Source organism: Streptomyces marokkonensis, from assembly GCF_008312835.1.
In the GTDB taxonomy this organism is placed as follows: Bacteria; Actinomycetota; Actinomycetes; order Streptomycetales; family Streptomycetaceae; genus Streptomyces; species Streptomyces marokkonensis_A.
In genome coordinates this window covers 1-163,476 of the sequence record NZ_VSKS01000019.1, presented here as the reverse complement: position 1 = coordinate 163,476, position 163,476 = coordinate 1, and the positions used below count along the sequence as shown (strand labels likewise).

At 71.8% G+C, this 163,476-nt stretch carries 149 protein-coding genes, 1 rRNA gene and 3 pseudogenes; 57 read left to right on the top strand and 96 right to left on the bottom strand.

Going from position 1 to position 163,476, the window contains the following annotated elements:
• From F1615_RS28030 to F1615_RS27970, 13 genes and pseudogenes are all read right to left on the bottom strand, one after another.
• A pseudogene (locus tag F1615_RS28030) lies at positions 1-251 on the bottom strand (dehypoxanthine futalosine cyclase); the annotation flags it as partial.
• Between the two features lie 80 nt (positions 252-331).
• Positions 332-1,066, bottom strand: coding sequence for a prepilin peptidase (locus F1615_RS28025; protein ID WP_149551829.1), 735 nt, complete (start codon positions 1,064-1,066; stop codon positions 332-334).
• Positions 1,067-1,079: 13 nt separating this feature from the next.
• Positions 1,080-4,028 (bottom strand): BTAD domain-containing putative transcriptional regulator, encoded by a 2,949-nt coding sequence (locus tag F1615_RS28020; protein WP_149551828.1) that lies wholly within the window; start codon positions 4,026-4,028, stop codon positions 1,080-1,082.
• Positions 4,029-4,275: 247 nt separating this feature from the next.
• On the bottom strand, positions 4,276-4,518 hold the full coding sequence (locus F1615_RS28015) for a hypothetical protein (protein ID WP_149551827.1): 243 nt from the start codon (positions 4,516-4,518) through the stop codon (positions 4,276-4,278).
• A gap of 358 nt (positions 4,519-4,876) precedes the next feature.
• Positions 4,877-5,326, bottom strand: coding sequence for a Tad domain-containing protein (locus F1615_RS28010; RefSeq protein WP_149551841.1), 450 nt, complete (start codon positions 5,324-5,326; stop codon positions 4,877-4,879).
• Between the two features lie 11 nt (positions 5,327-5,337).
• Positions 5,338-5,766, bottom strand: coding sequence for a TadE/TadG family type IV pilus assembly protein (locus F1615_RS28005; RefSeq protein ID WP_149551826.1), 429 nt, complete (start codon positions 5,764-5,766; stop codon positions 5,338-5,340).
• Positions 5,767-6,216 (bottom strand): TadE family protein, encoded by a 450-nt coding sequence (locus tag F1615_RS28000; RefSeq protein ID WP_149551825.1) that lies wholly within the window; start codon positions 6,214-6,216, stop codon positions 5,767-5,769.
• Between the two features lie 29 nt (positions 6,217-6,245).
• Entirely contained in the window at positions 6,246-6,497 is a 252-nt protein-coding gene (locus F1615_RS27995; protein WP_149551824.1) for a hypothetical protein, read from the bottom strand.
• A 64-nt stretch (positions 6,498-6,561) separates the two neighbouring features.
• The gene (locus F1615_RS27990; RefSeq protein ID WP_149551840.1) at positions 6,562-7,470 is read right to left on the bottom strand and encodes a type II secretion system F family protein; all 909 of its coding nucleotides are present in this window, start codon (positions 7,468-7,470) and stop codon (positions 6,562-6,564) included.
• 14 nt (positions 7,471-7,484) lie between these two features.
• Positions 7,485-8,492, bottom strand: coding sequence for a type II secretion system F family protein (locus tag F1615_RS27985; RefSeq protein ID WP_149551823.1), 1,008 nt, complete (start codon positions 8,490-8,492; stop codon positions 7,485-7,487).
• Between the two features lie 4 nt (positions 8,493-8,496).
• Positions 8,497-9,804, bottom strand: coding sequence for a CpaF family protein (locus F1615_RS27980; protein WP_149551822.1), 1,308 nt, complete (start codon positions 9,802-9,804; stop codon positions 8,497-8,499).
• Complete coding sequence (locus F1615_RS27975; RefSeq protein ID WP_149551821.1) at positions 9,801-10,646, bottom strand: hypothetical protein; 846 nt, start codon at positions 10,644-10,646, stop codon at positions 9,801-9,803. Before F1615_RS27975 ends, F1615_RS27980 begins: the two co-directional genes overlap by 4 nt.
• Before the next feature lie 17 nt (positions 10,647-10,663).
• Complete coding sequence (locus F1615_RS27970) at positions 10,664-11,377, bottom strand: hypothetical protein (protein ID WP_149551820.1); 714 nt, start codon at positions 11,375-11,377, stop codon at positions 10,664-10,666.
• A gap of 520 nt (positions 11,378-11,897) precedes the next feature.
• Here F1615_RS27970 and F1615_RS27965 point away from each other — a divergent pair.
• The 9 genes from F1615_RS27965 (at position 11,898) to F1615_RS27925 (ending at position 19,230) form a co-directional block, all read left to right on the top strand.
• Positions 11,898-12,569 (top strand): hypothetical protein, encoded by a 672-nt coding sequence (locus F1615_RS27965; protein WP_149551819.1) that lies wholly within the window; start codon positions 11,898-11,900, stop codon positions 12,567-12,569.
• Positions 12,566-13,648, top strand: a complete 1,083-nt coding sequence (locus F1615_RS27960) for a hypothetical protein (protein ID WP_149551818.1) — start codon at positions 12,566-12,568, stop codon at positions 13,646-13,648. The genes F1615_RS27965 and F1615_RS27960 overlap by 4 nt, the downstream gene beginning before the upstream one ends.
• Before the next feature lie 105 nt (positions 13,649-13,753).
• Positions 13,754-14,395: a hypothetical protein gene (locus F1615_RS27955; protein ID WP_244328878.1), complete on the top strand. Its 642-nt coding sequence runs from the start codon at positions 13,754-13,756 to the stop codon at positions 14,393-14,395.
• A 23-nt stretch (positions 14,396-14,418) separates the two neighbouring features.
• Entirely contained in the window at positions 14,419-15,432 is a 1,014-nt protein-coding gene (locus F1615_RS27950) for a hypothetical protein (RefSeq protein WP_149551817.1), read from the top strand.
• A 160-nt stretch (positions 15,433-15,592) separates the two neighbouring features.
• Complete coding sequence (locus F1615_RS27945) at positions 15,593-15,787, top strand: hypothetical protein (RefSeq protein ID WP_149551816.1); 195 nt, start codon at positions 15,593-15,595, stop codon at positions 15,785-15,787.
• A 501-nt stretch (positions 15,788-16,288) separates the two neighbouring features.
• A complete protein-coding gene (locus F1615_RS27940; protein WP_149551815.1) occupies positions 16,289-16,648 on the top strand; it encodes a hypothetical protein in 360 nt (119 codons plus the stop codon).
• Positions 16,648-18,144 (top strand): C2 family cysteine protease, encoded by a 1,497-nt coding sequence (locus tag F1615_RS27935; protein ID WP_149551814.1) that lies wholly within the window; start codon positions 16,648-16,650, stop codon positions 18,142-18,144. The genes F1615_RS27940 and F1615_RS27935 overlap by 1 nt, the downstream gene beginning before the upstream one ends.
• Positions 18,134-18,460: a hypothetical protein gene (locus F1615_RS27930; protein WP_149551813.1), complete on the top strand. Its 327-nt coding sequence runs from the start codon at positions 18,134-18,136 to the stop codon at positions 18,458-18,460. The genes F1615_RS27935 and F1615_RS27930 overlap by 11 nt, the downstream gene beginning before the upstream one ends.
• Positions 18,457-19,230 (top strand): hypothetical protein, encoded by a 774-nt coding sequence (locus F1615_RS27925; RefSeq protein WP_244328877.1) that lies wholly within the window; start codon positions 18,457-18,459, stop codon positions 19,228-19,230. The genes F1615_RS27930 and F1615_RS27925 overlap by 4 nt, the downstream gene beginning before the upstream one ends.
• Before the next feature lie 110 nt (positions 19,231-19,340).
• On the opposite strand, the pseudogene F1615_RS37010 reads toward F1615_RS27925, so the two are convergent.
• Positions 19,341-19,565 (bottom strand): annotated as a pseudogene (locus F1615_RS37010) (SAV_915 family protein); the annotation flags it as partial.
• 110 nt (positions 19,566-19,675) lie between these two features.
• A complete protein-coding gene (locus tag F1615_RS27915) occupies positions 19,676-19,936 on the bottom strand; it encodes a hypothetical protein (RefSeq protein ID WP_149551811.1) in 261 nt (86 codons plus the stop codon).
• A 216-nt stretch (positions 19,937-20,152) separates the two neighbouring features.
• Between F1615_RS27915 and F1615_RS27910 the strand changes: the two genes are divergently transcribed.
• Complete coding sequence (locus F1615_RS27910) at positions 20,153-20,413, top strand: WXG100 family type VII secretion target (RefSeq protein ID WP_149551810.1); 261 nt, start codon at positions 20,153-20,155, stop codon at positions 20,411-20,413.
• Positions 20,414-20,518: 105 nt separating this feature from the next.
• On the opposite strand, the gene F1615_RS27905 is transcribed toward F1615_RS27910, so the two are convergent.
• Positions 20,519-20,821, bottom strand: coding sequence for a hypothetical protein (locus tag F1615_RS27905; RefSeq protein WP_149551809.1), 303 nt, complete (start codon positions 20,819-20,821; stop codon positions 20,519-20,521).
• Positions 20,822-20,892: 71 nt separating this feature from the next.
• Between F1615_RS27905 and F1615_RS27900 the strand changes: the two genes are divergently transcribed.
• Both F1615_RS27900 and F1615_RS27895 read left to right on the top strand, forming a co-directional pair.
• Positions 20,893-21,186 carry an SAV_915 family protein gene (locus F1615_RS27900; RefSeq protein WP_149551808.1) on the top strand — a complete coding sequence of 98 codons (294 nt, stop codon included), beginning with the start codon at positions 20,893-20,895 and terminating at the stop codon, positions 21,184-21,186.
• 10 nt (positions 21,187-21,196) lie between these two features.
• Positions 21,197-22,663 carry a hypothetical protein gene (locus tag F1615_RS27895; RefSeq protein ID WP_149551807.1) on the top strand — a complete coding sequence of 489 codons (1,467 nt, stop codon included), beginning with the start codon at positions 21,197-21,199 and terminating at the stop codon, positions 22,661-22,663.
• Between the two features lie 498 nt (positions 22,664-23,161).
• On the opposite strand, the gene F1615_RS27890 is transcribed toward F1615_RS27895, so the two are convergent.
• The 3 genes from F1615_RS27890 to F1615_RS27880 form a co-directional block, all read right to left on the bottom strand.
• On the bottom strand, positions 23,162-27,637 hold the full coding sequence (locus F1615_RS27890) for an FtsK/SpoIIIE domain-containing protein (RefSeq protein ID WP_149551806.1): 4,476 nt from the start codon (positions 27,635-27,637) through the stop codon (positions 23,162-23,164).
• 197 nt (positions 27,638-27,834) lie between these two features.
• Positions 27,835-29,775 (bottom strand): serine/threonine-protein kinase, encoded by a 1,941-nt coding sequence (locus F1615_RS27885; RefSeq protein ID WP_149551805.1) that lies wholly within the window; start codon positions 29,773-29,775, stop codon positions 27,835-27,837.
• Between the two features lie 81 nt (positions 29,776-29,856).
• Positions 29,857-30,705: a menaquinone biosynthetic enzyme MqnA/MqnD family protein gene (locus tag F1615_RS27880; protein ID WP_149551804.1), complete on the bottom strand. Its 849-nt coding sequence runs from the start codon at positions 30,703-30,705 to the stop codon at positions 29,857-29,859.
• Positions 30,706-31,013: 308 nt separating this feature from the next.
• Here F1615_RS27880 and F1615_RS27875 point away from each other — a divergent pair, with 308 nt between their 5' ends.
• Positions 31,014-31,217 (top strand): cold-shock protein, encoded by a 204-nt coding sequence (locus F1615_RS27875; protein ID WP_003992177.1) that lies wholly within the window; start codon positions 31,014-31,016, stop codon positions 31,215-31,217.
• 259 nt (positions 31,218-31,476) lie between these two features.
• Positions 31,477-32,130 carry a class I SAM-dependent DNA methyltransferase gene (locus F1615_RS27870; RefSeq protein WP_149551803.1) on the top strand — a complete coding sequence of 218 codons (654 nt, stop codon included), beginning with the start codon at positions 31,477-31,479 and terminating at the stop codon, positions 32,128-32,130.
• Position 32,131: 1 nt separating this feature from the next.
• On the opposite strand, the gene F1615_RS27865 is transcribed toward F1615_RS27870, so the two are convergent.
• Complete coding sequence (locus F1615_RS27865; RefSeq protein ID WP_149551802.1) at positions 32,132-34,054, bottom strand: AMP-dependent synthetase/ligase; 1,923 nt, start codon at positions 34,052-34,054, stop codon at positions 32,132-32,134.
• Between the two features lie 226 nt (positions 34,055-34,280).
• Entirely contained in the window at positions 34,281-35,567 is a 1,287-nt protein-coding gene (locus F1615_RS27860; RefSeq protein ID WP_149551801.1) for an acetyl-CoA C-acetyltransferase, read from the bottom strand.
• A gap of 75 nt (positions 35,568-35,642) precedes the next feature.
• Here F1615_RS27860 and F1615_RS27855 point away from each other — a divergent pair, with 75 nt between their 5' ends.
• The gene (locus F1615_RS27855) at positions 35,643-36,950 is read left to right on the top strand and encodes a 3-oxoacyl-ACP reductase (protein ID WP_149551800.1); all 1,308 of its coding nucleotides are present in this window, start codon (positions 35,643-35,645) and stop codon (positions 36,948-36,950) included.
• Positions 36,951-36,957: 7 nt separating this feature from the next.
• Complete coding sequence (locus F1615_RS27850; RefSeq protein WP_149551799.1) at positions 36,958-37,815, top strand: MaoC family dehydratase; 858 nt, start codon at positions 36,958-36,960, stop codon at positions 37,813-37,815.
• Here the strand turns inward: F1615_RS27850 and F1615_RS27845 are convergent.
• The 8 genes from F1615_RS27845 to F1615_RS27815 form a co-directional block, all read right to left on the bottom strand.
• A complete protein-coding gene (locus F1615_RS27845; protein ID WP_149551798.1) occupies positions 37,785-38,477 on the bottom strand; it encodes a TetR/AcrR family transcriptional regulator in 693 nt (230 codons plus the stop codon). The two genes, F1615_RS27850 and F1615_RS27845, sit on opposite strands and share 31 nt — an antisense overlap.
• A 103-nt stretch (positions 38,478-38,580) precedes the next feature.
• On the bottom strand, positions 38,581-39,882 hold the full coding sequence (locus F1615_RS27840; RefSeq protein WP_149551797.1) for a dicarboxylate/amino acid:cation symporter: 1,302 nt from the start codon (positions 39,880-39,882) through the stop codon (positions 38,581-38,583).
• A gap of 67 nt (positions 39,883-39,949) precedes the next feature.
• Positions 39,950-40,036 carry a putative leader peptide gene (locus tag F1615_RS37005; RefSeq protein WP_327148552.1) on the bottom strand — a complete coding sequence of 29 codons (87 nt, stop codon included), beginning with the start codon at positions 40,034-40,036 and terminating at the stop codon, positions 39,950-39,952.
• A gap of 167 nt (positions 40,037-40,203) precedes the next feature.
• A complete protein-coding gene (locus F1615_RS27835; RefSeq protein WP_149551838.1) occupies positions 40,204-40,515 on the bottom strand; it encodes a DUF4229 domain-containing protein in 312 nt (103 codons plus the stop codon).
• Positions 40,516-40,611: 96 nt separating this feature from the next.
• Entirely contained in the window at positions 40,612-41,136 is a 525-nt protein-coding gene (locus tag F1615_RS27830) for a GNAT family N-acetyltransferase (protein WP_149551796.1), read from the bottom strand.
• 194 nt (positions 41,137-41,330) lie between these two features.
• Positions 41,331-42,494, bottom strand: a complete 1,164-nt coding sequence (gene mqnE / locus F1615_RS27825; protein WP_149551795.1) for an aminofutalosine synthase MqnE — start codon at positions 42,492-42,494, stop codon at positions 41,331-41,333.
• A 57-nt stretch (positions 42,495-42,551) separates the two neighbouring features.
• Positions 42,552-43,010, bottom strand: coding sequence for an Lrp/AsnC family transcriptional regulator (locus tag F1615_RS27820; protein ID WP_149551794.1), 459 nt, complete (start codon positions 43,008-43,010; stop codon positions 42,552-42,554).
• Between the two features lie 85 nt (positions 43,011-43,095).
• On the bottom strand, positions 43,096-43,779 hold the full coding sequence (locus tag F1615_RS27815; protein ID WP_167533875.1) for a UbiX family flavin prenyltransferase: 684 nt from the start codon (positions 43,777-43,779) through the stop codon (positions 43,096-43,098).
• A 93-nt stretch (positions 43,780-43,872) separates the two neighbouring features.
• Between F1615_RS27815 and F1615_RS27810 the strand changes: the two genes are divergently transcribed.
• Entirely contained in the window at positions 43,873-44,484 is a 612-nt protein-coding gene (locus F1615_RS27810; protein WP_149551793.1) for a rhomboid family intramembrane serine protease, read from the top strand.
• Here F1615_RS27810 and mqnP read toward each other — a convergent pair.
• From mqnP to F1615_RS27795, 3 genes are read right to left on the bottom strand one after another with little or no spacing between them, the layout of a single operon-like run.
• Positions 44,481-45,401 carry a menaquinone biosynthesis prenyltransferase MqnP gene (gene mqnP, locus F1615_RS27805; protein WP_208818423.1) on the bottom strand — a complete coding sequence of 307 codons (921 nt, stop codon included), beginning with the start codon at positions 45,399-45,401 and terminating at the stop codon, positions 44,481-44,483. The two genes, F1615_RS27810 and mqnP, sit on opposite strands and share 4 nt — an antisense overlap.
• On the bottom strand, positions 45,398-45,868 hold the full coding sequence (locus F1615_RS27800) for a hypothetical protein (RefSeq protein ID WP_149551792.1): 471 nt from the start codon (positions 45,866-45,868) through the stop codon (positions 45,398-45,400). Before F1615_RS27800 ends, mqnP begins: the two co-directional genes overlap by 4 nt.
• Positions 45,865-47,322: a menaquinone biosynthesis decarboxylase gene (locus F1615_RS27795; RefSeq protein WP_149551791.1), complete on the bottom strand. Its 1,458-nt coding sequence runs from the start codon at positions 47,320-47,322 to the stop codon at positions 45,865-45,867. The genes F1615_RS27800 and F1615_RS27795 overlap by 4 nt, the downstream gene beginning before the upstream one ends.
• Before the next feature lie 67 nt (positions 47,323-47,389).
• Between F1615_RS27795 and F1615_RS27790 the strand changes: the two genes are divergently transcribed.
• Complete coding sequence (locus F1615_RS27790) at positions 47,390-47,740, top strand: PLD nuclease N-terminal domain-containing protein (RefSeq protein ID WP_149551790.1); 351 nt, start codon at positions 47,390-47,392, stop codon at positions 47,738-47,740.
• Positions 47,741-47,753: 13 nt separating this feature from the next.
• Here the strand turns inward: F1615_RS27790 and F1615_RS27785 are convergent, their stop codons facing one another.
• Positions 47,754-49,577 (bottom strand): serine/threonine protein kinase, encoded by a 1,824-nt coding sequence (locus tag F1615_RS27785; RefSeq protein ID WP_244328876.1) that lies wholly within the window; start codon positions 49,575-49,577, stop codon positions 47,754-47,756.
• Positions 49,578-49,725: 148 nt separating this feature from the next.
• Between F1615_RS27785 and F1615_RS27780 the strand changes: the two genes are divergently transcribed.
• Positions 49,726-50,325, top strand: a complete 600-nt coding sequence (locus F1615_RS27780; RefSeq protein ID WP_149551789.1) for a TetR/AcrR family transcriptional regulator — start codon at positions 49,726-49,728, stop codon at positions 50,323-50,325.
• A 90-nt stretch (positions 50,326-50,415) separates the two neighbouring features.
• Here F1615_RS27780 and F1615_RS27775 read toward each other — a convergent pair whose 3' ends face one another.
• The gene (locus tag F1615_RS27775) at positions 50,416-51,180 is read right to left on the bottom strand and encodes a CDP-alcohol phosphatidyltransferase family protein (protein ID WP_149551788.1); all 765 of its coding nucleotides are present in this window, start codon (positions 51,178-51,180) and stop codon (positions 50,416-50,418) included.
• 108 nt (positions 51,181-51,288) lie between these two features.
• Here F1615_RS27775 and F1615_RS27770 point away from each other — a divergent pair, with 108 nt between their 5' ends.
• Positions 51,289-51,747, top strand: coding sequence for a nucleoside deaminase (locus F1615_RS27770; RefSeq protein ID WP_149551787.1), 459 nt, complete (start codon positions 51,289-51,291; stop codon positions 51,745-51,747).
• A gap of 24 nt (positions 51,748-51,771) precedes the next feature.
• Here the strand turns inward: F1615_RS27770 and F1615_RS27765 are convergent, their stop codons facing one another.
• The 9 genes from F1615_RS27765 to hemL all read right to left on the bottom strand — a co-directional run bounded on the left by F1615_RS27765 (position 51,772) and on the right by hemL (position 64,251).
• Positions 51,772-54,042, bottom strand: a complete 2,271-nt coding sequence (locus F1615_RS27765; RefSeq protein WP_149551786.1) for a protein kinase domain-containing protein — start codon at positions 54,040-54,042, stop codon at positions 51,772-51,774.
• 42 nt (positions 54,043-54,084) lie between these two features.
• Positions 54,085-56,211: a protein kinase domain-containing protein gene (locus F1615_RS27760; RefSeq protein ID WP_149551785.1), complete on the bottom strand. Its 2,127-nt coding sequence runs from the start codon at positions 56,209-56,211 to the stop codon at positions 54,085-54,087.
• 225 nt (positions 56,212-56,436) lie between these two features.
• On the bottom strand, positions 56,437-57,549 hold the full coding sequence (gene ccsB / locus F1615_RS27755; protein WP_149551784.1) for a c-type cytochrome biogenesis protein CcsB: 1,113 nt from the start codon (positions 57,547-57,549) through the stop codon (positions 56,437-56,439).
• The gene (gene resB, locus F1615_RS27750; protein ID WP_149551783.1) at positions 57,546-59,303 is read right to left on the bottom strand and encodes a cytochrome c biogenesis protein ResB; all 1,758 of its coding nucleotides are present in this window, start codon (positions 59,301-59,303) and stop codon (positions 57,546-57,548) included. The genes ccsB and resB overlap by 4 nt, the downstream gene beginning before the upstream one ends.
• 4 nt (positions 59,304-59,307) lie before the next feature.
• Positions 59,308-60,081: a cytochrome c biogenesis CcdA family protein gene (locus F1615_RS27745; protein WP_149551782.1), complete on the bottom strand. Its 774-nt coding sequence runs from the start codon at positions 60,079-60,081 to the stop codon at positions 59,308-59,310.
• 1 nt (position 60,082) lies between these two features.
• Positions 60,083-60,742, bottom strand: a complete 660-nt coding sequence (locus tag F1615_RS27740; RefSeq protein WP_149551781.1) for a TlpA family protein disulfide reductase — start codon at positions 60,740-60,742, stop codon at positions 60,083-60,085.
• A gap of 77 nt (positions 60,743-60,819) precedes the next feature.
• A complete protein-coding gene (locus tag F1615_RS27735; RefSeq protein WP_167533879.1) occupies positions 60,820-62,091 on the bottom strand; it encodes a hypothetical protein in 1,272 nt (423 codons plus the stop codon).
• Between the two features lie 154 nt (positions 62,092-62,245).
• Positions 62,246-62,893 carry a histidine phosphatase family protein gene (locus tag F1615_RS27730; protein WP_149551834.1) on the bottom strand — a complete coding sequence of 216 codons (648 nt, stop codon included), beginning with the start codon at positions 62,891-62,893 and terminating at the stop codon, positions 62,246-62,248.
• 41 nt (positions 62,894-62,934) lie between these two features.
• Positions 62,935-64,251 carry a glutamate-1-semialdehyde 2,1-aminomutase gene (gene hemL / locus F1615_RS27725; RefSeq protein ID WP_149551779.1) on the bottom strand — a complete coding sequence of 439 codons (1,317 nt, stop codon included), beginning with the start codon at positions 64,249-64,251 and terminating at the stop codon, positions 62,935-62,937.
• A gap of 489 nt (positions 64,252-64,740) precedes the next feature.
• Between hemL and F1615_RS27715 the strand changes: the two genes are divergently transcribed.
• Positions 64,741-65,178, top strand: coding sequence for a hypothetical protein (locus F1615_RS27715; protein WP_003992141.1), 438 nt, complete (start codon positions 64,741-64,743; stop codon positions 65,176-65,178).
• Here F1615_RS27715 and F1615_RS27710 read toward each other — a convergent pair.
• The 3 genes from F1615_RS27710 to F1615_RS35760 are packed head-to-tail and all read right to left on the bottom strand — an operon-like array spanning position 65,123 to position 68,061.
• On the bottom strand, positions 65,123-66,469 hold the full coding sequence (locus F1615_RS27710) for an MFS transporter (RefSeq protein ID WP_149551777.1): 1,347 nt from the start codon (positions 66,467-66,469) through the stop codon (positions 65,123-65,125). The two genes, F1615_RS27715 and F1615_RS27710, sit on opposite strands and share 56 nt — an antisense overlap.
• Positions 66,466-67,860, bottom strand: a complete 1,395-nt coding sequence (locus tag F1615_RS27705) for an NAD(P)-binding domain-containing protein (RefSeq protein ID WP_149551776.1) — start codon at positions 67,858-67,860, stop codon at positions 66,466-66,468. The genes F1615_RS27710 and F1615_RS27705 overlap by 4 nt, the downstream gene beginning before the upstream one ends.
• Before the next feature lie 30 nt (positions 67,861-67,890).
• Positions 67,891-68,061: a hypothetical protein gene (locus F1615_RS35760; protein WP_167533874.1), complete on the bottom strand. Its 171-nt coding sequence runs from the start codon at positions 68,059-68,061 to the stop codon at positions 67,891-67,893.
• A 74-nt stretch (positions 68,062-68,135) separates the two neighbouring features.
• Between F1615_RS35760 and F1615_RS27700 the strand changes: the two genes are divergently transcribed.
• Positions 68,136-68,501, top strand: coding sequence for an ArsR/SmtB family transcription factor (locus F1615_RS27700; RefSeq protein WP_149551775.1), 366 nt, complete (start codon positions 68,136-68,138; stop codon positions 68,499-68,501).
• Positions 68,502-68,525: 24 nt separating this feature from the next.
• Here F1615_RS27700 and F1615_RS27695 read toward each other — a convergent pair whose 3' ends face one another.
• The gene (locus F1615_RS27695) at positions 68,526-68,873 is read right to left on the bottom strand and encodes an ArsR/SmtB family transcription factor (RefSeq protein ID WP_149551774.1); all 348 of its coding nucleotides are present in this window, start codon (positions 68,871-68,873) and stop codon (positions 68,526-68,528) included.
• Between the two features lie 46 nt (positions 68,874-68,919).
• Here F1615_RS27695 and F1615_RS27690 point away from each other — a divergent pair, with 46 nt between their 5' ends.
• Positions 68,920-69,966, top strand: coding sequence for a flavin-containing monooxygenase (locus tag F1615_RS27690; protein ID WP_149551773.1), 1,047 nt, complete (start codon positions 68,920-68,922; stop codon positions 69,964-69,966).
• Positions 69,967-69,970: 4 nt separating this feature from the next.
• Here F1615_RS27690 and F1615_RS27685 read toward each other — a convergent pair whose 3' ends face one another.
• From F1615_RS27685 to F1615_RS27675, 3 genes are read right to left on the bottom strand one after another with little or no spacing between them, the layout of a single operon-like run.
• Positions 69,971-71,035: an ArsO family NAD(P)H-dependent flavin-containing monooxygenase gene (locus tag F1615_RS27685; protein ID WP_149551772.1), complete on the bottom strand. Its 1,065-nt coding sequence runs from the start codon at positions 71,033-71,035 to the stop codon at positions 69,971-69,973.
• Positions 71,032-72,138, bottom strand: coding sequence for an ACR3 family arsenite efflux transporter (gene arsB, locus F1615_RS27680; protein WP_149551771.1), 1,107 nt, complete (start codon positions 72,136-72,138; stop codon positions 71,032-71,034). Before arsB ends, F1615_RS27685 begins: the two co-directional genes overlap by 4 nt.
• Positions 72,135-72,443 (bottom strand): ArsR/SmtB family transcription factor, encoded by a 309-nt coding sequence (locus tag F1615_RS27675; RefSeq protein ID WP_149551770.1) that lies wholly within the window; start codon positions 72,441-72,443, stop codon positions 72,135-72,137. The genes arsB and F1615_RS27675 overlap by 4 nt, the downstream gene beginning before the upstream one ends.
• Positions 72,444-72,518: 75 nt before the next feature.
• Here F1615_RS27675 and F1615_RS27670 point away from each other — a divergent pair, with 75 nt between their 5' ends.
• Positions 72,519-73,154 carry a low molecular weight phosphatase family protein gene (locus F1615_RS27670; RefSeq protein ID WP_149551769.1) on the top strand — a complete coding sequence of 212 codons (636 nt, stop codon included), beginning with the start codon at positions 72,519-72,521 and terminating at the stop codon, positions 73,152-73,154.
• A gap of 41 nt (positions 73,155-73,195) precedes the next feature.
• Positions 73,196-73,615 carry an arsenate reductase ArsC gene (locus F1615_RS27665; RefSeq protein ID WP_149551768.1) on the top strand — a complete coding sequence of 140 codons (420 nt, stop codon included), beginning with the start codon at positions 73,196-73,198 and terminating at the stop codon, positions 73,613-73,615.
• A 143-nt stretch (positions 73,616-73,758) separates the two neighbouring features.
• Here the strand turns inward: F1615_RS27665 and F1615_RS27660 are convergent, their stop codons facing one another.
• Positions 73,759-75,696, bottom strand: a complete 1,938-nt coding sequence (locus F1615_RS27660; RefSeq protein ID WP_149551767.1) for an AfsR/SARP family transcriptional regulator — start codon at positions 75,694-75,696, stop codon at positions 73,759-73,761.
• 112 nt (positions 75,697-75,808) lie between these two features.
• Between F1615_RS27660 and F1615_RS27655 the strand changes: the two genes are divergently transcribed.
• The 4 genes from F1615_RS27655 to F1615_RS27640 all read left to right on the top strand — a co-directional run bounded on the left by F1615_RS27655 (position 75,809) and on the right by F1615_RS27640 (position 78,841).
• Positions 75,809-76,687: an alpha/beta fold hydrolase gene (locus F1615_RS27655; protein ID WP_149551766.1), complete on the top strand. Its 879-nt coding sequence runs from the start codon at positions 75,809-75,811 to the stop codon at positions 76,685-76,687.
• 307 nt (positions 76,688-76,994) lie between these two features.
• On the top strand, positions 76,995-77,402 hold the full coding sequence (locus F1615_RS27650; RefSeq protein ID WP_149551765.1) for a DUF6153 family protein: 408 nt from the start codon (positions 76,995-76,997) through the stop codon (positions 77,400-77,402).
• 121 nt (positions 77,403-77,523) lie between these two features.
• Complete coding sequence (locus tag F1615_RS27645) at positions 77,524-78,159, top strand: DUF305 domain-containing protein (RefSeq protein WP_149551764.1); 636 nt, start codon at positions 77,524-77,526, stop codon at positions 78,157-78,159.
• 148 nt (positions 78,160-78,307) lie between these two features.
• Positions 78,308-78,841: a DUF4396 domain-containing protein gene (locus F1615_RS27640; protein ID WP_149551763.1), complete on the top strand. Its 534-nt coding sequence runs from the start codon at positions 78,308-78,310 to the stop codon at positions 78,839-78,841.
• A 22-nt stretch (positions 78,842-78,863) separates the two neighbouring features.
• Here the strand turns inward: F1615_RS27640 and F1615_RS27635 are convergent, their stop codons facing one another.
• Positions 78,864-79,274 (bottom strand): four-helix bundle copper-binding protein, encoded by a 411-nt coding sequence (locus F1615_RS27635; RefSeq protein ID WP_149551762.1) that lies wholly within the window; start codon positions 79,272-79,274, stop codon positions 78,864-78,866.
• Between the two features lie 115 nt (positions 79,275-79,389).
• Positions 79,390-79,728 carry a winged helix-turn-helix transcriptional regulator gene (locus F1615_RS27630; protein WP_149551761.1) on the bottom strand — a complete coding sequence of 113 codons (339 nt, stop codon included), beginning with the start codon at positions 79,726-79,728 and terminating at the stop codon, positions 79,390-79,392.
• Positions 79,729-79,824: 96 nt separating this feature from the next.
• Between F1615_RS27630 and F1615_RS27625 the strand changes: the two genes are divergently transcribed.
• Positions 79,825-80,706: an NAD(P)-dependent oxidoreductase gene (locus F1615_RS27625; RefSeq protein WP_149551760.1), complete on the top strand. Its 882-nt coding sequence runs from the start codon at positions 79,825-79,827 to the stop codon at positions 80,704-80,706.
• Here the strand turns inward: F1615_RS27625 and F1615_RS27620 are convergent.
• Together F1615_RS27620 and F1615_RS27615 are read right to left on the bottom strand one after the other, a co-directional pair.
• Positions 80,692-81,336: a sigma-70 family RNA polymerase sigma factor gene (locus tag F1615_RS27620; RefSeq protein WP_149551759.1), complete on the bottom strand. Its 645-nt coding sequence runs from the start codon at positions 81,334-81,336 to the stop codon at positions 80,692-80,694. The genes F1615_RS27625 and F1615_RS27620 overlap by 15 nt on opposite strands.
• Positions 81,337-81,620: 284 nt before the next feature.
• On the bottom strand, positions 81,621-82,349 hold the full coding sequence (locus tag F1615_RS27615) for a hypothetical protein (protein ID WP_149551758.1): 729 nt from the start codon (positions 82,347-82,349) through the stop codon (positions 81,621-81,623).
• Positions 82,350-82,516: 167 nt separating this feature from the next.
• On the opposite strand from F1615_RS27615, the gene F1615_RS27610 reads away from it, so the two are divergent.
• Positions 82,517-83,134, top strand: a complete 618-nt coding sequence (locus F1615_RS27610; protein ID WP_149551757.1) for a glyoxalase — start codon at positions 82,517-82,519, stop codon at positions 83,132-83,134.
• Here the strand turns inward: F1615_RS27610 and F1615_RS27605 are convergent.
• The 8 genes from F1615_RS27605 to F1615_RS27570 form a co-directional block, all read right to left on the bottom strand.
• Positions 83,128-84,975, bottom strand: coding sequence for a sigma-70 family RNA polymerase sigma factor (locus F1615_RS27605; RefSeq protein ID WP_149551833.1), 1,848 nt, complete (start codon positions 84,973-84,975; stop codon positions 83,128-83,130). The genes F1615_RS27610 and F1615_RS27605 overlap by 7 nt on opposite strands.
• A 191-nt stretch (positions 84,976-85,166) precedes the next feature.
• Positions 85,167-85,874 (bottom strand): AAA family ATPase, encoded by a 708-nt coding sequence (locus F1615_RS27600; protein WP_149551756.1) that lies wholly within the window; start codon positions 85,872-85,874, stop codon positions 85,167-85,169.
• A 71-nt stretch (positions 85,875-85,945) separates the two neighbouring features.
• The gene (locus tag F1615_RS27595; RefSeq protein WP_149551755.1) at positions 85,946-87,211 is read right to left on the bottom strand and encodes an ArgE/DapE family deacylase; all 1,266 of its coding nucleotides are present in this window, start codon (positions 87,209-87,211) and stop codon (positions 85,946-85,948) included.
• A gap of 495 nt (positions 87,212-87,706) precedes the next feature.
• Complete coding sequence (locus tag F1615_RS27590) at positions 87,707-89,149, bottom strand: HAMP domain-containing sensor histidine kinase (protein WP_244328875.1); 1,443 nt, start codon at positions 89,147-89,149, stop codon at positions 87,707-87,709.
• A complete protein-coding gene (locus F1615_RS27585) occupies positions 89,150-89,878 on the bottom strand; it encodes a response regulator transcription factor (RefSeq protein ID WP_149551754.1) in 729 nt (242 codons plus the stop codon).
• 73 nt (positions 89,879-89,951) lie between these two features.
• On the bottom strand, positions 89,952-90,578 hold the full coding sequence (locus tag F1615_RS27580; RefSeq protein ID WP_149551753.1) for an FMN reductase: 627 nt from the start codon (positions 90,576-90,578) through the stop codon (positions 89,952-89,954).
• Complete coding sequence (locus tag F1615_RS27575; RefSeq protein WP_149551752.1) at positions 90,575-91,669, bottom strand: LLM class flavin-dependent oxidoreductase; 1,095 nt, start codon at positions 91,667-91,669, stop codon at positions 90,575-90,577. Before F1615_RS27575 ends, F1615_RS27580 begins: the two co-directional genes overlap by 4 nt.
• Before the next feature lie 87 nt (positions 91,670-91,756).
• Positions 91,757-92,647 (bottom strand): NADP-dependent oxidoreductase, encoded by an 891-nt coding sequence (locus F1615_RS27570; protein WP_149551751.1) that lies wholly within the window; start codon positions 92,645-92,647, stop codon positions 91,757-91,759.
• Positions 92,648-92,770: 123 nt separating this feature from the next.
• Between F1615_RS27570 and F1615_RS27565 the strand changes: the two genes are divergently transcribed.
• Positions 92,771-93,172: a winged helix-turn-helix transcriptional regulator gene (locus tag F1615_RS27565; protein ID WP_149551750.1), complete on the top strand. Its 402-nt coding sequence runs from the start codon at positions 92,771-92,773 to the stop codon at positions 93,170-93,172.
• On the opposite strand, the gene F1615_RS27560 is transcribed toward F1615_RS27565, so the two are convergent.
• On the bottom strand, positions 93,169-93,651 hold the full coding sequence (locus F1615_RS27560) for a MarR family winged helix-turn-helix transcriptional regulator (protein WP_149551749.1): 483 nt from the start codon (positions 93,649-93,651) through the stop codon (positions 93,169-93,171). The genes F1615_RS27565 and F1615_RS27560 overlap by 4 nt on opposite strands.
• 95 nt (positions 93,652-93,746) lie before the next feature.
• Between F1615_RS27560 and F1615_RS27555 the strand changes: the two genes are divergently transcribed.
• From F1615_RS27555 to F1615_RS37000, 4 genes are all read left to right on the top strand, one after another.
• Positions 93,747-94,082: a YnfA family protein gene (locus F1615_RS27555; protein ID WP_149551748.1), complete on the top strand. Its 336-nt coding sequence runs from the start codon at positions 93,747-93,749 to the stop codon at positions 94,080-94,082.
• Between the two features lie 99 nt (positions 94,083-94,181).
• Positions 94,182-94,958: an SDR family NAD(P)-dependent oxidoreductase gene (locus F1615_RS27550; RefSeq protein ID WP_149551747.1), complete on the top strand. Its 777-nt coding sequence runs from the start codon at positions 94,182-94,184 to the stop codon at positions 94,956-94,958.
• On the top strand, positions 94,862-95,095 hold the full coding sequence (locus F1615_RS37180) for a hypothetical protein (RefSeq protein WP_388235885.1): 234 nt from the start codon (positions 94,862-94,864) through the stop codon (positions 95,093-95,095). The genes F1615_RS27550 and F1615_RS37180 overlap by 97 nt, the downstream gene beginning before the upstream one ends.
• A 1,045-nt stretch (positions 95,096-96,140) precedes the next feature.
• Complete coding sequence (locus F1615_RS37000; protein ID WP_341873466.1) at positions 96,141-96,407, top strand: SANT/Myb-like DNA-binding domain-containing protein; 267 nt, start codon at positions 96,141-96,143, stop codon at positions 96,405-96,407.
• Positions 96,408-96,443: 36 nt separating this feature from the next.
• Here F1615_RS37000 and F1615_RS27535 read toward each other — a convergent pair whose 3' ends face one another.
• Positions 96,444-97,637 carry an RtcB family protein gene (locus tag F1615_RS27535; RefSeq protein WP_149551746.1) on the bottom strand — a complete coding sequence of 398 codons (1,194 nt, stop codon included), beginning with the start codon at positions 97,635-97,637 and terminating at the stop codon, positions 96,444-96,446.
• A 216-nt stretch (positions 97,638-97,853) separates the two neighbouring features.
• Here F1615_RS27535 and F1615_RS27530 point away from each other — a divergent pair, with 216 nt between their 5' ends.
• The 3 genes from F1615_RS27530 to F1615_RS27520 all read left to right on the top strand — a co-directional run bounded on the left by F1615_RS27530 (position 97,854) and on the right by F1615_RS27520 (position 101,042).
• On the top strand, positions 97,854-98,663 hold the full coding sequence (locus F1615_RS27530; RefSeq protein WP_149551745.1) for a DUF3558 domain-containing protein: 810 nt from the start codon (positions 97,854-97,856) through the stop codon (positions 98,661-98,663).
• A gap of 119 nt (positions 98,664-98,782) precedes the next feature.
• Entirely contained in the window at positions 98,783-99,634 is an 852-nt protein-coding gene (locus F1615_RS27525) for a DUF3558 family protein (RefSeq protein WP_149551744.1), read from the top strand.
• Positions 99,635-99,722: 88 nt separating this feature from the next.
• Entirely contained in the window at positions 99,723-101,042 is a 1,320-nt protein-coding gene (locus F1615_RS27520; RefSeq protein ID WP_149551743.1) for a DUF2637 domain-containing protein, read from the top strand.
• Positions 101,043-101,102: 60 nt separating this feature from the next.
• Here F1615_RS27520 and lysS read toward each other — a convergent pair whose 3' ends face one another.
• A complete protein-coding gene (lysS, locus tag F1615_RS27515; protein WP_149551742.1) occupies positions 101,103-102,845 on the bottom strand; it encodes a lysine--tRNA ligase in 1,743 nt (580 codons plus the stop codon).
• A 150-nt stretch (positions 102,846-102,995) separates the two neighbouring features.
• Here lysS and argS point away from each other — a divergent pair, with 150 nt between their 5' ends.
• A complete protein-coding gene (gene argS / locus F1615_RS27510) occupies positions 102,996-104,753 on the top strand; it encodes an arginine--tRNA ligase (protein ID WP_149551741.1) in 1,758 nt (585 codons plus the stop codon).
• Between the two features lie 139 nt (positions 104,754-104,892).
• Here argS and F1615_RS27505 read toward each other — a convergent pair whose 3' ends face one another.
• Together F1615_RS27505 and F1615_RS27500 are read right to left on the bottom strand one after the other, a co-directional pair.
• Positions 104,893-105,276, bottom strand: coding sequence for a hypothetical protein (locus F1615_RS27505; RefSeq protein ID WP_244328874.1), 384 nt, complete (start codon positions 105,274-105,276; stop codon positions 104,893-104,895).
• A 251-nt stretch (positions 105,277-105,527) separates the two neighbouring features.
• Positions 105,528-113,318 carry a ricin-type beta-trefoil lectin domain protein gene (locus tag F1615_RS27500; protein ID WP_244328879.1) on the bottom strand — a complete coding sequence of 2,597 codons (7,791 nt, stop codon included), beginning with the start codon at positions 113,316-113,318 and terminating at the stop codon, positions 105,528-105,530.
• Positions 113,319-113,943: 625 nt separating this feature from the next.
• Between F1615_RS27500 and F1615_RS27495 the strand changes: the two genes are divergently transcribed.
• The gene (locus F1615_RS27495; protein WP_244328873.1) at positions 113,944-117,084 is read left to right on the top strand and encodes a DNRLRE domain-containing protein; all 3,141 of its coding nucleotides are present in this window, start codon (positions 113,944-113,946) and stop codon (positions 117,082-117,084) included.
• Positions 117,085-117,305: 221 nt separating this feature from the next.
• Here F1615_RS27495 and F1615_RS27490 read toward each other — a convergent pair whose 3' ends face one another.
• A complete protein-coding gene (locus F1615_RS27490; RefSeq protein WP_149551740.1) occupies positions 117,306-117,755 on the bottom strand; it encodes a peptidoglycan-binding domain-containing protein in 450 nt (149 codons plus the stop codon).
• A gap of 288 nt (positions 117,756-118,043) precedes the next feature.
• On the opposite strand from F1615_RS27490, the gene F1615_RS27485 reads away from it, so the two are divergent.
• Both F1615_RS27485 and F1615_RS27480 read left to right on the top strand, forming a co-directional pair.
• On the top strand, positions 118,044-118,856 hold the full coding sequence (locus tag F1615_RS27485; RefSeq protein ID WP_149551739.1) for a peptidoglycan-binding protein: 813 nt from the start codon (positions 118,044-118,046) through the stop codon (positions 118,854-118,856).
• Positions 118,853-119,677: a helix-turn-helix domain-containing protein gene (locus F1615_RS27480; protein WP_149551738.1), complete on the top strand. Its 825-nt coding sequence runs from the start codon at positions 118,853-118,855 to the stop codon at positions 119,675-119,677. Before F1615_RS27485 ends, F1615_RS27480 begins: the two co-directional genes overlap by 4 nt.
• 31 nt (positions 119,678-119,708) lie before the next feature.
• Here F1615_RS27480 and F1615_RS27475 read toward each other — a convergent pair whose 3' ends face one another.
• Together F1615_RS27475 and F1615_RS27470 are read right to left on the bottom strand one after the other, a co-directional pair.
• Positions 119,709-120,917: a PLP-dependent aminotransferase family protein gene (locus tag F1615_RS27475; RefSeq protein WP_149551737.1), complete on the bottom strand. Its 1,209-nt coding sequence runs from the start codon at positions 120,915-120,917 to the stop codon at positions 119,709-119,711.
• A 102-nt stretch (positions 120,918-121,019) separates the two neighbouring features.
• Complete coding sequence (locus tag F1615_RS27470; protein ID WP_208818422.1) at positions 121,020-122,402, bottom strand: helix-turn-helix domain-containing protein; 1,383 nt, start codon at positions 122,400-122,402, stop codon at positions 121,020-121,022.
• Between the two features lie 211 nt (positions 122,403-122,613).
• On the opposite strand from F1615_RS27470, the gene F1615_RS27465 reads away from it, so the two are divergent.
• Complete coding sequence (locus F1615_RS27465; RefSeq protein WP_149551735.1) at positions 122,614-123,363, top strand: DUF4232 domain-containing protein; 750 nt, start codon at positions 122,614-122,616, stop codon at positions 123,361-123,363.
• Between the two features lie 6 nt (positions 123,364-123,369).
• On the opposite strand, the gene hemB is transcribed toward F1615_RS27465, so the two are convergent.
• Entirely contained in the window at positions 123,370-124,365 is a 996-nt protein-coding gene (hemB, locus tag F1615_RS27460) for a porphobilinogen synthase (protein ID WP_149551734.1), read from the bottom strand.
• 120 nt (positions 124,366-124,485) lie between these two features.
• Between hemB and F1615_RS27455 the strand changes: the two genes are divergently transcribed.
• The 5 genes from F1615_RS27455 to F1615_RS27435 all read left to right on the top strand — a co-directional run bounded on the left by F1615_RS27455 (position 124,486) and on the right by F1615_RS27435 (position 128,746).
• On the top strand, positions 124,486-125,256 hold the full coding sequence (locus F1615_RS27455) for an alpha/beta fold hydrolase (RefSeq protein WP_149551733.1): 771 nt from the start codon (positions 124,486-124,488) through the stop codon (positions 125,254-125,256).
• 100 nt (positions 125,257-125,356) lie between these two features.
• A complete protein-coding gene (locus F1615_RS27450) occupies positions 125,357-125,749 on the top strand; it encodes a hypothetical protein (protein ID WP_149551732.1) in 393 nt (130 codons plus the stop codon).
• 114 nt (positions 125,750-125,863) lie between these two features.
• On the top strand, positions 125,864-126,469 hold the full coding sequence (locus F1615_RS27445) for a LysE family translocator (protein WP_149551731.1): 606 nt from the start codon (positions 125,864-125,866) through the stop codon (positions 126,467-126,469).
• Position 126,470: 1 nt separating this feature from the next.
• Positions 126,471-127,199 carry a B3/B4 domain-containing protein gene (locus tag F1615_RS27440; RefSeq protein WP_149551730.1) on the top strand — a complete coding sequence of 243 codons (729 nt, stop codon included), beginning with the start codon at positions 126,471-126,473 and terminating at the stop codon, positions 127,197-127,199.
• A gap of 14 nt (positions 127,200-127,213) precedes the next feature.
• Positions 127,214-128,746 (top strand): PLP-dependent aminotransferase family protein, encoded by a 1,533-nt coding sequence (locus F1615_RS27435; protein WP_149551729.1) that lies wholly within the window; start codon positions 127,214-127,216, stop codon positions 128,744-128,746.
• Between the two features lie 31 nt (positions 128,747-128,777).
• On the opposite strand, the gene F1615_RS27430 is transcribed toward F1615_RS27435, so the two are convergent.
• The gene (locus F1615_RS27430; protein WP_167533871.1) at positions 128,778-129,764 is read right to left on the bottom strand and encodes a helix-turn-helix domain-containing protein; all 987 of its coding nucleotides are present in this window, start codon (positions 129,762-129,764) and stop codon (positions 128,778-128,780) included.
• Between the two features lie 352 nt (positions 129,765-130,116).
• On the opposite strand from F1615_RS27430, the gene F1615_RS27425 reads away from it, so the two are divergent.
• On the top strand, positions 130,117-130,635 hold the full coding sequence (locus tag F1615_RS27425) for an SMI1/KNR4 family protein (protein WP_425385662.1): 519 nt from the start codon (positions 130,117-130,119) through the stop codon (positions 130,633-130,635).
• 164 nt (positions 130,636-130,799) lie between these two features.
• The gene (locus F1615_RS27420) at positions 130,800-132,548 is read left to right on the top strand and encodes a LysM peptidoglycan-binding domain-containing protein (protein WP_149551726.1); all 1,749 of its coding nucleotides are present in this window, start codon (positions 130,800-130,802) and stop codon (positions 132,546-132,548) included.
• 103 nt (positions 132,549-132,651) lie between these two features.
• Here the strand turns inward: F1615_RS27420 and F1615_RS27415 are convergent, their stop codons facing one another.
• The 4 genes from F1615_RS27415 to F1615_RS27400 all read right to left on the bottom strand — a co-directional run bounded on the left by F1615_RS27415 (position 132,652) and on the right by F1615_RS27400 (position 135,653).
• Positions 132,652-133,080, bottom strand: a complete 429-nt coding sequence (locus tag F1615_RS27415; protein ID WP_425385661.1) for an ATP-binding protein — start codon at positions 133,078-133,080, stop codon at positions 132,652-132,654.
• A gap of 123 nt (positions 133,081-133,203) precedes the next feature.
• Positions 133,204-134,406 carry an ATP-grasp peptide maturase system methyltransferase gene (tgmC, locus tag F1615_RS27410; protein ID WP_149551724.1) on the bottom strand — a complete coding sequence of 401 codons (1,203 nt, stop codon included), beginning with the start codon at positions 134,404-134,406 and terminating at the stop codon, positions 133,204-133,206.
• Positions 134,403-135,383: an ATP-grasp ribosomal peptide maturase gene (tgmB, locus tag F1615_RS27405; protein WP_149551723.1), complete on the bottom strand. Its 981-nt coding sequence runs from the start codon at positions 135,381-135,383 to the stop codon at positions 134,403-134,405. Before tgmB ends, tgmC begins: the two co-directional genes overlap by 4 nt.
• 3 nt (positions 135,384-135,386) lie before the next feature.
• Positions 135,387-135,653, bottom strand: a complete 267-nt coding sequence (locus F1615_RS27400) for a putative ATP-grasp-modified RiPP (RefSeq protein ID WP_149551722.1) — start codon at positions 135,651-135,653, stop codon at positions 135,387-135,389.
• A 209-nt stretch (positions 135,654-135,862) separates the two neighbouring features.
• On the opposite strand from F1615_RS27400, the gene F1615_RS27395 reads away from it, so the two are divergent.
• Positions 135,863-136,696, top strand: a complete 834-nt coding sequence (locus F1615_RS27395) for a helix-turn-helix domain-containing protein (protein WP_149551721.1) — start codon at positions 135,863-135,865, stop codon at positions 136,694-136,696.
• Positions 136,693-136,953, top strand: a complete 261-nt coding sequence (locus F1615_RS27390) for a DUF397 domain-containing protein (RefSeq protein WP_149551720.1) — start codon at positions 136,693-136,695, stop codon at positions 136,951-136,953. Before F1615_RS27395 ends, F1615_RS27390 begins: the two co-directional genes overlap by 4 nt.
• A 64-nt stretch (positions 136,954-137,017) precedes the next feature.
• Here F1615_RS27390 and F1615_RS27385 read toward each other — a convergent pair whose 3' ends face one another.
• The 5 genes and pseudogenes from F1615_RS27385 to F1615_RS27365 all read right to left on the bottom strand — a co-directional run bounded on the left by F1615_RS27385 (position 137,018) and on the right by F1615_RS27365 (position 145,104).
• Positions 137,018-138,568 carry an HsdM family class I SAM-dependent methyltransferase gene (locus F1615_RS27385; protein WP_149551719.1) on the bottom strand — a complete coding sequence of 517 codons (1,551 nt, stop codon included), beginning with the start codon at positions 138,566-138,568 and terminating at the stop codon, positions 137,018-137,020.
• Entirely contained in the window at positions 138,565-140,061 is a 1,497-nt protein-coding gene (locus F1615_RS27380; RefSeq protein WP_149551718.1) for a restriction endonuclease subunit S, read from the bottom strand. The genes F1615_RS27385 and F1615_RS27380 overlap by 4 nt, the downstream gene beginning before the upstream one ends.
• Positions 140,058-143,636, bottom strand: coding sequence for a DEAD/DEAH box helicase family protein (locus F1615_RS27375; RefSeq protein WP_167533870.1), 3,579 nt, complete (start codon positions 143,634-143,636; stop codon positions 140,058-140,060). Before F1615_RS27375 ends, F1615_RS27380 begins: the two co-directional genes overlap by 4 nt.
• A gap of 194 nt (positions 143,637-143,830) precedes the next feature.
• Entirely contained in the window at positions 143,831-144,538 is a 708-nt protein-coding gene (locus F1615_RS27370) for a class I SAM-dependent methyltransferase (RefSeq protein WP_149551716.1), read from the bottom strand.
• Between the two features lie 100 nt (positions 144,539-144,638).
• A pseudogene (locus tag F1615_RS27365) lies at positions 144,639-145,104 on the bottom strand (hypothetical protein).
• A gap of 186 nt (positions 145,105-145,290) precedes the next feature.
• Between F1615_RS27365 and F1615_RS27360 the strand changes: the two are divergent.
• Positions 145,291-146,580, top strand: a complete 1,290-nt coding sequence (locus F1615_RS27360) for a helix-turn-helix domain-containing protein (protein WP_149551715.1) — start codon at positions 145,291-145,293, stop codon at positions 146,578-146,580.
• A gap of 162 nt (positions 146,581-146,742) precedes the next feature.
• Here F1615_RS27360 and F1615_RS27355 read toward each other — a convergent pair whose 3' ends face one another.
• From F1615_RS27355 to F1615_RS27335, 5 genes are all read right to left on the bottom strand, one after another.
• Entirely contained in the window at positions 146,743-148,440 is a 1,698-nt protein-coding gene (locus F1615_RS27355; RefSeq protein ID WP_149551714.1) for a uroporphyrinogen-III synthase, read from the bottom strand.
• The gene (gene hemC / locus F1615_RS27350; protein WP_149551713.1) at positions 148,437-149,396 is read right to left on the bottom strand and encodes a hydroxymethylbilane synthase; all 960 of its coding nucleotides are present in this window, start codon (positions 149,394-149,396) and stop codon (positions 148,437-148,439) included. The genes F1615_RS27355 and hemC overlap by 4 nt, the downstream gene beginning before the upstream one ends.
• Positions 149,393-151,093, bottom strand: coding sequence for a glutamyl-tRNA reductase (locus F1615_RS27345; protein ID WP_149551712.1), 1,701 nt, complete (start codon positions 151,091-151,093; stop codon positions 149,393-149,395). The genes hemC and F1615_RS27345 overlap by 4 nt, the downstream gene beginning before the upstream one ends.
• A complete protein-coding gene (locus F1615_RS27340; RefSeq protein ID WP_149551711.1) occupies positions 151,090-151,854 on the bottom strand; it encodes a redox-sensing transcriptional repressor Rex in 765 nt (254 codons plus the stop codon). Before F1615_RS27340 ends, F1615_RS27345 begins: the two co-directional genes overlap by 4 nt.
• Before the next feature lie 289 nt (positions 151,855-152,143).
• Complete coding sequence (locus F1615_RS27335) at positions 152,144-152,431, bottom strand: glutaredoxin family protein (protein WP_208818421.1); 288 nt, start codon at positions 152,429-152,431, stop codon at positions 152,144-152,146.
• 95 nt (positions 152,432-152,526) lie between these two features.
• On the opposite strand from F1615_RS27335, the gene F1615_RS27330 reads away from it, so the two are divergent.
• The 3 genes from F1615_RS27330 to F1615_RS27320 all read left to right on the top strand — a co-directional run bounded on the left by F1615_RS27330 (position 152,527) and on the right by F1615_RS27320 (position 156,213).
• Complete coding sequence (locus tag F1615_RS27330; RefSeq protein ID WP_149551709.1) at positions 152,527-153,438, top strand: HAD family hydrolase; 912 nt, start codon at positions 152,527-152,529, stop codon at positions 153,436-153,438.
• Positions 153,439-153,942: 504 nt separating this feature from the next.
• Positions 153,943-154,713: an ECF subfamily RNA polymerase sigma factor, BldN family gene (locus F1615_RS27325; RefSeq protein ID WP_149551708.1), complete on the top strand. Its 771-nt coding sequence runs from the start codon at positions 153,943-153,945 to the stop codon at positions 154,711-154,713.
• Between the two features lie 252 nt (positions 154,714-154,965).
• Positions 154,966-156,213, top strand: a complete 1,248-nt coding sequence (locus tag F1615_RS27320; RefSeq protein WP_149551707.1) for a DUF5667 domain-containing protein — start codon at positions 154,966-154,968, stop codon at positions 156,211-156,213.
• A gap of 183 nt (positions 156,214-156,396) precedes the next feature.
• Here F1615_RS27320 and F1615_RS27315 read toward each other — a convergent pair whose 3' ends face one another.
• From F1615_RS27315 to rrf, 9 genes are all read right to left on the bottom strand, one after another.
• The gene (locus tag F1615_RS27315; protein WP_149551706.1) at positions 156,397-157,479 is read right to left on the bottom strand and encodes a lysophospholipid acyltransferase family protein; all 1,083 of its coding nucleotides are present in this window, start codon (positions 157,477-157,479) and stop codon (positions 156,397-156,399) included.
• Positions 157,480-157,493: 14 nt separating this feature from the next.
• On the bottom strand, positions 157,494-158,555 hold the full coding sequence (locus tag F1615_RS27310) for an NAD-dependent epimerase/dehydratase family protein (protein ID WP_149551705.1): 1,062 nt from the start codon (positions 158,553-158,555) through the stop codon (positions 157,494-157,496).
• 190 nt (positions 158,556-158,745) lie between these two features.
• A complete protein-coding gene (locus F1615_RS27305) occupies positions 158,746-158,844 on the bottom strand; it encodes a 30S ribosomal protein bS22 (protein ID WP_003948845.1) in 99 nt (32 codons plus the stop codon).
• A 154-nt stretch (positions 158,845-158,998) separates the two neighbouring features.
• Positions 158,999-159,211 (bottom strand): helix-turn-helix domain-containing protein, encoded by a 213-nt coding sequence (locus tag F1615_RS27300; protein ID WP_157847821.1) that lies wholly within the window; start codon positions 159,209-159,211, stop codon positions 158,999-159,001.
• 129 nt (positions 159,212-159,340) lie between these two features.
• Positions 159,341-160,156, bottom strand: coding sequence for a phosphatase (locus F1615_RS27295; RefSeq protein ID WP_149551704.1), 816 nt, complete (start codon positions 160,154-160,156; stop codon positions 159,341-159,343).
• A gap of 86 nt (positions 160,157-160,242) precedes the next feature.
• The gene (locus F1615_RS27290; protein ID WP_149551703.1) at positions 160,243-161,415 is read right to left on the bottom strand and encodes an acetoin utilization protein AcuC; all 1,173 of its coding nucleotides are present in this window, start codon (positions 161,413-161,415) and stop codon (positions 160,243-160,245) included.
• Entirely contained in the window at positions 161,366-162,595 is a 1,230-nt protein-coding gene (locus F1615_RS27285) for an MFS transporter (protein ID WP_149551702.1), read from the bottom strand. Before F1615_RS27285 ends, F1615_RS27290 begins: the two co-directional genes overlap by 50 nt.
• Positions 162,596-162,655: 60 nt before the next feature.
• Positions 162,656-163,306, bottom strand: coding sequence for an HAD family hydrolase (locus tag F1615_RS27280; RefSeq protein WP_149551701.1), 651 nt, complete (start codon positions 163,304-163,306; stop codon positions 162,656-162,658).
• Between the two features lie 61 nt (positions 163,307-163,367).
• Positions 163,368-163,476 (bottom strand): 5S ribosomal RNA (gene rrf / locus F1615_RS27275); the annotation flags it as partial.

Here is a 163,476-nt window from a genome sequence, read left to right as displayed (position 1 = left end):
TTGGGCGCGGCGTAGAAGGCGCAGAACTTGCACGCCGTGACGCACACGTTCGTGTAGTTGATGTTCCGCTCGATGATGTACGTCGCGATGTGCTCGGTCCCGGCGTACCGGCGCCTGCGGACCGCGTCGGCGGCGGCGCCCAGCGCGTGCAGCGGGGCGTCCCGGTAGAGGTCGAGGGCCTCCTCGGGGGTGATCCGTCCACCGGCGGCGGCACGGTCGAGGACGGGCTGAAGGTCGGCCTTCTCGGTCACCGGCGTCCCTTTCGTCAGGGGTGTGGACGGTCTGCGGACGGACCGATCCAGCGTACGTCAGCGGCATCCGGCGGCTGACGTCAGGCCGCGTACGCGCCGATCAGCAGGCCGGCGAAGGCGCCGCCGATCAGGAACGGGCCGAACGGGATGGCCGTCTTGCGTCCCGCCCGCCGCGCGACGACCAGCGCACCCCCGTACAGCGCCCCGAGGAGGAACCCGGCGAGCGTGCCGAGCATCACGGTCGGCCAGCCGTACCAGCCGAGGACGGCGCCCGCGCCGAGCGCCAGCTTCACATCGCCGAAGCCCATGCCGCCGGGGTTGATGAGGAACAGCACGAAGTAGCCGGCGCCGAGCGCGAGCGCGCCCAGCAGGGCCGTCGTCCACTCCCCCGCGTGCTCGGGGACGAGCGCGGCCGGGCCGAGCAGGGCGAGGGCGGCCCCGGCGAAGGGCAGGGTGAGCGGGTCGGGCAGCCGCTGCACCCGGAAGTCGACCACCGCGAGCAGCACGCCGACGGGCGCGAGCAGCAGCCACACCGCCAGCTCGGGCCGGGTCCCGGTGGCCGCGGCGAGGGCGGCGCAGACCAGGGCGGTGACGACGGCGGGAGCGGTGCCCGGCCCGTACGGCGGTCCCGCGCACGGTCCGCACCGCGCGGGGCCGAGCCAGCCGTTCACCGGATGACCCGCCGGGCACGCCGCGCGCCACTCCTCCCCCGACGGGGCGGAGAACCGGTAGGCCGCGCGGGGCAGCACCGCGCCGGCCGCCGCGCCCCACAGCGCGGCGACGGCGATCAGCGAGACGTACAGGCCGTCGCTCATCGCGCCGGGCCGCTCAGCCGGCCGCCGCGACGGCGTCGCGCCAGGTCGGCAGCAGCTCGTCGAGCAGCGCCTCGGTGCGCGGCGGCAGCCCGCGGGCGCCGCTGCGGCCGATCAGGTCGGCGGCGAGGGCGGTGAGCCGCTCCAGGTCGTCGAGGGCGTGGGTGGCGCGCAGCAGCTCGTTCCACAGCCGCTCGTCGGCCGGGGCGGTGCGCAGCGCGGCGTCGATCGCCTCGATGGCCTTCTCCGCGCGGTTCTTCTCCATGTGGAACTCGGCGAGCGCGAGCCCGGTGTCCGCGACGAGCAGCGGGAGCTGGGCGTCGACGATCTCGTGGGTGAGCCAGCGGTAGCGGCCCTCGGGCCGGCCGGCGAGCAGCGGCCCGCGCACCAGCACCAGCGCGTCGGTGAGCAGCCGGCCGCGCACGGCCCGGCTGTCGACGCCCCTGCCCTGGGTGGCCTCGTGGTACAGGGACCGCAGCACGTCCAGGTCGGAGACGACGGACCGGGCGAGGGTGAGCCGCCCCGTGTCGTCCGTGCCGAGGCGGGGTGTGCCGTCGGGGTCGGTGCCGAGCCAGGCGCGCAGCCGCTCCACGAGCGCCTCGCGCACGTCGTCGGTGACGCCGCGCGGCCACAGGGCGGAGGACAGCACGCGCGGGTGCACGCCCTCGCGGTGCAGGAGCAGCAGCGCGAGCGCCTCGTGGAGCAGTGCGCTGCGCTCGTCGTCCGGGGTGTCGAGACCGATGATCTCGTACGGCCCGACCATGCGCGCGTACACGGCGGGCCGGCCCTGTTCGCTGATGTCGACGAGGAACGGCGGCGTGTGGTCCGGTCCGTCGGGGCCGCGCTCGGGGTCGGCCTGGACGAACAGCTCGACGACCGCCCGCTGCTGGGCGGCGGGCAGGAGCTGGGCGTCGAGTTCGAGGCCGAGGAGGGGGGCGAGCAGGCGGCCGTCGCCGGTGATCTCCATCTCCCAGGCGGCGCCCGGAAGTTCGCCGCTGCCGGTGCCGACGAGGTAGCCGATGCCGAGCCGGCCTGCGTCCGCGGCGAGTTCGGCGAGCGTGACGGCGTCCTCGGCGGACGGCTCGGCGGCGAGCAGGACCAGGTGCGGGGCCCAACGGGTGTGCCGGGCGGGCCCGGTGCGTCCGGTGAGCACGGAGTCGTGCCCGGCCGCGCCCAGGGCACCCCGCCGCTGCCGCGTCTCGGCCTCCATGGTCTCGATCAGCGCCTCGACGTCGTCGAGGTGGCGCAGCCGGCTGGGCGCGAGGGGGGTCAGGTCGGCACCGAATCCGACGAGGGTGATGGTCATGCGGTCGGACCAGCCGTTGGTGGCCAGTTCGGCGGCGACGGAGGCGAACACGGCGGCGCGGTCGGCCTCGTCGCCGCGCAGGGTGACGAGGCCGGGAACGGACTCCAGGTTGAGCAGCAGCCGGGAGCCGTCCATCGTGCCGAGGCTGACGAGGCCCGGGTAGGGGGCGGCGGTGTCGCTGTCCTCGTACTGCTCGGCGTCGTCCTTGGCGAGCACCCAGAACGTCTCGTCCTGCCCGAGCTGCCAGGGCGTCGGCGGCTTGCCGGACGGCTGGGCGAGCTGGAGGTGCAGGTCGCCGTTGCCGAACCAGGCCGCGTAGACGGTGGGCAGCGGCCGGGAGTCCGCGGCGAGGGACGCGGCGAGCCCGCGCAGCGACCGGTCGAGCAGCCGTACGCCCTCGGGGTCGGCGCCGACCAGCAGCGCGTCCTGCACGTCCAGGGCGTCCCCGGCCGGCGTGGGCGGCTCCATCCCGCGCCGTCCGCCGATGCCGGCGATCGCCGACTGCCACAGCGCCTGCCGGCGCCGGTGCCCGAGGGCGCCGAGGAGGCCGGCGGCGAGAAGGGGCGCGGCGAGGAGCGCTTCGGGCAGACCGAAGGCGGAGGAGTCGTGGGCGGGGGTGGCGTGCTGCCGCTCCCGCTGGTGACCGGCGTTGCCGTTCGCGGGCGCGGGGGCGGGCCGCTGCTCGGGCACGGAGACGTCGGCGGCACCGCTGCCGCCACCGCCCTGTGCGTGGTCCCCGGTCCGGGCGTAGTCGTGGATCTGCTGCCGCACCTCGGGCGAGACCTCGGGCGCCTCGTCGGGCATCTCCACGAGCTCGCCGCCACGCGCGTCGGCGGGCATTTCCATGATCCAGCCGGGCCGGATCAGGCTGGCCTCGGACAGCCGGGAACCGTCGGGCTGGGCGCGGTCCTTGTTGAGCTCGAAGATCTCCTTGTACCGGCGGCCGTCTCCGAGGTGCCGCTCGGCGACCTCCCAGAGGGAGTCGTGGTGCCGGCCCTCGGGCGGCTGGATCCGGTAGAACTTCGTGTCGCCGCGCTGCTTGGCGCCGCTGCCCGCCGCTTCGGCGTGCGACGCCTGCTCGGCGAGGGCGGCCGCGGCACCGGCGGCCTGCTCCTGCTGCTGGGCGAAGAGGCCGGGGGTCTGCTGGGCGGCGGCCGCGGCGGGCCGCTGGTTGCCGTCGAGGCTCTGCCCGAGCTGGCTCAGCCCGGGAGTGAAGCTCGCCGCGGTCGCGCTCACGAGCAGCAGGGCGGCGACGAGTTGACGGGCGAGCAGCTGACTGGGCCCGGCCCCTGGCACCCGCCCCGGCACACCGACGCCCGACAGCGCGGCCTTCATCTCCACGAGCACACAGGCGGTGAACTGCGCCCAGGCGAGCCAGACGACGAAGGTGAGGATGCCCAGGAACGTCGAGACGGAGATGTCCTGCTTGAGCCACTCCATCGGCTCGAAGGTGTCCGGGAACGGCCGGCCCGCGGTCACGGCCAGCGCGAACGGCACACCGACGACCAGCGCGAGCAGCGCCACGAAGGCGAGGAACGCCTTGACGACGTCCCCGAACGACCGCCGCCGCACCCGCACCGGCTGCGGCGTCCGGTTCCGGGGGGTGGCGGAGCCCGCGTCCGTCGAGGTTGACGAGCTGGAACTGCGGCGTCGCGACATGGCGGGTGTCCTGGATCGTGGGAGGAGGGCCTACTGGGACTACGGAGATCCTATTGACTCCCATGGCCGCAGTCGAAGGTCTCCTCCCATGGCCGCAGTCGAAGGCCTCCTCCCGCCGCGACGTCCCCGACGGCACGACGCGGCGGGGGCGGGCCGGGGCCCGCACGCCCGACGGGCCCCGGACACAGCGCACGGCTGCGTCCGGGGCCCGTCCTCACCGCTGCTCGGCGCGCGCCGGCCGTGCGGCTCAGACCATCGTGGTGTGCGCGTGGCCGTTCACCGCGGCGGCACCGGGCGTCACCGAGGCGCCGAGACCGGCGCAGACGGAGAGCGGGCCGGCCTCCACGTGGAGACCCGCGCCGGCGGCACCGGCGGACGCGGTGACGGCGAGGCCGGCCGCGACGTCGACGCCACCGGCGAGGCCGCCGGACACCTGGTCCAGGTCCGCGTCGGAGAGCTCGGCAGTGTCGACCTGGGGGACGAGGTTCATGTCAGGTCTTTCCCTTCATTGCAGCGAATCAGAGCGGCGAGGCCCGCCCGAGATCCGGAGTTGGGGGAATCCGTGCACGTCACCGGGGAGCCGCTCACCGATCCAAGCACGCGGCCGAACGGCCGGCCAGCGACGCACGGTCGACGCGCACTCCCGCGGCACCGCCGCGTCCACGAGTGTGGGGATGCGGTCACGGAATCGGCCTCCGCCTTCACGCAACCCACCGGCCACGGGAGCCTGCCGGTGACACACCCAGCACGCCGGGACCGATCCGCGCGCTCCGTCCCTTTCCCGTGCGGCCCCGCGGTGAACGTCGTGCAGGTCCGTGGAAGGTTCGGCGACGGCGCCGGCCGCGGCCTCAGCCGACCTCGTTCTCGGCCACCGCCTGCCCGTGCACCACCACGTCCCCGCCGTAGAACATGCCCGTGAAGACCGGCGCGTACGTCAACTGCACGTCGACCTCCACCGCTTCGGCACTGGCCGCCACGCAGTGCGTCGCCGCGATGTCCGGGCCGGACATGCCCATCTCGCGGGCGAAGGCCTTCACCCGGGCGTCGCAGTTCTCGTAGTTGATCGGCGCCGGGCCGCCCTCGTTGTCGTAGAGGGCCTCGCGGTCGATGTCCTGGGCGGCGTAACGGGCGGCCTGTTCCGCGATGTCGGCGGCGCGTTCCCGTTTCGAGACGGACATGCCGCCGTCGATGACGAAGGCCGTCAGGGACAGGAAGACGAGGGCGAAGACGATGACCGCGCCGGCGCCCGAGCCGCGGTCGTCCAGCCGCGTGCGGCGGTCCCACAGCAGGCTCCGCATACGTGCCGCTCTCACGCCGTCCTCCGGTACGGGTCCAGCGGGGAGCTGAAGCTCGCGGTCAGGGTCGTGGGGACGTCCAGGCCCAGCATGGCGAGGCCCCGGACCTCGCAGCTCACCTCGACCGTGAAGATGGTGTCCGGCTCGAAGCCCTGGCTGGTCTGTACGACGGTCACCGGACCCGAGCAGACGTCCGCGAGGTTCGCCTCGGCCGCCGCCCTCGCCTCGGCCATCGCCGTGGCGTGGTCCTTCTGGATCGAGCCGGCGCGGGCCGCGTCGCGCGCCGCGCCGTCCAGCGCGCCGCGTCCGTCCACCAGTTGCCCGAAGGCCACCAGGACCAGGATGAACAGGATCATCACCGGCGCGAGGACGACCACCTCGACGGTGGACAGTCCCCGGTCGTCGTGCGACCGCGCCCGTCCGCGGAAGACGGAGAGGTCCATCTAGTTCTCCCCCTCCTGCACGAACCGCTCCACCGGCCCCATCGACTGCGCGTGCACCGTCAGGTCAAGGCCGGGGAACACCGTCGGGACGCGTGCCGTGATCTCCACGCCCACCGTGTTCTGCTCCGGCTGGAGCATCGTCACGTCGGGAGCCAGCACCAGCTGCGGGCCCAGCTGCCGGATGTAGCTGTCCACCACGTCCCGCGCCTCACCCCGCCAGCCGCCCGGCTGGTCGTGCGCGGTCGCACGCGCCTTGCGCGCGCCCGCCTGCGCCGCCGCCTGGGCGACGTGATCGGCGAAGAAGTACAGCGCGAACTGCACCGTCGCGAAGATCATGAAGAAGAGTACGGGCGTGAGCAGCACGAACTCGATCGCGGTCATGCCGGACTCGCCGCGGGCGGAGGCGGCCTCCACCCTTCGGCGTACCCAGCGACGTACACGCACCGGCATCCCCGTGGACGTTGAGAAGGTGTGGGTGGTCAGCAGGTCTTGCCCGCGTCCGCGCCCTTGATGCAGTCGCCGACCTTGTTGGCGCCGTCGCTCAGCGCGGTGTTGATGATGGCGGCCACGACGCCGACGATCGCCACGACGACCGCCGAGATGATGACCCACTCCACCGCGGAGGCACCGCGGTCCAGTTCGCCGGAGCGGGCACGCTCCACGCGCCCGCGCACGAAGGTGACCAGGAAGTCCACGGCGGGGATGCCGGTGTGGAAGGTACGTCCGTTCATGACGCGTTGTCCTCTCGAATTCGGTTCACGGAAGCTCTGACGTACGGCTCGGGGGTCACGGTTCTCACACCTGGAACACCCGCATCGCCGCCGGGAAGATCAGGAACACGAGGAACCCCGCGCACAGCAGCAGCTGCGCCACGAGCATCGACTGGGACTTCTCACCCGCGCTGCCCTCGATCTCGGCGAGTTCGCGGTGCCGCATGGTCTCGGCGCGGGAGGCGAGGGACTCGCGCACCTTCGCACCGTCGTCCGCGACGAGCGCCAGGGACGCGGAGAGGTCCTTCAGCTCCTCCACGCCCAGCTCCTCCCCCAGCTGACCCAGCGCCTGCCACTGGCTGAGGCCGGTGATCCGGGCGTCGGCGAGGGCGTTGCGGATGCGCCGTGTCGCCCAGCCGTCGGACACCTCGGCCGCCGCCATCAGCGCCTCCGGCAGACCCCGGCCGCCGGCCAGGCTCATCGACACCAGGTCCAGGTACGCGCCGATGACCCGGCGCAGGTCGCGCCGCTTCTCGGCGGCGTCCCGGCGGACCTCCAGGTCGGGCAGGAAGAAGAACAGCGCCGCGCACACCAGGGCCAGCCACACCGGAACGACCGGGCTCTCGCTGAACCCGAGCTGCCAGACGATGGCGAACAGGAACGGACCGAAGAACAGGCCCGTCACGGCCAGCAGCACCTTCGTCGCCAGGAACTTCTCCCAGCTGCGCTCCAGTACCGCCAGGTCCGCGCGCAGGCTGCGCTGCTCCCATCCCTGCTGCAGATAGAACTCGGCGACGCGCGAACCCACTTCGGCCCTCAGAGAGCCCAGGCGGCCGGTGTCCCGCGGCGCGCGTGCCGACTCGTACGCCGTTCCGCGCGCCCGCATCGCGTCGATCCGGGCGACCTGGGAGATCGCGCTGCGCCTGGTGGGCATCAACGCGCGGACCAGGACGTAGATCCCCAGTCCGATGACCGCGCCGACGACCACCGGCATCGTCAGTTCGCCGTTCACCGGCGTACCCCCTCGTCCTGCTGGAGCGGCGCCTGCGGCCGGTCCGCCGCGGCGCCGGGGGTGCGCGGCCGCACGAACTGCACCGCCGGCTCGTCGCGCACCAGGAAGCGTTCGGGCGTCTCGATGGTGGACAGCTTCCGCAGCCACCAGAAACCGAGGGCGAACAGGCTGCAGACACAGGCGAGTACGAGCTGCCCCACCGCGGTGCCGTACGGCTCGACGAAGTCCCGGTTGAAGATGGACAGTCCGAGTACGAACGCGATCGACACGGCGACGACGATCTGCACCGAGCGCCGGGTGGAGGCGCGCTGCGCCATCACGCGCTGCCGCATGTCGACCTCCTCGCGCGCCGACTTGGCGAGCGCGCCGAGGACCTGCCGCAGACCGGGTCCGCGCAGCCGGGCGTTGAGGATGAGCGCGGCGACGATGATGTCGGCGGAGGCGTCGTCGATCTCGTCGGCGAGGTGCTGGAGCGCCTCGGGCAGCGGGGTGCGGGCGCGCAGCCGGTCGACGAGCGCGTCGAGGTGCGGGCGCAGCACGGGCGCCGCGGCGCGCGCGGAGGCCGGGATGGCCTGCTCCAGGCCCACCGCGCCGGCGATGGTGTCGCGCAGCGACTCCGTCCAGGAGGCCAGCGCCTCCACGCGCCGCATCGCGGCCCGTTCCTCCCCGGCCCCGCCGAAGAGCCGGTCCCAGAAGAAGACGAGGACGGCGGCGGCGACACCGGCCACCGCCCAGCGGGTCAGCAGCAGCACGACGAGGCCGACGATCGCGGCGAGGGAGCCGCGCTGCCCGGCGAACCGGATCAGCTCGTTCGCCCGCTCGCTCGCCTTCTGCTTCTCGTGCTCGGGCCTGGCGGGCAGCCCCCGTACGGCGACGATCAGCAGTGCCAGTCCGCCGCCGACGGCGACACCGCAGGCGAGCGCGTACAGGACCGTGGTGGAGAACAGCCCGCCCATGGAGCCGAGCGAGCCGAACGCGGCGAGGTCGGTGGTCGCGGGGTTCATCGCCTCACCCCCACGTTCCGCTGGGCCGGTAGCCGTAGGCCATCAGTTCCTCCAGGCAGGCTATGGGGGCGTGCGGCACGACCCGGCCGTCGGGAGTCTCGGCGAACACCTCGCTGGACAGCACCCGGCCGTCGACGCCGTTGACCTCGCGGACGGAGGTGACCATGCGCTGCAGGCGGCCGCCGCTCTGGTATTCGTTGCGCCGCTGGATGAAGACGACGAAGTTCACCGCGCCGGCGATCAGCATCTGGCTGGCCTCGATGGGCAGCCGTTCCGTCGCCTGCAGGGCGTAGGTGGAGATGCGGTTGAACACCTCGCTGGAGCTGTTGGCGTGGATCGTGGACAGCGAGCCGTCGTTGCCCTGGGACATCGCGTTCAGCATGGTCACGATCTCGTCGCCGAGCACCTCACCGACGATGACGCGGGAGGGGTTCATGCGCAGCGAGCGGCGCACCAGCTCCGCCATCGAGATGGCGCCCTGCCCCTCGGAGTTGGGCAGCCGCTCCTCGAACGCCACGACGTTGGGGTGGAGGTCGGGAAAGGTGTCGAGCCCGAGCTCGAGGGCCCGCTCCACGGTGATGAGCCGCTCCTGGGGCGGGATCTCGTTGGCGAGGGCGCGCAGCAGCGTGGTCTTTCCGGCGTTCGTCGCGCCCGCGATCATGATGTTCCTGCGGGCCCGGACCGCGCAGGCGAGGAAGTGGCCGAGTTCGGGCGTCAGCGTCCCGTTGCCGACGAGGTCGGAGATGAACACCTTGCCCATGCGGGCCCGGCGGATGGACAGCGCGGGCCGCCGCGCCACGTCCATCACGGCCGACAGACGTGAACCGTCCGGCAGCCGCAGGTCGAGCTGGGGGTTGGCGGAGTCGAAGGGCCGGGACGACAGTCCGGAGTACGCGCCCAGCACCTGGATCAGCTCGATGAGCTCCTCGTCCGTCTCGGCGACGGGCTCGCCCCGCACCTCGCGCCCGTCCGAGTAGCCGACGAACACCTGGTCGCAGCCGTTGATGTCGATGTTCTCGACCTCGGGGTCGTCGAGCAGCGGCTGGAGGCGGCCGACACCGAACAGCGCCGCGTGCACGGCGGCCGCGTACTGCTCCTCGGTCTCGGCGTCCAGCGGCGTGCGTCCCGCGTTGATCTCGGCGCGGGCGTGCTCCTCCAGGATCTGGGCTATGACGGCACGGGCGTACTGCCGCTCGTCCTCGGTGGACATCGGCGTGACGCCGTTGACCTGGTCGAGGCGGCGCTGTTCGGCGATCCGGTCGCCGGCGTCCTGACGGAACCGCTTGACCAGCTGATGGTCGACAGCGGTCATCGCCCGGCCCCGTGGCCCTGGGGCGCCTGCCGGTCCTGGGCGGCCCAGGCGGCCCCGTACTGCTGGTACACGTCGGCGGTCACCTTGCGCGCGGAGCGGATCAGCAGCGACTTGTCGAGCCGCCCGCGCCTGCGCCCGGCCAGCTGCTCGGCGCCGGCCGGGTCGTCGGCGAGGGTGCCGACCACCCGGGCGCCGGTCTGCGCGTGCACGAGCATGTCGTTGACCTGGGAGGCGAGCTTGGCGGCGTTGCCCGTGTCGGCGACGAGGACGACGCCGATCACCGGGTTGCCGAGGCTCGCCGCACCGCGCGGCCCCCCGTGCAGCTTGGCGGCGAGCGTGGCGGCCCGGTCGCGCACGCGGGCGAGCGCCTCCGGCTCGGTGCGCGAGACGAGCAGCAGGAGGGAGGCGTGCGGGAACAGCTCCACGGCCGGGGTGTCCCCGCTGATCCGCCCGCAGTCGGCGATGACGTCGGCGGGCGCGTGCGGGGAGTCGGCGAGCGAGGCGAAGGCGTGCCCGAGCGTCGGCCACAGCCCGGCGAGCCCGGCGGCCTGCTCGGCGATCCCGAGCCCGACGAGCACTTCGAGACCGCCGCTCAACGGCTGGACGTGGTCCCAGAGCTGGTCGGGGACGAGTCCGCGGCGCGCGGTCGCGGCGATGGACAGCATCCCGGTGTTCGGGTTGAGCGGCCCGCCGTGCGCGGCGGCACTGCGGTAGACGAGGTCACCGCCCGCCGGGTCGGTCTCGGCGAGCAGCACCCGCCGCGGCCAGACCGCCGCGAGGGCGACGGCCGCGGTGGTGACGCCGGGGGAACCCTTGTCGGCGGCGAGGGCGATGAGGGCCATGGCTTGTCGGCTGCCTTCTAGTTGCCGGGAATCAGTACGACGGCGACCTCACCGGCGGACGCGGCCTGGGTCAGCGCAGCGGCCTGGGAGGCCTGCACGGTCAGCTCGACCGGAAGGCTGGTGCTGCTCACGACGTCGTCGCTGCTCCGCTTGACGTCGGCGACCACGGCACGCTCGACGAGCAGGGAGTTGCCCGCACCCGCGGAGCCGGCTTCCTCGTCACCGTCACCGGTGGCGCGGCCGCCGACGCGGTACACGGCGACATGGTCACCGGCCTTGATGTTGGGCGGGTACTGGCCGTCCTTGAGGGAGACACCGACGGTCGCCTCGCCCTGCTCGAGACCGCTGCTCTTGGCGAACATCTCCCCGACGAGCACGGTGCCCTTGTACAGGGTCGACTTCGCCTGGAGCTTCATGAGGCCGTGCCGCTGTTCCCAGGGGACGAAGTTGGCGCTGGAGTCCTCGTTCACCATCACGGAGGTGATCTTGCCGTCCGTGATGGCCTCGCCCGCCGGGACGGTGTCCGTGAGCTTGATGACCTCGATCCGCTCCCCCGCCCGCAGCACGAGTGTCGTGACGCCCAGCGCGCCGACGAGGATCAGCAGCACCGCGAGCGCGGCCAGCGCCGGTTTGCGCTCGCGAGGCGGAGTGGGAAGCCGGTCACCGACCGCCGGTCCGGCCGGCGCCGCGGAACGGCCGGCGCCCGCCCCCGCACGCTCTTGGATCTTCACGCAACCGCTCCCCGTACACCCAAGACGATGTCTGCCAAGTTCCCTGAAATTCCGGACACTTCATCCCCGTCCGCTCGCACGCAGACATGCGGGACGCGCCGGACTTACCGGCCCGGCCTGGGCGGATATCCAAAGCCGAGGTGAGTGTCAAGCCATCGCACCGTATCAGCCACGCATAAGCCCCTCAAGGCGGAACGGACCTCACGCGCCCCACCCCGCACACCGTTGCAGTCTTGCAATTCAACTGTTGAACAACCCAGTTGGGACAAGCAGCTCACCTGTGCGCGAGTGAACGGCCACAGCGCGGGCCGGCCGGGAGACCTGATCGAGCGATGGTGGCGGCAAGGGCCCGCGGGTCGACTGCCACCCGAGGGTGTGAACACGGCGGCCCGACGGGCCGGCCACGTCGGCCGGGGCCGTCATTTCGCCTGTTTCGTTGGATAGTTCGCGTTGGTGAAACCGATAAACCCACGGATATCGTCAGTGCACTGGAAACGTTACGTCTCACGGGGAGCTCACTGTGAAGCGCCGCACTTTGCCCGTTGCTGCCGCGTTCGCCGCCGCCGCAACCTTGCTGCTGACGGCCTGCGGAGGCGGGGACGACAAGTCCGGTGACAGCGACAAGATCGCCGGCGCCGACCAGGGGGCGGAGAAGCCGAGCGCATCGGCGGAGCCCCCGGGAGCACCGGCAGAGGACAAGCCGGACGGCGTGGACGTGTCCCTGCCCGCGGACATCGACCTGGTCTTCGACTGGGAGAAGCCCAAGGACGAGAACGAGGCGGCCGCCATGGACGACGCGGCCAACTTCTTCCGGGCCATCTACCGGGGCGTCGACAAGCGCACGACCGAGGACGCCGCCCTGGTCGCCTACTCCACAGGCGATGGCTCGAAGTACGCGAGGACGCAGATCGACGTCAGGCTCGAAGGCGGCTGGACGGCGACCGGCACCCGGCGCCACTACCAGGCAACCACCCGCTCCGCGCCGAACGGCAACTCAGTGGAAGTCGCCTTCTGCGTGGACTCGAGCAAGTTCTACTCCAAAGAGGTCAAGACCGGAAAGGTCCTGAAGGGCACGCCCAGCATCACGGACTTCGATTACTTCAAGATCATCATGGTCAAACTCCCCACCGGAGACGGCCTGTGGCAGGCGTCCAAGGTGTACGTCGAGGGGAAGGCGGCGAAGTGCCAGTGACCAGGTCACGGCGTACGACCCTCAGCACAGGCGCGGCCGCCCTGACACTGGCTCTAGGCGTCGCCCTCGCGGAACCGGCCCACGCGGGAGAGCAGCCGAGCAACACCCAGGGCTCCGCCACGGAGCAATCGGGCGGCAGTGACGGTACCGGCATCTACGCCGCCGCCCGGATCACGTACTCCGGATCCGTAGCCAAGAACGGCGGCACGGGCAACGTGACGTCCGCGGATGTCAACTGGACGCCGCCGCCCTGCTGGTACGCCCCCTACCTCGGCGCCAAGGACTTCAAGAAGAAGATGTCCGAGGACATCGAGGGCCAGATGAACGCGCCCGGCATGGGCGGCCACGCAGGCGCGGCGCTCGGCGAGTTGCAGCGGCACTACGAGGACGAGTACGGCTGGACCGACACCCCCGGCTACAAGGACTACAACGTCGACAAGGACGGCGAGGGGATGTTCTGGGCCGCCGTCGAGAACCCCGACGAACCCGACATCCTCAAGCGGAGTTCCTGCAACGACCTCCCCTTCTGGGTCGAGAACGGCGAGGCCCCGCCGCCCCAGTACGAAGAGGCCATCACCCCGGAGATCCTCGCCGCCCTCGCCTACCAGCACATGCAGTTGCCCGACACCGAGGTCAGCATCAGGCCCGAGGAAACCACCAAGGTGAATCTGCCGACCTGGGCGTGGCTCGACAAGGCCGTCTTCGACGAGGTCCAGGCCACGGCGGCCATCAACGCCCCAGGCTTCGCCCTCCAGGCCACGACGACCGCCAAGCCGGTGTCCCTCAAACTGGAGCCGGGCACCGACGACGCCGAGACGTACCCGGCCTCCGGCGAGTGCACGATCAACGCCGACGGCTCCATCGGCGAGCCGTACGCCCGGGGCAAGGCCGACGACACTCCACCCTGCGGCCTCAAGTACCTCCGCTCATCCGGCAACGGGACCTTCGATCTCCAGGCCACCATCACCTGGGAGATCGCCTGGACCGGCACCGGCGGCGCGGGCGGCGACCTGCCCGACGGCACCTTCGGCGCCACTCAGGAGGTCACCGTCCAGGAAATCCAGTCGGTCAACAGATGAGGGGCCGACTGTGTTCGCTGCGGCGAAACCACGAACCCCACCGATACCGTCATTGCCCTTGATTGCACATCCGTCCCACGGGGAGTCACTGTGAAGCGCCGCTCTTTGCCCGTTGCTGTCGCGTTCGCCACCACGGCGACCCTGCTGCTGACCGCGTGCGGCGGAGGGGAGGAGACGTCCAGGCCGGACGACGAGATCGCCGGGGCGGACACGGGGGCTTCCAAGAGCGCCGCGTCACCCAGCACCGGGTCGGCCGGCTCCGTCGAGCGGCCGAAGATCAGCCTCCCCAGTGACGTCAAGAACGTCTTCGAACAGTGGAAGACCGGAGACCCGTCCAAGGACGCGCTTCTCGAGGATGTGACACAACGCATCAACGCGACCGACGCGGCGATCGTCGCGGAGGATTCCGACTCCGAGGCCCTGCGCTTCTACTACAAGGGCGAGGCGCTGGCCGGAGCCGCCACGTGGGTGCAGCGCTACGTGGACGACGGCAAGTCCATCACCGGCACGGTGCGCTTCTACAACCCCGACCTGGTGATGGTCGACAAGGACACGGCTGCTCTCGCCTACTGTGCGGACGAGACCAAGGCTTCGGACAAGGATCGCAAGACCGGCAAGGCGGACAAGATTTCCGTGAGCAGGGACTCGTACGTCGCGTACAACACCCGCGTCGAGAAGGACGAGAACGGGGTGTGGCAGACCACCAGCCTCCTCTCGGACCGGGGGAACGCCAAGTGCGCCTCGTGACCTCTCGCACGAGGCGGGCCGCTGTGGCGGCGACTGCCGCGGTCCTGGCACTGGTCCCCGGCACCGCGTTCGCGGAACGGGGCGGCGGCAGCTCCCAGGGAAGCTCGACGGAGACGAGCGGCGGGCGTGACGGCAGCAGCCTCGTCTCCAGGGTCGTCTACCGCGGATCCACCGCCGGCACCCAGGGCGGCGACGGCGGCGGCAGCCTGAAGCCCGTGGGTGACTGGACACCCCCCGCCTGCTGGTACGAACCCCGGTCCGCCGAGGAGTTCCGTACGTACGTGGAGAACATGTACGACGAGACCGTGAGCACCCCCGGCCAGCACAGCTACGCCAAGAGCGCGGTCGGCATGTTCCGGAACGACTACAAGGACGGCACGTACGAGAACTACAACCTCGACAAGAAGGACGAGGGCAACTGGTGGGTCGCCGTCCGTGACGAGGACCGCATGATGGAGCCCGAGGCCCAGGCCTGCGACAGGCTGCCCTTCTGGGTCCAGAACGGCGACCCCGTCCCCGTCGCCGAGGCGATCACCCCCGAAGTCCTCGCGGAACTCGCCTACAGCCGCATCGAACTGCCCGCGACCGAGGTGACCCTCGCCCCCGAGCAGACGACCAAGGTGAACCTGCCCACGTGGGCCTGGCTGGACAAGGCCAGGTTCAAGGAGGTCTCGGTCACCGCCGCGATCGACGCGGGCGCTCTCGGCATCCAGGCCACCACGACCGCCAAGCCCGTCTCCCTGAAGCTGGAGCCCGGTACACCGGACGCCGAGACGTACCCGGCCTCCGGCGAGTGCACGATCAACGCCGACGGCTCCATCGGCGAGCCGTACGCCCGGGGCAAGGCCGACGACACTCCGCCCTGCGGCCTCAAGTACCTCCGCTCATCCGGCAACGGGACCTTCGATCTCCAGGCCGCCATCACCTGGGAGATCGCCTGGACCGGCACCGGCGGCGCGGGCGGCGACCTGCCCGACGGCACCTTCGGCAACGACCAGGCAGTCACGGTCCAGGAGATCCAGTCCGTCAACCGGTGAGCCCAGCAGCCGCGACTCAAGGAGGCTGACGCCCTCCGTTGTGTCTCCCGGACGTCAGAGAAAGGTGCACCGGTTCAGAAAGCGCCCTGGTATCGACACCAAAGCACCAGGCATCGTCAGGTTCCGTGTGTACACGGCCTCCAGCACAACGGCGAGACCGATGTCCAGGGCGTCCGCCGACCCCGAGCACGTCCCGCACAAGGTGCGCGGGTTGTTCCAGCTCGAACGCCTCATGAGCACGCCCGCGCCCGGACGGGCGAGTTCATGGCTGCGCTTGCCACCGGCCTGGACGTACGTGTACGAGCGCCCGGCGACCTGGATGCGCAGGCCACGCCGCTGGCGGCTCGTCCCGTAGACGTTCCGGGAAAGGACCGCCGGGTCCCAGTCCACCCGCAGTTCCCCTCGGGCCAGGAGAGGACGCCGCAGGTACCGCAGCCCGAGGTAGGTGACGAGTGGGAAACTGTTACCCCCGACTGCCACCTCGCAGTACTCCGAGGGGTAGTCATTGTGCTCCGTGGGGAAGGCCAGCTCGATACGGCCGAGGCCGTCCACCTGACCGGCCCATGAGAACACCTCACCTCGGCGCCCTCGAATGGACGCCCTTCGATGAAGCTCAAAAAGCACCCCGCTCAAACCTTGACCCCTTCCTCGTTCTTCGGGCGAAAGCCGACAGTAGAGCAATGGTGATAGGCGGGCCGCCGGGCGCTGAAGATCCATGTGGTCGGGTTGCGCAAGTCGGGGAGATTCCGGTCCGCAACCGAGGCATGGTGGCCCCTCTCATATGCTGCAGCAGCGATGACGTGAACGACTCACGTGCCGTCGCCGGGAATGTCAGCGAACGGGGAGGATGTCGGCTGTGGGGCCCACAGATGCGGACGATGCCGCCGAGTTGAGGAAGCGGGCCGAGCGGTTGCGGGAGTGTGCGCGTGAGGCACGGGCGCTGGCGCGCAGGCTGGGTCCCTATCTCGACGACGCTGTGAAGAAGGCCGTTCCCCGCGCCGCCTCCCGGGCGGGCAACGGGGCGGACGCCATCTGGCAGGGCCCGTTCGCCGACGAGTGCACAGCCCTGTTGCAGCAACGGCAGCGCACGCTGAACGGCATGGGCGGCGCCCTGCTGGCCGACGCGACCCGGTGGGCGAACGAGGCCGACGAACTGGACCGGCAGGCCAAGGAGAAGGACAAGGCCAAGACCGGCACCGGGACGGGCGGCAGCTGATGGGCTTCCGAGGGTTCGACGCCTCCAGGCTCACCGCGCTCGCCGGCGACCTCGACAGGCTCGCCGTTAACGCGGGCAAGCTGCACAGCCAGTTGGCCGCCGTTCTGACCTCCGCCCAGCAGAACCTGCCGTCGGGACAGAGCGCCTCCCGCGACCCCGACCTGCAGGCCCTGGTCGGCGACGTGGTTCCCCTGCCCTCGTTCTTCGGCGGCCGCAGCCGGCTGCCCGGCTCCCTGACGGGCGAGCTCGGCGACATGCAGTCGTCAATGAAACGCCGGATCAGGCAGTTGGAGGGCATACAGGAGCTGGCCCGCAACGGATACCCCGTCGCCGATGGCAACGTGTTCCTCGACGAGAAGGCTCCCGACGCCAAGAAGATCGATGATGCCCTGCGCGGCCTGCGGGCGCTCGACGGCAAGGACTTCGGGACCAACGGCAACCGTGACGACCTGGAAGAGGTCTCGGGCAGGCTCGACGGACTGACGGCAGCCGAGCTCGACGCCCTCATGTCCAAGGCGTCACCCGAGGAACTCGCCTTCTACAACGAGCTCATCACCGACACGGGTGACTCCGGCTGGAACCCGTTCGACGAGAACGGCCTGCCCGAGGACAGGCGCCGGGCCACGCTCAGCCTGATGCTGTCGAAGATCAGCCCGCAGAACATTCCCCGGTTCCAGGCCGCCTTTCCCGGGATGCAGCCGACGTTCACCAACACCGGCGCGTACGAGCAGGGTGGCAACAACCAGAACGGCCAGACCAACAGCGGCATCCACTGGGCGCCGCCCGGCGACCCTCTGTTCGTGAACGGTGTCTCGGCCGACGACGTCAACCAGAACCAGTTCGGTGACTGCTGGTACGTCGCCTCACTGGCCGGACTGGCGCAGAAGAACCCCCGGTTCGTCCAGGAAGGCATCAAGGAGAACCCGAACGGCACGGTCAGCGTCCGCGTCTGGGACAAGGAGGGCAACCACCACTGGGTCACCATGTCCGCCGATCTGCCCACCGACCAGAACGGCAATCCCATCAGCACCTACGGCAACGGCGAGTCCTGGCCCGCGTACTACGAGAAGGCCTTCGCGATGGCCTACTCGGAGGACGGCGACAACGAGCGCGGCTACGGCGGCATCGAGGGCGACGACCCGAAGAAGTCCGCCCCCTATCTCACCGGCCAGGAGGGCGAGGACCTGACGACGGGCGGCTTTCTCGGCATCGGCGAGGACGAGGACAAGAACCTGGACTCCCTGAAGAGGGCGTTCGAATCGGGCAAGGTCGTCACCGTCTCCACTCCGGCCGACGAGAGCCTGGACAAGGACCACCCCAAGGAATGGGGCAGCACCTACCACAGCAACCACGCCTACTACGTCCGCGGCTTCACCGACGACGGCAAGGTCATCCTCGCCAATCCCTGGGGAACCTCCGGCTATCCGCCGATCACCGTGACGCAGGAGCAGTTCGACAAGTACTTCCAGGCGCCGGAGGCGTTCGATGTCCCGTGACGACGCACAGGTGAAATACCCGTTCGAGTTCGACGGGCGATGGGTGCTGCGCTACCACATTCCTTACACCGTCGAGCACGACGGCTCCACCCATCGGATCGTCGCGACGATCTTCGCCCGGCCATCGGTGCACGGCCGGATCCAGATCAACCGCGACGGGCAGCTCATCGCCGAGTACGACGAGCTGGTGCCCGGAAGCCTGGTGGAGATCACCGGGGACGCGTGGCGGGTGGCGGAGATCGAGTACCGGACCCGCGTCGTGCTGGAACGCGTCACGGATGACACGAAGGAGGAGACCGGGTGCACAGGCCGGTGAGTAGGTACCACGTCGCAGGCTCCGTGTTGGCGGTGCTCGTGCTGGCCGGGTGCGGATCGTCCGCCGGTGAGGGCGGCGGGGGCTCGACGACGGCTCCGGAGACGACACGGACGGCGGCCGAGGACAGGGGTCCGGTGTGTGCGGGCGAGGCGCCTCAGGACGGGGTGCACGTCCTGCGCGGTGGCGGCTTCCTGCTGCCGGGCGGCGGGGGCGTGCAGTACGCCGGGGCCCGCGCCGACGGCACCACCCGCGAGGCGGTCCTCCGTGACGGTGCCCGCTACGAGGCCGGCCGGCGCGAGTGGACCGTGCGGCCCGGGTCGCGGGTCACCGTCTCCGGCCGCGCCTACACCGTCCGGCAGATTTGCTCCTACCGCGTCGTACTCGAACCGAGGGCCGCCGGGGACAAGGCCGCACTCGCGGCGCCGCCCGAGTCCATGGAGCCGGAGGGCGGCGCGGGGGACGCCCCCCTGTGCTTCACCACCGACCGGGGTGTGCGGGCGTCCGCGGCGGCCGGATTCCCGGCGAAGGGCGAGGAGCTGTCGCTCCTCGGCAACGGCGGAGTACAGCGCTTCCCCACGGGCCTGTCCCTCACCGTCTCGTACCTCGACACGGACGCGGGCACGGCGGGCATCGCCGGGAACTGCGCGGCGGTCACGGTGGCGGCGTACGAGGACGTACGGGTCGGCGATCCGGTGGAGTTCGCGGGCGTGCTGTTCGAGGTCTCCGCGATCACCGAGCAGTCGGTGCGGCTCACGCGTACGAGCGCATAGCCTCCCGGCCGGACCCGCCCGCAGGCGTTCTGCGTCAGGCTCCGTTGTGGTACGAGCGGGCAACCGCTCTTGGCACCCCCCGTACCTTCCGCCGGTCGCGAGTCGAGGAGAACTGCCTGGGCACCCGACCCCTGCAGCGCGCCTTCCAGCTTTTCGGTGGGAATCGCGACCCACGACTGCTCCTCACCCATCGCGTCCACCAGGCCGGCCACTGTGGAAAAGGCGAGCGCGACGAGTCGCGTCCCACCAGACTCGGCTTCCAGAGGGAGGAGCAACACGTCGACCGTGCCCTCCAGACGAGGCGTACCGTCGTCGTCCCTCGACACATCCGTCATGGTGGGAACCACAAGGACGTCCGGGGCTTCTTGAACAGACTGGGCCGCATGCGTCCGGGCAGGCTACGAGGAGGCCTGGGCGTGGGGCAATCGACGATGCCCGGCGTCCGCTACTTCTTCTTGTCCTGCGCGTCCTTGGCGTCCTGCGTGCACTGCTGCGCCTCGTCACGCAGGGCCTTGGCGACGGTTCCGCACTTGGTCTGCCAGCCCCGCAGCTTGCCCCGGACGTCGTCCGCGTTGGGGCCCGCCCAGGACTTCATTCCGGTCGTGCTGTGGTTCTTGGCGGTGTCGACCAGTGAGTCGATGTGGTCGGCCAGCGATCGCAACTGACCGGCCCGCTGGTTGAGTTCCTGTATGTCAGGATTTGCCATGGCAGCCTCCCCCGCTGTCTCGACGGCCAGGATACGGTCGCACCCGCGGGAGCCCCGTTCGGGGGCCCTTCCCCCAGTCCGGCCCGGATGAACACGAGTTGTTCACCTGATCATTCCAACCTCCCTTGTGCCGGGCGGGAACTGGCCGTGGTGCGATAGCGTCCACTGTTGCAAACGGATAGTCCGCTTGTTCCTGATGACACGGGGAGGATCGCCATGGATCGCGGTGCAGATCTCACACGGCTCCGGGAGTTGTCGAAGACGTACGCCCGGAAGGCGCACGACCTGCAGATCCTGATCAAGGACCTGCAGTCGGCCACGGCAGACAGCTCCGGCTACTGGAAGGGCCCGAAGGCCGACCGCTTCCGGGACGACTGGCGCGATGTGAAGCCGACCTTCGAGAAGTGGGTCGACACGCTGAACGAGGCCAGCAAGTCCGCGAACACCAGCGCCGACAACATCGAGCGCGCCACCTGATTCCACGGCGGATCGCGCGGAGTGCACAGCCGGCCGGGGCGCCGGGGCCACGACCCTCAGCGGTCGGCCCGGGCGCCCCGGCGGCGTTCGTACGGGGCCCGGGCGTCAGACGCTCCGCTGGTAGGAACGCGCCTGGGCCGCGGACACCTTCTCGGGCTCGTCCCGGATGGCCGCGTCGACGATCGGCAGCAGTCCGCCCACCTGCTCGCCCAGTTTGCGGTGGCGTCCGGCCACCTCGCGGTGCCAGGCACGCGCGTTCTTCCCGACCCACACCTTGTCGCCGCCGATGTCCTCGGCCGGCCTCTTGAGGGTCCTGCCGAGGCTTTCCACCTCCTTGGCCAGGTCATTGCGCAGTTTCTGCAGATCGGCCCTTCTGGGATTCGGGACGCTCGATTCGGACTCCACCATTAGTATTACCTTCCGAATTTCATGTCGCGCTCGGAATTGCTCCCGCTGTCGGCGTTCCATAATCTAGGCCAATGGCTTCCAGCGGTATGCCCGAGAGCGAACCCGAATACCTCGTCCTCCCCACGATGAACGGTTCCCCGCTCGCCGACGACACCGTCGAAGTGACCCTCGTCCCCGTCACCGGGGCGGGCGGCCGGGACCAGCTCGTCGCACTCGCGTTCACCTCGGTCTCCCTGCTGGTCGAGGCGATGGGGGAGGAACAGCCGTGGGTGGTCCTCCCGGCGGGTGAGGTCGATGAGGCGCTGCTGGGATCCGGCGCCGAAGCGGTACTGGTCGATCCCCGGCTTGCCGTCGGCGCGGATTAGGAATCGCGTGATGGTCGACCCGAACTTCTCCGGCATCCACCCGGAAAACCTGCTGAGGACCATCAAGGACCTGGAATCGGGCAGCAAGGCGTTGCACAGCGCGAAAACCGTCTACCTCTCCAGGTTCCGTGCGCTCGGTCTGGACACGGCACATCTGAACGAGATCGGGAGGATCGCCGGCTGGGTGGACGACGAACTCCCCATGCTGCGCCGTAGGCAGGCCCTGGCGGCGGCCATGGAGAAGGACCGAGAGGGGTTCAGGGGCGGAACCGGGACCATGGTGCGGGTGCGTGAGCCCGTTTTGGGGATCGGCGAGGCGAGGGCGGAGGGCGGGGCACTCGCCGAGGAGATCAACGAGGCGGCGGAGCTCGGACCGGGTGCGGCAGGCGCGGAATTCCACCGGATCGCGGCGGTGCTGGCCGCGCACAGGGGGGACCCGGATTTCGCCTCGGCGTTCTACGCGAAGATCGATCCGGCGTTGCTGAAGGTGCTGCCGGTGACCGTCGCCGCCGCGAAGGCTCCGACGGCGGAGGCCGACGCGAAGCTCTTCGGCCACGCCTTCACCACCGCGGTCGACACGGATCCCCCGGCTCCCGGCTTCGCCAAGGCGGTCGCCCTCTTCCACGGTGACATCGGCGAGGACGAGCCGACGGCCGTGTTCAACAGGGCGCTCATGCAGGGCGACGACGCCGAGCTGTGGGCCGTCGCGTGGAAGCACACGAAGATCGCGGTGAAGAAGCTCGGCGATCCGGCGGACACGTGGTCCGACACGGCGGGCCTGCTGGCGTCCGTCATCGGCATGCAGGCGAAGTACGCCGGGCACTTCTGGGAACGGTCGCAGAGGTTGTCCGACGAGGCGAGCCGGCTGTATCAGCGGCGCGTCAACAGTATGTCGGCGGAAGAGCGACGGAAGTTCAAGAAGGACACCAGGCGGGCCGCCCGCGCCGCCCGGAAGTCCGCCCGGGATGCGGAGCGCGTCCTCGCCAGGTTCGGCATGGGGTCGTTCTCGCGGTTGATGGAATTCTCCGTGGCGGACGGTGGCAGCTGGCTGATCGGCAAGGTCCCCGGTCTCGCCCCGCCGAACTCGACCACGCTGTTCGGCCGCGCACTCCACACGGGCGGCAAGCTGCCGCTGGTCGGCACGGTGCTCACCGTCGGTGCGATCGGTTGGGACATCGGCCACGGCGAGGAGAAAGACGTGGCCGTCGCAGCCAACGTGGGTGGGATGGCTGCCGGATCCGGTATGACCGCAAGCACGATGGCCTTCGTAGCATCGGCTGGAGGTCCGGTCGGGTGGGGCATTGCAGCCGGCGTCGTGGTCGGATTCGGCGTGGGTTACGGAGTCTCCTATGCCCTCAAGACTCCAACCGGCAAGCAAGCCGTCAACGCAGTGACCGACACAGTCAAGGATGCGGGCACAGCAGTCAGTGACGCCGCGTCCCGTGTCAAGTCCTCGTTTGGCGGGTGGTTCTCTTGAATCGGAGCAGCGCGGGTGAGGACCAGCAGCGCTTCGCGAAAGGGTTTTCAGAAGGCCCGCGCCCGGTGACACCCACCCCTCGCATGATCTGGGGTGTCCTCGGCGGGTCCCTGCTCTGCCTCGGGCTGGCGCTGTTCTTCTGGCTACCGTCGCAATCCCTGGTCCACGATCTGCGTGCGGACGGAGTCACAGTTGTCGCCACAGTGACTGGAGTCGACAACAAGCCCCGCTACGTGCGAGTCCGGCTTCTCCAAGGCGCTCGATCTGGAACGGAGACGGAACTTTGGGACTACGCGGGCATGCTCCCTGACGCGCATTCTGGCGACTCGATGATGGTCACGTATGACCCCAAGGACCCGTCACGCGTTCTTCTGCATAGCTGGGTCGTCGATCCGCCGACAAACTTGCCCGCGTTTGGCGCCTCGGCCCTCGCCGCCCTCTTCCTGGCAGGGGCACTCATCGGTGCCGTTCGTCGTCGGCGGCTGCTCCGTGCCGGCGTTACCCGTTCGTCACCGCCTGCACAGGCATGAACGACCCACCCGTCACGAACAGCCCGCTCCCCGCTGCTCCTCCGCCGCTGTTGGACGGCAGGCGGATGCCGAAGAGTTCGCCTTCCGAGGGGCTCTGCGGGGTCAGCAGCAGGCCGTTGCGGGACTTGCGGGCCTCTACGGCGAAGCCACGGTACTGGCCCGAGAGGCTGTCGGTGGCGCCGGCCGCGACGAGGCCGATGCCGCCGTCGGCGCCCTTGCGGACGACGGTTTCCAGGGCCTCGTCGAGGCGGGTGTCGTAGAGGAGTTCCGCGTCGTCGACGATCACGACGTAGGAGCCGCCGGACGCCTTGTCCACCAGTTCGTCCAGGTCGTCCTCGCGGCTGTCGGCGTTCAGCAGGCCCAGGACGCCGTCCCGGCCCTCCAGCTCGCGCAGCGGTGAGCGGCGCGGGGCGACCAGCACCACGGGTGTGCCGGAGCGCAGCAGCGTCTCCGTGGCGGCGACCAGGAGGGTGGACCGGCCGGACTTGGGCGGGCCCGCGATGACGAAGCCGGGGCCGTTCTCCTCCAGGTCGATGCCGACGGGCCGGAGTTCGTCGCCGCCGACGCCGATGAGCGCCCAGAGCGGGGACGGCGGTGTGAAGTCCGGGTCGAGGGCGAGAGCCTCCGGCACCGTGATGCGCGAGGGCAGTGCGTCCACCCGCATGGGCCGCCGTCCGGCCGGTACCCGGCCGTACCGGGCCGCCGCCTCCTCGGCGATCTCGCGCAGCGCGCGCACCTGCGCCTGGCCGGCGGGGTCGTCCGTGAGCAGGCCGATCTGGGTCTCGTCCACGCCCGTGTCGGTGAGGCGCAGGGCGCGTCCCGGAGGCATGTTCTTGGGGACCTCGCGGGGCTGGAGCCCGGCCGTGGAGTAGTCGTTCGGGTCGGCGAAGCGCAGCACCAGGCGGTCGGCGAAGGCGGACGAGACGTGGCCGCTCAGGCCGCTGCGGTCGGCGGTCATGACGACCTTGAGGCCGACCGCGGAACCCTCGCGGAAGATGCGCTGGGCGGCCTCGAGCAGCTGGCCGTAGTTGTAGGCCTCGAAGGCGGAGGCGAAGCCCTCCCAGCTGTCCAGCAGGAGCACCATCCAGGGAAGGCGGTCCTCCGGGGCGGCCGTCGCGCGCTGTTCGGCGGCGCTGGACGCGCCTTCCATGGCGAGGAGTTGCTGCCGCCGGGCGATCTCCGCCAGCAGGCGCTCGATGAGGCGCCGGACCCGGTCCGGCTCGTCGCGGGTCACCACGGCACCGACGTGCGGCAGCCGCATCAGCGGCAGCAGCGCGTTGGAGCCGCAGTCGATGCCGTAGAGGTGGACGTCGTGCGGGGAGGTGCTGCGGGCGAGCGAGCCCGCCAGCGTCCGCAGGGCGGTGGAGCGGCCGGAGCGGGCACCGCCGAGCAGCATGGTGTGCTCACCGTGCACCAGGTCCAGGGACAGCGGCGTGCGGGACTGCTTGGCCGGCAGGTCGATCAGGCCGTACGGGACGGGAGCCACGTCCGCCGGACCGGTCTCCGCCGACTGCTTGCCGTACGCGACGAGTTCGTCGAGGGTGACGTGCTCGGACAGGGGCGGCAGCCAGGGGCTGCGCTGTTCGCCGAAGCCCATGCGCCGGGCGCCGTCGCGCACCGCGTCGACGAGGACGGCGAGGTCGGTGACCATGGTGCCGTCGTCCTCGGCCTCGGCCCGCTTGGGCAGCGGACGGCCGTAGGCGCTCAGGGGCAGCGGCAGCAGTGTCGCCTTCGGGCCGGTGCCGCCCGTGGCGGGACGGCGGCCACCGATGCGCGCCGACTGCACCCCGACCAGGGACTGCGCCCCGGAGCGGACGTACATGCGGCCCGGTGTGGACTTGGCGATGGCGCCCGAGTCCGGCGCCTCGATGACGTCGATGGACTCCGAGGCGTCCGTCACGCGCAGCGCGATCCGCAGGTTGGTGTTGGCGCGGATGTCCGCGCTGACCACACCGGCCGGCCGCTGGGTGGCCAGGACCAGGTGCACGCCGAGGGAGCGGCCCCGGCGGGCGATGTCGACCAGGCCCGCGATGAAGTCGGGGAGTTCGGCGACCAGCGAGGCGAACTCGTCGATCACCAGGACCAGTCGGGGCATCGGCTCCAGCTCGGGCCGGAGCTTGCGGGTGTCGTTGTAGTCCTCGATGTCCTTGGCGGCGGCGTCGAAGAGGATCTTCTCGCGGCGGTGCAGTTCGGCGGCGAGCGAGGCGAGGGCCCGCTCGGTGAGGTGGGCGTCCAGGTCGCTGACCATGCCGACCGTGTGCGGCAGCCGGGCGCAGTCCATGAAGGCGCTGCCGCCCTTGTAGTCGATGAGCACGTAGTTGAGCGCGTCGGGCCGGTTGGCGACGGCCAGCGAGGTGATGATCGTCTGCAGCAGTTCCGACTTGCCCGCGCCGGTGGTGCCCGCGACCAGGGCGTGCGGCCCGTCCCGGCGGATGTCGAGGACGAAGGGGCCGTCCGCGGCGATGCCGACGGGGGCCGCCGTGGTGGAGCCGCCCGCCCGCCAGATCCGCTCGATGTCCGTCCCGGCCGGGTCCGGCATGCCGAGCAGGGTCAGCAGCCGGGCGGAGGTCGGCAGGGCACTGCCCGCGTCGTCCCGGCTGACGTCGCGGACGGGGGCGAGGGAGCGCGAGAGCAGCTCGCACCACTCCGGCGTGACCTGGTCGGCCAGGACCTCCCCGGCGGCCTCGAGCCCGTGGCCGCGGACCCGGACGTGGTGCGCGGCGTCGGGGGACCAGGCGACGACGGCCTTGCACTCCTCCGGCAGCAGACGCTCGTCCTCGTCGACGCAGAGGGCGAGGATGCCGTACTGGGGTCCTTCGGCGAGCAGTTGCGGCACACCGGGTACGCGGCGCAGCAGCCGGGCCCCGTCGAGGACGAGCAGGACGTCGGGGTCCGGGTACAGCTGTCCCGTCATGGTGTGCTGCTCGCGGGAGGCCTTGCGCCGGGCCAGTTCGTTCAGCAGCTCGTTGACGCGGCGGGTGACTCCCTCGGAGTCGAAGCCGACCAGCGCGACACAGTCCTGGCCCTGGTCGGGACCGGCGTGGGGCAGCCAGTGCGCCCAGTGCCAGTCGGCGCCGGCGTTCGGGGTGGACACGAGGGTCACGAGGGAGAGGTCCCGCGGGCTGTGCAGCACCGCGGCCTGGACGGCGAGCCAGCGGGCGGTGGCCAGGGCGCGGCCCCGGTCCCCGGCGACACCGACCACGCCGAGCTCGGCGAAGGGGAGGGTGACGGGTACGTCCGGCAGGACGGGCGGCTCCGGGCGCTCCTCCTCGTACAGGGAGCCGCCGCGGCCCAGGACGAGTTCGACGTCGGACGGCAGATGGCCGGTGCCGACCCTCAGCTGCAGGGCGTCCGGGTCGGTGAGCCGGCGCTCCCACAGACGGCGGCGCGGTCCAGTGGCGAACAGCAGGATCTCGGCCGGGTCGGGGCTGTCCGCGCGGCGGGCGCGCTGCTCCTCCTTGGCGAGGACGGCGAGTTCCGCCTCGTGGGCGGCGAGGTCCTTCTTGTACTGCTTGACCGAGGTCTTGTGCTTCTTCTTGCCCTCGCGGTTCTCGCTGAGCCACTGGGCGGCCATCATCATCGGGCTCATCAGGCAGAACAGCAGCATGTAGATCTGCTGGGTGAGGAAGTACATGCCGATGCCGAACAGCATGGGCATGAACGCCAGGATGAACTGGAAGCGCGCCCGGTCGCCCTTGGTGGGCGGTACGGGCACCACGAGCCGGCGCCGGGGCCGCAGGGGGGACAGGCGGGGCGGGCGGTTGTAGGCGAGGCCGCCCTCGCTCATCGCGGACAGGTGGGCGTCGGGTTCGGCCACCCGGTCCAGGACGAGCAGCGAGTCGCCGACGCGGACGACACCGCCGAGCGGCCAGGGCGTGCCGGACGTGACCGGCTCGTCGTCGAGCAGCACCTCGGCGCCGTTCTCGGGGGCGAGCGTGGTGCCGCCCTTCATGTCGACCGTGAGGCGGAGGGCGACCGGCGGCAGCGAGGTGTCCGTCAGGGGCAGCGAACAGGTGGGCGCGGAACCGGCGGTGGCCGCCCCGATCCCCAGCCGGACCACCCGCCCGGAGGCGGGGCCGCCGGCCACTCTCAGCTCGTACTGTCCCACCGGTTCGCCCCGGCGCAGCAGCGGGCCCACCGAGTCGTCGACCGACACCCGCATGCCGTCCTGCAGGACGGCCGTCGCCGGCGCGGCCGGATCGCAGCGCTCGCCGTCGGCCCACAGGAACGGCACCCCCGGGCCCGCCCCGTGACCGTACGGGGAGAACCCCGACGCGCCGGGCAGGGCGACCACGTTGGCGGGCACGCCGGCCGGGTGACCGGGCTGCCCGAGGGCGCTCGCCAGTGCCTGCGCCACATCGGCCGCGGTGGCGGTGTCGTCCGTGGTGACGACGACGTCCTGCGGCTCACCGCCCTCCCGTACGACCGTGACCAGCATCTGCATGGCGGTTCATCCTCCCCGTCGGCCCCTGCGGCCAGGTTCGTTGCTTCAGCTGACGAGGACCGGTCGCGGTCCCCGCCGCGGCCGGCGCCTCGTCCCGGCGCCGGGCGTCGGACGGCCGGCGGCGCGAAGATCTCGCCGACGGGACACATTAGTGAGTGCCGGGCGTCGGACGGCTACCGGGAGGAGCGGCGAACGCCCTACCCGACCTTCGACAGACGGGCCTTCGGGCGTCCGGAGGGTTTGCTGTCCGACTCGTACACGAGGTCGTCGCCGACGGGGGTGAGACGGACCGTGTGGGCGGCCTGGTTGCAGACGTCACGGTTGGTCTTCGCGCCGACGGAGGTCGTGACGAGCTGCTTCTCCGTGACCTGTTTCAGGGTGAGGACGTCGTCGCAGACGCCGCCGAAGATGTCCGTGTGCCGGAGGGTGCCCACCCGCTCGCCCACCTTCGCCTGGTGGAGCGTCACCCGGAACGTGCCGAGCGGGATGGCGATCGTCTCGCGGGAGTTGGCCTGCCCCTCCCAGGTGCCGAGGTAGCCGGCGGGGACGGTGAGGGGCGCCTGCGGCGTCTTGGCCTCGTCACCGGAACCCGCCTTGTCGCGGGTGGAGTTGCCCGGCAGCAGGTCGAGCACGAACACGGAGCCGACGGTCACGGCGGCCAACGCGCCCGCGACGGCGAGGGCGACGGTACAGCTCACGCGCCGGCCCCTGCCGCTGGGGCCGGGGGAGGCCGTGGCGGCGACGGAGACGGAGAGCTTGCCGGGGCGGGGGGATGCCGTGGGCTGGGTGGGCGGGTGAGGGCCCGCGTGCGGCGGCGCGGACGGGTGCGCGGGCGAACTCACCTGCGGCGGAACGGAGTCCGGACCGGCCGTGGTCCGGCCGGTGGGTGTGTCGAGCGGTTCGGGAAGGACGGCCGCACCCGGCCCCCGCGGCGTCGGCATGACCGGGGGCGGGCCGAAGGCGCCGGCCGACGCCGTGCCGGCTGCCGGGCCGCCGGCGTGCGACGGACCACCGTGCCCACCACTCACCGCCCCCGCAGCGGGCCACGGGCCGAAGGCGCCGGCCGCCGCACCGCCCGCCGGGGCATCGGCCCTCGACGGACCACCGTGCCCACCGCTCACCGCCCCCGCCGTCGGCCCCGCGGCCCCCGACGGGTCGCCCGGCTCCCGGGGGACGCCCTCCGAGGTCTCGCCCACCGAGGGCCTGCTGAACCCCACCGGCCCCGACGGCCCCTCCCCCGTCGCGTCCAGGTTCAGCAGTCGCACCGCGCCCCTGCTGACCTGCTCGACCAGGGGCCCGGGCAGCCACCCGCCCGCCACCAGGCGGGCCGCGCCGCCCTCCGGGGCGAGACGGCGGGCCACCTCGGCGGGGGCCGGGCGGGCGGACGGATCCTTGTCCAGGCAGGCCTCGGCCAGTTCGCGCAGCTCGCCGTCCACCGCGCCCAGCTCGGGCGGCTCGTGCACGACCTTGTACAGCAGCGCCGCCGAGGAGTCTCCGGGGAAGGGCGGCCGGCCGGTCGCCGCGTACGCCAGGACCGCGCCGAGGGAGAAGACGTCCGCCGCGCCCGTCACGCCCTTGCCGAGGATCTGCTCGGGGGACATGTAGCCGGGTGAGCCGATCGAGACGCCGGTGGAGGTCAGGGAGGCCGTGCCGTCCACGGCGCGGGCGATGCCGAAGTCGATCAGCAGGGGGCCGTCGAGGGTGAGCAGGACGTTGGACGGCTTCACGTCCCGGTGCACCAGGCCCAGCTCGTGCACGGCCGTCAGCGCCTCGGCCAGACCCGCGCCCAGGGTCCGTACGGTGTGCTCGGGCAGGGGTCCGGCGTCCGTGACCGCCGCCGCGAGGGAGGGGCCCGCCGCGTAGGCGGTGGCGACCCACGGGACCCGGGCCTCGGGGTCGGCGTCCAGGACGGACGCCGTCCAGGCGCCGCCGACCCGGCGCGCGGCGTCGACCTCGCGGCGGAACCGGGCGCGGAACTCCTCGTCCAGCGCGAAGTGCGGATGCACGATCTTCACCGCGACGGTGCGGCCCCCGGCGCTGCGGCCCAGGTAGACCCGGCCCATCCCGCCGGAGCCGAGCCGGCCGAGCAGCCGGTAGGGCCCCACGACCGTGGGTTCGTCCGCATCGAGCGGCCGCATGGCGTCCACCCCTCCCCCGTCACGCCCCTACGCCGGAGCCCTCCAGCAGGGTAGTGCGCCGGCCGCGCCGCCCGCCCGGGGTCACGGCCGCAGCAGTTCCACCGTGACGTCCGCGGGGAACCCCGTCGTCGGTCCCACCCGGCGGGCGAACTCCGCGACCGCCGCGAGCTGCGGGGCGCCGAAGCTGAAGTCGAGGGTGGTGAAGTACTGGGCCAGCGTCCGCTCGTCGAAGTCCTCCCAGCGGGCCGCCTGCTCGGCGACCTTGCCGACCTCCTCCAGGGAGAGGTTGCGGGAGGCGAGGAAGGCCTCGTGCACCTTGCGCGTGATGACCGGCTCGCGCTCGGCGTACTCGCGCCGGGCCGCCCAGACGGCGAAGACGAAGGGCAGGCCCGTCCACTGCTTCCACAGGGCGCCCAGGTCGTGTACGTCGAGGCCGTAGCGGGGGCCGTCGAGCATGTTCGCGCGCAGGGCCGCGTCCCCGATGAGGACGGCCGCCTCGGCCTCCCGCATCATCAGGCCAAGGTCGGGCGGGCAGGTGTAGTAGTCGGGCCGTACGCCGTACCGCTCGGCGAGGAGGAGCTGGGCGAGGCGCACGGAGGTGCGGGAGGTCGACCCGAGGGCGACCCGGGCACCGTCCAGCCGCTCCAGCGGGACCTGCGAGACGATCACGCAGGACATCACCGGGCCGTCGCAGCCGACGGCGATGTCGGGGAAGGCGACGAGCCGGTCCGCGTGCCTGAGGTACTCGACCAGGGTGATGGGCCCGATGTCGAGGTCGCCCTGCACCAGCTGCTCGCTGAGCTTCTCGGGGGTGTCCTTCGTCAGCTCGAAGTCGAGGAGCGTGCCCGTTCTCGCGAGCCCCCAGTACAGGGGCAGGCAGTTCAGGAACTGGATGTGGCCGACGCGCGGCCGGGTGCGAGGATTGTCCACATCGTGAGGCTAGTCCTCGGCCGGAGCGGAAGGACCTCCGCCCCCTCGTACAACATTGAACGACCGGACGGGTGTGCCGCGAGGGGCATGCAAACATTCGGGTGACGTGATCTTGGCCTCTCTTGCATTCGGGCGCCCGCGTGCTAGGCTTCTTCGCAAGTTGCAGTTTGGTTTCCCTTGCAGTACAGAGCCTGCGGAGCATGTGACCGCGGGCTCTCGTCGTTCTCAGACGGATGCAGTTGTGCGGAATTGGTCTTCACACTTGCTGGTTCTGGAGCAGGGCAACCCTTTGGGCCCAAGGAGGGCTTATGGCTACCGGAACCGTGAAGTGGTTCAACGCCGAAAAGGGCTTTGGTTTCATCGCCCAGGAAGGCGGCGGCCCCGACGTCTTCGTCCACTACTCCGCGATCAACGCGAGCGGCTTCCGCTCCCTCGAGGAGAACCAGCAGGTGTCCTTCGACGTCACGCAGGGTCCGAAGGGCCCGCAGGCGGAGAACGTCACCCCGGTCTGATCCTCCGATCCGGGAACGACTAGCAGTACCCAAGGAGCCCCGCGCCGTCAGGCGACGGGGCTCCTGCCTTTTCGGCACCCCGTTGAATTCCCGGCGAATTCTTCGCATACGCGCGGCACGTTCCGCGCGAATTCCGCGCCGGGCTCCATCACCGTATGAATGGGGCACATCGCCGCGACAGGGCAGCATTCCCCTCTCCCGGTCCCGCATTCACCCGTCCGGTCCCCGGAATGCGCGCATGCGGGTAGGGTCACCGCCCATGACCGCCGCCGACGCCGATCACGTAGCCGCCACCCGCACCTTCTACGACGCCGTCGCCGAGGACTACGCGGCCCTGTTCCGTGACCAGCTCACGGTGAGGCCGCTGGACCGGGCGCTGCTGGCCGGTTTCGCCGAGCTGGTGGGGGAGGACGGCCGGGTGGCCGACCTGGGGTGCGGCCCCGGTGTGGTGACCGCACACCTCGCCTCCCTCGGCCTCTCCGTCTTCGGCCTCGACCTGTCGGAGGGGATGCTCGCGATCGCCCGCCGCGAGCACCCCGGCCTGCGTTTCGAGCACGGCTCGATGCGGTGGCTGGACCTCCCCGGCGGGAGCCTGGAGGGCGTGGTCTCCTGGTACTCCACCATCCACACCCCGCTGGACGAGCTGCCCGCCGTCTACGCCGAGTTCCGCCGGGTCCTGGCGCCCGGGGGCCACCTGCTGCTCGCGTTCCAGTGCGGCGACGAACCCCGCCGCCACGAGCACCCCTGGGGCCACCCGGTCACCCTCGACTTCCGCCGCATGCGTCCGGAACGCGTCGCCGCGCTCCTGGAGGCGGCCGGTTTCACCCTCGTCCAGCAGACGGTGCGCGCGGCCGACACGGACCAGGGCGAGTCGACCCCCCAGGCGCTCCTGATCGCCCGCGCGACGGAGTGACCTACCCGCCGTACAGCCCCTCCACCTCTTCCGCGAAGTCCCGCAGGATCTCCGCGCGCCGCAGCTTCATCGACGGGGTCAGGTGGCCCGCCTCCTCGGTGAAGTCCACCGGGAGGACGGTGAAGCGGCGGATCGACTCCGGGCGGGAGAGCATCTTGTTCGCCTCGTCGACGGCGCGCCCGAGGACCGCCAGCAGCTCCTCGTCGTCCGCCAGGAGTTTCGCGGGGACCGGGTGCCTGCCGTTCATGCGGCGCCAGTGGGTGATGCCGTCGGGGTCCAGGGTGATCAGGGCGGAGACGTAGGGGCGGTTGTCGCCCACCACCATGACCTGGGAGATCAGCGGGTGTGAACGCAGCCAGTTCTCCAGCGGCGCCGGGGCGACGCTCTTGCCGCCCGCGGTGATGATCAGCTCCTTCTTGCGGCCCGTGATGGTGAGATAGCCCTCGTCGTCCAGTTCGCCGAGGTCGCCCGTGGGGAGCCAGCCGTCGGGGGCCGCGGGGACGACCCCGCCCGCCTGGGGGTCCCAGTAGCCGCGCAGCACGTGGTCTCCCCCGACCAGGATCTCGCCGTCCGCCGCGATCCGGATCCGCGTGCCGGGCAGCGGCCAGCCCACCGTGCCGAGGCGGGGTTTCAGCGGCGGGGTCACCGTCGAGGCGCCCGTGGTCTCCGTCAGGCCGTAGCCCTCGAAGATCTCGATGCCGGCACCGGCGTAGAACGCGGCGAGACGGCGGCCGAGCGGGGAGCCGCCGCAGATGGCGTAGCGGACCCTGCCGCCCATGGCGTTGCGCAGCTTGCGGTAGACGAGCGGGTCGTAGAGGGCGCGCGCCGCCTTCAGCGAGCGGGACGGGCCGGGGCCCGCGCCGGTCTGCCGGGCCTCGAGGGCCTCGCCGTAGCGGCGGGCCACCGACACCGCGCGGTCGAAGGTGGAGAGCCGCCCGCCCGACTCCGCCTTCGCGCGGGCGGTGTTGAAGACCTTCTCCAGCATGTACGGGATGGCCAGCAGGCAGGTGGGCCGGAAGCTCGCCAGGTCCGGCAGCAGGTCCTCGGCCGCCAGGCTCGGCGCGTGTCCGAGGCGCACCCGGGCGCGCACGCAGGCGACGGCGACCATGCGGCCGAAGACGTGGGACATCGGCAGGAAGAGAAGCACGGAGGCCTCTTCGCCGGTCCGGGCCCTGAAGACGGGGTAGAGCAGCTCGATCGCGTTGTCCACCTCGGCGAAGAAGTTGCCGTGGGTGAGGGCGCAGCCCTTGGGGCGGCCGGTCGTGCCCGAGGTGTAGACGAGGGTGGCGAGGGTGTCGGGGACCAGCATGCCCCGGCGCACCTCCACCTCGGCGTCCGGGAGGTGGGCTCCCGCTTCCGCCAGGGCGTCGACATGGCCCTTGTCCATGGTCCACACCCGTCGCAGGTCGGGCAGGTGCGGCAGCTCGGGGCCGAGGGCGGCGGCCTGGGCCGCGGTCTCCGTGATCACGGCGACCGCGCCGGAGTCGTGCAGGATCCAGCGGGCCTGGAAGACGGACGAGGTGGGGTAGAGGGGGACGGTGACCAGTCCGGCCGCCCAGGCGGCGAAGTCCAGGACCGTCCACTCGTAGACGGTGCGGGCCATGACGGCGATCCGGTCGCCCGGCGCCAGGCCCTCGGCGATCAGTCCCTTCGCGACGGCCATGACCTCGGCGGCGAACCGCCGCGCCGTCACGTCACGCCAGCTGCCGTCCGCCGTCCTGCGGCTGAGGACCACCGCGTCCGGCGCCGCGCCCGCGTTGTCGAACGGCAGGTCGGCGAGCGATCCGTGCCGCACCTGCTTCGCGAACGGCGGTACGGACGCTTCCCGTACGACTCCGTCCAGCCGCCGGGTCTCGGGCTCGACGAGGACCGGTGCTCCGTAGACGTCGTCGTCGAGAGCGGTGGAGGAATGCGCGGTGGACACGGGCGGCTCCTGGGGCGTGCAGCGGAACTGCGTGATGCCACGACGTACGTGCCTCGCACGCCGAGGCGCTCACCAGTGGGTCCCGCGAGGGGACGGCCACCGGTCGGTGCCGGGATCGTACGGGCCCGACGTGGCGGGTCTGTGCGGGTACGGGAAGGGTCCCGGGCCGGGCATGTGCAATGTCGGGGGCCGCGTGAGGGTCACTCACGTCAGCACCGCTGTCGGTTCACGGCCGTTCCAGGATCGCCGTCACGCCCTGTCCGCCCGCCGCGCAGACGGAGATCAGCCCCCGGCCGGGGGCGTCCCGTTCGGCGAGCAGGGTGGCCAGCGTCGCGACGATGCGGGCGCCCGTGGCGGCGAAGGGGTGGCCGGTGGCCAGGGACGAGCCGGCCACGTTCAGCCGTGCGCGGTCGACGGGCGCCAGACCTCGCTTCTCCCAGGCGGCCAGGGTGGCCAGCACCTGGGAGGCGAACGCCTCGTGGACCTCGACCAGGTCGAAGTCCGCCATGCCAAGACCGGCCCGCTCCAGCATGCGCGGGACCGCGTACGCCGGTGCCATCAGCAGGCCGTCCTCGCCGTCGGCGACGTCCCCGCGCACGAAGTCCACGGCGGCACTCTCGTGGGCGGTGAGGTACGCGAGCGGTTCCAGGCCCCGCTCCCGGGCCCACTCCTCGCTCGCCAGCAGCACCAGCGCCGCGCCGTCCGTGAGCGGGGTCGAATTGCCCGCCGTCATGGTCGGGCCGGGGTGCTCCAGGCCGAACACCGGCTTCAGGGCGGCGAGTTTCTCCACCGTCGAGCCGGGGCGCAGGTTCTGGTCGCGGGCCAGGCCCCGGAAGGGCACCACCAGGTCCTTCAGCAGGCCGCGTTCGTAGGCCGCCGCCAGCCGCTGGTGACTGGCCGCCGCGAGTTCGTCCTGGGCCTCGCGGGTGATGCCCCAGGCGCGGGCGGTGACCGCGGCGTGCTCGCCCATGGACAGGCCGGTGCGCGGCTCGGCGTTGCGCGGGATGTCGGGGACGAGGTGGCGGGGACGTACCTTCGCCAGCGCCTTGAGGCGGGCGGCCGTCGACGTCGCGCGCCGCGCCTCCAGCAGCACCTTGCGCAGGTCGTCGTTGACGCCGAGGGGCGCGTCGCTCGCGGTGTCGGCGCCGCCGGCGATCGCGGCCTCCGTCTGGCCGAGCGCGATCTTGTTGGCGGCGGCGACGACGGCCTGCAGTCCGGTGCCGCAGGCCTGCTGGATGTCGTAGGCGGGGGTGCGGGCGTCGAGCGCCGAGCCGAGGACCGTCTCGCGGGCGAGGTTGAAGTCACGGCTGTGCTTGAGGACCGCTCCGGCGACGAACTCCCCCACCGCGCCCGGCCCCTGCAGGCCGTACCGCTCGACGAGGCCGTCCAGCGCGGCGGTGAGCATCTCCTGGTTGGAGGCGGTGGCGTAGGGGCCGTCGGAGCGGGCGAACGGGACACGGGCGCCGCCGACGACCGCGACGCGCCGGACGGCAGTCGGCTTCAGGGTGCTCATCTCGACCTGCTCCTCACCGGTGACATAAGATTACCTCCGGTAACCTTACTCCAGAGTAAGCACGGAGGAGCCTCCATGGCCGACCGCTACCTGAGCTTCACCGGCACCGCGCCCGGCCGCTTCCTGACGCGCCGCCTGGGCCTCCCCCGGCCCGCCCCGCTGCGCCGCTGGTCAGCCGCCCGGCCGGAGCTGGACGGCGGCCTGCTCCACCTCACCGCCGGCACGTCCGGCCTCGGCCTCGCCCCCGTACTCGCCCGCACCGGACCCGGCCCGGACGAGACCACGGGCCGGCCCGCCGCCGTCGTCCTGGACGCGACCGGGATACGGGACGCCGAAGGGCTCGCCGAGGTGCACGCGGCCCTGCACCCCGTCGTGCGGTCGGTCGCCGCGAGCGGCCGGATCGTGGTGCTCGGCGCCCCGATCGACCCCGCCGACCACCACCAGGCCGCCGCACAGCAGGCGTTGGAGGGCTTCACCCGCTCCCTCGGCAAGGAGACCGGCCGGGGCATCACCGTGAACCTGGTCCGGCTCACCGACGCCCGCGCCGCCGAGTCCACCCTCCGCTTCCTGCTCTCGCCCAAGTCGGCCTACGTCAGCGGCCAGGTGATCGAGGTCGGCCCCCACGCCACCGCCGGCCCGCACGACGCGGACCGTCCCCTCGCCGGCCGCACCGCCCTGGTGACCGGTGCCGCGCGCGGCATCGGCGAGGCGGTCGCCGAGACCCTGGCCCGGGACGGTGCCACGGTGGTCGTCCTCGACGTGCCGCAGGCCGAGCAGGACGCCCGCCGCGTCGCCGAACGGCTCGGCGGCAGCGCGCTCCCCCTCGACATCACCGCCGCCGACGCGGGCGCCCGGATCGCCGAGGCCCTCCCCGACGGCATCGACGTACTCGTCCACAACGCGGGCATCACCCGTGACCGGCGGCTGGCCAACATGCCCGCCGAGCGCTGGGCCCCGGTCCTGGAGGTGAACCTGGCGAGCGTGCTGCGCACGACCGACGCGCTGCTCGCCGCCGGCGTCCTGAGACGCGGCGGCCGGATCGTCGCCACCGCCTCCATCGCGGGCATCGCCGGGAACGCCGGCCAGACCAACTACGGGGCGAGCAAGGCCGGGATCACCGGGATGGTCCGCTCCCTCGCCCCGCACGCGCTCGCCGGGCACGGCGTGACGGTCAACGCGGTCGCACCCGGGTTCATCGAGACGAAGATGACGGCCGCCGTTCCGCTGTTCATCCGCGAGGCGGGGCGCCGGATGAACTCCCTCGCCCAGGGCGGACTGCCCGTCGACGTCGCCGAGACCACCGCCTGGCTCGCCCACCCGGCCTCCGGCGCGGTGAACGGCCAGGTCGTACGGGTCTGCGGCCAGAGTCTGCTGGGGGCGTGAGCGCTCCATGACCTCCGCACCCGTGCCCACGCGCGAACTCCCCCAGGCCCCCGCCCTCGCACCGCTCCTGGCCCGCGGCGCCCTGCTGTCGCCCTTCAAACGGCCCCGCCCCGGCGCCGCTCACCCCCGCACCCGGCTGGTCCTGCCCGGCCTGCGCGTCGATCCCGCCCGGCTGACCGCCTACGAGCGGGTGTGCGGCTTCCCGACCGGTGAGGACGCCCTGCCGGTGACGTATCCGCACGTCCTGGGCTTCCCGCTGGCCATGCGGCTGATGAGCGGGCGGGACTTCCCCCTGCCGCTCCTCGGCCTCGTCCACACGTCGATACGGATCACCCGGCACCGGGCGACCCCGTCCGCAGGCCTCTATGACCTGACGGTGCACGTCGACGGACTGGCCCCGCACCGGCGCGGCACCGAGGCCGCCGTGGTGACACGGATGCGGGCCGGCGGGGACGTCGTGTGGGAGTCGCGGAGCACCTATCTGGCCCGGCACCGGACCACCGCCCCGGATGCGCCGAAGGACGCGGAGGAGAACCTCCCGCCCCTGCCCGCCGTCGCGGAGTGGCGCCTCGCAGGCGACGTCGGCCGGCGCTACGGCGCCACGTCCGGCGACCGCAACCCGATCCACCTCCACCCGCTCACCGCCCGGCTCTTCGGCTTCCCGCGCGCCATCGCGCACGGCATGTGGACCGTGGCCCGCTGCCTCGCCGCGCACGGCACCCCCGACGCGACGGAGATACGGGCCGCCTTCAGGTCACCGGTCCTCCTGCCGGGGACGGTGACCTACGCGGCGGAGGGCGGGCGCTTCGAGCTGCGCGGCACCGGCGGCCGGGTTCACCTGACCGGGGAGGTCCGCCCGGCCTGAGCCTCGCCGGCACCGGCTTCGTCGTCGGGCGGCGTCCAGTGGCGGCCCTCCATCAGGTCACCCAGCCCCGCCCAGGCGAAGTTCATCAGGGTGGCCGCCGACTGCCGGGCCGTGACACCGGGCGTGGCGTTGGCCCAGTCGGCGAGTGACTCGGCGGCACCGACCAGGGCCTCCGCGAGCCCGGACACCTCACGCGCGGGGAGATCCGGGTCCCGGTGGGCCTCCCGGGCGGCCTCCAGGATCAACTGCGTCACGAAGGCCACGATCTCCGTGCGCATCGCGGCCACCTCCGCGGCGAACACCTCGCCGTGCGTGCGGGCCTGGAGGTGCAGGACGGCCCAGCCGTCGGGGTGCCGGGCGGTGTGCGTGAAGAACGCCGCCAGACCCGACCAGAGCTGGCGGTCCGCGGGCAGTCCCGGCCGGGCACCGGCGCGGACCGCCTCGGTGAGGGCCTTCGCCTCCCGCCGGATGCAGGCGGTGAAGAGGTCCTCCTTGGAGTTGAGGTACAGGTACACCAACGGCTTGGACACGCCCGCCAGTTCGGCGATCTCGTCCATCGACGCGGCCATGTACCCCCGTTGACCGAAGGTCCGTACGGCTGCGTCCAGCATCTGCTGTTCACGGACCGCACGCGGCATCCGCTTCGTCTTCACGGCACCCATACGGCTTAGCGTACGGGCCCGCTCCGCATGCTCCGTCCGCCCTCGGACACACCGCCGCCCGCGGCGCCCCGGAGGGCGGCGCGGGCGGGGTCCGGCCGGCGGATCAGGCGGCGACGGCCACCTTCCGGGGCTCGTCGACCGGGGAGGCGTGGACGGAGTCGTACGCCTCCCGGTCGAGCAGCCCTTCGCGCGCGGAGACGACGACCGGGACCAGAGCCTGTCCGGCCACGTTGGTCGCGGTGCGGATCATGTCCAGGATCGGGTCGATGGCCAGGAGCAGGCCCACGCCCTCCATCGGCAGGCCGAGGGTGGACAGGGTGAGGGTCAGCATGACCGTCGCGCCGGTGAGGCCGGCCGTGGCGGCGGAGCCCACGACCGAGACGAACGCGATCAGCAGGTAGTCCCCGACGCCGAGCCGGATGTCGAAGATCTGGGCGACGAAGATCGCGGCGATGGCCGGGTAGATCGCGGCGCAGCCGTCCATCTTGGTCGTCGCGCCGAACGGGACGGCGAAGCTCGCGTACTCCTTCGGCACGCCGAGGCGCTCGGTGACCTTCTGGGTCAGCGGCATGGTGCCGACGGAGGAGCGGGAGACGAAGGCCAGCTGGATCGCGGGCCAGGCCCCCTTGAAGAACTGCACGGGGTTGACCTTGGCGACGGTCGCCAGCAGCGCCGGGTAGACGCCGAAGAGGACGAGGAGGCAGCCGGCGTAGATGTCGGCGGTGAAGGTGGCGTACTTGCCGATCAGGTCCCAGCCGTAGGTGGCGATGGCGTTGCCGATGAGGCCGACGGTGCCGAGCGGGGCGAGGCGGATGACCCACCACAGGGCCTTCTGGAGGAGTTCGAGGACGGACTCGCTCAGGGTGAGGATCGGCTGGGCCTTCTCGCCGAGCTGGAGGGCGGCGACACCGGCGACGGCCGCCATGAAGACGATCTGCAGGACGTTCAGTTCGGTGAACGGCGTGATGACGTCGGTCGGCACGATGCCGGTGAGGAAGTCGATCCAGGAGCCGGTGTTCTCCGGCTCGGCGCCGTCCGCCGGGGTGAGGCCGGTGCCCGCGCCGGGGTTGGTGACCAGGCCGATGACCAGGCCGATCGCCACCGCGATCAAGGACGTGATCATGAACCAGAGGAGGGTCCGCGAGGCCAGCCGGGCCGCGTTGTTGACCTTCCGCAGGTTGGTGATGGAGACGAGGATCGCGAAGAAGACGAGCGGGGCGACGGCGAGCTTCAGCAGGCCGATGAAGGTGCCGCCGACCTTCTCCAGGGTGGTGACCAGCCAGGACAGGTCCTGGCTGCGGGCGAGCCAGCCGAGCAGGACGCCCAGGACGAGGCCGGCGAGTATCTGGGCCCAGAAGGGCGCGCGCGGGGGCAGCTTGGACTGCGTGTTCGTGGACACGGACATGCTCCGTTGTGATCCGTCTGTGGGGACGCGTGAGGAAGGTGACGTGGGACTCGGGTGGCGCGGAACGTCAGGGACGACAGTTCGCGGAGGTGACCCGGCAGAGGTCCACGTGCAGGCGCGCCACGAGCGGAACACTCCGGGGCGTGGGGAACACGGCTGCTGACTTCACCCGGAGACCGTAACACCTGAACTTTGAGATCCTCAAAGCCTTACTTTGAGAGGCAGGGGTGCGGATCCATCCGTACAACGCAAAGCGCCCCGGGTTTCCTGGGGTTTCGGAAACCGGGGCGCCCGAAGCGCGGTGCGCGGGTGTGACGGACGTTACGAGGTCTGGCCCTGCGCCTGCCCCTGCGAGCGGGCGGTGTCGTCGCCCGTGTCCTCCATGGTGCGGTTGGCCTCGAGGTTGGCCTTGACCCGGTCCACCCGCCGCACGATCCGCTCGGAGGCCCGGTCCCGCTCCTTGCGGAGGACCACGAAGCTGATCGGCGCCGAGAGCACCAGCGCGAGCAGCACGATCCACAGACCGTTGGAGTCGCCCAGGCCGCGCGGGGCGAGGCCGGAGTGGACGAGACCCCAGACGACCACGAGGCAGCCCACGAAGACCCCGAGGCGCATCAGCGTGTAGCGGAGCATCTCATCCACTCTTCCATGCGTACGGTCAGAACACCCCAAAGGGACAACGTCCAGTGAAGCACGGCCGGTCAAGGATCTTTCAGCGGGGTACGGGCCTCAGGTCAGCGGCAGCAGCAGGAGGACGTCGTCCCGGTCGTCGCCGGGGGCCACGCGGATCGCCCCCGGGATCCGGCCGACCTCCTTGTAGCCGCAGGAGGCGTAGAAGCGCTCCAGTCCGAGTCCGCCGCGGCAGGAGAGCCGGATCGCCTCGATGCCGTCGAGGGTGCGGGCCGCCCGCTCGGCGGCGGCCATCAGGTCACGGCCGCAGCCCTTGCCCTGGTGGCGGGGGTGGACCATCACCGTGTAGAGCCAGAGCCAGTGGGTCATCAGGTGGTGGGTGTTGAACGTGAGGAACGCCGTCGCGGCCACCCGGCCCTCCTCGTCGTGCCCGACGAGCAGACGTGAGCGCTCCTCCGCCATCGACACGAACTGCCGCACCAGTTGGGGGCGGATCTCGTCCCGCGTCACCGGCGGCACGAAGCCGACCGCCCCGCCCGCGTCGGTGACGTCGGCCCACAGGTCGAGGATGCCGTCGCGGAGTTCGGGGGTGACGACGGGATCGAACGTGAAGGTAAGGGGCATGCGGGAATGCTAGCCCTTACTTCAGGGGGTGCACAGCCGTTTTCGGGTCGGCCACCAGCCCCCGGTACGCCGCCTCCCGGCCGTCGGCCCGCAGCACCGCGGGCGTCGGAGTTCACGGCGCCGAAGACCGGGCGAAGGCCGGGGGCCAGGGGGCGGGAACCCTCTGGCGGGGCAGGAGGGGCGGAGCCCCGTCCTCACACGCGCATCGGCTGGGGGGACTCCCGACGCGCCGGGTCAGGGCCGTCGTACTCGCGGATGATCTCGTAGCGGGTGTTGCGCTCCACCGGCCGGAACCCGGCGTCCCGGATCAGGTCCAGCAGATCCTCACGCGTCAGCTTGTTCGGCGTACCGAAGTCGTCCGCGTCGTGCGTGATCTTGTACTCGACGACCGACCCGTCCATGTCGTCCGCCCCGTGCTGCAGCGCGAGCTGCGCCGTCTGCACGCCGTGCATCACCCAGAACACCTTGACGTGCGGCACGTTGTCGAACAGCAGCCGCGACACCGCGAACGTCTTGAGCGCCTCCGCCCCCGTCGCCATCTGCGTCCGCGCCTGGAGCCGGTTGCGGACCTTGCCGTCCTTCATGTCCACGAAGTCGTGCTGGTAGCGCAGCGGGATGAAGACCTGGAAGCCGCCGGTCTCGTCCTGCAGCTCACGCAGCCGCAGCACGTGGTCCACGCGGTGGCGGGGCTCCTCGATGTGCCCGTACAGCATGGTGCACGGGGTCTTCAGCCCCTTCCCGTGCGCCAGGCGGTGGATGCGCGACCAGTCCTCCCAGTGGGTGCGGTGGTCGACGATGTGCTGCCGCACCTCCCAGTCGAAGATCTCCGCACCGCCGCCGGTCAGGGACTCGAGGCCCGCGTCGATGAGCTCGTCGAGGATCTCGGAGGCGGACAGGCCCGAGATGGTCTCGAAGTGGTGGATCTCGGTGGCGGTGAACGCCTTGAGCGAGACGTCCGGCAGCGCGGCCTTCAGCTCCCGCAGCGACCGCGGGTAGTAGCGCCACGGCAGGTTCGGGTGCAGCCCGTTGACGATGTGCAGCTCGGTCAGGTTCTCCGACTCCATCGCCGTGGCGAGCTTCACCGCCTCCTCGATGCGCATCGTGTACGCGTCCTTCTCCCCCGGCTTGCGCTGGAAGGAGCAGTAGGCGCAGGAGGCGGTGCACACGTTCGTCATGTTGAGGTGGCGGTTGACGTTGAAGTGCACGACGTCGCCGTTCAGCCGCGTCCGCACCTCGTGCGCCAGCCCGCCCAGCCAGGCAAGGTCGTCCGACTCGTACAGCGCGATGCCGTCCTCACGGGTCAGGCGTTCGCCCGCCCGGACCTTCTCCTCCAGCTCGCGCTTGAGCCCGACGTCCATGCCGATCCCTCTTTCCCTCGACCTCTTCAGGCAGACCCCGTCAACCGTACGCCCCGGTCAGCCGGCCTCTTCGGGCAGCTCACCCACGCGGTTCTCCCACTTCGTGGAGAGCACGATCGTGGTGCGGGTCCGGGAGACGCCCTTGGTGCCGGACAGCCGGCGGATGATCTTCTCCAGGCCGTCCACGTCGGTCGCCCGCACCTTGAGCATGAACGAGTCGTCACCGGCGATGAACCAGCAGTCCTCGATCTCCGTGAGGTCCTTCAGCCGCTGCGCCACGTCCTCGTGGTCGGCGGCGTCGGAGAGCGAGATGCCGATCAGGGCGGTGACGCCGAGGCCGAGCGAGGCGGCGTCCACGGTGGCGCGGTAGCCGGTGATGACACCGGCCGCCTCCAGCCGGTTGATGCGGTCGGTGACGCTGGGTCCCGACAGGCCGACGAGGCGCCCCAGCTCCGCGTAGGAGGCCCGGCCGTTCTCTCTGAGGGCCTGGATGAGCTGCCTGTCCACCGCGTCCATTCGAATCGAAGCCTTCCCCTGAAGAGGTACGAAAGTGTCTGAAAAGGGTGGTGCCGTGTCGTGGTCCGAAGGTGTGGCGGCCCGCTCAGTCGGTACGGGAGCCGCCGCCGAGTTCGCCCTTCCAGCGGCGGTAGAGCCGGTGCTCGACGCCCGCCGCGTCGAGTACGCGTCCGGCGACGAAGTCCACCAGGTCCTGGATGTGCGTCGCGCCCGCGTAGAAGGCCGGCGAGGCGGGCACCACGACCGCGCCCGCGTCGTCCAGCGTCACCAGGTGCCGCAGCATCTGGCCGTTCAGCGGGGTCTCCCGCACGGCCACCACCAGCGTGCGCCCCTCCTTCAGGGTCACGCTCGCCGCCCGCTGCAACAGGTCCTTGGACAGCCCGAGCGCCACCCCGGCCACACAGGCCGTGGAGGCGGGCACGATCAGCATGCCCTTGCTCGGATACGACCCCGAGGACGGCCCGGCCGCGAGGTCACCGGCGGCCCAGTACCGTACGTCGTCGAGGTCGGCGGTGAAGGTGTCCGGCTTTCCGTCCGCCCCCCGGGACAGCCATTCCCGCAGGTCGTCCCGCCAGTGGGCGTCACGGAAGGAGATCTGGGTCTCGTCCAGGAGGGTGAGCCGCGAGGCCCGGCTGACGACGAGGTCGACGCTCTCGCCGGCGGCGAGCAGCGCACGCAGCACCGAGGCGGCATACGGAGTGCCGGAGGCCCCGGAGACCCCTACGATCCAAGGCGTACGCCGCGTGTCTCCTGGCTTGACTGGGTTCACGACACCGAGCCTATCCGGAGCCACAGGGTGGGAACCGGCCAAGGGGGGCCGTACGTTCTCCTAAGAGAACGGGCCGACGGCGGGGGGTGGACGATGTCGGGTACACATCCCGAGTGGTCGCGGGGCGACCGGGCCCGGACCGCGGCCAAGCTGATGGCGGGCTGGGCGGCGCTGCTGTGGCTGCTCGAAGTGGTCGACGTGGCCACCGGTCACGCCCTGGACGACTTCGGCATCGTGCCGCGCACCCCTTCCGAGCTGGCCGACGTCCTGCCGGCCGCCTTCGTGCACTTCGGATTCGCCCATGTGGCCGCCAACACCGTGCCGTTGCTGGTGCTCGGCTTCCTGGCGGCGCTCGGCGGCATACGCCGGTTCCTCGCCGTCTGCGCGCTGATCGTCGTGGCCGACGGTCTGGGTGTGTGGCTGCTGTCCCCGGCGCACACCAACACCGCGGGCGCCTCCGGCCTGATCTTCGGCCTCTTCGGTTTCCTGCTGGTCAGCGGCTTCGTCGAGCGCCGTCCGCTCGGGGTCCTGGCCGGTGTGCTGGTGGCCGCGGTCTGGGGCGGCTCGATCCTGGCGGGCCTCGCCCCCACGCAGTCCGGCGTCAGCTGGCAGGGCCACCTGATCGGCCTGGTGGCGGGCGTGGCGGCGGCGTTCGTCTTCCGCCGCCGCCGCCACGCACCGGGAGCTGCCGCTGTAGCGCGCTAGGGAGTGAGCCCCCGCACCAGCAGGTCCAGCAGCGCGCACACGAACAGGGCGATGCCGATGAAGCCGTTGACGCTGAAGAACGCCCTGTTCAGGCGGGAAAGGTCGGTCGGGCGGACGATGGTGTGCTCGTAGACGAAGGCCGCGGCGACGATCACCAGCCCCAGCCAGAAGAAGGCACCGGCGTCGGTGAGCAGGGCGTACCAGACGAGGAGGGCCGTGGTCACGGCGTGGCAGACGCGGGCGCCCCGAACGGCGGCCGGGATGCCGAAGCGGGCCGGGACCGACCTCACGCCGGTCTCGCGGTCGGTGTCGACGTCCTGGCAGGCGTAGATCAGGTCGAAGCCGCCGATCCAGATGCCGACCGCCAGACCGAGGACCACCGCCTCCCACGACCACGACCCGGTGACGGCCAGCCAGCCGCCGACCGGGCCCATGGCCTGGGCGAGACCGAGGATGGCCTGCGGGAAGTCGGTGAACCGCTTGCCGTACGGGTACACCACCATCGGGATCACGGCGACGGGCGCGAGGGCGAGGCACAGCGGGTTGAGCAGGGCCGCCGCGCCCAGGAAGACGACGAGGGCGATCAGGGCGCCGGTCCAGGCGTGCCTGACCGACATCGCGCCGGTGACCAGCTCGCGGTGCGCGGTGCGCGGGTTGCGGGCGTCGATCTCGCGGTCGATGATCCGGTTGGCGGCCATCGCGAAGGTCCGCAGCCCGACCATGGCGAGGGTGACCAGCAGCAGCCGTCCCCAGTGGATGTTCGCGTCCCACTCGTACATCGCGGTGAGCGCGGCGATGTAGGCGAAGGGCAGCGCGAACACCGAGTGCTCGATCATGACGAGGCGCAGGAACGCCTTGGTGCGTCCCGGCCGCGACGCCGGGCCGGAACCCACGACCCCGTCGGCGGTGGTCATCATGCGAGGCTCCCGAGGAACGTGTCGAGGTCGGCGAGCAGCGCGGCGACGGGCAGCGGGCCCGTCTCCACGGTCAGCGGCTTGTCGGCGTCGTCGGGCGGGGTGACCTGGGCGGTGAAGGCGCAGGTGCCGGCATCGGCCGGACGGGCCTCCAGGCGCAGCACCGAGCCGCCGTCGACCGTGAACGGCTCGCCCGCGGTGGTGAGCCCGTCGCGCAGTCGCCGCGCGAAGTCGGCGGGTTCCGCGTCGCGTACGCCGGGCAGCTCGAAGCCGTCGCCGTCGCCGCCCCGCTCGAAGAGCACCGCCCAGGTGTCACCGGGACCGGCGAGCTCCTCGGGCGTGACCCCCGCCTCCTCGGCGGCCCGGCGCACCCCCTCGTCGTCCGGGTCGAGCTCGGGGCGCACGAGGGCCACGTAGTCGGTGTCGGTTCCGATGAAGAGTGCCGGGCCGCCGACGGCGAGGGGACTCACAGTCCGTACTCCTTCCAGCGGCGGTCGACCTTCGCCGCCGTCTCGGGGTCGGACTCCACCATGTCGGGCCAGCCCCCGTCGCGCGTGTACCCCTCCTCGGGCCACTTCCTCGTCGCGTCGATGCCCGCCTTGCCACCCCAGAACTGCTGGTAGGAGGCGTGGTCGAGATGGTCGACGGGGCCTTCGACGACGGTGAGGTCACGGGCGTAGTCGGTGTTTCCGAGGGCCCGCCAGGAGACCTCGTGCAGGTCGTGGACGTCGCAGTCGGAGTCGACGACCACGATCAGCTTGGTCAACGACATCATGTGGGCGCCCCAGATGGCGTGCATCACCTTCTGGGCGTGTTTGGGGTACTTCTTGTCGATCGAGACGATCGCGCAGTTGTGGAAGCCGCCGGACTCGGGCAGGTGGTAGTCCACGATGTCCGGCACGATGATCTTCAGCAGCGGCAGGAAGAAGCGCTCGGTCGCCCGCCCCAGCGGCCCGTCCTCGGTCGGCGGCCGCCCGACGACGATCGACTGGAGCAGCGGGCGCTTCCGCATCGTCACGCAGTCGATCCTCAGGGCGGGGAAGGGCTCCTGCGGGGTGTAGAAGCCGGTGTGGTCCCCGAACGGCCCCTCGGGGAGCATCTCGCCGGGCTCCAGCCAGCCCTCGATCACGACCTCGGCCTGCGCCGGGACCTGGAGCGGGACGGTCTTGCAGTCGACCATCTCGATCCGCTTGCCCTGCACGAAACCGGCGAACAGGTACTCGTCGATGTCACCGGGCAGCGGCGCGGTGGACGCGTACGTCACCGCCGGCGGGCAGCCGAAGGCGATGGCGACCGGCAGGCGCTCGCCGCGCCGGGCGGCCACCTGGTAGTGGTTCCGGCTGTCCTTGTGGATCTGCCAGTGCATGCCGATGGTGCGCTTGTCGTGGCGCTGGAGCCGGTACAGGCCCAGGTTCCGGACCCCCGTCTCCGGGTCCTTGGTGTGGGTCAGCCCCAGGTTGAAGAAGGAGCCGCCGTCCTTGGACCAGGTGAACAGCGCCGGGAGCTGTTCGAGGTCCACGTCGTCGCCGGTGAGCACGACCTCGTGCACGGGCGCGTCCCCGGACTTCACCTTCTTCGGCGGTACGTGCGTCATCGCGCCGAGCTTCCCGAACGCCTCACGCACGCCGACGAAGCCCTGCGGCAGCTCCGGCCGGAGCAGTCCGCCGATCCTGTCGGAGATGTCCGCGTACGACTTCAGCCCGAGCGCCTTCAGCAGGCGGCGGTCGGTGCCGTACACGTTCATCGCGAGGGGCATGCTCGAACCGCGCACGTTCTCGAAGAGCAGGGCGGGACCGCCGGCCTTGTTCACCCGGTCGACGATCTCACCGACCTCCAGGTACGGGTCGACTTCGGCCTTGATGCGCTTGAGGTCGCCCTCGCGCTCCAGCGCCCTGAGCAGGGAGCGAAGATCGTCGTAAGCCATGCGGTCAAGTATCCCCGAGCGGTTACCCTGGCCCTGTACCACCCACCGCTTTCGCTGGAGAGGCCCCATGCTGCGGGTGCTGATGTTCCTCGTGCCACTGGCACTGAGCGTGTACGCGTTCATCGACTGCATCAGCACGAAGGACGAGGACGTGCGGCACATTCCCAAGCCGCTGTGGGCGATCCTCGTGCTGCTCTTCCCGCTCGTCGGCTCGATCTCCTGGCTCATCGCCGGCAAGAAGCGGCACCCCGCGGGGTCGGGCGGCGGCTCCATCGGCTCCGCCTGGAACCGCGGCGGCGCCCGCCGCCAGTGGGTGGCACCGGACGACAACCCGGAGTTCCTGAAGTCCCTGAACGAGGACAAGGACAAGGACAAGGACGACAAGCCGGGGGACGGCGAGCGCGGCGGAGCCGGCTGACCGCCCCCGCGCGTCAGCTCCTGGCCCAGCCCTGGCCGGCCGAACCGTCGCACTCCCGCACCATGATCATGCCGCCCGGCCGGGCGTGGTCCAGACACCTGCCGGTCTTCGTGAGGACCACGGTGCCGTCCGGGCCGAGCCGCCACTCCTGGGCGTCGTCCGCGCCGCAGGACGCGCTGTGCATCGCTCCGTAGGCGGACAGGCAGTTGCCGGACGTCCGGTGCACGATCCGGTAGGTGCCGGACGAGACGCTCCGCAGGCTCCAGCCGGCCGCGGCGGCGGCGCAGTCGCCCATGGAGACGTTGCCGTAGCCGGCGTTCTTGGAGGCGGTGAGGCACAGACCGCTCTCCGCGTTGCGCAAGGTGGAGCCGCCCGTCGACGGGGCCTTGGTCACCGTGCCCGTGCCCGTGCCCGTGTCCGGGCCGGAGCCCTCCCCGCCGCCGGTGCCGCCCTTCGCGCCCGCGTCGTCCGGGTCCGGGGCGGCGCCTTCCGCCCCTGCCGCACTCGGCGACTCCGGGGATCCGGATGATCCGGACTTCTCCGCGCTCTTCGAGGAGGACGCGCCGGCGGACGGCGACGTCTTCGCGGCCCCGCCGGCCGTCCCGGAGGGCGTCGCGGTGGCGGAGGTCGTGACCGACGCGGAGGGAGTGGGCCCCGCCGCGTCGCCGGTGTCGAAGGTGTACGGCAGCAGCGTGAAGGCGAGGGTGGTGCCCGTCGCGACGACGACCGGGACGACCACGGGGATCACCCGGGTCCTGCGGTCACGCTTCTCCCGCGCCGGCCCGGACGCCCCGGGCACCCGCGGCTCCTCAGGCTTCGCCGGTTCTTCCGGTGCCTGCGGTGCATGCCGGGCCTCCGGTACGTCCGGTACGTCCGGTACGTCCGGGACCGTCGGCGTCCGCTCCGCGAAGGCGGCCCGTTCGGTCAGCCGCGCGGTGACCGGCTCAGGCCACAGGGGCGGGGTGAACGGACCGTGCCGGTCCGCGAGTCCGACGAGTTCGGTGGCGGTGGGCCGGCCCTCGTAGTCCTTGTCGAGGCAGGCCTCGACGACCTCGGCGAGTTCCGGGTCCAGGGCGCGTACGGCGTCGAGGTCGGGTTCCTCGTGCACGATCCGGTACAGCACGGCGTGTCCGGACTCGTCACCGAAGGGCGGCCGGCCGCTCGCCGCGTACGCGAGGACCGAGCCGAGCGCGAAGATGTCGACGGCGCCGGTCGACCTGCGTGCTCCCGAGGCCTGTTCGGGGGACATGTAGGCGGGAGTGCCCACCACCATGCCGGTGCGGGTGAGCTGGCTCTGCTCGGCGGCACGGGCCACGCCGAAGTCGATGAGGGTGAGGCCGTCGAGGGTGAGCATGACGTTGGACGGCTTGATGTCCCGGTGCACCATGTCCAGCGCGTGGACCGCGGCGAGCCCCGCGGCGGCCTCGCGCAGCAGCAGCCACAGGGCGTCGGCGGGCAGCGGCCCCTCGTGGGCCTCGAGGGCCTCGCGCAGGGTGAGACCGGGGACGTAGGCGGTGGCGAACCACGGTGGCCTGGCGGTGCGGTCGCCCGCGAGCAGCGGGGCGGTGGCGTGCTCGGGTAAGCGGGCCAGGTTGTCCAGCTCGTGGCCGAAGCGGCGCAGGAAGTCCTTGTCCTCGGCGACGACCGACGGCAGCAGCTGCTTGACGGCGGCGTACCGCCCCTCGTGCACACCGAGATAGACACGGCCCATGCCGCCGGCACCGAGCCGTCCGACGAGCGGGATCGGTCCGATCCGCCGCGGGTCCTCGTCCTCCAGCGGCTCGGCACCGCTTCCGCCCAGCTCGATCACGCCTGCCCCGTTGTCGTGTGCTGTCATCGCGTCACCGGTGGCGCCCCGCCCGTTCCCTCCCGCGACGGGCGGGACGCACGTCGGCACGGATCAGTCTGGAACAGCGCGAGCTAGAATTGGAAGGGGATTCTAGAAATTCACTCCAGAAAAACCGGGAAGGTACAGCGACCCTGCGATGAGCCCGAAGCAGCACCGTGGTGAGGTCACCGCCGAGCAGCTCCTCGACGCGGCGCTGCGCGTCTACGGGGAGTCGGGCGAGCAGGGCCTCACCGTCAGCGCGGTGACCGGCGCGAGCGGCGTCAGTCCGGGCAGCCTCTACCACCATTTCGGCAGCATGGACGGCCTGGTGACCGCCCTGCTGATGCGCTGGCTGGAGCGACTGCTGGTCGAGATGGTCAGGGCGCTGGAACAGTCGGACTCCGCCCGCACCGGCATCCAGGCCCTCGTGCGGACGTATCTGGCCTTCATCCGGGATCACCGGGACGCGGGTCTGCTCCTGCACTCCTCCCGCGCGGACGAACTCGGGATGCACCAGGCGAAGCAGCTCCGTGACGCCCAGGAGGCCCGGCTGACACCGCTGCCGGCGTGGGTGAGCCGGCACGTCGAGTCGGGCGAGGTCGCGCCCCTGCCGGTGTCCGTGCTGGAGTCCCTGATCCTGGGCCCGGTCATCGGCGTCAGCCGCCGCTGGCTGACCCTCGGCGACGTCGACCTCGACGAGGCGGCGGACATCCTGCCGGACCGGATCTGGCGCTCGGTCGGCGCGGAACCGCGGTGAGCCGGAGGCCGGGCCGACCCGGTCGTGTCACTCTCCTGGAAGGACGTACCCATGGCTGTCCCCACCGGCGGCGCGACGACGACCGCCGGGTCAGCGCAGGCGGGACGACGACAGGATGGAGAGCAGGTGGGCCGGGACCATCACCCACGTGATGACGGCGAGCGCGCCCAGGGCCCAGCGGGTCGGGTCGATGCCGCCGGTGACCGTGTCGGCGACGGCCGCGACGAGGAGGACCAGGGACGCCTCGATGCCGTTGGTGACGCGGTGGATCTTGAACGCCGCCGCGATGCGGCGGACCGTCGCGACGCCCTGTGAGCGCGGGCGGGTCGACTCGTCGTCGGCGACCGTCAGGCCGCGGCGGGCCCGGGCCACGTCGACCAGGTCGGTGGACGCCTTGAGCAGGACGACACCGAGTGCGGTGGCGATGCCGACCGACAGCCAGCCGCCGGCGCCCGACTCGGCGGCGCGGTAGCCGGCGCCCGCCATGAGCGCCGCGTCCGCGAGATAGGCGCCGAGCCGGTCGACGTAGATGCCGGCCGCGCTGTTCTGGCCCTTCCAGCGGGCGACCTCGCCGTCCACGCAGTCGAAGAGCAGGAACAGCTGCATGAGGATCACGGCGAGCACCGCGCCGGTCAGGCCCGGGATCATCAGCGCGGCGCCGGAGGCCACTCCGCACACCACCATGGTCCAGGTCAGCTGGTCCGGCGTGACCGGGGTGCGCACCAGATGGCGGGTGGTGCGCAGGGAGATCCTCCGCATGTAGAGCCGGCCGGCCCAGTGCTCGCCGTTGCGGCTCTCCATCTTGGCCTGCGGCTGGCAGACCTCCCGCAGCTCCTCCAGTACCGGAGCACCCATGTCTGTTCCTCCCAGGCCCAACTGCCGTCCGTGCGGCGGTGATCGGGTCAGCGTACAGAGGCGGTGCGGCGCGCCCGACGCGGGCCGCCGGCAGGGCACACTGGCCGCATGGAGTCGATCGATCCGGTGACCGCCCGTGCCTGGCTCGCCACCGCTGTCGAAGAGGCCCGCGCCGGTCTCGCCGAGGGCGGCGTTCCCGTCGGCGCCGCGCTGTACGGCGCCGACGGGACCCTGCTCGGCCGGGGCCGCAACCGCCGTGTCCAGGACGGCGATCCGTCGGCGCACGCGGAGACCGCCGCCTTCCGCGCGGCGGGACGGCAGCGGTCGTACCGCGGCACGACGATGGTGACGACCTTGTCCCCGTGCTGGTACTGCTCGGGCCTGGTCCGGCAGTTCGGCATCTCCCGGGTGGTGATCGGCGAGGCGGCCACCTTCCACGGCGGTCACGACTGGCTGGCCGGGCACGGCGTGGAGATCGTGCTGCTGGACGATCCGGAGTGCGCGGCGATGATGCGGGAGTTCACCGCCCGTCGTCCCCAGCTGTGGAACGAGGACATCGGCCGGTAGCCGGCCGATCGCCGCCGGCCGCGGTCAGGTGCCGGTGAGGGAGACCCTTCCCGCGTGCAGGCGTCCGTCGCCGCCGTCGAAGTACACCCGGTCGCCGTCGACGGCCGCGGTGGGGTCGCCGGTGGACAGACGCGTCTCGGCCGAGGCCCCGGTACGGGCGTCCACGGCGTGGAGTGCGCCGGCTTTGGTGCTGAAGAGTGCCGAGCCGTCCAGCAAGCCGTGCAGCTCGGGTTCGCGTTCGGTGGGCTCGGTCCAGAGCGGCCTTCCGGAGTCGGCGGCGACCGCGTTCACGGCCCCCGATTCGTAGTCGCTGGTGGCGCCGCCGACCCCGCCGTAGACGACGCCGTCGGAGACCACGAGCGGTTCGAGCCACTCCTTCACGCCCTCGACGTCCGGTTCGCTGGTCCACAGCTTCGTGCCCCGCCGGGCGTCGACGGCGTGGAGGACACTGCGGCTGTCACCGAAGTAGACCGTGCCGTCCGACACCGTGATGGCCGTCAACTCGCCCGCGTAGTGCCGGCTCGCGCTCGCCTGGTACCGCCACAACTGGTCCCCCGTGCCCGCGTCCCAGGCGTGGAAGTAGGAGCCGCCCGGCTCCCGGACCCCGCCGTAGAGCACCCCGTCCACCACCGCGAGGGCGTCGGACAGGCCGTGCTCGACCGGCCGGGTCCACTCCAGCCGCCCGGTGGCGGCGTCCAGTGCCGACACGGCGTACGTGCCGTAGCGTTCGTCGTCCTCGGGCAGGTCGTACATGCTGTTCACGTAGACCGTTCCCCCGGCCACGACGACCCGCAGGTAGAGGTCGAACTTCGTTCCGGGCGCCGTGTGCGCCCCGGCGCCCACGCTCCACACCCGCCTGCCGCCGTCCAGGCCGACGGCGTGCACCGCGCCGCTGTCCCTGCCGTAGGCCACCACCAGTCCGTCGCTCACGCCGACGAGGTCCGCCCCGCGCAGTTCGTCGTACGTCCACACGACATCACCGTCGGCGGCGTCCAGGGCCTGCACCGCGCCGTCCTCGCCCTCGACGACCACCTTGCCGTCGGCGACCACCGGTCTGCCGGTGAACTCCTGCTCACGGGACCACAGTTCCCGCACCGCCGGCTGTTTCGCAGCGGCCGTGGGACTGCCCGTGCTCTCGGTGCCGCCGCCCCCGCCCGACGAGCCGGAGAAGGCACGGGGCAGGAGCAGGCCCGCCACCACGGCCAGGGTGACGAGGGTGCCCGCCGCAGCGAGGACCGCCGTACGCCGTCGTCGGGCCGACCCGCGCAGCCGGGCGGCGAACGAGCGCCCCGCCGGCGGCGCGCCGAGCCGCGCGGTGGCGACGGCGGTCGGCGGCGTCGACGTGACCGTCGGCAGATCCGCGTCCGCCGGTTCCGGGGCGGTCTCCTCCGGCAGCGGAGCCGCGCGCAGCGCGGTGATGCCGGCCGCGACAGGCGCGGGCAGCCAGGTGTCAGGGGTGAACGTGCCCCGGGTACCGTCCGCCCCCTCCCACCGGCCCAGTTCCTCGATGAGTTCCGGCACCCCGGGCCGCTGCCCGGGGTCCTTGGCCAGGCACCGGGCGACCACGCCTACGAGTCCGTCCGGCAGGCCCGCCAGGTCGGGATCCTCGTGCACGACCCGGTAGCTGACGCCGTACGCGTGCCCGCCCCCGAACGCGCCGGTCCCGGTGGCCGCGTACACCAGCAGCGCGCCCAGCGCGAACACGTCGCCGGCGGGCCCCACCTCACGGCCGACCAGTTGCTCGGGCGGAAGGTAGCCGGGACTGCCGACCACCGCGCCCGTGGTGGTCAGCTTGGTGTCGTCGGCGGCCACCGAGATCCCGAAGTCGATCACCCGGGGGCCGTCGGGCGCCAGCAGCACGTTCGACGGCTTCAGATCGCGGTGCACCACGTCGACCCGGTGGATCGCCTCCAGCGCCTCCGCCAGCCCGGACGCCAGGGCCCGCAGCGACCGCTCGGGCCAGACGCCGTGCGTGTCGACCGCCGTGCCCAGCGGGACACCAGGCACGTGGGCGGTGGCCAGCCACGGCAGGTCCGCTTCCGGATCGGCGTCGACCACGGGCGCGGTGAACGGGCCCGTCACCCGCCGTGCCGCCGCCACCTCCCGCCCGAACCGCGCGCGGAAGGCGGGGTCCTCGGCCAGTTCCTCGTGGACCACCTTCACCGCGGTGGCCCGCCCGCCCGGCGACCGGGCCAGGTACACCCGGCCCATCCCGCCCGAGCCGAGCCTCCCGACGATCCGGTACGGGCCGACCCGCTCGGGGTCCCCCGCCTCCAGCGGTCCGAACGCCTGCACTCCGCCCCTCCTCCGTTGTCCCTGTCGTGTGCGAGATGCGGATCAGGTCGCGACCCGGTAGGCGGTCAGCCGGCCGTCACGCTCGACGCAGACGGTGTTCCCGACGATCGCGTAGTCCGCGTCAGGGTCCGCGACCAGTGTTTCCTTCCATCGGGGTCTGCCGCTGCGGGCGTCGAGCGAGCTCAGGTCCCCTTCCGAGTCGTAGACGTGGACGGCGCCGTCCGCCACCGTCAGGGCCTCCACCTCGTCGGCCTTCTGCTTGCGCTGCCACAGCGTCCGGCCGGTGCCAGCGTCGAAGGCGGACACATAGCCGTCGTTCTCGAAGTACACGACTCCGTCGGCCACGTCGGGCGCCCCCGCTCCCCCGCCGAGCCTGCCGTCCCACAGGTCTCCCTCGAAGGTGCGGCGCCACACCTCGTCGCCCGACTCCGCGTCGACGGCGTACAGGGCGCCGTCCTGGGTGCCGAAGTAGACCGTGCCGTCCGCCACCACGGGGTCGGTCTCCGCATCGCTCGCGGCCTGGTGCGTCCACTTCTGCTTGCGGGTACGGGTGTCGACGGCGATCAGCTTCCTCCCGCTGTGGACCAGCAGAGTGTCCTCGGTGACGGTGATGTCGCCGTCCGCGTTGACGCCGTACCCGTAGTCCCACAGCTCCTCCCCCGTACGTGTGTCGAGGACGTAGAACCACGCGGTCATGTGCGCGTAGGCGGCGTCGCCCACGACGACGGGAGAGGCGTGGAAGGAGTCGTCCATGTATCTCCAGCGATATGCGCCGCTGTCCGCGTCCAGCGCGAACAAGTGGTCGCTGCTGCCGTAGTAGAGCAGGCCACCCGCGAGGCCGGTGACCCGGATGCCGTTGCCCACGGTGTCGCGCAGATACTCACTGTCCTGGCGGATTTCGGCGACCTCGACCTCACGCCCCCAGCGCTTCGTTCCGTCGGTGACGTCCAGGGCGGTGATCTCGTGGCGGTCCTCGTTCTGGAGATAGACCATCTCGCCCGAGTGCACGGCCATCCTCTGTCCCTCGGCCAGCGTGCGGGACCACAGCTCCTTCAGACGCGGCGGCTCGGACGGCGGGGCGTCGGCCTCTCCCGAGGTGACCCTCCACAGGACGGTGCCGGTCACGGTGACGGCCAGTGCGGTCGCCACGGCGAGGGCAGTCCGCAGGCGGCGGCGACGGTCACGGGGCGGTGCGGCGACGGTCGGGGGCCGCGGCGGCCCGTCCCCCGCCCGGGACAGGGGCTCGGTCGGCACCTCGGCCCTCAGCCGGGTGGCCGAGTCGACCACCGGGCCGGGCATCCAGCCGACCGTGGCGACGCTCCCGTCCGGTGCCGGAGCGCCCCGGCCCGCAAGCCGGTCGTCGTCGGCGGGGTCCGGCCGGCCCAGTTCGTCCAGCAGCCACGACACCGTGGGCCGCTCCGCCGGGTCCTTCGCCAGGCACCGGGCCACCACGCCCGCGAGGGCGGGCGGCAGGCCCCTCAGGTCGGGGTCCTCGTGCACGACCCGGTAGTTGACCGCGTGGGACGCGCCGCCGCCGAACGGGCCGACGCCCGCGGCCGCGTACGCCAGTACCGCCCCCAGCGCGAACACGTCACCGGCCGGTCCGGAGCGCTCGTGGCGCAACTGCTCGGGAGGGATGAAACCGGGCGTGCCGATCACCGTCCCGGCCTCGGTGAGCGCGGTGTCGCCGGCCGCCGCCGAGATGCCGAAGTCGATCAGCCGGGGGCCGTCCGGTGCCAGCAGGACGTTCGACGGCTTCAGGTCGCGGTGCACCAGGTCCGCCGCGTGCACGGCTCCGAGCGCCTCGGCCAGAGCGGCGCCCAGGCCGCGTACCGCCTGCTCCCGCCACACCCCGTGCCGGGCCACCGCGTCCTGGAGGGACGGTCCGGGGACGTACTCCGTGGCCAGCCAGGCCGGGTTGCCCTCCGGGTCGGCGTCGACCACCGCGGCGGTGAAGAAGCCCGTCACCCGCCGTGCCGCCGCCACCTCGCGCACGAAGCGGCGCCGGAACCCCTCGTCCCGCAGCAGCGTCTCCCGCACCACCTTCACGGCCACCGCACGCCCGCCGGGCGAGCGGCCCAGGTACACCCGGCCCATGCCGCCCTGGCCCAGCCGGGCCAGCAGCCGGTACGGCCCCACCCTGACCGGATCCCCCGCCGTCAACGGCACCGACGCCACCGTTCCGACCCCCCTGCCCGCTGTCCCGTCCGCCCGTCACCTCAACGGACCTTCCCTGCACCGGACTCCGTGCGGCACTCCCACGGTTCCCACTCGGCGCCCCCGCCACCACAGCTTCGGCGAACTCTCCCCGGAAATCTCACGTCCCCGTTGGGCACACGAAAAGCCGGCCCCCGTGACCCGAGTCGCGGGAACCGGCCTTCGTGGTGGGTGGGTTCAGAAGCCCACGGACCGCAGCGCGCCCAGGCCGACGTCGGCGTAGGAGTGCTTGCCGGAGACGAAGATGTTGACCCCGTAGTAGTTGAACAGCCAGCAGCCGAAGGCCGCCAGCGCCAGGTACGCGGCCTTGCGGCCCTTCCAGCCGGCGGTGGCGCGGGCGTGCAGGTAGCCGGCGTAGGCGACCCAGGTGATGAAGGACCAGGTCTCCTTGGGGTCCCAGCCCCAGTAGCGGCCCCAGGCGTCACCGGCCCAGATGGCGCCCGCGATGATCGTGAACGTCCACAGCGGGAAGACGGCCGCGTTGACGCGGTAGGCGAACTTGTCCAGCGAGGAGGAGGCGGGCAGCCGCTCCAGAACCGAGGTCGCGAAGCTGCCGGGCTTGCCGCCGTTCACGAGCTTGCTCTCGTACGAGTCCTTGAACAGGTACATGACCGTGGTGATCGCGCCGACGTAGAAGACCGCGCCGCACAGGATCGCCGTGGAGACGTGGATGTACAGCCAGTACGAGTGGAGGGCGGGGACCAGCTGGTCGCTCTCGGTGTACAGCACGGTGACGGCGAGACCGAGATCGAGGAGGACCGAGGTGGTCAGGAACAGGCCGATCCAGCGCACGTTCTTCTTCAGCGCCAGCAGCAGGAGGTACACGCCGACCGCGGTGGTGGAGAAGGTGATGTTGAACTCGTACATGTTGCCCCACGGCGCCCGCTCCACGGACAGCGCGCGGGTGAGCACACCGCCGAACGCGAGGAGGAACGCGAGCACGGTGAGGGAGACGGCGATACGCCCGTAGAGGTCGCCCTTCTCGTCCCCGCCGTGCGCTCCGGGCCCGTCGGGCACGTCACGGGAGCCGGCCGCGGCCCGTACGACGACCTTCGGCCGCTCCAGTACGGCGGTGCCGCCGGCCTTGTTGACGGTGACGGCCGGTGCCGTCTTCGCCGTGGCCGCCTTCGGGGTGAGGGCCGCGGCCGTACGGCCGACCTTGCTGCGGCTGCCGAAGAGCCACTCCGCGATGTACGCGAAGAAGGCGAGGGTGTAGATCGCCATCGCGGAGTAGATCAGTACGTTGCTGATCTCCGCGAGGTTCTCGTTGGTCGCGGCGGCGAGAGTCACTGCTGCTCAGCCCCTTCGGCAGATACGGCTTCAGGATCGGTGGGTCGGGATGTCTTCGAGGACGTCTCGTCGGGGTCGTCGGGGTCCGGCGCGCCCGGCGCCTTGTCGTAGAGGAGGCCGGCAAGGTCGCCGAGTTCCTCGGGCACCTTCGCGGACTCGCTGCGGCCGAGGCCGGCCATCTCGACGACGGTCACGCCGTCGGCGCCGCGCACCGCGCGCACCCACACGCGGCGGCGCTGGACGAACAGGGAGGCGGCGAGGCCGCCGATCGCGGCGACGGCACCGCCGAGCGCCCAGCCGCCGCCCGGCTCCTGGACGATCTGGTAGCCGGCCCACTCCCTGACGTCCTTCTCGAAGGTGACCGAGCCGGCGCCGTTCGGGAGCGTCATGGTCTCGCCGGGCGTGAGCAGCTTCTTGAACAGCTCGCCCTTGGCGTCCTTGAACTCCTTCATCTTGGTCTTGTCCATCTGGTACACGCTCTGCGGAATGCCGGAGTCGGCCTTCAGGTCGCCGTGGTAGGCGGACAGCGCGAGCACCGGATAGTCCAGCGCGGGGAACTGGGAGAGCATCGTGCCGCTGGCGGAGCCGCCGAAGGTGGGCACGAAGAAGGCGTTGAAGCCGAGCTGTTCCTTCTTGCCCTCGGGGTTGCGGTAGCCGTCGAGGACCTTGACCACGCCGGAGGACGTGACGTTGGCGTCGAGCGGCAGCAGCGGCACGGCGTCCTGGAAGACGATCCTGCCCTTGCCGTCGCGAACGGTGACGACGGGCGCGTAGCCGTGGCTGACGAGGTAGACCTTGGCGTCGCCGATCTCGAGGGGCTTGTTCACCTTGATGACGGCCGTCTTCTCCTCGCCCCGGGCTCCCGCGGCGTAGGTGACCTCGGACTGGTACGTGCGCGGGGTGCCCTTGTTCGGGCCGGTGCGCTCGTAGGTGCCGGTGAACTCCTTCACGTCGAAGCTGAACGGCTCCAGGTCGTCGACGGAGAAGAGGCTGCCCGACTTGAAGTCGTCGTACATCGGGAGCGCGTTGGAGAAACCGTCGCCCTCGACGATCAGCTTGTTGCCCTCGGACTTGAACAGCTGGCCCCAGGCGAAGGCGATCAGCATCACGATCAGCGCGACGTGGAAGAGGAGGTTGCCGACCTCGCGCAGATAGCCCTTCTCGGCCGCGACGGCGTCACCGACGACGTGGGCGCGGAAGCGGCGCTTCCGCAGCAGGGCGAGGGCGGCCTCGCGGACCTCCTCGGGTTCGGCCCCGGTGCGCCAGGTGGTGTGGGCGGGCAGCCGGGTCAGCCGGCGGGGGGCGCCCGGCGGGCGGCCGCGCAGCTGGCCCACGAACTGCCAGGTGCGGGGCACGATGCAGCCGACGAGGGAGATGAACAGCAGGATGTAGATCGCCGAGAACCACACCGAGCTGTAGACGTCGAAGAGGCCGAGCTTGTCGTAGAGCGGCGCGAGGACGTCGTGCTTCTCGCGGAAGTCGGCGACCTTCGTCTCGTCGATGCCGGTCTGCGGGATGAGCGAGCCGGGGATCGCGCCGAGCGACAGCAGCAGCAGGAGCAGCAGCGCGACCCGCATGGAGGTGAGCTGCCGCCAGAACCAGCGGGCCCAGCCGATCACGCCGAGGGAGGGCAGGCCCGGCAGCTCCTCCTTGGGGGCGGTGGACAGCTGGGAGCCGGCGGCGCCCAGGTCCTGGTCGTCACCGGCCGTCGTGGTGTTGTCGGTCGTGGTGTTGTCCGTCGTGGTGTCGCTCATCGGGTCAGATCCCCACCGTGAAGCCGTTGGACCAGGTCTGCATCTCCGCCACGAGGCTGTCCCACACGCCGGTCAGCAGCAGCACACCGGTCACGATCATCATCGTGCCGCCGACGCGCAGGACCCAGACGTAGTGCCGCTTGACCCAGCCGAAGGCGCCCAGCGCCTTGCGGAAGGCCACGGCGGCGAGGACGAAGGGGACACCCAGCCCCAGACAGTACGCGACGGTCAGTACGGCGCCGCGTCCGGCGCTCTCCTGCTGGGCGGAGAGGGTCAGTACGGAGGCGAGGGTGGGGCCGATGCAGGGGGTCCAGCCGATGCCGAAGAGGGCGCCGAGGACGGGCGCGCCGGCCAGCCCGGTCGCGGGCCGCTTGTGGAAGCGGAACTCGCGCTGGGTGAGCCAGGGCATCAGGCCCATGAAGAAGACGCCCATGAGGATCATGAAGACGCCGAGCACCTTGGACAGGACGCCCGACTGTTCCTGGAGGGTCTGTCCGAAGTAGCCGAAGAAGGCGCCGCCGGAGACGAACACGACGGTGAAACCGAGGACGAACAGGGACGCCCCGGCGACCATCCGGCCGCGCCGGGCCTCGGCCAGGTCGGTCCCGGAGACACCGGTGACGTAGGAGAGGTAGCCGGGGACCAGCGGCAGGACGCAGGGCGAGAAGAAGGAGACGAGCCCGCCGAGCACGGCGATGGGCAGGGCGACCAGCAGGGCGCCGTTGAGCACGGTGCCGTTGTAGCCCGTCTCGGCGGCGAGCGTGTGGAGGGCCGTCACGTCACTTCTCCGCGACGACCGGCTCGAGCATCTTCCGCAGCCGTTCCTCGTCGAGCGCGGCCAGCGAGCGGGCCGCGACCTTCCCTTCCCGGTCCAGGACCAGCGTCGAGGGGACGGCCTGCGGGTTGAGCGTGCCCTTCTCGAAGCGGAGCATCAGCTTGCCCGTGGGGTCGTACAGGCTCGGGTAGGGGATGCCGAAGTCCTTCTCGAAGGCGAGGGCGGGCGTGGTGCTGCCGTCCCGGGTGTTGATGCCGACGAACTGCACGTCCTTGTCGGCGTAGTCCCCGGCCACCTTGGCGAAGTGCTTGGCCTCCGCGCGGCACGGGTTGCACCAGGAGCCCCAGACGTTGAGGACGACGACCTTGCCCCGGTAGTCGGCGACGTCGAGCCGCTTGCCCTCGAGGGTCTCCCCGGACAGGTCGGGCGCGGCGACGCGCTTGCCCTCGGCGACCGTGGAGATGCCGTCGGTCCCGGTGACGAAGTTGGTGTTGCCGCCCCCGCCGGACGTGCCGCCGGATCCGCACGCGGTGACGAGCAGCGCGGCCGCGGCGGCACCGGCGGCCAGCGCGGCGCGACGGCGGACGCGAGGGGCGCTGGTGGCGCGGTGCGAGCTCTGCGGGGCTCGGTTCGAGCGCTGGGGGGCGCGGCTGGCGGCACTCATGTGAAAAGTTTCGCATGCCCGTTCCGGGGATCTTGCGCACCCCCCTGCGCGCTCCGTCGCGGGCGGAAACCCGCATGTCAGACGGGGTCGCCGGTGCCCGTTCCTGAGGTGCCTGCGGTGTCCTTCGTGAACGTCCGCCAGCCACCGGCCGGTTCCTGCCCGACGTCCAGGGTGCGGAGTTTGTCCAGGACCTCGGGCCGCTGCACGTCCAGCCAGTCGGTGAACTGCCGGAAGGAGACGAGCCTCACGTCGCCGCCCTTCTCCTTCTCCCGTGCGATGTGCTTGAGCGCCTGCTCCACGGCGTCCATGTAGATGCCGCCGTTCCACTGCTCGAAGTGGTTGCCGACGAAGAAGGGCGCCCGGTTCGTCTCGTATGCCCGCTTGAAGCCCGATATGTATGCTCCGGCGGCCTGTTCGCGCCAGCGCGGGTAGTTGTGGGCGGGCGCTCTGGTCGTGTTGAGGGACTGGTTGGCGAGCATGTTGTAGTCCATCGACAGGACCTCGAAGGAGCGTCCCGGGAACGGTATCTGCTGGAGCGGGAGGTCCCACAGACCCTGCTTCTTCGCCGGCCAGACCTGCCGTCCGCCGGGCGAGGAGGCGTCGTAGCGCCAGCCGAGGTCGCGGGCGGTGGGCAGCAGCCTGTCCTGGCCGAGCAGACAGGGCGTACGGCCGCCGACGAGCTCCTTGTCGTAGTCGAACGGCAGGGGTTCCAGGTCGGTCCAGCCGGAGTTGGTCCGCCACTCCTTCACGAACGACGTGGCCTGCTCGATCTCGCTGCGCCACTGCTGCGGCGTCCAGTTGCCGACGCTGCCGGAGCCGGCGCAGAAGTGGCCGTTGAAGTGCGTGCCGATCTCGTGGCCCTCGAGCCAGGCCCGGCGGACGTTCTTCAGCGTGTCCTTGATGTGCCCGTCGGTGAGGTAGCCGATGTCGGAGGCGCCGCGCGGGTTGTTCGGCGGGTCGTAGAGCCGCTTCTTCGACTCGGGGAGCAGGTACACGCCCGAGAGGAAGAAGGTCATGGACGCGCCGTGCTCCACGGCGAGGTCCAGGAAGCGCGGGAAGAGCCCGTTGCCGACCTCCCCGGCCCCGTCCCAGGAGAAGACCACGAACTGCGGGGGCGTCTGGCCCGGCTCCAGCGGCACCGGTTCGTCCGGCTGGTGGGGCTGCCTGCCGGTGAACGAGGTGGAACCGTCACCGATCGGACGGGCCGTCCTCGTCGGCTTCGGCGTCGCGGACCGGCCGGCATCCCCCGAACGGGAACCACCCGCGGGGGCCGGACCGTCCGAGCCCGTGGAGCCGCCGCAGCCGGCGAGCGAGACGGCGGCAGCGGCACCCGCGCCGAGCCCGAGCATTCCCCTGCGGGAGAGAGCACGCATGGCGTCCCCCTTCGTCACGTCCTCTGGTGGTCACCCATTCAGAGGACGCGACGCAGCGGAGGGTTCCCGCCACATGCGGAGGTTTCGCAAGGATGCTCTGCAGGGGCGTCACCTTCCCGCCCCATGGGCGTTACGCCCCGAAGGCCTTGCCCTTGCCCTTCACCGGCTTGGCGCCGGCCAGCAGATGCGCGGGGACGAGATCGCGGGCCGGCTCGCTGTAGCCGACGGAGACGATCCTGTCCCCCCGGTAGGTGAACGTGGTCAGCGAGGCGAGCGTGCACTGCCGCTTGCGCGGGTCGTGCCACAGCCTCCGCTTCTCGACGTAGGACCGCACGATCCAGATCGGCAGCTGGTGGCTGACCAGCACCGCCTCGTGTCCGCGCGCCGCGTCCCTGGCCGCGTTCAGCGCGCCCATCATGCGGATGACCTGCTCGACGTACGGCTCGCCCCAGGACGGCTTGAACGGGTTGACGACGTGTTTCCAGTTGGCCGGGCGGCGCAGCGCGCCGTCGCCGATGCCGAACGTCTTGCCCTGGAAGACGTTCTCCGCCTCGATCAGCCGCTCGTCGGTGACGATGTCCAGGCCCTGCCCCTTGGCGAGGGGCTCGGCCGTCTCCTGCGCCCGCTCCAGCGGGGAGGCGCCGACGTGGACGATGTCGCGGGGGGCGAGGTGCTCGGCCACCCGGTCGGCCATGCGGCGGCCCAGCTCGGAGAGGTGGTAGCCGGCCAAACGGCCGTACAGGATCCCGTCGGGGTTGGCGACCTCGCCGTGCCGCATCAGGTGGACGACGGTGATGTCCTCCTTCTTCTCCGGGGTGCTCACGCGGTCGCCTCCGCTGCCGCTCGGGCCGCCGCCGGGAGGGCGTCGGCGATGCGCGCCACGGCCCGCTCGTCGTGGGCCGTGGACACGAACCAGGACTCGAAGGACGACGGCGGCAGATAGACGCCGTTCTCGAGGAGCGAGTGGAAGAACGCGGTGAAGCGGAACGACTCCTGCGCCTTGGCGTCCTCGTAGTTCCGCACCGGGCGGTCGGTGAAGAACACGGAGAACATGTTGGAGGCGTTCTGCAGCGTGTGCGCCACGCCCTCCTTGGTCAGCGCCTCGGTGACGAGCGACTGGATCCGCGCGGAGACGGCGTTCACCTTCTCGTACGCCGCCTCGTCGAGCAGCCGCAGCTGGGCGAGCCCGGCGGCGGTGGCGACGGGGTTGCCGGAGAGGGTGCCGGCCTGGTAGACGGGACCGGCGGGGGCGAGGTGCGCCATGACGTCGGCGCGTCCGCCGAAGGCCGCGGCCGGGAAGCCGCCGCCCATCACCTTGCCGAAGGTCATCAGGTCGGGCCGCACCCCGTCGACGCCGTACCACCCCGCACGACTGGTCCTGAACCCCGTCATCACCTCGTCGGAGATGTACAGCGCGCCGTTCGCGGCGCACGCGTCCCTGAGCCCCTGGTTGAAGCCGGGCAGCGGCGGTACGACGCCCATGTTGCCCGGCGAGGCCTCGGTGATCACGCAGGCGATCTCACCGGGGTGCGCGGCGAACGCGGCGTGCACGGCGTCGAGGTCGTTGTACGGCAGCACGATGGTGTCGCCGGCCTGCGCCCCGGTGACGCCGGGCGTGTCGGGGAGCGCGAACGTGGCCACCCCGGATCCGGCGGAGGCGAGCAGCGAGTCGACGTGGCCGTGGTAGCAGCCGGCGAACTTGACCACCTTGGTGCGCTGCGTGAAGCCGCGCGCGAGCCGGATGGCCGACATGGTGGCCTCGGTCCCGCTGGAGACGAGCCGCACCTGCTCCAGCGGCTCGATCCGCGCGACCATCTCCTCGGCGAGCGCGACCTCGCCCTCACCGGGCGTGCCGAAGGACGTCCCGCGGGCGACGGCCTCCTGCACGGCGGCGATCACCTCGGGGTGCGCGTGCCCGAGGATCATCGGACCCCACGAGCAGACGAGGTCGACGTACTCCCGCCCGTCGGCGTCGGTCAGCCAGGGCCCGCTCCCGGACACCATGAACCGGGGCGTGCCGCCGACGGCGCGGAAGGCGCGCACCGGTGAGTTCACACCACCGGGGGTGACGGCCGCGGCACGATCGAACAGCGCCTGCGAGGCGGGGGCTTCGTACGAATATGGCAGTTCGCTCATGACCTGCGACTTCTCCGACCTTCTCCGACGTCCCGGCCGCTCGCCGGGCTGCGGGTGCGTATGACCTGTTCAAGGGTAGGCCAGGGGCGGCCGAGGGCCTCCGGCGCCCGATCACGGCCCCCGATCCGCCGTGATCTGCGAAACTGGCGTCTGATACACACAGCTCACACGGCCCGGACGGCCTGAGGCTGCGAAGGACCCGCGGACACAATGTTTCACCGCACGTTTCGGCGGGCGGCCGTGGGGGAGGTCACTGACACGATGATCGGGTTGCGCGGCGGGGGCCACGCGTCCTAGAAAAAGCAGTCGGGTGGAGATATGCATCGCGGTGGCGGACTGGGCGAGGGGACTGATGACCTGGGTCCTCGACGTGCCCGGCGGGGAAGGCACCGACGCGAGGCGGAGGACACGGATGAGACGCGCCGGGCACACGGCGAGCCGGAGCGGATCGGCCCTCTGAGCGGGGCGGCGAGCAGGAATGGTGGTCGGGTGGGGGTGACGTACAAGTACTTCGGCGCGCCGGACGGCGCCACCGCGGCCCGCGTCCCGATCTCGATGCGCCCCGAGGAGCTCGGCGGCGACGAGCTCGGCATGAACGGCATGTTCACCAAGATCAAGCCGGAGACCATGGCCGCCATGGTCCTCACCGGCATCGAGGGCGTCCCCCTGCACAAGGTCCCGCCCCTGGAACTGGTCGTCCTGCACCCCGACTACGCGGTCGTGAAGCTCCCCATGACGGTCGTCGACCCCTTGCGCGGCATAGGCGAGGAAGCGGTCGGCGCGGCGGCGTTCATCTGGTCGACGGTCCCGGACCGGGGCGGCCCGCGGGACGCGTTCAACGTGTACCAGCTGCTGCACGAGTGGCAGGACTTCAGCCACCGGCTGCACGAGGCGGGGCATCAGGCGTACTGCCTGGTGTGGCCCTGACCCGGGGCTCCCGGGGGTTCGGGCGACCCGGCGACTCGGCCTCCGCGTCCCGCGGCCGCCCCCCGGTCCGGCGGGCGGTGCCGGGAGCCGTCCACGGAGTGGTGAGCGCGGCGGCCAGGGAGACAGCGGCGAGGACCGCGAAGAGGGGGCCGTAGCCGCCGAGTTGACCCGCGAGTGCCGCTCCGGCGAACGGGGCGAGGGCGGCGGCCGTGGTCGCCGGAGCCGCGAGCAGTCCGGAGAGCCTGCCGTAGTGGGCGGCGCCCCAGCGGTCGGTGACGGCGGTGGCCTGCAGCAGGGTGAGATTGCCCCGGACCGCGCCGGCCACGATCGCCACGGTGACCAGCAGGGCGTACGGGCCCGGTACGGCGGCGAAGGCCGCGGTGGTGAGGCCGCCGAGGACGATCAGGACGGCCGTGCGGGCCGTGACGCCGGTGCGGCGGGCCAGCGAGGCGTACAGCGTGCGGCCGAGGGTCTGGCCGGCGCCGCCGAGTCCGAGGGCCCAGGCGGCCTGATGGGCGGTGTAGCCCCGTTCCAGGAGCAGCGGGACGAGGGCGACGACAACGGCGTACATGGCGAAGGCCGACAGCGTGAAGGCGGCGGCGAGCAGGAGGAACGGCCTGCTGCGCCTGACGTCGGCGGCGCCGTCGGTCGCGTGCGCGGGACCGGCCGGGGCGTCGGGCCAGGGGGCGCGCAGCGCGAGGGCGTGGGCGGGGACGGTGACGACGGCGAGGACGGCGGCGAGCACCAGGTAGGTGTGGCGCCAGGACAGGTGGTCGGCGAGCAGGGCCGTCAGCGGGGCGAAGACGGTGGAGGCCAGGCCGCCCGCGAGGGTGACGGCGGTCAGGGCCCGGATGGGGTGGGGTGCCCACCATCGGGTGAGGGCGGCGAAGGCCGGCTGGTAGAAGGTCGCCGCCATGGCGAGTCCGGCGAGCGTCCAGCCGGCGAAGAACAGGGGCAGGCCGGGGGCCGTCGCGACCACCAGCAGGCTGACGGCGCCGAGGGCCGAGCCGATCGTCATGACGGCGCGCGGGCCGCGCCGGTCGAGGATGCGCCCGACGCGGATTCCGGCGAGCGCGGAGACGACGAGACCGAGCGAGAACGCCGCCGTGGTCGTTCCGGCCGACCAGCCGGTGGCGGCGGTGATCCGCGGGTTGAGGACGGGGAAGGCGTAGTACACGATGCCCCAGCTCACGAGCTGCGTCAGGCAGAGGGCGGGCAGGGCGGCGCGGGGCCGCGACCGGTCCCCCGATCCGGTCGCGGCCCCGTCCTCGCGGGTGCCGAGGTCGGTCACGAGCCGCAGCAGCCGCCCGCCGGGGCCTCGTCGGCCGCCGCGCCCGCTGCCGTGGGCGCGCCGAGCTGGACGAGCTGCGGTGCGGGTGCGCAGCAGCCACCGCCGTCGGCCTGCTCGGCGCCGGGGGTGTCGAACAGGCCCGCGCCGCCGCAGACTCCGGTCTCCGGGAGGGTGAGTTCGACGCGGTCGGCGGCGTCGAGGTCGCCGGCGATCGCGGCGACGACGGAGCGGACCTGCTCGTAGCCGGTCATGGCGAGGAAGGTGGGGGCGCGGCCGTAGGACTTCATGCCGGTCAGGTAGAAGTCCCGCTCGGGGTGAGCCAGTTCGCGGTGGCCGTGGGGGTACACGGTGCCGCAGGAGTGCTGGTTGGGGTCGATCAGCGGGGCGAGGTCGGCCGGGGCCTGGAGGCGCTCGTCGAGGTTCAGGCGGATCTCGGAGAGGAAGGACAGGTCGGGGCGGAACCCGGTCAGCACGATCACCTCGTCCACCGGCTCCAGACGCCGGCCGTCCTCGCCCACCAGGACGAGGCGTCCGTCGTCGTCGCGTGCGAACTCCTCGGTGCGGAAGCCCGTGACGGCGTCGGCGTGGCCGTCGTCGACGGCGGCCTTCGCGGCGAGGCCGAGCGCGCCGCGGGCGGGCAGCTGGTCGGCGGTGCCGCCGCCGAAGGTGGAGCCGGAGATGCCCCGCCGCAGGATCCACACCGCGTGCGTGCCGCCGCCGTCCCCGGACTCGGCCAGCTCGGCGAGGTAGGCGAGCGCGGTGAAGGCGGAGGCGCCCGAGCCGATGACGGCCGTGCGCCTGCCCGCGTACCGGGCTCGGACCGCGGGGTCCTTGAGGTCGGGGACGCGGTAGGTGATGCGGTCGGCCGCCGCCTTCTCGCCGAGCGCGGGCAGGCCGCTGCCCCCGGCCGGGGACGGGGTGGTCCAGGTGCCGGAGGCGTCGATCACCGCGCGGGCGAGGATCCGCTCCTCCCGGCCGCCGGCGTGGGCGGCGTGCACGACGAAGGGCTGGGCCTCGCGGTCGGCGTCCACGACCCGGTCGCGCCCGGCCCGGGAGACGCCGGTGACCGTGACGCCGGTGCGGACCCTGTCGCCGAGGACGTCGGCGAGCGGCTGGAGGTACCGCTCCGCCCAGTCACCGCCGGACGGGTATGTCCCGGGGTCGGGCCTGGTCCAGCCGGTGGGGGCGAGCAGCTTCTCGGCGGCCGGGTCGACGACCTCGCCCCAGGTGGAGAACAGCCGCACGTGGCTCCACTCACGCACGGCCGCGCCGGCACGTGCGCCCGCCTCCAGAACGAGGGGTTCGATGCCGCGGGCGACGAGGTGGGCGGCGGCGGCGAGTCCGGTGGGCCCGGCTCCGATGACGACGACGGGCAGCTGCGGGATGCTCATGGTGCTCGGTCTCCTCTGTGGGCGAAGGGGTCAGCGTGCGTGGCTGAAGGCGGCCGGCCGGGTCTGCCGGCGGAGTTCGGCCGCTCGGGTGGCGCTGTCGCTGACCTGGGCGCAGCCGTCGCAGAAGCTGACGCCGGCCAGGTGGCGGGCGGTGCGGCGGGCCCGGACCCCGGTGAGCACGGTACGGAGGGCGGTCGTCACGACGACTCCTTGCTTCGATGCTTGTCGATACGCTGGAGCTTGCCACCCGTATCGACGAGTGTCAACATAGACGCATGTCGAAATCAGAGGTCGTGGAGCTGCCCGTCCTGCAGGGGGGCGACGTCGTGCCGTGCTGCCCGCCGATCACGGCCGGGGAGCTGTCCCAGGCGGACGCGGAGAAGATGGCCGGCATGTTCAAGGCACTGTCGGACCCGGTGCGTCTGCGGCTGTTCTCCAAGATCGCCTCTCACCCGGGCGGCGAGGCGTGCGTGTGCGACATCGCCGACGTCGGCGTCTCGCAGCCGACCGTCTCCCACCACCTCAAGAAGCTGCGCGAGGCCGGACTGCTCACCTCCGAGCGGCGCGGCACCTGGGTCTACTACCAGGTCGCCCCGTCCGTGGTCGCGGCCATGGCCGCCATGCTCGACCTGCGCGGCTGACCGCCGGCCCGGCCCGGCCGGCGGTCAGCCGCCGCGGCCGGGCGGGCAGCAGCGCAGCAGGTAATCCCTGAGCGCGTCCAGACGGCGGGCCATGGTGGCGCCGTCGGCGCGGTAGAAGACCTGCTTGCCCTCCTTCCGGGAGAGGACCAGGCCGCCGCGGCGCAGCAGGCTCAGATGCTCGGACACCGTCGACGGCTTGAGACCGCAACGCTCGGCGATCTCCCCGACGGTCAGCTCGCGACTGCCCGCGAACTGCCGCAGGAGCAGTTGGCGGGTCTCGCTCGCGAGGGCCTTGAGGAAGTCGGCCGTCGCCGGGTCGACCCCCTCGCCCGCACCACCGCTCGCCGCGCCCTCCGCCGGTCCCACGCTCATATTTCGTCACTTCCCGAAACGACGACACGTACAGGAGAAGATTCTCATGGAGCACCACGCCGACCTCATCGTCATCGGCGCCGGCCAGTCCGGTCTGGCCACCGCCGCCCTCGCACCGCGCCACGGCTTCGGCCGCACCCTCGTCCTGGAGACCGCCGATCAGGCCGGCGGGTCCTGGCCGCGCTACTACGACAGCCTCACCCTGTTCTCCCCCGCCCGGTACTCCTCTCTGCCCGGCCTGCGCTTCCCCGGCGACGGCGACCGCTACCCGGCCAGGGACGAGGTGGTCGACTACCTGCGCGCCTACGCCCGCCGGCTCGACGCCGACATCCGCACCTCCACCACGGTCACCTCGGTGCTGCCCCGCGACGGCGTCTGGGTGGTGCGCGCGGACAGCGGTGCCGAGTTCACGGCGCGTGCGGTCGTGGCCGCGACCGGCGCCTTCCGCGGCCCGTACACGCCGGACGTGCCCGGGCAGGACGAGTTCGCCGGGCAGTCGCTGCACGCCGCCGGCTACCGCGGACCCGAGCCGTTCACCGGCCGGCGAGTCGTGGTCGTGGGCGGCGGCAACTCGGCCGTCCAGATCGCCGCCGAGCTCGGCGCGATCGCCGAGACCACGCTGGCCAGCCGCCGGCCGATCGGCTGGATGAGGCAGCGCCCGCTGGGCCGGGACATTCACTGGTGGCTCCGGCGCACCGGGTTCGACATCGCTCCGCTGAGCCGGCTGCTGGAGAAGGCGCCGGTGTCCGTCCTCGACGACGGGCGCTACCGCACCGCTCTCGACACCCACGGCGTCGAGCGGCGCGAGATGTTCGCCCGTCTCACGCGGGACGGCGTCGTATGGGCCGACGGCGCCGAGGAACCGGTCGACACGATCATGTGGGCCACCGGATACCGCTTCACGCACCCCTACCTGAACGGGAGCGGTGCCCTGGACGCCGGCGGCCGGCCCCGGCACCACGGCGGTGTCGCCGACGTTCCCGGGCTCGGGTTCGCCGGCATCGAGTTCCAGCGCAGCTTCTCCTCCAACACCCTGCGGGGCGTGGGGCGCGACGCCGCGCACGTGCTGTCCCGGCTCGGCCGCTCGCGCTGACTCGTCAGACGTCCAGCCGGCGTGCGATCCGGTGGGCGGCCTCGCGGGCGGGGCGGCCCACGCCGATGAGGGTGGCGGAGGCGGGGCCGGTCCAGTCGCCGTAGCCGAGCAGGTGCAGGCGGGGTTCACCGACGGCCTCCGTCCCGGCGGTCTCGACGTGGCCGCGCGGGCCGCGCAGTCCCAGCGGGGCGAGGTGGGCCAGGGCGGGCCGGAAGCCGGTGCACCAGATGATCGCGTCCGCGTCCGACCGGCTTCCGTCGGCCCACCGGACGCCGGTGGCGGTGAGCCGGCGGAACATCGGGTGGGCCCGCAGGAGTCCGGCGTCGCGGGCGGCGCGGACGGGCGGGACGGCGACGACGTCGCCGAGTGAGGCGACTCCGCCGGTGTCGCCGCGGCCCTCGTCGAGGGCGCGGCGGCGGGCGGTGGCGACGTCGAACAGGACGCGGCCGTCGATGTCGTCGGGGAGGAAGCGGGGTGGACGCTGCGTCACCCACGTCGTCTCGGCACGGCCGTCCAGAGCGAGGTCGGCGGCGATCTGGGCGCCGGAATTCCCGCCGCCGACCACGAGAACGCGTTGTCCGGCGAAGTCGGCCGGGCGGCGGTAGTCCACGGTGTGCGTCTGCCCGCCGGTGAAGTCGCCCCTGCCCGGAACGGCGGGGACGAAGGGCCGCGACCAGGTGCCGGTGGCACTGACGACTGCCCGGGCCCGCCAGGTGCCGGAGTCGGCCTCCACCCGGAGCCGGTCCCCGTCACGGTGCACGGCGCCGACCCGGGTGCCGTGCTGGACGGGCAGGTCGTAGCGCTTCTCGTAGTCGGTGAGGTAGTCCACCACGTGCCCGGCGTCCGGGTAGGTCTCACCGGGCTGGGCGGGCATGAGCCGGCCCGGCAGGGAGGAGTGGTCGGCCGGGGAGAAGAGGTGCAGCGAGTCCCACATGTGCTGCCAGGACCCGCCCGGGGCCGGATCGGCGTCGAGAATCGTGAAGTCCAGGCTCCGGCGGCGCAGGTGGTAGCCGGCGGCGAGCCCTGCCTGGCCGCCGCCGACCACCACCACGTCCACGTGCCGCGTCACGGGGCCGTGGTCACCGCGTCGGTGGTGAACTTCTTGCGCCAGGCGAGCGCGACGTAGACCAGGCCGATCAGCACCGGGACTTCGATGAGCGGTCCGACGACGCCGGACAGGGCCTGACCGGAGGTGACGCCGAAGGTGGCGATGGCGACGGCGATGGCCAGCTCGAAGTTGTTGCCCGCCGCGGTGAAGGCCAGCGTGGTGGTGCGGTCGTAGGCGAGCCCCAGGCCCTTTCCGAGGAGGAAGGTTCCGAAGAACATGACCGCGAAGTAGACCAGCAGCGGCAGGGCGATCCGGGCGACGTCCAGTGGCTGAGAGGTGATGGTCCTGCCCTGCAGGGCGAAGAGGACGACGATCGTGAACAGCAGCCCGTACAGCGCCCACGGCCCGATCTTCGGCAGGAAGCGCTGCTCGTAGGACTCGCGGCCCATCCTCTTCTCACCGATCCGGCGGGTCAGGAAGCCCGCCAGCAGCGGGACGCCGAGGAAGATGACCACGTTCAGGGCGATCTCCCACATCGAGATGTCCAGGTGCTCGCCGTCGCCCAGGCCGAGCCAGCCGGGCAGCAGGTCGAGGTAGAACCAGCCCAGCAGACCGAACGCCAGAACCTGGAACACCGAGTTCAGCGCGACGAGCACGGCCGCGGCCTCGCGGTCGCCGCAGGCGAGATCGTTCCAGATGATCACCATGGCGATGCAGCGGGCCAGGCCGACGATGATCAGCCCGGTGCGGTACTCGGGCAGGTCCGGCAGGAAGATCCACGCCAGGGCGAACATGACCGCGGGTCCGAGGATCCAGTTGACGACCAGGGAGGAGATCATCAGCTTCCGGTCCCCGGTGACGGCGTCCAGCCTGTCGTAGCGGACCTTCGCCAGGACCGGATACATCATGATCAGGAGGCCGAGCCCGATCGGCAGGGAGATGCCGCCGATCTCCACCTTCGCCAGCGTGTCGTTCAGCCCCGGGACAACCCGTCCGAGCCCGAGACCGACGGCCATGGCGATGAGGATCCACACCGCCAGGTAGCGGTCGAGGGTGGAGAGCTTCTTGACGATCGAGTCGTCCCCGGCCCGGGCGGAGGCGGTGGTGGGCTCGGTGGCGGTCACGGGCAGGCCCTCTTGTTCTCGGCGGCGGTACGGGCGGACTCGGCCAGGTCGGCGAACTGCCCGGCGAGCTGGGCGATGACGTCGGGGCGCAGCTTGTAGTAGGTGAAGCGCCCGCACGGCTCGGTCTCGACGACCCCGGCCTCGCGCAGGACTCTCAGATGGTTGGAGAGGTTGGTCTGCCGGGCACCGGTCTCCTCGACGAGGTGGGTGGTGCACAGCGTCTCGCGGGCGAGCAGGGTCACGATCCGGAGCCTGAGCGGGTCGGCCAGCACCCGGATCAGGTCAGCGTCGACTGACGTCATCATGAGCTGATAATGTCACATCACCCGGTACTGATACCAGCCGGGGCTGACCTATGGGCCCGTCGAAAGGGTCTTCCCATGTCCGTCGTCCCCTCGCCCGCCCTGCCCGACGAGCGCCTCGCCGCCGGCGCGGCCCGCCTCGCCACCCGGCACGCCGGCCGCTTCGCGGTGGAGACCGTGCAGCGCCTGCTCACCGACTCCTACCGGCGTCTGGCCGCCACCGCCCAGGTCACCGCTCACCTGGTGGTACTGGCCGAGCGTTTCGCCGCTGAGCGCCTCGACGCTCTCGCCCACGTCTCCGGCGTACCGGGCGCCGGGGTGCCGCGGGTGCTGTTCGTGTGCAGCCACAACGCGGGCCGCTCCCAGCTCGCCGCCGCGCTGCTGAGGCATCGGGCGGCCGGCCGGGTCACCGTCTCCTCCGCGGGGACCCACCCGGGGCCCCGTGTCGAGCCGCACATCGCGCACGTCCTCACCGAGGCCGGCGCCGATCCGGCCGGGGCGTTTCCCAAGCCGCTGACCGACGAGGTCGTGCGGGCCGCCGACATCGTGATCACCATGGGGTGCGGGGACGCCTGCCCGGTCGTGTCCGGCCGTCGCTACCTGGACTGGCCGGTGGCCGACCCCGAAGGCGCCCCCCTCGCGGTCGTCCGCCGCATCCGCGACGACATCGACCACCGGATCAGCGACCTCCTCGCCGGCCTGCCGCGCACCTGAAACCCCGCACCACCTGCCACCACTCCGTGAAGGAAGTACGCATGTCCTCCGCTCCGCTCGCCTCCGTGCTCTTCGTCTGCGTCCACAACGCCGGCCGTTCCCAGATGGCCGCCGGCTTCCTCCAGCACCTCGCGGGCGACCGCGTCGAGGTCCGCTCCGCCGGCTCCGTCCCGGGCGACCGGGTCAACCCGGCCGCCGTGGAGGCGATGAAGGAGGTCGGTGTCGACATCGCCGGCGCCAGGCCGAAGGTCCTGACCACCGAGGCCGTCCAGGCGTCCGACTACGTCATCACCATGGGCTGCGGCGACGCCTGCCCGATCTTCCCCGGCAAGAAGTACCTCGACTGGGCCCTGGAGGACCCGGCCGGCAAGGGCGTCGACGCCGTCCGTCCCATCCGCGACGAGATCAGGACTCGCATCGAGGCCCTCATCGCCGAGATCGACGCGAAGCAGGAGGCCTGAGCCGGGACCTGCCCCCGGGACCATCCCACGGGACCTGAGCCGGGACCTGACCACGGGAGCGGACGGCTGAGCACGCCCTCGCCCTCACCGGCCGCACACGTCGCGCCGGACGGCGGCCGACGGGTGTACGTCCGCGGCGTCGCTCACCCCGCCGCGGCGCATGCCTCCGCCTCGGCCAGGTACCGCGCCACCGGGCCCAGGGTCAGCATGCCGCTGGCGGCGCCGGCGTGTTCGGCGCGGGCGTCGCGCAGGGCGGCCACGGCGCGGGCGGCGATGTCACGCTCGCCGAGGCGCACGGCGGCGCGGGCGGTCAGGCACCACAGTGCCTCCTGCATGTGGTCGGGCGGTGGCCCGGGCACCGCGGCGAGGGCGGCACGGGCCTGTTCGGCCTGGCCCCGGTCGAGCAGGAGGAGGGGCCGCGCCCAGGGCCCGTACGGGCCCCAGTCGAGGTGGGGGTCGGTGGGCGCGGGCCGGTCGTGCAGCAGGCGCAGCCCCAGGAGGGCGAGCGGGAGCAGGCCGCGGTGCAGCCCCGGCATTCCGGCCGTCCGGAGGGCGTCGTCGGCGGCGCGGTAGTGCGCCGCGGCCGTGGCGGCGGTCGGTCCTCCGGGTTCGGTGCTGCGGGCGGCCGCGGCCCGGGCGCGGAACCAGCCGGTGAGGACGGGGACGAGGGGCGCCTCGGTGGTGGCGGCGAGCTGCTCGGCGGCCGCGGCGTGCGACGCCGCGGTGTCCAGGTCGCCGAGGGACGAGGCGGATTGCAGGCGGACGAGCCGGCCGAGCACGGCGAAGTTCGGCAGCTCGTGCCGGGTGGCCAGGCCGAGGATCTCGGCGCCGGTCCTGTCCCGTACCGCCGCGAGTCCGGGGCGGGTGAAGGACTGCAGGAACACCCCGTTGAGGGCGAACGCCAGCAGGGCGGGATCGGCCAGGTCCCGTGCCAGCGCCTCGGCCTGCCGTGCCGCCTGTCGCGCGCGCTCCAGCCCGGGCCCGGACAGATCGGCGCTGCGGCTCTCGACGGCGACCGTGGCCAGCAGGCGGGCGGTCAGGTCGGCGGGGCCGTCGGGGCCGAGTGCGGTGAGCGTGCGCTCGGCGGCCGCGACGACGGCGCGGGACTGCTCGGGGTCGTCGGCCCGGCTCCACAGGGCGGGCACGTCGTAGGCGCCGATGATCCGCGCGGTGAGGGAGAGGTCGCCCGTGCGTTCCGCCGCCACGACGGCGGCGAGGCGGTCGCGCCGCGCGTGGACGAGGGCGTCGCCACCCGCCAGTGCGAGGGTGCGGGCCAGATCCACGGTGGTGCGCGGGCCGAGCCGGACACCGGGGCCGGTCCACGCGGTACGTGTGCCCTCGAGGGACATGGATCCGGTGAGGATGTCCGTCTCCAGGCGCCGGAGGTCGGCGCCGGGGTCGAGCCCGAGCTGATCGGCGAGCATCGCGCGGGCGCGGCGGAGGGTGGCCAGCGCGTCGGCCCGGCGGCCCGCGCGGTGGAGTGCGCGGGCGAGGAGCGCCCAGGCGGGCTCGCGCCACGGGTGTTCGGCGACGTGGGCGCCCAGTTCGGCGACCAGGTCGGCCCCTTCCCCGGAGTCGAGGAGGATACGGGCGCGCAGTTCCACCCCCTCCCCTCTCAACTCCTCCAGTCGGGTGCGCTCGCGCCGCGCCCACGCGGAGCCGGTCACATCGGCGTAGGCGGGTCCGCGCCAGGCCGCGAGTGCCGCGCCGAGGCCGGTGACGGCGTCGGGGTTGCGGCGGGCGCGGGCCAGGGCGTCCTGGAAACGATGAACGTCCACGTCCTCGCGCGGGAGGCGCAGCGCGTAGCCAGGACCCTCGGTGACCAGGACGCGCGGCGGAGTGCGGGGCGGCCGGCCGGGTTCCAGGGCGCGGCGCAGTGCGGCGACGAACGTGCGCAGCGCGCCCACGGCGCGGGCCGGCGGATCGGGCCACAGATCGTCGACCAGGGTGTCGGTGGTGACCATCCGTCCCTCGGCGGCGACGAGCCGGGCGAGCACCTCGCGATGGCGTGGCCCGCCCAGGCCGACCGGGCTGCCGTCGTCGTGGAAGGCCCGCACGGCACCGAGCACGTCGATTCGCATGTCCCCATCCTCGGCGCCGGGGGCCGGTCGCGCCCAGCCGTACTGATCGGCTGCTGATCGCCGTCGCCCAGGCTGATCCGGTCAGTCCCCCACCAGGAAAGTCGGCCTTCCCATGACGCTCACCCTTCCCGGCTTCGACCACACCCGCCTGCCCGGTGCGGACGGCGTGGAGCTGGCCGCCGCCGTCGGCGGCAGCGGCAGCCCGGTCGTGCTGTTGCACGGCTTCCCCCAGACGCACCTGATGTGGCGACACGTCGCCGGGCGGCTCGCCGGCGAACACACGGTGATCTGTCCCGACCTGCGGGGCTACGGTGCCAGCGACAAGCCTGCCGCCACCGGTGCCGAGGTGTACGCCAAGCGCACCATGGCCGCCGACGTCGTGGCCCTGGCGGCGGCGCTCGGCCACGAGCGCTTCGCCCTCGTCGGCCACGACCGGGGCGCCCTGGTCGCCTTCCGGGCGGGGCTCGACCACCCCGGGACCGTCACGCACCTGGGCATCCTCGACATCGTGCCGACGCTCGACATGTGGAACGTCCTGCACGGCGTCCCGGCGGCGGTCGGCTACCACCTCTTCCTCATGGCGCAGCCCCCGGGCCTGCCGGAGGCGATGATCGCGGGCAGTGCGGACGCGTTCTTCGGCTCGTTCCTCGACGCCTGGTCCGGCGACCCGGCCGCCGTGCCGCAGGAGGTGCGTGCCGAGTACCTGCGGGCGAGCGCCGCGGCGGTGACGTCGATCGTCGCCGACTACCGGGCCTCGGCGGGCATCGACGTCGCGCACGACCAGGCGGACCTGGACGCCGGGTCGCAGCTGGCCATGCCCGTGACGGTCGTCCAGCAGGACTGGGGCGCGCGGCTGGGCTACGACGCCGCCGGGGTGTGGAAGGCGTGGGCGCCGGACCTGGACCACCGGCTGACCCGGGCGGGGCACTTCATGGCCGAGGAGGCACCCGGCGAGATCACGGCGGCGATCCGGGACCTGCTGGCCCGCTGAGCCGTCCGCCACGCAGGTGCTACAGGTGCCGTTCTCCGGTCGCGGCCCCGCCGTCGCGCGTGCCCCGGTCGCTCACGAGCCGCGGCAGCCGCCCGCCGGAGCCTCGTCGGCGGCCGCGCCAGCTGCCGTGGGCGCGCCGGGCCGGACGGGCTGCGGCTCGGGCGCCGCGCGGCGGCAGCCAGCGCCGGCCTGCTCGGCGCCGGGGTGTCGAAGGCGTGACCCCGGGAGCGGGCGGCGGAGCACGCGCGATCGGCGGAATCGGGCCGTCGCGCCTGCCGCTCCCGCACGGAGTCCGTACGATATGCGCGTGACCAGGAGCATCCGATCGAGCAGCCGCCCGGCGCCCGGGCGGCTGCTCGTGCTGCTGGTGATGACGGTGCTGACCGGCGTCCTGGGCATGCACGGTCTCGTCCCCGCAGGAGTGCCGGCGGCGCAGACGAGTGCCGGTCACCACAGGGCGACGGCCGCGGCGGAGGATGTTCCGCACGCGAGCGGGGGCTGTTCGCACACGGACGGCGGACCGAGTCACCTCGAGCACGCCGACGGGACGTGTGCGGCCGCCGGAGTCGGTTCGGCGTACACGCCCCCCGCGCTGACCGGCACCACCCTGCCGACGGCTCCCCCGGCCGCTTCGCCCGCCGCGGCGTCGGCGGGGGCGCCCCATGACGGCCGGGCCCCGCCCGACCTGTCCGAACTGCAACTCCTGCGGATATAGAGCAGCCCGCCCGGCCCCTGTGCCCGGTGTTCTCCGGTGCCGGGTGCCGCGCTTCCGCGTGCTCCGACATCCGTTCCAGCTCGCGCGCCGGGAACGGCGCGCGTCGAGGAGTTGCACCACCATGATCCGCAAGCATTCACTCGTCCGCCGCAGTGCCACGGTCGTCGCCGCGGGTGCGGCAGCGCTCGTCCTGGCCGCCTGCGGCGGCGGGGACAGCGACAGCGCGGCAGGGCACGGCGGCCACAACGCCGCCGCCTCCGCGTCCGCCCCGGCGTCGCAGGGACAGCACAACGCCGCCGACGTCGCCTTCGCGAAGGGCATGATCCCCCACCACCGCCAGGCCGTCGAGATGGCCGGTCTCGCACCCGAGCGGGCGCAGTCGGCCGAGGTGAAGTCACTCGCCGCGGACATCAAGAAGGCGCAGGACCCGGAGATCGAGACGCTCTCCGGCTGGCTCACGTCGTGGGGCGAGGAGGTGCCCGCCGAGGGCGCCATGGACCACTCCTCGCACGGCATGGACGACATGGGCGGCATGATGACGGACGAGGAGATGACCGGGCTCGAGAACGCCTCGGGCAAGGCGTTCGACACCGCCTTCATGGAGCTGATGATCAAGCACCACGAGGGGGCGGTCGCGATGGCGAAGGCCGAGCAGGCCGACGGCGCCCACGGACCGGCCAAGAAGATGGCCGGAGACATCATCACCTCGCAGAACGCGGAGATCGAGCAGATGAAGAAGCTGCTCGGCAAGGACTGACCGCAAACGCGTCGGCACGGGGCGGGCACCACCGGTGCCCGCCCCGTGGCACATCCACCCAGCCTTCCGGAATACCCCCCAGGGGTATATGGTTCCGGGGTGTGGGGCCGCACGGGTCCTCGCGGGACGTCGATTGGGGATGAGCGTCATGGACCACGGCACGCACCACACCGGTACCGCGCACGACCACACGGCCCACGCGGGAGGCCACGACCACGGCGGTCACCCGAACGGCGGTCACGCGCACGGCGCGACCTGGGCGACGGCGATGAAGGCGACGCTGCACTGCCTGACCGGGTGCGCCATCGGCGAGATCCTCGGCATGGTCATCGGCACCGCCCTGATGTGGGGCAACGTGGCGACGATGGTCCTGGCCATCACCCTGGCCTTCGTCTTCGGCTACTCCTTCACCCTCTTCGCGGTGGTGCGCGCCGGACTGTCCCTGAAGGCCGCGGTCAAGGTGGCACTGGCCGCCGACACCGTCTCCATCGCGGTGATGGAACTGGTCGACAACGCGATCATCGCGCTGACCCCCGGAGCGCTGGACGCGCACCTGACCGACGGACTGTTCTGGTACGCGCTGCTCGGCGGCTTCGCCGTGGCCTTCGCGATCACCACACCGGTCAACAAGTGGATGATCGGCCGGGGCAGGGGCCACGCCGTCGTCCACGCCTACCACTGACCCGCGCGGTGCCGCCGCCGTCTCAGCCCAGGGCTGCGAGCAGGTCGTTGCACGCCTGCTCGCAGCGCCGGCACGCCTCGGCGCAGACCCGGCAGTGCTCGTGCATGTCCGCGTGGCGGGCGCACTCGTCACCGCACGCCTTGCAGACGGTGACGCACGCCCGCAGGACGGCCCGGGTGACATTGGCGTCGTAGCCCGTGTGCCGGGACAGCACCGAAGCCGTGGCGTTGCAGACGTCGGCGCAGTCCATGTCGGTGCGGACGCACTTGGTCAGGTCGGCGACCGTGTCCTCCGAGAGGCAGGCGTCCGCGCACGCGGTACACGCCTGGGCACACGCGATGCACTCCTCGATGCACCTGGCCATGGCTTCCCGGTCCACCCCGCCCAGGTCGGCCGGGTAGGTGCGGAGCATGTCGTTGACGGTGGTGGTCATGGCGCGGTTCCTCCTCCGCTGTCGGGGCAGGACACCGGGCGGCGCCGGTGCCTCCGGACCTGCCGGGTGCACCGCGTCACGCGCCGCAAACGGACGCCGTCCGGGGAGGGACCCTCTAGCCGGTCGGCCGTTCGCGTCCCCAGGCGGCCAGGGGTTCGAGCGCGTCGTTGAGGCGCTTGCCGTCCTCGGTCAGCGAGTACTCGACACGGGGCGGCACCTCGTCGTAGGAGACGCGGCGTACGACGCCGTCCGCTTCCATCTCGCGCAGGTGGGAGGCGAGGACCTTCTCGGTGACTCCCGGGAGCAGGCGGCGCAGCTCGCCGAAGCGGCGGTGGGGATGCTCGTGGAGCGCCCAGAGGATGAGCACCTTCCACTTGCCGCCGATCACCTCCATCGCGGTGTCGATCCCGCAGACGTGTCCGTCCGGCGCGCCCGGCCGGTTCAGTGTCGTCATGCCCCACCCCTCCGACCTGCTCGCTCACCCCGGGGTAACCACCCACTCCGAAGTACGTACTTGATCGCCTCCGGGCCTGCTCCCAGCCTAGTCGGCATGGCACAGAACACCGTTGAGAAGACGTCCGTCACCCTGCTGGGCCTCGGCGCGATGGGCAGCGCGCTGGCCCGTACCTGGCTCGCCGCCGGCCACCCGCTCACCGTCTGGAACCGCACCCCGGCCCGCTCCGCACCGCTCGCCGCCGAGGGGGCGAGGGTCGCGGACAGCGCCGCCGACGCGGTCGCGGCGAGCACGCTGGTCGTCGTCTGTCTGCTGGACGACGCCTCGGTCGAGGAGACGCTGGCCGGCACCGACCTGGCCGGCAGGGACCTGGTCAACCTGACCACCAGTACCCCGGCCGAGGCCCGTGCCCGCGCCGAGTGGGCCCGCGAGCGCGGCGCCCGTTACCTGGACGGCGGCATCATGGCCGTCCCACCGATGATCGGCGTCCCCGGGGCCGGCGGCTACGTCTTCTACAGCGGCTCGGGGGAACTGTTCGAGCGGCACCGGGAGACGCTGCGCGTGCCGGCCGGGACCACCTACGTCGGCGAGGACGCGGGGTTCGCGGCCCTGCACGACGTGGCCCTGCTCAGCGCCATGTACGGGATGTTCGCCGGGGCCGCGCACGCCTTCGCCCTGATCCGCAAGGAGGACATCGACCCCGCGTCCCTCGCCCCGCTGCTCGCCGACTGGCTCGTCGCGATGGCCCCGGCCGTCCACCAGACCGCCGACCAGCTGCGCAGCGGGGACTACACCAAGGGGGTCGTCTCCAGCCTCGCCATGCAGGTGGCCGGCACCCCGACCTTCCTGAGGACCGCCGAGCAGCAGGGCGTCAGCCCGGAACTGCTCAGCCCTTACTTCGCGTTGATGCGCCGCCGTCTGGCCGAGGGCAGCGGCGAGGAGGACCTGACGGGTGTGATCGACCTACTCGTGCGCTGACCGGCGCGGCCCGGGAGCCGCGCGGACGTGCGGCAGCCGCTCCGCCTCCTCCAGCAGCTCCATCAGGGCCGCCCGGGCACGGGCCACACGGGAGCGGACCGTGCCCACCGGGCAGTCGCTGAGCGCGGCCGCCTCCGCGTAGGGCAGGCCGACCAGCTGGGTGAGCACGAACGCCTCCCGCCGCTCGTCCGGCAGTGTGGCCAGCAGGTCCAGCAGGGCGACGCCGTCGTCGAAGCCGGGCAGACCGCCCGGCTGGGACCGCTCGACGGCGGCCTGCCAGTCCGGCGCCTCGGAGAGCCGGGGCCGGGCGGCGCTGTACCGGTAGCTGTCGACGACGGCGCGGCGGGCGATGGACAGCAGCCAGACGCGGGCGGAGGAACGGCCCTCGAACCGGTGCAGGCTGCCGAGTGCGCGCAGGAAGGTGTCCTGGGCGAGGTCGTCCACGGCCTGGAGGTCGCCGCAGAGGTGGGTGACGTAGCGCAGGACGTCGCGGTGCAGGGCGCGTACGAACTGCTCGCCCGCGTCCGTGTCCCCGCTCCGGGCGGCCAGCGCCCAGGCGGTTACCGGCTCGTCGGCCGACGGGTCGCGTCCGGTCCTGGTGGGTGGGCCGGGCAGGTCGGAAGTGATCACCTGGTGTCCTTCTCGGGATCCGTGCTCCGGACCGGGGCGCGCTCGGGCGCGGGCGGTCCGGTGATGTGGGGAGGCGGCCCTACGACACGCGGGCGCGGCAGGCGCGAGGTGCGCGGCGGACCCGAGGCGCACGGGCAGACCCGAGGCGCACGGGCAGACACGAGGCGCGCGGCGTGCGTGATGTGCGCGGTGTCCTCGGCGTGCGCGAGTGCGCTGCGGCGCCGGTGCGGGCGTACGGCCGGAGCTCGAGGCGCACAGGGGCGGCCTCGAGGAGTCGGCTGTCGTCAGACGACAGCGGCCCCCACGGGCGGACCCCGGGACGTGATCGCGTGGACGAGAAGGGCGAGGCCCGGCACACGGTCCGAGCGGGGGCGGCCCGGGCGGGCCGGGGGAAGGGCCGGGACGACGGGGAGGGCGAACAGCGACCGCAGGGGCGCCGCGAGCCATCCGGCCACGGACCGCAGGATGCGGAAGGCGGCCCTCTCTCCGTAGGCCAGCCACAGCCCGGTCAGGAGCGCGGCCAGCAGGTGGGCGGCGAGCATGCCGAACGACGACGAGTCGCCGCCGCCGCTCATGGCGTGCCCCGTGTGGTCCCCGCCCATGTGGCTCAGGGGATGCGCGGTCGCGTGCCCCATGTGCAGGGAACCGGTATGCACGGCGTCCATATGCAGGGAACCCATGTCCACGGCATCCATGGGCCGGGGGTCCCCGTGCCGCGGCCCCATGTCGTGCCCGCCCATGGAGGCGCGCGCCCCGGCAGCCGGCTGGGCTAGCGAGAACGCCGAGTGCAGCGCCGTCTGTGCGGCGACCGCGACGGCCACGACCGCCGGGAGCCCGCGTTCCCGGCCGGCCAGGCACCATCCGACGGTTCCCGTCGCGGCGGCACCGGCGCCCAGCGTCCACGCGGGCACGTCGCTGCCGGACATCATGACGTGGCCCAGGGCGGCGAGCAGCACACAGACGGCCGCGAACACCGCGGCCCGTACCGTGCGGGAGCACCACCCAGCAGTCATGGCGCCTCATCCTCGCATCCGGCCGCGGCCCGACACAGGCGGATCGTGATTCCGCCCCCGCCGTCCGGCCTCCCGCGCGTCGCGCGTGGCCGTGCCGCCACCGCGCCGCCCCGACCGGTCAGTTTTCGAGAAGCGGTGGCGCACGGGTCGCCCCTACCGTCGAGGGCATGAACTCCATCGACTCCGTCACCCTGGAGGTGGCCGACCCGACGGCCGCCGCACGCTTCTACTCCGACGCCTTCGCACTGGACGGGTCGCGGGTCCGCGTGCGCGGCGCCGAGGCCCCCACGAGCGGCTTCCGCGGCTTCACGCTCTCGCTGGTGGTGTCCCAGCCGGGCAACGTCGACGCGCTCCACGCCGCCGCCCTCGACGCCGGCGCCACCAGCCTGAAGCCCGCCGAGAAGTCGCTGTGGGGCTACGGCGGCGTGGTCCGGGCCCCGGACGGCACGATCTGGCAGCTGGCGACGTCGTCGAAGAAGGACACCGGACCGGTCACCCGGGACGTCGACGAGATCGTGCTCCTGCTGGGCGTCGAGGACGTCAAGGCCGGCAAGCAGTTCTACGTCGAGCGGGGCCTCACCGTCGGCAAGGCCTTCGGCGGCAAGTACGTCGAGTTCGCCACCGGTCCCGACACCGTCAAGCTGTCGCTGTACAAGCGCCGCGCCCTGGCCAAGGTGGCGGGCGTCTCCGCCGAGGGCACGGGATCGCACCGGCTCACGGTCTCCAGCCCCGTCGGCCCGTTCACCGACCCGGACGGCTTCGTCTGGGAGGCCGCGGGTCAGTAGCCGAACACCTGGGTCCACGTCCAGTCGCTGTCGGTGACTCCGACGCCGAGCGTCTTGAGCGAGCAGTTGAGGATGTTCGCGCGGTGGCCCGGTGAGTTCATCCAGGCGTCCATGACGCTCGCGGCGGAACTCTGGCCCTGGGCTATGTTCTCGGCGCCGGGGCTCGGGTGGCCCTGCGCCTTGGCCCGGTCCACGAAGCTGCTGCCGTTCTGGCCGGTGTGGGAGAAGTAGTTGTTGGCGGACATGTCCTCGCTGTGCAGCTGGGCCGCCCTGGCGAGGCGGTCGTCGAGTCGCACGGGGCCGCACCCCGCTTTGGAGCGCTCCGTGTTGGTGAGGCTCAGGACCTGGGCCGCGGGGCCCCCGGCGGGGGGTGCGGCCGGCGGGTCCGGCTCCGGCCGCAGCGTCGGCTTCGCGGGCGCGGACGTGCGTGCGGGTGCGGACTTCGCCGTGGACTTCTCCGGGCGGGGCGTGGCGGAGGGCTTCGGCTTGCGGGACGTGCCGGCCGACGGTGAGGGCGAGGCGGAGGGGGAAGAGGAGGAGGCCGCGGCGGAGGGGGCGGACGCGGCGGCGGTCGGCGGGGTGGATCCCGAGCCGTCCCCGGACGCCGCCCGCACCCGGTCCGCGTCGCCGTCCGGCGTCAGGATGGCTATTCCGGATATCGCGCCGCCGGTGACCAGCAGGACCGCCGCCACGGCCGCGACGATCCTGCCCCGCCGCCTCCGTTCACGGCCGCGCGCGCGAAGGCCCGTACGGTGGCCCACCACCGTGCCCGGTTCGGGGGACACCGGTCCCGCGTGGTTCTCGTACGCCGTTCCCCGGCCGTCCGGCGCGTCGCCGGGGCCCGCCTGCACACCGCTGCCCCGGTCCGCCCGCACCTCGCCGGGGCCGGCCGGCGCGCCGGCCGGTTCGCCCCACGCTCCGCTCCCGGCTGCCGGGGCCTCACCCGGCCCGCCCGCCCCCGTGAACCCCGCCGGCCCCTCGGACATCCCCCCGGGGCCGCCCGGTCCGGGCACCGTGCCCGGCCCGTCGAACCCCGCCCAGGGACCCGTCGCCTCCCCGGCGAAGGACACCGGCGCCGCGTCCGCCGTTCCCGCGCCGAAGGCGGTGAACAGGGCGGACGCCGCGAGCAGGCTCGCTCCCACCGGGACCAGGCCCAGGCCGACCAGCAGACCCTCGGCCGGAACCAGGCCCGACTGCAGGCCCGCGCAGACCGTGCAGTCCCGGGCGTGCCGGGCGATGCGCTTGCGCCACAGGGCCGAGGGGACGGCATCCCAGGACGCGACCACGTCGTCGAGGAGCACACAGCGCGGCTGGGCGGCCAGCGCCCGCACCACCAGCCGGGCCGTCTCCAGCTGCGCCTTCATCCGCTGCACGCGCACCGCCGTGTGCTGCGGCGACAGCTCCATCGCGGCCGCCACCTCCGGCCGCGTCAGCTCGCCCGCCGCCTCCAGCCACCACAGCGACAGCAGGGCCTGGTCGTCGGGGTCCAGCCAGCGGGTGGCCTCCGCGGCCTCGCGCCGCTGACCCTCGAGGCCGAGCCGCACGATCGTCAGGTCCACGAAGTCGGCGCCCGGGTCGGCGACGTCGTAGGCGTCGTGCAGCGCCGAACTGGCGGGCGCCGTACGGTGGTCGCGCCAGTGGTGGCGGAGCTGGTTCATGGTGATGGCGACCAGCCAGGACCGGAAGCCGGCGGGGTCCTTCAGCGAGCCGAGCGCGGCGAGGGCGCGGAGCATGGTCTCCTGCACCACGTCGTCGACGTCCGGGTGCCCGTTCAGGGCCCGGCCCACGATGTTGTAGACCAACGGGAGGTGGGCGGCGACGAGTTCGTCCTGGGCGCGCATGTCGCCACGCTGTGCCGCCTCGACCGTCTCCCTGCCGGGTCCGCTGCTCGCTGCCACGCTCGTCCACGCTCCTTCTCGGTCCTGGACCGTCCTGTCCTGGCCCTGTCACAACAGGAGAGCCACCGCCCCGGGCCGGATAACGGAAACCGGGAAACGAAAACCCTGGATCGGGAATCGGAACCGCGCGGGCGTCATTCCAGCACGTGGCGCAGGTACGCCCCCGGGTCGGCGAGGTAGCGGCGCCAGTGGTCGACCAGGGCGAGGTCCTGCCAGGTGGTGCGGCGCATGCCGTGCTCGCCGACCTCGATGATGTCCGCGCCGGGCAGCGCGGTCAGCAGGGGCGAGTGGGTGGCGCAGATGACCTGCGCGCCGGCGCCCGCCAACTGGTCGATGTGGCCGATCAGTTCGAGGCAGGAGGAGAAGGACAGGGCCGCTTCGGGCTCGTCCAGGACGTACAGGCCGGGTCGCAGGAACTTGTCCCGGAACGCCGCGAGGAAGCCCTCGCCGTGGCTGCGCGCGTCGGGGTCGAGGCCCTCCCGGCCGAGGGCGTCGAGAGCCGTCTCGGCGCGCAGGAAGAAGCCCTGGCGGGCCGACCAGGAGGCGAGCATCCGGCGACCGCGGGGGGCCGCGTCGAAGCGCACGTGTTCACCGAGGACGGACTTGGCGCGGTGGCTGGCGTAGCGCCATTCGTGGGAGCCGCCCCAGGAGTCCAGGCCGAAGCCCTCGGCGAGGGCCTCGACCAGGGTGGACTTGCCCGAGCCGTTCTCCCCGACCACGAAGGTCACCGGGGCGGTGAATCGCAGTCCGTCGCCCAGGAGTTCGCGGACGCAGGGGACCGACCAGGGCCACTCCCCCTCGTCGTACGAGCCCACGTGTGCGTACGCACGTTCGATGATCACGGGCCCGAGTCTGCCACGGCGGAGGGTCCGGGGTCAGCTCCCCGCGCGGTACGCCGGCGGTGATCAGCCCCTCACTTGGTGCCGACGGTCCGCAGCACCGTCAGCACCAGCGCCCGCGCGGCCCGCACCGTCTCCCGCAGGGAGACGTGCTCGCGCGCGCCGTGTGCGACCGCGATGTCCCCGGGGCCGTACTGCAGCGTCGGGATTCCGGCGCCGGTGTAGTGCCGCAGGTCGCTGCCGTACGTGGCCCCGCGCAGCCGCGGCCGCGGGCCGCCGGTCGCGTCGGCATGCGCCGTCCCGACCGTGTCCGCGAGGGCGTGCCCCTCGGGCAGCCGGCCGCTCGCGAACTGCCCGCCCGGCCAGCTCACCGTCGCCGGATGGTCCCGCAGCCAGGGGTCGGCGGCACACGCGTCGGCCACGCACCGCTCCAGCGCGGCGCGCGCGTCGGCCGGGTCCTCGCCGAGGCGTACGCCGAACCGGCCCTCGGCGACCAGCAGATCGGGCACGCTGCTCGCCCAGTCCCCGGCGCGCAGGGTGCCCACCGACAGGCCGTAGGGGATGGGGTACTCGGCGAGCAGCGGGTCGGGGTCCCGGTTCCGTTCGGTCTCCAGCGCGGCCAGCGCCCGGTGCAGCGGCAGGTACGCGTCGACGGCGCTGACCCCCTGCTCCCGCGCGCTGCCGTGCGCCGCCCTGCCGGGCACGGCGATGCGGAACGTCAGCGCGCCCGCGTTGGCCGTGATCAGCGTGCCGGCGGTGGGTTCGGCGATGACGCAGGCGTCGCCGCGGTGGCCGCGCCGCAGGGTGCCGAAGGCGCCGAGGCCGCCGTCCTCCTCGCCGACGACGAAGTGCGCGGCGACCCGGCCGCGCAGCCGGACCCCGGACGTCCGTATCGCGGCCAGCGCGGCCAGGTGCGCCGCGAGCCCGGCCTTCATGTCGCAGGCCCCGCGCCCGTGCACCAGGTCCCCGGTCACCCGGGGCACGAACGGATCCCCGTCCCATGCGCCGAGGTCACCGGGTGGTACGACGTCGACGTGGCCCTGGAGGATCAGCGTGGGCCCGTCGCCGCCGTCGGGGGTGGTGCCGACCAGTCCCCATGCCTCGTCCCGGGGCGCCTCCGTCCCCGGGAAGCCGGGGTCGGCGCGCAGCGCGGGCAGATCCAGCGGCCACAGGTCGACGTCCATCCCGAGCCACTCCAACCGCCCGGCCAGCTGGTGCTGGAGCTGCGACTCGGCGGCGCTCCCGGTCACGCTCGGCACGGATATCAGCTCCAGCAGCGTCCGCCCCAGCGCCGCCTCGTCCACCGCCGCCAGCGCGGCGGCCTCCTCGTCGGTGAGCATGCCGCCCCTCCCCTCGCCGGGGAACGGCACGGCGCCGCCCCCGCCCGCATACCTGCGCACCCGGACACCCGATTACGCCTGCCACCAGCCACCAACCACCCCCGGCCACCCAACCGTCCAGCCGCCCAGCCGCGGGCAACCGTGCCTTCCCCTGTGCCCTGAAGGCCTGGAAGCCCAGGGCTGCACGGGTCGGCGCTGGGAGTCCCCCCTCTGGGGGAGACACCCCGCAAGCGCCGGGCCGCGCGCCCCACCCCCGCCCCGCACCAGCACGCACCGCGCACAACCGCCCAACCGCTCACCACCGGCCGCCAAGGCATCCCCGGTCACGCGACCGCCCAGTCGCGGGCAATCGCGCCTTCCCCTGTGCCCTGAAGGCCTGGAAGCCCAGGGCTGCACGGGTCGGCGCGACGAAACGCCGCCGACGCCGGGCCGCGCCCGACCGGCCAACCCGGCCCCCGGCCCCCGGCCCCCGGCCTCCGGCCCCCGGAACGCCCCTCACCCGTCCGGCGGCCGCACGCCCCCGCCTCCCACCGTGAACCCGGTCACCGTCCCCCCGCCCTCCCGCCGGTAGGCGTACGGCGCACCGCCGTGGGCCAGCGCGACCTCCCGGACGATGGAGAGACCGAGCCCCGACCCCGGCAGGGAACGCGCGTCGGCGGCGCGGTAGAAGCGGTCGAAGACGCGGGTCAGGTCGTCGTCGGCGATGCCCGGACCCCGGTCGCGCACCTCCACCCGCACCGTGCCCGGGCGGGCCGGTCCCGCGACGCGGATCTCGACGGGGGCGCCGCCGTCCCGGTCGAACTTGACCGCGTTCTCGACCAGGTTGGACAGCGCCCGCGTGAGCATCCCGGGCCGTCCGTGGGTCGTGGTGTCGCCGCTCGCGCGCACCACGATCTGCCGCCCGGTGCGCCGCCTGGCCAGTCCCGCCACGTCCTCGGCGACGTCCGCGAGGTCGACCCGGCGCGGCGGCTCGGTGTCGGACTGCCCGGCCGCGAGGTCGACGAGCTCGTTGACGAGGTCGGTCAGTTCGCGGGCCTCCTGCGTGAGGTCGGCGACGAGTTCCTCACGGGTGCCGGGCGGCAGCTCGTCGATGCGGCGCAGCAGCGAGATGTTGGTGCGCAGCGAGGTGAGGGGCGTCCGCAGCTCGTGCCCGGCGTCCTGGACCAGCCGGCGCTGGTCCTCCTCGGACTGGGCGAGCCGGCCCAGCATCCGGTCGAAGGCGCGGCCGAGGCGTCCCACCTCGTCGTACCCGGCGACGGGCACCTGGATGCCGAGCCGCCGGGTGCGGGCGACGGCCTCGGCGGTGTTGGTGAGGACGACCAGGCGGCGGGTGATGCGGCGGGCCAGCCACCAGCCGAACAGCCCGGCCCCGACGACCACCGCCGCCATCAGGATCAGCGTGCGCCGCTGGAGCGCCCGCAGCAGGTCCTCGGTGTTGCTGAACTCCTGCGCGACCTGCACCGCGCCCCGGCTGCCGCCGAGCGAGACGGTCGCGACCCGGTAGACGTCGCTGCCGACGTCGACGTCCGCGTGCACGGCCACCCGTCCGGCCGTGGCGGCACCGGCGATCCGGCGGTCCGCGTCGACCACCGGCAGCCCGGGGTCACCCGGGTCGAAGACGCCGCCGTCCGGGCCGAGCACCTGCACGTCGGTCCGCGCGGGCCGCACCAGGTCGTGGCCGGGCGCGGCGGAGGAGAAGTCGTGCGGCGTCATCCGGTTCTCCCGGACCTCGCCGCGCAGGTCCTGCACGACCTCGTCGAAAACGGACTGCTGGTCCACGCGCACCAGCCGGGCGGCGGCGTTGTACGACAGGATGCCGACCAGCACGGTGACCGTGGCGGTGACCGCCGCGAACGCCACCGCGAACGTGGTCCCCAGCGACAGCAGCCGCAGCCGCCGGCGCGCGGCCGGCGACCCGTGCACACCGCCCGCGGTCACTCAGCCCTCCCGCAGCACGTAACCCACCCCGCGCACCGTGTGGATCAGCTGTGGCGCGCCGGGCTCGTCGAGCTTGCGGCGCAGATAGCCGACGTAGACGGCGAGGTTCTTGGAACCGGGGCCGAAGTCGTAGCCCCAGATGCGGTCGTAGATGGTGGCGTGCTCCAGGACGACGCCCGCGTTGCGGATCAGCAGTTCCAGCAGCTCGAACTCGGTGCGGGTCAGCTCCAGCTCCCGCCCGCCGCGCCAGGCCCGGCGGGCCTGCGGGTCCATGCGCAGCCCGGCCGCCTCGAGGAACCGTCCGGGGGGACCCGGCGTCGGCCCCTCCGCGGGCTCGGGTGCCGGCTCGGGCGGCGGCACGGGGGCCGCCCGCCGCAGCAGGGCGCGCAGCCGGGCGAAGACCTCCTCGACGTCGAACGGCTTGACGACGTAGTCGTCGGCGCCCGCGTCCAGTCCGGCGATCCGGTCGGCGGTCTCCACCAGCGCCGTCAGCATCAGCACCGGTGTGCGGTCGCCCTCGGCGCGCAGCACCCGGCACACCTGGAGCCCGTCGATGCCGGGCATCATCACGTCGAGCACCAGGACGTCGGGCCGGCTGCGGTGGGCCTGCGCGAGGGCCTCGACACCGTCGGCGACGGCCGTGACCCGGTAGCCCTCCAGGGTCAGGGCGCGCTCCAGCGCGTTGCGGATGGCGCGGTCGTCTTCGGCGAGCAGAACGGTGTGCGGCACGCGCCCAGTGTGCCAACCGCCCGGGTCCCCCGGCCCCGGCGGACGGCACCGGGGCCGGCTTCTTACCCGTATCTCACCCGGCGGGCCGCAGCGCGGCGAGCCGCTCCTCGAACGGGGTGACGTCCTCGAAGGAGTCCCGCCGGGGCAGCGGACGGGCGGTGGACAGCCCCGCCATCAGCGCCGCCAGCTCCCCGGCAGCCCGCTCGATACGCCCGTCGAGACCCTCGGCGCCCCAGTCCTCGGAGGCGGCGTAGACGCCGGTCGGGACGACGACGGCCCTGAGGTGGGAGAAGAGCGGGCGCAGCGCGTGGTCCAGCACCAGCGAGTGCCGTGCCGTACCGCCGGTCGCGGCGATCAGCACCGGCTTCCCGGCGAGGGCGTCGGGGTCGGTGACGCCGAGCGCGTCGAAGAACGACTTGAACAGCCCGCTGTACGACGCCGAGAACACTGGCGTGACCACGATCAGCCCGTCGGCGCCCGCGACCGCCTCGAAGGCGTCGGACAGCGCCCGGCCCGGGAAGCCGCTGGTGAAGGTGTGCGCGATCGCCACGGCGAGGTCGCGCAGCTCGATCACCTCGACGTCGGCGGGCCCGGGTTCCGGGGCGGTCGCGGCCGGGGCGGCGACGGCGGCCAGCCGGTCACCGAGCAGCCGCGTGGAGGACGGCACGCTCAGTCCGGCCGATACGACGACGATCCTCATGCCCGCGCTCCTTCCTGCTTCCTGGCGCCGGCCAGCAGCGAAGGGTGGGTCGGCGCGTCCGGCACGCCGGCCGGGCGGTCCTTCGCGAACTCCTCGCGCAGCACCGGCACGACCTCCTCGCCGAGCAGGTCGAGCTGCTCCAGCACGGTCTTCAGCGGCAGGCCCGCGTGGTCCATCAGGAACAGCTGGCGCTGGTAGTCGCCGGCGTACTCGCGGAACGACAGCGTCTTCTCGATGACCTGCTGCGGGGAGCCCACGGTCAGCGGGGTCTGCGCGGTGAACTCCTCCAGCGAGGGCCCGTGCCCGTAGACCGGCGCGTTGTCGAAGTAGGGGCGGAACTCGCGCACCGCGTCCTGCGAGTTCTTCCGCATGAACACCTGACCGCCCAGGCCGACGATCGCCTGCTCGGGCGTGCCGTGCCCGTAGTGGGCGTACCGGGCCCGGTAGAGCTCGACCATGCGCTTGGTGTGGTCGGCCGGCCAGAAGATGTTGTTGTGGAAGAAGCCGTCGCCGTAGTACGCGGCCTGCTCGGCGATCTCCGGCGAGCGGATGGAGCCGTGCCAGACGAACGGCGGGACGCCGTCCAGGGGACGGGGCGTGGAGGTGAAGCCCTGCAGCGGGGTGCGGAACTTGCCCTCCCAGTCGACGACGTCCTCGCGCCACAGCCGGTGCAGGAGGGCGTAGTTCTCGACGGCGAGGTTGATGCCCTGGCGGATGTCCTGGCCGAACCAGGGATAGACCGGGCCGGTGTTCCCGCGGCCCATCATCAGGTCCATCCGGCCGTCGGCCAGGTGCTGGAGCATCGCGAAGTCCTCGGCGATCTTCACCGGGTCGTTGGTGGTGATCAGGGTGGTGGAGGTGGAGAGGACCAGCCGCTCGGTGCGGGCCGCGATGTAGCCGAGCATGGTGGTCGGCGAGGACGGCACGAACGGCGGGTTGTGGTGCTCACCGGTCGCGAAGACGTCCAGGCCCACCTCCTCGGCCTTCAGCGCGATGGCGACCATGGCCTTGATCCGCTCACGCTCGGTCGGAGTGCGCCCCGTGGTCGGGTCGGGAGTGACATCCCCGACGCTGAAGATCCCGAACTGCATGGCCGCTCACCCTCCAGGTTGTTTATGGTTCAACTATACCCCTGGAACGACGCCCCGCCCTCTCCTATTCCACCCCCGGCCGGACGCCTACGGCACCAGCACCAGCCGCCCCCGCACCCCGCCCTCCGCCAGCCGCGCGTGCGCCTTCACCACGTCGGCCAGCGGATACGTCTCCGCGACCCGGAGCGTCAGCACCCCCTCGTCCACCAGCCGCACCAGCTCCGCCAGCCGGGCCCCGTCGGCGGCCACCTCGACCGCGGCCACCCGCACCCCGCGCTCCGGCGCCGGCTCCACGTGCGGGATCACACCGGCGTAGGCACCCCCGTCCCGCACCCACGCGAGCGCCCGCTCCCCGAGTACCGCCGCGTCCAGCACGGCGTCGAAGCTCCGCGCCCGCACCGCGCCGCCCGTGAAGCGCGCGGCACCGAGCGAGCGCACGAGCTCCTCGTCGTCCTCCCGGGCCAGGGCGGTGACGGCGATCCCCCGGTGCGCGGCGAGCTGGACGGCGTACCCGCCGACCGCACCCGCGGCGCCCGTCACCAGCAGCGACCCGCCCTCGGGCACCGCCAGCAGATCCAGGGCCTGCGCCGCCGTCAGCGCGTTCAGCGGCAGCGTCGCCGCGTGCGCCGCGCCGGCCGTCCGCGGTGCCCGCGCGACCGCGTCCGCCGGGACCACCACGTACTCGGCGTGCGCCCCCAGCGGCTTCACCATGCCGTGATCGAGCGCGACCACCGCGTCCCCCGCACTCCACGCCGTCGCCGGCCCGGCCGCGTCGACCGTCCCCGCGACGTCCCAGCCGAGCCCGATCACCTGGCCCGCACCGCCGAAGACGCCCTCCCGCACCGCCGCGTCCACCGGGTTCAGCGCCGAGGCCGCGACCTTGATCCGCACCTGGCCGGCCCCCGGCTCCGGCACCTCCGACTCCACGACCCGCACGGCCTCGGGCCCGCCGAACGACGTCACCACCGCAGCACGCATGACGAAACTCCCTGTTCGTGACTGTTTCCGCGGTTTCCCCGCGGCTGACCACAACCCTAGGGAGAGCTACTATCGATCAGTAAGTAGTTACCTGAGAGTGCGTTTGTCTCCCGGAGGTGAGCCATGGCGACCACGACGGCGGCCCAGCGGCGCGAACAGGCACGCGTCGAGTACGACGCGTTCCTCAAGAACTGCCCCACCAACCAGCTCCTGGACCGCATCAGCGACAAGTGGGTCGGCCTGGTCGTCAGCGCCCTCGCCGCCGGCCCCATGCGCTACAGCGACCTCGGCCGCAAGATCGCCGGCGTCAGCCCCAAGATGCTCACCCAGACCCTGCGCTCACTGGAACGCGACGGCCTCCTCACCCGCACGGTGACCCCGTCCGTCCCCGTCCGCGTCGACTACGAACTCACCCCGCTCGGCGCCAGCCTCAGCGGGCTCCTCAGCGCCGTGAAGGACTGGGCGGAGACCCACTTCGACGAGGTGCACCGGGCCCGGGAAGCCCACGACGCCGAGACCGCCTAACCCTCCGGGACCTCCCCCGACCGCAGCCGGGCCGCCTGCTCCGCGCTGAACTCCGTCGTGCGCCTCATGTGGTCGATGAACAGGGCCAGCCCGGAGTCGTCCAGGTCGTCGAAGAGCGCGAACCAGCCGCCGCCGAGGCGCTCCCACACCCGCCCGAACTCCTCGGCCCGCTCCGGCACCACCGCCACCAGCACCAGCCGCCGGTCCCCCGCGTCCCGCTCCCGCACCACGTACCCCGCCCGCTCCAGCCGGTCCACCAGCCGCGTCGCCGAGCCGGTCGTCAGCCCCGTCAGCTCCGCGACCCGGCCCGTGGTCACCGGGCCGCCCTCCAGCGTCAGCAGGTTCAGGCACTGCAGATCGGTGGGGTGCAGACCCAGGTGGTCGGAGAGCGCCTGGTTGAACAGGGCGTGGGCCGCCATGTAGCGCCGGGACACCACGGCCAGCTCCGCCAGCAGCCCTGCCCGCACGGTCTCCGGCATGCGCAGCTCCTCTCCGCTCCTGCGGATGTATCCCACCCACGGCCCGTGCCAGGCGCCGTCCATCAGGTGACGTACCCGGATGCGAAGCTGCACGCATGCTGATCGCCCGCTCCGCCGCCCTGTTCGTCCTCGCCGCGCTCCTCGAGATCGGCGGCGCCTGGCTGGTCTGGCAGGGCGTGCGCGAACACCGCGGCTGGATGTGGGCGGCCGGCGGCGTCCTCGCCCTCGGCGCCTACGGCTTCGTCGCCACCTTCCAGCCCGACGCCCACTTCGGCCGCGTCCTCGCCGCGTACGGCGGCATCTTCGTCGCCGGCTCGATCCTGTGGGGCGTGGTCGCCGACGGCTACCGCCCGGACCGCTGGGACATCACCGGCGCCCTGGTCTGCCTCGCCGGAATGGCCGTGATCATGTGGGCCCCGCGCAACGGCTGACGCCCCCGCCGTCACCCCATCGGCCCCCGCTTATGCTGACCGGGCACGGCGGGGAGTGCGCGTCGTGCCCGATCCGCCCCGATCGCCGAGGAGCAGCCCATGGCCACCGCCGCACCGCCCGCCGCGTCCCGCATCGCCGTCGTCACGGGCGCGAGCAGCGGAATCGGGGCCGCCACGGCACGCCGGCTCGCCGAGGCCGGATACCGCGTCGTCCTCACCGCACGGCGCAAGGACCGCATCGAGGCGCTCGCCGAGGAGCTCACCGCCGCCGGCCACGCCGCCACGGCCTACCCCCTCGACGTCACCGACCGCGCCGCCGTCGACGAGTTCGCCACCGCCTTCAGGACCGTCGGCGTCCTCGTCAACAACGCGGGCGGCGCACTCGGCGCGGACCCGGTCGCCACCAGCGACCCGGACCACTGGCGCACCATGTACGAGACCAACGTCCTCGGCACCCTCCACCTCACCCAGGCCCTGCTCCCCAAGCTGGACGCGAGCGGCGACGGCACGGTCGTCATCGTCTCCTCCACCGCCGGCCACGCCACCTACGAGGGCGGCGCGGGCTACGTCGCCGCCAAGCACGGCGCCCACGTCCTCGCCGAGACCCTGCGCCTGGAGATCGTCGGCCGTCCGGTGCGCGTCATCGAGATCGCGCCCGGCATGGTCAGGACGGAGGAGTTCGCCCTCACCCGCTTCGGCGGCGACACGGAGAAGGCCGCCAGGGTCTACCAGGGCGTCGCCGAGCCCCTCACCGCGGACGACGTGGCCGACACCATCACCTGGGCGGTGACCCGCCCGCCCCACGTCAACATCGACCTGCTGGTCGTCCGCCCGCGCGCCCAGGCGTCCAACACCAAGGTCCACCGGGAGCCCTGATGCCCGACGCCGAACAGCGCCGCCTGGCCCTGGAGAAGAAGCGCGAACGCTACGTCTGGTACTACCTCGCCTACTTCCTCTTCGGCATCCACATCGTGGCCTTCGTCATGATCTACGCGGTGACCCACGCGAAGTAGCACGAACCGGAAAACGGATCGCGCGATACCCGGGCTGCGCGCTGCACAGACCCGAGACTTCGGCGGCACCGCGGCCTGAGCCGTGCCAGAGCTCGTCCGCACTGCGCTACGCCGCCCATCAGAAGCCGAGCGGCCAGGTGACCGGAGACGCGCCTTGCCCGCCCTATGGGAACACCGGCCCCTACCTGCTGCAAGCCGACGGCGACACGGTCAACTGTGAGCGCATCGGCGCTCATTCCGAGCTGTGCCCCTCCATCCCGGCGGCTGGGGCTTTCCTGCCCACTGACTCGCGCACCAGCCATCTCGGAACGATTCGCCATCAACTGCAGTAACTCACAGGGGTGAAAGACATCGATCGCACGGCCGGGAGATGAACACCCGACCTAGGCTCGCGTCACCACGTCAGACATGACGGCCCTCGTCCGGGATGCCGGTCCCGCCCGAGGGCCTGACCGAAAAGGCAGGATGAGCTTCCTCATGGCTGCATGCGAGCCTACCGCTCACCGCTTCATGGACCTCATGGTTCCCGAGTACGCGTATATGTTCGGGTTCTTACAGGCGGACGGTCACCTGGAAAGAGGGCCTGGCCGCAAAGGGCGCCTGACCGTCGAGATCAATGTCCGCGACGTCGAGATCCTGCGCGAGTTTCAACGGCTGACCCCGTACTACAGCAGTGTCACAGAGCGTACGCGGTCGACAAACTTCGCCGAGACACACACCTCGGCCACCTGGACCTTGTGCGCCCTGGCCGCCAGAAGCCAGATCAACGAACTGGTTCTCCCCTACGGGCGGAAGTCCCAGACCATCGAACCGCCGCGGGAGCCTTTCTCCGCGCGCGACCACGTGCGTGGATTGATCGACGCGGACGGCTCCGTGGGCATCACGAAAGTGGGATTTCCCTTCGTCTCCGTGACAACCTCGAGTGAAGCAATCGGCGCTTACATCTGTTCGTACGCGCAGCGGCTCACGGGGACGGAGCGCACCCTAAAGCGCAACACGCCGCGACGGCATCTACAACATCCTCTACACAAAGGAAAACGGCCAGATGCTGGCCGCAGACCTGTACTACCCCGGATCGCTGTCCCTGGCGCGCAAGCAGGCCGCTGCCAGTGCGCTGAGCGATTGGGTCAGGCCGGCCGACATGAGGATCGCCCCCCAGCGCAAGCGCTGGACAGAAGAAGAGGACCGTGTCTTGCTGCGCCTGAACAGCGACACGGACGCCGCCTCGGTGCTTGGCCGCACGGAGAAAAGTTGCCTCATCCGCCGGTGGCGCCTACGAAACGGTTCGGCGCCGAGCACAACGAGTCAATGATCGACCGCGGGGCCCTGGGTCTCAGGGCCCCGCGCTTCAACCCTTCACGCACACGAACTGCTTCAGCTTCGCCACGACCTCGACGAGATCACGCTGCTGCTCCATCACCTGGTCGATGTTCTTGTACGCGCCCGGAATCTCGTCCAGTACACCGGAGTCCTTCCGGCACTCCACTCCACTCGTCTGCTGCTCCAGGTCCCGCACGGTGAACCGCCGCTTCGCCGCGTTCCGGCTCATCCGCCGACCCGCCCCGTGGGAAGCCGAGTTGAACGCCTTCTCGCTACCGAGCCCCTTGACGATGTACGAGCTGGTACCCATGGACCCCGGGATGATCCCGTACTCACCGGCACCCGCGCGGATGGCTCCCTTGCGGGTCACGAGCAGATCCATGCCCTCGTACCGCTCCTCCGCCACGTAGTTGTGGTGGCAGGAGATCTCCGGCTCAAAGGTGGGTCCGGCCTTCTTGAACTCCTTGCGGATCACGTCCTTCAGGAGCGCCATCATGATCGAGCGGTTGTACTTCGCGTACTCCTGCGCCCAGAACAGGTCGTTGCGGTACGCCGCCATCTGCGGGGTGTCCGCCACGAAGACGGCGAGGTCGCGGTCGACCAGGTTCTGGTTGTGCGGGAGCTTCTGCGCGATGCCGATGTGATGCTCGGCGAGCTCCTTGCCGATGTTCCGGGAACCGGAATGCAGGGTGAGCCACACAGATCCGGCACTATCGAACAAAAGTTCGATGTAGTGATTCCCTCCGCCGAGCGTCCCCATCTGCTTCGTGGCGCGTTCCTCGCGGAACTTGACCGCGTCCGCCACCCCGCCGAACCGGGACCAGAAGTCGTCCCAGCCGCCCGTCGCGAAACCGTGCAGCCGGCCGGGGTCCACCGGGTCGTCGTGCATGCCCCGGCCCACCGGAATGACCTGCTCGATCTTCGAGCGCAGCCGCGAGAGGTCACCGGGCAGGTCGTTCGCCGTCAGGGACGTCTTCACCGCCGACATCCCGCAGCCGATGTCGACCCCCACCGCCGCCGGGCACACCGCACCGCGCATCGCGATGACCGACCCGACCGTCGCGCCCTTGCCGTAGTGCACGTCCGGCATCACGGCCAGGCCCTTGATCCACGGCAGGGTGGCGACGTTCCGCAGTTGCTGGAGGGCGCCCTCCTCCACCGTCGCCGGGTCCGTCCACATGCGGATCGGCACCTTCGCGCCGGGCACTTCCACGTACGACACAACGTCCCCATTCCCCCGGAAAACCAACAGAAGTCTCTAAGTGCAAAACCGGCGCCAAGGTCGACGAAAAGGGATGACGGACCGGCGTCCACGGCAGTGCGTGCGATACACATTGTCTGCGAAGAGCGCCCCCCTGCGGCAAGCGATTAACCAGCGGGGACACTGGGAGGACCCGGCGGGCACCGTCCCGCGTCCACCGTCGAGAGGAGCCCGACCGTGCAGCGGAAGGCGTACGTACCCGGCGTCGCCGCGCTCCTGGCGGCCGTGCTGGCCGGCTGCACCGGCAGTCCGGACGACGGCGGCCGGTCGGACAACTCCAACCCGGGCAGCGCCGGTACGGCGACCCAGGCGGCCCAGCCCGGACGGTACGCCACGCTCCCGGAACCCTGCGGCGTGGTCGACGGCGCGACGCTCGACCAACTCCTGCCCGGGATCGGGGAGATGACCGACGAGGCGCAGCGCGAGAAGGCGTACGCGGGCGAGGCGACCCTCACCTACGACACCGACCGCAAGGTGGGCTGCCGTTGGAAGGTGGAGTCGGCCGCGGCGACCGACCACCTGCTGGTCGACTTCGAGCGGGTCGTCTCCTACGACAACGCCGTCAGCGACGACGCCCGGGCCGGGCAGCTCTTCGCGACGAAGCGGTCGGCGGCGCGGCTCCCGGAGCCGACGGTGACGACCACGGAGTCCGGCACGCCCTCCATCAGCCCGTCCGGGGAAGCGAGTTCGACGCCGTCCTCCTCGGCGTCGTCGTCCTCCGCCTCGCCCTCCGCCGGCCCGACCGACCTCCAGCCGCGTCTTCTGGAGGATCTGGGCGACGAGGCGTTCCTCGACGACGAGCTGGACAGCTCCGGTTCGACCGCCCAGCAGCGCACGGTGACTGTGGCGTTCCGCACGTCCAATGTGATCGTGACCGTCGAGTACGCGGAGCAGCCGATGACCGTCGGTGCCGTGCCGGACAGCAAGGAAATGCAGGACAGGGCACGGAAACTGGCTTCCGAGCTGGCCGATTCGCTGAGCGGCTGAGCACCGTTCGCGTCCCCTTCGTCCCCCTGTCCGAAGCGGGTGAAGAAGGACCGCACGGGTGGCTCAACGCGTACCGTGACCCCTCGGACCCCGTTCCGACCGCAGGGAACACGAGCGTCATGAGTGAAGGAACCATGCAGCGACGAGCACAGCGAGACCCAGCTGACCAGCGAGCGAAGCGTCTCACCCGCGTCCTTGTCTGCGCGGCCGCCGTCCCGGTGATGCTGATCGCCGCCGGCTGCTCCTCGGACTCCGGCTCCGACGACGGCAAGGACAAGAGCGCCGGCGCCTCTGCGTCGACGTCCGCGAGCCCGTCCCCGACCGTGCAGGCGGCGGCGTACAAGAAGCTCCCCGAGGTGTGCGGGGTGCTGTCGAAGAAGACGCTGGAGGATCTGGCACCGAAGGCGAAGTCCGGCAAGGAGGGCAGCTCGGACGACCTCTCCACGCGTGCCAGCTGCTCCTGGAGCAGCCTCGACAACAACGGTGTGAAGGGTTCGCAGTTCCGCTGGCTGAACGTGTCGCTGCTGCGCTTCGATTCGGACACCACCCGTGGCCCGGGCGACAAGCTGGCCAAGGAGTACTACGACAAGCAGGTGCGGGACGCCCAGTCGGCGGAGGGCGCTAAGGGCACCGAGGTGGAGCCGTTCACCGGGACCGGTGACGAGGCGACGACGGTGCGCTACGACCTGAAGAAGAAGGAAGGCACCTTCAAGCAGCAGACGGTGGTGGCACGCGTCGAGAACGTGGTCGTCACCCTCGACTACAACGGTGCGGGTCTGGCCGGTGACAAGACGCCGGACGCCGACGGCCTGCTGAAGGACGCGCAGAAGGCGGCCAAGGAGGCGGTGGCCTCGGTGACGGAGGCGAACAGCGCCGGTGCGGCGGACAGTTCGCCGTCCGCGTCCGCGTCGGGCAAGGCGTCGGACAAGGCGTCGCCGTCGGCCTCGAAGTCGTCCTCCGGCAAGGACTGAACCCTCTGAATCAGAACCGGCCACCCGTCTCCCGCACACATGTGCCACTCTGTTGCGCGCAACAACACGCATCGGGAGGGGAGTACGGGTGGCCGGGCCACTGCAGCTGACACGGATGCACCGGGTTCTCATCGGCGTGGTCGTCACCGGTGCGGTCGTCATCGCCGGGATCGGCTTCGCGGGTTCGTACGCGGCTGTCCGTGAGCTCGCCCTGCAAAAGGGCTTCGGTGACTTCAGTTACGTCTTTCCGATCGGTATCGACGCCGGTATCTGTGTCCTGCTCGCGCTGGACCTGCTGCTGACCTGGATCCGCATCCCGTTCCCGCTGCTGCGGCAGACGGCGTGGCTGCTGACGGCGGCGACGATCGCCTTCAACGGCGCGGCGGCGTGGCCTGATCCGCTCGGTGTGGGCATGCACGGCGTGATCCCGGTGCTGTTCGTGGTCTCCGTGGAGGCGGCCCGGCACGCGATCGGGCGGATCGCCGACATCACCGCCGACAAGCACATGGAGGGTGTCCGCCTCACCCGCTGGCTGCTCTCGCCCGGCCCGACGTTCCTGCTGTGGCGGCGGATGAAGCTGTGGGAGCTGCGTTCCTACGAGCAGGTGATCAAGCTGGAGCAGGAGCGCCTGGTGTACCAGGCCCGTCTCCGCTCCCGCTACGGCCGCGCCTGGCGCCGCAAGGCCCCGGTCGAGTCCCTGATGCCGCTGCGCCTCGCCAAGTACGGCGTCCCCCTGGCCGACACGGCCCCGGCGGGCCTGGCGGCGGCGGGCATAGAGCCCGCGCTGCTCCCCCCGGCGCCCGGGACCGCGGAGATTCCCGCGGGCGGCCGCGCCGACACGGGTGCGGGCGGTCGTGCCGCCGGGGCCCGGGCGGGCTCGGCGCCCGTGCCTCCCGGCGACCAGCGGCTTGAACTCGAGGGCCATCAGAACCCGGAGTACCGGGAAGAGGCCGCGGGCAATCCGTGGCTGCACGCCCGCGACCCGCAGACCGTCGAGTACCACGGCGGTTACGACCCCACCTACGACCCCGACGAGGAGTACGCCCGCTGGTACGCGGAACAGCGGCACGCCGAGCAGTACCAGGACGAGTACCAGGAGGAGCCGCCCCTTCCGGAGCCCTCTCCGGAGGAGACCGGCAGCTTCCCCATTCCCGTGGTCCCGGGCGGCCGCACGCGCGAGCTGGGCGAGGGCGGCGGCACCCCTGCCTCCGGCCCGGACGAGGAGGCGTACTACCAGGTGTTCCGTGAGTCGATAAAGAGCGGGAACGGAGCGCCCACCCCGCGCGGGTTCCTCGCCGACGTCGAGGCGACGTACGGTGTCGCCCTCGACGAGGCCGAGGCCAAGCGCATGGTGAACCGGTTCTCCAACCGCCTGAACGCGGAGCTGACGGACGAGCACATCGCCTAGCGCGTACGAGAAGGGGGCGCCCGGTGATCACCGGGCGCCCCCTTCTCGTACGGCCTGGGCCTACTCCCCGAGCAGCGCCCGCACCCGCTCCTGGCCCACGGCCAGCAGCAGCGTGGGCAGCCGCGGTCCCGTGTCCCGTCCCACCAGCAGGTGGTACAGCAGCGCGAAGAAGGACCGCTGGGCGGTCTTGATCTCCGCCGGCAGCTCCTTGGGCGTGGCGTCGGCCGAGAAGCCGGCCTGGACCTTGGGCACGCCGTAGACGAGGTGGGTGAGCCCGTCCAGCGACCAGTTGTCCGCGAGCCCGTCGAGCAGCAGCCGCAGCGACTGCCGCGCCCGCTCGTCGAGCGACTTCAGCAGGTCGGCGTCGGGTTCGGCGCGGACGATGGTGCGCTGGTCGGCGGGGACGTGGGTGTTGATCCACGCCTCGGCCTTGTCGTACCGCGGCCGGGCCTCGTCCAGCGAGCCCAGCGGGTCGGAGGGGTCCAGCTCGCTGAGGATCCGCAGGGCCTGGTCCTCGTGACCGGCGGTGATGTCGGCCACCGAGGCCAGCGTGCGGTACGGCAGCGGGCGGGGGGTCCTCGGCAGCTCGCCGCTCGCCGTGCGCACCGCGCGGGAGTGCGCGGCGGCGTCGGCGGGCAGGGCCGAACCGTCGGCGACCTTGACGTCGAGCCGGTCCCACTCGTCGTACAGGCGCTGGATCTCCTGGTCGAAGGCGATCTTGAAGGACTGGTTGGGCCGGCGCCGGGCGTACAGCCAGCGCAGCAGCTGCGGCTCCATGATCTGCAGCGCGTCGGCCGGGGTCGGCACGCCGCCCCGGGACGACGACATCTTCGCCATGCCGCTGATGCCGACGAAGGCGTACATCGGCCCGATCGGCTGCTTGCCGCCGAAGATGCCGACGATCTGCCCGCCGACCTGGAAGGAGGATCCCGGCGAGGAGTGGTCGACGCCGCTCGGCTCGAAGATCACGCCCTCGTAGGCCCACCGCATGGGCCAGTCGACCTTCCAGACGAGCTTGCCGCGGTTGAACTCGTTCAGCCGGACGGTCTCCGAGAAGCCGCACGCGGTGCAGGCGTAGGTCAGCTCGGTGGAGTCGTCGTCGTACGCGGTGACCGTCGTCAGGTCCTTCTCGCAGTTGCCGCAGTACGGCTTGTACGGGAAGTACCCGGCGGAGCCGGAGCTGCCGTCGTCCTCGGCGGCGGCGCCGGAGCCCTCGGCGGCCTCCAGCTCGGCCTCGTCGGCCGGCTTCTGCTGCTGCTTCTTCGCGGGGGCCTTCTTGGTGCGGTACTGGTCGAGGATCGCGTCGATGTCGCCGCGGTGCCTCATGGCGTGCAGGATCTGCTCGCGGTAGACACCGGAGGTGTACTGCTCGGTCTGGCTGATCCCGTCGAACTCCACGCCCAGCTCGGCCAGCGACTCGGTCATCGCGGCCTTGAAGTGCTCGGCCCAGTTCGGGTGCGCCGAGCCCTTGGGGGCGGGGACGGAGGTCAGCGGCTTGCCGATGTGCTCGGCCCACGACTCGTCCACGCCGGCGACTCCGGCCGGGACCTTGCGGTAGCGGTCGTAGTCGTCCCAGGAGATCAGGTGCCGGACCTGGTGGCCGCGGCGGCGGATCTCGTCGGCGACGAGGTGCGGGGTCATGACCTCGCGGAGGTTGCCCAGGTGGATCGGTCCGGAGGGGGAGAGTCCGGACGCGACGACAACAGGTTTGCCCGCGGCCCGGCGCTCCGACTCCTCGATGACCTCATCCGCGAAACGGGAGACCCAGTCGGTGGTCTCGGTGCTCTGAGCCACGATCGGCACGTCCTTCTTTCTGCTCGGGCAGCCGGTACGGTCGCACGGCTGACCGCCCCATTCTCCCAGGACGGCCCGCATCCGCGAAAACCGCTTTTCACCGCGTGGGATACTCGGCTTTCGTAGTAGCCCACGAACCCGAGCAGAACGGCAGCCTCCATGGCCTCGGTCACGTCCCTCACCGACTCCGTCCAGCAGCAGCTCGCGTCCGCCCTCTCGGCCACCCGGCCGGAGGCCGCCGGCGCCGACCCGCTGCTGCGACGTAGTGACCGGGCGGACTTCCAGGCCAACGGGATCCTCGCGCTGGCCAAGAAGACGAAGGCGAACCCGCGGGAGCTGGCGGCCGAGGTCGTCTCGCGCATCACGACCGGTGACCTGATCGAGGACGTCGAGGTCTCCGGCCCCGGCTTCCTCAACATCACCGTCGCCGACCGGGCGATCACCGGGAACCTCGCCGCGCGGCTCGCGGACGGCGAGCGCCTCGGCGTGCCGCTGAAGGAGGACGCGGGCGTCACGGTCGTCGACTACGCCCAGCCGAACGTGGCGAAGGAGATGCACGTCGGTCACCTGCGGTCTGCGGTGATCGGCGACGCCCTGCGCGGCATGCTCGACTTCACCGGCGAGAAGACGATCGGCCGGCACCACATCGGCGACTGGGGCACCCAGTTCGGCATGCTCATCCAGTACCTGCTGGAGCACCCGGGCGAGCTGGCGCCGGCGTCGGAGGTCGACGGCGAGCAGGCCATGTCGAACCTGAACCGGGTCTACAAGGCCTCGCGGGTGCTCTTTGACTCCGACGACGACTTCAAGGAGCGGGCCCGCAAGCGGGTCGTCGCCCTGCAGTCCGGTGACAAGGAGACGCTGGAGCTGTGGCAGCAGTTCGTGGACGAGTCGAAGGTCTACTTCTACTCCGTCTTCGAGAAGCTGGACATGGAGATCCGCGACGAGGAGATCGTCGGCGAGTCGGCGTACAACGAGGGCATGCCCGAGACCGCCCGCCTCCTGGAGGAGATGGGCGTCGCGGTGCGCTCCGAGGGCGCGCTCGTGGTGTTCTTCGACGACATCCGCGGCAAGGACGACCAGCCGGTCCCGCTGATCGTTCAGAAGGCCGACGGTGGCTTCGGCTACGCGGCCTCCGACCTCACGGCGATCCGCAACCGCGTCGTGGACCTGCACGCGACCACGCTGCTGTACGTCGTCGACGTGCGCCAGTCGCTGCACTTCAGGATGGTCTTCGAGACGGCCCGCCGGGCCGGCTGGCTGAACGACGACGTCACCGCGCACAACATGGGCTACGGCACGGTGCTCGGCGCGGACGGCAAGCCGTTCAAGACGCGTGAGGGCGAGACCGTACGCCTCGAGGACCTGCTGGACGAGGCGGTGCAGCGGGCCGCGGAGGTCGTGCGGGAGAAGGCGCGGGACCTCACCGAGGACGAGATCCGGGAGCGGGCCGCGCAGGTCGGCATCGGCGCCGTGAAGTACGCGGACCTGTCGACGTCGCCGAGCCGCGACTACAAGTTCGACCTGGACCAGATGGTGTCGCTGAACGGCGACACGTCGGTGTACCTGCAGTACGCCTACGCCCGCATCCAGTCCATCCTCCGCAAGGCCGGAGACGTACGCCCGTCCGCCCACCCGGAGCTGGACCTGCACCCGGCGGAGCGCGCGCTGGGCCTGCATGTGGACGCGTTCGGGGACACGGTCTTCGAGGCCGCCGCGGAGTACGCCCCGCACAAGCTGGCGGCGTACCTGTACCAGCTGGCGTCGCTGTACACGTCGTTCTACGACAAGTGCCCGGTCCTCAAGGCCGACACCCCGGAGCAGGTGGCCAACCGCCTCTTCCTCTGCGACATGACGGCCCGCACCCTGACCAAGGGCATGGGCCTCCTGGGCATCCGGACGCCCGAACGCCTCTGACCACACGCCCGGCTCGGACGAGCAGAAGTCCCGCAAGATCTCTCTTGCGGGACTTCACGCCTACTTGGATCGGCAGACGGGCCCGGCACACATCCGCGATGGCGTCCGATCCTGTCCCAGGCCGTAGACGGCTTCGGGGTCAGTGGTGCTTCCATTCCTCCTGGGGAACGGGTCCTTCGCAGATGTCACCACAACGGTCGGCCCAATGACGGGCGACGAAAACCGGGCGACTCAGCACAACGTCGTCAACGCGCTGTGCTCGGACGACGATACCGAGGACATTGCAGGAGAAATCCCAGTCCTGGTTGTAGGTGACCATCCGATCATGCACCTCCAGATACCGTCCGAACTGCTCCTCGAGTTCAGACGGCACGCGACCCACGAGACGCATTTCCTCCAGTGTCACCTGGGGCCCACTGCGCGCATCCACCGCAACGCCGGCCAGCGCGCCGGATGCGTCGTAATACGTCGTCACGACGGACGAGGGGGCAAGAGGTTTCGCGTCAAGGGAATCGAACTCCACGCTGCCACCCAGACCAGGCGCGGCACTTGTTGCGACACCCCGTACGGCGACTCCGTGCAGGGCTCTTTCCGCCTCCTCACGGCTCATCCCAAAGCGAAGAGGACCTACGTTCTCCAAAGGAATAACGGTCCACTGGACCCGATCGGCCTCACTGAGCGCTCCGCAAAGCACGGTCACAATGATCGCCTTCCCTTCCCCAAAGGACGATATTGTAGCGCGTCGAGTACAGGCCGACCGGATCCCCCTGGCCACTACCTTCGGCGTCTCGCAGCCTGTCCCACGATAGGCCCGGTATTCTGCAGGACTCCCGCTTCGTCGCGATACCAGACGACCATGGTCCGCCCGGATTCGAGAATATGCGGGAGAATGTTGACGCAGCCCGCACCGCCCCGGCCACCACAAACGTACGTGTTGTTGATGGCCACGTTGGCGAAATCGACCCCGTTGTCATTCATCCACAGCGCGATCTTCGGCTCCGCATGGGTCGCGGAGTTCCATGTGGCATTGCGACCACTGGCCCGCTGGAGCATCGCATTGGCACGGGCCGAATTCGCGTCCACACCGCTGCTGAACTCCGGACCGATCACGTTGCCGTCATTGTCGAGCGGCACGCCGGTTGTGACGTGTCTGCCGTTCAGGCCGTCGATGGCCTCGCCGATCCTGGCTTCGTTGCAGTTGTGCGCCAGGACGGACGCGGCACCAGCCACGACGTAGTAGGTGTGTACGTCGCTGACGGTGAGGTTGTGAACGCCGGCCTGCTGTGCCGTCCGACGCTCGATGGCGGTGATCTGAACGTAGGTGCCCGAGCTGGTCTGCAGCCACGCACCGGTCCGGAGGTCGGTGGCCTTGACCCAGGCACGCAGCTCGGGGACCCAGAAGGGGTGGCCGTCGGTCGCCGTGATCTCGGCGGTCTTGGTGCCCTTCTTGCCGTCCGTGTCGATGGTGACCTTGACCAGGTGCTTCAGGCCCTTGCCCTTGATCTCGGCGGTGACCGTCTCGATCCGGGTCTCACCCGTCTTCGGGTCGGTGGCGACGACCTTGTCGCCCACCTCGACCTTCTCGATCGGCTTCGTCGAACCGTCGGCCATCAGCACCTTGGTGCCGGGGACGAAGCTGTTGCACGTCCCCCCGCTGCCGCCACCGTCGGCCTTGCCGGACCCCCCGCTGCCGCTCGATCCGCCGCTGCTCTTTGAGGAGCCGCCGGAGCTGCCGCCCGGCTTGGAGCCGCCGCCCTTGCCGGCGCCGCCCGAGCCCTTGCCGGCGGAGGACGCCTTCGGGGCCGCCTTGGCCTGGGCCTGCTTCTGGACGGGGTTGCCGGTCTTCTTGGTTCTCTGGGCCGCTTGGTCGGCGATTCTCTTCGCCCGTTCGGCGGCCTTCTTCTTGGCTCTCTGCGCGGCCTCCTTCTTGGCCTTCTCGATCGCCGCCTTCTTGGCGGCCAGCGCCGCCGCCTCCGCGGCCTTCGCCTTCTTCAGGACGGCCTCTGCCAGCTTCTTCGCCTTGTTGAAGGCCTTGACCGCGCTGATCGTCCGCTCGACCGCCTTGATGACCTTGGGGATCTTGCCGAGCTTGGTCCACGGGATCGCGCCGACGACGAGGCCCACGCAGGACCACATGTCACCGCCGAAGCAGGCCATCGCGTCGTTGATGCCGATGAAGTCCCTCAGCGTTTGCCAGGCCACGGCGAGGATCACCGAGGTCAGGGACTTGTTCATGGTGGCGTGCGCCGCGGCGACCTGTGCCGCCGACAGGCCCGCGCCCTGGAGGGCCGCCGCCCGCTCGGACGCGGTCAGCGAGATGGCCAGACCCGACGGGTCGGACATCGTCACCGGGTTGTTGTGCGCGTAGGCGTACCCGTTCGACTGGAGCGGGTCGTTCAGGTCCAGCACCGGGTCGACGGACAGGAAGCGTCCGACCACCGGGTCGTACAGACGCGCCCCCAGCGGCACGAAGCCCGAGGAGTCGTCACGGGGCGCCCCGAGGAACCCCGTGTGGGTCTGGAGGTTGACGCCGACCGTGTCGGCGCCGCGCTGGTTGCCGAACGGGTCCTGCTTGCGGATGCGGACCGGGTTGTCGGCCCGGAGCCCGACCTCCACGAAGGTGCTGCCCTGGTGGTCGCCGGCGAGGGCGACCAGCTGGTCCCCGCTGTTGCCGTAGGCGTACCGCATGACCGCGCCGCCGGGGGCGGAGTAGGTGCGCTGGGTGTTGATCAGCACACCGCCCTGCCCGATGGTGACCTCGGCCTCGCCCAGGTGCAGCGTGGCCTGCTTGCCCTTGATCGTCAGCAGGCGCGAGCCGTCGGGCCCGTAGAGGTGACGGGTGTCGTTCTGCGCCGCCCACTGCTGCTCGGCCTTGGCGGCGTCGCAGGTGGCCAGCACGATCGGTGTCGAGTTCGCCGAGTCGGCGCCCTGCACCGTCAGGCACAGGCCCGACGCGACGTGCGTGAGCTGGCCGGCGGCGTTGCGCTTCAGCTCCTGCGCGGCCGAACCGTCGCACTTCTGGAGCTGGACGGCCGAGCCCGCCGTGTTCGCGGCCGGCTGCACGCACCAGGTGTCGTAGACGTTGAGCGTGCCCCGGTCGGGGTCGGTCTGCGTGGCACCCGGTGACGGGGAGAAGCGCCAGCTCTGCGCGGGGGAGGTGTTGCAGGAGTACAGCTGGATCTTCCGGCCCGCGGTCGCCAGACCGCCCGAGAGGTCCAGGCACTTGTCGGCCAGACCCACGTACGGGGTCTTGCCGCCGGCGCCGGCGCCCTTGATCCGGTCGATCTTGCCGTCGTAGGTCCAGGTCAGCTCCTGCTTGTCGCCGTTGTCCAGCGAGGTGACCGACTTGGTCTCACCGGTCAGCTCGTACAGCCGCTCGGCCTCCGCGGTGACCTGCGCCCCGGCCGGGGTGGTGTAGGCCTTGGACACCTTGGTCAGCGTGTGCGGCTGGCTGCCGTCGGCCTTGCCGTAGGAGTAGGTGCTCACCGCGTCCTTGGCGGTGGCGCCGGTGAGGTCCTTCTCGGTCAGCTTCGTGCGGTTGCCCAGCAGGTCGTACTCGTACTCCTGCCAGTAGCCGGACTGGTCCGCGCCGGCGGCCACGTTGAGGGTGCCGTCGGTCTTGACCGGTCCCGCGCACGAGGTCTGGTCCTTCGCGGTCCAGGCCTTCTTCAGCTGGCCCAGCGGGTCGTAGGTGAAGCACTGCCGTTCCGCGATCTTGGTGGAGTGCTCCTGGATCGCGGTGACGTTGCCGGCCGGGTCGTAGGTGTAGCTGCGGTTGGAGACCAGGTTGCCGCCGACCACGGAGGTGTCGCCGGTCTGCTCGCGGTAGACCGACTGCTCCTGCAGCTCACCGCTGGACTCGTCGTACAGGGCCTGGGTCCACACCCGGTACGGCTGGGCACCGAGGGTGGAGCGCAGGACCTGGCCGTAGACGTCGTAGACGGTCTCCGCGCCGTACCAGTCCTTGCCGGAGACGGAGAGCGGCTTGCCGTCCTCGTTGTAGCGGACGACGAGCTTCTCGGCGTCGAACTTGCCGACGGGCGGCAGGGACGCCGACTTCAGCATGCCCTGGTCGTTGTACTCGTAGCCGTACGTGTACGACCTCGGCAGGCCCCAGCCGGTCGACAGCGACTGCGGCAGGGTCAGGGTGGTGGAGGTCGGGTCGTAGTCCTTGGTGTAGCCGTCGACCTGCTGGGTGAAGGCCTCGCCGTCGGTGTAGCGGACGGCGGTGGCCGGCATGCCCTTGCCGCCGGGGGCGCTGTCGTAGAAGTACTTCGACAGCAGTGTCCCGGTGGAGGTGTTCAGGCGCTGCTCGGTCGGCCGCGACAGGACGTCGTAGCCGTTCCACACCGTGACACCGCGGGCGTTCGTCGTGGTCAGCGGGCGGTCGCGGTCGTCGTACGACGTGCGTGTGGTGCCCGAGTCGGGGTCGGTGGACGTGAGCTGGCGGCCGCGGTGGTCGTAGGTCCACGACCACGGGTGGGCCGTGTCGGCGGAGCTGGTGGCCGTCACCAGCCGGCCGCCGTTGTCGTAGGCGTACCGCGTCGAGGTGAAGCCGCCCGGCGCCTCGGGGTTGAAGGTGTCGGTGCGGACGGTGCGGCCGAGGGCGTCGGTGTAGACGCGGTAGGAGGAGGCGCCGGCCGGGTGGACGACCTTGGACCAGTCCTCGCCGTACTCGTACCGGGTGGCCCGCTCCGGGACCGGCTGGGAGGACGACTCGCCCGTCAGCGGGTCCTTGACCTTCAGGACCGGCGTCTCCTGCACCACGCGGCCGAGGCCGTCGTAGGTGTAGCGGGTGATGTTGGGGACGGCCGTGTCCGCGAGCGGCTGGAACAGCACGCCCGGGGTCGCCTCGTCGGTGTAGTAGGCGTTGTAGGTCTGCCAGACCTCACCGGAGCTGTTGTAGAGCGTGTCGGTGATCAGGTGTCCGCGTCCGCCGTCGGCCTCCTCCTGCGTCTGCCGCTCGCGGCCGAGGCCGTCGTAGAGGGTGACGGACTTCTCGACGCGGTCCTGGAAGCCTCGCGAGTACGTAGTGACGTACGGCGGCTTGTGGTCCGACTTCGCCGGGTCGTCCGGGTCGTACTCGGGGACGGTGTAGACCGCCCGGAAGTCCGGCACGGCGGAGGACGACGGGGTGCGGCCCGGTGCCCAGGCCTCCTGCAGGCGGCCGAGCGGGTCGTACGTGGCCTCGCTGACGTGGCCGTTGGCGTCGGTGGTCGTCAGCGTGGTCGCGCGGCCCGGCTCCAGTTCCTGGACCTCGGTGTGGCCGAGCGCGTTGGTCGTGGTGACCTTGAAGACCTGCCCGGTGGCGGGGGAGTAGGTGATCGTCCCGGAGTTGCCGTCCGGGTCGGTCTGCTCGACGACGCGGCCGACGGCGTCGAACGCAGTGGTGCCGTCGCTCTGGAAGCCGGTGCCGGAGCCGTTCAGCGACCAGGACGCGGTGGCCAGGCCGCGGGTGGTGGAGCCGAGCGCCGTGCCGTACGCCTGCCCGTCGTACGCGGTGCGCGTGGCGCCGCTCAGCGTGGACAGGTCGGCGAAGTCGGCGGCGGCGCACGTCGTCGGCGAGACGAGGGCCTGCTTGGTCAGGCCGATGATGTTCTTGCCGGTGTGGTGGACGTACTCGAGTTTCGTGCAGGACTCGTCGCCGGACTTGCCGGTGTCGCCCAGCGACTCGACCTGGGTGGGCAGCCCGTGGGTCGGCTCGTACGTCGTCTTCGTCCTGACGACCCGCTCGATGCGGGTGTCGTCACCGGTGCCGGAGGACTTGGTGTACGCGATCTCCTCGGGTTCGGTGACCCGCCAGGCGCGCAGCGGGGACAGCCCGTCGTCGCGGACGCGTCTGGCCAGCTCGGTCACGGCCGGGACGGTCACACTCCGGGACAGCCAGTCCGTGTCGGCGGCGTCGGCGCTCGCGTAGGTCAGTTCCTCGGCGATGCGGCCGGCGAACGCCTCGTGGTCCTTGGCTATCTCGGTGCCGGTGATGTCGTTGACCAGGACGGTGTCGCCCATGCCGCGGAAGAAGCGGGTGACAGCCTTCGACCGCTTGGCTCCGATGGCCGGATCGTCCTGGTCGGGGCCCGTGATCACCGTGGTCTGCTCGAACCCGGCGAAGTTCGAGTAGGTCCTGGTGGCCTTCTTGGTGAACTCGGCCTCGGCCAGCTTCCAGCCGGCGTTCTTGTAGGCGTAGGACGTCTTCGTCGCGAACGCCCCGTCCACGTTGGGCAGTTCCTCGATCGACTGCACCACGTACTTGTGGAACCAGTCGATGTCCTGGACCTCGGGGTCCGGGTGCCAGAACGACGGGTAGCACAGCCGCGTGTTGGATTTCAGCGCGGTGGTGTCGGACTTGCCGGGCAGGTCGGTGCCGGTGGCGCAGTCGCCCGCGGCGGGTTTGTAGGTGACGACGGTCTCGCCGCCGTACTCGTTGATGACGCGCGCGATGCGCAGCCGGGAGAAGCCGGGCCGCGGGTCGGTGGAGCCGCGCATCACCCGGTTCGGCATGTCCTCGGCGTTGGACTCGAAGCGGACCGCGTTCAGGGTGACGCTGTCGTCCGTGGAGCCGTTGCGGGCGTAGCCGGTGCGCTGGACGGACTCCAGCCACAGGGCGGTGTTCGGGCCGGTCCTCAGGACCGGGAAGCTCTGGGTGAGGGCGTACCTGTCCACCACCTGGCGGGCGCTGGTGTCGGTGCGGCGCTGCGCGGAGGTCTGGATCTCCGTCAGGCGCTTGCGGGACCAGAACGTCGGCCCGGCGTTCCAGCACTTCCTGGTGTAGGTCGAGGTGACGGCCTGGCAGTTCAGGTCGGCCGGGGTGTCGTACCAGATGCGGTACTTGCCCGGGTCCTTGTCCGTGAAGTTCGCGTCCGTGCAGGTCAGCGAACCTTCGGTGAAGCAGCGCTCGGCGACGGTGAAGCCGACCCGGGCCGGGGCGGTCGCGGAGAAGATGCTGTCCTTGCGCTGGCCGTAGTAGATGTGGGAGAGGTAGCCGCCACGGTCGTAGACCACGGGCGCCTTGAAGTTGAAGTTCCGCGCGTAGTGGTTCTTCTCCTTCTTCCACCACAGCGACATGGCGTTGCCGTGGATGTCCTCGACGTAGTCGAGGTTCCACCGCCAGCCCTGGGTGCACCACGAGCCCGGCCAGTCGCCGGCCTTGTAGCAGTCCTCGCCGGAGTGGTTGCCGTACACGGGGACGGTCAGCACGGAGTCGGTGACGGGGTCGTCCGCCGACCAGCCCGGCAGCTTGTGCCGGCCGAAGTGGTAGCGGGTGCCGTCCCGGGTGGTGACCACCCAGTACTCGCCGTCCTTGGCCCCGTTGCCCGTGGTGTTGTCGCGGATCCGCTCGATGGTGGAGCCGTCGCCGTTGGCGGTGAACCACGTGTTCCGGGTGTCGTCCCAGACCAGTTCCGTGGTCGTCCCGCCCAGCGACAGGGTGGCGTTGTCCGAGCCCCAGCACAGGTCGGCGGTGCGGTGCGTGGCGTTGTTCGACCCGGACTTCTTGGAGTCCTCGCGGCAGTTGGCGTAGGTGCGGGTGATCGAGCCGGGGTTGTAGTCCCAGCCGTCGCCGATCCACGAGGCCTGGTTGTTCGTCGCCGACGTGCGGCCGTCCACCGACTGCGAGGAGTAGCCGAGGGCCACCTTCGGCATCAGGCCGCCCGCGGTCTCCGGGACCTGGACCGCGTAGCTGTACGTGAAGGCGCCCGAGGAGGCGCCGGCCGACCAGGAGCCTGAGGACAGCAGCGGGGTGGCGCTGTAGTCGCCTGAGGCCGAGGCGCCGGTGTCCATGGCACCGATCACCTGCGGGCCGGAGGCGTCCACGGCCTGGAGCGCGTCGCTCCCCGTGAACGAGGCGGTCCGCACCGAGGCACCCGACGCCGACGAGTCCGGCGCGGTCGTGTCACCCAGCAGGTTCGCGACCGGGACCGACCCGGTGAGGATCTTGCGGGTCGGCGCCTTCGCCGCGGCCTTGGACCTGGTCGGCGCCTTCTTCGCGGGCACCACCTCGACCGAGCTGGGCAGCCGCTCCACCGTGTCCTCGGCGGCGGCCTTGACCGACATGGTCGTCGTACCGCCCTCGGCGGCGCAGTCGCCGCTGTCGGGCGAGGTCAGCACGCAGTCCGGCAGCAGCACCAGGCCGAAACGTTCCGCCGCCTGCGGGCCGTAGAGGTCCGCGAAGCCGGTGGTGTCGACGGCGAGCGCGACCTGCGCGGCCGGGTCCGCGTCGGCCGGCGGGGTGACCTGCATGATCAGGCCGGAGACGCCCGCGTCCTGGGACGCCGCCGGCGCCGCCAGGTCGACCTGCCACTGACCGTCGATGGCGGCCGGGTCGGTGCCCTCGGGCACCCCGATTGCGACCGGCAGGCCGTTGGACAGGGGGACCGTGCTGCCCGGCGCGGTGGTCGCGTCCAGCGTCGCCGTGCCCGTGCCGTCCGTCCAGGGCGTCACCGCCACCGGCTCGTAGGGGGTGACGGGGACCTCGGGCGCGGTGGTGAGGTTCTTCTCGGCCTCCTCGTCCCCGTCGACCGGGACATCCTCCGGCAGGTCGGGAAGGTCGACCCCCTCGCGGTTCATGCCTGGGCCGGGAATCGCCCACGCGTCCGCGCCGAGGCTGGTCACCGTCAGCGTCGAGGACAACAGAAGGACGGTCGCCAGGCGGCTGTGCCGTCGGCGCCGTCGTTGTGACTCCGTCAAGGCCAGGCGTCCCCGCCCCAGCCATGACAGCGGACGTTGAGCACGCATACGCGTCGTCGACTCCCACCAGGCAAGCGAACAAGAGGCACGTGCCTGATCAGGCGCATGCGTGCCCGCACCCTCTGACATGCACGGGGCATATTTCAAGATCGCTGTCGACACCGGACAGGAGACTCACGTGATCTGCGTCACGCGACATAGACGGTCAGGGCACCCATGTGACGATCAATGCGAAACGACACGGACATGCGCGTCTATCCACTGATGGCCGGTAATCAAATCGAACAACCACGACATGTCCGATCGGCGGCCATGGGCCGGCCGAAGCTCCATCACGGCCTTATAAATTCTTCACACGTGGACGAGTCGTGCGGATCGTGTGATCGTGTCGGCGCTCATGCCCCGCGGCCTGCCGACCGGGGCTGTCTGTGCTGTCCGCATTCGCCTGGTCCACACGGGAGTAACCGCAGCCGTGTCCGCGCCGCCTCGTTTTCTCAGCCCGTTCGTGCGCACGCGCACCCGGCTGACACTCAGCCTCGGCCTCCTCGTGGCCACCCTGACCGCAGCCCTGCTTCCCTGGTGGCTGCCCGACGAACCCTCGACGTCCCGCGCGGACAAGGCGACCGACACCCGGCAGGCCGCGACCGGCCCCCGTGACGAGGCCGCCGCCCAGGCGGAGGCCCGGCGCACCGGCAAGCAGGTCGTCGTCGACACCGCCACCACGCCCACCTCCATGACCTGGGCCCGGCCCGACGGCCAGATGCGCACGCAGATGTCGGCGACCCCCGTGCGGGCGAAGAACGCCGAGGGCGAGTGGGCCGCGATCGACACCCGCCTGCGCCGCACCGACGCCGCCGACGGCCTCGGCGTCCGCCCGGCCAACCCGGCGGCCCCGGTGCGCTTCGCCGACGGCACGCCGGGCAAGGACCGCGCCGACCGCTCCTTCGCCCGCGGACCGCTGACGGACGCCCAGGCGGACGGGAGCGTCCTGGCCGAGATGGAGGTGGCCGGCCACACCCTCACCTACACCTGGCCCGGCACCCTGCCCGAACCGGTCCTCGACGGCCCCCGCGCCCTCTACCCCGAGGTACTGCCCGGTGTCGACCTGCTCCTCGTCGCCCGCGAGGAGGGCGGGTTCGCACAGCTCCTCATCGTGAAGACCAAGGAGGCCGCGCGGAACAAGGCCCTCGCCACCGTCTCCTACGGGCTGCGCTCCGACACGGCCGTCTTCCAGCACGACGAGAGTGCCGGGCGCGTCCTGATCCTCGGCGAGGACGGCACGGAGATCGGCTCGGTCCCCACCCCGTTCGCCTGGGACTCCAGCGGCCGCGACCCCGAACTCCCCGGGCCGCAGGCCGCGCCGCGGACCTCGGTCGCCACGCCCGCCGACGTGCTGCAGCTGTCCGGCCTGAGCGGCATCGAGCCGGGCGCCCACAGCGCCCCCCTCCCCCTGCGCCTGACCGGTGACAGGACCGGCACCGCCCGGCTCGAACTGGACGTGGCCGGAACGGGTCTGCTCACCGACCCGGACGTGACGTTCCCGCTGTACGTCGACCCGACCGCCACCACCGGCTGGGCGGCGTGGACGACGGCCTACAAGCCGTACCCGAACACCAGCTTCTGGAACGGCACCAACTTCAGCTCCGGCACCTCCGACGCCCGCGTCGGCCACGAGGACAGCACCGGCGGCACCGGCCGCTCGTTCTGGCGGATGAAGTTCAACAGCGGCATCAAGGGCGCGACGGTCAGCTCCGCCTACTTCAAGGTGCTCAACAACCACTCCTGGTCCTGCACCGACCGCCAGTTCCAGCTCTGGCTGACCGGCGGCATCTCGACTGGCACGACGTGGAACAAGCAGCCGAGCTGGTCCAGCGAGATCCAGCGCAAGTCGTTCGCGCACGGCTGGTCCTCCAGCTCCTGCCCCGACGCCTACGAGTCGTTCACGGTGACGAGCGCCGCCCAGAAGGGCGCGGACGGCGGCTGGTCGAGCATCACCTTCGGCATGCGCGCCACCAGCGAGACCGACACCCAGACCTGGCGCAAGTTCCGCGCCACCTCGGCGACGCTGGAGGTCAACTACAACCGCCCGCCGAACGAGCCGACGGGTGGCAAGTCCTCCCCGGGCGGTAACTGCGTCGTCGGCACGGGCGTGACGGTCGGCAAGAAGGACATCACCCTGACGGCGACCGCCACCGACCCCGACGACAACCTGAGCAAGCTGCGCTTCCGCTTCTGGAAGAACGGTGACACCACCACCCGCAAGGAATACCTGGTCACCCCGAACAGCTACGGCACCGCCACCCAGCTCGTCCCGGTCGCCTTCCCCCTGACCGACAAGACGACCTACGCCTGGGACGTGCGCGCCGAGGACTCCGGCGGTCTGGTCTCCACGTTCTTCCCGCCGGGCACCTCGCCCTGCGTCGTCACCGTCGACGGCAGCGGACCGCCACAGCCCGAGATCGACAGCACGGACTTCCCCAGCGCGACCTCCGACGGCGCGACCTGGACCAAGGTCAAGTTCGGCTCGACCGGCTCGGTCACCTTCACCTCGCCGGGCGCGACGAAGTTCAAGTACGCGTTCGAGAGCGTGGGGTACAAGGAGGTCCCCGCCGACTCCAACGGCGTCGCGACCGTCCCGGACCTGCGGCCGGAGCACGCCGGACCCACCCGGCTGAACGTCTACGCCTACGACCAGTACGGCAACCCGAGCGTCCGCTCCGACTACAACATGTACGTCCCGCCGCGGGACAAGGCCGACGGGCCCGGCGACACCGGCGGCGACGACATCCCCGACATCCTCATCGTCAACTCCAGCGGCAACCTGTACACCTGCCCCGGAGCCCCCGACGGCGAGCTGTACATGTGCATGGGCTCCTCCTACACGGTGGACGACGCCGGCGAGACGCAGCTCCACCCGGCCGGCCACTGGTACGACCCCGGCACGGGCAAGGCGGCCCTGATCACGCACTACGACGACGCCTACCCGGGCGACGGCGCCACCGACCTGTTCGCCGTCTCCCCCGACGGCGGGTTCTGGCTCTACCCCGGTGACGGCTACGGCAGTTTCGACGTGGACGAGCGGCTGAGGATCCGGCTGCCCTCCAACGCCCCCGACCCCTCGACCTGGACCCAGATCAAGGCCGTCGGCGACATCACCGGTGACAAGCACCCCGACCTCGTCCTGCGGGCCGGCGCCGCGTTCTGGACGCTGTCCGGCTACACCGGCGCGAGCTTCGAGACCGCCACGCTGATGAACTCCGACGCCTGGGCCCGCCGCGACATCGTCAACGTCGCCGACATCAACGGCGACACGACACCCGACCTGCTGTGGCGCAACCTGGACAACGGCAACATGTACGTCCGCCACGGCAAGCCCGGCCCCGACGGCGGCGTCGACCTCGAGTCGATCAAGCTGGCGGCCAACTCCCTGAACGGGGACGTCTCCTACGGCACCAGCTGGACCGAGGCGAACGTCTCGACGGCACTCGGCATCCCCGACGTCAACGGCGACGGCATCCCCGACATCTGGGCCCGGTTCGGCTCCGACGGCCAGACCCGCGTCTACCACCCCTCCCGGACCAACACGAACTCACCCGTCAAGATCGTGCTGTCGACGGACTGGAGCACCCTGAAGGCCCTCGGCTGACCCGTCCGCCGACGAGCACCCCGGCACCGAGCCCCGGCAGCCCCGCGTGGGAGGCCGGGGCTCGGCCGCGTCCGCGGGCACCGGCCGCTGCTGTCGGCGGCGAGTGCCGCTTACCCGGGCAGAGCCTCCCACCCGGCGGGCTCATCGACGGGACGGCCGGTGCCCGTGCGCGCGGCCCGTCCTCTCCCCCGACGGGAGGACGGGCCGCGGCGTTCTCCGGCTCAGGCGCAGTAGTTGACGCTGTTGAAGTCCGAGAACGCGGCCTTGGTCCTCGATCCGGCGACCCCGTCGACGGCGAGCCCGTAGTCGAAGAGGTTCAGGTAGCGCTGCAGCGCCTTGATCGTGTTGGTCCCGACGATTCCGTCGACGGTGCCGGCGTTGTAGCCCAGGTCGTTGAACTTCCTCTGCGCGGCCTTCCAGCTGCCGGTGCCGAGCTGCCCGTCGATGGCTCCGGGGTGGTAACCGGTGTCGCGCAGCCAGCACTGCCAGTACTTGGCCCGGGTCGTGCTCAGGCCGAGGTTGTTCACCGCGAGCGGCGCGACCTCGGCGGCCGCGACCGCCCGGGTGTCCTGGGCGGGTGCCGCGCTGCCGGTGCCCGCTGCCGCCAGGCTTCCGGCGGCGATCCCCACGGCGGTCGTGAGACCGACGAAGGCCCTCGTCGTGGCTCGCATGGTGTTTCCCCCTTCGGATGGACGGCGCCGGCCGCACCGGCCGGCTCGCCATCGAGACTGGGGGACCCGGCCCGGCACGCGCCACAGTTGCCGCGGAAGTGACGTCACCGTGGGACGTCCCAGGCGTTGACCTGCGGTGACACGGACCGCCGGTACGGCGCGGCGGGACGGGTACGGCGGGCGGTGGCCGATTCGGTACGGGTGCGGGAACCTCCCGCCCCGGCGGGCCGTGGATGCTGTTGGAGAATGCGGCGGGGGACGGGACCACGGACGCGAGTGGGGGAAGGCATGTCGCGTTGGAAGGAGCTGCCCGCGGAACTCGACCCACGGGTGCGGCGGCTGGTGGTGTGCTTACGGCGGGCCAAGGACCACAGCGGGCTGAGCATGCGTCAGCTCGCGGCGAAGACGGGATACAGCGCGTCGTCGTGGGAGCGGTACCTCGGCGGCAGGTCGCTGCCGCCCCGGGAGGCCGTCGAGGCGCTCGCCTCGGTCACCGGCGAGGACCCGGTCCGCCTGCTGGCGCTGCGGGACGTCGCGGCGGCGGCGCGGACGGGAGAGCACGCCACGTCGGAGGCCCGGCCGGGGACGGCGGCCGGGGAGACCGTGGCGGGGACGGCGGCCGGGGAGACCGTGGACGTGCCGGTGCCGGAGGAGTCCGGACGCCGCGGCGGTTCCTTCCGGACGGCGGTCGCCGCGAGTGTCGTGGCCCTGGTCCTGGCGGCCTCCTCCCTGGTCCTGGTCACCCGGCTCACCGGGGACGACGAGGGACGGGCCCAGCCACCGCCGGTGTCGTCGGCCGCGCCCGCCGGGGCCGCGTCCGGGCCGTCGGCCCCCTCCTACACCTGCCGGGTCGAGCGGATCGACGGCCGCTGGTACGCGGGCCTCAGCCGGACCGGGGAGGCGATCCTGCTGAACGGCCACGCCGGGAAGGCGGTCGCCGAGGCGCAGTGCCTGCTGCACAGGGCGGGTTACCCACCGGGCGACATCGACGGCATCTACGGCCCGCTGACCGAACGGGCCGTCAAACGCCTGCAGAAGCGGGCCGGTCTGGTCGTCGACGGCATCGTCGGCCCGCACACCTGGAAGGTCCTGCGGGGATGACCGCGTCTCCGGAGCGCGCGGAACTGACCGCCGCACTGCGGGCCCTGCGGCAGCGCACCGGTCTGAGCCTGACAGGACTGGAGGAGCGCACGCCGTTCAGCAGGTCCTCCTGGGGCCGCTACCTCAAGGGCGAGACGCTGCCGCCCCGCGAGGCCGTGCGGGAGCTGTGCCGGCTGGCGGGCGAGCGGGACGGGCGCTGCCTGGCGCTGTGGGAGATCGCGGAGGCGGCGGACAGCGGACGCGCCGCGCACGCCCCGCCGGACGAAGCCGCCGCACCGCCCCCGGTCACTCCCCCGCCCGCGCCGCCACCCGATGGAGCGAACCGGTTTCGGCCGTGGCGTCTCACGGCGGTGATCACGGCCGTACTGGCCGTGCTGGCCGGGGGCGTGACGGCGGCCGTCCTGCTGGGGCCGGACCGGCCCGCCGAGACGGTCCGCGCGGCCCCGTCCTCCAGGACCGCCCTGCCGCCGCCCCGCTGCCGGGGCGCCTCCTGCGAGGGCAGGGACCCGATGAACATGCTCTGCGGCAACGGCCCGGACACCCTCGGTTCGTACCGCACGACCGCCGGAGCCCGTCTCGAGCTGCGGCACAGCAGGCGGTGCGGGACGAGCTGGGCCCGCATGTGGGCCACCACGGTGGGCGACCGCATCGAGATGACCGCGGCCGGCCCGACCCGCTCCGCCGAAGTGGCGGACGCCCTGGACGCGAAGGCCTACCTGTACACGCCCATGACGGTGACGGCGCCGGGCACGGTCGTACGGGCCTGCTTCCACCGCGCGGGGAAGCGGGAGCGGGAGTGCTTCGAGGCGACCGTACGCTGACCCGCGCGGCGGCGCCCCGCGACGGCGCACCTCAGTCGCGCAGGCCCGCGCCCAGCTTCCGCAGCCCCTCCGCGATCTCCTGAGGTGTCTGCGTCACGAAGCACAGTCGCAGGGTCGCGTGGTCCGGGTCGGTGGCGTGGAAGGGGGCGCCGGGGACGTACGCCACGTCGTGGCGCACCACCTGCGGGAGCAGTGCCGTGGTGTCGTACGCCTCCGGCAGCCGGGCCCAGAGGAACATGCCGCCCTCGGGCCGGTTCCAGGTCGAGCCGTCCGGCAGCGCGGCGGGGAGTCCGGCGAGCATGGCGTCGCGCCGTTCGCCGTAGACGCCGGCGACGCGCCGGACGTGGGCGTCCAGGTCGTTGTCCGCCAGGTAGCGGGCCGCGGCGAGCTGGTTGACGGTGGGGGTGTGCAGGTCGGCGGCCTGCTTGGCGACGGCGCAGGCGCGGCGCAGTACGGCGGGGGCGCGCAGCCAGCCGAGGCGCAGACCGGGGGCCATGACCTTGGAGAAGCTGCCGAGCAGCACGGTGCGGTCCTCGGCGCCGGGGTGGGCGGCGATCCACGGCACCCGTTCGCCCTCGTAGCGCAGTTCGCCGTAGGGGTCGTCCTCGACGATCCACAGTCCGCGCCGGGCGGCGACCCGGGCCACCGCGGCCCGTCGCGCGGCGGGCAGGGTGCGGCCGGTGGGGTTCTGGAAGGTGGGCACGGTGTAGAGCAGCTTGGGGCGTTCGCGCGCCACCAGTTCGTCCAGCGCGTCCGGGTCGAGGCCGTCCTCGTCGCCGGGGACGGCCACGACGCGCGCCCCGGCCAGCCCGAAGGCCTGGAGTGCGGCGAGGTAGCAGGGGTTCTCGACGAGGACCGTGTCGCCGGGTTCCAGCAGCACCGTGGCGAGGAGGGAGAGGGCCTGCTGGGAGCCGGTGGTGACGAGCAGGTCGTCGGGGACGGTGGGCAGGCCGCGGGCCGCCGTGCGGGCGGCGAGCGCGGCCCGCAGCGCGGGTTCGCCCTCCGTCGTGGAGTACTGCAGCGCCCGCGCCGGTGTCCCGTCGAGCACCGCCCGGTACGCCGCCGCGATGCCCTCGGCGTCGAACAGCTCCGGCGCCGGCAGCCCGCCCGCGAAGTTGATCACCTCGGGGCGGGCGGTGACGGCCAGGATGTCCCGTACGGGTGAGCCCCCGACGGTGCGGGCCCGCGCGGCGAGCGGCGGCGTGGGGGCGAGGGGTCGGACGGGCTCGATGACGGTCATGGCACGGCTCCTCGGGCTGTGGTGACGACGCGTGCCCCCGCAGCCTAGGAAACCGCGTGTCCTCTACACGCAGCTTTCCGCGATCCGGACACCCGGCCGGCGCTAGTCGACCTTCGTCGTCCCCTCCGGCACCCACGTCTCGCCGCCGAGCGGGAACTCGTACGACGGACGCCCGTTGTTGCCGCTGGTGCGGAAGGGGCGGCCCTCGTCGTCCACGGTGAGCGTGCCGCTGCGGGAGCCGCTGGACCACTTCAGCTCCAGGTACCAGCTCACGTCGTACGCGGAGGCGTCGGCGGTGATGTAGTAGACCTCGGGGTCGGACTCGCTCACCTTGAACGGGAAGTCGCGGTGCCCCGACTGCGGCGTCAGGCCGGGCCGCGCCGCGTCCAGGGCGACCGTGAAGGCACGCGTCGGCACGCCACCGCCGCAGCCGACGCCGGGGTAGCCCATGGCGTAGTCGTTCCAGGCGAGCGGCGCACGCTTGCCGGCGACCCGCACGGTGAGCCCTTCCACGACCACCGTCTCCGCACCGGTCCCCTGCACGGTGAGCCGCACGTACTGCTCCCCCGACGACACGGCGCGCTCCGCTGCGACCCACGCCGTCGCGTCGTCCTCGATCGGCGGCGGGTGCACCTCGCCCGGCGCCTTGTCGATCAGGTACCGCTGCGAGCAGGGGCTCTCCCAGACGTACGGGTCGGTGCGCACGGTGAGCGGCACGGCACCGTCCCCGGGCGGGGTGCCCGGCGGGGCGGCGGCCCCGGCGGCCGGCGGGCTGCTCGCGTTCCCGCCCTTGGCGTCGGGGGAACCGGACGCGGACGCCGACGCGGACCTGGACGCGGACGCGGACGCGGAGGGTGTGGCGGAGGGCGACGGCGAGGAGGTGACGTCCCCGCCCCCGACGGTCGCGGCCCCGGCCGGTCCCCGCCGGCCGTCGCCGCCCGTCCCGCCCTCCGGCAGGCTCACGGCGAGCGTGACCCCGGCCAGCACGACGGCGACGGCCGTCCCCGCCAGGACGGCGGTACGGGTACGGCGCCGGGGACGAGGGCCGGGACGGGGTGCGCCGGCCCCTTCCGCCTGCGGCACCCCGATCACCGGAACGTCGGCCTCCGGGACCTCGGTCGCCGGGCTCTCGGCCGGGACCGCGGTCACCGGACCACCGGCGCCCTCCGCGCCCGGATCGGCACGCTCCTCGGGGGCCGGTGCCGTCGGCGTCACCGCGGGCTCGGACCTGCGCCCCCGCGCCGCGTCCGCCAGCACCCACCGCCGGTGCAGTTCGACCAGTTCGCCGGGGCCCGCCTTGCACAGCCGGGCCAGCCGTTCCACCGGTGCGTAGTCCGTGGGCACCGCGTCCCCGTTGCAGTACCGGTGCAGGGTCGACGTACTCATGTGGAGCCGCTTGGCGAGGACCCCGTAGCTCAGCCCCGACCGGTCCTTCAACTCCCGCAGGAGCGCGGCGAACTCCGCCGCGGGCGTGCCTTCCGACACCGTTCTCCCTCCCCCCTGTCCCATTCCGCCGTTCCAGGGAGCGGTCGTTCTCCCAGGTCACAGCGGTATGAGCGTTCCAGCGTCCCGGATCCTCCGTCGGATGTGGCGGCCGGGACGGGTCACACCACACGCTCTGGTCATCCAAGCACGCCGCTCCCGGCAACCGGTCGGGCGGCCACGCCGAACCCGTACCGAAGACAAGGAATTCGCCATGCGTACGTCTCGCCTCCGCCTGCTCGCCGCCGCCGGAATCACCCTCGCCACGCTCTCCCTGACGGCCTGCCAGGACGGTACGGGCACCAAGGACGAGGGCGCGTCCCAGCCGAACGCGACGGCGTCCGCGGACACGCCCACGAACGCGCCGGAGGGCGACGCAGGCTCGAACGAGCCCTCCCGGAGCGGCGCGGACAAGGGCAGCGGGAAGGACGACGGCAAGGGCGGCGGCAAGGACACGCACCAGGGCACGGACCAGAGCACGGACCGGGCCACGGACCGGGGCGCCGGCACGTCGGGCGGTTCAGGCGACCCGCAGGCCCGCGTCGCCTGCAACGGCTCCAACACCACCGTCACCGCCCGGCCGGTCCCCCGCCCCCTCAACCACATGCTGATCACGGTCAGGAACACCGGTTCGAAGCCCTGCGACCTCACCTACTACCCGGTGCTCCGCTTCGACGAGATGCAGTGGGTGCCGCAGCCGGTCGAGGCCTCGAAGCCGCAGGCCGTGGTCGGCATCGACCCGGGCGAGTCGGCGTACGCGGGTGTCCTCCTGTCGGCCGCCGACGGCAGCGGCGACGGCGGCACCACCGGCCGCACCCTCACCGTCGGCTTCCAGGGCCGCACCCCGAACAGCAGCGGGGGCCCGGCCGCGACCCCGTCCCTGCCGGCCAAGGGCGTGTACTACGACAGCAGCCTGACGGTGACGTACTGGCAGCAGTCGATGGACGACGCCCTGACGTACTGAGCGGGATCAGCGGTCGAGCTTCTGGGCCACTTCGGTGGCCCAGTAGGTGAGGATGTTGCGCGCGCCGGCCCGCTTGATGCCGGTCAGCGTCTCGAGGATCGCCCGGTCCCGGTCGATCCAGCCCTTCTCGGCGGCGGCCTCGATCATCGAGTACTCACCGGAGATCTGGTACGCCGCCACGGGCACGTCCACCGTGTCCGCGACCCGCGCGAGAATGTCCAGATACGGGCCCGCCGGCTTCACCATCACCATGTCGGCGCCCTCCTCCAGGTCGAGCGCCAGCTCGCGCATCGACTCACGGAGGTTCGCCGGGTCCTGCTGGTACGTCTTGCGGTCGCCCTGGAGCGAGGAGGCGACGGCCTCCCGGAAGGGCCCGTAGAAGGCCGAGGCGTACTTGGCGGTGTAGGCGAGGATCGCCACGTCCTCCCGCCCGATCTGGTCGAGCGCGTCGCGGACGACGCCGATCTGACCGTCCATCATCCCGCTGGGCCCGACCACGTGCGCGCCCGCGTCGGCCTGTACCTGCGCCATCTCGGCGTACCGCTCGAGCGTGGCGTCGTTGTCGACGCGGCCGTGCTCGTCCAGCACGCCGCAGTGCCCGTGGTCGGTGGTCTCGTCGAGACACAGGTCGGACATGACGAGCAGGTCGTCCCCGACCTCGGCCCGCACGTCGCGCAGGGCGACCTGGAGGATCCCGTCCGGGTCGGTTCCCGGCGTGCCGAGGGCGTCCTTCTTCGACTCCTCCGGCACACCGAACAGCATGATCCCGGAGATACCGGCCGCCACGGCCTGGGCCGCCGCCTTCTTCAGGCTGTCCCGCGTGTGCTGGACGACACCGGGCATCGCCGCGATGGGCACCGGCTCGGCCGCGCCCTCGCGTACGAAGGCGGGGAGGATGAAGTCGGCGGGGTGCAGCCTGGTCTCGGCGACCATGCGCCGCATGGCGGGGGTGGTCCGCAGACGCCGCGGCCGCGTGCCGGGGAAGGATCCGTACGTCGTCATACCACCTACGCTACGCCCGCCCCACGAGTGCCTTTACCGACGCCCAGTCGGCGGCCGGGACCCACCGTGCGTGAGTACCGTTCTCCCTGCCGCGATCACGCCACCGAGGGGAACGACACCGTGCACAGTGCCGCCGTTACGGCCGAGGGCGACCGCATCCGCTGGGTCGAGCTGCCGGGCCGGGACCCGGCGCGGGTGTACGTCCACGGCCTGGGGGCCACCTCCCCCGCCTACTTCACGGAGACCGCCGTCCACCCGCTCCTCGCGGGCCACCGCTCCCTCCTCGTCGACCTGCTCGGCCACGGCCACAGCGACCGCCCCACCTCGTTCGCGTACACCCTCGAGGACCACGCCGACGCGCTCGCCGCCGCCCTGCGCGCCGCGGACGTCACCGGCGCGGAGTTCGTGGCCCACAGCATGGGCGGCTCGGTCGCCGTCGTGCTCGCCGCCCGCCACCCCGGGCTGGTCTCCCGCCTGGTCCTGGTCGACGCCAACCTCGACCCGCTGCCCCGCGTCCCCGGCGCGGCCGGCAGCAGCGGCATCGCCGCGTACACGGAGGAGGAGTTCGTGTCCGGCGCCTGGCGCGAGGTCCGCGACCGCGCGGGCGCGCACTGGTGGTCGACGATGCGCCTGGCGGGCCTGGAGGCCCTGCACCGCAGCGCCACCCACCTGGTCCGCGGCACCACCCCGACGATGCGCGAACTCCTGCTCGCCCTGCCGGTCCCCCGCACGTTCCTCTTCCCCGCGGCGGACGGCGCGTTCCCCGGATCCGCCGAACTCGTCGCCTCAGGTGTCTTGTTGACCGCGATCCCCGACTGCGGACACAACATCATGCTGGACAACCCCGAGGCGTTCGCCCGAGCCGTGGCCGAGGCCCTCGACAAGCTCTGATCTCGCTCAAGATCCTCACCCAGCTCCCGACCAGCGGATACGTTCGCCGCGACCGGCATCTCCGCCGTCTCGTCCGCGTGCAGCAAGTGAGGTGAGTGCAATGACGATCGAGCACGTCGCCGTGATCGCCCTGGCGGTCGAAGTGGTGATCATGGTGCTGGCCCGGGTCGGCACGGAGCGGCGCCACTGGAACCACGCCAAGGGGCGCGGACCCGCCCCGCTGAAGAGGGACGACATCACCCTCGCGTCGGGGACGCTGTACGCGATCGCCGCGGTCGCGATGGTGGCGGGTGCCGTCGCCGCGCCGGCCGAGCCGACCCTCGGGGCGGTCGGTACGTTCGCCCTGTTCGGCATTCTGCTCCCGGCGTTCGCCGCCAACGCCGTGCTCGTGCTGTCGACGCGGGGCAACCCCGGAGCGGTCACCGCGGGGCGGCGCGGCCTCGCCTTCGCGGTCGCCGCGGGCGGCGGCCTGTTGTCGGTCGGCCTGGTCTGACGTCGAGGCCGCAGTCCGTGGCTTTGGACCGGTCAAGCCGGCATCCTTTGGCTCTGCCCTTCGGTCCATGAGCGCAGCAGGCTGAGGGAACCGTCGATCTCGCGGAGGGTTCCCTTGAGTCTCGCGTTCCTGCTGACCACCCTCGTGGTGGTGGTCACCCCCGGCACCGGTGTGGTGTACACCCTCGCCGCCGGACTGTCCCACGGCCGCCGGGCGAGCGTGGTGGCCGCGCTCGGCTGCACGCTCGGCGTCGTACCGCACCTGGTGGCGACGATCACCGGCCTCGCCGCGCTGCTGCACACCAGCGCCGTCGCCTACGGGGTGGTGAAGTACCTCGGTGCCGGCTACCTGCTGTACATGGCGTGGGCGACGCTGCGCGACAAGGACGCGTTGACCGTCGAGACGGACGCCGAGCCGCGCCCGGTGCTCCGCGTGATCTCCTCCGGGGTGCTCCTCAACCTGCTGAACCCCAAACTGACCATGTTCTTCGTCGCGTTCCTCCCCCAGTTCGTCCCCACCGGCACGCCCGGCTCCACCGGCCTCATGCTGCGGCTCGGCGCGGTCTTCATGGCTCTGACCTTCGTCGTCTTCGCCGCGTACGGCATGGGCGCCGCGGCCGTGCGCGACCGCCTGGCGTCCCGGCCCCGGATCACGACCGGCCTGCGCCGGGTGTTCGCCGTCTGCTTCGTGGGTCTGAGCGCACGGATGGCGGTGGCGTGACATGCGTTTCCGGCACGCCGACGCGATCTGGTCCGACCACCCCCGCCTCGCCGCGGGCGCGCTCCACGCCACCGGCGTCGGCCCGGTGGCCGACGTCGGCCCGCGCGTCGCGGAGTACACCGCCCGCGCCCGGGCCCGGCTGGCCGGCGCCTCCGAGGGCCGGTTCCCCGAAGTCCTGGCCTGGCGGCGGGTCTTCGCCTCCATGGGGCTGAAGCCGACGCAGTACCGGTGCGCCTCGGAGTCGCTGCTGCGGCGGCTCCGCAAGGAAGGAACGCTGCCACGCATCCACCCGGTGGTCGACCTGTGCAACGCGGTCTCCGTGGCGTACGCCGTCCCGGTCGCGGTGCTCGACGCCGACCGCGTCACCGGCCCGCTGCTCGAGGTGCGTCACGCCCGCGGTGACGAGGAGTACACGACCTTCGGCGGCGCCACCGAGCACCCGGCCCCCGGCGAGGTGACGTACGCCGACTCCGCCGGACGGGCGCACGCCCGCCGCTGGACCAACCGGCAGAGCGGCCACTCCGCGGTCGGCGAGCACACCCGCCGGATCCTCGTGGTGGCGGAGGCCGTGCACGACGGCGGCGCGGACACCGTCGCGGAGGTGCTGGACACGATCGCCCGGGACCTCACCGCGCACTGGGGGACCACCCCGGCGACGGCCCTTCTCACCGCCTCCACCCGGGAGTTCGCACTCGGCGACGAGCCGCCGTCCGGCGCTCGGACGCCGTAGCGGCACGTGGCACCATGGGCGCGGTGAGCGAGGGAGAAGTGGTGACGGGCGGTACGGCGTCGGGCGCCGCCCCTCCGGCGCACGGCTCCGACTTCCTGCAGCTGCGTGCCGAAGACGCGCCCCCCGGCGGCAAGGCGGACTGGCTGGCACAGCGGCTGCGGCAGGCGATCACCGACCGCCGGCTGACCGTGGGCAGCAGACTGCCGTCCACCCGGGTACTCGCCGCGGAGCTGCGCGTCTCCCGGGGCGTGGTCACCGAGGCGTACCGGCGGCTCGCCGAGGACGGTCATGTCGAGGGGCGCCGGCGCGGCGGCACGGTGGTGGTCGCGGCACCCCCCGTCGTCCCGCGGGCGCCCTCCGCGTCCGGGCCGCCCCGGCGCACCGCCCCGGCCCACGGGCCCGTGCCGCGGTCCCCCTTCGACGGTGAGCCCGGCGACGACGTCTTCGACGTACTGCGCGCCGCCGACGCCCGCATCGACCTCACCCCCGGCCGGCCCGACCTCTCCGCGTTCCCCCGGACGGCCTGGCTGCGCGCCGAACGGGCCGTGCTCGCCGAGCTGTCCGCGGCGGACCTCGGGTACGGCGACCCCCGCGGCGCCCCGCGGCTGCGCCGTGCCGTCGCCGACTGGCTGGCGCGCAGCCGCGGCATCCGGGTGGAGCCGGACGGGATCCTGATCGTCGCCGGCACCGCGCAGGCGCTCACCCTGCTGAGCCCCGTGCTGCTGGCCGACGGCGTCACCGGTGTCGCGGTGGAGGACCCCAGCTCGCTCGGCACCCGTCAGCATCTGCGGCACGGGGGCCTGGCCACCCCACCGGTACCGGTCGACGACAACGGCGTACGCGTCGACGCGCTGCGCGCCACCGGCGCCCGGGCGGTCCTGCTCACGCCCGCCCACCAGTTCCCGACCGGTGTCGTCACCAGCGGCGAGCGCCGCCGCGAGCTGCTGCGCTGGGCCGCGGACGGCGGGCTGATCGTGGAGGACGACTACGACGCCGAGCACCGTTACGACCGGCCGCCCGTGCCCGCGCTGCGCTCACTGCTCGCCGACCGGCTGTGCTACACGGGCAGCGTGTCCAAACTGCTCGCCCCAGCGCTGCGCATCGGCTGGATGATCCCTCCGCCCCGCCACCTGGACGCACTGACCCACGCGAAACGCGTCACCGATCTGGGCAACGCCGTACTGCCGCAGCTGATCCTGGCCCGGCTGATGGAGACAGGGCAGCTGGAGCGGCACCTGCGCCTGCTGCGCGCCCGCCACATCCGCCGCCGGAACGCGATGATCGACGCCGTCACCGCGCATCTGCCGGGCGCGGTCGTCCACGGCGCGGCGGCCGGCCTGCACCTGACGGTCACCTACGCGCAGGACGTACCCGACACCGAACTCGCCGCCGCCGCACTCGCCCACGGCGTGAAGTGCCAGCCCTTGTCCTGGCACCGCCAGCTCCCCGGCCCGCCGGGCCTGGTCCTCGGCTACGCGGCCGACCCGCCCGGAGCCATCACCGAGGGCGTGACGACCCTCGGCCGGGCCCTGCGCGAGCTGTCCTGACGTCCCGAGGGCCGGGACCTTGGGCCGGGGATCAAGCCGCGCACGCGACCTCGCCGGCTGCTGTCGGCCCGGACCGGCAGTCGCGGCAACGGCCGGGTGCCGGGGCACGGAACACCCGGTCGCAGCCGTCGCAGTCCTGGAAGGGGTACGGGCCACGGGCGCCGGCCGTGGGCGGTGGGGGCGCCGGGAGCGCGGGAAGCGGTGGAGGCAGCAGCTCACGCAGCCGGTAGGCGATCACACCGGCCGGGTGCTTCATCACCGCTGGGAGATCGGCGGTCAGGGTGCGGTGCACGGCGGCGGGGGTGGCGCCCCGGTCGAACCAGTCGATGACACTCGGGGCCAGCCTGTTCACGTCGCGCAGGGACAGGATGAGGCGGGCGTCGGTGCGGCGCAGGCCCGCGAGGAGCGTGACCGCCTCCTCGAACCGCGGTTCACGGCGGGCAGGTTCGCGCGGCGGGCGTGCGGTCGCGCACTCCACGGGGACGGGCGCCGGCACCTCGGGATCCTCGACGACCTCCGGCTCAGCGGGGGCTTGGTCGTCCTCCTTGGGCGCTTCCCGCGGTTCGCCGCCCACCCCGGCGGACGTCCGGCCCGTGCCACCGCGGCCGACCGCACGCACGGGCCGGGGGAGGGTCGGCAGGGCTGCCCGCGCGGCCTGCGGCGTGTGGTGGGCATACGTACGCGTCACCAGGCGGCCCGACTCCGTGTGCTCGCGGACCCGCTCCAGATACCCGTGCGCCTCCAACTCCCGCAGCGCGGAGGCGATCCGCTCCCGCCCCTCGGGGAAGCGCTCGGCGAGGCTGCGGATGTCGACCGGGGTACTCTCGGGCAACGAGAAGATGTGGGTGGCCAGTCCGATCGCGGTCAGCGACAACTCACGATGCTGGGCAAGGTGGTTACCGACGACCACGTACTGCCCGGACTGGTACGTGCGTACGTGTGTGACACCGGAGGGTGTGGCGGATCGTCGAACACCCTGAATCGGGCGCGGGGCAGGGCTAGGCTTCGTCTCAGCCATGGGGAAGGCTTCGCTTCCTTGTTGGTCAGGCCCTCGCCTCGGGAGTGCTAGTCCCGGCGGGGGCCGACATGTGTACGGGCTTGTGGGAGCGCCGAGTTGCTTCGGCCGCTCTCGTCCCGAGACTGCCCGCCCGAACCACCGCCGCGCCAGCCAGTTCGACTCGTTTCACCCGCCCGAGTGACCTACGCGAGGTTTGGTTGGGTTGGTTGGTTTTTACCCTTGGTACTTAGGTCTTTTACCGCCCGCAGCCCCGGCCCGCGCACCACCGCGTCCCGTACAGCCGGTCTCCGGCCCCGGGCCCGTCGGCAAGCACCCTGTCAGTACCGGCGGTTACGGTGCGCGGGTGAACCGGATGACCGATGACGACCGCGCCCTTCCCCCCGCCCTGGCCGACCTGGCCCGTACGGAGATCGACTACGCCGACGGCCAGGGAATCGACTTCGAGCCCTACGACGCCTTCGAGTCGGCCGGGGAGACCACCGACTGGCTGCGCCAGTGGACGGGGAACCCCGAACTCGACGGTGACGCCTACCGGGTGTTCGGGCAGGACGGAACCGGCGGCCTCGCGGCCCTCCGGTACGGGCGGCCGGGCCGCCCCCTCACCGAGCAGCCCGTGGTCTTCATGGGTTCGGAGGGCGAGAGCGGCGTGGTGGCCGGGAACCTCTCCGACTTCCTGTGGATGCTGGCCGACGGCTGCGGCCCCTTGGAGGCCGTGCTGTACGAGGACCGCGAGCCGCGCCCCGACGCGACCCTCACCGCCCTCGCCGAACGCCACGCGACGACCCCCGGACGATCGGCCCGCGCCGTCATCGCCGAGGCCCGCGCCGAGTTCCCGACCTTCACCGCGGACATCGACGCTCTCTGCCGCTGAGCCGCGCCGCGCGCCCCCCATCCGGGTGAACGGCACATGCACACACCAGAGCGAGCACCTAGCGTGACATGCGGAAACTCTCCGCACTCGCACCCCTGGAGCTCTGTGTGCAGAAACTCCCGATACGACACCCGAAGGCATCACGCCGGCACCGTCGCATAGCCGTGACGGCCGTCAGCGGCATCGCGGCCGGCTGCACGGTTCTCTGCCCCGCGACCACGGCCCTCGCCCAGCCCGCGACGACCACCACCCCGGCCCCCACCGCACTGACCGCCCCGGCGCCGACCCCGGCCAAGGACGCGGCGAACGACGGCGAGGACGTCCGCACCGTCACCGACGGCGACACCCTGTGGTCCATGGCGGAGGAGATCTACGGGTCCGGAGCCAAGTGGCCCGACCTCTACCGCGCCAGCCGGGACGGCATCGAGAAGGCCGCGCGGGCCCACGGCTACCCGTCGGACGACGACGGGCACCGGATCTTCGCCGGAACGGCGATCCACACTCCCGCCCGCCGGCCGGCGGGCGCCACCACCCCGGACCGGAAGGCCGACCCGCACGTCGCCCGGTTCCAGCGCCAGGTGGCACAGTCCGGCTACGTGTCCCAGCCGGGATCCGAGGCCGTGTTCGACCTGAACCGCAGGTACTGCGAGGGCGTCCTGTTCAGCGGCATGTGGCCCAACCCGCAGTCGCCGTACATCATCACGAACCTCCCCGAGGTACCGGGGCAGACGGCCAACACCAACCCGCCCGTGACCTGGCGCCTGCGCGAGGACGAGGCCGTGGTCCTGATCGGGACGACACCGCCGCCGGAGGCCTACTTCTCCTTCGACCTCACGATGGTGAGGGGGTCCCTGCAGACCGGTCCGGTCCTGTGGCCCGCGGTCGGCGACCCCGTCAACAGGGGAACCGTGAAAACGGCCGGCCCCACCCCCTTCGGGCAGCCGTTCGCCCTCGTGATCACGGGGCACGAGCGCACGCGGGCCGAGGTGCACGAGATACTGGCCGCCTCCGGGCTCGGCGGCGCGATCAACGACGCGACCGTTCCCCCGGCCATGTTCCGCCTGGGCCTCGGCAAGGAAGCCGACCAGTTCCTGCTCGGCATCCGTACGGCCGCGCCCGAGCCCGGCTTCGAGAAGGCGCTCGACGCGTACCGCGACGCGCCCCCGCTCCAGGTCCTGCGGGTACGGCCGAAGGGCACCTCCGCCGACCAGACGAAACCGGTGTACGACCCGGCCCCGCTGCCCGTGCCCCGGCTGCGCGTCGCCGGGACCGGGGCCACCGAACTCGACCTCAACCCCGCGCTGCAGAAGCTGCGGCAGCGGATCATCGACGCCCACCCGGGTTTCCAGGCACGTGACGTGGCGATGGAGCGCGGCTTCGAGCAGTCGTACCCGGGGCTGCAGTCCAACAAGGTGATCGATCCCCCCACGCCCGGGATCGGCGCGCTGTCCAACGACGCCGACGACCCGCTGAGCCCGAGCTTCAGCCTGCCCGACGGCTCCTTCGTCGTCGCCTACGGCGCCAACCACGTGGCCACCCGGCAGGCGAGCTACTCCAGCATCTCGCTCTACGCCGACGAGGAGGCCGCCGTCTCGGTGACCGCCAGGAACCACCGCGACCTGCGGGGCAGCGCGCGCGACTACCTCGCCGACAGCCCGGACGCGGACAAGCTCTACGCCTGGACCTTCAGCCGGGCCGGCGACGCGGGACCGACCGGCCCGCACGTCACCGAGCTTCCGTCCGCCGGCACCGACTTCTGCGCGCAGTACGGCGCCGACAGGACCGTCGACATGAGCCGCATGCAGGCGGTGGCACGCGCCTACATGCAGCCCGAGACCCTCACCCACCCGGCCCTGTCCTCACTCCTCCTGGACCGCCTGCTGGTCTTCACGCCCAAGTCGAAGTCCGAGTAGGAATCAGCCCCGGAGGTACAGAGCCGTCAGCGGAAAACGTATGAGGCGGAGCGCCCCAGGAAGGGACGCTCCGCCTCATACGATCGACCGGCTGAGGCCGGACTCATCGGCCGAGATCCAGCTCCGCCCACACGGTCTTGCACGGCACCGGACCTGTTCGCACGCCCCAGCGGTCGGCCAGTTCACCGACCAGGAGCAGGCCGTATCCGGATTCGCCGGGCTCCGCCCCGCCGGCCGCCCGCTTCTGCGGGGGCAGTTGATTGCCCCGGGGGTCGGTAACCTCGATGCGAAGGGTGCGGGGCGCCGTGACGGTGAGACCGAGCCGGAAGCCGCGCCCTGCCACACGCCCGTGCAGGACGGCGTTGGCCGCGAGTTCCGCGACGACCACCCGGGCCGGGTCCAACGGCACTCCCCAGGCTTCCAGTTGCTCGGCGGCCAGCAGACGGGCCAGCCGTGCACCCCGGCGGGTGGCGGAGAGCGGCACGGAGTACTGGTGGAGCGGGGTGCGCGATACGACGGTTTCCTGATTCACATCACCCAGAGTCGTGAGGCATACACCTCTCGTGAAGGCTGGCGGCCCGTGCGGCCGACGGCTGTCCGTGAGGTGCCCGGTCTCGTCCGGGCTGCCCGGTGGGGCAGGTCGACGGGCCTCCCCTCAGGGCGTCGGCAGCGGCAGGCAGGGCATCCGCGGGTGCCGCAGGTGCTGCCCGCCGTCGTGGACGCACAGGGTGAAGGTCTCCGGTTCCGGCCGCCCGGCCGCGTCGTGGACGTCGATGACCCGCTCGACGCTCTCCCACAGCCTGACCGGACCGCCCTCCCGCACCCGCCAACCGCTGCCGCCGTCCGGGGCCAGTGTGGCGGCCGACCCGCTGACCACGTCGACCAGGTGCACGACGTCGCCGACGGTCGTCAGTTGCGCACCGGGCACCGCGCTCTGCACGAGGAAGCGCAAGTGGAAAGCCTCCTCGGTCGCGGCGGTGATCCGCTGGGGACCGTGCCGGGCGACCCGCGCCTCCCCCGGCAGCTCCGCCGCCCAGTGGGCGGGGTTGCCGAAGGCCGGCGCCGCGTGCGTACGCGCTGACATGAAGGAGACCGTGCCGCCCAGCAGACGCCCCTCGGCGGTGCCGTCCCCGGCGACGGTGAGCAGGACACGGGCGTACCCGTAGAGCCAGCCTGAGAGCGTCAGCAGGATCTTTCCGCCCGGCCGGGTCTGGGCGACGAGGGCCGGGGGCACGGCACGGAAGGAGCAGGCCGCGACGATCCGGTCGAACGGGGCCTCGGGCCAGTACCCGTACAGCCCGTCCGCGACCGCGAGGGCGGGTGCGTAACCGCAGCCGTGCAGCGCGCTCGCGGCCCGCTCCAGCCGGTGCGGGTCCACCTCGATGCTCGTCACACCGGCCGATCCGAGGCGTTCGCAGGCGAGCGCGGTCGAGTACCCCGTCCCCGTGCCGATCTCCAGCACCGTGTGCCCCTCCCGGACGTCGGCATCGGCCCACATCCGCACCACGAGCGACGGCAGGGTGGAGGACGAGGTCGGGGCCCCTCCGTGCCGCTCGGCCGGGTGCTCCCAGTCGGGTTCGTCACCGTCGAACTGCGTGATGAGCGTGGTGTCGGAGTACGCGGCGGCCAGCCAGCGCCCGTGGTCGAGCGCGGCGGTGACCGGCTGCCACACGGTGAGCCCCTGCTCGTCGCGCTCCTCGGCGGGCAGGTAGAAGCCGGGCACGAACCGGTGCCGGGGTACCGCCTCCACCGCCGCCCGCCAAGCCGGATCGTCCAGCGCCCCGCGTGCGGCGAGGCCCTCCGCCATGACGGCGCGCAGCCGCGCGGCATCGGTGTCGAGGTCGACGGGCAGCGTCATGAACGGCCCTTCCTTTCCACGGTGAGAAGGCCGGCGAATGCCTCGGTGATGTCCTCGGCGTCGGGAAGCCAGCCCCACTGTCCGTTCGGGTTGCACTCGATCGCCGTCCAGTGTTCCGGGTCGTCCCCGTCACCGGTGAGCGCGAAGTCGAAGCAGCCGAAGACCAGACCGAACGAGGCCAGGTAGGAGTGCAGCGCCGCCTCGACGGACGGCGGCACGGTGATCGGGGCGTGGACCAGGGCGCCCCAGTCACCCCGGCGCCAGTCCAGCGCGCCGTCGGGTGCGGCGACCTGCTGGGCGAAGACACGACGGCCGACCACGGTGACGCGTACGTCACCGGTCTTGGGGATCTCGGCCTGGAACAGGTGGGCGGTCACGGTGAGCGTTTCGTCGAAGTTCTCCGGGTCGACCCGCTGGGTCCAGATCGCTCCGGTGCGCCCGTCGTCACCGGCGGGCAGGCCGCGGAACGTCTTGCAGACGACGGGGCCGTAGGCGGAGGCGAACTCCTCGGCGTCCTTGCGGTCATTGGTGATCAACGTCGGAGGAATCCTCAGCCCGAGCCGGGCGAACCTCCGGAGTTGGGCAGGCTTGGACTCCGCACGGGCCACCACGGCCGGGTGGTTGACGTACCGGGCGCCGGACAGGGCGTTCAGGACGCCGCCGAGCCCGTGCCGCGCCTCGGCGGCGGCGAAGTCCCGCTGCTGCCGGGGCAGATGCATGAACCGGGCACCGTACGGAGTGGGACGGCGGTAGTACACCGCCGCCACTTGCCCCGTCTCCACCTCCCGGCTCGCCGTACGCAGCCACCCGCTCCACGCCGGACGCTCCGCGTCGAGGCGGAAACCGAACGTCAGGGCGGGCCCGATGTCGGCGGGATCGACGCGGACGACGGGCACCTCACGCTCGTTCAGCGCGGCGACGACCCGGTCCGCGGTGACGTCCTCCAGCGCGGTGACGACCAGGACGGTGGAAGCCATCGGTCAGTCCGATTCGTAGTCGGTGGTGCTGTCGTCCTGTGTCTGGGGCTGTGGACCGTTCCCGTCGCCTCCCCCGGACACGGAAGCGGTACCGGTCGTCCTCGACGTCCCGTGCTTGCCCATCTCGACCCTCCGCCCGGCGGAGTCGGTGTAGCGGGCGGTCTGCGTGACGGGGTCGAGCGTCACCGTCGCGTAAGGCGGCGGCACGACCGGCAGCCGGTCGGTGACCAGGCGCAGCGCCCAGGGGGTTTCGAGGGCGAGTGTCGTCATGGGGTGGTGTCCCTTCTCTTTCCGCGATGCGGAGTTCCCAATTCTCGCCACCCAGTGTGCTCACACATGTGCACACTGCGAATACCGGCAGGTCGTACGGCCGACGGCTGTACGCCAGGTGTCCGGCTTCTGTCCGCCCTGCCCGGGGTGACCGGACGCGGGCGGCCGGAGTTGGTCCGGGGAAGGGCGCGCGACGGGAGGCGGCGAACATGAGCGGGTGGGAAGCGGGGCTGGACGACGAAGAGGCCGGGGCCGTGATGCGCACGGTCACACGGCAGTTGAAGCTGTGGCGAGAGGCGGCCGGCCTCACCCAGGCGGAGTTCGGGGCGGCGATCAAGTACGGGGAGGAGACGGTCTCCTGTGTGGAGCGGGGACGACGGATTCCCCGGCCCGAGTACTTGGACGCCGCGGACGAGGTCCTGGGCGCGGGCGGCAAGATCTCCGCGATGAAGAAGGACGTGGCGGAGGTCCGGTACCCGAAGAAGGTGCGGGACGTAAAGCGGCTGGAGGCGGAGGCCGTCGAGATCTGCTCCTACAGCAACTCCGTCATCGACGGCTTGCTGCAGACCGAGGCATACGCACGGGCTGTGTTCAGCTCTCGGCGACCACCCTTCTCAGAGGAGGAGCTGGAGCAGCAGGTGGCTGCGCGTACAGCTCGCCAAGAGATCATCAGCGGCGGCACCTCGCTGCCCGTTTTCAGTTTCGTGCAATGCGAGTCGACGTTGCGACGCCCCTACGGGGGCAGAATGGTGATGCGCGAGCAGCTCGAACGATTGTTGCAGTTGGGCAAGCTGCGGAGCGTTGACATCCAGGTCATGCCTCTTGGACGTGAGGGGAACGCCGGGGTCGATGGCCCGTTCCGAGTCCTTCGACTCAAGGATGGAACCACTGTGGGATCCAACGAAGTTCAGCTCACCAGCCGTGCGATTGTCGACCCGAAACTCGTTCAGATCCTTGAGATCCGCTACGGGACCATCCGCTCTCAGGCTCTCACCCCCGAGGAGTCTCTGGCCTTCATCGAAAGAATGCTGGGAGAACCGTGAGCTTCAAGCCTGCCTTTGAGAACGGGACAGCACTCATGTGGATAAAAAGCAGCTACAGCACGGATGACAGCCCGTCCTGCGTCGAAGTGGCCTGGAAGAAGAGCAGCTACAGCGGCGCTGATACTCCCTCCTGCGTCGAGGTGGCCACCGTCCCCGACCACATCCTCGTCCGTGACTCCAAGAACCCGGACGGCCCCCGCCTCGCCCTCACTCCCACCACCTGGGCAACCTTCCTGTTGTACGCCTCCAAACACTGAACAATGACGGAGTAGATGCACGTGGCCCGCACCCGTGTACACGGGTGCGGGCCACGCCTGCATGTCAGTCGGCGACCGGGTCCGCGGCCTCCTCTGCCGAGGTCTCTCCCCGTGTCTGCCGCAAGGTCTCTGCGATCGCGGCAAACTCCTCCAGCGCGGCCTGGAGGTCCTCGACGATCTCGGCGGCCAGCACCTCAGGCGCGGGCAGGTTGTCAGCGTCGTCGAGGCTGGGGTCGCGGAGCCAGGTGATGTCGAGGTTGGCCTTGTCGCGGGCGATCAGTTCCTCATACGTGTACGCCTTGAAGCGCTCCGTCTCGACGCGCTTGGAACGGTCCTCGTCGGGGCGGTAGCACTGCACGAAGTCTTCGAGGTGGGCCCGGGTGAGCGGGTTCTGCTTGAGAGTGAAGTGCTGGGCGGTACGGAAGTCGTAGACCCACAGCTTCTCGGTCCACGCCTGCTCGGGCCGGGCCGGCTTGCGTTCAAAGAACAGCACGTTGGCCTTGACGCCGCCCGCGTAGAAAATGCCAGTGGGCAGGCGCAGCAGCGTGTGGACGTCGTACTCCTTCAGCAGGCGTCGGCGGATGGTCTCACCCGCGCCGCCTTCGAAGAGGACGTTGTCCGGGACGACGACCGCAGCCCGGCCGTGGATCTCCAGCAGCGAGGCGATGTGCTGGACGAAGTTGAGCTGCTTGTTGGTCGTGGTGACCCAGAAGTCACGGCGCTCGTAGGCGATCGCCTCACGGGCGGCGGAGCCGTCGTCGCCGTACACGGTGATCGACGACTTCTTACCGAAGGGCGGGTTCGCCAGGACCAGGCTCGCGCGCTTGGTGGGCGGGGCGATGAGGGCGTCACGGTCATGGACGAGGGTGGGCCCGGTGGGCTGGCCGATGCCGTGCAGGAAGAGGTTCATCGCGGCGAGACGCGCGGTGTTCCTGACCAGCTCGGTGCCCCAGATACCGCCGCTGCTGAGGTGCTTGCGCTGCTCGGGAGTGAGCCGGGTGCCGTACTCGTGGAGGATGTGCTCGGCGGCGGCGAGCAGGAAGCCGCCGGTTCCGCTGGCAGGGTCGGTGATCGTATCGTCCGGGGTGGGGCGGACGCAGTCGATGATGGCCTGGATCAACGGACGCGGGGTGAAGTACTGACCGGCGCCCGACTTGATGTCCTCCGCACCACGGGAGAGCAGTTCCTCGTAGGCGTCGCCTTTGATGTCGGTCTTCTGACCGGACCAGCTCTCCTTGTCGATCAGGTCCTTGACCAGGCGCTTGAGCTTGGCGGGGTCGTGGATGCGGTTACGGGCCCCGTTGAAGATCAGGTGGAAGGTCGTGCCCTTGCGCTGGGCTCCCAGGTCTTCGAGGAGCTGCGTGTAGGCGGCTTCGAGCTCGGCACCGTCGTTGTTCAGCAGCTCGGGCCAGCCGCGCCCCTCCCAGACCGACCCCTCGGGCATGATCTGCTCGCGGAACATCGGCGGGCGGGACTGCGCCTCGTGCGCCATCTTGAGGAACACGAGAAGCGTCAACTGCTCGACGTAGTCGATGGTGGAGACACCGTCGTCCCGGAGGACATGACAGTAACTCCACAGCTTGTCGACGAGCCGACGGGCCTCGGTCGTGGTCACGAGGGCATCTCCAGATCAAGGGTGGGCTGAGTGGCGGAGGCGAGGGCGGGGACGTCTGCTCGGGATGGCGGAGGTACATCCAATGCCGAGGCAGGATCCACAGCACGCTTCAGCTGTGCAGGTGCCCGGCGCGGACTTCGGCGTCGAGACTTGGTTGCTCCGGCTACCTCGCGCTCAGCACAGATTCGATCGAGCAAGGAACCGGCGGATTCGTCAGCAGGGTCTTGTGGGATCAAATGGCCAGCGAAGGCTTCCGCAAGGAGGGAACGGCGTAGCTTTTCTGAGTTGCGTTCACTCCTCATAACCTCCTCCTCTAGACGTGAGATCATCAATTCCCAGTTTTCGTATGTCCGCACCCGTTCCCGCTGCTCATCGAGCGACGGCAGCCAGATCGGAACCTTTTTTAGGTCCTTGCCAGCGATGCCAGCCTGCCCAGCGGTCGTCTTAACCGCCGCCTGCATAACGTGCCGCGCTGAGCCACCGGTGCAAGCCATGGCTACGAATTTAGGGTCCGCAGCACTTCGGCGAAGCTGCACACGGATGAGCTTGTCGGGGTAGGTAAGGGCACCCGCGCCTTCAGGCACAACAGCGCAAGCACCAACATAAGCTGGATTACCGTTGTAACGGGTGAACAGCAGGTCACCTTGATCCAGGAGATACCCGTCCTCGGCAACGCGTCTTTCATCCATAGCGCTGTAGCGCAAGTCGGACAGATCCAACCGCATCGGACGCACAGCGCCAATACGGAGGATGGGAACGCCATCCGGTTCGAGGCCAGGACGAGACACATACATTCCATTGCGCACCGTGCTTGCAAGGTCGCCCAGTTGGTGCTTCTCCCAACCAACTCCCGATGGGGCGGTGAGGTCCGCGAGGACCTTACGCCGCAGGCCTGCTGCCTTGGCAAGGGCTCCGCGTACAGTCCCGACCCCCGAGACAAGACGAGAAAGTTGTTCGTCCAGAGCGCCAACGATGCGTTGTTGCTCGGCTAGAGGCGGCAACGGGCACTCAATGTCTGCGAGGGCCCCCTGAGAGATGTTCCGCATCGAGTCCTTCGTACCAGTGGCGCGTTCAGAGATCTCGCCTCGAACGCCTGGAGACGAGAGAAAGTACGCTAGCCACTCCCGGTCTACCCCCTTCGCCGGGATGAGGCGAAGACTTTTGTCGCTGAGGAGCAGTCTTGGACGGCAATTGCGCACTAGCACAGACGCTCCCACATAAGCCGCCGTGTTCGCCCGACTCAGCAGAATATCTCCCGGCCGAATCTCATAATCGGGGTTAAACGAGAAACCGGCAGGCACAGCCTTGTTCTCATCCTCGCCGAATTCTCCCCAGGTCATGGCACTGACCTTGATGACACCCCACTCCTCGGACGTGGCCGGGCGAGGTTCACACTTGTAGGACTTACCCGCTTCGATACGGTCCAGGATGTCGCCGAGCCGAACACGCGCCCACCCCTTCGGCAGCTCCGAAGGAATACCACCCTCGCTCACGCGCCCAACTCCCGTCCCAGCTCATCCAAAATCTCAGCCCCCCGATCCGCCCCGAACTCCCGAAGGAACCCGTCCACACCCCCGCGCTCGATGAAGGGTACGTCCTTCAAATGCTCGGGCTCGATCGCCGCATCCGTCGCTATCACGTCGACCATGCGGTCCAGCCACCACACCTGGTCCTCCGTGAAGGACGCCCCCGCCTGATCCTGCCGGGCCCGCCACGCCACGTACCGTTCCTCCACCAGCGCCCGGTACGGCCGTACCTCCTCCTCCAGCCCCAGCTCGTACCGCAGCAGCCCGATCAGGTCCACCACACCCGCAGCCCCCCGCGGATGCCGAGCCGCCTTCCCGAGCTGCACGTACGCGTCGTACAGCCGCCCCGGAGTCCACTGGAACGGGGGACGCTCGATCTTCCGGGCGAGGTCCTTCAGCCGCCGGTAGACCTCCTTCGGATCACGCCGCTCGCTGAACGCGATGGTGAAAGCGGCGATCTCGTCCCGGTGGTCGTCGAGGTACTGCTTCCAGGAGGTCACCCGCCGCACCGCCAGCTCATCCGCCGTGATGCCGCGTGCCTCCTTCACCTCGTCCACGCTCACCTCGTCTATGACGATGTCGTGGGCGCGGCGCATGGACATCAGCCGGTCCCGCAGCTCGCGGTTGGAGGCGATCGGCTTCAGCGCGTCCAGCATGTCCTGCCGTACCTGCGCCTGCCCACCGATCCGCCGGGCCCGCTCCTGCTGGTCAGGGTCGACGGACCGGACCAGCCCGCCCACGATCTCCCGCAACGGCCGGCCGGCCAGCTCCTCGACCTCCTCCCGCTCCTCGGGCGTGAGCTGCCGGTCGAGCCGTGCCAGACGTCCCGCGAGCGTGGCGACCTCGTCCTCGGTCATCGCGAGCCCCGCAGTCTTGGCCATCAGCCGCTCTAGCGGGATCTTCCGCTCGGAGACCCGGACCAGCGGGCGCGCGTCCACGCGCGGGGAGTCCGTGACGCCCACCGCGTCGACGATGACGAACCGCTCCTTGACCTCCGCGTCCGGCGTGACCGCTTGGAACTCCGCCGGGTCGATGGTCCGCGAGCCACGCCCCTTCATCTGCTCGAAGTAGGCCCAGCTCTTGACGTCCCGCAGGAAGAACACGCACTCCAGCGGCGGAATGTCGGTCCCCGTGGCGATCATGTCGACGGTCACCGCGATGCGCAGCTCGGGGCTGTTGCGGAACGCCTTGATCAGCTCGGCCGGCCGCTTCGCCGCGTGGGTGATCTTCCGGCAGAAGTCGTCGCTCTCCGCGAAGACCTGCCGCACCATCTGCACGATCTCGTCGGCATGGTTGTCGTCCACGGCGAAGATCAGCGTCTTGGGCACGTGCGTGCGCGCCCGCTGCGTCTCCCCCTCCCCCACCGGTGGGAAGATCTCCGTGAACAGGTGCTGGCGGAACGTCTCGACGACGAGCTTCAGCTGACCCTTGCTGATGACCTGACGCCCCAGCTGGGACGCCTTCCACTCCAGGTCCTCCTCCAGCTCCTGGTACCGCTCGCGGCGCGTCTTGCGTTCCCGCATCGGGACGACCGTCTCCGCCGGGATCGTCCCGCCGTTCTCCCCCAGCTCCGTGCGGATGCGAAAGACGTCGAAGTCGACGTTGACGCCGTCGGCGACGGCCTGCTCGTACGGGTACTCGCTGACCAGGTTCTGGAAGAAGAAGCCGAAGGTCTGCTTGACCGGGGTGGCGGTCAGGCCCACCAGGTGAGCGTCGAAATACTCCAGCACCGCGCGCCACTTGCCGTAGATGGAGCGGTGGCACTCGTCGACGACGATCAGGTCGAACGCCTCGGGCGGCAGGTCCGGGTTGTAGCCGACCTCCACCGGCTCGTCGACCAGGTCGTAGCGGTCCAGGGCCGCGTCCTCGCGGTCGGCGCTCGGCACCTCGCGGCCCGTCAGCGCCAGCCACAGCCGCTGCACCGTGGACACCACCACGTGCGCCGAGCCCAGCACGGTGTCACCGGCGAGCCGCTGCACGACGTACAGCTCGGTGAACTTGCGGCCGTCGTCCGGGGTGTCGAAGTTCTCGAACTCGGTGGCGGCCTGGCTGCCGAGGTTGTTGCGGTCGACCAGAAACAGGATGCGCTTGGCGCCCGCGTGCTTGAGCAGCCGGTAGCTCTCGCTGACCACCGTGTACGTCTTGCCGGCGCCGGTCGCCATCTGGATCAGGGCGCGCGGGTCGTCCTTGGCGAGGGAGCGTTCCAAGCCGTTGATGGCGGTCACCTGGGCCGGGCGCAGGTCCTCCGGGTCGAGGAAAGCCTCCGGCAGACGGCGCATCCGGGCCCGCAGGGTCGGCGCGCTGTGGTCGGCCTCGGCCTCCTCCACCCAGCGGGCGATCGTGTCCGGCCGGTGCACGGCGAAGACCTCGCGGGTGCGCGGGGACGGGTCGAGCGCGTTGTGGAAGCGGACGGTGTTGCCGTCGGCGACATACCGGAAGGGCAGGCTGGCCCGCCAGGCGCTGAGCTGCTGGCTGCGGGTGAGGCCGGTGGCGTAACGGGAGGCCTGCTCCATGGCGGCCTCAAGATCGGCGCCCTCCCGCTTGGCCTCTATAACGCCGACCAGTCGCTGGTCGACGTAGAGGAGGTAGTCGGCGCGACCGACGGCGGTGGAGACCTCCCGGACGGCAACTCCCTTGTCCGCGAAGAGGTTCTTGGCGCTGTCGTCCTGGACGGCCCAGCCCGCCTTCTCCAGGACGCGGTCCAGCTCGGCGCGGACCTGCGCCTCGCTCATCGGCGGGCGGGCGGCCTTCTGCGCCTGCGCGATGAACTCGTCGCGCCGCGAGGCCCCGTCCAGCGGGCGGGCGGCCGAACGGGACTCCATCGCCGGAGCCGTCAGCTCGGTGATCTTCTCGCTCAGCTCGGCGATCAGGTCGTGCAGCGCCGCCCTCTCGGCCTCGGCACGGGCCAGTTCCGCCTCGGCCTGCTCGCGGGCGGCCTGCTCGCGTTCCAGGCGGCTCTGCTTGCCGTCGTAGCTGAGCCGGGCCTCTTCCAACCTCCTTCGGTAGGCATCGAGTTCGGTGCGCAGCTGCTCCAGCTCGCGCTGGTCGGCGACGGACTCGGGCGCGGGCGCGGCGGAGGGCGGTGCGGGTGCCAGGAACACCCTGTGTGTGTTGTCGTTCTGGTCGAGGGAGCGGTGCAGCCAGTCACCGAGGCGGAAGCACAGCTCCACGGACTGGAGCGCCTCACGGACGTTGGCGTAGTACTCGTGCACCGCCCGGTTGCCCGTCGTACGGATCGCCTCGAACCAGGCGCGCACCTGCGGGACGAGGACGTCAGCCCTGGCGAGCGCGTTGATCCGGTCGACCTGCCGGGGCCCCGGCACGGTGACGCCGAGGAGCGTGACCAGGTGCCGGGCCATGATCTCGCCGAAGAGGCGAGTCTTCACCATGGCGGCGTGGGGGTCGGTGTGGACGTACGACTCGGCGGAACAGCCCAGCGTCACCAGTAAAGGCTCGTGCCGCAGCAGGTGACCGAAGTTCGACGAGCCCGCCGCCAACCGTGCGACCTGCTCGTCATCCCCGCCGGACGGACCCCCAACCACCGCCGTCACCATGCGCTTCCCCCCAGCTTCCTGATCGTCCTGTCGTGAGCAAAGCCTTGCAGGATGACACGAACACGGTTCCACGGCAAGGGAATCGAAAGGATGGCTGGGATGACTCACGCCACCTGGCCGTAGCCGTCCACTGCGGCAGGGGCGTCGCCGCGCACTGACACCGCGACCGCCCCCGGCGGCATCTACGACAGCGGACCGCGCCATGCGGTGAGCAGCAGCGTGTTGGCCGCTCGCGGCCCCTGCCGGGCGGGCAGGAGGTCGCTGCTGATCCGGGTGAATCCGGCCTCGTCCAGGAGTTTGGTCCACACGTGCTCCTGGAGCACCCAGCGGCGCATCGTGGCCGACTCCCCGTCCGGGGTTTTGGCCGGAATGTCGGCGTGCTCCACGTCGGGCTGTGCGGGCGCCCCGCTGAGATAGTGGGCGAGGGTGGAGAACACCAGCCGTCCGCCCCGCCGCAGCGCGGACGCCGCCGCCGGCAGCAGTTGGCGTGGCTCGGTGAAGTCGACCGCGCCGAACATGCTGTAGAGCACGTCGTACGTGCCGGGCGCCGCCTGCAAGTGCTCCACGACATCCGACCGCTCCAGCTGCAGGCGCGGCGCGAGATGGCCGTACAGGTCCGTTGCCATGGCGTGCTGGGCGGGTGAGGCGTCGACGGCGACGACCCGGGCGGGCCGGTGGTGGACGGCCAGGTGGGCCGCGTGCCGGGCGGCGCCCGCGCCGAGGTCGGCGACGCACAGTCCGGACAGGTCACCGAGGATCTCCGGACCGGGCCCGCAGTCCTGACCCCAGGCCCACCGGAACGTCTCGGGTACGGTCCGGTCGGTGGCGTGTCGGGTGCGGCCGTAGTGGTGCCACAGGTCTGCAGAGGTGGGGGCTGTCACTCGCCCCATGGTGGCGGGCCCAGCCTCCGGGCGGGCCGGTTCGCGGGAATCTCAACCGGACGTGCCCTGGACTCCGGCGACCGGCCGAAGTCCAGGGCACCCGGGCGGCTCAGTGGGAGTCGCTGCCAGGGTGGCACGGGCTGCACTTGGCGGCGTCCTGCCACAGCGGCAGGTCGACATCCCAGCCGTCGGCCGCGACCCTGTGCGCAGTCTTCATCACGGAGCCGTCGTTCTTGAAGTCGACCTCGGGTACGTGGTGCAGGAAGCCCGCCGTTGAAGCGGTCGCACAGCTCGGCGTACGCCATGGTGTCCAGGATGATCGTATGGACGCCGATGTCGACGAGGGAGCTCGGCGCCAGGCCCAGCTTGTCGCCCCGGTGGTTCATCGCGGTCAGCAGGTAGGCGTAGCCCTGCCCCAGCACTCGGGCCGCCATGACCGAGTCGTACGGGTAGTCCCGCACGAGGAGACCGACCTGCTTGTTCCACAGGGCGTCCGGCACTACCTCCCGCGCGGAGCGGATCGGGCCGGTCGCCGGGCCGGCAGCCGGGATGGGTGCAGCGGCGCTGGTTGCCATGGTGCCTCCGATGGACGGCGCCCCGCGGATCGGGGCGATGCACCCAGGGCACCGCACCGGCCACGCCAGATGTAATCAACTCTCGCCGCTCGCATGGCGTTTGCACGATGTGAAAGCGGTCTCGACGCGGCCCGTGCAGCGCCTCTACCGTGGGACGCCCCCGGTAGTGCGGCGTGGGAGGGTCCGGTGTTCGTTGACCCGCTCTGGAAAAGCACGAGAGCACGCGAGTTAGCCGCCCAACGCCGCCCCGGCGCACTGATCCGGCTCGGCCGCGAACACCGAGCGTGGACACTGGCCGTGCTCGGCGGTCGCATCGGCTGCTCACCGGCCACCGTCTCACGACTCGAGCGCAGTGCGCGGGTAGTCGACTTGGCCTTGGTGCACCGTGCCGCGCTGGAAGTCGGCGTGCCCCGACACATACTGGTGGCTTCTCTCGCGCCGCCGTCCCCCGCAGTTCCGGCGGCCACTAGAGTGACGGCCAGTCAGCGTGACGCCGAGGAGGACCCCATGCGCCGCCGTACGCTGCTCACCGCCACGGCGACCGCTGGACCGGTCGCCCTGCTGACAGGCCTGGACGACGCGCTCGCCAACACTCCGGCCCCCGTCGGCACCGGGCCCCTGGACGCTCGTCTGTCCTCCGCCCGGGCCCTGTACGACCAGGGCAGGCACAGTCAGCTCCTCGCCGCGCTGCCCGCCCTCATCGCCGACGGGCACAGCGCATCCGCGTCCCGGCAGAGCCTCGACCAGGCCCGACTCTCCTCGGTCTACAGCCTCGCCTCCGCTGTGCTCATCAAGCTCGGCTCCTACGACCGCGCCCGCCTCACCGCCGACCGCGCCCGTACCTGGGCCGAAGTCTCAGGATCACCCCTCGCCGCGGCGGCCGCCGCGAGGGAACTGGCGATCGTGCTGCGCCACCAGGACCGCCACGCCGACGCTCAACGGCTCATGACATCGGCGGCCGCCACCGTCGAGGCCACCGGGCTGCGCACGGAGCCAGCAGCGGCTGCCTACGCGCAGATGCTGTGCACCCTCGCCTACACCGCCGCCCGGGGCGGGGAGCGCGCCGACGCGCTGGCTATGACCGAGGAAGCCCGCCGAGCCGCCTGTCGGCTCCCCGGCACCGCCCCGGCAGGCCGCCTGTTCCCGATCAGCCCAGCCGCCGTCGACCTGTACGCGGTCGGCGTGCACTGGGCCCTCGGCGACGCGGGCGCCGCCCTGGACGCGGGGAAGAACCTGCGCGCCGACCAGTTCTCGACCGCCGAACGCAAGGCCCGCATGGGCACCGACATGGCACGCGCCTGGTGGGCATGGAATCGACCCGCACAGACGGCCCGCGCCCTGCTCGACGCCTACCGGGCCAGTCCTGGGGAAGTACGCGACCGGCCGGCGATCCGCAGCATCGTCGACGAGCTCGCCGAGCGGCACCCGCGGACCACGGGTGTACGGGAACTCCACACCGCCGTGACCCGAGCCTGAACAGGTGCTGCACGACACAGTGTCCGCTTGCCGGATGTCCGGAGGCTGTTGCCCATCTCCCAAACCCGCTGCAGCACCTCGGCGTGACGCGGTGCACGGGGTGCCGCAGTGGTGACGTCGGAGGCCGGACGAGAGGAGGCGCCCCCGAAGGGGCGCCTCACCTCACGTCGTCGACCGGCGCCTCCGCGCCCCCGGACGGCGTTCGCTCGGCCGTGTCACCGGGTCGCCCGCGTCCAGCGCGGCCGCGCGGCGGCGCGTCCCGAAGTCGGCCAGGGCCTCCGCCAGCTTGTGGACCGACGGCTCGGGAGCCATCACGTCGACGCGCAGGCCGTGCTCCTCGGCCGTCTTCGCCGTCGCCGGACCGATGCAGGCGATGACCGTCACGTTGTGCGGCTTGCCCGCGATGCCGACCAGGTTCCGCACCGTCGACGACGACGTGAACAGCACCGCGTCGAAGCCACCGCCCTTGATCGCCTCGCGGGTCTCCGCCGGAGGCGGCGAGGCGCGCACGGTCCGGTACGCCGTGACGTCGTCCACCTCCCAGCCCAGCTCGATGAGGCCCGCGACCAGGGTCTCCGTGGCGATGTCGGCGCGGGGCAGGAAGACACGGTCGATCGGGTCGAAGACCGGGTCGTACGGCGGCCAGTCCTCCAGCAGCCCCGCCGCCGACTGCTCACCGCTCGGCACCAGGTCCGGCTTCACGCCGAAGGCGATCAGCGCGTTCGCCGTCTGCTCGCCCACCGCGGCGACCTTGATGCCGGCGAAGGCACGCGCGTCGAGCCCGTACTCCTCGAACTTCTCCCGCACCGCCTTGACCGCGTTGACCGACGTGAACGCGATCCACTCGTAGCGGCCCGTCACCAGGCCCTTGACCGCCCGCTCCATCTGCTGGGGCGTGCGCGGCGGCTCGACGGCGATCGTCGGCACCTCGTGCGGCACGGCCCCGTACGACCGCAGCTGGTCGGAGAGCGACGCCGCCTGCTCCTTCGTCCGCGGCACGAGCACCTTCCAGCCGAACAGCGGCTTGGACTCGAACCACGCCAGCCGGTCGCGCTGGGCGGCGGCGGAACGCTCACCGACCACGGCTATGACCGGCCGGGCGCCCTCCGGGGAGGGCAGCACCTTCGCCTGCTTCAGCGTCTGCGCGATCGTGCCGAGCGTCGCCGTCCAGGTGCGCTGCCGGGTCGTCGTACCGCCGACGGTGACCGTCATCGGGGTATCGGGCTTACGTCCGGCGGACACCAGTTCGCCCGCGGCGGCGGCCACGGAGTCGAGCGTGGTGGAGACGACCACCGTGCCGTCCGACGCCCCGACCTCCGTCCAGCACCGGTCGGTTGCCGTACGCGCGTCGACGAACCGCACGTCCGCGCCCTCGGCGTCACGCAGCGGCACACCGGCGTACGCGGGCACGCCGACCGCCGTCGCGACACCGGGGACGACCTCGAACGGCACCCCGGCCGAGGCGCACGCCAGCATCTCGTCGGCGGCGTACGCGTCGAGCCCGGGATCGCCGGACACCGCACGCACGACCCGCCTGCCGCCCCGCGCGGCCTCCATGACAAGATGTGCGGCATCCCTCATCGCGGGGACACCGGCGGGGGTTGACGCGCCGTCAACAACCGTCAGCTGGGGCGTGCCCGTGCCCGGAACCGAGGCATCGGCCTCCGTGTGCACCTCGGCGACGCCCTGCCTGGCGTGCGTGCGCACGACGTCGAGCACGTCCTGCTCGGCGACGAGGACGTCCGCGTTCGCCAGCGCCTCGACGGCGCGCAGGGTCAGCAGTCCCGGATCCCCGGGTCCGGCACCGAGGAAGGTGACGTGCCCGTGTTCCGGAGGGGCGGGAAAGGTGGTGGGGCTCAATGTGCTCGCTCCCCCATAAGACCGGCCGCGCCCTGCGCGAGCATCTCGGTGGCGAGTTCGCGGCCGAGTGCCATCGCCGCCTCGTGCGTCTCGGGCACGGGACCGGTGGTGGACAGCTGCACCAGGGTGGCACCGTCGGTCGAGCCGACGACGCCGCGCAGGCGCATTTCCTTGACAGTCTGCCCGTCGGTGAGAAGGTCGGCCAGCGCCCCCACGGGTGCGCTGCAACCGGCCTCCAGGGCGGCGAGCAGTGACCGCTCGGCCGTCACGGCGGCCCGCGTGAACGGGTCGTCGAGTTCGGCGAGCGCGGCGATCAGGTCCGCGTTGTCCGCGGTGGTCTCGACCGCCAGTGCCCCCTGGCCGGGAGCGGGCAGAACCGTGTCGACCGACAGGAAGTCGGTCACCTCGTCGCTGCGTCCGACCCGGTTCAGCCCGGCGGCGGCCAGCACCACGGCATCCAGGTCGCCCTGGTGGACGTATCCGATGCGGGTGTCGACGTTGCCCCGGATCGGGACGGTCTCGATGTCCATGCCGTGGCTGCGCGCGTACGCGTTCAGCTGCGCCATGCGGCGCGGCGAACCGGTGCCGATGCGGGCGCCGCGCGGCAGATCGGTGAGCTTCAGCGCGTCGCGCGTGACCAGCACGTCGCGCGGGTCCTCGCGCACCGGTATGGCCGCCACGACCAGTTCGTCGGGCTGTGTGGTCGGCAGGTCCTTCAGCGAGTGCACCGCGAAGTCCACCTCGCCGCGCGCCAGCGCCTCCCGCAGCGCGGCCACGAACACACCCGTGCCGCCGATCTGCGCGAGGTGCTCGCGCGAGACGTCGCCGTACGTGGTGATCTCGACGAGCTCGACGGGCCGTCCGGTCACCTGGCTCACGGCATCCGCCACCTGCCCGGACTGGGCCATGGCGAGCTTGCTCCGCCTGGTCCCCAGCCTCAGTGCCTTCTCAGTCATCCCGGCCCTCGGTTCTCTGCGTTCTTCTCGGTGCTTTCCTCGGCGCGGGAGACGGAGGCCACCGTCTCGGGGTCGAGGTCGAACAGGGTGCGCAGCGCGTCGGCGTACCCGGCGCCGCCGGGCTCGGCCGCGAGCTGCTTGACCCGTACCGTCGGGGCGTGCAGCAGCTTGTCGACCACCCGCCGCACGGTCTGGGTGATCTCCGCGCGGTGTTTGTCGTCCAGGCCGGGAAGCCGCCCCTCCAGACGGGCGATCTCTCCGGCCACCACATCGGCCGCCATGCTGCGCAGGGCCACGACGGTCGGCGTGATGTGCGCCGCCCGCTGTGCCGCCCCGAACGCGGCGACCTCGTCGGAGACGATACGCCGGACCTGGTCCACATCGGCAGCCATCGGAGCGTCCGCGGACGCCTCGGCGAGCGATTCGATGTCGACCAGCCGGACACCGGCCAGCCGGTGCGCCGCCGCGTCGATGTCGCGCGGCATCGCGAGGTCCAGCAGGAAGAGCACGGGCTCCGGGCGCGGCGGTTCGGCCACGGGCTCCGGGCGGCGCCGCTCGGGGATCCGGCCGACCGTGGACGCCGTCGCGGCCAGCGCGCCGATCAGTTCGGCGTCCGCCTCCGGGCCGCCGCGGCCGGTGCGGCGGCGGTCGACGGTCGTGCCCGCGGCCCACGCGGCGTGCTGCTCCAGCGTCGCCGCGTCCATGCCGGCGACGGCGGCCTCACCCATCACGGAGAAACCGGGCCGTACGGCGGACAGGTCGAGCGGGCAGCCCTCCTCGGTGCCCACGGAGGTGGGCGGCAGGGGAGCCGCCGACGCCTCGTCGTCGAGGTCGACGACCGGCGGTTCCTCGCCGGTACGGCTCTCGACGCCCGCCGCGACCGCGTCGGCCGTGAGGACGAGCCCCGTCGCGCCGGTGCAGGAGACGACGACGTCTGCACGTGTCAGCTCGAACGGCACCGAGGTCATCGGTACCGCGCGGGCCAGCACGTTCGTGTCGTCGCCCTCGGTGAGGATCTGGGCGAGGCGCTCGGCGCGGTCAGGGGTGCGGTTGGCGACGACGATCTCGGCGACACCGGCCCGCGCGAGGGTGGCCGCGGCCAGCGAGGACATCGAGCCGGCGCCTATGACCAGGGCCTTCTTGCCGCGGACCCAGCCCTCGACGGGCGCGCCGAGGGACAGCTGCTCCAGGCCGAAGGTGACCAGCGACTGCCCGGCGCGGTCGATCCCGGTCTCGGAGTGGGCGCGCTTGCCGACCCGGAGCGCCTGCTGGAACAGGTCGTTCAGCAGCCGTCCGGCGGTGTGCGTCTCCTGCGCGCGGGCCAGCGAGTCCTTGATCTGACCGAGGATCTGCCCCTCGCCCACGACCATCGAGTCCAGCCCGCAGGCCACCGAGAACAGGTGGTGGACGGCCCGGTCCTCGTAGTGCACATAAAGATAAGGAGTGAGCTCCTCCAGGCCGACCCCGCTGTGCTGGGCGAGCAGCGTGGACAGCTCGGCGACACCGGCGTGGAACTTGTCCACGTCGGCGTACAGCTCGATGCGGTTGCAGGTGGCGAGGACCGCGCTCTCGGTGGCGGGCTCCGCGGCGACCGTGTCCTGCAGCAGCTTGGTCTGCGCGTCCACGCCCAGCGAGGCCCGCTCCAGCACGCTGACCGGCGCGCTGCGGTGACTCAGTCCGACGACGAGGAGACTCATGCGGGCATCACGGCGGGTACGTCCCCGTCGGGCCCCTGGTCGGTGGCGGACTGCTTGCGCGGGGCGGCCGGGACGGCGGCGGTGTCGGCCGCGGCCTCCTCACCGGCCTTGCGCTGCTCGTGGAAGGCGAGGATCTGCAGCTCGATGGAGAGGTCCACCTTGCGCACGTCGACGCCGTCCGGCACGGACAGCACGGTCGGCGCGAAGTTCAGGATGGAGGTGACCCCGGCGGCCACGAGCCGGTCGCAGACCTGCTGGGCGGCACCGGCGGGGGTCGCGATCACGCCGATCGACACGCCGTTGTCCCGGATGATCGACTCGAGCTCGTCGGTGTGCTGCACCGGGATGCCGGCGACGGGCCGTCCCGCCATCGCGGGGTCGGCGTCGATCAGCGCGGCGACCCGGAACCCGCGGGAGGCGAACCCGCCGTAGTTGGCCAGGGCGGCGCCGAGGTTGCCGATCCCTACGATCACAACCGGCCAGTCCTGGGTCAGGCCGAGTTCACGGGAGATCTGGTACACGAGATACTCGACGTCGTAGCCGACCCCCCTGGTCCCGTAGGAGCCCAGGTAGGAGAAGTCCTTGCGCAGCTTCGCGGAGTTGACCCCCGCGGCGGCCGCCAGCTCCTCCGAGGAGACCGTGGGCACCGAGCGCTCCGAGAGCGCGGTGAGGGCGCGGAGGTACAGCGGAAGGCGGGCGACGGTGGCCTCGGGAATCCCTCGGCTACGGGTCGCCGGTCGGTGAGTTCGGCCAGTTGCCACGGTGCTCCTGCGGGTAGAGCGGGGCTTCAGGCGGTCATACGTCCCCGGACCGCCCCGTCGAATGCAGGCTATGTCTTTGTGAACGCGTGCACAAAGATTGTGTCCGATTTGCCCGGCCAACGTGACCGGGGTCACGCGCCCCCGGCGCACTCGGATGGAACCGGCGTGCGAGCACCACCGTTCCTTTGCTTCTGGGGGCAAAACCGCACACTCTCCTCTGTCAATCCCGCCCCCGAGACCACGTCACCATCGATCCTAAGCGACTTTCCAGCCACTTTGTACTGGCTGGTCAGTCACCGAGCGCCTTGCGGAGACGGTCCTCGTTCACCCGCCAGAACGTGTGCTGACTGCCGTCGACCAGGACCACGGGAATCTGCTCCCAGTACCGGTCGTGCAGCTCCCGGTCCTGGGTGATGTCCTTCTGCTCCCACGGAACACCGAGCTCCCCGCACACCTTCTCCACCACCACCTGCGCGTCGTCGCACAGATGACAGCCGGGCTTGCGGACGAGAGTGACGAGCCGGTCCCGCGGGGCGGCCGGAGTGTTGCGGCGGAAGAGAGGGCTCATACGGGCCATTGTCGCGCGCGCCTTAACGCCGCCGCCCCGGGAAGTTCACGACGTTCGAACCTCGTGGCTCCGGAACCACCGGACGGACTGGCTATGCTCACGCCATGGCCGCTCTCGGATGGCTCACTCCCCGTAGGCGCTCCGCCACGGCGCGGAGCGTGTTGGCAGGCGAGGCCTCGGCGGAGGCAGCACGCAAGTCCACCCAGGACCTTGCCGAACGCGAACCCCAGTTCCCGGTACCCGGCGACGAACGGGCCGCCGCGTTCTTCGACCTGGACAACACCGTGATGCAGGGCGCGGCCCTGTTCCACTTCGGCCGGGGACTGTACAAGCGGAAGTTCTTCGAGACGCGCGAGCTGGCGCGGTTCGCCTGGCAGCAGGCGTGGTTCCGGCTGGCCGGGGTGGAGGACCCCGAGCACATGCAGGAGGCCCGCGACTCGGCGCTCTCCATCGTCCAGGGCCACCGCGTCGCCGAGCTGCAGTCCATCGGCGAGGAGATCTACGACGAGTACATGGCCGAGCGGATCTGGCCGGGTACCCGGGCGCTGGCCCAGGCGCACCTCGACGCCGGGCAGCGGGTGTGGCTGGTCACGGCGGCACCGGTGGAGATCGCCCAGGTGATCGCCCGCCGGCTGGGGCTGACCGGGGCGCTGGGCACGGTCGCCGAGTCGGTCGACGGCGTGTACACGGGCAAACTCGTGGGTGAGCCCCTGCACGGACCGGCCAAGGCGGAGGCGGTGCGCGCGCTGGCCCTCGCGGAGGAGCTGGACCTGAGCCGCTGCGCGGCGTACAGCGACTCGCACAACGACATCCCGATGCTGTCGCTGGTCGGCCACCCCTACGCGATCAACCCCGACTCCAAGCTCCGCAAGCACGCCCGCCGCATGGACTGGCGCCTGCGCGACTACCGCACCGGCCGCAAGGCGGCCAAGGTCGGCATCCCCGCGGCGGCGGGCGTCGGCGCGGTGGCCGGCGGCACGGCAGCCGCCATCGCCCTCCACCGCAAACGCCGCTGACGGTCACACCGCCCCCAGCCGCATACAGCCCGCGCCGACGCGGCCGCGTAGCAGCGATACCGACGCAGCCGCGGGCAGCCGTGCCTCCTCAGTGCCTTGAAGGCCCAGCCGCCACCCCGGGTCACCCGGTCAACCCCGCGCACCCCCACCGCCCCCGACGAAACCCCCCACCCCGCACCCGACACACCGAATCCAACTCCCGTACCCCACAACGCCCCTGTCCAGTCACGTTGGCTGCACACGGCCACAATTCGCCCCCCTCCCACCCCAAATACGAAACCTTTCGATCAACAACCGGTCACCACATCACCCTCGAACGCGCGTCAACCGGTTACAGAAGCGACGTAATCGACGATTTGAGCAACTCGGTGTAGCAGAGCCTGCACGAAGCGTTATTCTCCTCAGACGCAATCCGGTACCAACCCGTCGCTACGACGGGTGAACGGTCCCGCACTGCACGTACTACGTACTGCACGTGATGGAAGCTCTGCCTCTGGGAGTCCCGTGTACCCACACGTCGGGGTTGACGCCTCGGGCCTGGCTACGCTGCGCGCAACAGTCGCGACAGCCCGAGACATGTTGCGCGGCGTCGTCCCCACCGCGCACACCGTCCCCGCATTCGCCACCGCCCCCGCCGGCCCCTGCTACGCCCTCGCGGAAGGCACCGCCGCCGTCGGCAGACGGGGGCGCCCCGCCGCCACCACCCGCCGCCCCGCCGCCGACAGCGACAGTGCCCGGATGATGGACCTCGTGGAGCGCGCCCAGGCCGGCGAGGCCGAGGCGTTCGGACGGCTCTACGACCAGTACAGCGACACCGTGTACCGGTACATCTACTACCGCGTCGGCGGGAAGGCGACCGCGGAGGACCTCACCAGCGAGACGTTCCTGCGGGCGCTGCGCCGCATCGGCACCTTCACCTGGCAGGGGCGCGACTTCGGCGCCTGGCTGGTGACCATCGCCCGCAACCTCGTCGCCGACCACTTCAAGTCCAGCCGCTTCCGTCTCGAGGTCACCACCGGCGAGATGCTCGACGCCAACGAGGTCGAGCGCTCCCCCGAGGATTCCGTCCTTGAGTCCCTGTCCAACGCCGCCCTCCTCGATGCCGTACGACGTCTCAACCCCCAACAGCAGGAATGCGTCACGCTCCGGTTCCTGCAGGGTCTGTCCGTCGCCGAGACCGCCCGGGTCATGGGCAAGAACGAGGGCGCCATCAAGACCCTGCAGTACCGGGCCGTCCGCACCCTCGCCCGGCTGCTCCCGGAAGACGCCCGCTGACCCGAACACCCCGGCCGACCGGAACACGCTCCGCGACATCCAACTCACGGTACGTGAAACCCGGTTGGCTTCCTCATTCGGCCACCGGGCGTCCGTAACCCAAGTGCCGCGCCGCTCGTTGTGCGGGATACAGGCTCCCTGTGGTCACCCCCTGACCGACTACGATCACCCGATCGTGTGACCTTGGTCGGCGCGAGGAACCCTCAGGACCCCCTGGGGAGTCGACCGTCATGACGAGAGGAGGTGCCGTCAGTGATCGCGAACGTATCGGCGCACCGGCGGGCGAACGCCTTCGCCCAGGCCCTGGAGGAAGAGTCCGACCGGGGCACGGCGGCCGAGCAGTCCGAAGGTTCGGCACCGGCCCCGGCCGCCGCGGAGCGCGAGCAGACACGGCTGCTCGCGCTGGCGTCCGGACTCGGCGCGCTGCCCGGACCCGAACTCGACCCCGAGGTCAAGGTCGTCCAGCGGGCCCAGCTGGTGGCCGCGTTCGAGGCCATGCTCCAGGAGGGCACCGCGGCGGGCGAGGCGGCGGATCAGGCCGTACCCGGACAGCGTTCACGCCGCGCCCGGAGCACACACCGGGCGACCCCGCTGGGCAAACTGCGACCACGCTCGCGGCTGGCCAAAGGGCTCACCGCGGGCGGACTCACCGTCGGTGTCGCCGCCGGCGCCCTCGGCGGAGTCGCCGCCGCCAGCTCCGACGCCCTGCCCGGCGACTCCCTCTACGGACTCAAACGCGGTATCGAGGACGTCAAACTCGGCTTCGCCGACGGGAGCGACGAGCGCGGCCGGGTCCACCTCGACCACGCCTCCACCCGCCTCGGCGAAGCCCGCCGGCTGATGGAGCGCGCCCGCAGCGGCCCCCTCGACCACGAGTCCCTCGGCGAGGTCCGCCGCGCCCTGTCCGGCATGCGGCACGACGCCTCCGAGGGCCACCGGCTGCTGCGCGAGGCGTACGAGCGGGACCCGGACTCACTGGGCCCCATGCAGGCGCTCTCCTCCTTCTCCCACACACACCGCGAGGCCTGGGGCACGCTGCGCGACAGGCTGCCGGTGCAGCTGGGAGACGTCAGTGAGCAGGTCTCGTCGGTGTTCGACGCCATAGACCAGGACGTCGCCCCGCTGCAGTCCCTGCTCCCGCAGCCCCCGACCGACAAGGTCGGCGACGGGACACGGCACAGTGGCTCCGAGTCGGCGCCCGGCGACCCGTCCGAGGCTCACCCCTCGCGGTCCCCCGGCAGCGGCGACGGCACCTCCGGGGAGAGCGGTTCCCGCGACGCCGCGCCGTCCGGATCCGCCGACGCCGACCGTGAGGACGACGGCCTGCTCGGCGGAAACACCGGCGGACTGCTCGACCCGCCCAAGGAGAGCGGCGGCCTCGCGACGACACCGCCGCCCACGGGCGACATCACCGGATCCCCCGCCCCCGACGTCACTCTCCCGCCTCTCCTCCCCGGCCTGCTCCCGGGTCTGGGCATCGACGCGGAGGACGCGGAATAGACCTGGCGGCGCCCCTCCCACGAGGGGCGCCCCGGCCCGTACGACACCGTCAGAAGAACACCGACCGCCGCTGCACCAGCAGCTTGGCCCCTCCTGTCCGCTGCCCTCGCACTGCTTCGCAGGCTTCGGACCGCCGCACCGGACTCCGTCCGTCGACTCACCATCCGGGCCCGTAGGGCACCCTCAGAAGAACACCGACCGCCGCTGCACCAGCAGCTTGTACAACGTGTGCTGGATCTGCTCCCTGACCTGGTCGGTCAAGTTGAACATCAGCATCGGGTCCTCCGCCGCCTCCGGCGGATAGCCGTCCGTCGGAATCGGCTCCCCGAACTGGATGGTCCACTTCGTGGGGAGCGGAACCGCCCCCAGCGGCCCGAGCCACGGAAACGTGGGCGTCAGCGGAAAGTACGGGAAGCCCAGCAGCCGGGCCAGCGTCTTCGCATTGCCGATCATCGGGTAGATCTCCTCCGCCCCCACGATCGAGCACGGGATGATCGGCGCGCGCTGCCGCAGCGCAGTGGAGACGAACCCGCCCCGCCCGAAGCGCTGCAGCTTGTACCGCTCGCCGAAGGGCTTCCCGATGCCCTTGAACCCCTCCGGCATCACCCCCACCAGCTCACCCTGGGCGAGCAGGCGTTCGGCGTCCTCGGCGCAGGCCAGGGTGTGCCCGAGCTTCCGGGCGAGCTCGTTGACCACCGGCAGCACGAACACCAGGTCCGCCGCGAGCAGCCGCAGATGACGGTCGGCCGGATGATGGTCGTGCACGGCGACCTGCATCATCAGACCGTCCACCGGCACCGTCCCGGAGTGGTTGGCGACGATCAGGGCACCCCCCTCCGACGGGATGTTCTCGATGCCCTTCACCTCGACCCGGAAGTACTTCTCGTACACCGGACGCAGCAGCGACATCAGGACCTGGTCGGTGAGCTCCTCGTCGTACCCGAAGTCGTCGACCTCGTAGTCCCCGGTGAGGCGGCGGCGCAGAAAGGCCAGACCGCTCGCCACCCGCCGCTCCAGGCCGCCGACGCCGTCACCGGAGCCGTCGCCGGCCTGCTCCTGGGGCTGGGGCTGCTCGTCCTCACCGGTCACCGGATCATCTTCGCGCACGGACGCCACACCCGGCAGCGGCTGAACCTCCCCCACCGCCGCGGCCTGGGCGGCGCCCTGGCGCCGGCCCCCCGGACTTCGGCGGCGCGCCGGGCGCTGAGCGGCACCGCCGCGGGAGCGGTGGTCGTCGTCGAACGGAATGACCTTGGCGTCCGCCATCGTTGCTGCGCTCCTCAGTTGGCGCTCTGCGTCGGGGAGTGACCGCTGCCCGGGAGGGGCAGCGCGGCGATCCGGTCGACGGCCCCCGCCAGGGCCTCCGGCGGAAGCAGCCCGGGACCACGACTGCGCACGAAGTCCGCAAACGTTTCAGCAGTCGAGTACTTCGGGGTGAAACCCAGCGTCTCCCGCATCTGGTCCGTCGCCACCACCCGCCCGTGAGTGAGCAACCGGATCTGCTCGGGCGAGAAATCCGTCATCCCCAGCGTACGCACCAGCGAACCCGCCCAGGTGACCGCGGGAAGCAGCAGCGGCACCGTCGGCCGGCCCAGCCGCCGCGAACACTGCGACAGCAGCAGCACGCCGTCGCCCGCGATGTTGAAGGTGCCGCTGTTGAGCGTGCCGCGCCTCGGTTCGTGGGAGCCGATCCGCAGCACCTCGATGACGTCGTCCTCGTGCACGAACTGCAGCCTGGGGTCGTAGCCGAGCACGGTCGGCAGCACCGGCAGCGAGAAATACGAGGCGAGCGGGCTGTCCGCGGCCGGGCCCAGGATGTTGGCGAACCTGAGCACGCACACGGCCACGTCCGGACGGCGGCGCGCGAAGCCGCGCACATAGCCCTCGACCTCGACCGTGTCCTTCGCGAAGCCGCCGCTGGGCAGCGACTTGGGCGGGGTCGTCTCGGTGAAGACCGCGGGATCGCGCGGCGCCGAACCGTAGACGTTCGTACTGGACTTCACGACCAGCCGTTTGATGCTCGGGGACTTCTGGCAGGCACCCAGCAGCTGCATGGTGCCGATGACGTTGGTCTCCTTGAGCGAGGTCCGGCTGCCGCTGCCGAGCGGCGTGCCCGTGACGTCCAGGTGGACGACCGTGTCGGCACCCGTCTCGGCGACGACCCGCGCGATGGTCGGCTGCCGGATGTCCGCCTGGACGAAGTCGGCGCCGCCCAGGTGGTGCTCGGGCGGGACCGCGTCCACGCCGACGACCCGGTCCACCTCGGGATCCCGCAGGATCCGCCGGACGAAACGGCCCCCCAGCTGACGGGCCACCCCGGTCACGAGCACGACCTTTCCCAAGATCAGCGCCTTCCTCTCGCCCTGCTCCCGACGGCCAACCTATCGGGTCGCCGTCGCTCTGTGGTACCGGCCGGATGCTTGAAGTGACGACATCCCCGGACGTACGAACGGCGCCCCGGACCGTGCGAATGACAGTGGCCCCCCACCGGACTGCGGTGGGGGGCCACTGGACACGCTGTCGCGCTGCCGCTTACTTCTTGTTGCGACGCTGAACGCGCGTGCGCTTGAGCAGCTTGCGGTGCTTCTTCTTGGCCATCCGCTTGCGCCGCTTCTTGATAACAGAGCCCACGACTACCCTCGCTCACTTCTCATCACTCGGTGTTTGGGCGCCATGGGCCCACACGACCTACGAGGGGCTAGCCTACCCGCCCGAGCGCTGAGGTCGTAATCGAGGTGACCGGGGAGGCCCACGAGTGCCCGGTACGGGACTCCCCGGCACGCCGTCAGGCCGAGTCCACCCCCACGTAGCTCTCGCGGAGGTACTCGTGAACCGCTTGCTCCGGGACGCGGAAGGACCGCCCCACCCGGATCGCGGGCAGATGACCACTGTGCACCAGCCGGTACACGGTCATCTTCGACACTCGCATCACCGAGGCGACTTCCGCCACGGTAAGGAACTGAACCTCGTTCAGAGGCCTTTCGCCAGCTGCAGCCATGACACACCTGAACCTTCCGCACTCGACGGCCACCGGCTTCCCCTTCCGGTGACTCTTCGTCGTTGCGTGCTCACTCCCCAATGTAGGGGCGGGTGATGCGAGTGGGGAAGAGGTGCACCCATCGGCGGCCTACTGTGACAGACACGCTCGATTGAGTACGTAGCGGGTCAGCGGCAGGTAGTAATCGGACCGCACGCCGTCATCAAGTGGAACGACGACGGTTACGGCCCCCTCGGCCTCCCCGACGAACGGGGCCGGGTCGTTCACATCCGCCAGTCCGAGGGTCTCGAACCCCAGCTGACCTGCTCCGCAGACCCAGCCGTGGTCTCCGATCACCACCTCGGGAAGCGGCCCGCCGGCGTCGGCCGCCGCGGCGAGCGCGATCCGAACCGGGAGGGGGGAGTGCGTGTGTGCGCCCGGCTCACAACCGGGGCGTTCCGAGGTCGCGCCCCGGACGAGCCCGACTCCTCGTACGTAGTCGAGGTTGTACGTGCGTAGACCGAACCGGGTCGTTATGTCGACACGGCGACCCTGCGCCGGGGTGAGGACGGTACATCCCGCCGACGACAAGCCGTCTGCCAGAGCGGCGTAGAAACCGAGCAGCCGCTGCGGGTGACCGGTCCCGAGAAGGACCGGAGCACGGCGCCGGGCGGCGGCCGCCAGCCGTTCCGCCCAGACGTCCAGGGCCGCCAGGGTGCGCCCGGGGTCGATCACATCATGGCCGAAGGTGTACCCGGGATCGGCCGAAACCCCGCACCTGTCCGCCATCAACGCGATCAGGTCCCGCTCGCCCCATACCCCTTCGGGATCCAACCCGATCAGCAGACGCGGATCCCCCGCGGCGAACAGCCGGTAACTCCGCAGGCTCTCCTCCCGGGTGGTGCCCACCACCCCGGCGAGCCGGGCCGCCAGCAGATGCGCGCGAAGGCCGTCGGTGGTCACCACGCGATGGTGCGGGATACCCGGACGGGGCGCGGCCGGAACGGCGCGAACACCGCACGGTTGGCCTAACGGACCCGTGCGCCGGGCGGCTACGGCAGCAGCCCCCGAAGCGGGAACACCGCGCGCCGCGCCGCGAGGATCGCCTGGTCCAGACGGTCCGCCGGGTCGTACCCCTCGTCCCAGGCCGCCCAGGAGACCGGCCACCGCCCGTCCGTCATCCGCCGGGGCGCCGGCTGCCGGGTCCGGGCGTAGACCTCCTGCCGCCACCCCTCGGGGATCATCGTCGTGGGCTCCACGGGCCGCTCCGCCGCGATGCCCACCAGATGGGTCCAGGACCGCGGCACTACCTCCACCACCGCGTATCCACCACCGCCCAGCGCCACCCACCGCCCGTCGGCGTACGTGTGCGCCAGCTCATGACACGCCACCTGCACCGCCCGCTGCGCGTCCAGCGACACCGCCAGGTGTGCCAGCGGATCCTCGAAATGCGTATCGGCCCCGTGCTGCGTCACCAGCACCTGCGGCCGGAAGTCCGCGATCAGCTCCGGCACGACGGAGTGGAACGCCCGCAGCCAGCCCCCGTCCCCGGTCCCGGCCGGCAGGGCGACGTTGACCGCGCTGCCCTCCGCGCGGCCGGCTCCCGTCTCCTCCGGCCACCCGGTCTGCGGGAACAGCGTCCGCGGGTGCTCGTGCAGCGAGATCGTCAGCACGCGCGGGTCCTCCCAGAACGCAGCCTGCACCCCGTCCCCGTGGTGCACGTCGACATCGACGTACGCGACCCGCTCGGCGCCCAGCTCCAGCAGCCGGGCGATGGCCAGCGAGGCGTCGTTGTACACGCAGAAGCCGGAGGCGGCTCCCGGCATCGCATGGTGCAGCCCGCCCGCGAAGTTCACCGCGTGCAGCGCCTCCCCGCGCCACACCGCCTCCGCCGCACCCACCGACTGGCCCGCGATCAGCGCCGACACCTCGTGCATCCCGGCGAACGCGGGATCGTCCATGGTGCCCAGCCCGTACGACTGGTCCGCCGTCGCCGGATCGGCCGACGCGGCCCGCACCGCCTCGATGTAGTCCTCCCGGTGGACGAGCCGCAGCGTCGACTCCCCGGCCGCCTTCGCGGCGACCACCTCCACCTCACGGTCGAGCCCGAAGGCACCGACCAGACTCCTGGTCAGCGCGAGCCGGACCGGGTCCATCGGATGGTCCCGGCCGAAGTCATAGCCCGTTACTGCCTCGTCCCACATCAGCTGTGTGCGGCCGCTCATGACCGCCACCGTATCGGTCCGGTTGAGGCGCGAACGACCGGGCGCACACCAGCGTCACCAGGACCAACACCATCGGCACAAGCATCGCCCCGCGATAGCTCCAGACATCACCGAGCGCCCCCACCAACGGAGAACCGATCAGAAAACCCACGTAATTGAAGACGTTCAGCCGAGCGACGGCCGCGTCCGAAGCCCCCGGCCCGCCCCTCTCGTCCGCACGCCGCCCCGCCGCGGCGAACGTCTGCGGCACCAGCACGCACAGCCCCAGTCCCAGCAGCGTGAACCCCAGCATCCCCACCCACGCCCCGGGCGCCCCGGCCACCACGGCGAACCCCACCGCGGCCACCAGCGCCCCGGCCCGAACCACCGCCACGGCCCCGAACCGCCGGACCCCCACGTCCCCGATCGTCCGTCCCAGCAGCGTGGTGACCATGTAGACGTTGTACGGGACGGTCGCCAGCTGCTCCGAACCCCCCAGCACGTCCTGGAGGTACTTCGCGCTCCAGTTGGAGACCGTGGAGTCCCCGATGTACGCCACGGTCATCACCAGACACAGCGGCACCATCCACGTGAGGCCGACGGCCGCGCCCTCGCCCTTGCTCGTCTCCGCGGGCGGCCGGTCGCCGCCGTCGACGTACCACCGGCTCCCGGCCAGCGCGGCGGGCAGCAGCACCGAGACCACCGGCAGATAGGACACCCACAGCGCCAGCTCCCAGTGCGCCCCGGCCCACGCGAGCGACGCCCCGGCGATCCCGCCCAGGCTGTACGCGGCATGGAAACTGAGCATGATGCTGCGTCCGTAGGCGCGCTGGAGACTCACCCCGAGCATGTTCATGGACGCGTCCAGCGCCCCGACCGCGAGCCCGAAGGCGGCCAGTGCCCCGGCGAGGACAGCCATGTGCTCGCCCGCCCCGACCCCCAGCAGCGCCAGCAGCACCACCGGCTGCGACCAGCGCAGCACCCGGCTGGGCGGAACCCGCCTCACCAGCCGCTCCGTCGTCACGCTGCCGATGCCGGCCAGGATCGGGACGGCGGCGAGGAAGACGGGCAGCAGCGCGTCGGAGACCGCGTACCGGTCCTGGATGGCCGGAATCCGCGTCACGAGCAGAGCGAAGGCGACGCCCTGCACGAGGAAGCCGAACGCCAGCGAGACCCTGCCGCGCCGCAGCACATCAGTCATGGCGGCGAGCGTAGGGCTCGGGGGTACTGGTGGGTAGATCCGGTCAAAGATGAATCACGTTCAGTTTCGTGAGAGCAGGCTGCCCAACTCCCGCATGTCGTCGAAGAGTCGCGTGGCACCGATGAGCCTCTCGGCAGGCGTCATCGCGGTGAACCCGTACACGTCCATCCCGGCCGCGACCGCGGCCCGCACGCCCAGCGGACTGTCCTCGACGACCACGCACCGCTCCGGCACCACACCCATCCGCTCGGCCGCGTACAGGAACAGATCGGGTGCCGGCTTCCCGCGGCCCACATCCTGCGAGCTGAAGATCCGCCCGTCGTCGAACCACCGCTCGAGTCCTGTCGTGCGATGCCCCACCCTGATCCGTTCATGACTCCCGGACGAGGCAACGCAGTACGGCACCCCGTCCGCGGCCAGCTTCTCCAGTACCTCCATGGCGCCGACGACCGGCTTCAGCTCCCGCTCGAAGGCGGCGAAGACCCGGCCGTGGAACACCTCGTCGAAGTCCGCCGGCAGCCGCTGCCCGGTCCGCTCCTCTACGAGATCGTGCACGCGGTGCATGGCGGAGCCCATGTAGTCACGGATGGAGTCCTCGTACGACGTCGGGTGCCCGAGTTCGGTGAGGTAGGCGGCCAGGAGCCGATTGGAGATCGGCTCGCTGTCGACGAGCACGCCGTCGTTGTCGAAGATGACGAGGTCATAGCGCATGTCTCGACCCTAAACGCAGAAAACCCCGCACCGATACGGTGCGGGGTTTTCCTCAATATTTGTTCGGCGGCGTCCTACTCTCCCACAGGGTCCCCCCTGCAGTACCATCGGCGCTGTAAGGCTTAGCTTCCGGGTTCGGAATGTAACCGGGCGTTTCCCCTACGCTATGA

Bases quoted from the DNA above. Each gene is read 5' to 3' on its own strand.
- F1615_RS27640 (WP_149551763.1), top strand. From the start codon at position 78,308: ATGGACCACGGCACGCACCACACCGGTACCGCGCACGACCACACGGCC.
- F1615_RS28010 (WP_149551841.1), bottom strand. From the start codon at position 5,326: ATGCGGAGCCTGCTGTGGGACCGCCGCACGCGGCTGGACGACCGCGGC.
- F1615_RS27485 (WP_149551739.1), top strand. From the start codon at position 118,044: ATGTCGCGTTGGAAGGAGCTGCCCGCGGAACTCGACCCACGGGTGCGG.
- F1615_RS27870 (WP_149551803.1), top strand. From the start codon at position 31,477: ATGACCGCCGCCGACGCCGATCACGTAGCCGCCACCCGCACCTTCTAC.
- F1615_RS37000 (WP_341873466.1), top strand. From the start codon at position 96,141: ATGCTGGCCGCAGACCTGTACTACCCCGGATCGCTGTCCCTGGCGCGC.
- F1615_RS27630 (WP_149551761.1), bottom strand. From the start codon at position 79,728: ATGACGACACTGAACCGGCCGGGCGCGCCGGACGGACACGTCTGCGGG.
- F1615_RS27560 (WP_149551749.1), bottom strand. From the start codon at position 93,651: ATGCCGGAGACCGTGCGGGCAGGGCTGCTGGCGGAGCTGGCCGTGGTG.
- F1615_RS27735 (WP_167533879.1), bottom strand. From the start codon at position 62,091: ATGCTCGGGCTCGGCGCGGGTGCCGCTGCCGCCGTCTCGCTCGCCGGC.
- F1615_RS27400 (WP_149551722.1), bottom strand. From the start codon at position 135,653: ATGACGACACTCGCCCTCGAAACCCCCTGGGCGCTGCGCCTGGTCACC.
- F1615_RS27645 (WP_149551764.1), top strand. From the start codon at position 77,524: ATGATCCGCAAGCATTCACTCGTCCGCCGCAGTGCCACGGTCGTCGCC.
- F1615_RS27660 (WP_149551767.1), bottom strand. From the start codon at position 75,696: ATGCGAATCGACGTGCTCGGTGCCGTGCGGGCCTTCCACGACGACGGC.
- F1615_RS27835 (WP_149551838.1), bottom strand. From the start codon at position 40,515: ATGCTCCGCTACACGCTGATGCGCCTCGGGGTCTTCGTGGGCTGCCTC.
- F1615_RS27615 (WP_149551758.1), bottom strand. From the start codon at position 82,349: ATGACTGCTGGGTGGTGCTCCCGCACGGTACGGGCCGCGGTGTTCGCG.
- F1615_RS27280 (WP_149551701.1), bottom strand. From the start codon at position 163,306: ATGCGCTATGACCTCGTCATCTTCGACAACGACGGCGTGCTCGTCGAC.
- F1615_RS27780 (WP_149551789.1), top strand. From the start codon at position 49,726: ATGAGCCCGAAGCAGCACCGTGGTGAGGTCACCGCCGAGCAGCTCCTC.
- F1615_RS27895 (WP_149551807.1), top strand. From the start codon at position 21,197: ATGGTCGACCCGAACTTCTCCGGCATCCACCCGGAAAACCTGCTGAGG.
- F1615_RS28000 (WP_149551825.1), bottom strand. From the start codon at position 6,216: ATGCCGGTGCGTGTACGTCGCTGGGTACGCCGAAGGGTGGAGGCCGCC.
- F1615_RS27855 (WP_149551800.1), top strand. From the start codon at position 35,643: ATGGCCGACCGCTACCTGAGCTTCACCGGCACCGCGCCCGGCCGCTTC.
- mqnP (WP_208818423.1), bottom strand. From the start codon at position 45,401: ATGATGACCACCGCCGACGGGGTCGTGGGTTCCGGCCCGGCGTCGCGG.
- F1615_RS27910 (WP_149551810.1), top strand. From the start codon at position 20,153: ATGGATCGCGGTGCAGATCTCACACGGCTCCGGGAGTTGTCGAAGACG.
- F1615_RS28015 (WP_149551827.1), bottom strand. From the start codon at position 4,518: ATGAACCTCGTCCCCCAGGTCGACACTGCCGAGCTCTCCGACGCGGAC.
- F1615_RS27945 (WP_149551816.1), top strand. From the start codon at position 15,593: ATGTCCAGGGCGTCCGCCGACCCCGAGCACGTCCCGCACAAGGTGCGC.
- F1615_RS27980 (WP_149551822.1), bottom strand. From the start codon at position 9,804: ATGACCGCTGTCGACCATCAGCTGGTCAAGCGGTTCCGTCAGGACGCC.
- F1615_RS27900 (WP_149551808.1), top strand. From the start codon at position 20,893: ATGGCTTCCAGCGGTATGCCCGAGAGCGAACCCGAATACCTCGTCCTC.
- F1615_RS27830 (WP_149551796.1), bottom strand. From the start codon at position 41,136: ATGCCCCTTACCTTCACGTTCGATCCCGTCGTCACCCCCGAACTCCGC.
- F1615_RS28025 (WP_149551829.1), bottom strand. From the start codon at position 1,066: ATGAGCGACGGCCTGTACGTCTCGCTGATCGCCGTCGCCGCGCTGTGG.
- F1615_RS27345 (WP_149551712.1), bottom strand. From the start codon at position 151,093: ATGAGTCTCCTCGTCGTCGGACTGAGTCACCGCAGCGCGCCGGTCAGC.
- F1615_RS27730 (WP_149551834.1), bottom strand. From the start codon at position 62,893: ATGCGGCACGGCGAGGTCGCCAACCCCGACGGGATCCTGTACGGCCGT.
- F1615_RS27570 (WP_149551751.1), bottom strand. From the start codon at position 92,647: ATGCGTGCTGCGGTGGTGACGTCGTTCGGCGGGCCCGAGGCCGTGCGG.
- F1615_RS27490 (WP_149551740.1), bottom strand. From the start codon at position 117,755: ATGCGAGCCACGACGAGGGCCTTCGTCGGTCTCACGACCGCCGTGGGG.
- F1615_RS27810 (WP_149551793.1), top strand. From the start codon at position 43,873: ATGTCGGGTACACATCCCGAGTGGTCGCGGGGCGACCGGGCCCGGACC.
- F1615_RS27430 (WP_167533871.1), bottom strand. From the start codon at position 129,764: ATGGCTGAGACGAAGCCTAGCCCTGCCCCGCGCCCGATTCAGGGTGTT.
- F1615_RS27370 (WP_149551716.1), bottom strand. From the start codon at position 144,538: ATGGGGCGAGTGACAGCCCCCACCTCTGCAGACCTGTGGCACCACTAC.
- F1615_RS27690 (WP_149551773.1), top strand. From the start codon at position 68,920: ATGGAGCACCACGCCGACCTCATCGTCATCGGCGCCGGCCAGTCCGGT.
- F1615_RS27635 (WP_149551762.1), bottom strand. From the start codon at position 79,274: ATGACCACCACCGTCAACGACATGCTCCGCACCTACCCGGCCGACCTG.
- F1615_RS27330 (WP_149551709.1), top strand. From the start codon at position 152,527: ATGGCCGCTCTCGGATGGCTCACTCCCCGTAGGCGCTCCGCCACGGCG.
- F1615_RS27850 (WP_149551799.1), top strand. From the start codon at position 36,958: ATGACCTCCGCACCCGTGCCCACGCGCGAACTCCCCCAGGCCCCCGCC.
- tgmB (WP_149551723.1), bottom strand. From the start codon at position 135,383: ATGGCTTCCACCGTCCTGGTCGTCACCGCGCTGGAGGACGTCACCGCG.
- mqnE (WP_149551795.1), bottom strand. From the start codon at position 42,494: ATGGACGTCGGGCTCAAGCGCGAGCTGGAGGAGAAGGTCCGGGCGGGC.
- F1615_RS27335 (WP_208818421.1), bottom strand. From the start codon at position 152,431: ATGGCCCGTATGAGCCCTCTCTTCCGCCGCAACACTCCGGCCGCCCCG.
- F1615_RS27440 (WP_149551730.1), top strand. From the start codon at position 126,471: ATGCGTTTCCGGCACGCCGACGCGATCTGGTCCGACCACCCCCGCCTC.
- F1615_RS27595 (WP_149551755.1), bottom strand. From the start codon at position 87,211: ATGCTCACCGACGAGGAGGCCGCCGCGCTGGCGGCGGTGGACGAGGCG.
- F1615_RS27290 (WP_149551703.1), bottom strand. From the start codon at position 161,415: ATGAGCGGCCGCACACAGCTGATGTGGGACGAGGCAGTAACGGGCTAT.
- F1615_RS27905 (WP_149551809.1), bottom strand. From the start codon at position 20,821: ATGGTGGAGTCCGAATCGAGCGTCCCGAATCCCAGAAGGGCCGATCTG.
- F1615_RS27425 (WP_425385662.1), top strand. From the start codon at position 130,117: ATGACCGATGACGACCGCGCCCTTCCCCCCGCCCTGGCCGACCTGGCC.
- F1615_RS27700 (WP_149551775.1), top strand. From the start codon at position 68,136: ATGTCGAAATCAGAGGTCGTGGAGCTGCCCGTCCTGCAGGGGGGCGAC.
- argS (WP_149551741.1), top strand. From the start codon at position 102,996: ATGGCCTCGGTCACGTCCCTCACCGACTCCGTCCAGCAGCAGCTCGCG.
- F1615_RS27525 (WP_149551744.1), top strand. From the start codon at position 98,783: ATGAGTGAAGGAACCATGCAGCGACGAGCACAGCGAGACCCAGCTGAC.
- F1615_RS27565 (WP_149551750.1), top strand. From the start codon at position 92,771: ATGGCGACCACGACGGCGGCCCAGCGGCGCGAACAGGCACGCGTCGAG.
- F1615_RS27860 (WP_149551801.1), bottom strand. From the start codon at position 35,567: ATGAGCACCCTGAAGCCGACTGCCGTCCGGCGCGTCGCGGTCGTCGGC.
- F1615_RS27770 (WP_149551787.1), top strand. From the start codon at position 51,289: ATGGAGTCGATCGATCCGGTGACCGCCCGTGCCTGGCTCGCCACCGCT.
- F1615_RS27985 (WP_149551823.1), bottom strand. From the start codon at position 8,492: ATGAACCCCGCGACCACCGACCTCGCCGCGTTCGGCTCGCTCGGCTCC.
- F1615_RS27500 (WP_244328879.1), bottom strand. From the start codon at position 113,318: ATGAACCGCGAGGGGGTCGACCTTCCCGACCTGCCGGAGGATGTCCCG.
- F1615_RS27695 (WP_149551774.1), bottom strand. From the start codon at position 68,873: ATGAGCGTGGGACCGGCGGAGGGCGCGGCGAGCGGTGGTGCGGGCGAG.
- F1615_RS27475 (WP_149551737.1), bottom strand. From the start codon at position 120,917: ATGACCGTCATCGAGCCCGTCCGACCCCTCGCCCCCACGCCGCCGCTC.
- F1615_RS27655 (WP_149551766.1), top strand. From the start codon at position 75,809: ATGACGCTCACCCTTCCCGGCTTCGACCACACCCGCCTGCCCGGTGCG.
- hemC (WP_149551713.1), bottom strand. From the start codon at position 149,396: ATGACTGAGAAGGCACTGAGGCTGGGGACCAGGCGGAGCAAGCTCGCC.
- F1615_RS27550 (WP_149551747.1), top strand. From the start codon at position 94,182: ATGGCCACCGCCGCACCGCCCGCCGCGTCCCGCATCGCCGTCGTCACG.
- F1615_RS27625 (WP_149551760.1), top strand. From the start codon at position 79,825: ATGGCACAGAACACCGTTGAGAAGACGTCCGTCACCCTGCTGGGCCTC.
- F1615_RS27450 (WP_149551732.1), top strand. From the start codon at position 125,357: ATGACGATCGAGCACGTCGCCGTGATCGCCCTGGCGGTCGAAGTGGTG.
- F1615_RS27465 (WP_149551735.1), top strand. From the start codon at position 122,614: ATGCGTACGTCTCGCCTCCGCCTGCTCGCCGCCGCCGGAATCACCCTC.
- F1615_RS27740 (WP_149551781.1), bottom strand. From the start codon at position 60,742: ATGAGTGCCGCCAGCCGCGCCCCCCAGCGCTCGAACCGAGCCCCGCAG.
- F1615_RS27845 (WP_149551798.1), bottom strand. From the start codon at position 38,477: ATGGGTGCCGTGAAGACGAAGCGGATGCCGCGTGCGGTCCGTGAACAG.
- tgmC (WP_149551724.1), bottom strand. From the start codon at position 134,406: ATGACGCTGCCCGTCGACCTCGACACCGATGCCGCGCGGCTGCGCGCC.
- F1615_RS27315 (WP_149551706.1), bottom strand. From the start codon at position 157,479: ATGGCGGACGCCAAGGTCATTCCGTTCGACGACGACCACCGCTCCCGC.
- F1615_RS27665 (WP_149551768.1), top strand. From the start codon at position 73,196: ATGTCCTCCGCTCCGCTCGCCTCCGTGCTCTTCGTCTGCGTCCACAAC.
- F1615_RS27555 (WP_149551748.1), top strand. From the start codon at position 93,747: ATGCTGATCGCCCGCTCCGCCGCCCTGTTCGTCCTCGCCGCGCTCCTC.
- F1615_RS27610 (WP_149551757.1), top strand. From the start codon at position 82,517: ATGAACTCCATCGACTCCGTCACCCTGGAGGTGGCCGACCCGACGGCC.
- F1615_RS27605 (WP_149551833.1), bottom strand. From the start codon at position 84,975: ATGCGCGCCCAGGACGAACTCGTCGCCGCCCACCTCCCGTTGGTCTAC.
- F1615_RS27790 (WP_149551790.1), top strand. From the start codon at position 47,390: ATGCTGCGGGTGCTGATGTTCCTCGTGCCACTGGCACTGAGCGTGTAC.
- F1615_RS27990 (WP_149551840.1), bottom strand. From the start codon at position 7,470: ATGCCGGTGGTCGTCGGCGCGGTCATCGGACTGGGGATCTACGTCCTG.
- F1615_RS27675 (WP_149551770.1), bottom strand. From the start codon at position 72,443: ATGATGACGTCAGTCGACGCTGACCTGATCCGGGTGCTGGCCGACCCG.
- F1615_RS27785 (WP_244328876.1), bottom strand. From the start codon at position 49,577: ATGACAGCACACGACAACGGGGCAGGCGTGATCGAGCTGGGCGGAAGC.
- F1615_RS27300 (WP_157847821.1), bottom strand. From the start codon at position 159,211: ATGGCTGCAGCTGGCGAAAGGCCTCTGAACGAGGTTCAGTTCCTTACC.
- F1615_RS27885 (WP_149551805.1), bottom strand. From the start codon at position 29,775: ATGCGGCCGCTCGATGCGGACGAACCCACGGTCGTGGGGCCCTACCGG.
- F1615_RS27580 (WP_149551753.1), bottom strand. From the start codon at position 90,578: ATGAGGATCGTCGTCGTATCGGCCGGACTGAGCGTGCCGTCCTCCACG.
- F1615_RS27435 (WP_149551729.1), top strand. From the start codon at position 127,214: ATGGGCGCGGTGAGCGAGGGAGAAGTGGTGACGGGCGGTACGGCGTCG.
- F1615_RS27395 (WP_149551721.1), top strand. From the start codon at position 135,863: ATGAGCGGGTGGGAAGCGGGGCTGGACGACGAAGAGGCCGGGGCCGTG.
- F1615_RS27285 (WP_149551702.1), bottom strand. From the start codon at position 162,595: ATGACTGATGTGCTGCGGCGCGGCAGGGTCTCGCTGGCGTTCGGCTTC.
- F1615_RS27930 (WP_149551813.1), top strand. From the start codon at position 18,134: ATGTCCCGTGACGACGCACAGGTGAAATACCCGTTCGAGTTCGACGGG.
- F1615_RS27775 (WP_149551788.1), bottom strand. From the start codon at position 51,180: ATGGGTGCTCCGGTACTGGAGGAGCTGCGGGAGGTCTGCCAGCCGCAG.
- F1615_RS27995 (WP_149551824.1), bottom strand. From the start codon at position 6,497: ATGAACGGACGTACCTTCCACACCGGCATCCCCGCCGTGGACTTCCTG.
- resB (WP_149551783.1), bottom strand. From the start codon at position 59,303: ATGAGCGACACCACGACGGACAACACCACGACCGACAACACCACGACG.
- F1615_RS27840 (WP_149551797.1), bottom strand. From the start codon at position 39,882: ATGTCCGTGTCCACGAACACGCAGTCCAAGCTGCCCCCGCGCGCGCCC.
- F1615_RS27705 (WP_149551776.1), bottom strand. From the start codon at position 67,860: ATGAGCATCCCGCAGCTGCCCGTCGTCGTCATCGGAGCCGGGCCCACC.
- hemL (WP_149551779.1), bottom strand. From the start codon at position 64,251: ATGAGCGAACTGCCATATTCGTACGAAGCCCCCGCCTCGCAGGCGCTG.
- F1615_RS27480 (WP_149551738.1), top strand. From the start codon at position 118,853: ATGACCGCGTCTCCGGAGCGCGCGGAACTGACCGCCGCACTGCGGGCC.
- F1615_RS27670 (WP_149551769.1), top strand. From the start codon at position 72,519: ATGTCCGTCGTCCCCTCGCCCGCCCTGCCCGACGAGCGCCTCGCCGCC.
- F1615_RS27795 (WP_149551791.1), bottom strand. From the start codon at position 47,322: ATGGCTTACGACGATCTTCGCTCCCTGCTCAGGGCGCTGGAGCGCGAG.
- F1615_RS27575 (WP_149551752.1), bottom strand. From the start codon at position 91,669: ATGCAGTTCGGGATCTTCAGCGTCGGGGATGTCACTCCCGACCCGACC.
- F1615_RS27820 (WP_149551794.1), bottom strand. From the start codon at position 43,010: ATGGACGCGGTGGACAGGCAGCTCATCCAGGCCCTCAGAGAGAACGGC.
- F1615_RS27875 (WP_003992177.1), top strand. From the start codon at position 31,014: ATGGCTACCGGAACCGTGAAGTGGTTCAACGCCGAAAAGGGCTTTGGT.
- F1615_RS27975 (WP_149551821.1), bottom strand. From the start codon at position 10,646: ATGGCCCTCATCGCCCTCGCCGCCGACAAGGGTTCCCCCGGCGTCACC.
- F1615_RS27890 (WP_149551806.1), bottom strand. From the start codon at position 27,637: ATGCAGATGCTGGTCACGGTCGTACGGGAGGGCGGTGAGCCGCAGGAC.
- F1615_RS27935 (WP_149551814.1), top strand. From the start codon at position 16,648: ATGGGCTTCCGAGGGTTCGACGCCTCCAGGCTCACCGCGCTCGCCGGC.
- F1615_RS28020 (WP_149551828.1), bottom strand. From the start codon at position 4,028: ATGTCGCGACGCCGCAGTTCCAGCTCGTCAACCTCGACGGACGCGGGC.
- F1615_RS28005 (WP_149551826.1), bottom strand. From the start codon at position 5,766: ATGGACCTCTCCGTCTTCCGCGGACGGGCGCGGTCGCACGACGACCGG.
- hemB (WP_149551734.1), bottom strand. From the start codon at position 124,365: ATGACGACGTACGGATCCTTCCCCGGCACGCGGCCGCGGCGTCTGCGG.
- F1615_RS27915 (WP_149551811.1), bottom strand. From the start codon at position 19,936: ATGGCAAATCCTGACATACAGGAACTCAACCAGCGGGCCGGTCAGTTG.